Source organism: Collinsella sp. i06-0019-1H4 (assembly GCF_042849575.1).
In the GTDB taxonomy this organism is placed as follows: domain Bacteria; phylum Actinomycetota; class Coriobacteriia; order Coriobacteriales; family Coriobacteriaceae; genus Collinsella.
Window position 1 is genome coordinate 1152230 of record NZ_BAABYB010000001.1, and the last position, 230686, is coordinate 1382915.

Below are 230686 nucleotides of genomic sequence, written 5' to 3' on the forward strand. Positions count from 1 at the left end.
CTCGGCGCGCCTCGACGATGCGGTGAACTGGATTCCCTCGCGCTTATCGGCCCTGTTCATGATCGCCGTGTGCCCGATCGTCGGGCTCGATGCTCGCGGGGCGGCGCGCATCTGGCGCCGCGACAGGCGTCGCCATGCGAGCCCCAACTCGGCGCAGACCGAGTCAGCGTGTGCGGGCGCGCTCGGGCTGCGCCTGGCAGGACCCGCGGTGTATTTCGGCAAGCTCGTTGAGAAACCGACGATAGGCGACGCGTCCCGTGAAATTGAGTGGAGCGACATCGCCCGGGCGACTAGGCTCATGCTCGCCGCGTCCGTATGCGCGCTCGTCGTCTTCGGTGCCGCACGCGCGGCGGTCGTGCTCGCCGTGGGGGCGATGGTATGAGGGAAGACCACGCCGCGTCCCGGGCTGCCGGGGGAATCCTGCGCGCCCGTGCGCATGGGGGTAGCACGCAATCGCTCGGCATCGCTTGCGAAGGGGGCGCCTCCGACCTCATTGACTTCTCGGTGAACGTGAATCCGGCAGGCCCCTCGCCGCGCGCCGTTGCCGCAGCTTGCAAGGCGCTTTCTCGAATCGACGCCTACCCCGATAGGGAAAGCCTCGCCCTCGTTCGCGCCCTAGCGCGTGCCCAGGGCATTCCCGAAGATACTATCGTCTGCGGCGCGGGCGCGTCCGACATCATTTGGCGGCTCGCCGCGGCGGTGCGCCCGAAACGCATCGTCGTGTGCGCGCCGACGTTCTCTGAATATGCGGAGGCGGCATCGTACTACGGCGCATGCGTGCAGGAGTTCCCGCTCTCCGAAGCGGACGACTTCGACGTGCCCGCCTCCTTCGCCCGCGCGATCGAGGGGCCGGGAGACGTGGCGTATATCTGCAATCCGAACAACCCGACGGGGCGCCTCGTCGACCCCCGCGTGATCGATGCCGCGGCTTGCCGCTGCGAGCAGGTGGGCGCGCTGCTCGTCGTGGACGAGTGCTTCCTCGGATTTGCGCCCGACGCCCGCGAAAGGAGCGTGGCCGCACGCGCCGCGTGTTCGCGCCATGTGGCCGTGCTCTCCGCATTCACCAAGCTCTACGGAATGGCGGGGTTGCGGTTAGGATATCTGATCAGCGGAAACGCCCAACTCCTCGAGGGGATTCGCCGGGCGGGGCAGGCGTGGCCCGTCTCCTCGGTCGCCGAGGCCGCGGGTATCGCCGCCCTGGAAGACGTCGAATACGTCTCGCGCACGCGCGATGTATTGGCGGGCGAGCGAGCGTGGCTTTCCCACGAGCTCTCCTCGCTCGGGCTTTCCGTCGTGCCGTCGGATGCGAACTTCCTTTTAGTCCGGACACCGGCGAAAGACATCCCCGAGCGCCTGTATAAACAGGGGGTTTTGGTCCGCACGTGCGACTCGTTTTCGGTACTGTCCCGTTTCTGGTGCCGCGTCGCGGTGCGCACGCGCAAGGAGAACGCCCGGCTTGCGATGGCGTTCAGCCGCGCGCTTCGGGCGGAAGGCGCATCGGGCGAAGGCGAACCCGACGAACGGGGCGGCGCTTCTTGCAGCGACGCTATGGCGGGCGCGGATGGCCGAGGCTCGGCGAAGGAGGTCGATACCCGTGGGTAGGGCGAAGCCCATCATGATCCAGGGCACCATGTCGAACGCGGGGAAGAGCCTGCTTGCGGCGGGGCTGTGCCGTGTGCTTTCGCAGGACGGCCTGCGCGTGGCTCCCTTCAAGAGCCAGAACATGGCGCTCAACAGCGGTGTCACGGCCGATGGGCTCGAGATGGGGCGCGCCCAGATCATGCAGGCCGAGGCGTGCGGCATCGCGCCCGACGTGCGCATGAACCCCATCCTGCTCAAGCCCGAAAGCGACCACCGAAGCCAGCTCATCGTGGCCGGCAAGGCGCAGGGAGCCTTCGCTGCGAGGGACTACTTCGCGCGAAAGAAGGCGCTCATGCCGCAGATTTTGGAGTCGTTCGATTCGCTCGCGGAGGAAATCGACGTCATCGTCATCGAGGGCGCCGGCAGCCCCGCCGAAATCAACCTTGCCGAAAACGACATCGTCAACATGGGGCTCGCGCGCGCCGTGTCCTCCCCCGTGCTGCTCGCGGGCGACATCGACCCAGGCGGGGTGTTTGCCCAGCTCTACGGCACGGTCGCGCTCTTTGCGCCCGAGGATCGCGCTCTTTTGCGGGGGCTTGTGGTGAACAAGTTCCGCGGCGATGTGGAAATCCTGCGCCCGGGTTTGGCCCCGCTCGAGAAAATGTGCGGGGTTCCCGTCGTGGGGGTCGTGCCGTATCTTACGCTCGACCTGGACGACGAGGACTCGCTCGCGCCGCGCCTATCTGCCCGCGAGGCGCGCGGCGTCATCGACGTCGCCGTCGTGCGCCTTCCACATCTGTCGAACTTCACCGACTTCGACCCGCTTTCGCGCGTGCCCGGCGTGGGCGTGCGCTACGTTTCCTCGACGACCGATCTGGGCCGACCCGACCTGGTGGTGCTCCCCGGCTCGAAGACCACGCTCGACGACGCGCGCTGGCTTGCGGCTAGCGGCATCGGAGCCTGTGTACGCGCGCTTTCGGGTGCGGGCACGCCGGTGCTCGGCATATGCGGAGGCTACCAGCTTTTGGGTGACGAGCTTTCCGACCCGCACGGCAGGGAAGGCGCTGGCACCGCGCGCGGGCTCGGGCTCATCCCTGCAAGTACGGTGTTCAGGGAGGAAAAGCGCCTCGCCCAGTCGGAGCTGCGCATCACAGACGCCCAAGGTGCGTTCTCGGTGTGGAACGGCATGACGGCTCGCGGGTACGAGATCCACGACGGCGAAACGATCGTCTCCTGCGCCCCTGCGGGCACGATTGGCGGCAAACCAGAAGGCGCGGCCTGCGGAAACGTGTTCGGAACCTATCTCCACGGCCTGTTCGACGAACCGGGGGTGGCGCTCGCCCTCGCGCGCTCGCTCGCGCGCATGCGTGGCCTGCCCGAGAGCGTCGTGGGTGCTGCGGGCGCGGCGTCCGCGGCCGATCACCGTGCGCGCGAGTTCGACCGCCTGGCCGACTCCGTGCGCGTGGCGCTCGACATGGAGTATGTCTACCGCATTATCGAGGAGGGCGTATGATCCACGTGTATCATGGCGACGGCAAAGGCAAGACCACGGCGGCGATGGGCCTCGCCCTTCGCATGCTCGCCGCAGGCCGCCGCGTCGTCGTCGTGCAGTTCCTGAAAGACGGCGAAAGCGGGGAGGTGCGCCTGCTCGCCGAGCATTTCGGCGTGCCCGTGTTCGCGGGGAAGGCGTCGGACAAGTTTACCTGGTCCATGACGTCGGAAGAACTTGCCGCGACGCGCGAGCTGCACGATGGGAACCTCGCTTCCGCGCTCGCCGAGCTCGAGGGCGCGCAGGAGGGGCTGCTCGTGCTCGACGAGGCGCTCGACGCGCTTTCGAAGGGGCTTGTCGACGAGGCGCTCGTGGACCGCGCGCTCGATATGTCCGCGCGCGGCGTCGAAGTAGCGTTCACCGGGCGCGCGCCTTCCCGCAAGATCGTGGAGAAGGCCGACTACATAACCGAGATGCGGTGCGAGAAACACCCCTACGCTCAGGGGATAGGTGCAAGGGAAGGAGTGGAGTACTAGATGGATTCCAAGGAGATGGCGCCCGGCGACATCGAGCGGCGCAGCTTCGAGATCATCACCGAAGAGCTCGGCGGCCGCACGTTCCCGCCGCTTGAAGAGCCCGTCGTGAAGCGCGTCATCCACACCACTGCCGACTTCTCGTACGCCGATTCCCTCGTATTCACCCATGACGCCGCGCACTGTGCTCTCGACGCACTGCGCGCAGGGGCCACGGTGCTCACCGACACGAACATGGCGCTCGCAGGCATAAGCAAGCCCGCGCTCGCAAAGCTCGGCTGCAAGGCCGTTTGCTACATGGCCGACCCTAATGTCGCCGCGGCTGCGCGCGCCGCGGGCACGACTCGCGCCGTTGCGAGCATGGACAAAGCTTGCGGCATCGAGGGTCCGCTCATCGTGGCCGTCGGCAACGCTCCCACAGCACTTCTGCGCCTCGCCGAGCTTATGGACGCGGGGAAGATCGCGCCCGCGCTCGTCGTTGGGGTGCCGGTCGGGTTTGTGAACGTGGTCGAGGCGAAAGAGGAGCTACTCGCGCGACGCGTGCCGGCCATCGTCGCGAGGGGTCGCAAGGGCGGCTCGACCGTGGCGGCTGCCATTATGAACGCGCTGCTCTACCAGATCACGCGCCCAGGGGGCCCGAAGTGACGGCGCCCGCATCCGCGCCGGCGCTGCGCATCTTCGCCGGCACCACCGAGGGCCGCCTTCTGTGCGAATGGGCGAGCGGGGCGGGCATCCCCGCCCGTGCCTACGCGGCAACCGATTACGGAGGCGAGCTTTTGGGCGAGCTTCCGGGTATCGAGGTGCATGCGGGCAGGCTCGACGAGGCCGACATGGAGCGCGAGCTTTCCGGCGCGCACATCGTCGTCGACGCCACGCACCCCTACGCTACGCTCGCAAGCGGCAACATCCGGGCCGCTTCGCTCGCCGTGGGTGCACGATGCCTGCGCCTTGCGCGCCCGGCCGAGGCGCTGCCCAAAGGCGTCGTGTCGGTCGCGTCGATCGCCTGCGCGGCGCGCTTTCTCTCCGAGAACCCGGGTCGCGCGCTTCTCGCGACGGGGAGCAAGGAGCTTGCTCCCTACACGCGCGTCGCCGATTTCGCGGAGCGCTTCTTCGTGCGTGTGCTCCCGCTGCCCGGCGCTATAACGAAGTGCATCGACGCGGGGTTTTCGCCGTCGCACGTCATCGGCATGCAGGGGCCCTTCACCCGCGAGCTCAACGAGGCGATGCTTCGGCAGGTGGGCGCCCAGTGGCTTGTGACCAAGGACTCGGGAACCGTAGGCGGCACGGCCGAGAAGCTCGCCGCCGCGCGCGACGTGGGAGCGCGCTGCATCGTGGTCGCCCGTCCCGCCGAGGGAGGCGGCGCCCTTTCGCTTCGGGAAGTGGAAGACGCGCTCTTACGGGAGCTCGCGCGCTAGGCGCTCGCCGCGCCTGCGCGCCCTCCCGCCCGCGAAGAGGAGCGCCCCGAGCAAGCTCGACTCGTACAAGCCCGTCATCCGCCAATAGCTCGAGGACGACGCCCGGAACTGGCGCAAGCAGCCCTTCAATAAGTTGCGGTGAAATAGTGTCTGTTTTTGAAGCTAGATAGCATATTTAGTCCCTAATTCACCGCAACTTGTTGGTGGTGGCTTACTGGTAGCGTAGGCACTCCACCGGGTCGAGCTTCGCCGCGCGGCGAGCGGGGTAGAAGCCAAATATCACGCCGATGCCGACGGAGACGGCGAAGGCCAGCATCACCGTGGCGATTGAAAAACTCGGTGTGATTTGCCCGCTGGCACCGAGCTCGCCAAGAATCCCGGATCCGGAGGCAAACATCGCGAGGCCCCATGCCAGCAGATAGCCAATCAGGACACCTAGCAGTCCGCCGGTGACGCACAGCGCCGAGGATTCGGCCAAAAACTGCGCGGTGATATCGCGACGACTTGCGCCCAGAGCGCGGCGGATGCCGATCTCGCGGATGCGCTCCGTTACGTTGGTAAGCATCATATTCATAATGCCGATACCGCCGACAAGCAGCGAGATGCTGGCGACAGCACCCATGATGAGCGAGAACGCGCCCATAAAGGAGTTGAGCGCATCGATGGCGCTTTTCATGGATGTCGCCGATACACTGTCGTACCCATCCTCCTCCTCGATGCCCTTCATCGCGCGCACCTTTGACTCGATGGTCTTACAAAGCTCATCCATGTCCGTGCCCTCGGCGGCAAGTGCCGTCACGCTGGGGAATGAAGGATTCTCGTCACCAAACAGGCCGGAGATGGTTTCGCGTGGCATATACAGCGTGAGCGAGCCCATGGAGTCGCTGCCACCATCTATCACGCCTACAATCTGCACCTCGCCGTTGGACACCTTGATGGTTTTCCCCAGCGCATCCTGTTCGTTGCCGTAAAGCTGATCGGCGCCGTTGCGGCTGATGAGCGCCACGCGCGAGCCTGACTGGGACTCGGCCTGGGAATAGGTGCGCCCCGCAACGAGCTTGCTGGCCCCCACCGCGTCGAGCATGTCGCTATCGACACCTTGTGCCATGACGGTATAGTTTTTATCGCCGGTCTTATACTCGGTATACGCGCTGTCGACAATGCCGATCTGCTCTATCTGCGGCACCAGTTTTTGAAGCTTCTCGATGTCCGACTCGGTGAGTTCTTGCGACGAATAGATTTGCACCATGCGTGCCGCATTGAGGCCCAGGCTGTTGACCAAGCTGTTTTGGATACCGCCGATGAGCGAAGTCATGGCGATAACCGAGGCGATGCCGATGACAATGCCCAGGATGGTGAGCAGGCTGCGCCCCTTGTTGGCTTCGAGCGAGTGAAGGGCTTCCTGGATGAGATCGCGGGCGCTCATGCCACCACTCCTTTCGGCGGGTTGGCGGAGGCGGAAATCATGGGCAGGCTATCTACAGCGCTGCGTAGGGTCCGCGGTGCATGTGGAATATACGCGCCGTCGTGAATGCGACCGTCGCGGATGGTCACGGCACGGTCGGCCTCGGCGGCGATGCCGGGGTCATGTGTGATAAGCACGATGGTTTTGCCGCGCTCCTGAAGTCTATGGAAGGTCTCCATCACAAGCGCTCCGGTGGCGGAGTCAAGGTTTCCCGTCGGCTCGTCGGCCAGAATGATGGGCGGGTCATTGACGAGGGCGCGTGCGATGGCGACACGCTGCATCTGGCCGCCCGAGAGCTCGGATATGCGGTGGTCCCAGTGGTCGACGGGCAGCGTGACGGCCTGCAGCGCGTGCACGGCGCGCATTTCGCGCTGGCTACGGGGCACATTGGTGTAGGCCAGCGGCAGCATGACGTTTTCGATAACCGACAGGCGCGGCAGCAGGTTGAAGCTCTGAAAGACAAAGCCAATGCTCAGGGCGCGAACTTCGGTGAGCTCGTCATCATCGAGCTCGGCCACGTTGACCCCTTGCAGGTAGTAGTCGCCTGCCGTTGGCTTATCCAGGCAGCCTAGGATGTTCATGAGCGTTGATTTGCCCGAACCCGAGGGGCCAGTGATAGCGACGAATTCGCCGGGATTTACCGCTAGGCTCACGTTGTGCAGGATGTGGGCGCAACCTGCCTCGCTCTCAAAGATGCGGTGCACGTTGCGGATGTCGATAACGGGACGCATTACATGTCCTCATCGGCAGACATACTGCCCGAATCCGCGCTGTAGCCGCCGTCAGCCGTTGCGTCCGCTCCGGTGTCCATGACGAGGGTGTCACCATCGCTCAGCTTGGTAACCGGCACGTTGGGGTTGATCTCGTTGCCCTGGTCGTCGCGCTTGACCTGTGTCTTGCCGACTACGGTTTCGTTGTCGTTTTGCGTCACGACGGTCACCTTGACGCGGCGGGTTTGCTTGCCCTCGTCATCGGTTGCCACGTTGACGTAATAGTGTTCGCCGTCTTCGGTCATGAGCGCCATCGTCGGCACCATCACCACGTCGTCGAGCTGCTCGGTCACCACCGAGACCTCGGCCGTCATGCCCGGCTTCAGGCGCGCGTCGGGCGCCTCGATGAGGATGTCGACGTTAAAGGTCACGCTGCCGCCGCCGTTGGCGGCGTCGGAGTTTGCCACCGACGCGATAGCCGTGACGGTTCCCTGGCTCACGATATCGGGAAACGCGGGATACGTGACGTTGGCGCTCTGCCCAACGGCGATCTTGGCGATGTCCTTTTCGCCCACCTGCACGGTCACCTTCATCTTGGATAGGTCGGCGATCTGCATGCACTGCTTGCCGCCGCTCGTATCGCTTTCGCCCATGATCATGCCGCCTGTTACCGTTGCGCCCACCTTGGCGTTAAGCTCCACGATGCTACCCGAGCTCGGGGCCGTGACCGTGCGACTGGCGGCCTTGGCGTTCGCCTGGTCTAGGTTTGCCTGGGCCGAAGCGAGGCTGCGCTGCGCGGCCGATACGGCGTTCGTGTCCGCTGATGCGTCAGAGACGCCAGCCGCTGCGGAAGCTCCCTCGACGTCCGTCGTTGGGGTGGCCTGCGCGGCAGCTGCGGCTTTCTGCGCGTTGGCGAGGTCTTCCTGAGCGGCTGCAACTGCACGCTGCGCCTCGGCAACGTTGCGATCGAGCTCGTCGTTTTTAATGGTCATAAGCATGTCGCCCTCGTTGACGGATTGGCCTGCCTGCACGTTGATCGAATCGACTGTGCCGTCGACAGAAGGGGAGACCACTGAGGACGAAATGGGTTTGAGCTGGCCTTTCGCCTCGACCGTTGTGGTAAACGGACCCTCGGTCACCATGTCGGTCACAGGCCCACTAGCGCCCTGTGGCTGAGCATTGATAACCAGGGTTGCGACAATGGCAATGAGTGCGATGGTACCCACGACGCCGGCGGCAATACCGCGTCGGATGAGCTTTTTGCGTCGACGTTCGGCACGTTTTGCCTTGAGCTTGGCATATGCCTCTTCATCGGAAATCTCGGTCGCATCGTTCGCGCGTCCGCTCTGCTTATCGGCATGTACGTTTGTAATCAGAGGAATCGTTTCGGTGACATCTTCGGGCGTGTGCTCGGTATCATCCGGGCCCGGGGTGGTCGTGGGGACATTCGGCATAGCGTCTCCTTTATAGAAAGTACCTCGATAAGTATATGCGCCCACCGGTTGGGGCGGGCGCATGGGACGGTTTCTTTCGGAACTGTTAGATTGGTCGCAGCAGCTCCATGTTGTAGGAATGTGCGCGTTGCACTACGAGTGGACAACCACGCACAGGCCGACTTTGATGCAGTCGTGAAGTGCCTTGGCGTCTGCCAGGCGCAGGTTGATGCAACCGTGGCTGCCGCACCACTTGTACGACTCGGCATTATCGAAGCTCTTGTCGTTTTGCCAGGTGGCATCGTGGAAGCCGATCATGTTGCCCTCAAAAGGCATCCAGTAGCTCACCGGGCTCTCGTATTTGGGCTTACCGGTCTTGGGGTCCTTGGCTCCGATCAGGGTGCTGCCGCCGTCGTTGCTGTTGATCTGCCAGACGCCCTCGGGCGTGGCGTCCTCGCCCGGCTTGCCCGAGATAAAGTTGGCCTCCCAAACGATATTTCCGCTCTCGTCATAGTAGCGCGCGTGCTGTTCGGACAAGTCGACGTCGATATACGCCTTCCAGTCGGGCTCTCCCTTTGCGGTAAAGGTGTCGGCCTTCTGGGAGTACTTGATCTCGATTTCGCCGGTCTGCTTGTTGTTAATGGCGTCCTCGACCTGCTTGGCGAGCGAGCTGCTGTCGATGGACCAACCAAAGTCGCCGCCTTCGACGGCGCACTGCTTGCCATCGGCGCGCGTCCACCAGCGAGTGGAGCCCACGGTATTAAAGCCGTTGGCGAGTTCGGCTGCCCAGTTGCTGATCTGCGACGTATCGAGCGTTGGGTTGGCGGGATCGGCAAAGCTGATCCACTGCAATACGGAGCTGCCATCAACCTTGCCGGCATCCTCGCCGTTGAGCTTGAGGGTCACGTTGACGCCCAGGAAGTTGTTGGCGGCATCGCATGCGGCCTGAATCTGATCATCGGTCAGCGTTCCATTGAGCGGCTCATAGGCATCGTTGCCGAGCTTGGAAAGATCTACGGACTCGGCCAGCGAGGCAAGCTCGAGCTCGGCATACTTAATGACATGCTCGCGGTTGATTTTCTCGTTGGAGCGCGCCTTCTCGACGGTAAACTTGCCGGCCTGCTCGTCATAGGAGCTATTGGCCTCGAACGTGCCCGAACGGCCCTCGTTAAACTCGTCGATAGCGGCGCCCAGGTCCTCCTCAAACTTCTTTTGGTCAAAGGCGTCGGAGAGCATGGACAGGTCGACGTCTTGATCAAGATCGACTTCGTTGGAGGTAGCGGTTGTTTTGGTCTTGCCGCTTAAGGATTCCACAAGGCGGACCGGCCAAATAAAGGCTTCGTTGTGGCTGATGATTTCTTTTGCGGCAGCTTCGCCGTCGACGATGGGCTCATCGGACTCGGGCTGATAGGTCCAGCTAAAGTCATCGCCTGTCACGGTGAGCTTATAGTGCTTCCATGCCGAGTTGACCTTGGTGGCGGCAGACGAAGCGTTGGAGAAGGAGACGTCGACGCCGGCAATGGTGGTGTTGGGGTAGGCTACCTGCGAAAACGCTACGACGCCTACGATATAGACAATGACGATTAGACCCAGGATGACAAAGAGCGTCGTCTTTTTGCCCGACTTATTGTTCTCGGCGGGTTTGCGCGCGGGGCCGCGATCGCCTCGAGCGTGCGTGGGGGGCTGCTTGGGCGCATTGCCGTTTGCCTGGCGCTGCTGACGTTGTTGACGCTGCTGTCGCTGTTGGTTCGGGCGTTGGGAAGCGTTTGCCGCACCACGCTGCTGACCGTGGCTCGGCGCGATAGGACGCGGCGACTGAACGCCGCCGGTGTGCCTGCTCGGCTGCTGCGGATCGGGAATCAGTTGAGTTCGATCGTTTTGCGACATCGTATGCATATCCTTCGATTTTCGCCTTGCGGTTCATCGTGTTTTTACTGGGCTTGCATTATAGCGATTGCCCTGCTGTTTGTGGTACGGAAACGGTGGCATTCAAAAGAGGTGGGACATTTGTCCCACCTTTGAGTCGTTCTTTGCCGCTATCCGCACACACCGCATTTTGCACAGGCCGAAAGTGCGGCCGGAGCCTGCGCGATGCCGCCCTTTGCCGTCTCGCGCAGCGTGGCCGGCAACGCGTGGCCCACTGAGAGCATGACATGTGCCATCTGGTCAAACGGCACCAGGCTCTTAATGCCTGCGAGGGCGAGTTGTGCCGAGCTAAAGGCCGCTGCTACGCCGATGGCGTTGCGGTTTTGGCAGGGCACCTCCACGAGGCCACCGACGGGGTCACAAACGAGGCCCAGCAGGTTACTCAGCGCGATGGAACTGGCGTCAAGCGCCTGCTCGGGCGTGCCGCCGAGCATCTGCACCAGCGCGGCGGCTGCCATGGCGGCGGCGCTTCCGACCTCGGCTTGGCAGCCGCCCTCGGCGCCGGCAACGCAGGCGCTCGTGGTGAGGTTGAGGCCGATGGCGGCTGCGCAGTAGAGCGCGTCCATGACTTGCTCGTCGTCGAGCTGAAGGTGATCGGCGAGCGCCAGCACGCAGCCGGGCACAACACCCGCGGATCCTGCCGTCGGAGCTGCGACGATTACGCCCATGGTGGCGGAGCGTTCGAGCACGGCCATCGCGCGGGCCACAGCTTCGGTCTGAACGGGGCCCATCAGGCTTGCACTCAAATCGTTGCGGCCGGTGGCTTCGACGAGCTTGGCCTCGCCGCCGATAAGCCCGCCGAGCGAACGCTGCGGATTGGCGATGGGGGCCGTGGTCTCCTCGCGCATGACGTCGAGCACGCGGCGCATGGCGGCGACGGCGTGCGCCTCGCCGGTCAGGCGCGCCTCGCGCACGGCCATAACGGCGCCGATGCTGAGCCCCAGTTCCTCGCACGCATCGAGCAGCTGCTCACCGTCGTCGAAGATCTCCTTGGCCGAGACGCCGGGAGAGAGCGACGAGGCAGAACCGGGGAGCTCGATAAACGTTGCGTAATCGACATTGTCGAGCTTGCGTAGCATGGGGACGACGGTGTCGTCGGGCGCGCCGTCGGTCTCAAAGACGGAGTAGGCCTGGCCGCCCACCTCGGTGCGGTAGGTACGGCAAAACGCGATGTTTACATGGGCGTAGGCGAGCAGGTTCGTGAGCGCGGCGAGCACGCCGGGGACGTCCTTGTGCGCCACGAAGAGCGTGGAATACATGCCCGAGATGTCGACGCCGACGCCGTTAATGCGGCTGATGCGCATCTTGCCGCCGCCCAGGCTCTCGCCGCGGACCTGTGCCGTGGCGCCCGTGTCGTCTACCATGTCAATGTCGACGGTATTGGGGTGGATGGAGGCGTCGTCGCCCTTGATGTCAAAGTGATATTCGAGGCCCTGCTCGCGAGCGAGGTCGAAGGCCTGCTTGATATTCTCGTCATCGGTGTCGAGGCCTAGGATGCCCGCGACGAGCGCACGATCGGTGCCGTGGCCGCGGTAGGTGTGGGCGAAGGAGTTCCACAGGCCAAAGGTGGCTTTGGTGATGCGGCCTTCCAGCAGGCTGGCGGCAACTTGGGCGCACCGCAGGGCGCCGGCGGTGTGCGATGAGCTGGGGCCGACCATGACGGGGCCCAAGATCTCGAATGCCGAGGTCGTAGCTAGTGTTTGCGGCTTGCCTGCCATGGGTGCTCCTTTTCTATCCCGTCGTTCCGAGGGCTTTGGTATTTGGTCGCCTGCTCTACAGTCCTGGCTCGCACGGAGGCCACATTAAGTGGCCTCCGGCTCGTGCGGAACTCGCGACCGACCAAATACCAAAGCCCTCGGAACTAAGGATACATGGTAGAGGCGCGTGTGCTTCAAAATTCATTAGCTGGTGACGCAGCGTAGGATCATATCGAAGCATCTTCACCACTGGATTAATAAAATAGAGGTACCGGTTGGAGCCGGTACCTCTATTTGGTGCGTTTCTATTTGGCTGCAGCTTTTGCCGCTGGCTTACAGGCCGCAGGCTGCTTTGAGTTCTTTGACTCGATCGGTCTTTTCCCAGGTGAAGTCGGGGTCTTCTCGGCCAAAGTGACCGTAGGCTGCCGTCTTCTCGTAGATCGGTCGACGCAGGTCCAGGTCGCGGATGATGGCGCCCGGGCGCAGGTCGAAGGTCTTCTCCACGGCCTCGACGATCTTGTCCTCGGCAACATGTGCGGTGCCAAAGGTGTCGACCATGATCGACAGCGGCTTGGACACGCCGATGGCGTAGGCCAGCTCGACCTCGCAGCGGTCGGCCAGGCCGGCAGCCACCACGTTCTTGGCGACCCAGCGCGCGGCGTATGCGGCGGAACGGTCGACCTTGGTGCAGTCCTTGCCGCTAAAGGCGCCGCCGCCGTGACGGCCGTAACCGCCGTAGGTGTCGACGATGATCTTGCGGCCGGTGAGGCCCGTGTCGCCCATGGGGCCGCCCACGACAAAGCGACCGGTGGGGTTCACGTAGATGTCGGCGTTGTTCCACGGCATGTTCTCGGCAGCCATGACGGGGGTGATGACGTGCTCGATGAGGTCGTCCTTGATCTTGCCCATGTCCTCAATTTCGGCAGCGTGCTGCGTGGAGATGACGATGGTCGTGACCTCGACTGGCTTGCCGTCCTCGTAGCGCACCGTGACCTGAGTCTTGCCGTCGGGGCGCAGATAGGGCAGGGTACCGTCGTGGCGCACGGCGGACAGGCGCTCGGCCAGGCGGCTTGCCAGGTAGTGCGGCATGGGCATGAGGGTCTTGGTCTCGTTGGAGGCGTAGCCGAACATCATGCCCTGGTCGCCAGCGCCGATCAGGTCGATCGGGTCGGTGGTAGCGCCGGTCTGGGTCTCGAAGGACTCGTCGACACCCTGGGCGATATCGGGCGACTGCTCGTGGATGAGGCTCATAACGCCGCAGGTATCGCAGTCAAAACCGAACTTTGCACGGTTGTAACCAATGCGGCGGATAACGCCACGGGCAATTTCCTGCACGTCGACGTAGGCCTGGGTGCGGATCTCGCCGGCAACGATGACGGTGCCGGTGGTCACGAGGGTCTCGCAGGCGCAGCGGACGTTTTCCACGTTGGCGGGCACGCCGTTGGGCGCAATATAGCCCTGCTCCTGCAGCTCTATTTCTTTGGCAAGGATTGCGTCGAGGACGGCATCGCTGATCTGGTCGGCGATCTTATCGGGATGACCTTCGGTCACCGACTCCGACGTAAACACAAAGGATCCGTGTTGGGGTGGGATGGAACGAAGCTCTTCTGACATGATTGTCCTTTCAAAAACGCGTCCCGGCGACCGTTACCATTCCGCCGGGCTCTGTATGCAAGGGGACATCATAGCGCGTAAATCCAACATTCACACCCTTTCCGCACCTACTCATTGGGGACAGACTTAAATGAGTAGGTCGGTGCTCATTGGGCGGTCATTTAAGTCTGTCCCCAATGACTGGGTCGGTGCCCTTTGTGCGGAGGTTGCTTTGTTGCTTTATACTGGTGCGGTTAGACATCCATCCTGCAATCGAGGAGATTTCCATGGCATCAGACGTTCGCGTCCGCTTTGCACCCTCACCGACGGGCAAGCTGCACATCGGCGGCGCCCGCACCGCTATCTATAACTGGGCTTTTGCCCGCGCAAACGGCGGCACGTTCATCCTGCGCATCGACGACACCGACCCCACCCGTTCCACCGACGAGAACACGCAGATCATTCTGCGTGCCATGTGTTGGCTGGGTCTTGACTGGGACGAGGGTCCCGAGGTGGGCGGCGACTTTGGTCCCTATGCCCAGACCGAGCGCCTGGACCTGTACAAGCAGGCCGCCCAGCAGCTCTGGGACGAGGGCAAGGCCTATCCCTGCTTCTGCACCAAGGAGCAGCTCGAGGCCGATCGCAAGGCCGCTCAGGAGCGCAAGGACCCCTTCCAGGGCTATCAGCGCCGCTGCCGCGATCTTGATCCCGAGGAGGCCCGCCGCCGCATCGAGGCCGGCGAGTCCTACGTCCTGCGCATCAAGGTGCCCGAGGACCGCGGCGACGTCGTCATCCACGACGCCGTCCACGGCGAGGTGACCTTCGACGCCAAGGAGCTCGACGACTTTGTCATCTTCCGCTCCGATGGCACGCCCACGTATAACTTCGCGACCGTCGTCGACGACGCCATGATGAAGATCACCCATGTCATCCGCGGCGACGACCACCTGTCCAACACCCCGCGTCAGGTCATGGTCTATGAGGCCCTCGGCGCGCCCGTGCCTACGTTCGCCCACATCTCCATGATCTTGGGTGCCGACGGCAAAAAGCTCTCCAAGCGCCACGGCGCCACCTCGGTGGAGGAGTACCGCGACGCCGGTTACCTGTCCGATGCCTTCGTCAACTATCTGGCTCTGCTGGGCTGGTCGCTCGACGGCGAGACCACGATCATCCCGCGTGATGTCCTGGCCAGCAAGTTCTCGCTCGACCGCATCTCCAAGAACCCGGCGACCTTCGATCCCAAGAAGCTCGACTGGGTCAATGCTGAGTACATCAACGGCATGACCGATGCCCAGTTTGCCAACGAGATCATGGTCCCCGAGCTGCACGAGGCAGGCCTCATCGAGGGCAACGTCGAGTACGGCGAGGACTGGATCGACGCGCTCGCTGCCATCGTCAAGCCGCGCACCAAGATGCCGGCCGACGCCGTGACCGTCGCCGCTCCCATCTTCGCTACGGCCGATACGCTCGAGTATGATGAGAAGTCCGTCAACAAGGGGCTGGCCAAGGAAGGCATGAGTGCCATCCTGGATGCCGCCAAGGTCGCGCTCGAGGGTGTTACCGAGTGGACGGCCGAGGCCATCGATGCCGCGCTTGAGCCGCTGCCCGAGCAGATGGACCTCAAGAAGCGCGTGGTGTTCCAGGCCGTGCGCGTCGCCGTCTGCGGCAACATGGTGAGCCCTCCGCTGGGCGAGACCATGGCGCTCGTCGGCCGCGACGACTGCCTGGCGCGCATCGACCGCGCCCGCACGATGGCGCTGTAATCGCTGCGCAAACGTATGTATCCGAGCCCCGCTCACCGCGAGTGGGGCTCTTGTTTCTGTAGACGTATGGGATAGGAGGTGCTGGCGCCATGGCCGAGCAACTGTCGCTGTTTGGTTCGCCCGAACCGGAGCAAGCTCCCATGAAGCATGCCCGCACGGCCGAGCAGGCCAAACCTGAGCCTGCGCCAGAGCCCATTGCCGCCTACGCGAGCGTGGTCCTGGACATTCCCACCCGTGCGCTGTCCGAGCCTTTTGCCTACGGCATTCCGCAGTCCCTTGCCAATGAGGCCCAGATCGGCTCCACCGTCCTAGTTCATTTTGGAAACCGTGCGGCCGCTGGCTATATCGTCGACATTGCGTCTGGGCTGGGCGAGCTGCAAGGAAACACCGTCCTTGATCCAGTGCGCATCAAGCCCGTCGAGGCCATCCTCAGCAAACCGCTCTTTGGCGCCGAGGCCGCCCGCATTGCGCGTTGGATGAGCCGCGAGTATGTCGCGACGCTTTCCGAATGCCTGCGTCTGTTTTTGCCTCCGGGCGGCAGCCCGCGTGTCGTGAAGGGCGATGACGGGGCGTGGACGGTTGAGCGCCCAGCCGTCAAGCCTATTCAAAACCGCTGGGTCATGCTCACGCCTGAGGGTTTCGACTATACGCCGCCCAAGACCGCCGTTCGTCAGCGTCAGCTCATCGAGGCGCTCCAGTGCGGCCCGGTCACGACGCGCGATCTCAACCTGCTCTACAACAGTATGTCGGCGACCATCAAGGCGCTCGAAAAACGCGGCGTCGTGGTGGTGGAGGAGCGCCGCGCCTGGCGTGGCTGCAGCGAGCAGACCACGTTGTCCTCGGCAAGCGGCAAGGCGCCGGTCGCGCTCACGGACGGCCAGCAGCAGGCGCTCGCGCAGATTGAACGCGCGCGCCTTGACGCCCACGGCGACGTGGTCCTTGTCGATGGCGTCACCGGATCCGGTAAAACCGAGGTCTACCTCTCCGCTATCGAGCGTGTGCTCGCGGCCGGTCGCTCGGCCTGCGTGCTCGTGCCCGAGATCTCGCTGACGGCCCAGACCGTCGGCCGCTTCCGCTCGCGCTTCGGTGAGACGGTCGCGGTCTTCCATTCGCGTCTTTCTGCTGGCGAGCGTCTCGACCAGTGGGATATGGTCGCCAGCGGTGCGGCCCGCGTGGTGGTCGGCGCCCGCTCGGCGCTCTTTTGCCCGCTCAGCGACTTGGGCCTCATCATCATCGACGAGGAGCACGAGACTAGTTACAAGCAGGGCTCCAGTCCGCGCTACCACGCTCGCGAGGTGGCGGCCGAGATGGCGCGCCGCTACCGCTGCCCACTCGTGCTGGGCTCGGCCACGCCTTCTGCCGAAGCGCTCGACCGCTGCCGTCGCGGAACGTACGGCGGTGCCACGTGGACGCGCGTCGAGATGCCCGAACGCCCGGGGCACGCGGTCCTGCCCACGGTTCGCATTGCCGACCTGCGCCGCGAGTTTTCGCACGGCAGCCGCTCAATGTTCTCTAAACCGCTGATGGAAGGCCTGGAGCGCGTTGTAGAGCGGCGCGAGAAGGCCGTGCTGCTGCATAACCGCCGCGGCTTTGCGCCGTTCCTGATGTGCCGCGAGTGCGGCTGCGTCCCCACCTGCAACCACTGCTCCACCGCCCTTACGTATCACGAGCGCACGCACACGCTGCAATGTCACACATGCGGATCCTCCTGGCGCGTGCAGCCGTATCCCGCGCCCACGAGTCGTTGCCCCAAATGTGGTAGTCGCTACCTTGCAAAAATGGGTCTGGGCACGCAGCAGATCGAGGACGCACTGCACCAGATGCTGCCCGAGGACGTCGCCATCATCCGCATGGATGCCGATTCCACGCGCGGCAAGGATGCGCACAAAAAGCTGCTCGAGCAGTTCGATGCCGCCGATTGCGCGGTGCTGCTGGGCACCCAGATGATTGCCAAGGGCCTCGACTTTCCCGAGGTCACGCTTGTGGGCGTGGTCAATGCAGACTTTGCGTTAAAGCTGCCCGATTTTAGAGCAGGGGAGCGCGCCTACGATTTACTGGAGCAGGTCGCCGGCCGTGCCGGTCGCGGCGATCGTCCCGGTGAGGTGATCATCCAGACCTACCTGCCCGAGGATCCGGTCATTCGCGCCGTCGCCGAGCACGACCGTTCTATCTTTACCGACTACGATCTGGACCAGCGGCGCGACGCGCTGTATCCGCCCTTTGTGCGCCTGGTCAACATTTTGGTGTGGTCGGCGAACGCGGATGACGCGCAGGACTACATTGGGCGCATTGCAAAGCTTCTTAAGCGTCGCTGGCATGCCGCCGCGCCCGATTTTTTGCGGGCAGGGAGTGCCGTGCCGCAGGTGCTGGGCCCGGCTTCGTGTGTAATCGAGAGAGCCAAGGACCGTTACCGCTTCCATCTGCTTGTGAAGTCGCCCGTGGGGTACCATGTCTCTGATGATATCGACGCCTGCCTCAAAGAGGTGGGCTCTGTGCGCGGCGTGAGCGTGAGCGTTGACGTCGATGCCTATGATTTGATGTAACAACCCGAAAGGATGGCCATGGAAGCCAACGGAATCGTACTGTCGCCCGACCCTCGCCTGCGTCAGGAGTGCGCCGTGATCGAGGAGATCACCCCGGCGATCGAGGCGCTTGCCGAGAAGATGAAGAAGATGATGTTCGACAACGGCGGTTGCGGCCTGGCTGCTCCGCAGATCGGCGAGCTTATTCAACTCGTCACCATCGACTGCGACTACAGCGACAAGAACGACTACGACCCGTACGTGCTCATCAACCCTGTCATTGTTGAGCAGAGCGACCATCTGGTGCCGTTTAGCGAGGGCTGCCTGTCCATCCCTGGCATTAGCTGCGAAATCGAGCGTCCCGACCATGTCGTCGTCGAGGCGTACGACTTGGACGCAAACCTGATTCGCTATGAGGCTTCGGGCGACCTGTTCTGCGTGTGCCTGCAGCACGAGATCGATCACCTGCACGGCAACACCATGTTCGAGCGACTGAAGCCGATGCAGAGGATCAAGGCAGTCAAGGAGTACCAGGACGCCCTGGCCCGCGGCGCTCGACCGGGCGAGACTGAATAGGTTAATTGTCCGTCCCTGGGATGGGCCCACACATATCATCCCGTGCTCAAACATTCTCGCTTTGCTGCGAAACTGCGCGCGGGACGATATGTGTGGGCCCATCCCAGGGACTACGTTGACGCTGCTTGTCTCGCCCGGGTGCCGTCGGGCCAGGGAGGGGCGTCTTCGCTGATAGGTGCTTTATTGGGAGGGCTGCTTTTATGCGGCTCTTTCTTTGTTTTTGGGTATATTTGTTCTTGTTGAATTGTTATTGCGGATGGGCTTGGTAATTGGCTTTCCGCTGTTATTTGTAGCCGTCTCGGCTTTGGTTGAGGGGAGACGTCCTTTATGCGTATTGTGTTTATGGGTACGCCTGATTTTGCTGTGCCTTCGCTGACTTCGCTTGTTGAGGCTGGGAATGAGATTGCGCTTGCCATTACTCGTCCTGATGCTGTTCGTGGGCGTGGTAAGAAGCTTGAGCCGTCTCCTGTTAAGGCCAAGGCGCTCGAGCTTGGCCTGCCGGTTGTTGAGGCTAATCGTATGACGCCTGAGGTAGTTGATACTCTCCAGGCTGCGCGGGCTGATATTTTCTGTGTGGCCGCGTACGGTTGCATTTTGCCTGATGAAGTGCTGCATATGGCGCCGCTTGGTATTGTGAATGTTCATGCGTCCTTGTTGCCTCGTTGGCGTGGGGCTGCTCCCATTCAGCGTGCCATTCTTGCTGGTGATGAGGTTGCTGGCGTTTCCATTATGCGCATTGGGCATGGCGTGGATACTGGTGCTTATTGTGCTCAGGCTTCCACGTCGGTTGCCGGCAAGCATGCCGAGGCACTGACGATGGAGCTTGGCGAGCTGGGCGGTAAGCTGCTGGCCGATACGCTGCCCTCGCTTGCCGATGATACAGCGGTGTGGACCGAGCAGGATGAGTCGCTCGTCACGCATGCTGCCAAGATTTCCAAGCAGGAGATGCGTCTGGATCCGCAGATAGCGGCGCTCGATTGCGTGCGTCACGTGTTGGCTTCGTCCGACACTGCACCCGCTCGCTGCGTGATTGCCGGTAAGTCGGTTCGCGTGCTCGATGCTGCGCTGGCGGATGTGTCGCTTGGCGAGGGCGCTGTTGCCGTTAAGAGCAAGCGTGTCTACCTGGGACTTTCCGATGGTGCGGTCGAGCTGCTTGAGGTTAAGCCCGATGGCAAGCGCGCTATGGCTGCTTCTGCCTGGGCTGCCGGCCTGCAGGGCGCCGATCTGACGTGGGGTGCTTTGTCATGAGCAAGCTTTCCCCCGCGCGTAAGCTCGCGCTCGATGTGCTGATGGAGGCCGACCGTCGCGGTATATACGCACGCGACGTGTTGTCTTCCCGTGCTTCCGCCAAGGCCATTGACCAGCGCGATTCCGCTTTTGCCGCGCGTTTGGCGCTCGGTGTTGCCGCCACGCAGGGAATTTTGGATGAGCTGCTCGATCAGTTTCTCGATAAGCCCAAAAAGGTCGCGCCGCGCGTTCGCATGGCGCTTCGAATCTCGGCCTTCGAGATGCTCTACCTGCATACCCCAGGTCGCGTTGCCGTGAGTCAGGGTGTTGAGCTGGTTCGTAGCGGCGCTAAGTCGGCCGCCGGTCTGGCGAACGCCGTGCTGCATAAGGTCGCGGACAACGTTGAGGACTTTGCCACTGCGGCGGATGCCGATGAGTCCGAGCGCCGATTGGTTCGTCTGTCGCGCCTGTTGGGTCTGCCGCGTTGGCTGTGCGCTCGTATTATGGCTTCGTTTGACACACCGGAGGGCGCGCTTAGCTTTGCCGGTAATCTGGCCCCCGCTCCGCTGGCCCTGCATGAGAACGCCTTTGCGACCAAGCCCGATCCGTATATCTCGCAGTTTGTTGCGCCTGTGTTCCCGGGTTGCCATGCGCCGGTCGATGCACAGGCCACAGTTGCGTCGGGTGTGTTTGAACGCGCGGCGGCCGTGGCCTCGGACCTCAACGCTCAGCTCATCGCTACTGCGGCTACTCGTCCCGGGCGCTGCCTAGAGATTGGCGCCGGTCGTGGTACCAAGACGTATGTGATGATGTGCCAGGCTAAGCGTGCCGGCTACGACCGTCAGCACACTGCACTCGATTTGCACGATCGCAAGTGTGATCAGAATCTTGCGCGCCTGCATAAGGCTGGTATCAAGGGCGTTCGTACCGTCTCGGGTGATGCGTGCGAGCTCGATACGGTCCTCATGTCGTTCGATGCGATGCTTGGTAAACCCGTTCTGTTCGATACGGTGTTTATCGATGCCCCGTGCTCGGGTACCGGCACCATGCGCCGTCATCCTGAGATTCCGTGGCGCTTGACCGAAAAGGACGTGACGGTTGAGCTTCCTAAACTGCAGCTGACGATGCTCAAGGAAGCCGCCGCGCGCGTTGCTGCCGGCGGTGAGCTTATCTATGCCACCTGCTCGGTTTTTGCTGAGGAGAACACTCAGGTCGTGGATGCCTTCCTGGCCTCTCCCGAGGGCGTAGGCTTTAGCGTGGCGCCGCTCTCCGAAGCCCAAATTCTGCAGCTACCCGATTTTGAACAAGCCAAGAAGCTCGTCTCCGTACGTCAAAACGACCGTGGACTTTTCCAAAGCGTCCCCGTAAACGCCGACTCCTACGACGGCCACTTCTGCGTCCGCCTAGTCCACAAGTAACTACTAAGTTGCGGTGAAATAGGGATTGAATAGCGGCTTCTACCCGCCAAACAGTCCTTATTTCACCGCAACTCAGGATTTTTCTGGAATTGGGATTAATAAATCGGGTATGAAAGTAAGCGGTTGGGTTTGGTAAGTTTCTGGATGCATGAACCGCTCGCAGATTTAATATTGAGGGGTTAAAATGAACGATCTTAATAGTGACAAGATTGACAATCCTGAAGATAATACTCAGGAAAATGAAGAGGTTGAGAATTCTTCGATTAAAAAGCGGGTAATTATTGGTGCCGGTATTGTTGCTTTGCTCATTGCTGGTTGTGTCGGTGGTTATGCTGGTTACAATTACAAACAAGCATGTAGTGAACATAATCAGCAGGTTGAAGTTTTGTATTCAAAGGCTAGCGATAGTGTTGCTGCCTTTAAGGTTGATCCTGGGCTACTAACTTTTGAGCAACGTCTTGATACCATTAAAAATGCTCAAAATAATAAAGAGATTTTGAATAAAGAAATCTCTAATGACAGTTTTAAGTATGCGGATGGCACTTCCCCTGATTGGACGAAGTTGCTCAATAAATACGATTCCATTATTAAAGGCTGCCGTAAGGCTCAAAATAATGAGTGGAATACTTCTGTAACTGACCATGTTAATTTTGATGTAAATTCTACTGAAGATACTGACTCTCTCCAACAGCATATTAATAGCCTCAATGGTCTTCTTAATGATATTTCTAATAAAGATAATCAGAAGCTTATTTTTGAAGATGCCAAAAAGGATTCTAATCTGTTCATTGATCAAATCAATGAACAGATTAGTCGTTATCAAACTCGTATTGATGATGTAAATAAGGCAAAAGCAGAGGCTGAGGCGAAGACTCAAGAGGAAGTGGCGCAGACTCAGCAGCAGGCTTCTCAGCAAAATAATTATTCCAACAATTCTTATAGCGGTAATAATTATTCTGGTGGAAGCGGCTATTCGGGAGGCTCCTCTAACGGCGGCGGTAAAGTAGTCATTAAAACTCTGGATGTTTATGACGAAAATGGCAATTATGTGGGGTCTACTCATTGGTATAGCGATGGTACCTGTGACGATCCCTATTCTGCTGGTATGGGCGGATTTTAAAATATACTAATTTTTAAAAATAATTATCGACCCATAGCGCAAAGAAGCGGCCCCGCGATCGGAGTTGATCGCGGGGCCGCTTGTCACTAGTGGTTATGCGGGCAGTTGGCGCAACAGCCACTAGTGGCGCTGGTGCTGGAGCCACCACTGCGCTGGTCGGTGTTGTAGAAACCGCTGCCGTCGAACTTAATGCCGCTGGCCGAGAACGTCTTGGATGCCGGGGCACCGCAGCTGGGGCATACGACCTCGGGCGTCTCGGTCATGGGATGCTCAACCTCAAACACGTTGCCGCAGCTCGTGCACTTGTAATCGTAGCGCGCCATAATACTTCCTTTTCAGCACAAAGCGGGCAGATCACTCTGCCCGCAAAAATTCAAACAGCTGTAACTGTACCCTATATCCGGGGTTTTATCACGCTTCGCCCCAGAATCTATGGGTGCTGCGCAGGAGCTCCGCAGTTTTCTCCTCAGCCGCAGCAATGTCGGCCTCCTGCGCCTGCCAGGTCCAGTTGCCCGTGGCCACGCCCGGCACGTTCATACGTGCATCGTCGCCCAGCCCCAGCACGTCCTGCAGCGGCATCATCACGAGCGGAGCATCGCTTGCCAGGGCATCGCCCATGAGCTCGCTTGCCAATGCAATGCCGCTCGGGTCGTCGCCGCCCGCAAAGGAATGCGTGCACCATCCGGCAAGCGTTGAGGTGTCGTGCGTCGAGGTGTACAGGATCTTGCCAGGCGTGGGATGAATTCCGCAGCGAACGTCGTAGTTGCTAAACTCCAGCACGTCCATGCCGGGGAAACCGCAGGTCGAAGCCATGGCGCGAACGCCAGGCGTCAGATAGCCTAGATCCTCGGCGATAAAGTTGAGCGGACCCAGCTCGTCGTAGGCGGTCTGGAACAGGTCTTTGCCTGGTCCCGCAAGCCAGCGGCCGTCGGCACAGGCCTCGCCGGCGGGGATGCTAAAGTAGCTGTGGAAACCCAGGAAGTGGTCCAGGCGCACACGGTCGTAGAGCGCGAACGCACGACGCAGGCGATCCATCCACCAGCGATAGCCGTTCTTCTTCATGTGATCCCAGCGGAAGGTGGGGTTTCCCCACACCTGGCCCTCGGGCGCAAAGTTGTCGGGCGGCGCGCCCGAAATTTCAATCGCCTTGCCGGTGTCGGATAGCCAGAAGTTTTCGGGCTCGCTCCACGCGTCGGCCGAATCGTCCGAGACATACATCGGGATATCGCCGATGACCTCGATGCCCTTCTTGTGTGCATAGTTCATAAGCTCGCACCAGGCAAGGTCAAAGCGATACTGCATGTACGCCTGCAGCTCGGCCTCGTCGTGGAATCGCTTGTCATCGATCAGGTACTCGTTGTAGCGCGCGACATCCGCCGGCCAATCGTGGCGCGACAGTCCCTCAAAGTGCTTCTTTACCGCCATGTAGACGCAGTACTTCTCGAGCCAGTCGGCGTTGCGATGTTTAAACGCCGTGTACAGCGGGTCGGCATCCTCGCCGCCGCGGGTCTTCCAGGTGACGAAGTCGGCGGCCAGCTCCTCGTGGCTCTCGGGCAGCAGGTCGATATTGCCTGCAAAGGCCGAAGGACCGGCGTAGGGGGAGCGGAAGAAGTCCGTCGGGTTGACGGGAAGGACCTGCCAGTAGCGCATGCCCATGGCGGCCAGGTGGTCGATAAAACGACGCGTGGGCGCACCGATTGTGCCGGGCTTGCCGTCATCGGTCGGCACCGAGGTGATGTGGCATACGACGCCCGCGCCGTGGTCGAGCGGCTCCTGCAGGCGCTTCTCGGCATGGTGATAGATGATCGAAGAGCCCAGCGGGTACAGGTCGAGCGTGACGGTACCGTTGTGGATTTCGCACTCGTGGCCGCTGATCACGTCGCTTGCGCATTCGCCGAGCGCCGGAATCGTCACGCAGTGCGAATTGCGCAGGCTGCGGTTGATGATAACCGTCGCGGCCTCGCCGTCTTTGCCCGTGCGGGTGTAGGCCAAGACGTCGTCGTTGAGCGCAAAGGCCTTGATCTCGCCATCGACCATAAACGGTAACGCGCGGCGAATGGCAGATGCGTTCTTAACGATGGCTAGCGTATCGAAGTCGTGGAGTTGGTCCTTGGTCGGCAGGGTGCGGCGGTTGCCCGGATCGGTGAGGCCCTCCAAGCCGTACTCGTCGCCATAATAGATCGAGGGCACTCCTGGGAAGGTCATCTGCATGAGCGTTGCCAACCAAAAACGGCTCTTGGCCAGGCCCATCGAGTTCTCGTCCAGGCGCCATTTGCTGCGCTCGCTCTCGGGCAGCTGCGACTCGTCGGGGCCACCACCGAGCACCGAGATAATGCGCGGGCGGTCGTGGCTCGAAAGCAGATTGAGCGCGCAGGCCAGTGCCTCGCGCGGGTAGTTCTCGCGCAGGGTCTCGATGTCCTCGGCTGCCTGGTAGGCGTTCTTGTAGCCCATCAAAAAACCGATGACCATGTCACGGAAGGGGTAGTCCATGGCGGAGTCGAGCTCAGAGCCTTGCAGATAGCGGCGCAGATGGCCATAGCTGATCTTGTTGGAGGCGTCTTCCCAGACCTCGCCGAGCAGCAGCGCGTCGGGCTTCTCGGCGAGCACGGCCTTTTTGATCTCGGCCAGGAAGTCATCGGAAAGTTCGTCGGCCACATCCAGGCGCCAGCCGTGAGCGCCGGCGCGCAGCCATTTGCGTATGATACCGTCCTTGCCCAGGAGCCGCTCGCGCACCAGCTCGGAGCTCTCATTGATGGCGGGCATATTGCCCACGCCCCACCAGCAATCGTACGAGCCGTCCTCGTGGAAATAAAACGCATCGCGCCACGGCGAATCCTCGCTCTGCCACGCGCCCACGCCGGGGTAGTTGCCGTAGCGGTTGAAGTAGATCGAATCGTCGCCCGTGTGGTTGAATACACCGTCCAGGATGATGGAAATGCCGAGCTTTTCGGCCGCCTGACACAGCTCGGTAAAGTCCTGCTCGGTGCCCAGAATCGGGTCGATCTTGGTATAGTCGGCCGTGTCGTAGCGGTGGTTGCTCGCGGCCTCAAAAATCGGGTTGAGGTAGATGGCCGTAAAGCCCAGCTCGGCAATGCGGGGCAGGTCATTCTGGATACCCTTGAGCGAGCCGCCGTAAAAATCCCAGGTCTTGATGGAGCCGTCTTCGGCACGCTCGTACTCGGGCGGTTCGTTCCAGTCCTCGACCATGCGGCGCTGGATTCCTTTGCGCGGTTTTTCAACTTCGGCAAGCGTGCGTTCGCGCCAGTTTTCGTCGCGTGCATAGCGGTCGGGGAAGATCTGGTAGACCATACCGCGCTCGTACCAAGTGGGACGGTTCTCTCGGTGCTTGTACACGGTAATCTGGAAGGACGGAACCTCGGCGTAGTTGTAGGTCACACCCTCGCCACCGGTGCGACCCTGCGGTGCACCCAGGCGTACCTCGGGCTGGCCCTCGATGTTGCAGATAAAGCTGTACCAGATAAGACAGGGCTCAGTGCACTCAAGCTCTACGGTAAATATGCCGTCGCCCTCGTGCGTCATGGGGTACAGAGACTCACCGATCTCATCGATCCAGGTGCGCAGCGTAAGCGTTGCCTGGTTGGGGTCGGCATCCTCCAAAATCACCGATAGCGAAACGGAAGTTCCAGTGGTCACAGCGCCAAACGGAGTGCGAAACTGCGGCAGGCGGCTGTTGTGAATCAATCTCATAGTACGGTCCAGTTCTATACAGTCATGGCCAACGGGCCATGGGCTTAACGCACAGTGCTTAAGTATATCGTTGCACTTTAGTTGTATAAACTACAGCCGCTCATTATCGGCGAACGGTTGTCCTAGAAAATCGTTTTACCATCCAAATTATCGCGGCATTCGAAAACGCACATACCGATACTATTTGTAGCCAACCAAAAGTACCCCGGTTTACTACGACAAATTGAATGATCTCAACCACAGTCAATTTGGTGATATTAAAACCGCAGGTAAAAGCATTGCCAATTTCGTAGATTGCTCGTTGTGGTCGGCCGGAGCCATTTTGTCGTAGTAAACCGGCCCTCTTTTTAATACGAAGTTCAACCAAGAAGAGGGCGCCTGGTTGGGGCGCCCTCTTTTGCGTTGAGGATTAAGTTTTAATCGTCCGGATTAGTGGCGCTTGCGGGCGGCCGTTGCCTTGCGGACGGAGGTCTTCTTGGTAGGAGCCTTTTCCTCGGCCGGAGCGGCGGGAGAGACCGGGGTCTCCTTGGCGGGCTCGGGCTTGGCCTCTGCCTTCGGGGCGGTCTTGACCTCAGCGGCCTTCGGTGCCGGCTCGGCCTTTACTGCGGGCTTAGCCTCTGCCTTGGGAGCAGCAGCCTTGGTCGTGGTCTTCTTAGCCGTTGTCGTGGCGCGCTTGCGCGTGGTGGTCTTGGCGGCCGGCTTTGCCTCGACAGTTACCTCGGCCTTGGGCTCGGCGGTCGTCTCCTCGACTTTGGCAGCCGGCTTTGCGGCAGCCTTCGTGGTCGTCGATTTCGTTGCCGTGGTCTTCTTGGCTGCCGTTGCCTTCTTGGTGGTTGCAGCCGTCTTCTTGGCAGCGGTCTTGGCCGGAGCCTTTGCCGCAGGCTTAGCCTCGGCGGCGGCCTTTACCTCGGGAGCAGCCTCGACCTCGTTGGCCTTCTTGGCAGCGGCGGTCGTGCGCTTGCGCGTGGTCGATGCCTTGGCAGTAGTTGCCTTGGCAGCGGTGGTCTTGCTCGCAGTGGCCTTCGTGGTCGTAGCCTTCTTAGCCGTTGCCTTGCGGGTCGTCGTCTTTTTGGTGGCAGGCTTCGCAGCGGGCTTCACCTCAGGCTCGGGCTCGGGAGTAGCCTCGACCTTCACCTCAGGATCGGCCTTAACGGGCTTAGCTTCAACCGGCTTCTCCTCGGCCTTGGGCTCCTCGGCGACAGCGGGCTCCTTAACGGTCGCCGCAGGCTCGGCCTCATCAGCAACCGGCTCCTCTACGGCCGTAGCAGCCTCCACAGCCGCTGGGCGCTCAATCTCCGGGTGCATAAAGAAGTACAGGTCCAGATACTTGTCGGCCGAGCGCGTCCAGCTAAAGTCCTGGCTCATGGCCTGCGTGACCAGCTGATTCCAGGCCTCGCGATTATCCCAGAACAGGCGTGCCGCACGGAACACCGCATCGCCCATCTCGTCGCCGTTAAAGTTGCTAAACGAGAAGCCCGTGCCCTCGCCGGTAAACTCGTTGTACGGGATCACGGTGTCCTTCAGGCCGCCGGTCTCGCGAACAATCGGCAGAGTACCGTAGCGCATGGCGATGATCTGCGACAGGCCGCAGGGCTCAAACTTCGAAGGCATCAGGAACATATCGGCGGCGGCGTACATGCGCTGCGACAGCGCAGGATCGAACTCGATGCGCGCGGCCATGGTGCCGGGGTACTTGTCCTGGAAGTAGCGCAGGCCGTCCTCGTAGTCGCGGTCGCCGGTACCCAGCACGGCCACCTGAACGCCGCCGGACAGGATTCGGTCGAGCGCGTACATGACCAGGTCCATGCCCTTCTGGCGCGTCAGGCGCGTGACCATCACCATGAGCGGGCGGTCGTCGCGAACCTCGAGGCCCAGCTCTTCCTGTAGCTTGGCCTTGCACACGGCCTTGCCGGAACGGTCCTCCACGGTGTAGTTGGCGGCAATGCGCTTGTCGGTTGCCGGGTCAAAGGCCGCCACGTCAATGCCGTTGAGGATGCCCTGCAGCGCGTAGGAGCGCTCGCGCAGTACGCCGTCCAGGCCCTCGCCAAACTCGGGCGTCTGGATCTCGCCCGCATAGGTGGGGCTCACCGTGGTAATGGCATCGGCATAGTGCAGCGCGCCCAGCATGTAGTTGATGCTGCAGGCGTCGCAACGCAGCTGCGTAGCAGCCGCCGGAATATGCGCCACACCCAGGATGTCCTCCATCACGGTGTCGCTAAACTGGCCCTGGAACGCCACGTTGTGGATCGAGAACACAGTCTTGACGCGGTCGTACAGCGGCAGGCCCTGGTAGAACTCGCGCAAGAACACGGGCGCCAGTGCCGTCTGCCAGTCGTTGCAGTGCAGGATGTCGCACTCAAAGCCCTCGGGCAGGTGCTGCAGGCTCTCGGTGATGGCCTTGGAGAAGAACGCGAAGCGCTCGCCGTCGTCGAAGAAGCCGTACGGATAATCGCGCGCAAAGTAGCGCTCGTTGTCCACGAACATATAGGTGACGCCGTCGTGCTCGAGCTTCTCCAGCCCACAGTACTCGTTGCGCCAGCCCAGGCTCACGTAAAAGTCGGCAAAGTGCTCCATCTGCGCCTTGTACTCGTCCTTGATGGTGGCGTATTTGGGCACCATCACGATGACCTCGGCGCCGGCGCGCACGAGTGCTGCAGGCAGCGAGCCCGCCACGTCACCCAGGCCACCGGTCTTAACAAACGGTGCGCACTCGGCCGAGGCAAACACGATCTGCATCTTTTTGCTGGAATCTGCCATATTGTCTCCCATGTTGCAATTCGAGAATAGCCGCCTGGCGCTAACCGGGCGGCTATTCTACCTGTTACGAGCGATGTTGCGGTGCCAACGTTAACGTACGATGGTTGTGTCGGAAGTTAACGGAGCCTTGCCCAGCACCAGGATGTTCTCGGGCGTGCCTCGAAGCTCGGTGTTGATGGGAACCACGTTGTTCTTGTCCAGAATGGCGTTCTCAACTCGTGCACCGCTCTTGATGACACAGCTCTGGTTGATGATCGAATTGGTCACCGAAGCGCCCTCTTCGACCACAACGCCGCGCGACAGGATCGAGTTACGCACGGTGCCCTTGATGATGCAGCCGGCCGAGATGATCGAGTTGCACGCGTGGCTGCCGGTCGCATAGCGCGAAGGCGGCACGTCGTGAGCCTTGGTCAGGATTGGGCGCTCGGGGTCAAAGAGCTGGTCGGCCACGGTCTGGTCGAGCAGGTCCATGCTGCGGCGATACAGCGACTTCTCGCTAAACACGCCCACGACCTCGCCCTTGTACTCGTAGCTGCACACGTCGATGTTGCCAAAGTCGCCTTGGAGTGCCTCGAGCAGGTCCAGATAGTCGGCTGCCTGGTAGTGATCGATGATCTCGAGCAGCGTCTCGCGGTTGACGATGCAGCAGTCCATAGAGGCGTTGTCGCCGTACACGACGCCGGCGCTCACGCCCGTCAGGCGACCGTTCTCGTTAATTTCGAGTTTGGTCTCGTCATCGACGTTGCGCGTGGCCTTGCAGTACACCACGGTCAACTGGGCACCGGAGTTCTCGTGCGCGTCGATGATGGTGTTGAGGTCCATGTTAAAGATGATGTTGGTGCCCATCATCACAACATAGGGCTTGTCCGAGCGCTGGAACAGCGTCTTGTTGGAGATGATGTCGCGCAGCAGGAAGCGCATGCCGCCCTTGGTGGTGCCATACGCGTTGCCGGGCACCATGAACAGGCCGCCCTTCTTGCGGTCCAGACCCCAGTCCTTGCCCGAACCAACGTGGTCGATCAGCGAGCGGTAGTTGCCCGGCATGACGACGCCGACGGTCTTAATGCCGGCATTCATCATGTTGGACAGCGGAAAGTCGATCAGGCGGTAGCGGCCCAAAAAGGGAACGGACGCGATGGGGCGGTCCTTGAGCAGGACGCTGCCGTAGCTCGAAGAGTAGTTAGCGGTGATATAACCGATGGCCTTGCGATTGATCATCGGATCATTCCCCCTTCCCGATAACGACGTCATTTCCAACGACGGCCGTATCCTTGGTGGTATCGACAGAGCCGAGCTTCACGCCCTCTTCGACCGTGGAGTTCTCGCCCAAAATAGCGCGGCAGATGTGCGCGCCGCTCTTAACGTGCGCACCCGGCAGCAGCACGGAGTCCTCGACCACGGCGCGCTCCTCGATGATGACATCGGTCGAAAGGATTGAGTGGCGAGCGGTGCCGTAGATCTTGCAGCCGTTGGAGACCAGGCAGTCGTCCAGGCGGCCGTCCGGGCCAATGTAGTGCGGCGGACGCGTGGTGATGTTGGACATGATGGGGAAGTGCTTGTCGAACAAATCGAACTCGGGGTTGTTGCCCAGCAGGTCCATCGAGGTCTCGTGGAAGCTGGCGATGGTGCCGACGTCCTTCCAAAAGCCGTGGAACTCGTAGCTGTACAGGCGCTTGCCCTCGCCGAGCAGCTTGGGGATGATGTCCTTGCCAAAGTCGTGGCTCGAGCGCTGGTCCAGAGCGTCCTCTTCGAGTGCCTCGATCAGCACGTCGGCCGAGAAGATGTAGATGCCCATGGACGCGAGGTTCGAATCGGGCTTATCGGGCTTCTCGGTGAACTTGGTGATGCGCCCGTCCTCGGGGTCGGTGGTCAGGATGCCAAAGCGGCTGGCCTCTTCCCACGGCACGGGCATAACGCTCACCGTGAGGTCGGCGTTGTTCTCAATGTGCGTCTTGAGCATCTTGCGGTAGTCCATGCGATACAGGTGATCGCCCGAAAGAATCAGGACGTACTTGGGGTCGTTGGCCTTGATGTAGTCGAGGTTCTGCGTAATGGCGTCGGCCGTGCCCGCATACCAGGCGCCGCCGGTCTGCGTCTCGTACGGCGGCAGGATCGATACGCCGCCGTCACGGCTGTCCAGATCCCAGGCCTCGCCGGAGCCCACGTAGGCATGCAGCAGGTAGGGACGATACTGCGTCAGAACGCCCACCGTGTCGATGCCCGAGTTGGAGCAGTTGGACAGCGAAAAGTCGATAATGCGGAACTTGCCACCAAAGCTAACCGCCGGCTTAGCGATCTTTTGGGTGAGTGCCCCCAATCGGCTGCCCTGTCCTCCTGCGAGGAGCATCGCGATGCATTCTTTCTTACTCATCGATTTCTCCTTCTGTCATCGATGTTCCTAAACCCATTAGCGACGGGCGCGGCGCAACGTCACGCCCGTAGAGTAATGCCGTGCTGGCATAGGGGAGCTCGCGCGCCTTTACGCGTGCCAGATCTCGTCGCGGTACTCGCGAATGGTGCGGTCGCTCGAGAACCAGCCGCTCGAGGCGGTGTTGAGCAGGGCCTTGCGGTTCCAGGTCTCCTGGTCGCCGTAGCTGCCCGTGAGCTTCTCCCACGCATCCACGTAGCTGCGGAAATCGGCCATGACCAGGTCGGGGTCGTTGTTGTTCATGAGCTCGTTGTAGATGCTCTCAAAGTTGCCCGAAAGACCCGCAAAGGTGTTGTCCTTGAGCTCGTCCATCACGCGGCCCAGACGCTCACGGTCGCCGTTGAGGGTATCCCACGCAAAGTAGCTGTTCGATGCCCAGAGCTGCTCGACCTCGGGGGCGGTCAGACCAAAGATGGCCTCGTTCTCGCGGCCGGCCAGGTCGGCGATCTCGATGTTGGCGCCGTCGAGGGTACCCAGCGTAATGGCGCCGTTCATCATGAGCTTCATGTTGGACGTGCCCGAGGCCTCCTTGCCGGCCGTGGAGATCTGCTCCGAGATCTCGGCAGCGGGGTAGATGAGCTGGGCGTTGCTCACGCGGAAGTTGGGGATAAAGCAGACCTTCATGACCTCGTTGACGCGCGGATCGTTGTTGATGACGTCGGCCACGGAGTTAATGAGGCGGATGGTCTCCTTGGCAAAGGTGTAGCTGGAGGCAGCCTTGCCGCTAAAGATGAAGGTCGTCGGCGTCACGCGGAAGTTGGGATCGGCGATGCGACGGTTGTAGATGTCCATCACCTTCATGATGTTCATGAGCTGGCGCTTGTAGGCGTGGAAGCGCTTCACCTGGACATCGAAGACGGTGTTGGGGTCAATGACCAGACCGGTCTCGGCCTTAACGTAGGCGGCCAGGCGCTCCTTGTTGGCGCGCTTGGAGGCACCCACGGCCTTCAGGAACTCGGTGTCGTTCTGGAACTCCTTGAGTTTCTCCAGCTCAAAGGCGTCCTTGAGCCAACCGTCGCCAATGGCCTCGGTCACGAGCTTGGCGTAGGTGGGGTTGGCCTCGGCAAAGAAGCGACGGTGCGAGATGCCGTTGGTCTTGTTGTTGAACTTTTCGGGCGTCAGGGCATAGAAGTCCTTGAGCACGATGTTCTTGATGATGTCGGAGTGGATCTTGGCCACGCCGTTGACGCTATGGCTGCAGATCACGGACAGGTTGGCCATGCGAATCTCGCCGTCCCACAGGATGGCGGTCTGACGCAGACGCTCCTGCCAGCCCTCCTGCGTGGTGTCGAACGACTCGTGCCAACGACGGCTGATCTCGTCGATGATCTGGTACACGCGGGGGAGGAGCTTGGAGAACATGCCGATGGGCCACTTCTCCAGGGCCTCGGGCAGGATGGTGTGGTTGGTGTAGCTCACGACCTGCGTCACGATGTTCCAGGCGTCATCCCACTCGAGCTTCTTCTCGTCGATGAGGATGCGCATGAGCTCGGGGCCGCACATGGCCGGGTGCGTGTCGTTGGTGTGGATGGCAACAAACTGCGGCAGCAGATCCCAGTTCTCGCCGTGCTCCTTCTCAAAGGTGTCGAGTAGGCTGTAGATGCCGGCCGAGACAAACAGGTACTCCTGCTTCAGGCGCAGCAGACGGCCGTGCTCGCCGGCGTCGTTGGGGTAGAGGATGGCGCTGATGGCTTCGGCCTCGGCGCGCTCGGCGTCGGCCAGGGCATAGTCACCGCGGTTGAAGGCCTCAAGGTCAAAGTGCTCCTCGACCGGCTCGGCAGCCCAGACGCGCAGCTTGTTGACAGTCTCGCCGGCATAGCCCACGACGGGGATGTCATAAGGGACGGCCAGGATGTCCTGCGTGTCCACCGTGCGGTAGAACGTGCGGCCGTTCTCCTCAAAGCCCTCAACATGGCCACCAAACTTAATAGTCACGGCCTTGTCCTGACGGCGGACCTCCCAGGGATACCCGTGGGTGAGCCACTCGTCGGTGGCCTCGACCTGGCTGCCGTTGACGATCTCCTGCTTAAACAGGCCGTAGCGGTAGCGCATGCCGTTGCCGTAGCCGGCGATGCCCTCGGCTGCCATGGAATCCAGGAAGCATGCGGCCAGACGGCCCAGGCCACCGTTGCCCAGCGCCGGATCGGGTTCCTGGTTCTCGATGACGGAAAGGTCGAAGCCCATGTCGTCGAGCGCCTCGGCGACCATGTCGCGCACGCCAAAGTTGAGCAGGTAGTTGTCGAGCAGGCGGCCGATCAAAAACTCGATCGAGAAGTAGTACACGCGCTTCTTGCCCTCGGCGGTGACGCGGGCGTCGCTCTTGGTGGCAACGGTGCGTGCCTTCTCGGCCACGAGCTTGGCCAGGGCGTTAAAGCGGTCCAGGTCGCTGGCAGCCTCGACACTCTTGCCGCTGATGCTCATGACGGCATCGCGATAGAGCTCGGTAAACTCCTGCTTGTTGTCGAAGATCTTATTCATACGTTCCTTTCCCCCGGGGATGTTTCTCCCGGAACGGTTATGTCTTGTATCCTACGCCCTCGTGAGGCGGGTGATTACAGCTGTAACGGCTTTGTTACGCTTTCTTGGCAGGAGCCTTAGCAGCGGCTGCCTTGGCCTTGGGAGCAGCCTTTTTAGTGGCTGCCTTTTTGGCCGTGGTGGACTTGGCCGAAGCCTTGGCAGCGGGCTTGGCAGCCTTCGCCTTGGCCGGAACCTTCTTGGCAGCCGCGGCCTTGGGCTTCACCGAAGACGCACGCTTGCGCGTCGCCTTCTTGGGCTCCTCGACCACGGGCGGCTTATAGCTGCTGGGGCCGCGGCGCTTAAGCACCACGCCTGCTAGGCCGGGCACCTTAATCTCGATAGAGTCCATCTGCCCGTTCCAGGGATAGGGCTCGCTCGAGCAGGTGTAGGGTTCCTCGCCGGCATAGCCGCTGCCGCCAAACTCGGGACGGTCGGAATCGAAGATGACCTCCCAGTCACCCTCGCGCGGCACGCCCACGCGGAAGCTCTCGTAGCTCGCCGGGTCAAAGTTGATCAGGATCACCAGGTCGTCATCAATGTCCTCGCCCTGACGCACAAAGCTCACGATGGACTGCTTGGAGTTGTCCGCGTCGATCCAGGTAAAGCCGTCGTCGGTGTAGCCGCGCTCGTACAGAGCGGGCTCGGCGGTGTACAGGTGGTTGAGCGCCTTGATGAACGCCTGATGATGACGGTGGGTCTCGTACTCCTCGGTCAAGAACCACTGAATGGACTCGTAGTAGCGCCATTCAATAAACTGGCCGATCTCGTTGCCCATAAAGTTGAGCTTGGCACCGGGGTGCGTCATCTGGTAGAAGGCCAGCGTGCGTAGACCGGCAAATTGGCGCCACCAGTCGCCCGGCATGCGGCCGATGAGCGAGCACTTGCCGTGCACGACCTCGTCGTGGCTCAGCGGGCAAATGAAGTTCTCGGTAAAGGCGTACATGATGGAGAACGTGAGCAGCCCGTGGTTGCCGGGGCGCCACGGAAAATCGGTCTGCATGTAGTGCAGGGTGTCGTTCATCCAACCCATGTCCCACTTGTAGTGGAAGCCCAGGCCGCCGTCCTGCGGCGGATAGGTCACGAGCGGCCACGCGGTGGACTCCTCGGCCATCATCATCACGTCGGGGTAGTGCGCCTCCACGGCGCAGTTGACCTGGCGGATAAACGCGCTGGCGTCCAGGTCCTCCTCGGTACCGTACTTGTTGAACTTCTTTTGGCCCGGATCGTCGATGCCAAAGTTGAGGTACAGCATGCTGGACACGCCGTCCATGCGAATGCCGTCCACGTGGAAGTTCTCGAGCCAGTACAGCACGTTGGAGACCAGGAAGGAGCGGACCTCGCCGCGGGCGAAGTCGAACTTGTGCGTGCCCCAGTTGGGGTGAATCTCGTGCTCAAACAGCATGTGGCCGTTAAAGGTGGCAAGGCCGTGGGAGTCGGCGCAAAAACCGCCGGGTACCCAGTCCATGATCACGCCGATGCCCGCCTCGTGGCACGCGTCGATAAAGTGCATGAGCTGCTGCGGGTTGCCGTAACGCGACGTGGCGGCATAGTAGCCGGTCGTCTGGTAGCCCCAGGAGCCATCGAAGGGATGCTCCATGAGCGGCATGACCTCGATATGCGTATAGCCCATGTCGCGCACGTAGTCCACGAGTTCCACCGACAGGTCGTCGTAGGTGTAGAACTCGCCGCGCTGCGCGGGGAAGGGGTCCATGGGGCCGGGGTAGTTGCCATACTCGTCCGGCTCGCCCTGCGGCGCGTCGCCGTGGCGCTTCCACGAGCCAACATGCACCTCGTAGATGTTGAGCGGCTGAGACATGTGGTTGTGGCCGGCACGGCGCTTGAGCCATGCGGCGTCGTTCCACTGGTAGCCATCGAGGGTCCACAGCACGCTGGCGGTACCCGGAGGGCACTCGGCCTTAAAGGCGTACGGATCGGCCTTGTAGAGCTTTTCGCCCTCGTTGGTCTCGATAAGGTACTTATACAGCTGGCCCTGCTCGGCGCCAGGAATAAAGCCTTCCCAAATAGCGCTCGTATGCACGGGCACCAGCGGGTTGGCTTCCTCATCCCAGTCGTTAAATTCGCCAATGACATGGACGCTCTTTACGTCGGGCGCCCAAACGCAAAAGCGCCAGCCGCGCGTACGGTTCTGCGTGTCGGGGTGAGCGCCCATCTTTTCCCAGCTGCGCTCCCACATGCCAATGCCAAACAGATAGACATCGTCCTTAGAGAGCTCCGGTGCGTGTGGGGCGGCTTTGCGGGTAGCAGGCTTTTTGGTTGCTGGCTTTAGCTTTGTATCGCTCACGTTTGATCCCATCATGACGCGGCAGCGTATTGCCTTGGTGACTAGATGCGAAAGGTCCAAGGCTGCACGAATCGAAGGGACGGCGATAGTTCTATGATTCGTTCCACCTCGCGTGCTCGGTGGAACTTTCGGCAGAAACTACGATAACACCTGTACGTTAGTTTTATGGACGAAAGCGGATTTGCGGGGGCGTTTAATCGGTAAGCGACATGTTTATACCACTGGCAGAATTGCTGTGGTAAAACTCTTGACAGTTTTACCAATTAGGGTTTCAAAACTGTTAGGCTGACGTTTGGTAAAACGTTTTTAGCAGGTTGTTTACCATTTGACATTGAAAGGCTCGTTTATGAACCATATCGCTGCCCCAAGTGTTGCTTTTATTTTCGATTGCGACGGAACACTGGTTAATAGCTCCCCCGTCTGGGGCCATGCGCAGACCGAGTTATTGCGCCGTCATGGCATTTATGTAACGGTCGATGATTTTGCCCAGTTTGAGCATTTGTCGCTCGAGGACGAGTGCAAGGCCTACCACGACACGTGGGGCATTGGCGCGAATGGCGAGGAGCTGTATTGCGAGCTGGGCGAGATCCTCATTGATGGCTACTCCAAGGTGCCGCCGCGCGAGGGACTCCTCGCGTTTCTGGAGCAGGCTAAGGCGACGGGCATTGCCATGTGCGTGGCCACGTCCACGCCGGCCGAACTGGTGCAGTCCGCGCTCGCTAGTGCCGGGCTCGATGCTTACATGGAGTTTGTTACCACGACGGGCGAGGCGGGACGCTCCAAGCAGTTCCCCGATGTATACGAGCTGGCGCTGCGTCGCCTGGAAGAGCTCCATGGGCACAAGTTTGAGCGCGCGTGGGTGTTTGAGGACGCCGTCTTTGGACTTAGGAGCTCTGGCACTGCGGGCTTTAAGCGCGTTGGTATCTATGACCAGCACGGCCGTATGGAGCGCGATGAGGTGCGTGCCAACTGCGACATCTTTATCGACAGCTATGAGGGCTTGGACCTGGCCCGCGTGCTTTCGTTTGAGGGCTAGGCGAGGGCCGTGGCTTGCAAAGTATTAGTGGTTTGCGGCTCGCCGGTGGTGGCGAGCGCGGATCTGCTTCGCCAGCTGGCAGGGGAGTGCGACCACATCGTAGCCGTAGACCGCGGCCTGGACGCCCTGTTGGGCGCTGGCCTGAGCTGCGACGTCTACGTGGGCGACGCCGACACCGTTAGCGATGAGGGACATGTTCTGGTCGATGCCGCTGCCGATTTTGAAGTAGAACGCCACAACCCCTACAAGGACTACACTGATCTAGCGCTAGCCCTAGACACCATCTGCCGCCGCTGGCCGGGTGCCGAAGTGGTGGCAACCTGCGCCACCGGCGGCCGCCCGGACATGGCCCTGTCTGTGTTAGGGCTACTGGCAGGCTATGCGGACGCCCCCGTCTGGATCGAAGAAGACGAAGTGACGGGCAGAATCCTGCACCAAGACGAGACCTGGACCATCGGGGGCGCCGAGGGCAAAACCTTCTCCATCATCGCCATCGCTCCCAACACCGAGGTAAGCGAGTGCGGCCTAGAATGGGAACTAGACCACAGCCCCCTGGGCCTGTTAGCCGACACAGGCATCTCTAACGTCGTCCGGAAAACGGCCAAGATCCAAGTTCACCAAGGCGTTGCGATCGGTTATTTGCTGCATCAGGGTTTTACCCCGTCCCAGGAAAACCCGTAAGGCGGAAATCAATCTAAAATTCCCTCTTGCATCCCCGAAGATCTTCCCCTATAGTATCTCCTCGTCACGGGGGCGTAGCTCAGCTGGGAGAGCGCTTGACTGGCAGTCAAGAGGTCAGGGGTTCGATCCCCCTCGTCTCCACCATCGTGAATGTAAGGCCACTCAATCGAGTGGCCTTTTTTATTTGCATACGATATTAAGTGGTCTGAACTGCATTTTTGCAAAATATGCAAATTGCTTTCCTGTTCAAGTTCGCCGTCAGCAGTAGTTGTCGCAAAATTTGCGACAACTACACCCCAAAAAGTTGCGCAATTACCTTCCCGGTTTTGTACAAAGTTTGTTAGCCAAACATAATAGTTTGAGCAATTCACGCCGCCAGCTATACAACTCAGGCAGTATTCACCAACCCGCACACCCCCATAAACCTGCGGCAATGCGTGCAAGACGGCACAATATCCCCCTTAACCACGGCAAATAAACAATATGTTGCTCAACACACCCCAAAACGTATGGGTCACCTGCTGTGCTAGGATACTTAACGTTACATGGGTTCAACTGTGCTCATGGCTCCAACAAGCCGCAAAGCACAGGGTCGATCAGCATCCGGCCGTAACGGCGGTGCCAGAAAAACCACGAGCTCCAATAGCGTTGTCATGCGTATCGCATCGAATGAATTTGTTCTTGTCTATGTGCAAGTTATTCATTCGGTTCGAGATTTCATGACTAATCGCAGCAGTCCTGCAGCTGTTTGCGTGCGGTCCAGTTTTGTTCCCGCTTGACTGGATCGCACGCAGCCAGCTGGAGACGCGCTCATTTTGCGATACACGTCCGCGTCTCTAGCCACTGTGCTTATACATACCGTTCACGGTGGGGCAGAGCCACGCGCTTGTCTAACTGGGCTCAGGGTTTGAATATGGAGCGCCTTCGCGCACGCGCGCCCTGGCGAAGCCATACCCAAACCCCGTGAGCCACACGTAAGACAGCAAGGGGGTGGTGCTCGTGTGGTATGTGATCCAGGTCATTAACGGTCGCGAAGATGTAGTGTGCGAGCGCATTGAGCACGTGGTGCCGGCTGGCGCCATTCAGGAGCTCTTTTATCCCCAATTTCAAACCGAGATTAAGGTACACGGCGAATGGGTCAATACGACCAAGCCGCTCTTTCCCGGTTATCTTATCTGCGATACGGCAGATCCCCGCACAGTGCAACAGTTCCTGCTGCGCATGGACGACTTTGCTCGGGTGTTATCCCAGGACGGTCAGTTTGTGCCGCTGGCAAAAGAAGAGGTCCAGCTTATTGGCAGCTTTACGCATGTGGGAGACCGCGTAGTGCCCATGAGCGAGGCCCTAAAAGACGGCGACCAGGTCGTAGTGACGGCAGGTCCGCTGCTGGGCCACGAGGGCCTTATCAAAACCATTAACAGACGCAAGAGCACTGCTTATTTGGAGCTCGACTTGTGCGGCCGACGCGTAACAACGCGCGTTGGCCTTGCCGTGCTTTCGGCCGAGCAGCGCGTAATGCGAAACCTTAAAAAGGCGATCGCCTAGCTGCAGGCGACTGTTTAACGGGACAGGGAGGATCCCCGGGGGCGGGGACGTTGACTTGAAGGAAATAGTGTCAGACAAAACTGAAAATTCAGTAGAAGCGCCGGTAGGGGCCTCGCTGGTTGCCCAAGCCATGAGCGGCGGCGACTCGAGCATGCGCTACAAGGCCATGCAGGCCGTGAAGGACTGGGACAACTCGCGCCTTGCCTACCGCACAGCCAAGCGCGCCTTCGACATCGTGTTTAGCGGCTGCGTGCTGGCCGTCATCGCCATACCCAGCCTTGTGCTCGCCGCTGCCATCCGCCTGGAGAGCGAGGGCAACCCGTTCTACAGCCAGATCCGCGTGGGCCAGACCCACCGCGACGGCAGCCTTTCCACCTTCCGCATGTGGAAGTTCCGCAGCATGTTCAAAGACGCCGACAAGCGCCTCGTCGAGCTCAAGGGGCAGAACGAGATCGCCGGCGCCATGTTCAAGATGAGGGACGACCCGCGCGTCACCAAGATCGGCAGGTTCATCCGCAAGCACTCCATTGATGAGTTCCCGCAGTTCCTGAACGTGTTCCTGGGCCAGATGTCCGTCGTCGGCCCGCGCCCGCCTCTGCCGAACGAGGTGGCGGAGTACACCGAGTACGACCTGCAGCGCCTGGCCGTGAAGCCCGGGATCACCGGCTGGTGGCAGGTGACGGAGCGCAATTCGACCGGGTTCGACGGCATGGTCCGCCGAGACCTGGAGTACATCGCCAACCGGGGCATTTTTACCGACCTCAAGATCGTTGTCCTTACGGTGATCGAGGTCATCACCGGTAAGGGTGCGTGCTAATGCTTCAGGACTATTCTAAATTCGTTGAGCTCAAGCGCGTTCCCGTAATCGATGTTCCGATCACGGGAACCAATATGTCTGAGTGTGTCGAGTTTCTCACTCGCCATATAGATGAGCTACATGGCGAATATATTTGCGTTTCCAATGCTCATACCTCGGTTATGGCCCATGACGACCCTTCCTATTGGGCCTGCCAAGCTGACTCCCTCATGTCCGTTCCCGACGGCAAGCCTTTATCTGTCGTCGGACGTAAAACAATAGAGTCTATGGGGCGTGTAACTGGACCCGATCTGATGCGAGAGATATTCAATATTTCCTTGCAGCAAGGATGGAGCCATTACTTCTACGGTAACGAGCAGAAGAATCTCGACGCTCTCAAAAATTCACTTCAAGAGGAATATCCAGGCCTGGAAATCGCTGGCATGGAGCCTTCGGTTTTCCGACCGCTCTCCGACAGCGAGAAGCGAGACCTTTCGCGACGTATCGCTGATTCGGATGCAGACTTCGCATGGATTGCTCTTGGCGCGCCCCGTCAAGAAGTTCTTATGCACGAGCTCAAGGGAGGGCCACAACCGTTGATGATCGGTGTTGGCGGAGCGTTCAACGTTCTCGCCGGCGTGGTGCCAGAGGCGCCGATGTGGATGCAAAACCTGAGTCTCGAGTGGCTATACAGACTTATTCAAGAGCCGAAGCGGCTTTTCAAACGATACCTCGTAACTAATACGAAATTTCTCTTTTACCAGTTTACAAAAGCCAAACGTAAGGAAGGCAAATAGATGAACGATTCGACCACCTTTAAAGACAAGACCCTGATGATCACGGGCGGCACCGGCTCGTTCGGCAACACCGTGCTCAAGCACTTCATGAACACCGACCTGGCCGAGATCCGCATCTTCTCGCGCGACGAGAAGAAGCAGGACGACATGCGCCACCGCCTGCAGGAGAAGTCCCCGGAGCTCGCCTCCAAGGTCCGCTTCTTCATCGGCGACGTCCGCAACGCCCAGAGCGTGCGCGACGCCATGCACGGCGTGGACTACATCTTCCACGCCGCCGCCCTCAAGCAGGTGCCCTCCTGCGAGTTCTTCCCCATGGAGGCCGTCCGCACCAACGTCATCGGCACGGACAACGTCCTGCACGCCGCCATCGAGGAGGGCGTCGACCGCGTCGTGTGCCTGTCCACCGACAAGGCGGCCTACCCCATCAACGCCATGGGCAAGTCCAAGGCCATGATGGAGTCCATCATCTACGCCAACGCCCGCAACGGCGCCGGCCGCACCACCATCTGCTGCACCCGCTACGGCAACGTCATGTGCTCGCGCGGCAGCGTCATCCCGCTGTTCATCGACCGCATCCGAAAAGGGGAGCCGCTCACGGTCACCGACCCCAACATGACCCGCTTCCTCATGAACCTGGACGAGGCGGTCGACCTGGTGCAGTTCGCCTTCGAGCACGCCAACCCCGGCGACCTGTTCATCCAGAAGGCGCCGGCGTCGACCATCGGCGACCTCGCCGAGGCCGTCCAGGAGGTCTTCGGCCGCGTGGGCACGCAGGTCATCGGCACCCGCCACGGCGAGAAGCTCTTCGAGACCCTCATGACCCGCGAGGAGCGCCTGCGCGCCGAGGACATGGGCGGCTACTACCGCGTCGCCTGCGACTCGCGCGACCTGAACTACGACAAGTTCGTCGTCGACGGCGAGGTGGAGACCCAGGCCGACGAGTCCTACACCTCCCACAACACCGAGAGGCTCGACGTGGCTGGCACCATCGCCAAGATCAAGACCGCCGAGTACGTGCAGCTGGCCCTCGAGGCCCGCGAGCACGAGGCGGTGCAGTAGGGTGCGCGTACTCGTCACCGGCGCGAAGGGGTTCGTGGGCAGGAACCTCTGCTGCGCCCTCAAGAACATAAGGGACGGCAAGGACCGCCGCGCCAAATACCAGCAACTCCTTCCCCTCGAGGTCATGGAGTACGACCTCGACTCGGCGGGCGCCGAGCTGGAGGACTACTGCTCCCGCGCGGACTTCGTCTTCAACATGGCCGGCGTCAACCGCCCCAAGGACCAGTCCGAGTTCATGGAGGGCAACTTCGGGTTCGCCTCCACGCTGCTGGACACCTTGGAGCGCCACGGCAACAGATGCCCCGTCATGCTCTCCAGCTCCGCGCAGGCGAGCCTCTCGGGCCGCTTCGAGGGTTCTGTCTACGGCGAGTCCAAGCTGGCGGGGGAGGGCCTGTTCCGGGAGTACTCCGGACGCACGGGCGCCCCGGTGCTCATCTACCGCTTCCCCAACCTCTACGGCAAGTGGTGCCGCCCGCGCTACAATTCCGCCGTGGCGACCTTCTGCGACGCCATCGCCAACGGCCGCCCCTACGCTGTGAACGACCCCTCCGTGGAGCTGGAGCTCCTCTACATCGACGACCTGGTCGGCGAGATGCTGGGCGCCCTGCTGGGGCGTGAGCACCGCTGCGGATACGACGGGCTGGAGCGCGTCGACGGCGACGGGTTCTGCTACGTCCCCGACACCGATGTTAAGACCCTGGGCGAGATCGTCCACCTGCTCGACTGCTTCCGTGACAGCCGCGAGACGCTGTCGGTGCCCGACCTTTCCGAGGGCTCCTTCTCCAAAAAGCTGTGGAGCACGTTCCTGTCCTACTACGAGCCGGGCAACTTCGCCTACGGCCTGAAGCCCAACACGGACGCGCGCGGCTCGTTCACGGAGTTCCTGCGCACGCCCGAGCGCGGCCAGGTCTCGATCAACGTCTCGAGGCCCGGCATCACCAAGGGCAACCACTGGCACATGAGCAAGTGGGAGAGGTTCCTGGTGGTCTCCGGCACCGCGAGCATCAAGCTCAGGAAGGTGGGGGAGGACGCCGATGGCAACCCGTTCCCCGTCGACGAGTACACCGTCTCCGGTTCCGACATGCGAGCCGTGGAGATGATCCCCGGATACACGCACTCCATCACCAACTTGTCCGACACCGAGGACCTCGTGACGGTCATGTGGGCCAACGAGCCCTTCGACCCCGAGAACCCCGACACCTACTACGAGGAGGTCTAGCCGCATGGGCAAGGACTATTCCGATATCGCATTCAGGGACGACGGCCGCCTGAAGCTCCTGATCATCGTGGGCACCCGCCCCGAGGTCATCCGCCTGTCCGAGGTCATCAAGAAGTGCCGACGTCACTTCGACTGCCTGCTGGCGCACACCGGCCAGAACTACGACTACACGCTCAACGGCATCTTCTTCCGCGACCTGGAGCTTGCCGACCCGGACGTCTACCTGGACGCCGTGGGCGCCGACCTGGGCGAGACCGTGGGCAACATCATCGCCGCGAGCTACAAGCTGATGGTCCAGGTCAAGCCCGACGCCCTTCTGATCCTGGGCGACACCAACAGCTGCCTGTCCGCCATCGCGGCAAAGCGCCTGCACATCCCCATCTTCCACATGGAGGCGGGCAACCGCTGCAAGGACGAGTGCCTGCCCGAGGAGACCAACCGCCGTATCGTCGACGTGATCTCCGACGTCAACCTGGCATACTCCGAGCACGCCCGCCGCTACCTGAAGGACACCGGCTGCGCCCCGGAGCGCACCTACGTCACGGGATCTCCCATGGCAGAGGTCCTGCGCGCCAACCTGGGCAAGATCGAGGCCTCCGACGTCCTGACCGAGCTCGGCCTGGAGCCGAAGAAGTACATGCTGCTTTCCGCCCACCGCGAGGAGAACATCGACACCGAGGCGAACTTCACGAGCCTGTTCACCGCCATCAACGCGCTGGCCGAGAAATACGACATGCCGATCCTGTACTCCTGCCACCCGCGCTCCCGCAAGCGCCTGGAGGCCACCGGCTTCGAGCTCGACCCGCGCGTGCGCATGCACGAGCCCATGGGCTTCCACGACTACAACTGCCTGCAGATGAACGCCTTCGCGGTGGTCTCCGACTCCGGCACCCTGCCCGAGGAGTCCAGCTTCTTCGCGAGCGTCGGCCGCCCGTTCCCGGCAGTGTGCATCCGCACCTCCACCGAGCGCCCCGAGGCGCTGGACAAGGCCTGCTTCACCCTCGCCGGCATCTCCGAGAGGGGCCTGCTGCAGGCCGTCCACACGGCCGTCGAGCTCGACGCGGAGGGGTCGCTGCCCGAGGCACCCGTTCCCGACTACGCCGACGAGACCGTGTCCACCAAGGTGGTCAAGATCATCCAGAGCTACACCGGCGTCGTGGACAAGATGGTGTGGAGGAAATCTTAGCCATGGGCGCTGGGTACAGATTGCTTGATGGTATCTCGCGAGCTTATAACAAATTGCTCTTGCTTCCTGCCCTACGACGCTCCTTTGCATCATGCGGTAAAAACGTAACCATCGGTCGTCGTAGCGAAATTCAGGGGATTGAAAATATTTACATGGGACATGATGTATATATTGGCCCAGGAGCAACTTTTCTGACGACCCGTGCGAAGATTCATATCGGCAATTACGTCATGAGCGGCCCTCATCTCACAATTATTACTGGAGACCATCGTACAGATGTTCTTGACCGACCCATGATGACGCTTGATGAGTCGGACAAGCTTCCAGAGAATGACCAAGATGTCGTGATCGGCAATGATGTATGGATTGGCAGCGGCGTAACGATTCTTAAGGGCGTTAGAATTGCCGACCATTGTGTGATTGCTGCCGGTGCGGTAGTGACAAAAGACGTTGGCCCGGAGTTTTCAATCTGGGGGGGGGCTTCCAGCTCGCCGTCTAAGCTTTCGGTAAGAGGAAATCAATGACTAAAGGTTATCCGCACGTCCATGCAAAGGTGTTGATGGTCGGACCCGATCTCTCTCTTCACGGCGGAATTGTCTCAGTCGTGAAAGGTTATCTAGACGCAGGTCTCCCTGAGGCATGCGATGCCTTTGAGTACCTGGGGACGGGCATCGGTTCCTCAAAGCTCGGTAAATCCGTCGCATTTTCCCGAGCGTTGATTCGCTATGCGATGATCATGCCATCCTATGACATCATTCATTTACACATTAGCGCCCGTGGCTCCTACAAACGTAAGTCAATTATGGCTCGTATGGCCCATAAAGCAGGCAAGTACGTAATACTCCACGATCACGATGGCGAGTTTAAGAAGGCTTTCGAAGAGGGCGGAGATCCCTACCGTCGTGATGTAAGAAAGACCTTTAGTATCGCCGACCGAGTTGTGGTTCTGTCGGAAGAGTGGCGCGACTACTTTTCAAAAAACGTTTGCGACCTGGAGAAGATTGACGTTGTTCATAACGGTGTCAAAGTTCCAGACCAGCCGTGCTCACCTTGTTCGCGTCAAGACGTCCTTTTTTTAGGACGTCTTGACGCGCGCAAGAGCCCTGACGTGCTCTTGCGCGCGTCAAGAGAAATCCTGTCGCGTTTTCCCGGCACCAAGGTCGTATTCGGCGGAGACGGAGAGGTCGAAAAGAATAAATCTCTTGCGGCAGAGCTCGGTATTGCCGACCGCTGCGAGTTCCACGGCTGGGTCGCGGGCACAGAACGCGAAGAGCTCTTTGAGCGTGCCGCGGTGTACTGCCTCCCCTCCAAAAACGAGGGGCTCCCCATGAGCGTTCTTGAAGCCATGGCTAGAGGAATTCCAACTGTCGCCACTCCCGTTGGCGGAATTCCTCAAGTAATTAATGATGGTGTTGATGGGGTTCTGATTCCGGTTGATAACCATCAAGCTCTGGCCGTTGCATTGAGTCATCTTCTCGAATCAAGCGAGCTTAGAAAAGAAATGGGAACTTTGGCCCGAAAAAAGATACTCAGCTCATTCGATATCAATCTACTCTTGAGCGAAATACTCGACATCTACTGCAATGCTACCAGCGGTAATTAGAGGATTAAATTGAATTCAAATAAGTTAACACATGAAGCTGGGCATATTGTTTTTGTTCACCCTTCCCTGATGGGTGGCGGGGCCGAGCGCGTCTCGCTTGCGCTCGCGTCGTACTTCGCTGCTCATGGTATTAGGTTTACCTATCTCCTGACTAAAAGTAACGTTGTTGAATACGATGTTCCCGAAGGAGTCGAGGTGCGTTCTGAGTTTGCAAGCGCTACGCTCAAGCCATTCGACCAAATTAAGCTTATACGACGTTTTATTTCCGAGCGGCCCAACGCTACGGTAATTTCCTTTTTACCTCATCAAAACATGTATACGCTTATCGCGACTATTGGACTTCCAAATAGGGTTATTGTTTCGGTGCGAAACGATCCGAGATATGATTTTCCTGGCAATAAGATCCTCCCATTCATTAGAAACATGTTGTATCGAAGGTCCGATGCAATTGTGTTTCAGACAAAAAGCCAGGCAAGTTTAATGCCGAGATACCTTCAGACGAATTCAAAAATCATCTTAAATCCAATATCTAGTGAACTGCCTGAACCGTATTCTGGGCTTAGAAGAAAAGCAATCGTCACAGCGGGACGGCTTGAACTTCAAAAAAATCACTCGATGACAATCAGGTCATTTGAGCTGTTTCATAAAAAACACCCTGAATATATTCTTGAAATCTTTGGCAAGGGAAGCCTTCAATCAGAACTAGAAAACCTTGTTCATAGCCTTGACATGGATGATTCAATCAAATTTATGGGCTTTTCTTCTGACGCTCTTTTGCACATTAGAACTGCATCGGCTTTTGTAATGTCATCAAAGTTCGAGGGTCTATCTAATTCGATGCTTGAGTCCTTGTGCATGGGGGTTCCAACAATTTGCACCAAATGTGGCGGTGGTGGAGCAGAAGCAGTTATTCGGAATGGCGTGAACGGCATTTTGGTCGATATTGATGACGATATAGCTGAGAGCGAAGCGTTAAACAAGATCGTCGAAGATAAGTCCTATTCGAATCATTTGTCTAATAATGCCCTGATGCTAAGGCAGTCCCTTTCTTTATAAACTATTGGCAATGAATGGGCAAATCTTCTCTTTAAATAGATTCGCCCAAACGTCTCCAATAAGGAAAACAGAATTGCAATATCAGTTAAACCAATACAATCAAAATAGAAGAATCACTGACCTGTTGTTAGCAATAGCAGTGATTTCCGGCCTCATGGTTCCCTTTCTTCGAGATTTGGGGTCATCATACTCGCTTGCTACTGACTGGGAAGTTAACCGCTTTGCATTCAGTACTTCAAACGGACGCTTTGCTTCTTTATTTGATTTGATTCAACAGATCAGCTTTTCGATTCTCTTGTTGCGTGCAATTAGTAAATCACGAAAAGCTAATTGGCTCGTTATATCTTGTTCAGTTTTTGGACTAATAATTTATAGCTTAATGGCCGTAGCCAATAATGCGGGCGACTTAACCAACGTGCTCTTTGGAAATGTTCCAACCACTGTATTTATCATTCCTCTATTCTACCTATTATCAGAGGATCCAAGAATCGAGCAGTTGATTAAAGAATGGGTCCCGCTGCTATCATTGATTTGTTTTATCGCCTCACTAGCATCAATTATTAAATTTAAATCTATTTGTGGTTTTGGATCTTATATTGGATGGTGTCCTGCGAGGGACTATTTTGCATTTGGCATCAGTTTGTATTGGTCAACCGTGGTGCTCACATCAAATGATGAACACGGCTATTTCATAACGATGGGTATAGGCATTCTTGCCTGCATCGCCGCATTTATGCTGGCAACCAGAAGTTGGTTAATTCAACCAATGCTGGTCATGCTTGCTGCAACTTTTATGGCTAAAGGAATTGACAAAGTTTTTAAACGAACTGTAATTGTTATTTTTGCAGCTGGAACGGCACTTTTGGCATTGTCATTTATCTATCCTGAAGTTCTTGATTCGTTTTTAAACAGAATCGGTGAAGATACACGGTCTAGCCAATATGAAATTTTCTATAGCCAGGTTGAACCGGCATCGCTTATATTCGGTAACGGAATTAGCGCTGGATATAGATACGGCACGAATTCAAATTATCTTTTTTTCGATAATCAAATAATTTATTTGATGTTTCATTTTGGTGTTTTAGCCGTTGTTCCGCTTTTGTACGTCCTGTTGCGATGCCTATTTGGTTCTTCCAAAAATAGCCAGTGCAAATTTGTTGCCCTCTTTTATCTCATGGCGATTCTGGGATTATCAACTTACTACTCTTACACAATTAATGTCGGGGTCGTTCTTCTATTTTCATCCTTTGGTTTTGCCCTAAACAACATAGAACCAGAAAGATCTAATCGTATGCGCAATGCGGATGGTGAAAAATAATGGCTTCGAACAAGGCTGCAACCAGTATGTTTTGGGCAATAGGTGAGAGATTTGCCACGCAAGGTACCCTATTTGTTATTTCCCTAATTTTGGCGCGTTTGCTGTCCCCGAGTGATTACGGTACTCTTTCGCTGCTGCTTGTATTTACAAATTTGGCAGACGTGCTCGTCACAAATGGACTTGGCGAAGCGTTGATACAAAAGTCTGATATCAATCAAATTGACTACTCGACAATGTTGTCATGTTCAATTGCATTGTCGAGCATCTTATATGTATTGATATTTTTTGCGGCTCCAAGCATTGCAGACTTCTATGGAAATGCAAATATGTGTCTTTACCTAAGAGTTCTGGCATTACGTCTTCCTCTTTCGGCACTGAATGCAATTCAAAAGGCCTATATCGCAAAGAACTTTTTATTTAGATTGCAATTTTCTGCATCGTTCCTCAGCTCCTTGATCTCAGGATTAGCAGCTATCGTAGCTGCAATGTTGGGTTTTGGTATTTATGCGCTAATCATTCAGCAGATACTTACAGTTCTGATGACAACGGTACTAATGGCTTGGTTAACAAAATGGACGCCTAGACTAAAATTCGTGGTTGGTTCAGCAAGAGAGCTGTTGCCCCTTGGAATACAATTTACAAGTGCCAATCTTATTAATTCTATTTATACAGAAGGTCGTTCTTTAGTCATCGGCAAATTCTATTCCTCCGCAGACTTGGCTTTCTTTAATCGCGGCAACCAATTCCCGGCTTTAATTGTAGGCAACTTAAACACTCCAATTAGTAATGTAATGTTGCCTCTAATGGCTGAAAAGAAAGACAGCCAATACGCGCTCAAATCAGTTCTTAGAAAAGCGATGCAGCTTTCTGCCTATCTCGTTTTCCCCATGATGGGAATTTTGGCTGCGTGTGCGCATCCTCTAGTTCTTGTTCTTTTGGGTCAAAAATGGGCGGAATGCGTCCCGTATCTTCAAGTTGCGTGCTTGTTCTATCTATTTCAGCCCCTCCAATCTATGAATTGGCAGGCACTTAAAGCAGCAGGTCAAGGCGCCCTTTGTTTTAAGCTTGAGGTCATTAAGAAAGCTATTTCGTTCATCGTTTTAATTATGTCGATTCCTTTTGGTGTATTTGCGATCTCCCTTTCAAGTGCCTTTTGCGGATTTGTCTCAATGTTAATTAACATGACCCCGAATAAAAAAGTGCTCGGCTATGGCATATTTGAGCAGCTTATTGACGTTCTTAAGCCGTCAATTGCCACATTGTTTTCCGTGGTGATCGCATTATTATTAATCCACATTTCAAACGGGAATCTAATTTCGTTAATCGTTGCCCCTCTCGGATCCTTAGGGTGTTACATCGTGCTATCTAAGTTGATGAATATCGAAGGATTTAATTTGCTTATGGACAAATTGTCCCTTCGTCGGAATTAACCGTTATTTGTTAACGGCATTAATGAATCGATCAGGAATGAACTACAGAATGAATAAACAGGTTTTATATTTAGTTCAATCAATTCCGGGGGATAATGCTCCTACAAAACATGCTTTCGCAATTTCCGATTTGCTGGTTAAATGTGGCTTCAACGTCCATTTTGTTCTTGCTGGAATAATTGAGCCGTCATCCAACGCCATAAGCAGTAATTACGACTATCCCTTTGATTTTCCGTATGAGGTGAAATTCGGGCACCATCAAATAGCCAAAAAGTATTACGAGCGGATCTCTTCTTCCTTCAGCTTTAAAGCCTTCACTCGATGTTTCGATCAAATACAGCCCGACTTGGTTATTTATTACGGGATACAACATAAGCTTGCAAAACGGGTTTTAGATCATTGCCATGATTTTAACGTTCCCGTAATCGTTGATGAGACCGATTGGTTTACTCCGAAATTTACAGGAGATTTAGCTGCTTGGCTTGTGGAGAAATCTCGTTCTAAACGGGTGGCTGAAGTGGACAGATTGCTAGATGGAGTTATCGCAATCTCGCCCTTTTTTAAAAAACATTTCGATTCACTTTACTCCTCCCAAGGATATCCAAAGGTTTTTTATTTACCACCCTTAAATAGGGCTGGAGACTCACTTAGTGACCCTTGCTCTCTAGAAGGATTGAAGCGGAGAACTATAACCAAGTTTGTCTATGCAGGTTCTCCCGCTGGGGGAAAAGACTCACTTACAGAGTTTATTTCGTTTATAAGTAATGACGCTATTCCTGCAATCACTCAACCAGTACTCGATGTAATTGGAATTGATTTAAACCAGGCAGTCAGTTTAATGGGAAACATTGCCAGATCTAATAAGGTTCATTTTCACGGTCGTGTTTCCCATGACGGCGTAATCAAAATGCTGCAAGAATCTGACTTTGGAATTCTATTTAGAACTCCTGATTTATATTCTCGCGCCGGATTTTCAACAAAATTCGCTGAGTGCATGTCGAACGGTGTTCCGATGTTATGCAACGCGGTCGGAGGAGCCGATCTTATTCTCGAGAATATGATTGATGGAATTGTTATCCCAGATTTAAGCAATCAAGCTCTTCTTGACGGAATTACAAGCGCATGCAATTTAACTGACCATGAGTTGACCAGCATGAAACGAGCTGCGCTAGAAAAGGCCTTAAAACTCTTTGAATCTGACAATTATATAGATTCATTTTCATCATTTCTCAATTCAGTACTTTCAATTCGCGACTAGTTATTTCGACCTTGATTCTCATTTTCATTGCAACAGCCTCAGGACTCAGCGCAACGCGTTGCGCTGAGTCCTGAGGCGCGAATCCGGGTAGGCAACCCCAGAGGGGCCGGAATCCCCCGGCCCGCGATGGAGGGAGGCCGGCATGTCCAGACCCAAGCCGTCCGGAAGGTCGTACGGGAGGCTCACGAGGCACGAGAGGAACACGGTCGAGAGGATGCTCGACCGCAACCGCAGCGCCCGCGAGATCGCCGCGGAGCTCGGCAGGTCGCCATCGACCGTGACCAGGGAGGTGGCGGCGCACCGCTACGTCACCGCGCCGCGCTCGCGCTACGGCGAGCCCGCGCCCGCGGACCTGTCGGGGGCCTGCCCCAGGCTCTCCGCGTGGCCGAGGTGCTGCAACGGCTGCTCGCACAGGAGGGGCTACGGCTGCTCGAGGAGGCCCAGGGTGTTCTACAGCGCAAGGAGGGCGCAGGAGGCGGCCGACGCCGAGCTCTCGGCGAGCAGGTCCGGGATCGACGAGACCGAGGAGGGCGCCGCCGCCAAGCTCGCGGCCATCAGGGACGGGCTCGCGCGCGGGCTCTCCCCGCAGCAGATAGCGGCGACGACCCCCGGGCTCAGCGCCTCCACCGTCTACAGGTGGGTGGACGCCGGCTACGACGGCATGACGAACATGGAGCTCAGGCGCAAGGTCGGCTACAGGCCGAGGTCGCGCCGGGCCCCGGGGAGGGCGACGTCCCACTCGCCGCGCAGGTCGCACGCGTCGTTCCTCGCGCTCGGCGAGGACGCCTGCGCCGCGGCCTGGGAGATGGACACCGTCGAGGGCCCCAGGGGCGACTCCGCCAGGCTCCTCACGCTCCTGCACCGCCCGAGCCGCTTCCAGCTGGCCCTGCCGCTGCCGGACGGCACGTGCGCCTCGGTCCTGGCGGCGCTCTCCTCCCTGCGCGGGGTCCTCGGCGAGGACGGCGCGAGGCGCGCCTTCGGCGCCGTGCTCACCGACAACGGGAGCGAGTTCGCCGACGAGGGCGCCATCGCGGCGCTGTTCGGCGAGCGGGACGGCGAGACCAGGCTCTTCTACTGCGACCCCCGGCAGAGCCAGCAGAAGGGCGCGTGCGAGAAGAACCACGTGGAGATCAGGAAGCTGCTGCCCAAGGGCGCAGGGGCCAGGTTCGACCGGCTGACGGCGGCGGACTGCGCGCTGCTCATGTCGCAGGTGAACTCCGAGCCGAGGGGGGCGCTCGGGTTCCTGACGCCGGCGCGCGTGCTGCGGATGGCCCTCGGGGAGGACGCCTCCGCCCTCATGGACGCGTTCGGGATAGAGGAGCTGGCGCCCGGCGAGCTCGACCTCACGCCCGGCTGCATCGACAGGGCCAGGGCCGCGAGGGGCGAGGGGCCGCTGGCGGGATAGGCGGCGGGCCGGGACATGGGCCGGAGGGCCCGTTGCGCTGAGTCCGGAACGGCTGCGCGGCGGGCTGGCGGAGCATGCGGCGGCGGCACGGGGACGCCGGCCTCCACAGCCTCTCCACCTGCGGAAACGAGGCGACGACCAGGTGCCGGGGGCTATTCCCGCGTTGCGCTAGCTGCGGAAACGCGGAGCCCGTTCAGGCTGTTGCGTTGAGATTGAAAATCAACCCTAGTTATTTCGATCATCCAAAGGAGAGATATGTCAAATAAAATACTCGTCACTGGAGCGGCCGGCTTCATCGGCGCGTTCCTCGTCAAGAAGCTGCTCGAGGAGACCGACGATGTGATCGTCGGTCTCGACAACCTCAACAGCTACTACGACCCCGGCATCAAGGACGCGCGCCTGCGCATGCTTGCCGAGGCCGACGCAGACGGCCGCTTTACCTTCATGCGCGGCGACCTGTGCGACGCCGCTCTCATCGAGCGCCTGTTCGCCCAGAACGGCTTCGATGTCGTGGTGAACCTCGCCGCCCAGGCGGGCGTCCGCTACTCCATCGAGAACCCGCGCGCCTACCTCGAGAGCAACCTCGTCGGATTCTTCAATGTGCTCGAGGCCTGCCGCCATCACCCGGTCAAGCACCTCGTCTACGCCAGCTCCAGCTCGGTCTACGGCGGCAACAAGAAGGTTCCGTTCTCCGAGGAGGACCGCGTCGACTCGCCGGTATCGCTCTACGCCGCCACCAAGAAGTCCAACGAGCTCATGGCGGCCGCCTACTCAAAGCTCTACTCCATCCCGGCCACCGGTCTGCGCTTCTTCACCGTGTACGGTCCCATGGGCAGGCCCGACATGGCCTACTTCGGCTTCACCGAGAAACTGCGCCGCGGCGACATCATCAAGATCTTCAACATGGGCGACTGCCGCCGCGACTTCACCTACGTCGACGACATCGTCGAGGGCGTGAGGCGAGTTATGGACGCCTCCCCCGAGGTGAAGATGGGCGAGGACGGGCTGCCGCTCGCCGCGCACCGCGTCTACAACATCGGCAACTCGCACCCCGAGAACCTGCTCGACTTCGTCGACACGCTGCAGCGCGTGCTGGTGGAGGAGGGCGTGCTGCCGGCCGACTACGACTTCGAGGCCCACAAGCAACTCGTGCCCATGCAGCCAGGCGACGTGCCCGTCACCTACGCCGACACCACGGCGCTCCAGCGCGACCTGGGCTACAAGCCCGCGACGCCGCTCGAGGACGGCCTGAGGGCCTTCGCTAAGTGGTATAAGCGCTACTACAACATTTAGGAAATCATGGCCCTGTAACAGGGGCCTTTTTAAATATGAATTATTGTTCTTTGACAATTGGAGAATGACATGAAGATCGCTGTCGCCGGTACCGGCTACGTCGGCCTGTCCCTCGCCGTCCTGCTCTCGCAGCACAACGAGGTCCACGCTCTGGACATCGTGCCCGAGAAGGTCGAGAAGATCAACAGTTACGAGTCGCCTATCCAGGACGACGAGATCGAGCGCTTCCTGGCGGAGGCCAAGGCGGGGGAGCGCGAGCTCGACCTGCACGCCACGGTCGACGTGGCCGAGGCCTACACGGGTGCCGACTACGCCGTCATCGCAACGCCCACCAACTACGACTCGGACAGGAACTTCTTCGACACGAGCTCCGTCGAGGCCGCCATCGCCGCCGTGCGCTCGGTGAACCCGGACGCCTGGATCGTCATCAAGTCGACCATCCCCGTGGGCTACACCGCGGGCCTGCGCGAGAGGTTGGGCGACAGCAAGATTTTCTTCAGCCCCGAGTTCCTGCGCGAGAGCAAGGCGCTCTACGACAACCTGCACCCCAGCCGCATCGTGGTGGGCGCGCCGAAGGAGGACGCCGATGCCGTCGCGGCCGCAGAGCGCTTCGCGCGTCTGCTCGCCCAGGGCGCCGACCCCGCCGAGCTGGAACGCGTGAACGCCGACGGCACCATTGGCATCCCGGAGCTCGTGCTGGGCACCACCGAGGCCGAGGCCGTCAAGCTCTTCGCCAACACCTACCTGGCGCTGCGCGTCGCCTACTTCAACGAGCTCGACACCTACTGCGAGGTCCGCGGCCTCAACACCCGCGACGTCATCGACGGCGTGTGCCTGGAGCCGCGCATCGGCAGCCACTACAACAACCCCAGCTTCGGCTACGGCGGCTACTGCCTGCCCAAGGACACCAAGCAGCTGCTGGCGAACTACAGGGACGTGCCCCAGAACCTGATCGAGGCCATCGTGGACGCCAACCGCACCCGCAAGGACTTCGTCGCCGACGAGGTGCTGCAGATGGTGTGGGACCGCGTGTACGCCGGCAAGGAGAAGCCGGTCGTGGGCGTCTACCGCCTGACGATGAAGTCCAACTCCGACAACTTCCGCGCGAGCTCCATCCAGGGCGTCATGAAGCGCGTGAAGGCGAAGGGCGTGCCCGTGGTGGTCTACGAGCCCACGCTGGACGCGCCGGAGTTCTTCGGCTCCGAGGTGACCCACGACCTGGAGGCCTTCAAGGCCGGCTGCGACGTTATCGTCGCCAACCGCTGGAGCGACGAGCTCGCGGACGTGGCGGACAAGGTGTACACGAGGGATTTGTTTAAGAGAGACTAGGGGAGAGGATTCCCAGGCCCGACTCTGGACTTGCCTACAAGTCGTATTGATAAGAAAGAGGTCATATCGGCTATCGCCGATATGACCTCTTTTGGTATAAGTCTGGTTCCTTTTCCAGCTGGTGTGCGACGCGTTATATATAGCACTTTAAGCGACGAACACCATTTTCCCTGCTTTTAGCCTTGGGCACCAAGAACGGGACGTCGCCCGTGCTGCAATCGTCTGCGTCGGACCTCTTAATCCAGCCCGACAGGCTTCCGAAGTCGCGGCTCAGCCTGTGTGTCAACTCAGCGTGGGTCGTCTCAGACATTTTGCAAAGCTTCGCGCTCGCATTGGTGACGACGAGGTTGATGTACATGGCGGAGCACGAGTGTGAAAGGAGGGGTATCCTGATATGTCGGAGCTGGAAGAGACGGATGAGCTGAACAAGAATACGGAGCTTCAGAGTTGTCCGCACGGGTTGTTAGGCTAAGCGTGGATGTTGACTTTGCCCGTATTCGACGTCTTAACCTTCGATGTGAAAGAAGAAGTCTATGCACCGTATATCCAGCCGGTCTGTTCTCCCTATGATTCGTCTTTTCCGTGGTTTTAAAGAACAAAAGTGGGCTGAGCAGTTTGTGCGTGGCGATATATACATGAATACACTAGGGTATTTTTGGAATGAGGGAAACGTGGAGCAGCAGGACTTTCTTGAAGGGGCCTGCGCGTCTTTTGACCCCCATATCATGCGGGGCTTTCCTAAAGATTTACTCGATGTCCTTGCAAAAGAATCGTATGCAATACCGAGCGGCGCAGGCTACTGCAGTGTATGCTGCTTTTCGTGCGTCCTCATTAAGCAAGTAGATACGAGAGTCGACTTAATTGAATTACCCGATCCAGGCCTTGACCTTGGTTCATGGATTGTGGTTATTGACAATCCATGTGAACTTATATCTAGGCTTAGGGCAGCCGTTTTGAAATTGGGTTACGACTTTGTAGCTGCTCCGGTTGAATATAAGGATAGCGTTCAGTTGAATCCTTCTGAAGTTGTTAAATCATCAATGGATTTAAAATCTCATGATTCATTACCCGCTTATTTGGTTTTTCCAAATGGGATTCCACATTTTAATGCAGGAGTGTTTGTAAAGAATGTTCGTTATGCAAACCAAGTTGAATGGCGTATCGCCGTTAATAGGAATGAACAGTCATATGAGCCCCTAATTCTTAAGCTTGGCGATCTGACTGATATCGCTCATTTGACTAGGAGATCGGCGCTTGCTGAAGATCTGCAACGGGTGCGTGGTTGTTCGGTTCCCTATTTGACTCGGGGGTGCTTTGGAACGAAGACTTCTCAAGAACTATCTCAGGATCTCTTTGAGTTGGGAAATGAGGAGGTCTTTATTACCCTGACGATTGGATAGCTTTCAATTGACCAGGACAAAAGGAGATACTACTGCTGGCTGATCTTGGTGCTTACATTCCATGCAATAGATTTTGCGATTCCATCAGAATTGCTCTTAGTGTTGTTACTCGAGAGAAGTCCGGGCAGATGGCTCTTAATCAACCCGAATCGGATCTGTCGTAATTGGAACTATTCAGACTCAGGATCATAGCCTGTTTCACGCCTCTTCTCGATCAGCTTTTTAGCGAGTCCGAGGACACTTTCATCGTAATATGGCCAATCTACGAAGTTTTCGAGGTACCCGCGGCCCGTTGCGGCCGACAGCTCATCGTTTATCTTGAGTGTAATCGCGACGAGCAAGGTCAGCATGCGATAGTAATCGGATCGAATGTTCGCCGCATCAGGGTCGGCGATCGGTGAATGCGCATGGTCGTATCTGTTCCTGAGACCCTGTGAGTTAGGGAAAGAGGCGTCGTTGAACATGTAATCGAGATATGCAGCCTCGTCGGGTGTGAACAGCTTGCCGCAGTACGACAGCATTTCGTCTGAGACAAGGCCATCGATGAGCGCTAAATCACCGTCTCCGCATCCCCCAAGCGCAATTGCGCCATTATCCCAAACGGCCTTCAGGCAAATTGATCGAGGGGTTGGGGAGAGGGCACCTGTTTCTTCGCACGCACTTACCAGCTGTCGGTCGACTAATTGCTGGAGCATCTCGGCTTTTACAGCATCATAATCGTCGAAGGTGACCATAGCATTCGAAATTAAATCGAAGAAGCAGCGAGCATGGTCGTTATGGCCTCTTCTGTATGTCAGCATGCACTGGTCGGAGAACAGATAGAATCCCCACCTGTTAAAGTTAGCTCCGTCGATTGCGTACTTTTTCTCAGAGAGCGCATTGAGGGTGCCAAAAGTTTTAAAGCTTTCATAGGGGAAATAGTCGCCGTCGATTTTTCCAATCCTCGAATATATTGAATAGGACTTAACGGCGCGCTCGATCTCTGGCCCTATCGACTTGCATTTGTCGAGCCACGAAGCTCCGCTTGACGGCGGCGCCAAGCTGAATCCACTGATTGAGTATTCCTCTGCAAAATAAACGTTGTACGTCCATTCGAGTGCATCTTCGAGCCTTTTACCTCGGCTTTCGAGGAAATTCGCGTATGCGACAACTTCGACATTGGCGAGAGATTCCCGCATGTTGGAGATCGTATTCATTCGGTATTCCCCCAGCACGTGGGAACCCAGCATCGCAAGCAGGCCGCTCTCCTCGTGGGAGTGAGCAGGCGAGGCCATGAGACCGCTTCGATCTACTACGTCCAGTAGGTATCTGCAATTGTTCATGATGCTTGCATTATCGGTGTATTTGGCGAGCCACGTTTCGCTAAAGCTGTAGGTCAAGGTTAGGCCTTCGACCTTTACGCCCTTGCAAGCAATCTGTTCAGGGTCGATCTGTACCCCGGCTCCGTACTCAAGTCCAGCGTCTTGTCGGAATAGTTCATCCATGGCCTCATCGTAGGCCTGCTTTGCGCGCACTTTAACGTCCGGGGACGGTGAGAATCTGCATTTTGTTGCGCCGGAAGGCCAATTGAAAAGGGCCTCCATATAATTCGGGTTGGCGCGCTGGTCGTCGAGGTAGCCGGTCATTATCGAATCGAAGTCGCCTTGGGAAAGGCATTTAGGGAGGTAGATTATGTTCTGGCTCCTTGATTCCGTCGCATGCTCGCGGATGATCAGCTCGGCGGAATAATACGGATTGTCGATCAGTGATTTTCCTAGCTCTGTATCGAATAATTTGACGAGTTTGTCGTTCTCCAAGATAGAAGCTAAGCATTCGACGTGCCGCGAGAGAAGTTCCTCAATTTCCTCGCCGGAGATCAGCCTCTCTGCGCCGCAGGCGTGCACCAAGCCCCAAAACTGAGCGGCGTATTGCATCTCGACTTCTTCGTAAATATCGAGGATCCCCGAAGACTTGAGCTTCTCCCTCGTATACTTACATGCGTTCGCGAAGTGCGAAGAGACGGCACTTGCGATATCGATATCTTCAGCTTCCTTAAAAAATTCGGGAACCGTTTCGAATGTGAGCTTGAGCTGATGAGCCTCTATCGCGTCGTTAATCGTCGCGATTTGAATGTGAGAACCCTGCTTCAGGATATGAAGACAGCGGTCTATGTATGCTCCTACAGCCAAGTCATTGCGGTCATAGGAAATAATCCTAGTGCGGTTGAAGTCTCGCAACGCTAACCTTTCTCGCGTAATGTCGACTGCACAAGAATAACGCGCGTTCGACCTCGTCGGTGGTCAACGAAGGCACCTAGCGGGGTTCCGATGTAAAGCGGATGGACCTTGAGGCCTATGCGGCACCCTTTTACTCCCCTTTTGATGTCAGACTCGGTGAGTACGCGTTGTTGGCCAAAGCGAGCCCTACTGATAAGGTTGCTACAATCAAAGGCCCTGAGGTGCACGCCAGCGTATACCACTAGAAGTCCAACTCCGACAACTTCCGCGCGAGCTCCATCCAGGGCGTCATGAAGCGCGTGAAGGCCAAGGGCGTGCCCGTGGTGGTCTACGAGCCCACGCTGGACGCGCCGGAGTTCTTCGGCTCCGAGGTCACCCACGACCTTGAGGCCTTCAAGGCCGGCTGCGACGTGATCGTGGCCAACCGCTGGAGCGACGAGTTTGCGGATGTGGCAGACAAGGTGTACACGAGGGATCTGTTTAAGCGGAACTAGGGGGAGCGGCCCGCGCTGGGCTAAGTTGACCTTAGGCACAAACAACTGTTTAAGAGCGAGGGTATTGGCTGACGCCAATACCCTCGCTCTCTTTGTATAAGAGTTGCGTCCATAAGATATGAATTGGATTGTATTTATATAGTCTATATTCGTATGTGCGATATACTATTATTGTACTAACGTAACTGGAAGGGGCTAATTATGGCTAGCTCAACTTTAACCATCAGGGTCGATGACGACCTCAAGCGCGAAGCGGCAGAGGTGGCTGATTACTATGGGCTCGATCTGTCATCCGTGACACGTGCTTTCTTCAAACAAATGGTCAACACTCACCGCATTCCGTTGACTTTTGCCCCTGAGGAGCCGAATGCCGAAAGCCTTGAGGCCATTCGTGAAGGGGACGCATTCTTGAAATCTGGCAAAAAAGGGCGTTTTGACAATGGTGCCGCTCTTATCGCTGCGGCGATGGCGCAATGACCACGCTGACCGCAGAGTTCTCTGCTGCCTTTTCACGCGATTTAAAGAAAAAAGCAAAACGCCGGAATTGGAATCTAACAGAACTTCAAAAGCTCATTGACTTGGTGTTGCAGAATACACCCGAGTCAATAGACATATTGAAACGACGTCATAATATGCATCGGCTAAGCGGCAACTGGGCCGGACGAAACGAATGCAACGTAGCAAACTCAGGCAACTGGCTTGTCATATGGTCATCAAACGATGAGGTGGCATTCTTTGAGCGCACGGGCAGCCATGATGAATTGTTTTGATGGGCATCTTAGCCCCAAAGCGCCATCTTCAAGAATGACGCAAGATCCGCTCTCATACCCAGACATTGTGGCTACCCGAATGCAGTCGGCAGATTTTTGAGGAAGAAGGTTGGCAAGGCCAAAATGAACGACTACCAATTTGAAATTAATGCCATTTCGTTTAAAAATGGCGAAAAATACTCGCCTCGTAAAATTAAAATTGTTATAGGAGCAAATAATTCTGGAAAGAGCCAATTTCTAAAAGAAATACGCTCGGCAATTCTCGGGAATACCGATGGACCTAACGGGCCGTATGCACACGACACCAACAATGTAATGACAGATTCAATAGATCTAACGTTGCCAAAGAATGTAGAGGATCTTAATGACTCTTATGGGCTTTCCGATCATGTTGTACGCGGAATGAACGGATGGCGCGTTAGGGATTTTTGTAATATCGGTACTCAATTAACACCTAACGGAGGATATGCGTATCAATCGCTTCCTTGTTCTTTTTCTTTGCAAGATGACTGGCATACTTGCTTGAACCATTTGCTTCAACCCAGTGAAACTGATTATCCACTGGAAGAGAAAGAGCGGCAAAGGCAGATACTACAATTCCTAGGTCCCATGTTTGTTGATTATACGGGGACCGAAGACCGCCTACTTCTCTCGATTGGTGAACCGGCGCGTGGAGTTAGGGACGATTCCTACAACACGTTATCGGCCGCACTTGACGTTGACGAAACGTGCAGCAGCATTTCTGAAACTGTCAAACGATTATTCCATAAGGATATTGCCCTAGACAATACGACAAGCCGTCAAGTCGTTATACCGGTCGTGTCTGAAGACTTTTCAAGCTATCGGAATAGTCATGATTCGCCGGAAAAGCTGGCCTATATGGAGAATGCAACTCAGCTACGAAACGAAGGTGACGGTTTTCGGAGCTATGTAACCATTCTGTTGACTGTTATGGGCGCCTCTAAGCCAATACTGCTTGTGGACGAGCCTGAGGCTTTTCTGCACCCAACCTATGCCATGGAGCTCGGCAAACAATTGGGAACTATGCTTGCCAAATCTAACACACTGCACAACGCTTTTATATCAACTCATAGTTCATATTTTTTGCAGGGAATTCTTGACTCTGCTGCTTCTGAGCTTTCGCTAATTAGACTAAAACGCAATGGAAACAAGAGCACATTTAACATTGTCGATAAAGACGAGATCGAAAAACTAAAAAATAGAAGCGACTATTCACCGCAATATATAGATGCGCTATTCTCAAAGAAAGCAATTCTCGTTGAAGCGCCTCGGGATGCGATCATCTATTCTGCAATCTGTGACAAAATCTCCGAAATCGACAATCCGATTTTCGTTTCTACAAATGGGAAAGACGCATTCAAAGGCGTTAAAGAGTTTTATGCAGCATCAGGGCTTCCCTGTAGGTGCATCTGTGACTTTGACATCATCAATGATCGTAATAAATTTAAGAACTTAATGAAAGCTTTTTCTGTCGATCAAGAGGTTCGCGAAAGTGCTCTTTGCGCTGCTGACGATTTAAAGAATATCTATCAAGAATTTGCGATTCAAAAGACATCCGATAAAAAAGAAATCGCCAATATTATCAAAGAGCGTTACAAAAAAGACGTATTTTTCGACATCCCTGATAGCGTTCGCCAAAACTGCTGCTTGTCACTTCGTGATCTGGATCGATTTGGCATTTTCGTTCTAACAACCGGGGAACTCGAGTCATTATTCGAAGACAGCGGGATTGAGCACTCCCATGATTCGGATGATTGGCTCAAACAATCCCTGTCGTTTATTAGAGAAAACGATATTTATAAGCTGAAGAGCAATACGCATATTAGCGAATTGATTTCATTTTTGGGTAATTTCGCAGGCAATTTAACGACGTAGCCTATATCCGACTCGACGTGTCCGACTCCCTCCGTTCACCGATTGACAAAACGATTTACACCTAATTTTGGGAGTCGATCACAGGCTTTCTTCCTTGCTCGTAGCTTGATCTCGCTACACTAATAGCTGCTGCTACCAGGTCATTTCCTGTCGGAGTTTCCATTGGCTCTTGCGAAGATCGGAGCGGTTATGTTTGCTGCCGCGTTCCACACTAGCCGACACTACATCCTGTTTACTGCCATGGCCTGCTTATGCGTTTTGCTGGGCGGGCCTTCTTATGCCGCGGGCGCGGACAGCCTGTTCATTGCGGGTTCCACGTTCTACGAGTCAGGTGTATCGGGTCCCGGATGGACTTGGACAGATAAAGATCATCTTGAGCTTAACGGCTACACGGGCGAGGCCATCGGCGCCGTCGGCGACCTGGTGGTGACGCTTGTGGGGCAAAATTCCGTGGTCGAGACGCATGCGCCCGATGCGGACATTTCCATGAGCGGCATGGAGGTGTGGGGAAACCTTACGCTTCGCGGTTCCGGCTCGCTTACGGCGACGGGCTCGCAATGCGGGATCCATGTGTCCCAGGCGCTGGTGGTGGACGGCTGCACGGTCGATGCCAGGGCCGACGGGGCAGGTGTTCTTGAGCAGACTGTTGCCGGCATTGCCGCAGGTAGCTTGACCGTACGCGGCGGTGGGCGCGTCGTTGCCGCGAGCGCGGGGTCCAATACTGGCCTGCGCTTTTATGGCGTGCGAATGCTCGACGAGGGATTTGGAGCTGACGCTGCGAGCGAGACGCTTGCTGTGGATGCGTCCTGGCTGGATGCGACCGGTACGGATGCCGGCGTTGTCTGCGATCGCGGATCGCTCGTGGCCGCGCACTTTGTGACGCCTGTGGGCGGGGCTTTTGGTGCTGCCGGCGTGGTAGATGCTGGCGGGGCAGTGGCACCGCACGTGGTGATTGAGCCCGATGGCGCCACCTCGCCGTCGGGGGAGACCGTTACACCCGGCGGCGATGTGCCGGGTGACGGCACGGGCGAGCCTACTGGTGGCGCCGACCCGGCTACGGGTCAACCCGGTGCGGAGCCGGCAACGGATCCTGCGGTGAAACCCGCAGCTACGTCGCCCAAGAAAACGGTCACCAAGACCACAGTCAGCAAGACGACCAAGCCCAAATCCACTATGGCAACAACACCGGCGCTTCCCAAGACCGGCGACGGCTACTGGATAGTTGCCTCCATAACGCTATTCCTGCTGGGGACAGTGCTTCTAAGCGCCGCATATCGCTGCTGATGCGGTACGAGGCACTTGGCTGCGATACAAGAGTACTGTAGGAGCTTTTAGGGCAACGCTTTCTTATTACTTCTCTGTACCCCCTTTGGGGGTAACCACCGTGCCATACCTTGGTGCTATACTCGGAGCCCTAAGGAAGTGGTTCATATGTACTTGAGCGATACTAAGATTCAGGAGCTAATCGACAGCGAGGTTCTGCTCCATGCCGATGCTTCGAACATCGGACAGGTTACGTATGACTTGCGCACCGACGGCTTCTACATTAACGAGAACAAGCAGTCCGAGGTCGAACTCGGGCCTGGTGATTCGACATTCGTCTCTTGCGTTGAATGTGTTGCGTTGCCAAACGATTTGACCGCTAGCGTACTTCTGCGTAATTCGCGCATTCGCCAGGGGCTTTCTTTGGATGCGCCGCTATATTTCCCCGGACATGGAACACGGCTGTTTTACCGTGTTACAAACGTAAGCGGCAACACTATTACGCTCGATAAGTCAAAGGGTATAGCACAGGTTGCATTCCAGCGCGTTGATGGCATGGTGGCCCATCCTTACCACGGCGCTTTCTCTGATGAGCTCAACTTTAAAGGACTTGCAGATTATTCCGACGTCTATGCCGGGGAACTTAAAAAGGTCGAGAACAAGAAGGAAGAAATCGTCAATATCGAGTCCCGTATCTATGGCAACGTCCTGGCCCTCTTCGCCATTTTCGCTGCGATCTTTACGCTCGTAAACGTCAACGCCGGAGGTCTGTCCTCCAATATAACAACCGTCAACTTTGTTGCACTCGACCTGCTGATTATTGGCGGTTTTCTGGTCCTAGCTTCCGCAATCGAAGCCTTCCTTGTTAAAAACAGGGAAAAGAAGGCATCGCTGCCTCTCGTATTGGGCATTGCCTGCATTGTCGTGGCAGTGGTTCTTGCATTTCAGTAAGTAGGGTGGCTCAAGTCTTGCGAGACTTGACCTAAGGTACGATCACTTTCTTTGAATAGGGCAACAGACAGGGCTTGCTGTCAGAGTTCGTGTCTTATAGGAATAATCCAATTCACGCCGCGTTACATCTAGTCTGCTCTTTATACTCGGATATAAACACTAAGGAGGCAGTCATGTTTTGGTGCTATGTCCAGCTTGATGATGGCACCGAGTTTGCCTACTCAGAGACAAGAGAAGACGGAACGGTTCGCGTAGCCGTCGAGCGCCCGATTGAGACATGATTTCGACTACCGACATATCCACTGCCGCCACCCGCGTGCTAGCTCAATACGACGTCAGCGAAGCATATTTATTTGGCTCGTTTGCCCGAGGCGAGCAAACGCCCGATAGCGATATTGACTTGCGCCTAGTCTGCGGCAACACCATGACGTTCGGCATGCTTTACGAACTCTCCTATGAGCTCGAGATAGAACTTGGGCGAAAGGTCGATGTCGTCACCAAGCCACTAGAGTACATGCGCCCGCCCTTCCGCAAAAGCATCGAGCAGGATGAGGTGCGTGTCTATGAAGCACTGTAAGCAGGATGAGGGGCTTGCGAATACCAGCCCGCAGCATTTCCCTTCCAAAGAACCCAACCCGGAGACCCTCCAGGCCATTCGCGAAGGTGATGCGTTCTTAGTGACGGGGGAGTCCGGTCGCTTCGACAACGGCGCCAATCTAATCGATGCAGCTCTAAAAGCTCCTGAAGCGTGAGAGAATTTAACCACCGAAGAGACTGTCGTCTTGGAGGTGCCAGATCGGCGAGGTACGTACCTCGCCATTTTTGTACGATTTGATCAAATGTCTAAGCATTTGAACCTGCATATCGACGAGGCCGGCAATGCGGATAAGCCTTTTCTGCCTAGCGGCAGGCTTAATTCGCGATATCCTTCATGTGTTATACTTGAGCCATAAATTCTGTTTCAAGTATTCGAAAGGCTTGAGATGAAGTTGTTAAAGGTTTGCTTCGACCATCTCTCGATGTTCGAAGACGGGTTATTCGAAATCGACCTGTTCGCCTCCGACCGCGTGACGGCCTCCGATGAGTCGGCTTTCGAACTGGCGGACCATCTCTACGTGAATAGCGTCGTTGCGCTGGCGGGCATTAACGCTACGGGCAAGACAACAGCACTGAACCTGCTGGAGCTCGCCTGCCGCATTGTTGACGGCTCTCCGGCGCGCGGCGGCGGGCTCCCATCAACGTTCCCCGCCGCGTTCGACGGCCCGTCCAAGCTCAAGTGCGTCATATGGCACGCAGATCGTCTTTACTTGCTCGAGTCGGTGCTGCAGACTGTCGAAGGAGGCGACGACGGTCCCGAGCTGACGTTCTCCGATGAGGTGATTTCTTCGCTGCCAGCCAAGGCCCTCAAGCGCTCGACCCTGGCATCCTGGGCCGAAATCGAGAAACTCGCGTCCCCGCTGTGCGACCGTGCTCAGATGCCGGACTCTTGGGCGGCGCTTACGCCGCCTGACGTTTCCGTCGCAGCCGCTGTGCTCGCCAAGGACTTCGGCCATCGCATCCGAGCGATAGCATTGCGCGACGGTGGCTTCCGCCTCACTGAGCAATTCAACGGTCTCGACGACGTGCTTCGTGTTTTCGACTCTGGCATCGAGCACCTCGAGGTCCGGGACTCCGGTCGCGCCTTCGTACTGACGTTTACAGGTCGCGAGCCCATCACGATCTCCGAGCGGGGGCTCACCGAGGTGCTCTCCTCCGGCACTGTACGTGGCCTAGGGCTGGTGCAGCGCGCAATGAGGGTCCTGCGCTCCGGCGGCTACCTTTTAGTCGACGAGGTGGAGAACCACCTTAACCGCCAACTGGTTAACGTCGTGCTTGATCTGTTTGCCGCCCGCGGGACCAACCCCAACGGCGCGACGCTGGTTTTCACGACTCACTACCCGCAGCTCCTCGATCACGTGCACCGCAAGGACAACGTGTTCTTTCTCGCCCGACGCAACAGCGGTGCGCGCGTGGTGAAGTACGCCGACCGCGTGAAACGCATCGAGAACAAGAAATCGGAGGTATTCGCCTCGAACTTTGTGAAGGGGACCGCTCCGCGCTACGCCGACGTGCGCGCGCTTAAAGAGCTCGTCGCAGAGGAGGTGTCCGATGAGCGGTGATAACGGTTTTCGCTTTGCGGGATATCATCCGATCATCTCCTGCGAGGGAACAGCGGAACAGGTGGCCGTGGACATTCTCCTCGAGGCGGACGCGCTCGTCTTTTCAGAGGCCGACGTCGTGGACGTCACCCGCCTGCGCAAAGCCTCCGATATCCAAGATAACTACCTCAACTTAGACTATGACTGGCCAGTCTGCATCGTCAGGGTGCTGGACTCGAGGAAAGAACGCTTCAAACTCGGCAACCTGTACGCCGGCCGCTTCCCGGTGGTTAGCTACGTGACCCATCCCGAGATAGAGGTGCTGGCCATTATTCGAGAGGGCTCGTGGAGACGCTGGCACGGCGGACGCATGAAACCGAGCGACTTCTGCAAACAGGAGCTCGGCATGCACGAGGTAAAGAGGGAAGGCTTCCTCAAAAGTTATTGGGATGCCGATTCGCTTACGGCAGCCGCCAGGGAATACAAGCGACTTTCGAAGATCCCCAAGGGCGAGTTGTGCCTGGCAGACCTCATCCGGTAAAGGTTTGCAGCCACCGCAATACCCATAACGCTTCCCAAGACTACCGGCTGCCGCTTGATTGCCCTTTTCTCGGCGCTTTTCTTGCCGTGCACAACACAGCCATAACGCCCATTTCCGGAAGTGCGGGGAAAAATCGCAACCAGCCGAGCACAAACCAAATTTTGGCGTCAAAACCGCAGGTCACGAAAGGGTATAACCGGGGTCTGGTTGGCGGAACTCGGTCTTTCCACGCACTTCCGAATTCTCAAAACGGAAGTATGCGGCAAATTCCGGAAACCCCGACCACACCGGCCTTTTCGCGCAAAGAAACCGCAGGCAGAGGCGTTGGTGTGCTCCAGCGTGGTCAATAAGTCTGGATTTTGCCGCATACTTCCGAACTCGGAGAGTCTTAGAAGCCAGTATTGAATATCGGGAGCTCCTTGCCGAAAATCCATTTGAGGGAATCCGTATCGTCGATATCATTCGAGAGGGGATGACGGGCGATGACCAGCGCCTACAGTGAGATGTATCTCGAGGATGCAATGAGAACGCTGGGCGAGGCGGTCGATTTTGCTCTCTGTGACCAAGGGCTGACTCCAGCCGAGTTGACGGCGATCCTGTCGAACGCTCTTGAGATGAAACAGTTTGAGCGCGGTATGCCTCGCGTCGTCTGCGGCATGGCGGGCGACGAGCTCGCGCGCGATATTATCGCCCATGCGGGACTGACCCCCGTCAAATGCAGGGAGACCTATCCGTTCGACCGTTCGCCTCAGTATTGGGCGGGCTGGGTTTTGGCCTATGCGCAATGGATGAGCAGCTTGGGCTTTAATGAGCTACTCGAAGTCGCCCCGCTCGATTGGATCATCGGCTCGTACCATCCGCTTCACGAGGCCTCCGAAGACAAATTCGCCCAGATTGTCATTGATAAATGGAACGATGCCCAGGCAGACAAAAAGGGCCTCAAAGCGGCACGAAAGGCGGCCGGCCTAACGCAAAAACAGCTCGCCGCCCAATCGGGGGTTAAACTTCGCGCTATACAACTCTACGAGCAAAACCAGCTCGACCTACGCCGCGCCTCGGTCTCCTCGGCATTGGCGCTTGCAAATGCCCTAAACTGCGCCATCGAAGACCTCGTCTGGAAACCGGTTGCCCTGGAGTACGACTCGCGGGCTATTCCATCCATAGAGCTATAAAGGAGGCAGACATGCTTTGGAGCAATGTTCAACAAGATGACGGCGCTGATTGCGTTGCTCAAGAAGATCATTCAACTGCGCACGTGGCAAATTCAGCATCACTGATTTTGCGCGACGGGGCCACGTTAATCGACGAAGCTGTTCGGCTGACCATTGAGGGCGTGCCAACGCGCTCACGCTCTTGGAGAACTCATGATGGCGGCTATGCAGCGGAGCGCTCATCCGTTCGCGCCGCGCGTGCTCATGATACCGGTTCGCTTGAAGCTATGGCCGAGGCCGTGATGCGTCTGCACAGCACGCTGATGACGGTCGGGCGCTGCTATAAGACCGACGCCACAGGCGACCGAGCCGCGCTTGAGCTTGGACGCGTCGAATCCGTGCTTGCGGGTACATTCTGTACGATATTCGGCCAATCGCCGGCCGATCGCTTCGCAGACATCTTTGACCAGGTCACTTACGTGGCCGAGCACATGGTCAAGGACCACATCTTTGAGGACGGCAACAAACGCACCAGCCTTGTCTTTGCGTTGTCCGTCTTAAGGTTCGCCGGCACTCCGGTCGTGCTGTCCGACAGCCCCGAGCCCAAAGACAACCAGTACTACGCCTGGATCCAGGACCTCGTTTCCAGTCGCCGCACGACCAGCGAGCTAGCCGAAGAGCTACGCCGCGGTTGCGTTGCGGGCACGGACGACCCGTCACACGTATAGAATCTAAGTATCCGCACGCCGGTTATTGAATGGATTGGACACCACATGGAAATCCCCAGCACCCTGTGCAGCATTGTCTACGACTTTGCGTTTTGCCCCGAGCCCTGTTACGACCGCCTGGCCGACCTCGCCGATCCCGAGGACTGGGGTCCTAGCAACCGCATCCTCAAAAACTACCTGTCGTTTTCGTTTAGCCGCGCGGTGTTTTTGACCGAGCGCGACGTGGACCAGACCGCACCGTCCAACCTGCCGCTGGTGTTCGACGACGACCGCTGCCTGTTTAACACCGGCCTGTACACGCGCCGCTACGAGACCATCTACGGTCTGTTTGAGCCCAACACCAAGCCCGACGCACGCCAGCGCTGGTTTTTAAAGGGTTTCTTTAAGGAAAGCGACCCCATGCTCGTCTCGTTTGAGTACCTGCCGTGCCGTGTGCGCTTTGCCGAGGACCCCTCCGAGCTGGTCTTTGACTACCGCCTGCCCATCCGCTCCAACATCGACCACATTTTGGGCGACGAGGAGAACCTCACGCGCATTCCCGCCAGCCTGATGGGGGAGGGCAACTCGCTGCTGCTGCGCCGCGCCTTTGAGTGCGCCGTCGTCGAGGCCGCCCGCCGCGCCGCCGCCAACTACACGCTCGCCGTGCCGCAGTTTTATGGCGGCCGGATCCAGCTGCTGCTGCCGCTGTGCCTGACCGGCGACAAGCCCGAGCTGGCGCTGACTATCCAGCGCGAGGACGGCTTCTACGCCGCGCGTACCTGTCTCACGCTCGACATGGCCTACAACAACGCGCGACTTATCTGCCGCCCCGAGACTTCGTGGATCAAGCGATAGAGACCGGTTTAGCTGGAGGTTTGTCGGCTGCCCTGATTGCGGTGGCGCGGTCTGCGCCCACGAATTTAAAATCGGGGGCAAAAAGTTCTTGGTAAACCACGCGCGGCTATGATAGTATCTCTTTTGCCGAAAGGCGACGGGCGATTGGCTCAGGGGTAGAGCATATCCTTCACACGGATGGGGTCACAAGTTCGAATCTTGTATCGCCCACCATCTAAAGTACAGGTCAGAGGTATTAAGCCTCTGACCTTTTTCATTTTGACATCAAGGGTAACACCAATTGTGACACCAAAAATAAATCGCAGTCGTCTAAGGCGTCATTTTTTATCGCACCCTTTTTGCTGACGCCATTGCCCGTTATGTATAAAACGCATGCGTATTTTCATTGAATTCCCCATGTGAACCGAGCGCAAATGTGAAGACAGGGACCACATGCCCAGAGCGCCTTCCAGCGGATATCTATCTCACGAGGGTTTTTCGGCGGAACTCGTCAAGCTTTTGGTTTGCTTCCGGTACTTACCCGCATGATGCCCCGGTAGATAATCGGCCATGCCCGCAATCCGCATGGCCTACGGTCGATACCAGGGGAGGCGCAAATGGACGAAATCGTCTGCGCAAACACCGCATTCCGCTACTGGCGCTGCCCACCGCAGGTGCGCGAACTCTACCCGCGCCTGCCCAACTCCGAAGACGGCTGGCGAGCTCTATCCCAATCGCCCTTTGTAGTCGACGTCCTCAAGACGCCAATCATCACAGCAGCATCAACACGAAGCAACCTGCATTCTGAGACAAGACGGACCATCCGATGGAACAGCGCCTATACAGAGAAGGTTTCCATCGACACGGGTATGGGCTTTAGCGTCACTGACCCTCTTAATACGCTATTCACCATGACTCGAAGCGTGTCTTCATGCGACCTGGTTCTGGCTATGTACGAGTTCTGCGGATGGTTCTCGGTTTTTAAACCATCGCCCGCGGTCGACATAGCACTTGAGCAGACAAAATCAGAAGAAGAGCAGTACACCACAGAAAGTTTGTTTGAACTAGACGAAACTCAAGATGAGATCCCATGGAAGCGAGTCCATGCTCGGGCGCACCAGAAGGACAGCAAGAATGATCAAAGTGAGCAGCAGGATAACGGATCCGGAAATACAGCTAGCGGAAAGGGCACATCGCTCTGGATGAGAAAGCCTCTTATTGAAATAGAAGAACTGCATAGATTTGCAGCGAAGGTTAAAGGCGAGATGTGGGGAAAGAAATTCTACGAAGCCGCACGGCAGGTAATGGGTATCGCTGCATCCCCGCTAGAAGTTGCTGGAATCATGTTACTGAGTCATCCGAGGCGTGCCGGCGGAGCGGAGTTTAAAAACATATTCGTCAACGACTTAACACCGCTGTCGAATTCAGCTCGGAAAATCGCAGGTCAGAAAATCTGTTACGGCGATATCGTCATCGTAAATCCAATAACAATGAAGGCTGTGATTATCGAACTTCAAGGAGAGGTTATCCATGGATCGGGCGCCGTGCTTGACCACGATGCCACCCGAATGACAGCATTGCAAAGCATGGGATACGACGTATTTCTTGTAACCCATGACATGCTCAATGATCACGATCAGCTTGATGCCATCATTCACAGTGTGTGTGAGCGATTAGAGTTGCGCTACAAGCCAAAAACCGAGGCGATGAGATGCGCTGAGACCAGATTGCGGGCCAACGTTCTGTGCAATTGGCTCGGTATTGGTAAGTAATAATGGCCAAGTGGGCATTTTTAATACTTTATATGCTGTCAGTAATTAAGTGCCATTTTAAAACCATGCCGGTTTACTACGTTGGATTGAGGGTGACTGAACACACTGATTTCGCCGCTCGTAAAACCGCAGGTAGATTGCCTGCCCGTTTTGCGAAAGTAGGCGTGAGGTCGGAAATCCGGGAATCGGCGTAGTAAACCGGTCTGTTTATGAAGCGACCAGCTGGGGCGAGCTACGCACGGTTCCGTAAATTGGCCCGAAGGCGTGCGGAAGGGCTCATGCCCACGGATGCACCGCGGATCGCTTTGGTCTGGCCGGCGGCGTCTGGGGCGACATGCCGAGCCCTGCAAAGGAAGGCGGCGGGCTTGCCGCCGCCCACGGGGCTCGCCCCGCGGGCTATGTCGGGCATCGTGTGTCTCTTTGGCCCCGCTCCCGTTCAACGCGCCGCAAAATATTTGGCTCTGTTAGACCAAGGTTGACATAAAAACGATGTCACCGCGAGGCGGTACCCTTCAATTAACGTCGAAGGAGCGCCCATGGATGCAGACGACCTGGTCATCACCCTCAAGAAGAGCCTGGCGAAGCTCAGCAGGACCGAGCGCCGTAAAGCCGTCGAGTTGGTCGGGGACGTCGTCCGCGCCGCCATGTTCGACGATGCGGCGGGAGATGGCCATGAGGTAGAGCGCTGCCCCCGTTGCGGCTCGGTCGCTATCGTCAAGAAGGGCAAGTCCAGGAACGGCGAGCAGCGCTACCTCTGCCGCGACTGCGGCAGGACGTTCTCCGGCTCCACCGACCGGATCCTCGGCGCGAGCAAGTTGCCCCGCGAGACCTGGATGGCCTACGCCGAGTGCTTCGCCCTCATGCTCCCTCTCCGCGAGTGCGCCGGCCGCTGCGGTGTCTGCCTCAAGACCGCCTGGACCATGCGCCACAGGCTCATCGAGTGCCTGAGGGAATACTCGCCCACGTTCCATGTGGGGCAGGGGCAGGCTTGCGAGCTCGACGAGACGTACTTCCCCGAGTCCTTCAAGGGCAACCATTCAAAGGGCTCCTTCACCCTGCCGAGGAAGGCTCGCCACCGCGGCAAGCAGGTCCATAGGCGCGGCCTCTCCCGCGAGCAGATCTGCGTCATGACGGGCGTCAGCGACACGGACGCCACCTTCTTCGAGGTCTCGGGCCGCGGCGTTGTCTCGCGCAGGCGTGCGGCGGAGGCCCTTCGCGACCGCATCGGCGCGGGCGCGGTCGTCGCCACGGACAAGGCGGCCGCATACATCGACGTGCTGCGCGACCTGAAGGTCGCCTCGCATGAATCCTATGATTCCAAGGACCGTTCGGAGGGCACCATCAACCGCATCAACGCCGTCCATTCGCTCCTCGGCTCGTTCATGGCCCGCTTCAGGGGAGTGTCCACCAAGCACCTGGGGGCCTACCTCGACTGGTTCCGCTGGTGCCGCACCTTCATGGCGGCGGGCTCGCGCGCGGCGGAGTCCACGGTCGCCCGCCAGCTCGCCAACGGCTCCTGCTCGACCCGCGTCCGCGGCATGTTCGGCCTCGAGCCTCCCCTCATGGACTACTGGGACGGGCGGGCGGCCTAGCGAATTAAAATGGTGGCCACGGAGCAGCGACCGCGGAAGGAGCGGCAATGACATCGAACGTCCCGGCCACCACGATAAGAATCGATCCCGAGGTCAAAAGGGAGGCCGTGGCCGTGCTCGACGAGCTCGGGCTCTCCATGTCGGGCGCCATGAACATATTCCTCAGGGCGGTGGTCCGCGAGGGCGGCCTGCCCTTCGACGTCAGGCTGGGATCTTCGGGGAAGGCTGACGGGGAGGGCGCGGACCGCGATGGGCGGGGATAGCCCGATTATTTTCCGGTTCGGCGAACAGCCGATCGTGTCAAATTTGGTCTAACAGAGCGGTTGATTTTCAATCTCAACGCAACAGCCTGAACGGGCTCCGCGTTTCCGCAGCTAGCGCAACGCGGGAATAGCCCCCGGCACCTGGTCGTCGCCTCGTTTCCGCAGGTGGAGAGGCTGTGGAGGCCGGCGTCCCCGTGCCGCCGCCGCATGCTCCGCCAGCCCGCCGCGCAGCCGTTCCGGACTCAGCGCAACGGGCCCTCCGGCCCATGTCCCGGCCCGCCGCCTATCCCGCCAGCGGCCCCTCGCCCCTCGCGGCCCTGGCCCTGTCGATGCAGCCGGGCGTGAGGTCGAGCTCGCCGGGCGCCAGCTCCTCTATCCCGAACGCGTCCATGAGGGCGGAGGCGTCCTCCCCGAGGGCCATCCGCAGCACGCGCGCCGGCGTCAGGAACCCGAGCGCCCCCCTCGGCTCGGAGTTCACCTGCGACATGAGCAGCGCGCAGTCCGCCGCCGTCAGCCGGTCGAACCTGGCCCCTGCGCCCTTGGGCAGCAGCTTCCTGATCTCCACGTGGTTCTTCTCGCACGCGCCCTTCTGCTGGCTCTGCCGGGGGTCGCAGTAGAAGAGCCTGGTCTCGCCGTCCCGCTCGCCGAACAGCGCCGCGATGGCGCCCTCGTCGGCGAACTCGCTCCCGTTGTCGGTGAGCACGGCGCCGAAGGCGCGCCTCGCGCCGTCCTCGCCGAGGACCCCGCGCAGGGAGGAGAGCGCCGCCAGGACCGAGGCGCACGTGCCGTCCGGCAGCGGCAGGGCCAGCTGGAAGCGGCTCGGGCGGTGCAGGAGCGTGAGGAGCCTGGCGGAGTCGCCCCTGGGGCCCTCGACGGTGTCCATCTCCCAGGCCGCGGCGCAGGCGTCCTCGCCGAGCGCGAGGAACGACGCGTGCGACCTGCGCGGCGAGTGGGACGTCGCCCTCCCCGGGGCCCGGCGCGACCTCGGCCTGTAGCCGACCTTGCGCCTGAGCTCCATGTTCGTCATGCCGTCGTAGCCGGCGTCCACCCACCTGTAGACGGTGGAGGCGCTGAGCCCGGGGGTCGTCGCCGCTATCTGCTGCGGGGAGAGCCCGCGCGCGAGCCCGTCCCTGATGGCCGCGAGCTTGGCGGCGGCGCCCTCCTCGGTCTCGTCGATCCCGGACCTGCTCGCCGAGAGCTCGGCGTCGGCCGCCTCCTGCGCCCTCCTTGCGCTGTAGAACACCCTGGGCCTCCTCGAGCAGCCGTAGCCCCTCCTGTGCGAGCAGCCGTTGCAGCACCTCGGCCACGCGGAGAGCCTGGGGCAGGCCCCCGACAGGTCCGCGGGCGCGGGCTCGCCGTAGCGCGAGCGCGGCGCGGTGACGTAGCGGTGCGCCGCCACCTCCCTGGTCACGGTCGATGGCGACCTGCCGAGCTCCGCGGCGATCTCGCGGGCGCTGCGGTTGCGGTCGAGCATCCTCTCGACCGTGTTCCTCTCGTGCCTCGTGAGCCTCCCGTACGACCTTCCGGACGGCTTGGGTCTGGACATGCCGGCCTCCCTCCATCGCGGGCCGGGGGATTCCGGCCCCTCTGGGGTTGCCTACCCGGATTCGCGCCTCAGGACTCAGCGCAACGCGTTGCGCTGAGTCCTGAGGCTGTTGCAATGAAAATGAGAATCAAGGGGTCTAACAGAGCCAAATATTTTCCAAAATTGTCCTTGCATCGCCGTCCGAGTTCCCGTATAGTACTTCTTCGCACGGGGGCGTAGCTCAGCTGGGAGAGCGCTTGACTGGCAGTCAAGAGGTCAGGGGTTCGATCCCCCTCGTCTCCACCCGATCATTGAATGAGGCTCCAACGCAAGTTGGGGCCTTTTTTCATATCTATAGATTTAGGTCATGTGTTGACTGGGTAGCATCTTGGCGACATGCCCATTGTTAATTACGAATATGAATGTTGATGACTTTGCGTCTCTAGATGGCAAAGCTAGTCAGCAGTGCCATTAGCAAAGAGGCCGGGCGTAATGCCCGGCCTCGAAATACTCTGGTGGGCCCTCCGGGATTCGAACCCAGAACCCAGGGATTATGAGTCCATAATTAAAACCGAGATTAAGTGCAGAAATAATACTAATAGTGTGGATAGAAGCGGATAGCGGTTTTGACGATCGTTAGTTTTATCCTGTGTAGTCAATTTATGCGCTATTGCGACCTGCTTTGTCTGCAGTGATGAGTTATGCCCGGCCTGCGCTGTCGTAGCCAAACAGGTTGAGTCTCTTGGCGTTGAGCCAGTTACGGTGCCGATTACGTACTATCGCGACCAGGTGATGTATGACGAGTTCGGTCGTGGTCCGGGTCCCTATGGCCAGGCCAACGCCAACGCCCGCGCGATGGCCTATGAGCTGGAGCGTCGCGGCATCAAGGTAGAGTTCCGCTATCCGTCCGATGGCGCGGTCAGTACGCCGGGCAGCAGGTACTAATTGGCCCGTGGTCTGACTTTGGTGTCCAATGTTCCTCGATAAGCCTCGGCCCACACTCATAATCCCTGGGTTCTGGGTTCGAATCCCGGAGGGCCCACCACTATCTACCAGCGGTTTCTCTGATATTCAGTCAATCAGGGGAACCGCTTTACTATTGGCTATTCCTTCTAGAATCCACTGGTTTCTTCTGGCTATCCACCACTATCCACCACTGATTAGTGCATAGATATGTGTCCTGTCTGTATCAGTAGATTTAAAATGAGCTTTATGATCTACCGATCGATGCGTTTGCTTTCGCCAAAAAAGATGGAAGCGTGATGAATCGATGGTCGCAGTTTTTCGGCAGATCTGGATGGGCTAAGCGTTCAGACGCGATTTAAGACCATCTGAAAGTCTGGCACTCATCTGTGTTACTAAGATATCGATTCGGCGCTCTATATCGCCTCTCATTGCCTCAGGCGTAGTTTGTATTGACTTGTAGAGAAACTACACGCGTTTGGCTTTTGAACATCTTCTAGAAGTCCTTTTTCTCAATAAGCGATTCGAGAGTGAAGCCGCCACTTGCCATGTCTGAAGCCATGAATGTGTCGACCTTATCGGCGGCATCAAGGATCGCCTCGACATTTAGGTCGATATAGTGCTGGAAATCCGTCTTAAACTGCGTATGTCCGTGCATGCTTGAAATTGTCGGAGTCGAAACTCCGCTGGCGGCCATGAGCGTCTCTGAGGTATGTCTCAGGTTATTCACGGGAATAAACCTCAGGCCATGCTTCCTCAGCGCGGTTTCCCAATGGCCTCGCAGTGTTTCGCCGGCACATGGAAGAATTCGCCGGTTGCTCCACTGCTCCAGGGCGTGTCGCGTTGCATCTTGTTCGGTTCCAATAAACGCCTCTGGCGCGATGGTCCTCTCCATGGTGTCGACATATCCGTTAAAAACGGTGACAGTCCAAATTCCATCGGCAACTTCTTTCAGTTTTGGGTTTGACCCCAACTTATACTTTGCTGCCGTTTCTGCGGCCAACCGACTTGCAACTGCCTGGGCATCTTTTCGATTTCCCATGACGGTTTCGATCCTATATTTGGCTTTTCTGGACTTGTGCCAGCTTGTTTTGTGCCTGATGAGCCAGCATCCCTCAACTTGCTCGATTGAGGGCTTCGTGTCCTCGAGAGCTGAGAGAAACCTTTCCGTAAACTCTGGAAGAACCAGAGCGTGTCTATTAGACTCTTCTGTTTTGGTGACCTTAAGTCCGTCCTCGTCGGTATTGGCCGCATGGACGTTCAGGAGCACATACTTTTTTACGCCCTGGGAAGTCGGCATTTTCAATATCTGTACGTCGGCTGGCGTGATTGCAAGGTTCTCTTCTTTGCGAAGGCCCGCACTGCCGACCAGCAGGGTTAGGTATGCCATCTCATCGTCAACTAGTGCGTCGGCAGCGTGCTTTAATTCCAGGGGTGACCATGGTGCGGGGCGTTTCTGTTTCTTTGCCCTGGCATCGAGTCCCGTTAGATCCATTTTATGGCGTATGAAACCATCCGATTTGGCCCTGTTCAAGATCGCCCTGTACGTCCGCAGCGTGTTTCTCGGGGTCCCAGATTGCTCGATGAGATTTCGGACATTGTTCTCATCTAGATTCAAGAGGACTCGTTCGCCATGATTCGGGGAGATCCATTTTCGATAGTTTTTGACATATCCGTCGATTGTGCTGTTGGTCTTACCTTCTTTTTCCAGGGCTGGAATAAACCTGCCATAAAAGTATTGATTCAGCGTAATCTCAGGAATGTCGCGTTCAGAAAGGCTGGAATTCAACTCGACATAGAGCATGGAAGCGGCTGCTTGGGCATCTCTCATGGTTCCATGAATCGTTACCCTTTTTGTGGCACGCTTTTTACGAGTGCCGGCCTCGACCCTAACCCTGAATATCTCTAAGCCATCGGCGTCGACGCCTATTTTCTCAATTTGTCCGATTTTGTTTTTAGGCATTGTGGCTACCTCGTATTGTATTCCAATCAGGACAAAGATCCCTGGTGGTAAAGGTTTCGTTCGATCGTTTAGGCGGTCTTGGCTCTACCGCGAGAACTAGTTGAGGCGTTGCTTTTAGCAATATTGCCAAACCTCTTGTATTTTCCGGAACGGTTCATTGTGTCAGCGCTATCCATAAGTTGCTCTCTGCCGGCACAACTTAGGGCCATATAGCTTTCTAGCAACTTCCTAAATTGCAGTCTCTCCTCCTTATTCATTTCTGAAATTGCAGCATTGACTATTGATTGCATTGCAGAGTCTTCAAGAAATGAAGGCGTTGGAATTGAAACTGAGTATTTTGAACCGAGAATTGAATCCACTGAAACAGAAAAATATGTGGACAACTGGAGCAGAAACTCATCCGTAAGCCGTCTTGTTCCTTGTTCATACTTTCTGTATGCAGAAAGCGAAATGCCGAGCTCTACCGCAATCTGTTTTTGGGTTTTCCCGCTATTGGAGCGAATGGTTTTCAGATTGTTGCCCATGGGTGCTCCTTTCTCTGAGCACCTTGTTTCTCAATTTGGCCAATTTTGAATTTAGGCATGGGTGATTTTGCCTCCAGCTGATCTTTAATCGTTATGCTGTTTGGGCCACGGAGGAGTGAGAATCGCCGTTTGAAAAGGCCGGCTCAGAATCATTCAACAACAGGTCGTTTTCTAGCAGGCTTTCAATTAGCGAAAGCGCAATGCCTTTCCCGTTGTCATTTAAACGAACCCAAGCAGACCGAAGCCTTTCAAAGGAGTCATCGTTTACTTCTGCTGGTTTTGTCGCGGCTTTTTCCAATTCCGTAAGCGCAATTAAAGATTTTGCAGGGGAAATAGCGTGAAGATCGCGCCAAGATGGGTCGACAAGGTCAGATAACCGCACGTTTAGCACCTTGCAGATGGCCTCTAAGGTCTCGTTTGACGGAAACCTTCGACCTTGCTCGTATGACTGGTAGGTGACAAGCTCAACGCCAATTCTGCGGGCTGCAACAGTCTGATTGATTTTTAGCTGGTTTCTGGTCTGCTTGAGATTTTGACCAAATAGGCGATTGATCTCGATCTCCTGCGGGCTCTTTTTTCTAGTCATCCTACCTCCCTTTTAGCAAATGAGATTTCGGACGATACTGTCGTTTTGGTTCGTGAATCGTGACCCTTTTCGCGGAGCGCTTTTCGCGAGTGCCGACCTCGACTCTGACCCTGAAGATCTCTAACTCTTCGGCGTCGACTCCTATTTTCTGAATTTCGCCGATTTTGTTTTTAGGCATTATTGGCTACCCCAAATTGCTTCCCAGTTCGGATAAATAACTCTAGTCATAAATGGTTTATTCGATTGCTTAGGCTGTCTTGGCTCTACTGTGAGAACTAGCTGGGGCGGTGCTTTTGGCAATATTGCCAAACCTCTTGTATTTTCCGGAACGGTTCATCGTATCCGCGTTATCTACCAGTTGGCTTCTTCCAGCAAAACTAAGGGCCATGTAACTTTCCAACAACTTCCTAAACTGCAATCTTTCCTCTTTATTCATTTCTGAAATTGCGGCATTGACCACTGAGCGCATTGCAGAGTCTTCAAGGAATGATGGAGAGGAGATCGGAACTGAGTATTTGGAACCGAGAATCGAGTCCACTGAAACCGAGTAATAAGTAGATAGCTGAATTAGAAGCTCGTCTGTAAGTCGTCTCGTTCCTTGTTCATATGTTCTATAAGCAGAGAGCGAAATGCCGAGTTCATTCGCCACTTGTTTTTGAGTTTTGCCGCTATTGGCGCGAATAGTCTTCAGATTGTTGCCCACGGGTGCCCCTTTCTCTGAGCACCTTGACTTTATGTATGACAATTTGTTGCACAGTACTTCAAAATGTTTTAGTATTTATTCAAGTACAACAATCCGTTTTACTTTAGGAGGGATATATGCCGAATTGTATCGGAGCGGAACGAGTGAGGCTTCGCCTTTCGCAAACCGATCTTGGCGACAAGATTGGTGTCAGCAGAAGCATCATCGTGCGAATTGAGCGCGATCCGAAGTCGGCAACTTACGATCAGCTCGAACAGATGTCTCAAATCTTCGGATGCTCCATTGAGTACCTGCTCGGTGAGACCGATGATCGTCTTCCCAAGAAAGACGAGGTCGCGTAATGAGCGGTAAAGAGAGAATGGAGCCCTGGGCAAGCAGTAAGTGGCTCTCTAAGTCCGCGGCAGCCAAATACATTCATCGCCATGTTGATGCAGTCCAGGAACTCATCGAGTCGGGTGAGATCCCCGCCGTCTACGGCGCGTTCTCCCGTGGCGGATCGCGGACCATCTACATCAACATTGATGACCTCGACGCCTATATGCGCAGGACGCCTTTCATTAAGGAGTCGAGCCATGAGATGCCGTACGAAGAATACGCCTCTCTGCAGTCCCTGCAAGAGAGCATGTCAAAGAGCATGGCCCTTGACGGCCGTAAGGGGGCCGCATGATGGTTCCCGCATCGTTCTCGAAGACTGTTCAATTTAGGGTGTCAGAAAAAAAGTGCGACTGGGAAATTAAGGAAGAGCCCCAGCCGCACCCGAAACGTGAGACCGTAGAAGAAGGGAGTTCACGGATGTGGAAAGGTGAACAGCGTCAACACGATCTCGACGACATAGGACGGTATCGCGCCCTCGTCGGTCAAATTGATTCTACCATCGCAGTAGAGGGTCTAAACAATCAAGATCTAGCCGAATACGCGAATTCATGCCGAATGTGGACTGGATTCGCCGAAATTGCCAAGGCGAGGGGTCGGGGCTATAACCGACAGGCGCCTGTGCCCGTTCTCCCCGAAACTCCGAGGGCCCTTTTGGCGGCGGGGATTCCCAACCTGCCTATCTGCCATACCGTGCGGCATATCGTTCGGGAGACAACGATCTCCAATCGCTCACACAGGCACGGCATCGAGCCTTCGCTGCTTGCATCGGTTCCCGAACTCCTTCAGTCTCCTGTTGCTATCTTTAAAGCGGGCGCAGGCAGGGTGGCGGTTGCGCTGGATGCGGTCGATACCATCGGACAGCCGCTTGTCGCCTATTTCGACCTAGCGGTTCCCCTGTCTGTCGGCGGTGGTCAGTTCCGCTCCGGTGATCTCGTCAACTTCATGCTGTCCGTTTACGGACGCGAGTCCCTGATAAGTGAAATCGAATCCGCGCGGGCGGCAGGGGAGTGCAATGTCTTCAACGAAGAGGCGTTGTTCTCCCTGGCGGTCCAGGCGCTGCAAAGGAGAAAGGCCGCATAGTGTCGAAGATTCTCGAGACAGAGACCGAAGGCTACGGTCCTTCGTTCGCTATACACGGCTTCATGCGCTATTTGGGCCTTAGGCCCGCGCAGCTCGTGGCCTATGCCCTGATCTACTCCTGCACGGTAGATAAGGGTTGCTACGATTTTGGAGCCGCCGTTCTCGCGGACTGGTCCGGCACGAGCGAGCGCACTGCCCGCACGACCATCGCCTCCCTTCTCGAGATGGGCCTTGTCGTTGAGCGCGGATCCCATGTCCACGGCATGAACACCGTCGGTAGATCTCTTGTTGCAGCCACAGAGCCAATTGTCCGCGCTAGGGAGGCTTGGCAGGCGGACCATCCGGACGCCGGAAGGTCTTCTTTCCGAATCTCACCTGTAATTTTTTCAGGTGAAGATTCTTCCTCACTTGCAAAAACTTCACGTGATGTTTCTTCACGTGAAGTTTCTTCACCTGAAAATACTTCCTCACCGGAAAATATTTCACGTGAAAATACTTCCTCACCTGAAATTTCTTCAGGTGAAGATTCTTCCTCACCTGTAATTTTTTCAGGTGAAGATTCTTCCTCACTTGCAAAAACTTCACGTGATGTTTCTTCACGTGAAGTTTCTTCACCTGAAAATACTTCCTCACCGGAAAATATTTCACGTGAAAATACTTCCTCACCTGAAATTTCTTCAGGTGAAGATTCTTCCTCACCTGTAATTTTTTCAGGTGAATCCCCCTATATACCTATAAGTAATGACTATCCAGAAGATTGGACGGATGGATGGATGGATTTTCAAACCAACCAACCGGACGTCTATCCCGGAATGGACTCTCAGGTCGATACCGCAAGTGATTTCAGGAAAATCGCCGACGAAACGATCAACCGCAACAAGCTCGACGCCGCACGCCAGCCCTACGATGAGCTGCGCCGTCTCGGCTTCGGGGCCGACGAGATCGGCACTGCGTGGGCTCGCCGACAGGCCGATGCCAAAGATGCCGGCTGCGAGGATAAATTCATGCCTCAGCTGCGGAAATGGCTTCTCGACACGAGCGTCAAGGGCTGCCGAAAGATGGTCGAGGCCGCACGCCAGCGAACAGGCCGCGGCGAAAAGCACCTGCGAAGGGCTCCCGACGGCGCCTGGCTCATCATCGGAGACGGGCCGGTTCATCCGGTTGTGGATGCGAACGGAATCGTCTATCGCGGCGATAACAAGGAGGCCGCGATAGACCTTGCCCGCAAGCAGGCTACATCTTTGCTGTGAGCTGCTGAACGAACGATTGAATAAATGTCGAAAGGGGAAGTGACATGGAAGGGAACTCGTGGGAAAGGCTGATTAGAACCGAGCGTAATGGACAATCTGCAATCGTCGGGATCGAGGAAGAGAACCATGGCTCGTCTCTTTCCTCAGTCGATGGCGGCATCGGCGCTCGAGAGGAGCGCGTCAGATGCGTTCTGTCCGAGCTGAGACATCTGGCCTCGATCAGAAGCCAGTGCGAGACAGCGCTCAGGCAGCTGCCGTCCCGATCGAATGAGAGGGAGCGAATGAGGAACCGCGTCCTGCATATCGATTCGACATTGAATCTCGTAATGGTCGTCGTCGAGGCGCTGGACGATTGCGAGCCGGGACTCGGATCTATCTTCCAGCTGTCCTATATCGACAACCTGACATGCGAGAGGATCGGCGCGCTCTTGGGCGTCTCCAAGAGGACTGTCATCAGGAGGAGAAACCATATCGTCGCGTTGATAGCGTCAGATGACGATCTCTACAGCATCATCGTTGGTGATGCCGCGTGAGCGCCGTAATCCTTTGGCGGGTACGCATATGACCCGGATTATTATCCTACTTGCATCTGGACTACTTCTTGCACTCGCCGGCTTGAGCTACCTTCTCCGGCTAGATGGGTTGGCTTTACTGCTTCTTATTACTTCCGTTGCGATCGTGCTCCGGCTATTCGACAATGGTGATGAGGACGATTCCGGGTGGAGGCCTTTATCGGAAAGCCCCCAAGGAAAAGTTGCAAGTCGCGACTGCAATGAAGTGATATTACGCAATGACACAGTTACGCAATGACACAGTTACGCAATGACACAGTTACGCAATGACACAGTTACGCAATGACACAGTTACGTACTTCTTTAGTTCATTGATTACGCTTTCCTCTTCGCCATGTTTTCTTAAAATCGCTTATTCCGTCGTTGCACTTTTATTTTCTTCTTTAATTCTTTTATTCATCTATTCCGCAGTTCATTAATGACATAATTCTGTTATTATTAAATAACAACCTTCAATGCGGAGTTTCCGCCATCGGTCCAATTAGGGCATTGGAGGGTCCATGTCTTCTTATCCTGATTACATTCCAATCATCAAATTTATCTTGGGGATTGTCGCGCTCGTAGCCTTTTTTGTAAGCGGGCTCGCCTACGCCGTCCTTCAGTTTATTGTCGGCGCGGCAGCGTGCCTCATCGCCATCCCGATCGCTCTTGTGGTCATGAGCATCGCCAGTCGCTCCTAGGCATTTTCTGGCTCTAATTGTTTTCAATTTCAATTTGAAAGGAATCACTATGCCGAATTTCACCCCTGTGATCGTGTTCACCAACCAGAAGGGAGGCGTCGGCAAGACGACTTCCGCAGACGCAATCGCCGACGGACTTCGCCGCCGCGGCCTCAAGGTCCTAGCCGTGGATATGGATCCCCAGGGCTCGCTTGGGCGAATCGAGTCGGACTGCGTCGCGAAAGGCACCTGCTGCAGTTCTAGCTTCCTCAAGGGCGTCCAAGTGGTTTGCACCGAGGACGGGCAGGCGACCGTGCCCGGCGATCTCGATTTGGCCAACGTCTCTGACGAGAGGGACCTCGAGGGTAACGAGATCAATGAGTACTCTCTGACGCGCGCAATAGAGTCGGCTGTCTCCCAGCACGGCTTCGATGCCGTCGTTGTCGACACCCAGCCCGGCATGACTTTCTCGACGATTTCCTCCACCATTGCCGCCACCCATCTCGTCATCCCGACTACCGCCGACAGGCTCGGCACCGAGGCCGTCGAGCAGACCCTCGAGCTCCTCAGCGCGGTATCCGATTCCTATGATGTTGCATGGATTAGTGCCCCCGCCGTCCTCATTACGCTCTATCGCGGTATCGCCAAGCTCGCGAGGGCCTTTGCCTCCCAGATGGTCGAAGAGTTCCCCAAAATGGGCCTCAAGGTCTTCCAGCGCCGAATCGGTATAACGGTCGCCATTCAGGACGCGCAGGCGAACGGTCGCAGCATCTACGAGATGAACGTCCTCAAGGGCGCAGCTTTCGAGTATGACGTCCTTGTAGGCAACATCATGAACTGGTGCGAGCTCAAGCCCGCAGCCGGTGAAACCGAAGGAGTTGAGTAACTGTGGCCTCTAACCTACCCGATAACCTCGTTGGCGACATGATGAGCAATGCGCCACGCTTCACTTTGCCAAATTTTGGGGCACAGAATCGTTCCGGGTCCCGCCCCGCGGGACCCGCCCCGCAAGATCCTGTTCAGGACAACGCACCCGCGTCGCCCATTTCCCATGCGAGCGTTCGCAAATCCAAACCCGCGGCGTCCCCCACACCCAATAAGGTTTCTTCCGGATCCAAAAAAGAGAGGGTCACCTTCTCGACTTCGCCGCTCGAGGCTGAAATCCTCGAGCGTCGCGTTCTCGAGCTCAAACTGAAAGGCGGCCCCAGGAGAGACGCCAATGTCAGCCGTGTCATCGAGGATGCACTTCGCGACCGTATCAACGGTGGGGAGCTCGATCTTTCCGTTTTGGACAACCCCAAGCGATCGATGAGTGCCACGCGCTATAGCCGGACGGCCCTCGTCCCCTATGAGGTGTACAAGGACCTCATGACCGGACTCGTGAGCGCTCGCGCGGCACATCCGGAGATTCTGCCCTCAAACCTCACTACCAGCGCGTATATCAGGGCGTGCATCCTGGCCTTGGAAAACTAGCCCAAGCATACTCTGCGTGCATTTTAATCGGATACATTCCCCGGGGCGCCGCCGCTCTGAGAAACACCTCTTCTCACGGGCGAAGGTCGGGCGGCGTCGAGGAATTGTTTGCTCTGGGAAGAATGGAGAATGGAAATGAAATTACCCGCCGCAGCGGTGAGGCCGCTCGTCGCCCTGGCCATTGTCGCTGCATCAATTGGCTGCATCGCGCCCCTCCCGGCATACGCCGAGAACGCGACGGCCGCCATTGTCTCCGCTGACGGCAACCACGTCGTCGTCGATGTCGACCTAAACGGAGACGCGTCTGGTGTCGGTTCCGCCGAGAACCTGGCAGACTGATGGTAGTCCTGCTGATCGCCTCGGCCTTGCTGCTCGATTTCTTCGGCTGCATGATGCCCCTGGCATTGGTCGAGGACACCAAGGCATTTAAGGTCGGCGTGTTCCTGATTTGGGCGGCGCTGGTGGCGGATTCCGTCCTGATGGGCTTGTTCTATCCGAGGGAGCTGGCGGGGGTGAATCCCCTGTTGGCGGTAGGTCTCGAATCGATATGCCTCATCTGTGCCATGTATCCCCTGCATGGGTTCGCATTGAACTTGGCTCCCTGTGGCATCCGGGTCGATACTGCCGCGGCCCTCGCCTTCATAGACTTCCTTGTGACCGCTGTGGGATATGTCTCCCTGCTCTTGGGTATCATCTGGCTTATATTCTTCTAGGCTTGCAGGCATATGGACCTGTCGACCATCAAGCCGGAGGGTTCCGAGGAGTAGCGCCGACGCAGGCCGCCTACACGTCACGCCCGCCGTGGACCTGTATGACGAAGATATCCCGTTCTAGCGAGGGGATCCCGATGAAGCCCGCCCCAGCCCGGCGGGCTTTTCCATCCCCCGGCTCCCGCCCAGGGGGAGCGCTCCGGCGCCGCCTCCCCCTGGGCCCCCGCAGGCCCTCACCGGTCGCTCGCGTTGCACTCCCTTCCGACAGCCTGGGGCTATACAAGGAGCCCCTACGGCCGTCGAAAGCGCGCACAACGCTCGCTCGTCCGCAGGGGGACGGATGCGGCCCGTCCCCCTGCGACCCCCTCGGCCGCCGGCTGCGCCGGTGCGGCCACTGCCGTGGCGGCCGCGTCCACCGCCGACGGCCCGCGCGGGGCGCGGCCGCGCGCCAGGGCGGCAACCCGATCGCGCACGCTCCGTCGCCACGGGGGCCGCACCCCGTCAAGGGCCCGCACGGAACCCCGCACAAGCCCCCGCGCGGGGCGCGGGGCCTGGTGGAGGTTGCCGTGCAGACCCCTGACGGGCCGCGCCCTCCCGCGGCGGCTTTCGCCGGAGCTAAAGCGACGCGCGGCGGGGTCGCGAGGGGCACACGCGAGGGGCGGTGCCGACGCCGTGCGGTTAGGAGGTCCGATCATGGACGCAATGGTTATCAACACCCCGGTGGCGCAGGCTGATCCCTACGCCTATCCCTACGAGGACGGCTTCAGCACCACCTTCTGGAGCGACTTCTCCATCGCCGATGCCTTCGGCAAGGACGCTGTCCGAGACACGTTCAATCGCGCCTTTGCAGATTGGAAGTCGGACTTCCGTTACCTCACCGACCTCGTCATCGTTTTGAACCACAAGATCTTCCAGCACTATAACGGCGACCGCGAACTGTCGAAGCTCTACGACTCGTTGTGGAGGATCGCGGACGGTTACGCCATGGAGAACCTCAGCGACAAGGAGCTGGAGTATTTCTTCCGCGTCACTGACTAATTCCACCAATGGTCGGGGCGGCGACTCGCCCCGACCCACCAAATTCACCAGCATGTAGCGAAAGGCATATAGACATGAGCATCAACCGAGTCAACATCACCGGCAACCTCACCCGCGACCCCGAGCTGCGCGTCACCGCAGGAGGCACCCAGGTTCTCTCCTTTGGCGTCGCCGTGAACGACCGCCGCCGCAACCCGCAGACCGGCGAGTGGGAGGACTACCCGAACTTCGTGGACTGCACCATGTTCGGCACCCGCGCCGAGGCCGTGAGCCGCTTCCTCGCCAAGGGCAACAAGGTCGCGATCGAGGGCAAGCTGCGCTACAGCTCGTGGGAGAAGGACGGGCAGCGCCGATCCAAGCTGGAGGTCATCGTGGACGAGATCGAGTTCATGAGCCAGCGTCAGGGCACCGCAGCCCCCGCTGCAGCCCCCGTTTCCACTCCCGCGCCCGCACCGGCATCAGCCGCCGTCCCGCCCGCCGTGGACCTGTACGACGAAGATATCCCGTTCTAGCGAGGGGATCCCGATGAAGCCCGCCCCGGCGGGCTTTTCCATCCCCCGGCTCCCGCCCAGGGGGAGCGCTCCGGCGCCGCCTCCCCCTGGACCCCCGCAGGCCCTCACCGGTCGCTCGCGTTGCACTCCCTTCCGACAGCCTGGGGCTATACAAGGAGCCCCTACGGCCGTCGAAAGCGCGCACAACGCTCGCTCGTCCGCAGGGGGACGGATGCGGCCCGTCCCCCTGCGACCCCCTCGGCCGCCGGCTGCGCCGGTGCGGCCACTGCCGTGGCGGCCGCGTCCACCGCCGACGGCCCGCGCGGGGCGCGGCCGCGCGCCAGGGCGGCAACCCGATCGCGCACGCTCCGTCGCCACGGGGGCCGCACCCCGTCAAGGGCCCGCACGGAACCCCGCACAAGCCCCCGCGCGGGGCGCGGGGCCTGGTGGAGGTTGCCGTGCAGACCCCTGACGGGCCGCGCCCTCCCGCGGCGGCTTTCGCCGGAGCTAAAGCGACGCGCGGCGGGGTCGCGAGGGGCACACGCGAGGGGCGGTGCCGACGCCGTGCGGTTAGGAGGTCCGATCATGGACAAAAAGGAGACTGCCAACACCTACGGTGAGGAAGCCGTCGACAGGGCGATCGAGGGCATGGGCATGTGGTGCGCGCTGCACAAGGGCGAGTTCCTCGATAAGGCATGGGCTTCTTTTAGGGCACTCTGCGGCGACGAGGTCGACCTTGACGGTTGCGAGAGGATTGCTCAGGCAGTGCTCAACTATGCCTTCACCGAGTGGATCATGTTCGACAGCATGGTGTTCGGCCGTGGGTGCATCGATGAGTACCTCGACCGTGTCGAGGGCGTATCTAATAAGAACAGGCGATTCTCAGTGAGATTAAGGGGACTGCGAAGTACGGGTTTTTCCGCTACGACGGTCTTTTCGATGACGGTTCCGACGACAAGGGGATTGTCGTCTCCGATGTCCTCGAAGGGGGCAGCTTCAAGGTCTACAGCGCCTATATGCACGGTTTGGCTATCGAGCGCTCCTTTGAACCCGGAACCGGACTGTCGGCGAGGTTTGCGATTCTGGACGGGCGCGCATATTTTGTCGGTCAGTTCCCGGCGCACGACAAGGCACCGATCGATGAGAGTGAGACCCTGAACCTGTACCGCAAGTGTTTGGAGATCGGCTATCCGTTCATCGTCGCGATGGCAGCGAGCACACTTGCCCCTAACGGCATGTTCAACGGCAGCATGGTTGCTCGAGTATCGGAGTCCGCCGCATAGGAGCCAAACAATGGCAGGGCTGTTCGCAGCCCTGCCCCAAGTCGCTTTCAGTCCAGTGGAAAGCGAGGTGAGATCGAAAAGAAAAGCGAGCCGCATTTTGGGGAGGCGGCTCGCAGTCAAGCCCACGAATACCATAGCGTAGAAAGGAATATCATGGGGTTTATCGACTATATGATTTTAAGTGAGCGATTTCAAGGTATTCGGCTCGATTGCGTAAGGCCGACACTGGTGGATGCCGCGATCTTGATTAAAAGCATTGTACCCATCGCGTTGGCCTACCTCTTTGAAATCAAGCTGCTGGTCGCCTTCGCCTACCCGATCTGTTGCGCCCTCTTTCTCTATTTCTATCTCAAGCGGGAGGAAGAAGTCCTGTCGGTGGTATTTGGCGAATCGGAAGATAGATACCCCGCACACCGAATGGGGCGATAGGGTCGGATTTACATCAGGGAGCGGCTCCCTGCTCGGAGCCGCTCCCTCTTCGTCCGCGCCGCCCAGGGGGAGCGCTCCGGCGCCGCCTCCCCCTGGACCCCCGCAGGCCCTTTGGCATCGCTCGCGTTGCACTCCCTTCCGACAGCCTGGGGCTACACAAGGAGCCCCTACGGCCGTCGAAAGCGCGCACAACGCTCGCTCGTCCGCAGGGGGACGGATGCGGCCCGTCCCCCTGCGACCCCCTCGGCCGCCGGCTGCGCCGGTGCGGCCACTGCCTTGGCGGCCGCGCCCTCCCGCGGCGGCTTTCGCCGGAGCTAAAGCGACGCGCGGCGGGGTCGCGAGGGGCACACGCGAGGGGCGGTGCCGACGCCGTGCGGTTAGGAGGAGCCAGATGGGCTACCACGTTCAGATCGTCTACTCAGATTTCACCATCAAGAAGGAGGACTTCGATCGAGGTTACAAAATCGTCTGCGATCTCAACAGCCGCGACGACTTGAAGGGTGGAGGGAAGTCCGGCGGCACTCCGACACCTAAGCCCGCTGTTTCCAAGTCGTGCGCGAGCAGTCCAGACAAATGGTTCTCGTGGATGCTCTGGAACTACGACGAGGTTTGCGACAGCCTCCCTAAGGTTCTGGAGGAGCTTGGTTTCGGGATCGACTATAACGATGAGGGGGATATTATCGGCCTTTCCTATGACTCCAAGACCGGCGACGAGGACGTTTTCCTCGATGCACTCCGCCCGGTCGTGAAGGAGGGATCTTACATCGTCTGGGAGGGGGAGGACTATGACCGATGGTTCACTAGGTTCTAGATAATATTTCCAATGGTCGGGGCGGCGACTCGCCCCGACCCACCAACTTCACCAACATGCGACGAAAGGCATATCATCATGAGCATCAACCGAGTCAACATCACCGGCAACCTCACCCGCGACCCCGAGCTGCGCGTCACCGCCAGCGGCACCCAGGTTCTCTCCTTTGGCGTCGCCGTGAACGACCGCCGCCGCAGCGCGCAGACCGGCGAGTGGGAGGACTACCCCAACTTCGTGGACTGCACGATGTTCGGCACCCGCGCCGAGGCCGTGAGCCGCTTCCTCGCCAAGGGCAACAAGGTCGCGATCGAGGGCAAGCTGCGCTACAGCTCGTGGGAGAAGGACGGGCAGCGCCGATCCAAGTTAGAGGTCATCGTGGACGAGATCGAGTTCATAAGCCAGCGTCAGGGCGGCAGCGCCCCCGCTGCTGCCCCGGCCTCCGCGCCCTTGCCGGCGCCTGCCGCCGTCCCGCCGGCGGTTGATCTGTACGACGAGGATATCCCGTTCTAGCAAGTGATACACTGTATATACAATGCAAAGCAGGGTATATACAGTGTATTAGCATGAAGGAGATATGGCATATGTCGAACACAAACATCAACATACGAATCGAAGAATCTACCAAACGTGACTTCGAGTCAGTTTGCAAGGAGCTTGGAATGTCAGTCACCACAGCTTTTACCATTTTCGCCAAGAAGGTGTGCAGGGAGGGGAGGATTCCTTTTGACGTCTCGATCGACCCCTTCTATTCCAGCGAGAACATGGATCATCTGCGTCGCTCAGTTTCAGCGCTCGACTCAGGCAACGGCTTGGACAGGGGATTGCTCGATGACGATGAATAAGGTCTGGTCACCGGAGGCATGGACTGATTATCTCTGGTGGCAGGCGCAAGGCAGAAAGACCCTCAAGCGCATCAATGCCCTGATTTTAGACATTGATCGAAATGGGCTTTCCGACGGGATCGGAAAGCCCGAGCCCCTAAAGGGTGAGTTTTCGGGTCTCTGGTCGCGCCGCATAGATAAGGCGAATCGCTTGGTCTACAGAATCACCGACAGAGGCATAGAGATCGTCTCGTGTAAGACGCATTACGGAGACCACTGATAGTATCCGGCTCACTTGAAGCCCGCCCCAGCCCGGCGGGCTTTTCCATCCCCCGGCTCCCGCCCAGGGGGAGCGCTCCGGCGCCGCCTCCCCCTGGACCCCCGCAGGCCCTCACCGGTCGCTCGCGTTGCACTCCCTTCCGACAGCCTGGGGCTATACAAGGAGCCCCTACGGCCGTCGAAAGCGCGCACAACGCTCGCTCGTCCGCAGGGGGACGGATGCGGCCCGTCCCCCTGCGACCCCCTCGGCCGCCGGCTGCGCCGGTGCGGCCACTGCCGTGGCGGCCGCGTCCACCGCCGACGGCCCGCGCGGGGCGCGGCCGCGCGCCAGGGCGGCAACCCGATCGCGCACGCTCCGTCGCCACGGGGGCCGCACCCCGTCAAGGGCCCGCACGGAACCCCGCACAAGCCCCCGCGCGGGGCGCGGGGCCTGGTGGAGGTTGCCGTGCAGACCCCTGACGGGCCGCGCCCTCCCGCGGCGGCTTTCGCCGGAGCTAAAGCGACGCGCGGCGGGGTCGCGAGGGGCACACGCGAGGGGCGGTGCCGACGCCGTGCGGTTAGGAGGAGCCAGATGGGCTACCACGCATGGGGTACCGGCGAAATTAAGTTTGCGTCCAAGGAGGAGCTCGAAGCCGCCGTAAAGGCGTTGAAGAAGATCCCTGCTAGCGCGAATTTCAAGGGCATCGAGAAGGATTACCCCGACCATGAGTCGTTCGAGTTCTGCAAGGCGATGTCTGAACTCGGGTTTTCCGCTGTCCACTCCAAGGATGATTTCTACCCCTATTCCTTCGATATCGAGTACGAATGGGACAAAATCGGGTCTTGGACGGAAGAGCCGTTTGAGGCGATCGGCCCCCATTGCGTCAAAAGCTATTTCAAGTGGAGCGGAGAGGACGGCGAGAGGTGGCTTGAGTCCGGGCTGCACACCGAGAAGGACATGCTCGTCGCCAGTTTCCCGGACGGTGGCGTTGAGTGCTCGAACGGCAGCATGTTCATCGATCTGACCTATGCCGACCAGAGGTTCCAGCTGTTCATCAACGTCAACGACTGGGGTGTCCCCACGTTCCATATCAGCCAAATCAAATAGATCCAATGCCGGGACGGTTGCCGTCCCAGCCTTTATTCCCCCGGCCACCGCCCAGGGGGAGCGCTCCGGCGCCGCCTAATTTCAAGAACAGCCAATGGCGGGGGCCTGCGAGCCCTCGCCCCACTCCAAAGGAGAGAACCATGAAGAACATCGACGAGAAGATCAGGAAGATCGTCGCCCTCATCGACGGGGCCGCGACCGAAGGCGAAGCGCGTGCCGCCTCGTTGGCGCTCCAGAGGCTCCTCGTTGCGAACAACCTTAAGTTGGAGGACATCAATCTGGACGATTCACCGGCAGAAGTCGGCGAGGAGGTTTGCGATCTCGGCCGTCGAATTCCCGAGTGGAAGAAAACCCTTGCACTTGTTGTTGCAGCGAACTACAGGTGCAGGGCCTACACGTCATATAGCAACAATGGAAGGACTGTCGTGTTCGTCGGTGAGGGCGAGGATTCCGTTGTCGCCTCGTGCTGCTTTAGGGCGAGCGCCAATGCGGCCGAGAACTGCTTCAGGACCTATTCCGCGCGAATGAAGGCCATGGGATACGGGAATGTCTCACGTCAGAAGGGCGTAAAGGGAACGTGGATGCTTGGCTTCATCTCCGGTCTCAAGCGAGCCTATGCGGAGCAGGTTAGCAATGACGAGTCCATGGCGCTCGCGATCGTCGTCCCCGAATCCGTCAACCGTCACATGGATGGGATCGGCTTGAGGACGACCAAGATTAAAGTCAGGACTACTAGCGATCCTTATGTCAAAGCCGACGGCTATGAATCCGGTTATGGGTTCGGCAGAGGCGACAGAGTGACCGCCGCATCGGCATAAGACGAAATGCCGGGGCCGCCAAAAGACGGCCCCGGCATTTTTCTATTTAACTCGATCTAAAGGACAATGGGGCTCCGGTATCGAATGGGAAATCATTTATCGCCGGGCCCCATTGCCAGTTCGATCGTTAGACGAACTACTGAAATATGGAAAAGGTGAATACATGAACAATGGGAAAAGCGAACTACAGAATTACGTAATAACGACAAGTTGCAATAGCGTAAAGGCAGCAAACCGTAAAATGCGAACCACGAAACTACGGAATAGTAGAACTATTGAACATCGTACCGTTCGGTCCTGAATTTTGTCCGCAAGAGTCGTACGCTGCCGTACAAAACTGCGTTTTGCCCGGTAGCGTACCGCCGCGAAGGGCGGCGCTTGTTAGGGCTCTGCCCTAAAACCCGGCGCCTGCGGCGATAAATAGTTACGCAATAACGTTATTACGTTATTGCGTAAATACACAGTTCGTCAGTTCATCTCTTACGTAGTTCATCTCTTACGGAGTTACGTTTTACCTATATTGAGCGGTTAGATAGATCTTCATTTCGTAGCCTAAAAAGCATTGCCGGTCATCCTTTACAGGCGTGGCCCATTCGGTTTCATATTCGCAATGAGCCATAACGATACCTAGCGGATACGCCATGCTCCGATCTTGATGAATTTCACCTTGCGCGCTCTGTCAACCGAACTGCCGCCATTAGGCTGACGTGAGACGCACTAATAGAAATCGTAAGTTTGGTCAGCGGTCTTGGCGGCTTAAGCGTGAGCGCGGGATCAGGTGGTGGTATTTGATGAAGGGCATTGTCTGGAGTACCAAACGTCTGCTACCAGCATTCCCGTTCTTTAAGTGCCCAACAGTTCCTTGTGGCATGGTCGCGCAGTTATGTTATTCGGTTTTTCTTTTGTTACGGTATGACGTACTGTCGTTATCACGTAGTTCGGTTGTTCGCTTTTCGCATAGTCCGCTTATTTGCTTTGTCCGTTAATCAGTTATCCGGTGATAACGCAATATCACTGTGTTGCCATTGCGTTAGTGCGAACATCGCACCCTCGAAAACTGAAGCTCGTTCATAAAGTGGATTACAATGCTGCCTTGCGGATAGGTCAAACTCTGGTCTTGTCGGTTTTTACTTAGTATGCCCGCAACCAAACTCAAACCGAAAAACTGTCGAGAGGCTCTCTGCTTGATCTCGAAATTAAGGTCTGTTACCGAGAAAATTCAGACACGAATATAGGGTCGAGTCTTATGGTATTTCCTGCAGGGCATTTCCCAGAATATTGAGTGACCGCGACCATCTTCCCCATTCGCTGATTGTTGAGTAGGCACGCTATGTTGTAGTTTCGTATTTAGGCTATTCCGCTTTTACGTTGTTACGTCATTACGTCCTTTCGTTATTACATATTTATTTAGTTCACTTCTTGCATAGTTCACTTATCTAACAATTACGCTTTACGAGAATGAGTAGCTTGACTATCAAACTGGATCCAAAGAGTTGATGAGAGGCGTTCAGCCATTGCTTGGAATAAGGTCGGCTTTCGCTACAGCTCGCATGCGAAAGTGGGATTGCAGCTGTCTGTATTTTAAGAAAGAGGTTTGTCCAGAGTGCAAAGCGAGCGGGACCAGTGCCCCATTCCCTGAAATGTTAAGCAGTCCTGTTATGCCGCAGTCACGTGGTTCTGTTATTCCGCTTTGCCGTTATTACGCTATTACACAGTTACGCTACTTCATAGTCGCGCTATTGCACAGTTGCGTTATTACGTAGTTCAGTAGTTCTCTCTTATCACTATTCGCCTTTCCACTTCTACTGAAGTTACAAAATACCGTTAATCGGGTGATCTGGAGATGCCACTTTCCGTAGTTCGGGAATGACATAGACCCTTACTGATTTAACGGACCCTTTCTTCTGGCAGGTATTCCAGTAGATAGGACGTAAAACACATTGGCACCACCTGTCACCAAATTGTACGGCACGGTACGTATCACTGCCCTACGCTTGAAGAAGCATGAATTAGGAGACAGTGCATGAGCAAGAAGCCCCGTAAGAAACAGCTAAAAGAGGCGCGCATAGAGGCCAGAAGCACTATCGAGGAGGCAGACGCCATTCGTGCATTGGCAAAGGGCCTCAACATGTCCATCACTGAGTACATCTTGTATAAGACGCTCTACGAGACCCATGCTTCATCGGGGTCCACCCTAAGAAGCATCTGGGATGAGCTCATTGCAATTTCAGTGCAGCTATCTGAGCTCAACTCGAACGCCAAGGCGATAGCGGGGCAGTCCCGGGCCGCCGAAGCCCGAAGGCTGTCTATGGCCATTTTCGCGGCGATTGATACCGTTGAGCCCAATTTAGTTGACGCATGCGAGCGGCTATCTCGTGCAATCGAGGCCGAATATCCCGCCGAAAGGAGGCGCGATGCCCTTTCTTAAGACAATTTCGGGCGGCAGCGGCAGCTGTAGGCAGGTCGATGACTATCTGTCGTTTGGCCATAGGGGTGCGGAGGATCACGAGGAGAGGATGGAGAAATACCTTACCGGTGACAAATCCGCCTCGCGATCCATGGCGTTCGGCCATTCCCCAGGTCTGCCCGATACCCCGTTCGGATGGCATAAGGTCATGGATGCAACGCGGAAAAGATTTGGCAAGGATAAACCCCCGGAGTGGTTTGAGCGGAAAAGAAAATCAAACCCCGACCTAGTCTGGAGGAACTACTACCAATGGGTCCTGTCGCCCGACCCTAGGGACCGTGCATCTGCAGAGGAGGTTGGCCAGCTCGCCCAGGAATGGTGTGAGAGGGTTTGGCCAGCAGAGCAGGGCTGGCAGTGGATCTGGTCGGTTCACGACGACAACGCACATGGGGTCATGCACGCGCATGTTATCCTCAATGCGGTAAATTCTTCCAATGGACTTAAAGCTCAAATAACGCCCGAGGACAGTGACACCATGGCGCGTGTTGCACAAGAGATAGCGCGCGAGCATGGCATGGGAACGCTGCCGGATCTCTCTGAGCGCAGGAAGGCAATGCGAGAGGGGCGGCAGGCCCCCACAATCCAGTCAGTTCGTATGAGTGCTGCCGAACGCTCGCTTAGGCGTCGTGGGCGCCGAAGTTGGGTGGCGGAGATTAGGGATGCTATTGATAAGTCAATCGCAAATAGCTCCGACTGGGATGAGTTCGTAGAGAGATTCGAGGCTGAAGGCTTTACAGTGGAATGGAGTCGTCGGGGTATTGGCTATAGGCATCCTGACAGCGGAGGTCACGACAAGAAGGTCCTTGCGTCTTCACTCGGGTCGAATTATGACGAGTTCGGAATTCGCGCCCGGTTGGGGATACCCGTCGATGTCGTGAATGGGGAGACGAGCTCTAGAATCACAAGGCGACAAGAGCATAAATCTCAGGTTCTAAACGCGGGCTATTCGCCGCATAACAGGGGGCTCGAGGATGCCCTCAGGTCAAGAATTGCAGCAAAATCAAGCCGTCGTGGTATAGGTGCAATTGGCGCCGGCATTAAAGCCCTTTCCGCAATTTCTGCTGACGGGTATAGCTCCGTCTCAGAAGTTGAGGAGGCTTTCAGGTCTCAGATGCTCAAGGTTGAGGCCATGGAGCAAGAGGTCCATGAAATAGAGTCATCGATATCTATTGCAGAAGATGTATTGGAGCGCTCGGAGAGGATTGCATCTGCCAGGGCGAGGATCGACGAGTTGGAGTCGCTACCGTCGATAACGCAAGCAGAAAGAAAAGAGCGTAACGCCCTATTGGATCAGATTGACGACGATACCGCCTTTTGCAAAATGGCGTTTTCAAAAGTCGCTCCCGAGGTATCGGGGGCCGATAGCTACGAAAGCGAAGCGGGAGCAATTCTCAACAGGCTAAGAGATGAGCTAGGTGGCCTCTCCGTGTCGCTTGATGGCGCGCGAGCTGACGCCAAGTCGTTAAGCGAGTCCCTTGGGGCAATTGAGGGCTTTGTCGGCGCAAGGGCCGTAAGGGATTTGCGAGGCGTCCCCTCGGTTGGCGAGTTCCTGCGAAGGTCCAAAGGACGGCAACTCAGCGTTCCGACTTCAATCCAAACCAGAGATTCGATGGCTATTGCGGCCGCGTTGGAGTCGGCCGCTTCAAGGCGAATCCTTCATGAGAACAGAGGTCGTTTCGAGAGCATCGAGAAAGCGACAAAAACCCAAGCACCTTCGGTTTACATCCGTCCTGAGGTCGCGGCGGTTTCCGAGAGAAAGAACACGGTTTAAAGATGAACACTTCATCCTTGAGGATCTACTACGAGACCGGTTGCATCGATGAGGTGCATATGCCGGATCCGTCGTATGAGTCGGGTGTCGCGCTGCAACGTGAATACCTCGATATCTCCAACCCAGACAACGGCATATTCCTCGATCGAAGCTACAAGATGCCCGGAGGCGACAACGACGAGTATCGCGAACTGTGCGACAGGATGCTAGTCGTGAGCCCAGACGACTTGGCGCGGGCACTCCTTGTGGAGTCTCATGGGCTTGCGCTCCTCACTCGCGATCCCCTGTCCGATTTCGAGTGCGGGCTATCTATCACGTTGCCAGACCGCCTTGGCTTTAGTGATGATGCGTGCCTGATGAATGAGGACTGGTATTTCGGCAACATTCAAAAGCTCATCGAAAAGGTAATTGCCATGGGGCCCGCCGCGCATGCCGCGCTCGTCAACGGACTAGCAGCAGGCGTGGAGGGGCTTACCGTTGAGGAGGGCTGGGGCAATGTCACCCGATGAGATTGTTCTCAGGGACTATCAGCAGGAGTGCGTGGATATCTGCAATTCCCTAGAGAGTGGATCCCATCTCGTGCAGATGGCCACGGGGCTCGGTAAAACCGTGACTTTCAGCAAAATAGGCAGGAAGGGGAGGGTACTACTTCTATCCCATCGTGAGGAGCTTGTGACCCAGCCAGTTAAGTACTACAGCTGCCCGGTCGGCATAGAAAAGGCCGAGCGGCACTCGCATGGTGAGGAGGTAGTCTCGGCTTCGGTGCAGACGCTTGCGAATCGCCTTCAAAGGGAATTTAAACCCGGCGACTTCGACATGGTTATCACCGATGAGGCGCACCACGCCCTGGCACCATCCTATCGGAAAATCTACGACTACTTGAGGCCTCGCCTCCACATCGGTTTCACGGCGACGCCGAGAAGGGGAGACGACCGAGGGCTCGGAGCGGTATTTGACGATATCGTTTTCCAGAAAGACCTGCGTTGGGGAATCGCCAACGGTTATCTCTGCGATATTGACTGCCGCAGGACCATCGTGGACTGGTCGACGAAGGGCGTTCGCACCGGTATGGGCGATTTCCGGGTGAGTGAACTCGCGAAACGGGTTGACCGCCCAGAGACGAATCGACAGGTCGCGGCTGCATACGATGAGCTTCATGTAGGCCAGACGCTTATATTTGCGTCGAGCGTTCACCACGCCTATTCATTGGCCGAAATCATTCCTGGATCCGTGGTGGTCGATGGAAATACGCCGGCAGACGAGCGACGACAGATCATCGACGCGTTCACTACGCGCGAGATTCCATGTCTTATCAACTATGGGGTATTTACCGAGGGCACGGATATGCCGTTAATTGAAACCGTATTGCTGGCACGCCCGACGAAGAATCCATCCCTTTATACGCAAATGGTCGGGCGAGGGCTGAGGCTCTACACCGACCCTGTAACCGGCTATAAAAAGAAATCACTTAGGCTTATCGACTGTTTGGGCGTGTCGGACGACAAGAGTATCTGCACTCCGCCAACGTTGTTCGGACTCAATGAAAAGGATTTCCCCGAGAGGGTCGGTAAGAAGCAACTCGATGGCTCGCTCCTCGATTTGGGAAGAAGGGTCGAGGAGGTGGAGGATTGCCCCTCCGGCTGGGTTCTCACGTCGCGCAAGGTCAACGTGCTATCTTCCACGGGATCCATCGCATGGGTTATCCACTACAACGGCGATCGCAATATCGCCGGCCCCGGCGCATCAGACAGGGGATGGCAGGTCACGCTTTATAAACCGGATCTTCTCGATTGCTGTACTGCGGACCTTACGAGGTTGGGGGAGACGGAGCGCAGGTATTATAGGTCGCTTGAAGTTGCCGAGCAGGACATTCTCCTTTGGCTTGAATCAAACTACGAGACTTCGCACGATAGAGCGCTATGGGACCGCGAACGCGCGGCAAAATGGGCCGAGGATCCAGCCTCGGAGCCTCAGCTGACTTTTATAAAGAGGCTGCTGGGTGACTCCGCGGGCGACCTTGATTTCGACAACCTTACCAAAAGGGATGCAACGATTGTCATCGAGTGCGCCAAGAGGCGCGCCCATGAGAAGAATCTCAGGAAATACGGGGTCTGTCCGTTGTGTGGCAGCGCTTTGAAGGTGTCTAAGTCTGGGAAATCCATCGTTTGCGAATCTAACAGCTGGGCCTACAGAGGCGGGTCTTTCGTGCTTGCGTCCGGCTGCGGTTTTCAGGTCAAACGTTTCCACGATGATGAGGAATTTTCGCCTGAAAAGTCTATGGGTTGGCCGGGCGTCAAGGAGCAAATTAAGGAGAAGAAGGGATGAATCCCCTTATGGGTCCGGTCAGCGAGCTTACAAAAAGGCGCTTCGACCGGAAATGTAAACGCGCAGCATCGGGGTCTAAGCATTTTGCCACCGCAAGGATCGCCGTAGGTGTTCTCGTGACTTCGGTGCTCATCTTCATATGCCTCGGCGCAGAAGTTGTAAGAGAGACTGTCATTACAAATACAGCTGAGCAGAAGGCGCAGGCAGAAGACGGTGGACAGTCTCTTGCAGATGAGAACCCGGACTATGCCGGCTGGCTCACCGTTGAAGGGACCTCGATCTCGACCCCTGTTGTCTCATGCCGGCAAGGTGATTCGAAGGGCTTCTATCTCAATCACGGCTTCGATCGCACACCGTCTTTTTCCGGATGTCCGTACATTGCAGAGGGGTCGTCGCCAACAAGCTCGAACATGCTTATCTACGGTCACAACATGGGTATCGGGTCCTTGGCGTTTAGTGAACTCCAGAATTGCTATCGAAGGGACTGTTTTTCAAGTATCGGTACTGTGACCTTCAAGGACAAGGATGGCAGAACCTCTCGCTATACACCTTTGTACGGCTTAAAGGTGCCGATGGGCTATGACGTGCTGCTTAGGTTTGATTTTGCCGGGAAATCAGATTTCGATGCCTGGCTCAACACGCTGTCCGACTGCGCAAGTGAAAAATCGGATTTCGGCGGCACTGATTCCGTCATTACACTGGTTACTTGCGCCTCCGCGTTGGGTGGGGCGAAATATCGAAGCGTTCTGGTTTGCAAGAATATCGCGCATTAGTAATGGCTCTGTTAGACCAGAATTGACATAAAGGCTTTCATGCATAGATAAATTGACTGTACCCCCAGAATCTGATAATCGATTCAGGAGGCACAGTCAGAAAAACAGATTACTCGATTCAATCGACGCACTATTTTAGGAACTCATATTCGAAAAGCTTAGGGACAATCTCCTTAAGGTAGTACTCCTTGTTAAGCTCCTTGAGAGTACGAATCGACCCGTTTAGGGACGGGTAATCATATATTCGTCCCTTTTTTCCATTTGGCGACTCATGCCAAGTGTTGAGCTCTTCACCTATCTGATAGAAACCATACGTAAGCGAGCTGTCGTATAGAGTCGTTTCCTTTGCCTCCTCAAGGACCCTAGACCATGCGGCCAGAAGCTCGCTTTCGCGAACGCGGCGATCGAGCTTCTCGAGCGTCTCGGAAGCCACCGTGCTGCCATTCGTAGTGTCAAGGCACAGCTCGTTCCTGTATGTTCTACCGTCGCCACCCGTGAACGAGCGCATGTGATTCTGGTACTCCAAGCATGTGAACAGGAGCGTCCTCAACAGCCATTGATCCAACTTTCCGGAAGCAGCGTCCTTCAGGAATTTGTCCGCTCCGTCGGCAGACTTCATAACGCGCCCTCGCTCCGTCCAAGATCCGTTATAGGAGATGTAGCGGGAGGCAGCGAACATGGGCAGCTTCTGCAAAAAGTTGTCACGGCGGAGATAGAAGCCATTGCCGTTGAATATGCCGGCCGAGACAAGTATCGAATGGAGTTCGGGATTATCGAACCCGACCCCGTCCGCAACCATATAGCCGAGAATGTTCTTGTTCCAGCGAGGTTTGAGCCGCTTCTTCTGCGTCGTTGCCTCGTTCCCAGTTTTTTGCAGAAGGATTCCGCCATCGATGTCATCGTTCATTTTGCGCTTGTCGTAGTAACGGGAGCTGTAGAGCGAGTCGACTTTTCTGAAATCTAGAGAAACCGGCGCTCCGAGTTTCCCTTTGACGATATCGAAGCCGTCCACCGTGAACGAATTGCTCTCTGCGTCCTCATTCGACCATAGGGCGACAAGGACACATGAGTGCTTCCTTGCATGGAAATGGAATCTATCCCCGGCGAAGCCGTCAATGAAGCGCTTCTTCACGAGACCCTGGGCCTTCCAGTACTTAACCGGTGAAAAAACGACATAACTGTCGGTTGGTTGTCGGAGATAGTACTCGAACGCGGACCAGATGAAGGCGTTTCCCATATCGTTGGTCGACGTTCCAGAAATCGATGGATTCTCCTTTACGGCCTTTCTCATCTGTTCCAGAACCCAACTTGCCTTCCAGCCAGAAGACGACCGCTTTCCCTCGCCGCGCTTCTGATGTTCCATTGAAGTGGTCTCAGCGAACGGTGGGTTTTCGAAGAGAATAATCGTACATGACGGGTCATCGATATAACGCCTGATAAGTGGATTCTCGACATACTCTTGAGTTAAAGCGTCGGCGCCCCTTACGTTACCGGCATCGAAGGTGTCCTTGGCCTCGATGGGCGGGATGAAATCTTGGGCTGTCTAATCTCTCCAGTAACTTGATGTTTTCCTGTGCTGTCGCCGATGAAGTGCTCTTTGCGGGCGTCCGGTCTCAGCCGATAGTATTCCTCCGCCCATCCGACGATGCAATTTTCGTCTATGTGGGTCTTCGTGTAATTGTCGGTCTTCAGCGTCATTACGAGCCTTTCGGCAGAAAGCTGGTCTGAATAGTCCAGCTTGTCCGCATACTTGCCTGCCGTGAACCCGCTGTTGTTCTTGGACGAAGGGCCGTTGTACACCGTCTCAATCTGTCCAAGGTAGTCCTCGGAGCGATAGATGTAGGCAACGGAATCTTCAAGTGAGACGATCACCACGTTCGCAGGAACCGGCTTTCCCTTAAGTCGGCGGGCGGAGAGGTACTTGACGCATTGGAATAGAACGGCGTTAAGATCGATGACGCGAAGCTTAAATTCCAGGAGGTTCCCATTGATAACGCCGTCGTTGTCGTCAGCGAGAATCCCGTCCAAATCCAAATCTGGGTCTACCCTCGGGATGAACGTCTCGTAGAACTCGATCTGTCCCTCGCGCTCGGTAGTGTATGACGCCATTTAGAACCACCGCCCCGCGATGGCCTCCATGTACGCGAGGCCTCTATCTGTCTTCTCTTTCTCGATTTGCGGCATCCAGGCTACTCCTCGTTCTTCTTTGGCGCGACCTTCATCTCGAATGGCATCCCGCCTTCTCGGACGAGCGCCTTGAGGCATGCGTTGACGGCAGTTGACATGAAGAGGCCGAGTTCGTCGAGGATGGCGGATGCCTCTCTTCTTCTCCGGCTCGATCCTGATGGTGGTTGCTGGTATGTTCGACGGCATTGAGGCTCCTATCTATCGTGTATACCACGATGCCGCCATTTTAGCGGACTACGCCGCCGGTGTAACCAGTAGTCCATATAGGGCGGCAGGACGTTGAACATGTCACAGATGAGGGTAGCGCAGGTGCCGTTGGAGAGCTGACGTAAACAGGACAATGCCAGCAAGTCGATGACAGATGAGCTCTCTCTGCCGTTGATTAACTGCAAGTTCAACAATAACGGCATTATGTATTACTGACGCCCGGCTGATTTCGTTCACCATCGGAACGTGTTGTCCATCATTTACAATGGTCCGCCGACTGAAGGACAGACTTATTATCAGGATTCCATAGGAGTCTATACAGACGCCTATTTGATTGGCCTGAAGGATAGCGACATACCGAATCGTGAGGTTGGATTGTACTTGGCAGCGGTAATAAACGCATCAATTCTTAACGAAAAGAAGCGCAAGTATTCTCGCGGACATAAAGCCACAGCCGGAGGCAGGGTGGAGTACGACAAGATTATTGTTCCAGTTAATGCATAGGGAAAGGTGGATTTTGTCTATATGAAGCGATATATACGCGCGATCGAGAAGTTGTCAATTGCTGAGCTTGCCAAGTACAAGAACAGCGTTGTTGTCGCCACAAGACGGGTTGTGGGAGCTTAGGCGATTCAACGACCCGTCGTTACATGTGTCGTTACTTGTTGAACCACATGTCAAATCTTGACGCACTCAATTATGACTAGATTGGGGAGGGTCTGACCCCGGAACTTCTCCGGGGTCAGACCCTTCTTCTCGATCGTTATAGTGCTTAACAGAGATCCCTGTGGAGTCCCGAGTTCGCAGCAGAAGTCGCCCAAGGGGGCGTTTAGGTGCGCTTGGAGGAGCTTTCATTCACCCACTGCGCTATATTTCGGTCTAGATATGGCACTGCTAAATTGCAGATCAAACGCCGTGGGGATTATGTCCCTCACTCAAAGGTGCGTTAGCTGCTCGGCCCTTATTTTCGAGAGCCTTTAAGTCTGCCTGGATCTTGGCGGTCGACGGAAGGGAAGGGTCGATTGAACGCTTCCCCTCCTCAAGAGTCTCAGGGGTGTGCTGGATGAGGAAGTCTGCACCCATCTCGTGCATCCTGGCGTCAAAAGAAGATTGGCACTTCCGCAGTACCTCATCGAAGAAGCGGAAATTGCCCTGAGTCTGCGCGATCTCCATCCAGCTCTTGTACTCGTCCGCATGTTTTTCGTCAATGACGATTAGGTCGACACCGTTTTCGATGCACTGCTTCATCATAATGAGGCGGCCGATTCGCCCGTTGCCATCTTGGAACGGATGCAGATGTTCGAACCTTGCGTGGAAACGAGAAATCGACTCGAAGTCCTTCGGGCTGGCGTCCCATTCGGCGAGTAGCTGCGGTATGGCGGTCGGTATGTCACTCGGGAGGGCGACCTGTACCGAGCTGTTTCTGATGCGATTGGGAATGTATTTGAAATGCCCGCTTTCACCGTTGGCTGCCATGGTCGTTCCCTTGTGAAGGATCGTCTCGAATTCAATGAGGAGTTCCGGCGTCAACTCAACACCGAGCGTGTCGACCATTCGATCGAACATCTTGAAGGAATTCTTGGTCTCGATGATGTCATCAAAGTCATGGTCTCCGGTCACCTTATTCCGCACATAGAGCGTCTCGATCTGATCGAGCGTGAAGGTGGATCCCTCAATCTTGTTTGAGTGGTAGAGGAACTCCGGAAGGATGACCTCATAGGCTGAATTCGGCGCCGCCTTGAGCGTCTGCATCTTGTTTGCGGAGATAATCATCGTTCATCCTTCGTAATCGTTATGCCAAGCACTTGTCTTTTGCATATTCTATGATAAACGAGCGCTTGATAATAGCTTTGCAATTCCCCAGCAGGACATGCGTCTCCAAATGCCCTACAACGGCCGTATAAGAGGTACCCCTTACCGGAAGAAAGGTAAAGTTCCTTGTTTTTGCGCCAATCATGGGGTATAAGTGGTTTAAGGTGTTCGACACCGTCAATGCGCCGCTAACCAGGGCGCCCATCAGTCCGCAATAGGGATTTAAGGAGACGGTGCCATGCCGAATGACTCAATCCGCTACTCAAAGCAAATATCTGATCAGGGCCGTGAACGCTCTGTAGAGGTGCGCCGGGAGCGCGCCGCCCTCAAGGAGCGCCTCAAGGCAGGTGAGATAGCCCCTGTCGATGTGCTCAACGATGAGAGCCGCGTCGCAGCTAAAATCAGAATGTTTGCGTTCCTCAAGAATTGTCCCGGCGTGGGGGCGGTAGGTGCGAGAACACTACTCCGCGCGCTGGGCCTGTCCGAGACCAAGACGATCCGCTCCCTGGGACCCGTGCAGAAGGCTCGCATAGTCACGACATTGGACATGATCGCAAGCGGCGTCCGGGTCGACCGAGTCGCCGAGATCATCATGTCTGAACGATAGAATAGAATCCGATAGGGGATTAGAGAAAGGCAACATCATGGATGAGAACAACAGCAAACCCCAGGACGAGCTCGACCAGGAACTCGACCTCGTACCCGATGGAGACGGCGGCGGCACAATGCCTTTGAAGCGGAAGGTCGCCATCGGCGCCGCGGTCGCGCTCGTCGTCGCGGGGCTGGGGCTCGGCGGCGCATGGGCGACCGGCGCCTTCACACCCACACCCGAGTCCTCCAAGGTCGAGGCCGGCACTGGTGCCAACAAGAAGCAGGTCTCGGATAAGGCCGAGTCGACGGTTGATTGGACCGTCAAGATCGAGGCCGAGGGCGTGACGGCCGACTCCTCGCCCCTCATCACCTGCTACGTCTGCACCGACGGCGTCGATGAGGGTGTCGAGTTCTACCATGCCACATCCGCATCCGACGCCATCGAGGGTAAGGATAGTGTTCAGCTAACCGAGGGCACCTGGGAGATCACCGCGATCCCCATCATAAACCCGGACGGCTCCATCACCACTCCCTCCGGCGGCGGCGAGCAGGCCGTCCCAGGCGATCACAAGGGCTCCGGCTCCACCGAGTTCACCGGCGAGACCAAGCCCGCCGGGGACGTCACCCAGGACGATATCGATAAGGTCCTCGACAAGGTGAACGAGGCCGTCTCCAAGGGCGACGGCACGCTCACGGGGGATGCCGGCAAGGACGTGGTGAACAAGGTTACCGACAACGCCTCCAAGGCGCCCGGCGCCGACAAGGAGAAGGTCGAGGAGAAGAAGGACGCCGCGACCGATAGCGCCGTGAAGGCCGAAGACAAGAAGACCGATGCGGCAAAGCCATCCACGGGCTCCGGCTCCGCGCCGTCAAAATCCGACTCCAAGCCCTCTTCCGGCTCCTCCAACAAGCCGTCCCATGAGCATACGTGGCAGGCGCAGTACCGCAGCGAGCCGGTATACACCACTGAGACCTACACCATTGTTGACCAGAAGGCATGGGACGAGCAGGTTCGTAGCGGCAGCCACTATCTTTTCTCAGATGGTGCAGTCTTTTATGATGACTATCAAGCAGCCAACTATCAGGAATCAAAAGCTCTCTCAGGAACCCCAGTCTCTTACACGCTCGTAGATGACTACAAGACTATCCACCATGAAGCGGTAACGCATCAAGAAACACGCCAGGTGCAGACCGGGACAAAACAAGTCCTCACGGGCTACCGTTGCTCCGGTTGCGGCGCCACGAAATAGGCCCTAAGCGGAATAGATGGACCGGCTCTATGGAACCAGGTGTGAATTTGCTCCACGCCATCTCGCTCTTCGGTCGATTTTACTTCGCCCTGCTCCTGATAATACGACCGGATCACTTCGGGAAGAGGACATGTCTTTATAGGGGAGTCGGGCTGCTCGTTCTGCTTGGCGCGCTCCTGCGCCTGGCGCGCGGCATCTTGCGATATGTTGCCGGGCTGATGTGAGCTTTGCCGCCTATCCAAAGGGTGACCACATGGAAATGGGGATATCAAGGCGGCAACAGCGCATCTAAACGAAAGGCTTTTGGGTACTATGATTATGCGATAGTATGTCGTTATCATATTGAGAGGTGATATATATATGGCACTGATACAGCTGAACGTCCCCGATGAGGTGAAGGACCGCGCTGACAGGGCTTTCGCCAGGAGCGGTCTCACGACGCCGTATGCGATGCGCATTATGGTCAATCAGGTTGCCCAGACCGGCAGGACGCCTTTCGACGGCCTGTTCTCATCGCCATCCGGCCGCCTCTACTCGGAGGAAGTGCGCGTTGCGATGCTTCGTGCCGAGGCCCAGGAGTACGGTTTGATTGAGGACGATTCCGGGGAGGACCCGCTCGAGATACCGGCAGGCATACTTGCGGAGATGGGCATCGAGCCCGAGGAGGTCGGGCAGTGAACCGCTACGATGTCAAGGTTCCCGCCTCCTTTTGGAAAACGCTCGTCGTGCTGAAGCCGAAATACTCCCATGCCGAATACGTGGAAGTCGTCAACGCGGTCAAGGGATGTATTGACGAACTCGGCCGCACCGGAATGATAGAGGAAAGCGGATGGGACGACCACGTTCTCGTCCATCCGCCCTATTCTGACGGCAAGCACCGTGAGGCCCATACCTACGACGACGATGTCCTGGTCGTGTATTTTATCCGCGAGAGAAACCGCCGAATCCGCATGGTCGGCGTTTTCGACCACGAGAATATCCCGCATTCATAGTCGCATCCCGATGGGGGCGCATGGAAAACCCCTTACAAACCGACAGTTCCTTTAAAATAGAGAAGGGCCCCGCTCGTGCGAGCGGGGCCCTTCTGCTATATAGCGACTGAGCCTTAGATCTTGCGCTTGTGATGGATCAGGACGATACCGGCGATGCAGGCCGCGACTCCGGCAGCGATTGCCGCGTAGAGGATCCAGTTGCCGGTCTGGTCGAGGTTCTTGCCCTCGGGGGCTTTCTCGATATCGATAGTCTGGTCGGTATCCTCGAGGTCGGTCTCCTTGGAGATCTCCTTGCCATCGGTGTCGCGCTGCAGACTCTCGAACACGACCGCCTGCTGTCCTGCGACATCGGAGGCCTTGAACACCATGGGAACGTCCACATCGAGATCGGACACGGCGGGGGTGAAGCGCACCTGTCCGTTGGCGATGACCTCGTAGGTGCCCAGCGTCGAGTTCTCCACGTTCGATTCCGAACCCGCTGCCGTGCCGTCGCCGTCTGCCTTGTCACCCTTATCGGAAGGCTCGAGTTTCACCTGGCCGCCGCTCAATTTCGTCACGATGTCGGCAGCGTCCTTCGTCGCGCCAGGTACGGTGAGCGTGTAGGTCCCATCATCGTTCTTGGAGAGCTTGGCGCCCTCGGGAATACTGACAAACGAGCCCGTCCCGGTGACGTCGACGAGCGCCTTCGAGAGGTTGGTGCCGGATGCGGTGCCAGTGGAGCCCTTCTGGATTCCATTGCCGGCAAGGGCCGAAGCGTCCTTCACGTCCGTGAGCGTGAGCTGCGTACCATCGGCCTTTTTGTTGATCGATGCTGTGAGCGTGTAGCTCTGGCCGGGGCGCAGCCCCTTGAGGTGGACGGTGTCGACGATGGCGACCTCGTCCTCGGGCTTCACGACCTTGCTGCCCTGGATCGTGGCGGCAGTGGTCTTGAGGCTCGGGGAGATCTCGACCGTCTGCCCCTCATCGGTCGGGTCCTCGTGGGATCCGATGAGCTTGCCGTCGACGAACAGCTTCTCGAATACGACCGCCTTGGCGCCGCCCAGCTCGCTTGCATCGAACGTGAAGGTCACGTCCTGGGTGCCGTCCTGGGACTGCGGCGTGAACTTGGCCGTGGCGGTGATCTCCTTGCCATCGGCGCCCTTCAGTGCCTCGCCGGTCTCGGCATCCATGAGTGTGCCGATGAGTTCGTACTCGGTGCCGGGGACGAGGCCCGTGTACTTGACGGCGTCGATGATGGTGGCCTTGCCGTCGGCGGTGATCTCCTTGTCGCCGTCGGCGCCATCGACTGCAGACGTCCCGATCTCGGGAGGAACGACCTCGACGGTCTGTCCCTCGTCGGTCAGGTCCTCATGGCTGGCGATGACGTTGCCCTCTGCCGCTAGTTTCTCGAACACCACGAGTTTCTTGTTCGAAAGGGTAGAGGTGTCGACCGAGAACGTCACCTTCACCTTGCCCTCGGTGTCCTCGGGCTCGAAGGTCGTGGATGCGGTCACGGCATTTCCATCAGCGTCCTTCAAGGGTTCCCCGGTCTCGGAATCCATCAGCGTGCCGGTCACGGTGTACTCACGGCCAGTGGCGAGGTTCTTGTAAGAGACCTCGTCCTCGACGGTCACGGCCTTACCGACCCCGATGGCCTTGTCCCCGTCTGCCGCGTCGGTCGCAGTGGTGCCGATCTCGACGGGCAGAAACTCGACCGTCTGGTCCTCGTCCTCAGGGTCCTCGTGCGACGCCTGGATCTTGCCGTCAAGGTAGAGTCGCTCGAACACGACCGCCTTATGGCCACCGAGAAGCGTGGCGTCGAACTTGAACTTGACCTTCTGCTTGCCGCTGGATGCCTTGGGCGTGAACTTGGCCGTGGCGGTGATCTCCTTGCCGGCGACGTCCTTCAGCGCCTCTCCAGTCTCGGCGTCCATGAGGGTGCCGGAGAGCTCATACTCCAGACCCTTCTTGAGACCCTTGTAGGTAACCGTGTCGACGATCTCGGCCTGGTTCGATGCCAGGAGCTTATGGTCCCCGTCTGCGGCGTCGGTCGCGGTCGTGCCGATCTCGATGGGGTTGTCGTCCACGGTGCCGCGGTCGATGGTGTAGGCGTCGCGGCTCACGGTCACCTCGAACTTGACGAGGTTGAGGCTGTCGTTTGAGGCACAGCGTAGCTCCTCGAAGGTATAGGTGTCGTACGGCAGCGCGCCCTTGGAGTCATCAGCCGTCGTCTGGGCGCCCTTCGATCCGGAGAACCAAAGGCCGTTGTCGATTGAGAGCTTCGACTCGTCGAGGGTGCCGTCGGCGTTGAGTGCTGCGTCGTTTCTGTTGGTGTTTTGGGTATGCGGGCAGGCCGAGGACTCGGTCGTCAGGATGCCGTTCGCATCGGTGATGGCGATGTGGCTCTCGCCCGTGGTCTTGGAGGTGATCTTGAATGGGACGATCGCGAGGCCGGTCATATCCTCGCCGTGGACCTTGTTGAAGGCGATATCCCCGCGCCTCACCTGCTCGCGCACGGTGGGGGCGTCCTCGCTGGGCTCCACGAACGTCGAGACGAACTCGGACGTAGTGTTCGAGGTAATCTGCTGGATGTGGATGGAGCTGTCGGTCAGGAGGTAGCCCGCGGGGGCTTTTGTCTCCTGGACTGTCACAGTGCCAAGCGGTAGGGTATAGCGACCCTCGGTATTTTGATAAAACGTATCGCCTTTAACAAAGTACTTATCTGGTTCTGTTTTAGCCCTAATTAGAGACGTATAACCATTCTCATTTGTCTTTAGAATCCAGGTCCTCGTGGCCTTCTCGGGCAGGTTGTCCTGGGTGTAGAAGCCGTCGTAGTACTTGACGGTGAACTCCGCGCCCGCGAGCGTGCCGGCGCCAAGCGGGGAGGCCTTGCCCGTCTCGGAATCGACCTTGGCGACCAGCATGTCGGCAGGGTCGTTCTGGGGGGCGTCGGTGACGTTCACGGTCGCCCTCTGGCCACCCGACACATTCACCTTATGGATCCCCTCATCGAGCGCGTAGGACTTTCCCGCCTTGGTCTCCTTGGCATAGTAGTTGCCAGGTGCGATATCGATTTCGTTCGAGTCGCCGGAGGCGTTGCATGTGAGGGTGCCCACCTGCTGGGTGCAGCCCGAATCGGAGTAGACGCCGTAGGTCGCGCCCTCGAGCGAGTAGCAGGGGTTGTTGTCGGAGATGCCGGGGTTCGAGCTCCTCTTCTTGAGCTTCATCTTGCCCTTGTTGTGGAAGGTGATGAGGCACTGGGTGCCGGTGCCGTAGTTGACCAAGTAGATTGAGTTCTTGAAGGACTGGGGTGCGGGTCCCGGCAGATTCTTGTCCAGATTTGCAAGGAATGTGCCCGCGTTTATATTGCCGTTGTAGTAGAGGATGGTCTTATAGCACCAGTTGCGGAACGCGGCCGTCGTGCCCTGCATACCGTACTGGCTGGAGCTCTTCGAGAGGGCCGAGAGGGCGATGTGCTGGATAGCGAGCATCTTGCTGTAGTCCAGGGGTGTGCCGTCGTACCAGTTGAAGTTCCACAGGCCCTTTGCCTTCGCCTCCTCGAAACCAGGACCCGTGGGACCGTAGTAGAGGACCCTCGCCATCCCGTCGGTGCGGTCTATCCGGGTCTGATCACCGCCGCCTCCCGTGTAGCATTTGGTCCAGTCGGTTTCAATGGGCAGCTGTGCGGTGGCCGTCATGGCATCGAGCGGGTGGCGCTTCGCCGGGTCGAGGCAGATCGCCGGGGTACCCTCAGAGGTCGTCGAATTGTACATGTAGTAGCCGCCGTAGTTCACGCGCTCGCCGCGGGTGATCGTCTCGGACGATGCGGCATATGCCGCGGTCGGCGCCGGCACGACGGAGAGCACCTGGCTCGCGATGAGCACCGCGCCCGTACCGATGACCGCGCCTTTCTTGAGACGGGCGCCGATGCGGCCGAAGAGCTTGCCGGCGCACTCCTTCATCTTTCCTCCAGGTCGCATGACTGCTCCATTCTCTCGGTTACCGGAGAGGGGACGCGGATTTCTGGCTACATTTATTGGCATGCGCCCCCATGGTCTAACGTACCGCCGGCATCGGCGCCATGAGCGCCGATTTGGTGCCACAGGGTGACAGTTTGCGCGTGCGGTGCGGAACGGACCTATCGTTTCCACACTAACGGGAGCGCTCGATTGGATATGGACTCGGAACAAGTGTTCAGGCGTTTCCGAGCCCCAGCAAACCTGCCTGTAGTAAACTAATAGAGATAGCCATCCGGCCAGCCATCTGGCGACTACGGAACAATGGCGCGAACGCGCCCTCGTCAACGAGCTACCGGAGGCAAATAAATGAATGAATTCAATTTCGGCATGGGCGCTAACTCATCGGGCCGCAGCATGACGGTCCGTGAGTTTCTCGAGAGCGTTACCGAGGTGGGGGAGCTTGTTGTCGTCACATGCGGAGGGTGGCCCACCTGCACCGTACATATCGACAATGAGGACTATTTTCGCATGCCCGCCGATATCGCCCATCGAAAGGTTCTGAATTCGAGCTTCGGGACGATTAAGGTCAAGACCCGTGGGCCGTTGCCCATGGACGTCCCCGTTCGTTTCGTCGATTGTTAAAGCCGGTTGCAGGCCAAAAACCGTTTCTGAGAATCTGAGCATTGAGTAATAAAGGGCGCAGTGCTCTCATCGCTGAAATGCCACGACACCGTGCCCTGAAGCCGGGTTTGGGACCGTTCGGGAAGAACGGTCCTATCATTGTTTGGGGCTAAATCCGACGAGTGCGATGCGTCTTATGATCGGACTTGATCTCGGATCCAGAGTTTTCGACTGATTCGAGGCTGGATTTCAACGATTTTGTGGAAGGGCCGACAAAGCCGGCGTCATCCTTGAAGTTCGGCCTCTCTATGCCCAATTTCCCAAGTAGGCTGTCGGACAGAGAGCGGTCGGCGAGCATGGGCGCTATCGTGGAAACGAAATCGACCTGCATTGCCTCGGCATAGGAAATAAGTGGTGTTGTAGTCCCCGCCCTGAACTCATCTAGGGAGGCGTAATAGGTTTCCTTCGAGGCGTCCGTCACGATAAAGGGAATGAGTCCGGCTCGCAGGCATTCACGAAAGGCGATGGCCCTTCCGACTCTTCCATTACCGTCCGGGAAGGGGTGGATCGTCTCGAATCGAACGTGGAACCTGACGATGTTCTCCAGGGACGGCTCGTATTTGTTGTATTCCGTGACCAGGCGGTCGATTAGCGAGGGAACCTCCTCTGGGCGTGCCGTGATGACGCTTCCCACGCCGTTGCCCAGAATCTTCCACTGGCCGGGCACGTCCATTACCCCTGCCATGAGTTGCAGATGGATCTCCTTGATGAATTCGGGGGTCAGCTCCCTGTCCAGCGAATCGAAAAGGAAATCGAACATTTTCGTATGGTTTGCCGTCTCGCGGACGTTTCCGGGGGTAGTCGAGTCCGCGAGAACGGTATCCCTGGTTTCGAAAACCGTCCTTGTCTGCCATTCCGTGAGGGAGCTGCCCTCAATCCTTTCATGGTTGAACACGAAAGAGACGATAGAAGTCTCGTACACGCCATTCGGGATGCCGCCTTCGCGCTCGGAGGCGGTCTGTTCGATATAGCTGCGGACAAATTGCCGCTGTAATTCCCGGCTCAGGGGCATATCTGTACGCGAGCTATCGGCGGGGTTCTTTTCCCTTTTGGTCCCAGCAAGCAAATTGAATAATTTGTTAAACATATATCCGAATACTCCGATAGACGTGCCGATTTCTAGGGACATTCTACCCCAGGATAGCTTCCCTTCACGCTCGGCCTGTCACCCAATGGCACCAAACCGACCGGCACTGAGCGGATTGTCGTCTTACGCTTTTGATGGGGCCGAATGCCCATGGTCGCCCATGGGCTAGTGGCGGGCTGGTCGCCACAAGGCCCCGACCAACTGATGGCAACCGTAGTTCCTTGGAGGATATCGAGTGCTGGATAACCTTTCACTTATGGGGCCCGATGAGGATGAGCTCTCACTCTCGGCGGCAGTGTCTTCTGCGACCCTCCTGCCCGCCTGCGCATACTCGGCCTATTCCATCATTGTCAACATCATGCCCGTGATGGGCAAGCGGGCCGCCCTGTTCTACCTGACGCGAGGGTCTGTTGAGACCATCTGGATCCCCGTCGCCATATTCACCTTCGCCCTTATAGCGCGAAAGGTCGACGACTGGCGCTTTTACGCACTTACATCCATGTTCGGGCTCGCGGCATGCGTGCTTGCATCCATGAGGCTGGATTTGTACCAGGCTGCTGTCTATCTGGCGGTGGCCTTGTGCTGTGGCCTGTCTGCCATCAAGTCGAGGGGATACTGATATGGGCTCCCGAAACAAAAAGGGGATCGCCCGCTTTGAAGCGAACAAGGCGACAGGAAATGAAGCCCGACCCCATGGCGACGGATCCGGCACTGGCATCTCCGCGCCCATTTCGCGCCGCGGCCTCTTCGCGGCCCTCGCGGTTGCAGCCGGGCTTGGCATCCTATCGAGCACCCAGGCATATGCTCTTGCCGCGCAGAATTTCGGGCGCGGGCAGTGGATAGGCAACAAATGGGTGAACGGCTATATCTCTGGCGCGATCACGCATCCCCATCTCCAACGCGGGGTCAACGATTACTATTTCGGCAAGTCCACCAACAATGGCGCATGGAACGCCACCGCAAACGGCAGCCAGAAATTAATTGCAGAGTTCGCTTGCGTGGTGGAATGTGACTGGTCTGACGAGCTATATGACCATATCGTGTTTCGTCCGTTCTATTACTGCGCCTCGCTTAACCCGAATGGCCGTCCCCTCTGGTTTGGTTCCGAGGATGGCGATGACAACCGAAGCTACGTATTCCTCAACGACAATCCAGTCGGAACGTTTCAGGGAAACTTGATCAATAGCGGCTGGGGCACCGGCTGGCTCGCCAACGGGTTCTATGAGGGGCCCGGGTGCGATACCTTCGTTCGTCGCCAGGCGAAACCCCATGATGAGAGAGTCCGGGCTCGCATGGATATCTGGAATGTCTGGGTGAACGGAGTTCCGGCAAATAAAAACCCAGACGACATCAAGTTTCGCCGTTATGCCCCCGATAACGACATGGCCATCAACGTCGAAAGAATCTATATCGAAAATGACCTGACGCTTATGGGCGGCATTTTCAAGGTCATCCCAGTCACGGCACCAGATCTGAGGCTCGATCTCATACAGGGCGGCTATGAGAACGGTATTCCCGTGGCCCGATACGAAAACGGGCGCGGAACATGCCTTTGGAATGATTATGACGGCGTCAACCAGAATTGGATGTTCTGGCCAAATAAATCTGACGGCCTCGGATGCTTTACCTTCTGTATAGCGAACATGGTCGGACCGAATCTCGACCACGGCCTCGACAACAGGGGACATACGGCTCCGACCATGGATAGGGGACATGCGGAAATCTGGCGCAACTCCGAGTCAACCAACCTCACAAACTCGTGGTGGGTTCATCATGAGCCGACCGTTACGAACGAAACGGATCATAAATGCTGGTTTATCACCTCGGACGCGGACGGCCAACGACTCGACACATGGGGCGCGACAAAGGATAGTACCGATTGCGTGGCCGTTTCCAGTCCTGCCTGTCCCGGCGCCTGGGCAAAACAGGTAAATGCGCAATGGATGATTGAGGAGGTCGCCTGCCATGGTGAGGTCGGTTTGTCCTCAGATGAGGCAAAGCCTGGCGATTCTCTAAAGATCCTCGGCTGGCACAATAAATTCAAGGATGAGACGAGATACATTCGCCCTGCCAGCTGGGTGCTTGGCGCCAAGAATGAAAACGTTCTTCCTGTCTATCCAATCTTCCGCCTATACATTAGCGACAGGGCAGAAGAAATTGCCGAAGACAATGCGGTAATCATGGCATCATGCCGAGTCGGTTCATGGGCTAATGGTAACCAACAGACTGAGGCATACTCACATCGCCATATCGGATGGCCGCATGGCGGACAGCCTATTTTCAGCCTTGAAATGAGACTTCAGGATTCGAATTACAGCGGATCGATTCATTATGCCGCGCAGCGATGGTATGGCGATGCATGGGATGAGGGGGCAGACGGAAGTAAGGTCTGCGCAAATGGAGCCCATGACACCGAGGCTATGGGTCGAGTAAAGGTATGGCTTACCGGAGATATTGCCGATAGGTATGACCTCGTCGTAAGGACTAAGCTCCTCAACGGCTCGTGCACCTGGAGCGATCCTGTCTATGTCTACAACTCAAAAGACAAACCGCTGACGCTTGAGACGGCTCCAGCATGTGGGCTTGAACCCGATGGAAGCTCCAATACGAAGATTTCGGGTATGAACGTTCACCTTATTCGCAAGCCGACTGGCGCTCGTGTCGTCCGAGAATTCAGTACCGATGAAAGCCTTACGATCACCGACGATTTCGGATCTGGCTACCTATATGTCGCCGCCATGTTGGGACTGCGTTTGCCTTCAAAAAACACCGATCGCATTTGGACCGACCGGTACCGCGGTACAGTCGTCTCTAAACCCTGTCGCATCGAGTCTGCTTGCGTCGAGTACTATGCAGACGGCATCGATGAGGCTCACCTTGTATATCGTGATTCCAATGTCCATTCAGGTGACACCTACGCGCCTGTAGATGCGGCACTTGAGGCGGCTGGGAAGAAGCCATGCAATCTCGATGCCCATTTCGGGGAGGATGCCGCCTCAGGTTTCACTGGATGGTTCAAGGATGCCGCTTTAGTCAATCCAGCTGCCTCCCTTGAGATCCCCGAGAAGGGCGCATTGAAGCTGTATGGGCGCAACCGCTGCACTTTACGCATCGAATATGCTGAAGGATCGGTCGAGCCCGACGCAGGAACCGTCTTCAGGAAGAAGCCGAGCGATAGGGCCGAGGTCATTGACGGTGCGCTTGGCCTGGTCGACTTTACCGGACGTAATGAGAAACACCGGCTCGACAACATCGACCTGCCCGCCATCGGCGATGACGGAGTGGCGCACGCGGCCTTCTACCGCGGCGAGTCTGTAACGCTCGCCGGATCGGCTGACGTTTTCACCAAGCTGGAGGACGGAACGTGGCGACGTCTCGTCTTCAAGGGCTACATGTCCGATAAGGCGGGGGGGGGTCGCCTCTCACGACAATCAAGATGGAACGCGACACGACCGTATATGCCGTATGGGCGTTTGCGGAGTCGGACGGCGTCGCCACGGCAAAGAAGTAACTACGAATCGGGACGGAGGTGCGGCCTCCGTCCCGAGCCCGCGCATGTCCCTTGCGGGAGGTGCGCGTAGATGAAGGCTGACAAATACGAAAGCAAGACCGCTGCCGATAAGACCTTAAAGGAAACCCCGATTAGCAGACGAGGCCTGTTCGCTGCTTTAGCGGTCGCAGCTGGGTTGGGATTGCTTGGCGCCGACGATGCTTTTGGTTGGGACTACTGGGGCCAAAACGCCGGTATCGGTCAGGGATTTTGGGACGCATACGGCATGCTAAAAGGCCATGTTGGCCGGAGTAGGTCGTATACGAACCCCAGCGCCAAGTGCATGGGCTATGCAACAAGCTGGTGCGAATGGACATGTTGGCCGGGAACCCAGCAGCTCCGTTGCGCCCTCAACCTGCAAATCGAGTGCGACTATGAGAACACGCTGTGGTACCACCTCAGCTTCTATCCGCTCTCGGCCTGCGGCGACACAAACTACGGCACCTCTCACCGCCTCTGGTACGATAACGGCGAGGACGACAACCGCGGGCGCATTTATGAGGATGCCCCCGATGACTCCCATAAGATTCTTGACTTTAACTGCGACCTCAAGAATAACTATGCCGGTTGTCCGTCCCCGGGCCAGCAAGCGACATTCAACACCGGGTGGGAGCGCCGCTCCTACAAGGACACTTCCAAGTGGTATCGCCGAACGGGCAGCGGTTTTTCGCACAGTTTCGCAGCATGGTTCGAGCTCCGAGACATCAGAATCGATAAGGTCTGGCACAGCGAATGGGGCGCCAAGGCATTTGGAACGGGCTGGTGCGCGACCAGCTTCCCCGCAATTCCGCACGGGTCGCGTCAGGACTTCTTCGGAATGGTCTGCCGTGTTCACGCTGCCGGTGACGATTCACTCAACTGGGACGTATGCAACGCCAAGTCATCAAATCGCACGCCGATCTACCAGCAGGAGCTCTTTGCAGGAAATGACAAGACCAGGCCCGAGCCGAATTTGAACCAGCTGTTCCTGACTGAGTTCGCGAACTACCAGGAGATTGGCGGCAACTATGCGGATGCCGACCAAAGCTATCTCATCACTTTCCGTCCCGCCCATGTCGTGGATGGCTCTGCAGCCCTCAATGCGTGGGGCGGCGGCCCCTTCGACGGAACTGACGTCAGGACGAGCACCAAACGCGAATTCGCCATCTGCAAATATACTGTCGCTGACCGCACCTGCGGATGGTGGCTTGTCGATAAATGGAACTCCGACGGCACCAAAAATGCCGTACAGGTCATCAGCGATGCGTCGGGGCAGGCTGTAAACCGCTATGGCGGCACGACCGCCAAACCGACACAGCTATTCATGTGGCATGATGGCTATGATTCGGATACGCAAAAGAATAAGGCTTCCGAATGGGTCATCGAGGAGGTTCCCTTTACAGGCAAGCTGGAGCTAAATAGTAGCGCCGAAGAAATCACTTGGCCCCAGGCCCCGACCTGCGGCGACCCCTTCGCCACCTGCTATCCTGCCAAAAAGGAGCTGTGGGAAACGATGGGAAAGCCGACTGCGATGATCTATCGCTGGTACGCTGCGAAGACGCCAGATCCAGCACCCGATGAGGACGCCGCGGTCATGGGTCAGGCCCACATCTCCAAAACGGGCGACTTCATGGAGGTCCCCGCCTACCGCCACGTTGGCACGAACTTCAACCCGGACTACGTGCTCGAGGCGTTCCGACTCTACCTCAAGGGAACGGGTTATGAGGGATCTATCGGGTACATGGCGCTTTCCCGCGACAGCGGGACGTGGTCTGACGCCCGTACCGACGGCGAGTGGATCGGTCAAAGCGGCGCCAGCCTGCGCTGGAGCCAGATCAAGGTCTGGCTCCAGGGTGAGGTCGCACGTCACTACGACCTCGAGGTTCGCGCGTTCCAAAGCGATGTGTCGTGGTGTCGAACTTATGTGAGCGCCACGGATGCTGAAAGCGCCCCTGCAGTGGGCGTGGCGGGCAAGACCTTGCGCTGCATCCAGGTCGACCTTATACCGAAGCCGACAGATGCCGTGCTCGTCAAGGAGTTCTCGCGTGACGCGCAGATGCTCGAACTTACCGAGGACGAGGCCGGTGCTGTGGACGGAATGTACCTGAGCTGTGCCGTCCAGCAGGAATTCAAAACCGAGAAGCGCTCAGGCACAGCCGAGGTATGGCCACTCGTCCACCGTTTCCACGGCACCATCGTCACACCCAGCGTTAAGTATTGCGCAAAGAAATCGCTCATCACCTACTACGCTGACGGCGTCGACGATAAGCATATCGTCTATATCGATCACGCTGACCCGGGCATGTACACGGCATCCGATGCCGCCACTCAGGCGGCGGTAAAGGCCGTGTGCAACCTCAACGAGCATTTTGGCGACACCGCTTCTAGCGGCTTCACCGGTTGGTTCACGACCAGGGAGCTTATTGACTCCTTTGGAGGAATCGACCTCGACAGGGGGCAGAAACTCGACCTCTACGGCCGCAACCGCTGCACGCTGAGGATTGACTATGCAGACGGATCCCTGAGACCGGAGGATGGGGTCGATTACAAATCGCAGCCGAAGGACGGGGCGGCATCTATCTCGGGTGCCCTTGGACTCCCGGACTTTTCAGGCGATATCGAGTCACATGCCCTTGACGGTATCGACCTTCCCGCCATCGGCGACAACGGCGCCGGCCACATGGCCGTCTACTACGGCGAGCGCATCTCACTCGCTACGCCGACAGACGCCTACCGCAAGATGGGCGATGGCACCTGGAGACATATCGTGTGCGACGCATACCTGACAGATAGAGCGGGGGGGGGTCGTCCCTGCAGAACATCAAGATGGTCCGGGACACCACGCTCTACATCAGGTGGCGCTACGCCGATTCGGACGGCGTCGCCAGCGCAAAGAGGTAAATATCATCCGGGACGGAGGTGCGGCCTCCGTCCCGAGCCCGCGCGCGTCCCTTGTAGGAGGTGCGCGTAGATGAAGGCTGACAAAAGCAATTGTGAGAAACCGGCCGACAAGCCTTTAATGGAAACCCCGCTTAGCAGGCGAGGCCTGTTCGCCGCCCTGGCAGTTGCGGCCGGGCTGGGATTGTTGGGCGCCAATGACGCGCTCGGATGGGACTACTGGGGCCAGAATGCCCGTATCAACCAGGGAGCCTGGGACATGTACGGGATGATCAACGGCAAGATCAACTGCTGCAGAGGAAGGTCGAATCCAACAAATCAATGCATGGGCTGGGCGAATGACTGGACTGAATGGTATGCCTCCCGCTATGCCTACGTCCAGATCCTACGATACGCCCTGAATTTGCAGATCGAGTGCGACTATGAGAACGAGCTATGGTTCCACCTATCCTTCTATCCGCTGACTGCCTGCGGAGACACTAACTACAACCCCAATGGAAAGCGCATATGGTTTGCGGCGGACCATGATAACCTCGGGGCAATCAAGGAGGACGAGCAGGAAAATAATATCGTCACCTTCGACGGCAATTTAACAAACGAGGAACTCGGGGTCGGCACCGGTCGGCACGATACCGGCTGGAAGCACTATCAATACCATGACACGGGAAAATGGTACAGGCGTACCTCGAAGGACGTGTCCCATAGGTGGTGCGCGGACCTCAACATCTTCAATATCTACGTCGAGGGGGTTTCGCACAACGAGACGGTCGACGCCCTGCACTCTCAAACCGGCTGGCTGACCTCTACCGTCGAGCAAACGTACCTAACCAGCGAAGATATCCAGGGCATCGTCTGTCGCGTCCATGCGGCAGACGACGACTCCCTGAACTGGGATGTCGGAAATGCCTCGATTAAAGATTGCACGGACCTATACCAGCAGATATTCAAAGGCAATTACAATCAGCTCTTCTTGACCGAGTTCTCGAAAGTTCGCGACGATTCCTATTCCGATGACTGGGGACCCGTCCCCGGGTTTCTCACGACGTTCCGACCGGCCCATGTGGCCGACGCGTCCTGTGCCGTCAATGCCCTAGGGGGAGGCCCTTGGGACGGAAAGGAATTCAACCACGTCGCGAACAAACAGCCGTTCGAGATCAATAGGGCCGGAGTCGCTTCGAGGGCGAGCGCCTGGTGGGTTACAAAGGCGTTTTCCGAAGGAACGCCCCTATTCGAAGATGGCGCGGTCGCGATTATCAGCGACGCATCGGGGCTGTGCGTGAACAGGCCGAACGCAACACAAACAAGGCCATTTAAATTGAACCTCTTCCATAATGGCTACAAGGGAGGCGTGGCGGGAGACCGAGCCTCTGCCTGGGTCGTCGAAGAGGTCCCGTTCACGGGTTCGCTGAGCCTGAATGACGGGTCAAAGGAGATCGGGGCCGGCGAGACGGTGACGTGTTCGGATCCGCTCCTCTCATGTACGCCGTGCCATAACTGGTCGGACGTCAAGGGTAACAATGGCGGGACTGCCGTATCTGACTTTTTGTACCGCTGGTATTGTGCCGACACAGATGACGTTCCGCTTGACTGCTCCGGTGCGTCCATCATCGGATCTTGCCATCTTTCGAACTTCGGTGATATGCCCGACTGTCCCGCCTATCGGCATGTGGGCATGAATATGTCGGCCAAAATGTGCATAGAGGCGATATCGCTTCGTCTGGACGGCTCCCCCTGGCAAGGCTCAATCTGCTACAGCATGCTTGCAAAAGGCGGCGAATGGAGCGATGCCGCCGCAGATGGCGCCCGAATCGGCGAGGGCGGCAAGTCCTTGCGCTGGAGTGCCATCAAGGTATGGCTTACCGGCGAGGTATCCCAACATTTCGACCTTGAGGTCAGGGCGTTCAACTCAAATTTGTCATGGACCGGGGGATATGTCTCCGGGCACGATCTCGATTTCACGAGCGTTAACGGCTTTGGCGATCTGAAGGGTGTCAACGAGCTGCGCTGCGTTCAGGTCGACCTGATTCCGAAGCCGAAGGGCGCGACGGTACTGAGAGAATTCTCGAAAGGTTCGAGGGAGCTCAGCCTATCGGAGCAGGAGCTCGATTCGCTTTCGGGGCGCTATCTATCCTGTGTCGTACAGCAGGTGTTCCCCACGGAATTGCGGATCGGTATCAACTTCGATTCGCCACTCGTCCACCGTTTTCACGGCTCGGTATCCGCCGGACCCGTTCATGTCGGCGGCGTCAAGGTCGTCTACCATGCCGACGGCATCGACGACGGGTCCGTTGTGTTCACCGAGACGCTTCAGGCCGGACCCCATACGGCAAGCGTCGACGCCACGTCTGCAGCTATTAAAACCCATTGCAACCTCAACGACCATTTCGATGAGGACCAGAGCACAGGGTTCACGGGCTGGTTCACGGACAAAGGCCTGACCGCCCCCTATGGCGGCTCCGAGCTGTCGGCGGGCGACGAGCTTCATCTCTACTCCCGCAACCGCCTGACACTCAGGTGTGCCTTCACTGATGACTCCGTGGACACCACGGAGCTTGTGCTCAGGACTTCGCCCGAATCGACCGCCCCGCTTGCCGAATCATGGTCCCTGCCTGATTTCGGGCTGTCCGACGAAAGGCATGTTCTTGACGGCATCGGCCTTCCCGCTATCGGCGATGACGGGCCCGCCCACAAGGTGCTTTATCTCGGTGAGTCGGTCACGCTCGCAAGGCCCATGGACAGGGTGTACGCCCGCATGGAGGACGGAACCTGGGCGGGCTTTCGCGCCGTAGCATGGCTTGCCTCACAGGATTCCGATTCCCAGATGACGAAGGTCACGCCGACACGCGACACCTGCGTATGGATGAGGGTGGAGCGAGCCGACTACGACGGCGTCTCGTCGACTAAGAACTAGCAAGAGGGCCCTCATGGGGCCCTCTTCTTTAGTCTGATTTAATAAGTGAAATAGCCCGGTCGCTTGTTGTGGCTTGGTGTCTTTTTGGGTTCAGCCTTCTTCTCGAGCTTCGCAAGTCCGTCCTTCAACGCCACAGTGCCAGGCATTTTCTCCGGGGTCTTCTGCTTTAGGGGGTAGACTTCGCGCAAATGCTCGAGTTGGGCGGCGTAACGGGCGTTGATGAAGGGCGGCACGCCATCCGTCTCCCTGAACCCGTTATGGTCTGCCGCAATCTGGTCGATGAGATCGCTCGGGTAGGTTTTCGTTGCGCTCGATTCCGTGACCTCGAATTCGGGCCCTTCGTAGGAATCCCATGCGTCGATACGCTCGATATGGTAAAGACGATCTGATTTCGAGCGCGAAACGGCCATCCACTCCTGGGCGTCGTCCGAACGCCATTCACTCATGCCGCACGCCAGAAGGATGCGATTGGAGTTACCGTTCGCGTCGAGATCATAACCGAGAGATGGATATTCAATCCACTGGTTAAAGAAAAGGCTCCAGTCTGCACATGATTTGATGGCGGCGACCAGTTCGGTTAGTTCGAACATGCGGAGCGAATAATCCAGCTTGGAGGAGGCGCCTTTGCCCCTTATCGACCAGTAGTAACTATGCTTTTCGTGAGCCCTGTCAATGTTCAGCCTTATTCTCTCGGCATCCATCTCATTGAGAGTGATCGCCGTTTTGCCCAAATGAGCCATCGGTACTTTGTCGCCGTTGAAGTCGGCATACAGGTCGACGTGAATCCTGTCCGACTTGCGGATTTCGTCTATGAACTCACCCACCTTAACAAAGGGCAGGACGGTGAACGAATCGGCGTTACCCCCGTTTTCCAAGCGCGATTGCCTGCATAGGCTAACCACGGCATCTCGATATGAGGGTTGCTCCTGCCTTCCGTTCGCAGCCGTCATGCAAATCTGCTCGACGACCTGCCTGGGCATCTTGTGCGGGTCGGCGAGCAGATAGTGGTCGCTGAAGGCGAAACTCTTACCGAGTGTGAGCTCTTTGTACCCGGTCACAGTGAACAGGGACTCGAATGCACGATTCGGCCAGTTGTCGGGCCCTCCGTACAAGGCGTTCAGCCGCTTCGAGCAATCGATGAGGCCGAAGTTCATGTATGCCTCGTCCGGCGCTCGATCGCCCGCATAGCTCCTTGCGATCCGGGTCATGCGGCCCGCCAGCTCATCTACTGCCATCGCCTTTCGGTAACCCGGCCAGTCAGCGGGGGAGAGCCAGGTGCCGCTCACGATTTCCTCGAGGGTGTGGAAGGGTGCGAAACGACCTTCGAATTCGATCTCCGAGGCGCTGGGGATAAGGGGCGTCTCGCCATCCCATTCGACCCCGGGGCCGTCCATAAGGCCGGCATCCATCGGATCGGCACAGTGGCGGTCTCTCAACACTATGCCGTCCTTTTTCGCGGCATACCTGAACAGGCCGTCCTTCTCGTTGAAGCTGAGGGAGATCTCGCAGCCCTCGACCTTCCCGCTCCACACATTCTCATACATGTTGACCACGGCTCCCAGCGCCTTGCTTTCGATCTACAATTACCTTCGTATCGAGTTTCGCCAGGTTCTCCTTGAGCACCTTTGTGCCGGGCACGGTCTTGCCCTGGGCATCTTTGCGGGAGCGTTCCTTGAGCAGCCGGTCCGGGTCGCTCGCATAGCGGGCGTTGACGAATGTCGCCGGCTCACTACCGTCCATGGCCATCGACATGGTGCGCATGTCCGGCATGAATTGTGACGGGAACGAGTCGAAGGTGCTGTCCCGTTCTCTCCAGGCCTGTTTGCTGCTTTTGCGGTCGTTCGCGAGATACTTTGGCGCTTGCCACAACTCGGCATGATAGACGTCCTCCGATTTAGACCAGGAGACGACCACCCATGAGCAGCTCCTTTGAAGAAGTCCGCGCTCATCCATACAGTCGCCCTCATCAACCACCTTTGCTGAGATGAGAACCCGGTCCGACTCGCCCTCAGGGCCCACCTCGTACTCCCCATCGAGAAAGGCGCCGGTCCAGGCCGTGTGCAGGAGCCCTTTTGCGGATTGCACGAGGTATTCCTCCAGCTCCCCGATCTGGAGCTTTCCCAAGGCATGACCATCTAACGGTCCGTGCAGGAAATTTTCGCTTTGAAGCATATCTCTAAACCAGGCGGCAGATTTGAGGTCGACCCGGACATCTCCCAGCTCCACGGTGCTTCCACCGAATGAGCTGAAGCAGGCGGCAAGCGATAGGGTAACGATGTCGCCTTCGGATAGCTCCCTGATAAACTGAGCCGCGTCCACGCTGGGAATGACGCAAAAGCAGTTCTTCCAGTCCTGTTCAATAAACAGGCCATCGGACTTGGCTTTCTCGGAGAGGGCGTAGACCGCATCTCGATAGCCCAGGGCCCTGCCCGCCAACGCGCTTCCTGCGCGCACGACGGCGGCAGAGAACTCGGGTGGAAGCATGGCGCCACTGAGCCATGGGTCACGGTATCTGTTTCCTGGCATAGAGCCACGCGGATAGCGGAGCACGGCGTCAACAGCGCGCCGCGGCCAGCGGGACGGATCTCCGTACATGCCGTTCAGAATCCTCGAGCACTCCATGATGGCCAGTCGGTTGGGGTTTACGTCATCGGTCAATCTCACAATGTCGTTCCTTCTAAAAAGGAGCTCCCTGACCGTCGCGCCCTTTCGCGCATCCGGCCAATCCCGAGGGGTGCGCCATGTGCCCGAGACGATCTGGTCGGGGGAGGAGAAGGGGACGAACCTGCCCTGCATCTCCAGGGGAGCGGGAGGGATGAGCGCCATCATTTCGGGGCTGTCCGGCCGATCGAATTCAGACCTCGCCATGAGGCCGGATACCACCGGGTCGGCGCACTCGTGGATCTGGGGAGCCTCTCCGTCCAGCGCGCCGCAGACTCGGAACAGTCCTGTATCCTCGTTAAAGTCGAGTGTGAGGTCCCATTCGGTCCCGTCCGGGCCGGGCGCCGCACCTTCCCATACCCTCTCATACATGATGACCACGATTCCCGCTGCCCTGCGCGCGGTTTACATTTGCCTTCCGGTCGAGTTTCGACAGGTTCGCTTTGAGCGCCTTCGTGCCGGGTACGGTCTTGACTTGGGTGTCCTTGCGGGCACGCCCCTTGAGCAGTCTGTCGGGGTCGTACGCATAGCGGGCGTTGACGAACGCCTCCGGCTCGCCGCTCATCGTCATGGGCATGTTGCGCATGTCCGGCATTTTTTCCGACGGGAACGAATCGAAGGTTCTGTCATATTCCTTCCAGGATTGCTCGGAGCTCTTGTGACTTCCATCGAGGTACTTTGGAGCCTGCCACGTCTCAACGTGGTAGGCTCCTTCCGATTTGGACCAGGAGATGACCTCCCATGCAAGCGCCTTATGGCGAAGGCCGTAATCGTCATGACTGTCCCACTCATCGAATGCCATCGCCGAGATGAGAACACGGTCAGCCTTACCCTCGAGGTCCATTCCGTATTCGCCATCGAGGAAGGCGCCGGCCCAGCTCGTATATAGGCGACCATTATTGCAATTTCTGAGATAGTCACTGAATTCTTGGAGGGGAAGTTTTCCAAGATTCTGCACATTTAGGGGTCCGTAAGAGAATTCACAACCTTTAAACTTATCTCTATACCAGTTGGCGGATTTAAGATCGACCCGGACATCTCCCAGCTCAACGATACAATTACCGAATCGACTGAAGCTGGCGGCAAGCGATAGGGTAACGGTGTCGCCTTCGGATAGTTCCCTGACAAACCGATTCGCGTCCACACTGGGAATGAAGCCGAAGTTGTCCTCCCAGTCCTTCTCTATATACAGGCCGTTGGACTTAGCTTTCTCGTAGAGGGCGTATACCGCATCGCGATAGCCCAAGGCCTTGCCCTTCAACGCGCTTCCGAAGCCCACGACGGCAGCAGAGAACTCCGGTGGAAGCGTGATGCCCCAAAGGCCCGGGTCATTATATTTACTTCCGGGCCTGGGGCCGCGCGGATAGCCGAGCGCGACGTCGACAGCGCGTCGCGGCCAGCGGGTCGGATCTCCGTACATGCCGTTCAGGAGCCTCGAGCACTCCTTGATGACCAGTCGGTCGGGGTCTGGCTCATTGGGCAATCTCACAATGTCGAATCTTCTCGTTCTGAGTTCCTTGACCGCTTCATCCTTTCTCGCCTCCGGCCAATCCCGTGGGGTGCGCCATGTGCCCGCGACGATCTGGTCAGGGGAGGAGAAGGGGGCGAACCTGCCCTGCATCTTCAGGGGAGCGGGAGGGATGAGCGCCATGATATCGGGATCGCTGGGTCGGTCAGTTGCAGATCTTGCCATGAGTCTGGATACTACCGGGTCGGCGCATTCCCACATCTCGCTATGCTCTCCGTCCAACGAGCCGCCAACCCGGAACAGTCCCGTATCCTGGTTAAAGTCAAGGAAAAGGTCCCATTCGGCCCCGTCCAACCCGGGTGCCGAGCCTTCCCATACCCTCTCATACATTGCCATCAGTCCTTTCTGTCATCAATGGCCGAACTTGGGCCCGTGGCCCTTCGTTTCCGGGTCTTGCAGAGGTCTCATGCCGCCCACTGGCGCCATGCCTATCGCATGGCCAACCGAGTTCTTTGGAACCACGCCGCCCGAGCGGACCTGCGTGTCCTTAAGCTCGCGCGAGGTGCCGTAGGCGGCCATGTTGTAATCTTTCTCCTGGCAGGTCATCTCCCGCTCGATCGTTACGGCAAGCAGCGCCCTGTCCGCTTCCGGATAAAACGCTGCGGCACAGGAGACAAGGCGCGACAGCGCCGATTGCCCGTCGGCAAAGGTCAGGGGAACCGAATAGCGCTCCCTGCACCATCTGGCAGCGACGGCACACGTCAAGCCCTCGCGCCACCATTTGCCCTCTAACGCGACAAAGGAGCTGAGGGAGCTGTAGCCGTTCTCATTCAGGATGTCGATGAGGTCCTCGGGCTCGATATAGCCGTCCTGCCCGGCGATCGGGTCGTAGATGTCGTAGGCGTCTTGCAGGACCTGCCAGCCGCCGTTGCCGATAGGCCAGGCCATGGCGAAATCGGTCGTCGTCCCTCTCATCGCGTGGAATCCCAGACCGTGGACCGTGAAGCTGCCGCACCATGTGAGACAGGGATGGGCGCTCCCATCCGCACCGGGCCTCACCGACGCGCCGACATCCATATCCCTCAGCCAATCGGGAAGCATATCGAGATTAAGCACCTCGGCCATAATTCCTCCTCCGTCCAGTCTCTCGATACTCCAATCATCGTTTGGAGGGCAGGCGTGCGGGCGGCTATGAACAAGTGTTCAGGGCGGGTGTCACCCCTTGGCACCAAGTGGAGGGGCGGCGGCATCTGCAGGAGTTTAGACTTTTGGCGTATATCCCCCAATAAGGAGGCAGTTCATGGAAACGTCGGGTCCCGCTACCCAGGTAATGCAGTCTCTATTACCGCTCCTGCAGATCGTTGTCGCGCTGTGGGCCGCGGAGGCAATCCTGACGATGTTATTGAAGGAGCATCGCAAATCGAAAAAGAAGAAGGAGCGGGAGAAGCGCCGCCTGGAGTACCAGGATCGCCGCATGGCCAACGACGTGGAGCACGCAAAGGTGACGCGCGCGATGCGTTATGACGTGCTGCGCCGGGACGGTTTCAGGTGCGTCAAGTGCGGACGGGGCCGCGAAGACGGGGTGAAGCTCCATGTCGACCATATCAAGCCCGTCTCTCGCGGGGGAAAGTCTGCAATGAGCAACCTGCAGACTCTCTGCGAGGACTGCAACTGCGGGAAGGGAAACAAGTACGAGGAGTAGCGTATCTGATAACAAAAATAGAGGACGGGGCACATTACTGTATCCGCCCTCTATTTTTTATCAGTTCAGCCCTCTAAGTATCCTTCTCATCGTGAATCACCGTAACGCGGCGAGTGCAGACTGCTTCGAGATGCGAGCCGCTGAATACCTTTCGGTCGGGCTCTAGCTCGAAATAGCCATTCTCAAAGGGGTTGGCCATGCGCTCGAGGTCGGCATCAGTGATATCGTGCTTCGCCATAAAATCGTTAACGTTCATGCTAATCACCTATCCAAACCGGGTTTCCTAAGTGTCTTGCCGCCCGGTGAAATCATCCCGTGGAATTGATAGAAGCAATCATCCACTGAATCTAAGAAGCAACGAACTAGATGAGCCTGCTGTTCAAGCCATGTATTCAGAAATCATAGTGTTCTTCATTTTGCTGCCCCTCAATCCATATTTGGACAGCGAGGCAGGCGAGGGCATTTGGCACAGGTCCATGCGGGTTGTTCCCCCAAGCGTAGCCCATTTTTTCGGCAGCATCGGTTAGCTCGATGTTCGCAAGACAGTTTCGGTCGTGGTTCTTTTCACTGAGCCATCGGCAATATTCGTACATCGTATCCGTGACCCTGGTTCGAGATCCGGGAGCCATGTCGCTGTGCTCCAAGAATTTCATAACGCGCGGGGCATTGTAGACGATAACTTCGTCGGCGCCCCAGATGATCTCCCTGATCTTTTCCTGGTCGTCGAAAACAGAGTGGAGGTCTATCTGGTTGTCGGGTGCGACCTCATTGACCTCAGATGCCGCCTGCCACAGCTCCTTGCGACTTGGCCCGTATTCCCCCTCATGGACCACATTTCCCGCCCAGTCCACGATAGCGATGGCCACGATTTCATCTTCAACGGGGTTGGGCCCCGTCGTCCCGAGGTCTAGACAGATAATCTTTGGGGCCTGTTTCTCGAAATAGCCAGCCATCATGCCGTCACGCCGCCGCTGGATCCTGGGGGCAGCTCCGAGGGAGCGAGCGATGAGCTCGATTTCATCTGCCGTTCCGATTACGCGAACCTCTGCCATACACCGCTCTTTTCGCACGCAGACGGACCTTTCAATTGCTTCTCGACTCTAGCACAACCCCGCTTAGGATAATTCGGCACGGTCGGTGCCACGGCTGCCATTTAATCTGGGCGAACATACGTTATACGGCTACGTACATGTCGCCTGCCCGCGCTTTTCCGTGTCACCATTTGTCACCCCTTGGCACCAAATGGCCCCTCACGGACGCATTTACGGGAGCAGAATGTATCTCGGGGGCGGGAAGCAAGCCCCTATCTTGTCGACGGGGGCCAAAGACTCGAACCCCCTAATCGAAAGGAGCGCATCGTGGATTCTACAACCATGAACGCCATGGCCACGTATATCGAGGCCAAGACCTACAATGTCCGCCGTGCGGCTGACGAGAAGTTTGGTGCCGTCATCTCCACCGAGATGATCATCCTCATCGGCCTGCTCGCCCTCGCCCTCGTGAGCGTCCTCGCCATTTACTCCGGCAAGCTCCGAAACGTCATTACTATGGCTACCGAAGTTGTAAACAAGATCGGCACTAGCGGTTATCCCACGGCCTAAATGCGAATACGCCTTCCCCTTTGGCCCCGCCCCGGCTTAATTGCCGGGGCGGGGTTTTGCTTTCGAAAGGAAGGTTGTTTGCCCCAGAATATCCTCTGGCTCAATGAATCTATTTATCAATATCGAATCGTTAAATCTGACCTTATGGCGATACCCTGAATCACCGATGGAATAGTCCCCGCGCCAGTCTATAATTTAATAAAACCCTCCAATGCCGGGAAAGGCCCGGCCTCATGCCTTCTTGCAGAGGGGGAGGGTAACTGTGAACAGTTTCCAAATAAATAGCCTGAACCTGACCGAGGCCGGCAGCGGCACGGTCGAGCGCTGCCTGGACTCCAGGGGACAGATGCACGTGCGCAACCAAGTGGGAAAGCTCCGTATCGACTCCGAGACCGGCGCCACCGAGATGGAAGTATCCCGCGGGCTCAGCGATGCCGTCTACGTCGATGTGGCGACCGGCAATATGATCCACGAGAACACGGTGGGCAGCATCCGCTTCCGCACCGATTCGACCGGTACCGTCATGGAACACCTGCTCTAGATGCCTATGGAATGTCGGGATAAAGAAAAAGCCCCATACGGGGCGGCCTGAAAAGGCAGTTTGTGGCTTTTAAGCCGTATTTCGACTTAGGTACTGCGTTTCGAGCAGCAACTCACAATCCCTTTATAACACACAGGAGAACTCATGGCTAGGAAACTTAAAAATATCAACGGTCCCTGGTTTGCCGGAATCAACCTCGACGGCACGAGCGTCGGGTTCGTGGCCACCGACGAGTGCGGTGAGGTCCTCTACCACAAGGGCCAGCCCGTGATGGGCGCACGCTGCTTCAAGGAGGCGCTCCACGCCTCGGAGGCCCGCATGCCGCGCGCGGCGAGGCGCAGGCTCCAGCGCGCCCGCGGCAGGGAGCGCGAGATGGAGCGCGTGTTCGCGCCGGCGATCGCGCCCACAGACCCGGATTTCTTCGTCAGGCGCAGGATGTCCTACAAACTCATGCGCGACGATATCGCGGCGGATCCCGCAGCTGCCGCCTGGCAGGGGCTTCTCGACGGCTATCCCACGCTCGCGCACCTCGACGTCGACCTCATGGAATCAGACGGCCCCCACGACCCCAGGCTCATCTTCTGGGCCATCGCCAACCACGTCGTGCGCCGCGGGCATTTCCTCATGGAGGGCAACGACGTGACGTCCGCCAACTCAGACCCCTCCGCTCAGGTCGAGGCCCTCGTGCGCGAGCTCGATGCCCTGGGGGAGACCTGTGGCGAGGCTATCGAGCTCGACGGCGGCGCGCTTGCCTGTATGGACGGCTCCTGGACTGCCCGAGAGCTCCAAAAGGCCGTGTCCGGCGCCGTATCGGTGACAGGCGACGATATCGACGCCAAGATCGCCCGCGCACAGGCAAAGGCTCTGGGCGACCTCGTCGCCGGCTACAAGGCGAATATGGACGCCTTCGCTCTCGAGGGCGAGCAGATCGGCAAGATATCCGTATCCGACGCCGATGCGCTCGATGAGTTCCTCGCCAACTGTCCCGACCGACTCGCCCCGACCATCGATGCCGCAAGGGGCCTCTACTCCGCGTGGCGCCTACAGGGCCTCCTCTCGTTTGCGCCCGGAAAGACCCTCTCTCACAACCAGGTGGCCCAGTACGAGGTGTACGGGCGCCAGCTGCGCACCCTGAAGGACCTCGCACTGAAATACATCGTCCATGCTGATTCCGAAGACGGTGCCGACGAGGACGGGCTTGCCATCTACAGGGACTTCTTCGGCGGCCCGAAAAGGTCCGGCCGCAGGGGGTATGACAAGGTGCTCGTGAAGAAGCTCGACGGCGCCAAGAGGAATATGGGCTATACGGCATATGACCTCAACGTGATTCCCTACGAGGAGTTCAAGAAGAGGGTCGAGAGGCTCTTTAAGGGAACGGATGCCGTAAAGGACCCGGCCTACATCGATATGGTCGCCGCTCTCGGAGAGCACAGGTTCCTTCGCCGCATCCACACCACTGATAACAGCGCCATTCCCTACCAGCTCCATGCGGAGGTCGTGAGCCGGATCATCGACGCCCAGGGCAACTTCTATCCCTGGCTAAAGGACGCAGGCACCCATATCCTGAAGGTGCTGACCTCGAGGATCCCCTACTACGTAGGTCCATTGGATTCCTCGGCCGCGCCCTTGGACGCCAACGGCAGGGCGAGGTTCGCGTGGTCGCGCCGTCTTCCCGGCCATGAGCGCGCGTTCGTCGCACCCTGGAACTACGAGGAGCATATCGATACCGATGCGGCCGCTGAGGCCTTCATCCGGCGCATGACGGGCAAGTGCACCTATCTGGTCGATGAGGACGTGCTTCCGGCGAACTCCCTCATCTACGAGCGATTCCGGTTCCTGAACGAGCTGGCGGGCATCCGCTACACCGAGGACGGCCAGGACTGGCTGCCGCTCGATGCAGCGATGAGGGCGGCCGTTGTCGAGGCCGCATCGGACGGCTCGGTCATGACCCTCGGCCGAATCACAAACATCCTCTCGCGCGACTTCACGATGGCACACCCCCACGTCAAGGGCGTATCCGATGCCAAAAGGATGACGTCGCGCCTGTCCGTCTCGGCCTGGATCGCAGGCCTTCTCGGCGTGAGGTCCTTGACGGCCGCCCAGAAGTCCATGGCAGAGGACATCATCCTGTGGAACACCGTGTTCGAGGAACGCTCCATCCTGAAGCGCAAGGTCGCCAAGGAATACGGGGATATCCTTGACGAGGGCGCTATTGAGGCCTTTTGCGCGAAGCGCCTCAAGGGCTGGGGCCAGCTCTCCGAGCGCCTGCTCACCGGTGTGTGGGTAGATACCGCACGCGGCGACATGTGCATCATGGACGTTCTCGAGCAGGGCGCGCCCTACGGCAGGTTCCGCGGCACGTCCATGAACCTGATGCAGGTCCTGAGCGACACCGACCTCGGCTTCCGCGCGAGGATTGACGAGGTCAACGCCACCGCGCTGGAGAAGGCCGGTGAGCTCGGCATCGACGCCCTGCCCGGGTCCCCCGCGCTTCGTCGCGGCGTCTCGCAGGCCATGAAGGTTATCGAGGATATGGCTTCGGTGGCCGGATGCGCCCCGGCAAAGGTCTACGTCGAGGTCACGAGGACCGCCTCGAACAAGCTGAAGGGCAAGCGGTCGCGGAGCCGCGCCCAGGAGATCGAGGCCGCGCTGAAGGCGCTCGACGAGGACGCGCGCCGCGACCTGGATGCCGCCAGGCTCCTGCGCGAGCTGGGGATGTTTGACGAGAAGGAGATCAACGAGCGCCTGTACCTCTATTTCCGACAGGCGGGAAAGAGCCTCTACTCCGGCAAGCCCATCGATATCGCGCGCATCGCGTCGGTCGACTACTGCGTCGACCGTATCCTGCCCAGGTCGGTGCGCAGGGACGAATCGCTCGACAACAAGGTTTTGGTCCTGTACGCCGAGAGCCTTGATAAGAAGGACTCGATCCTCGTGCCCCAACACGTGCAGAGGAAGATGGCGCCTTTCTGGATGCACCTGCGCCGCGCGGGCCTCATGACCGAGCGCAAGCTCAACGCGCTCATGAGGGCGCAGATCTCCGAGAGAATGCTGAAGTCAATCGTCGGGCGCCAGCTGACCGAGACGAGCCAGGAGTGCAAGCTCATCGCCGCGGTCCTCGAGGCCACCTACACGGGCGTCAAGGTCGTGCCGGTGAAGGCCGGGGTCGCCAGCTCGGTCAGGAGGCGCGCGGAAATCCCGAGAAGCCGAAAAGCAAATCGCTACTACCACGCCCACGATGCCCTCATCGCTCTCACGACCGGCAGGTTCATCGAGACGAGGGCCCCCATGTGGTCGAACAACAGGGCCTTCTACGAGCGCATTATGCGCGATATCGAGGCGCAGGAGCGCCGGGGCGGGGCGGACTCAGAGCTCGATTTCTTCTCCGGCGGGTTCTTCCGCGACCTCGTCGACTACGACACGGCAGAGGTGCTGTGGGATTCCGATTTCGAGCGAGAGAGGCTCGTCCGCGCCTGCTCCTGGAAGAACCTTCGCGTGACGTTTGCCCCCTACGAGGAGGGCGGGGCCTTCTGGAAGCAGACCGTCTACTCCCCACGCGACTCTAAGACGAAGCTCATCCCCGTGAAGGGCGACCGTGATGCAGCCCTGTTCGGCGGCTACTCAGCCCAGACGTTCGCCTATTTCATGATCTACGAGAGCGAGGGCAAGAAGGGAAACCTGTTCAGGTTCGCCCCCGTGCCCACGTCCATCGCATCCAAGGCGACCGTTTCGCTCACCGAGCTCTATGCGCGCTCGCTGTGCCGTGAATCCGGTGAGAGATTCGTCCGCGTCGTACGCGAAAGGATCCTCAAGGAGACCGTGTTCGAGGCATACGGGGAGCGCTTCAGGGTCAAGGGGCTGAAGACCGCCGGCCCCGTGCGCCAGCTCGCCCTCGACGCAGCCGACACCCGACTGCTCAAGATCGTCGAGCGCATGGTCGACGGCGAGCAGCCGAGCCCCAGGCGCGATCTTGAATCCGATGCCAAGGTTCTCTGCCGGCTGTGGGCACGCCTTCTCGCGCTCGCCCCGGCAAACTTCCCCCGCGTCTCAAAGGTGCTCAAGCTGGGTGCCCTGAAGACGCCGGAGGAGGTGTTCGCCGATACGGAAGCGGACGATCTCGCTAAGACCGTCCGCGCGGTAGCGGAGTCCGAGGTCCAGGTCGTGGAGCTCCTATCCGGCATCAGGGGCACCGCCGACGTGAGGCCCCTCGGCGGCAGCGCGTTCGCGGGTACGCTCTCGATGACCTTCGATAAGATCGTCAACGACCCCAAGGCCGGTTTCGCTATCGTTGACATTTCGGCGGCGGGCCTTCACGAGAGGGTATCCACCCTTGGGTAAGACACTCTTTTTGGAGAACGCCCGGAAACTGCGCTATGAGGCGGGATGGGTCGCCGTTCACCGTGACGGCGACCCCCGACCCGTCCTGTTGCGTGCCGACGAGCTCGACTGCATCGTTGTCGACGGAAAGGCCGCGTTCATATCGACCTACCTGCTCGATGAGCTCGCGGCAAGGGGCTGCAGCGTCATTTTCACCGATAGCCGGCATATGCCGGCATCAATCCTGATGCCGCTAACGGCAGCAACGATCGATACGAACGGCAGGGTCCTTACGCAGATGTCCTGGGGCGCCTGGCCGCGAAAGATGCTATGGAAGAGGATCATCGAGTGCAAGCTGGACAATCAGGCCAACGTCCTTGCCGGTTCAGGCCATGACCTGGAGGCAGAGCTGCTTGCATCCTATGCGGGAGAGGTCCGCGCGGGCGACTCGACAGGGCGCGAGGCGGCAGGTGCCCGCCGCTATTTCCAAGCGCTGTTCGGCGACGGTTTCGTGCGGGTACCGCACGCGGATGCAACCAATATCGCCCTCGATTATGGTTATTCCATCCTGCTCTCGCATACAGCGTGCAGGATCGCGGCGAAGGGCTACCTCAACCAGGTGGGAATCCACCACCACTCCAAGACGAACCCCTACAACCTCGCCTGCGACCTCGTGGAGCCGTTCAGGCCCCTGGTCGATCGGAAAGTCGAGCTGGAGCGCCCCCGCGATCTCTCGCCGTCTGTGAAAAGGCTCCTTGCGTCCACACTCGCGGACAGGATTCCCTATGGCCATGGGAGCTACCGGGTGTCGGACGCCATCGACCTATGGGTCGACGGATGCCTTCGTGTGATAGAGGGGGCTGGCGATGCAGATGGGATCTCGGCGCCAGGAACGCCTTGATGGGGAACGGGGGAGGATAAGGTTCATGAGGATAATCGTAATGTATGATCTACCCGTGGCCGATGCCCAGGACCGTCATGAGTACTCGAGGTTCAGGCAGTTTCTTGTCAGGGATGGTTATACGAGGCTGCAGAATTCCGTCTACACCCGCCTGGCGGTCGATACCAAGAATGCTGAGGCTGCAATCTCTAGGCTCAAGGCCAGCCTTCCAGAAGCGGGGCTAGTACAGGTGCTCAGGGTAACCGAGGCCTCATTTTGCTCAATGCTCACGCTATGCGGAAGCCCGTCTGACGAGGGACATTTTGTTACCGGAGAGGACTTTATCGTCTTATGATCGTCAAGCTCGAAACGATAGGGGAGACAATCGATTTTCCGGACGGACTTGGAATCATATCCTTCGATGATTTCAACGAGCTGTCGCGATGTGCCAAGTCGCTTTTGAGGGAAGGGGAGCCGGGCATCGCGCTATACCGAGGGGAGCGAAGGCTCAAGCCGAGAGATATCGTCCTTATCGACAGCTTGATCGAGCTCCCATTCGATGACCGGAGGTTGACCGGCGCCTATACGTCAAGGATGGTGTCTGAGATCGAGGCCTGTGAGCCTTTGGCAACCAAAGCGCATGAGATCAGGGCATGCATCGAGATGTTGATCGCAGAATTGGGGTATTCCCTTCGAACGGAATTGATTGGGAACACGGAACGAGATATCAAATCGTTCGCCAAATGGCTTTCGCTGTCACCCCGCCGCGAGCCGGCCACTACCCTGCTAAGGAAATTCTTCTCCTTCATGGATTACGTTTGCGATACGAGACTGAATCCGTCAATTGCTGTAATCGCCCTAATCGACAAGCTAAACCCGGCCGAGGTCTTGGAATTAACTCGGAAGGCGCGCCATGAGGGTCTGGAAATGCTGTTTCTCGAATACCGGGAGGTAGACACTACCAATCTCGAAATCCCAGTGTGGCATATAGATAGAGATCGGGTCCTCTTCTCCCGTAACGTCTAAACCGTTAAACTGGTGCGTGCACCTTGAAATTTCAAATAAGGCTTATTGCTTGATAGCACGGTTTTCCGATGATCCGTCAGCTGTCAGGTTTTTACAGAACTCACGCTATCATCCCTTTTCCGGGCGGAAACTGGATGGTTTCCAAAAATTGTCGGAACCCTTTCTAATCTATTAATTAACTATTCAGCTTCAGTAGCTGCTCTTTTGCGTCGCTTGCCAGCCGATCTCAATTCTCCGGCTTCGTAGGTACTGCGCTTCGAGCAGCTACTAACCCATGGAGTTGCGGTACCACGCTTCGACTGTGCTTCGTAGGTACTGCGCTTCGAGCAGCTACTAACCAACTGCGCATTGCCGACGAGCGTATCGGTCGCTTCGTAGGTACTGCGCTTCGAGCAGCTACTAACCGCCGAGCCACCAGTCGTACAGGTCGCGCTTGCTTCGTAGGTACTGCGCTTCGAGCAGCTACTAACCTGTACTTGCGGTACACGATTGGCTTCCACTGCTTCGTAGGTACTGCGCTTCGAGCAGCTACTAACCAGGTGAAGCCGCCAAGAACGGACCAGTTGCGCTTCGTAGGTACTGCGCTTCGAGCAGCTACTAACCGACAACTCGATGGATCATCTGGAGCAATGCGCTTCGTAGGTACTGCGCTTCGAGCAGCTACTAACCTAGTTCAAAAGAAAAGCGAAGAAAGATTGAGCTTCGTAGGTACTGCGCTTCGAGCAGCTACTAACCTGCATGAAATCGCTGATTACTGGGCACTCAGCTTCGTAGGTACTGCGCTTCGAGCAGCTACTAACCGGTACAGCCAGCGATTGCTTTTGTCTTTCTGCTTCGTAGGTACTGCGCTTCGAGCAGCTACTAACCGTAAACCGTCCTATCTATGGTCCTGGACCAGCTTCGTAGGTACTGCGCTTCGAGCAGCTACTAACCTTTCGATTCCCCCAACGGCTTGATTTACGCGCTTCGTAGGTACTGCGCTTCGAGTAGTTACTTACCGCAGGGGCCCAGTCTTGAAGAGCTCGTTCGGCTTCGCAGGTACCGCGCTTCGAGTAGTTACTTACCTAAAAATGCGGGAATGCGGAAGGCGATTGAGCTTCGCAGGTACCGCGCTTCGAGCAGCTACATACCTATATTCGCCGTTATGGAAGAAGACAAAAGCTTCGTAGGTACCGCGCCTCGAGCAGCTACTTCCCCACCAAGCCAAGTGTCCCAACTCGTCTCAGCTTCGTAGGTACCGCGTTTTGAGCTGCTACTTACCTTGTAATGTGTGCACAATAGAAATTGCTTTGCTTTGTAGGTATCGTGCTTCGAGCAGCTACTTACTCTACTTTGCATCATTCTCAGGATGGATATTGTTTCGTAGGTACCGCGCCTCGAGCAGCAACTTACCTCATATATTCTCCGGCCAAGGTCAAATAGTGCTTCGTAGGTACTGCGCTTCGAGCAGCTACTTACCGCGCGACTTTGTTCGCATCCACGCACACGGGCTTCGCAAGTATGGCGTTTCGCGCAGAGACTTACCGCCATTTTTATGATGGGGTCAATCGGCACGGCTTCGTGGGCATGGCGTTTCGAGCGACTGCTCACTAGGCATAAATATGGACTTTCCCACTCTTATGCTTCGCAGACACCGCACTTCGAGCAGACACTTACACCACAAGGCAGCAAAGCCAAGCGCGTGCATGTTTCGAAGGAATCGCATTACGAGCAACTGCCTACCCCTACCAGTGCTTAAGCATTTGTATTTTTACACGTTTGCCATTTAGTGCCACGTCATGAATGGCCGCCTAACTCATACGTTCTCAGAACGGAGGCTCCGCAGTTTTGCAGGTATCGTTTTTCGGGCAATTGCTTTATAGGCGCGGGAATTAGCCGATACGCCTAATGGCTTCGCAGGCACCTCTTTCGCAGCGATACGCGATTCCGCTTCATACGTTTTTCGCTCGATGCCGTACTCTCGGCAGCCTCTTCGCGGCCACTTCGGTTTCGCAGGTCATCCATTGCCACGGCCTTGGGTCGAATGGATGGGCGTTTCAATCGAAATGGTGTCACCGCTTGGCACCAAATTAGCCTTAATTTAAGCAAACGCAACCACAAAATTAAATATGAGTATCTATGCCTATATCGAGGAGGCTCCCGTGTCTTTTGGCGTCAGATTGGCGACCACATTAGCCGTCGGCTGCGGCTTTTGGTGCGCCTCCCATCTTTACCAGCGCTGGCGCTATGCCGCATTGGAGCATGAGGACAAGTCCATGCTCCAGGCGCAACCCTCAGATGCCGAAAGGGATAAATGGATCGGCGCCGTGAAGAGGGAAGCCCTCAACTACGGCGTCAACCCCTCAACGCTCATCTCCTTAGGCGACGCGGGGGATGTCGACGCGGAACTCTCCCGACACGGGGACACCGGGGCGTACGCCCGCCGCTACAACCCTCCGCTGCCCTCGGAAATTCTCCTCGTCTACCCCTATCTGCTTGCATCGTGGACGGGGTCGCTCATCTCGATTCCCTACGCCGTCTTCCTGGCAGCCTCCGTGGCACTTGGCCAGGAGGATATGAGATTCAGGGTCGCGCCAGTGCCCATGCTGCTCCTGTTTGCGGTCGCGGGCGCCCTGTCATCCCCCTGGGGGCCCTATGCGTGGGCGGTTATCGCAATCCCCCTTGCCGCCGCGTTTGCCCTGACCTCCTTTGTCATGAAAAAGGTCGGTGGGGTCATCTGGCACGCCGGCGACTACCTCACGTTGGCCATAGCGCTCACGGCGGTACTTTCTGCCGGAACCGTATTTGAGTTTCTCGCCACCCATCTTCTATGTGCTTGCATCCTGGAGCTAGCCATCAGGCATATCCCCGCCTGCGCTCGCCTCAAGGACAACGTCCCCTACAACGCCGTGCTGTCGGTGAGCCTGGTCGGGGCGACGCTAATCGCAATCTTGAAAGGTTATCTGCTATGAGGTCTAAACGTACGGGGCTCAGGGCCGTCATGGTGACCCAGCTCGTCCTCCTCCTTCCCATCATGATCGCCATGCTAGCGCTCGTCGTGGATTGCGCGAACATGAGCAGGTGCAAGGCCCTCGCGTCCTCTGCGGCGTCCGAGGGAGCACGCTACGCCGCGGCAAACCCCGATCTGACCGATTCAGAGGTCGAGACCTACGTCAGGGGGGCAATCGGCCTCGACGACAGCTGTACGGTCGCGATCGTGCACAATTCACTCGCGGCAAAGGACGTGACACTCAGGGTGGGAGACAAGTCCAGGGATTCCTCCATCGAGCGCAAATCTGTGACGGTCAACGTCCAGATTCCGTGCCGTCGCGTCTTCACCTTGGCCGTCTTCGACGGCCTTGCCGAAAGCGAGCCTGAATCCTCTTCTGCCACCGCGATCTCATCGGAGGTGAAGTGATGGTGCGCTGCAACCGTGTGCCCAAGGCACTCATCTCGACCGAGTTCATCTTCGTGTTCCCGATCGCCCTTACCGTCGTACTCGCCATCATGGGCTTCGGCTTTACGGGCTACCAGCGGGCGAGAATCGACTATTCGCTGGCGCACCTCGCAGACCAGCTACCCGCGGGATGGGATTCCATGGACGCGAACGCTCTCGTGACCGAGCTCGTGAGCGCGTCTGCCGATGTGGACCCCGACTGCCTTACGGTGAAGAACGCCTCCGTCACCCTCGACTCCGACGAGGACCTCGGGCAGGGAAGCGCCGTGGCAGGCGACCTGGGCACCGAGAACCTCAGGACCGAGAGCAGGACCGTTACGGTATCGGCAGAGATCGTCTACGACTATCCGGCGCCCTACAACGTGTTCGGGAAGAGGTCCGTACGCAATATCACGCGCTCCTACATCAGCTATTCGGACTGGGAGGTCATCTAGATGAAGTGCCGTGTGTGCAGGGGGAGTGGGGCACATGCCCAGCTCACGACCTTCTTCGTCGTGATGCTCATTCCCCTGTCCCTCCTTATTGCCCTTGCCGTCGATCTGGGCGGCGCGCTCGCCTACAGGACATGGCAGGGCTCGCTTCTCGAGAGCACGCGACAGTCCTGCTTCGGCGAGGCCAATGCCGTCAAATACGCCGACAATCCGGGCGAGGAGGCCCGCTCCGAGGTGCTCGAGATGCTGAAGGCCAACGGCTATACCGGAAAGGCCACGGTCTACTACGTCGAAGCCCCCGAGAGCTTGTGTGGGGCTGCAGACCGCTACGCAGGCGTCTATGTCGTCCTCGAGGGAACGTGGCCGTCGACCTTCGCGAGGTTCGCCGGCATCGATGAGCTAAAGGTCCGCTCCGATGCCGTCTGGACGCTCCATCCCTATTCGTCCACGACGGTGTGGCGCCCGGCCGATACCGGAAACGGCTGGTGCGAGTACACGATCGACAAGGACGGCAACGTTTCGGCAAATACCGGCGTCTGCTCGCTCGACGATGCGCCCGAAAGCCTCTCCAAGGCCGTGAGGGATATGCTGCCGGCCTCTACGGGAGGCGCCGGCAAGTCCGGTGAAACGACACCCGACGGCACCGAATAGAGCCAGTCGCGAGCCTCGCCCAGATTGTCACCCGATGGCACCAAATCGCCCCGCACGATAGCCCGTGCGGGGCGATTCTTTATGTGTCGGAATAGCACGACAGATCGGAGGACCCTTGGGTCTGATGTACGACCTGATGCGCCAGGGGAGATATGACCTCATGCCGGCGCTTTTGTCGTCGCGTGAGGCGGCGGACGCGGTCGGCGTCACCCCCAGGACCATCGAGAGGATGTGCGCGGCGGGAAAGCTCGAGGGCGCCCGTTTCGGTAACCGCTGGCGCGTCAACCGTGACTCGCTGCTCAGGTATTCGGGACTCATCGGTCCCGGGAAGGAAGCTAGACGATGAAGAAAAGGTCCCAGGAGGAGATCAAGGCCGAGATCGCCCAGGTCGAGGCAGAGGAGCGCGCGGCCGTGGAGGCTGGGCGCATGCGTAGCGTCGACAGGCTCCGCGGGCGCAAGCAAGCGCTCGGCCACGAGCTGGAGCGCGCCATGGCGCAAGAGGCCGCCATGGGTGCGACCAAGTCGAGCCCCATGCCAAACACGGCCCCCAAGAACGCAAAGAGCGGCCAGAGGACGACAGCCACGGCAGGGGCCGCGACAGCACGCCGACAGCGCGGGCCGCAGCCCGGAGGTACCCGCAAGGACCGCAGGCTCGCCGCAGTGGCCGGCGTGGCCATCGCCGTCTCCGTCGCGACGGTCGGCTTCTCCGGTTGGCGCTGGACCCAGGCACAGGGTGAACTGACGCGCCTCGAGCAGTCGACCGTCAAGGTCGTCACCGTCACGCGCGACATCGCCCCCGGAGAGGTGATCTCCTCGTCAGACCTCACGGTCGCGAGCGTTCCCAAGGCGTTTGCGCCCAAGGACGCAGCAAAGAAGGTCTCAGATGTGGCAGGTCGCCAGACCGTGACCCAGCAGACCTCCGGTACCGCGGTCTCGCTCTCGTCCGTCTCCGGCTCCAAGAAGCCGGCCTCGATTACCACAGCCGTGACCGAGGGGCACGTCGCCTACACCGTCGCACTCGACAGCTCGACCGGTCTCTCCCCGTTGCTCTCCGTCGGCGATAAGGTGGATGTCCTCGCGAGCGTGAGCGACGGCCAGGTCGTGACGACCGAACGCGTGGCCGACTCCATCCGCGTCATCGCGCTCGACGGAAACCTGTCGGGCTCCAAGTCTGACGGCTACTCGAATGTCACCATCGAGGTGACCGAGGACCAGGCCCTCGCACTCTCCAGCGCGAGCGGCATCAGGCTCGTCGCCCTTCCCGAGACGGGGGAGACGAACAATGCTGAATAGGGACCTGCTCCGAATCGAGCGCGACGCCGTGCGCCAGGCGACCGGCGTGCTGACGGCAGCCAACGACGCATCCGAAAGCAATGAGCAGAGAGACGCGCGCGCACGCGACCTCCTTGCCGAGATCGTAGATTCCAGCCCCGAGGGCTCACGCCTGGACGACGACTCCTTCGATGCGGTTATCCAGGCAGGAATCAACGACCTGTACTATCTCGGACCCATCGAGGAGCTGCTTCCCGATACCACGATCTCAGAGATTATGGTCAACGCCCCGGATGACGTCTGGGTCGAGCGCGCGGGCCTGCTGCAGAAGACCCCGGTGACCTTCGAAGACGACGAGCATGTCAAGTTCGTCATCAACCGCATCGCGTCCGCCGACGGTCGTCGCTGCGACGAGGCGCAACCGCTGTGCGACTGCATCCTCAACCGACCCGGCGCCATCTTCAACGGCTCGCGCGTCGCTGCGACGGCCAAGGGCATCGCCGTCGACCACAACATCCTCAACATCCGAAAGTTCCGACCGGACGCGGTGGAGCCCGAGGACCTCATGGCGCTGGGCACCTTCGACCAGCGCATGCTCGAGTTCATGGAGGCCATCGTCCTGGGCCGCATGAACGTCGTCATCGCCGGCGGCACGGGCTCGGGCAAGACGACCTTGCTCAACGCCTGCTCCTCCTTCATCCCGGACAACCAGCGCATCGTCACGATCGAGGATGCGCCGGAGCTGCGTCTCCAAAAGCCCCATGTCGTGCGCAAGACCGCACGCCGCCCCAATATCGAGGGCGAGGGCGAGATCACCATCCGACAGCTCGTCATCCATGCGCTGCGCGAGCGCCCCGACCGCATCGTCGTCGGCGAGTGCCGCGGCGGCGAGGCTTTCGACATGATCCAGGCCATGATGACGGGCCACGAGGGCTCGCTCACGACCGTGCACTCCTCCAACGCGCGCGAGGCCACGACGCGTCTGCGCTCGATGATCCAGCAGACCGGAACCGAGATGCGAAGCGAGCAGATCATGGAGCTCATCGCCTCGGCCATCGACTTCATCGTCTTCGTGAACCGCTTCGACATCGACGGCTCGCGCAAGATCACCGAGATCGCCGAGATACAGGGGATGCAGGGCGACGTCATCACGATCGGCACCATCATGCGCTTCGAGCAGACGGGCTTCTCCGAGGACGGCAAGGTGCTCGGTGAGTTCATGCCCACGGGAGAGCGCATCACCCCGGCGCACCGCGAGAAGCTCTTCGCGCGCGGCGTATACGTCGACGACGACTTCTGGTTCCGTCGATGAGCGGGCAGATAACCCCGGCGGCCCTCATTCCCGCGCTGCCGGCGCTCCTTATGGGAATAGTCCTGTTCCTGACGGCCAGAAAGCTGCGCGTCGAGCGCGAGCGCGCGGAAACCGGCCCCATCCCGGAGAACCCAACCGAAGATGCCGGCGGGAACCGACTCGTCGGCACACTCCGTCGCGTGTGCCAGGGAGCTGCTCCCCAGCTATCGGTCTCCGAGGCCGCGCAGCTTTGGGCCGTTATCGCCTTCGCCCCTTCCGTGCTTATCCTCGCCACCGGCTCGGCGGTGGGTGCGCTTGCCGCACTCCCGCTCGGCATCGCGGCATTTCCGATCTGGGTTAGGCTGAAGCGCGGAGCAGAGCAGGGCCTTTTCGAGGAGCAACTCGGTGAGGCCATGCCGCTCATCGCGTCGAACCTGCGCACGGGCGCCTCAGTCGCGCAGTCGGTCGCACCTGTCGCCGAACACATGGCAGAGCCCCTGAAATCGGAGTTCGCCATCCTCGAACGCGACCTGCGCAACGGCCGCCCCATCGAGCAGGCCCTCGACGACATGGCCAAGAGAACTGAAAGCTCGAACTTAAGACTCTACTCCACGGCCGTCTCCGTATCCCAGCAGACCGGCGGCTCGCTCTCCGAGATCACTGAGCGAGTGGGCGAGGCCATCCGCGCAAAGGTAAAGGCCAAGCGTTCGGCAGAGGCCAAGACGTCCTCGGCACGATTCGAGGCGAAACTCGTCGGCTTCGCGCCGGTCGTCATGCTGCTGCTCATGTCCATCAGCTCGGAGATCCACCGTGAGTTCTTCATGACGCCCGCCGGATGGGCGTGCCTGGCCGTCGGAGCGGTTCTCGATATCGTGGGCTTCTTGGTCCTCAAGCAAATCAGCAACATAAGGTACGACTAGGGGAGCTCAGATGTTCGAAACGATAACGACCGGCTTTATATTCCTTCTCTTCGGAGTCGTCGCGGGCCTCGGCGTGGATATCGCCCTCAAGCGGATCTTCGAACTCGAGTCAGCTGTTGACGAGGGATCGTCCTCGTCTCTTCCCGGCATCGCCGAAAAGGTGTCCGACGTCGTATCGCAGCTCGCGCCGATCTCACGCTCGGTCATGGACTCCACGCGGGACTCCCTCGACCGCGCGGGGCTCACCATGCAGCCGGCGACCTTCTGGGCCTTTCGCGTCGCGAGCGCCGCGGGGTTCACCGCGGCCGGCCTCATCGCCTCGGTCTTCATCGGCGGCCCAAAGGGCCTCGGCGTCTTCGCCGCGATGGTCCTCATGGGGCTCGCGGTGCCGCAGCTGTGGCTCTTCAACGAGCGCTCGAAATGGCGCGATGAGCTCGACAGGCAGCTCCCCGACGCCCTCGACCTTCTCGCGATCTGCATGTCGGCGGGCTCGTCCATCGACTTTGCCCTCCATACGGTGGGTAGCAGGATGGACGGCGCCATTGCGCGCGGCTTCGAGCGCGTGGCCAACGAGGCCAGCTTCTCGTCTCGCACCGAGGCGCTCCTGCGCTTCGCGGAACGCGCGCGGGTGCCATCCCTCACCATCTTCGCGGCATCGTTCGCTCAATCAGAGCGTGCGGGCGGCTCGCTGGTCGACATCATCCGGGACCAGGCCGAGACCGTCCGCGAGCATCGGCGCCTCAAGGTGGAGTCCGAGATCGAGAAACTGAGCTCCAAGATGCTCTTCCCGATCATCCTATTCATCCTGCCCGTGTTTCTGATTGTCGTCCTGGCGCCCGTAGTGGCGCAGATCGCCCAAACGTTCACCTCCCTCATGTAGGAGACGGCCCATGAGCTTCAAATACGATATCCCCTGCGTGGCCACGACCAGGTCCGGTGCCGAAGTCCCGCTGTCCCTGAGGGCCGGCAAGACGTTCAGGGACAAAGCCATCGGGTATATGGGCGCAAGGTCGATAGCGAAGTCCTGCGGGACGGTCTACGCTAGGGGCAGGTCCCTTCACACCCTGTTCATGCGCATCCCGGTCGATGTGTGCTGGATAGGCCGTTTCGACCCCTCGAATCAATCCTGGCCCGTCGTCTCGCTCGATGCCTCGGTTGCCCCCTGGCGCATCCTGTTCGCACCGCGAGGAGCAGTCGGGGGCATCGAGGTCGCTCCCGGTACGTTCACCGAGCCAGACCGACCGCTCTTAATCAGGAGACTCGATTGATGCGAATTGATGCAGAAAGGCTCGTTCACGGGGCCTGCACGGCGCTCGCCCTTCTCTTATCCATGGCAATCATTGCTATAGTCCCTGCTATCAGATCAGCGGGGACGCTGGATACCGACGGCTGGTTTCTTCTCGCCTCGGGGCGCGAGGTCGTCGAATCCGGCATCCCGAGAGTAAACCCGTTCACCGCAGTCGAGGGCCAAGGCATCGTGCTCCAACAGTGGCTCCACGACGCGTGGCTCTATCTGTGCTGGAAGGCCGCCGGCTACACCGGTGTCGCCGTCTCCGCGGCGATTCCCGCCGCCCTGGCACTGTGTGCCTATACCGGCGCCGTCTGCCGGCTGGCGCGAGTCCCGCGCTATCCATGGGTGCCGCTGCTGATCGGCGCGGTAGGGTTTTCCCTCATGACCTCATATCTATCCATCCGTCCGTCAATCTGGACGGCGGCGCTGCTGTTCGTCGCCATATCCATCTGCCTGGAGTGGCGACAAAGCGCTAACCTGCGGTGCCTTCTGGCGCTTCCGATCGTGTCGCTGCTCTCCGTGAACCTGCAGGCTGCGCTCTGGCCCCTGCCGGCGGCCGTCGCCGCATGCTTCCTGCTCCCCGAAAAGGGCGAGATCTCGACACAGGCGACCGCCGAGACGCTTCGCGCATGGTGGCGCTCCAGGCTGCCCCTGATCGCGGCGGTTGCCGGCATGGCCGCGGAATCGCTTGTAAACCCATATTGTATCGACGGCTCGCTCTATGTGCTCCGCTCGCTAGGAGCCGCATCCTACGGCGGGGTCATCCTCGAGCTGAATCCGGTTTGGGTAATGCCTGCCGCGGCCCTGTTCTGGGGCGCCTCAATCCTTGTGGCCTTCGTATCGTGCTGCCTTGCCCGGCGGTTCCCGCCCAGGTGGCTTCTGGCCTTTTGGGCGGCGTCTGCAATCGCCGGTGCACTTGTCGTCAGGTGCCTTTGGATAACGTGGACGGTTTCGTTTCTCGTTGTCGCCGTATCAGTCGACCAGGGCGACGCAATCGGCCCCCGAGTGCATCGCCTGCTGATTGCCGGGAGAGCCGTTATGGTCCTCGTTCTAGCGTTCTCCATCGTCAACAGCGGCCTTAACTCGCTTGATTCGGATACTCGCGGGGTCGAGACCGGATGGAGGGGCATCGACTCGGATATGGCGCAGATCGTCGAGGCCCTGGGTGACAACCCGGGTCGTATATGGTCCGAGGACGCCACGGTGATGAACTACCTCGAGTGGGCGAGGGTGCCCGTGACCTACGACATGCGTCCCGAGATCTGGTCTGAGGCGATCTCCGGCAACGGCAAGGCAAACGACTACCGTGCCTACGTTGACAGTCTGGAAGGGGACTACGGGGTCCTTAAGGAGGATGGCTGGACGTGGGCTATCGTGCGGGATTCCAACGTAAAACGCTTTGGAAAAGCCTGCCCCGGCGCTGAAAAGGCGGCAAGCGGCAGGGGATACGTGCTCTATCGGTTGTGACATTTAATTTAATTGATGGGTGGTAACTCATGGGTATCGTCAACGTCAGCAGGAGGGCCGTCCTGGCCGCCATGGCCTCGCTGGCCCTTACAGGATGCGGCGGCTCAAAGAAGGCAAATGGATCGGACGATTCGAAGAAGAATAAGGATTCCGAGAAGAGCGAGGACGAGGCGTTTTCCTTTGGAGGGATAGGCGATACGAGCTCCTCCGACGCCTCCAGGGGGCTGTCAGTCGATGGCGTCTACAAAAAGGTCGCCACGGACTCGAGTGGCAAGGAATACCGGTTCCTCCTTGTCGGCATGACATTCGAGAACAGCCTCGACCATGACAGCCGGGCGCCGGTGTCATACGTCTCGTGCTACCAAAACGGTGTGAAGCTCTCCCAGTGCACGAAATACAGCGATTCCAACACGATGAAGACACTCGAGCCCGGCTATTCGATTTCGGTCTGCAAGGCGTTTCTCCTTGAGGATGAGGGCCAGCCCGTGAAGGTGAAGATAAAGTCATCGAACTCATCCGAATACGTCTACGAGGACACCTACCCGATCTCGCACTTGGACTATACGACCCTCTAGGAGTCCTCTCCCGAACGCACGATAAAGTACCCATCGTCGTCTCTGACGATGAAGCGGTGGACGGGCCTGCCCTTCCACTCGATCTCAACGCTCCAGATACGGGCGAGGTGGCCCGTCTTTCGCCCGGGGCAGGGGACAGATGCGCCCGTGGAGCGGACCTGGAATCTACGACCGTCGGAAAGCTCGATCCACCTGAACTTCGGCTCCCGGCCGGGTCTCTCCACGAGACTGACCGTAACGGGAGTCATTTTCGCTCCAAAAGATTCTCATGGCCATAGGGGACCGTGGAGCTGCCCGACGGGCGCACCTGCGTACTCATGTCTATTCCGGCCTAAATACGGGCAGAGCGCGGGCGGGTGCCGGGACAACCCTTTCCGCTGGCTCCTGTTCGCTCTTAAGCTCAGCCTTCCTCGGATTGCCATAGAAATCCCCGGCGACCCAAGGCATATTCAGGTCCAGATGCTCCTTGAACATCGGCGCGACATGCTGATCCCATATCTCGAGATCGGTATCGAAAAGCTCACGCGCTTTCCTGAGAATCGAATCACGGTACTGAGCAGGAACCCCCTCCGAGATGAAGCCGGCCTCATTCATTTTGCGTATGAAATCGGGTGAGGAGCCGGCGCCCAGGACAAGCTCGACTCTCTCCTGGACGGTAACCACATTCCCGTCGGCGGGGCCGAGCAGCTCCTCTGCGTAAACGGGGTTAAATACGGCAAGCCTTTGCAGCCCTGCCAGGTGGTTGACTATTTCACGTTCCTCACAGCAGACTTTCGTGATCTTGCAATCCGGCATGAGCTTTAAGTTTAGGCCGTCCGCTATTAGGTAACATTCACCCCCATGACCGGAAGCAGGATCACGATAGCGTATTCTATGCTTTCGGTCTAACTTGCCATAGCAAAGGGCTTCAGCTGGCATATCTACCGCGATGTCGTAAGTTTTAAGAGCGCAGGCGAGGATGGGGAGTTCCAACTGCTCCGCTTCAAACCCTCGGGGCAGGCCCTTGTCGTCCTTGGCGCGAGTCTCACCTTTGCGAAGAGGAGTCGGATGATCTCGGTCATAATCCACGCTGATGACATATCCGGCCGATGTGGAGCTTCCCAGGAACGGCAAAAGAGTTTCGAATACCTTTGACTCGACCAGTGCTTCGTCCTTGAAGGAAACGCAATTCTCAAATCGAATTGTCCCCGGGAACGCATCGTCTCTCGTAACGGTCATCTTGCCAACCGAAGTCCTCAAGGGATACGGATCATATATGCCCGCGGCATCGAATCGTGGCAGCAGCGGAACCAGTATGCTCTCAGTTTTTTTCTTTGCCATAATCGTCTAGCCCTTTCTCCCAAGGGTTTCCATGAGATAAGAATCTCACCGTTGGAGCTCTTGCGCGGGGTCGTTTGGTGCCATCTGGTGACACCTCGGCCCGCAATGCCAAGTCTTGCAGATGTCCAGCATCCACTCTATTGGATGTGTGATAATAGAACACGCGTTCGTTCATAAATAGGAATGGGGAGGCGGCGTGGGGGAGAAGTCAATCAGGCTCGTGACGGCCCTGGTCGAGTGTCGGCCAGATGGGGAGTACGTACCTTGGGGTATCAAATGGTACGACGGCAGAATCTTCCCCTTCGCGGAGGTCGGCTGGCACGAGACGCGATCGTGGGTGTTGGGGGAGGGGCGCGTGTGCGAGAGCTGGCGCGTGAAGATGGGGGATGGAACCCTGCGCGACATCTGCCACCACGGCAACAGCTGGTATGTAGTCCATGACATGGATGACGACAGGCCGGATGACGGATGGTCTCCATAGCCGAGCCATCGTATCGGCAATAGTAGAATTACGACATAACGTAACTACGCAACAACGTATGAACGCTGCTTCATAACTGTGCAATAACATAATTACGCATCAACGCAACTTTTCAATATTGAAGGGGGAGGCATCACAGCTCCCCAATTTTCTTTTCAATGCAAGTGAAAACGCATTGATTAAACGTGCAGGCAGCTGTTATGCCTCGCATTTTATGACTGTCCCCGAAACGAACGGGTATAATCATCGTACTACATCGTTTTACGTTGATTGGAGCAACCATGGCCATGAGCGCGACCGCCATCAGGTTCGACGAGGGAGAGAAGGACTGGATTCAGTCCTATGCGAGCGTCCTCGGCATGTCCTTTTCTGAATTCGTGAGGAGTGCCGCCCTAGAGAAGGTCGAGGAGGCAGCCGATATCAAGGCATACAACGAGGCGTTGGTGGAAGATGACGGCACCCGTTACTCGATGGACGACGTCATGCGCATGGCCATGGAGGCCGAATGAGCTTCAGTGTCGAGTGGTCCAAGGCCGCGGCCAAGCAACTTCTCAAGATTCCGAAAAAGCAGCGGCTCATCATCCTGTCCTGGGTCCAAGAACATCTTGATGGATGCGAAGACCCACGTCTCGCACCGAACGGAAAACAGCTTCAGTGTACCGACTCTGGTTGGCGCTGGCGAGTCGGAGTCTACCGTATCCTGGGGAGGATCGAGGATGGGAAGGCCGTCATCGAGGTCGTGAGAGTCGGCCACCGCCAGGGCGTCTACAAAAACATGCCGCGGATATAACCTTCGCAGAGTCAACCCGACCGTTCGCAACGGCACCATCACCGGTTACCACAGGCGGCGCTTTTGTCGAACCCCGCTGAATACTGGCAACACCCGAACTGCGTAATAGCGTAACTACGGCATAGTGCAATTACGTAATAGCACGGTTGCGTAATACCGTAACTTCTCAAAAGTATAAGTATGCATAACGTAATTGTGCAGTTGTCGATTACATGCCCTGAGTGGCCCCGTCGTTACAGTCCGCATTGTATGAACGATGGATGATCTCACATGAGAACCCGAACACACGGTGGTTTTATCTGCCTAAAGAGGGTAAGATGACTGTTGAAGACGACGCATCCCGTGTAAGCAACATGGAGCGCGGGCGGCCTAGTTTTCAGTTTTGGTTAAATGCCCGGGCTCCACCCCGGGCATTCTTATTTGCGCTTGCTGCGCAAATGCCGTCCACCGTCCGCACCGCACGTACGCCTACGGACCTTAACTCGAACATCATACGAATCGAAAAACGCAATGACGAACGTGCCGACCGTCGCAAGGGCGGCCAGCGCATCAAGGATCTTTAGCATAGGGAAGCCTCCAATCGAATTGTCGGCCGCCCGCGCACGGAATGCGCCATCCCATCAATTCTAGACGAGTCATCGACTGTAGAACTCAATCGTCAGACAACCACAGTCCCAAGACGTATGGACGATGAATGAACTTCGATAGCAAACGGTTGATTTTCAATCTCAACGCAACAGCCTGAACGGGCTCCGCGTTTCCGCAGCTAGCGCAACGCGGGAATAGCCCCCGGCACCTGGTCGTCGCCTCGTTTCCGCAGGTGGAGAGGCTGTGGAGGCCGGCGTCCCCGTGCCGCCGCCGCATGCTCCGCCAGCCCGCCGCGCAGCCGTTCCGGACTCAGCGCAACGGGCCCTCCGGCCCATGTCCCGGCCCGCCGCCTATCCCGCCAGCGGCCCCTCGCCCCTCGCGGCCCTGGCCCTGTCGATGCAGCCGGGCGTGAGGTCGAGCTCGCCGGGCGCCAGCTCCTCTATCCCGAACGCGTCCATGAGGGCGGAGGCGTCCTCCCCGAGGGCCATCCGCAGCACGCGCGCCGGCGTCAGGAACCCGAGCGCCCCCCTCGGCTCGGAGTTCACCTGCGACATGAGCAGCGCGCAGTCCGCCGCCGTCAGCCGGTCGAACCTGGCCCCTGCGCCCTTGGGCAGCAGCTTCCTGATCTCCACGTGGTTCTTCTCGCACGCGCCCTTCTGCTGGCTCTGCCGGGGGTCGCAGTAGAAGAGCCTGGTCTCGCCGTCCCGCTCGCCGAACAGCGCCGCGATGGCGCCCTCGTCGGCGAACTCGCTCCCGTTGTCGGTGAGCACGGCGCCGAAGGCGCGCCTCGCGCCGTCCTCGCCGAGGACCCCGCGCAGGGAGGAGAGCGCCGCCAGGACCGAGGCGCACGTGCCGTCCGGCAGCGGCAGGGCCAGCTGGAAGCGGCTCGGGCGGTGCAGGAGCGTGAGGAGCCTGGCGGAGTCGCCCCTGGGGCCCTCGACGGTGTCCATCTCCCAGGCCGCGGCGCAGGCGTCCTCGCCGAGCGCGAGGAACGACGCGTGCGACCTGCGCGGCGAGTGGGACGTCGCCCTCCCCGGGGCCCGGCGCGACCTCGGCCTGTAGCCGACCTTGCGCCTGAGCTCCATGTTCGTCATGCCGTCGTAGCCGGCGTCCACCCACCTGTAGACGGTGGAGGCGCTGAGCCCGGGGGTCGTCGCCGCTATCTGCTGCGGGGAGAGCCCGCGCGCGAGCCCGTCCCTGATGGCCGCGAGCTTGGCGGCGGCGCCCTCCTCGGTCTCGTCGATCCCGGACCTGCTCGCCGAGAGCTCGGCGTCGGCCGCCTCCTGCGCCCTCCTTGCGCTGTAGAACACCCTGGGCCTCCTCGAGCAGCCGTAGCCCCTCCTGTGCGAGCAGCCGTTGCAGCACCTCGGCCACGCGGAGAGCCTGGGGCAGGCCCCCGACAGGTCCGCGGGCGCGGGCTCGCCGTAGCGCGAGCGCGGCGCGGTGACGTAGCGGTGCGCCGCCACCTCCCTGGTCACGGTCGATGGCGACCTGCCGAGCTCCGCGGCGATCTCGCGGGCGCTGCGGTTGCGGTCGAGCATCCTCTCGACCGTGTTCCTCTCGTGCCTCGTGAGCCTCCCGTACGACCTTCCGGACGGCTTGGGTCTGGACATGCCGGCCTCCCTCCATCGCGGGCCGGGGGATTCCGGCCCCTCTGGGGTTGCCTACCCGGATTCGCGCCTCAGGACTCAGCGCAACGCGTTGCGCTGAGTCCTGAGGCTGTTGCAATGAAAATGAGAATCAAGGTTCGATAGCAAACGGTTGATTTTCAATCTCAACGCAACAGCCTGAACGGGCTCCGCGTTTCCGCAGCTAGCGCAACGCGGGAATAGCCCCCGGCACCTGGTCGTCGCCTCGTTTCCGCAGGTGGAGAGGCTGTGGAGGCCGGCGTCCCCGTGCCGCCGCCGCATGCTCCGCCAGCCCGCCGCGCAGCCGTTCCGGACTCAGCGCAACGGGCCCTCCGGCCCATGTCCCGGCCCGCCGCCTATCCCGCCAGCGGCCCCTCGCCCCTCGCGGCCCTGGCCCTGTCGATGCAGCCGGGCGTGAGGTCGAGCTCGCCGGGCGCCAGCTCCTCTATCCCGAACGCGTCCATGAGGGCGGAGGCGTCCTCCCCGAGGGCCATCCGCAGCACGCGCGCCGGCGTCAGGAACCCGAGCGCCCCCCTCGGCTCGGAGTTCACCTGCGACATGAGCAGCGCGCAGTCCGCCGCCGTCAGCCGGTCGAACCTGGCCCCTGCGCCCTTGGGCAGCAGCTTCCTGATCTCCACGTGGTTCTTCTCGCACGCGCCCTTCTGCTGGCTCTGCCGGGGGTCGCAGTAGAAGAGCCTGGTCTCGCCGTCCCGCTCGCCGAACAGCGCCGCGATGGCGCCCTCGTCGGCGAACTCGCTCCCGTTGTCGGTGAGCACGGCGCCGAAGGCGCGCCTCGCGCCGTCCTCGCCGAGGACCCCGCGCAGGGAGGAGAGCGCCGCCAGGACCGAGGCGCACGTGCCGTCCGGCAGCGGCAGGGCCAGCTGGAAGCGGCTCGGGCGGTGCAGGAGCGTGAGGAGCCTGGCGGAGTCGCCCCTGGGGCCCTCGACGGTGTCCATCTCCCAGGCCGCGGCGCAGGCGTCCTCGCCGAGCGCGAGGAACGACGCGTGCGACCTGCGCGGCGAGTGGGACGTCGCCCTCCCCGGGGCCCGGCGCGACCTCGGCCTGTAGCCGACCTTGCGCCTGAGCTCCATGTTCGTCATGCCGTCGTAGCCGGCGTCCACCCACCTGTAGACGGTGGAGGCGCTGAGCCCGGGGGTCGTCGCCGCTATCTGCTGCGGGGAGAGCCCGCGCGCGAGCCCGTCCCTGATGGCCGCGAGCTTGGCGGCGGCGCCCTCCTCGGTCTCGTCGATCCCGGACCTGCTCGCCGAGAGCTCGGCGTCGGCCGCCTCCTGCGCCCTCCTTGCGCTGTAGAACACCCTGGGCCTCCTCGAGCAGCCGTAGCCCCTCCTGTGCGAGCAGCCGTTGCAGCACCTCGGCCACGCGGAGAGCCTGGGGCAGGCCCCCGACAGGTCCGCGGGCGCGGGCTCGCCGTAGCGCGAGCGCGGCGCGGTGACGTAGCGGTGCGCCGCCACCTCCCTGGTCACGGTCGATGGCGACCTGCCGAGCTCCGCGGCGATCTCGCGGGCGCTGCGGTTGCGGTCGAGCATCCTCTCGACCGTGTTCCTCTCGTGCCTCGTGAGCCTCCCGTACGACCTTCCGGACGGCTTGGGTCTGGACATGCCGGCCTCCCTCCATCGCGGGCCGGGGGATTCCGGCCCCTCTGGGGTTGCCTACCCGGATTCGCGCCTCAGGACTCAGCGCAACGCGTTGCGCTGAGTCCTGAGGCTGTTGCAATGAAAATGAGAATCAAGGTTCGATAGCAAACGCGATTTGATCTTTTGAAATATGGACGAATTCCTCGCCAGGAGGGTAAAATGGTGCCGACGGCAGCCCAAGTTGTAGAGAGCTGGGCAGAGCCGTTGCTTAATGAAGTTGGGTCATCGTCTTAGCGACGGTGGCCTTTCTTTTTGGGCTTCGAGCCCTGCTTGAGTGCCTTGGAAAGGCCGACAATGGCCGTGAGGAGCGAGACCATAGCGGTCAGGAGCTTCACGAGCTCGGTTAAATCGGTCATGGGCATCACCTCCCATCGAATGGAGGGCTCTGCCCGGCACGAGGGCTGCCGACAGCGAGGACGATTCTAGCAGAGCGACTGACCCTCCCCGGTTCTCTATGTTTCTTACAAGATTGGCGATTCAAGATGGGCGACATCAACCGAGTGCCGTCTTCTATTGTTCATTTTCATCCAGACGCCCCCGAGGGCTAAGGCCCTTCCTTCACACGACGCATATTGTCAATATAGTTATTGTTGTACACCCCTGCGGCTAGCGATGTGCTAGAAAGTAAAGCACGTTATACGAGTGATTGGGAGGTGCGTCATGGCAACTGCTACCGCGACTTTGAGCCTGCCCGAGGACTTACTAATCAGGTACGACCGTTTGGCGAAATCAACGGGACGCGCGAAGACTTTCTACATGACAGAAGCACTCGCTGCCGAGATTGACAGGCTTGAGTACGAGTACGGACTATTGAAGAAGGTCGAGGATTACCGGGCTGGTAGGCTTGAGACAGTGACGCTCGACGAGCTGGAGGAAAGCCTTGGACTGGCGAATTGAGGTCGACAAGGTCGGCAATCGTTCGATGAAGAAACTGGACAAGCAGATCGCCGAGAAAACCTTAGCTGGCCGTGGGGACATCCACCGCAACGGCACCCGCCTTGGACTGGCTGCCTTTTTCGAAGCCAATGGGGCAGGCAAGCACGATGGACTTGCGAACAAAACTCGAAATCCCCTTGCAGGAACCGTTCAAGTTCGCTCCGTTCAATCTGGTATTCCAACTTCCACTTACACCAATATGCTAATCCTGTCCTAGCAGAGCCAATCGATTTGACCTTTTCTTCCAGGGGCTGGCATGAGATAAGAATCCCACTGCCGAAACTCTCGCACGAGACCGTTTGGTGCCAGCGGGTGACATGCCAGTCCTTAGCAACAGCCGAACCGCCTGATAACGGAACTTTCGAATAACGTAACTACGCGACTGCACAACAACGGAACTACCCGATAACGTAACTGCGACATAAAGTAACTGCGTAATAACGTGACAGCGTAATTGTCGATTACATGATTTACCATGCTCATGAATAATGGAAAGCCCCTGCTCTAGACAGGGGCTTTCAGTCTGGCGAAACGTTTAATGGTGTGTTGAACGTTCTCTCATTTCGAGCGATTTTGTAAGGCTTTTCGTACCGGCGACGCCACGGCCCAAAAGGCCATCGAGGCCCGACCTCAGCGCCGCGACATCTGACGGCGAGGCCCCGTCACGCAAGATCTTCGAGTCGAGTAGCGACCTCATAAAGCGCTCTGGCGTCTTTTCCGAAAGAATTGCAGCGGCCTCGTTGGAAATCTGGTTCGGGTCGCGGGTAACGGGAATCGTCGGCATTTCCTCGGATGAGACAGGGTGCGACCCGTTATTCCTGAGCCAATATCTGAACTCGATATCGATATCTTCAGGAACCTCGACCCTAATCTCCCTGGCCTCCTCGTCGACCACGAGCGCGCCGTAAAGCGAGTCACGCTCGGCGTTCTCCACGACCCCCTCGAGCTCTAGGATGCCCATGAGGATCGGGAGTTCCATCAGGCTTTCATGTCCGGCACTGAAGCTCCCGATTTCCTTGGCACCATCATAATGGCCGGGAAATTTGACTACATAACCGTTGGGCGAAAGCTCCGGCCATCCGAGTGCAAGGGCAGCCTCCACCTCATGCGAGACGTGGGCCACAGGAGAGATGCCGTCACGCGAGAAGGGCTGGATGAAAACGCCCTCGCGGCCTTTCGGATCCCTCTTGAGTTTGAAACAGGCGTCATGGGGCCGACAAGGATAGTCACTGTACTTAGGCGTGTACTGCACACTGAATAAGGCGACGTAAGGCTCTCCGTAGTCATCCACAAGGTACATATCAGCTCCTCCTAATATTCGTTCGCTTGACCGTATTTTTTTCGTTTACCGCGATGCCGCGATCAGCCTTCTGCGCGCGCTCCGCATCGAAGGTCCTGACGAGCGCGGGCGCGTACTCCTCAGCAAGTGATGCGGCCTGCAGCTTGAACATGCGGGAGATGACACCCGCATCCTGCTTTGCCTGCTTGCCTGCGAGCGCGATGGCGGCCTCGCAGATCTCGTTGGTCGTCGGCTCCCTTCCGCCGAACTCCGCGAGCTCATTTCTCACGGTATCCAGCGAGCCGCCGTCATTTCGGGCATAGGCGGCGATATAGGCCTGCTTGAGCGCTTCGACCAGTCTCTCATCAGCCGCAATCCCAGTCTCGGTGGCACCGCCATCCCGATAGTAGGCCGTCGTGGCCCCCTCAATCGATTCGGCGAGACTTTTCCCTACATCCATCCCGTCTCCAATCTCATTCAACCTCAATAGGTCCTATAGCATCCAAACGATCGAAGTCTTTGGAAGCCGATTTTGCCTGTCGTTTAAAATCCATGACTGTTCGTGTGGGGATGCTCGTCTCCATCCCGCCCCTCAACACTGACGGGAGATTCCGTGATGGCATGGCCGTCTTCGTCCTGGCAATCATCTCCGCTTGACTCTTCCTGACCCTTTTGCAACTCCTTCTGCTCCAGCTCCGCAAGCTCGTCCTGCAGCTTCTTGAGGTTCTCCTCGCCGTCCCAGGGCTCGGCAACGATCTTGGTGGCATCCTCGAGCTGCTTGTCGGCACGCTCCATAAGGGCCCTTGCCTGGTCCAGACCGCCCGCCTCCTTATCGATAATGCCGTCCATCTGCTGCAGCACGGTGTGTGAACCGGAAGTGGCCGATGGCAGCATATGATTCGACCAGTGCGCGTCGGCTGTACCCTTGACCCTTAGGCCGATGAAAGGGTCGTAACGGAAGGTGCCGCCTCGCTCGAGCAGCGTCTGCTCCTTCTTCACGACAATCTCAAGACCGCGAAACTCTCCAATTGCCCTGATGGGGCCGATGGGGCAATCTCCGGCAGCCTGCCGGATCATTCCGATCGCGCTAGCTCGATCTAGCGCCGACAGGCCTCCGACCGAGACCCTTACGATATCTGTGCCCTTGTCGAGCTCCCTTTGCCTGTTCGCGCGCTCGAGGACATCGTGGTCGCGTTCGAGCAAATCGAATCGTCGGCGGTTGCATGCAGCTGAAGGCTCATAACGAGATTCGATCTGGTGGCGCATGTTTGCCACCATCTCGGCATGAGACTGCTTGAGCATGGACTGCGCCATAATCTCGCTTCTCAGCTCCTGGATCCTCTTGATATCGGGATTGCCGGACGCCACGGCGGCAAGGTCGGAGTAGGAGATCCTCGTCTCATCGATGTCATCCATGCTGCGTACGGACGGCTTATTCGAGAAGACCTGCCCGATGAAGCGCTGCTTGTGCTCGACGGTGGAGTAGAGGAAGGAGTCGAACGTTCCCTGGGCGACGTACTTGAAGTCCCTCACGCTCTCGAAAAGGTTTCCCTGACGCCTGATTCGACCAAGGCGTTGCTCGAAATCGGAAGGCCTCCATGGGCAATCAAGGTTGTGGATGGCCGCGAGTCTCGTCTGAACGTTTGTGCCCGTGCCCAGCTTCTCAGTCGAACCCATGAGAACGCGAACCTCACCCGTACGCACCTTCTCGAAGAGCGTTTCCTTCTTCTCCGGGTCGTTGCCGACGTCGCTGACGCAAGCAACCTGCTCTGAGGGGATTCCCGCCTCGATGAGGCGTCTCCTCATATCGTCTTGGATATTCCATTTTCCCGAGGCTGGGGTCGAACGGTCGCAGAAGACGAGCTGAGCGCCGCGAATGTCGGCCGTCTCCTCCCAGATTCTAAATACCTCACGTGCGCACGCCTCGCATTTGCCGCCCTCCATCGGCTCAAGCTCTGGGTGCATCAGCTTCGGGTCGAGGGCGACCTTCATGCCGTCGCCGGTGATCGCAAGCAGGTTATCGTTGTCATCGGCAGTTCCGGCGCGGACGCGCTCGCCGCGGATGCCGAGCTTTTTGACCTCCTCGACCTGCTCGGGCGTGGCTGGCACTGTGATATGGATCTCCTCGCAATCGGGGACCTTGAGGTTCACGGTCTCCTGCGTGACGATGTCCGCAAAAGTTCGATAGGCACCCATGAGCTCGGGGAGGTTATGGAACTTCGTGAAGCGCTGCTTCAGCTGGAAGCCGTTGCCCTCGGGCTTAATCTCCATCGAGTCCTCAATCGTTCCGAATGTGAACGCCCAGGCCGGGAACGATGACAGGCCCTGCCTCTCGAGGAGCTTAGGCGCGAGATAGCGCTGCATGTTGTACAGCTCGCCCATCGTATTGGTGACAGGCGTGCCCGTGGCGAACACGATGTTGCGTCCATGGCCAATCTCACGAAGGTAGGTGCACTTTTCAAGCAGGCTCTCACTACGGTTGGACTTCGAGGAAGTCATTCCCGCAATAGCGAGGCCATACGTAGGGAGATTCTTATAGTTGTGCGCCTCGTCCACAAACAGATAGTCGAAGCCGATCTCCTCGAACGAAAGCCCATCGGTCTTCGGAGAAGAATGGAGCTTCGAGAGCTTCTCATTGATTTTTTTAACTTCTTCCTCGAGCTTTTTTACCGAGAAGGTTCCACCGTTTTCTTGCGCATCTTCTTTGGCCCGCAGGAATTCCATCCTTCGGCGTTTGAGATAGACCTCCTTTCGCTCCTGCGAAAGGTCGAGCATATCAAAGCGCGAACTCGATACGATCACGGCGTCCCAGTCACCGTTTGCCGCGCGGCCGAAGAACTCCCTTGCCGCATCCGCAGAATCCGACTCAGATTTACCCATATAGAGCACCCTCGACCTGGATAGAGGTAGGCAAATTCCGATGCCCACTGTTCGGTTAGGTGCTTCGGCACGACGACAAGCGGCTTGTTGGCCCGACCGAGACGCCTGGCCTCCATGCACATGGCGATACCCGTATAGGTTTTTCCGGCGCCGACAACATGGGCCACAAGCGTGCCCTCATCTGCCTGCCCGGCTCGCGCGACGGCTGCACGCTGATGCGGCCTCATCTCCACGTCGGGATTCATACCGGGAAACGTGAGGTAAGAGCCGTCATACGTCCTGGGGGCAAGACGGTTGTACCTATCGTTGTAGATTCTGCATAGGACATTCGCCCGGTCCGGGTCTGCCCACACCCATTTCTCGAAAGCTGACGAAATCAAGCGTCTCCTGTCCCATGCGGCCTTAGTCCCCTGGGGGTCGGGAATCTTCTTGCCCGTTGACAGGTCGGTCTTGTTCAGCTTCGTCTCGCTGCCGTTGAGGACGGCCGAAATGACCTTGAGCGGCGAATAGCTGTTGCACCCGTATCTGGCCAGCACCTCGAGCGAAAGCTCGGTCGCGTTTCCCGTCAGACGCCATTTTCCGGTACGAGGCTCATGGGCAACCTCGAATTTCCTCTGCTTTGCCGCAGTCATCTCACCATCAGTTAACTCGAGTTCCTCCTCGATGAAGCTCATAACGAAGGAGGGGGGAATCCAGGGAGAACCCAGGGTCGCCGCGATCTCTCCGGGACCCAGCTCACGTGGAAGCACGGCTTTCAGTTTCTCTTCGCAGGTGCGCAGCGCGGCGAGCCTCTCGACATCAGACTCGGTTAGGCCGAAGGCTGCCATATGTCGCTCGCGTCTAGCCCTGTACTCGGCAAGGTCATCTGAGTTGACGAGCTCCTCGTGGGGAATAGGCTGATCGACGTCGCCTACCCAGTCGACATGGGTAGTCCTCATCACGGCCTCGTCACCAGCCTGGCGGTAGCCGAGCGAGATAAGGAATTCGGCCGGCACGGGGTCCGCCTTCATCGCAGCCGCCAAAACACTCGAAAGGGGCTCCTGCTCCGACTTCCGGGCAACAGAGATCCCATACGCGCGCGCCAGGTTTTTGATCGGATCGGGAGTCTGATATGTGTTGTCAGCATCGGCACGCCCAAGTGCGACGGCAAGGACATCAGGCCCCACGCGGGGATTGGTGGACAATCGCCAGAGAACCTCCTCCGTGTTCATCCCATCGGTCGCGAAATCCCGTTTACTTGCCAGATATCCGAGCGATCTCTCGACAAGCGCCGCGATGAGCGGGTTCGATATGGCCGCGTAGCCGTTCCTGCGCTCGATGGAGATGTGAACCCCCTCATCGAGCTCTCCCAAGGCTGCAATTAACGCCTCTCCGGTCCACGTGCTGAATGACCTGTCGCGCCAGCTGTCGGGGAGGCTGCCGACATGCGCCGAGGCGATAACGGCACGGTCGGCCGTCAAGGGATGGACGCAGGTATCCCACAGGCCACTTTTCGTGAGAACGGTAACGGCTCTCGCCACCTCCGCACTCGTCTCGGGAGTGCGGGCAGGGGGAATCGATACAGACTCGAGCCAGGAGCTTTCCCCGGCGTCAACCCGATAGCTCTCTATCTTCTTTTGCATCGAATGGATCGCATCGAGCTTCTCGCCGATATCGCCGGAAAGATATGCCTCGGCGCTCTCGATTATCGACGTGATCGGATCGCGGACGATGAGGTCGCCGAGCCTTTGCTCGGCCTCGGCGACACTGCAGCCGAGTAGTCGCCCGATGAGTGCCAGATCGACGCCGCCCGTACGGTCATATGAGACGGCCAGGGCATCAGCCGGGGTCTCCAAACGGTCGGGGAGGGGTGCCTGGGGGCGCACAGTGCGCTTCGAGAGGATATCGGCCTTGCGGACGAAGTTCTTCTTGGTGTCCAGCACCTCGAGACTGAAGAGGTTGATGCCGAGCGAGCAGTCGTGATAGCCCTTCATGGTAAGGACCCTGCGGTTCTTCTGATCATTCAGGCGACCGTATCGCTCAGCGAAGCGGTCATAGCGGTCGTTGAGCGCCTTTATTCCAGATTCGATTGCGGCATCAGTCGATTTGGGGTCACGCTCGAGCGAGATTAGTGCTCGCACGGCATCCCTGATCTCGAGCATTGCGCGGGCACGATCCTCTGCCCCCCGGCCTGTGGGCCGGAAAAGCTCGACCGTGTCGCCGTTGCCGTACCAGATAGATCCGCCGTCGCCCAGTGTGAACTCATAGAGCGCAGGGTCGGCGGGAACCGGCGCGACCTCGGGTACGGCAGACCTATCGGGCATCCCCTCGAAAGTATGGTAGATTGCAGCGATGGCCTGATCTGCCAGGGCCTTCCTGGCACCATCGGCGATACCCTTGACGTCAAGACCGCTGGTCAGCGCATATCCGGGGCCGTACGCGGTCATTTCTGAACCCTGCTCGCCGACGGCCATGGACGGATTGGAGGCAAGCAGTGCGTTCACGCGGAAGCCGTCCGCGTTGGTCGCCGTGTGGACCCAGGCCGGCGCACTTTCGCGCTCGACCTCACGCGGCTTCTCAAGTTTTCTCAGGATGACGAGGTCGCACAGCGCGCTCGTTCCAGCCTGGCTCTCGAATGTCTCCTTGGGGAGTCGTGCCATACCGACAAGGTCGCACTCTCGCGCAAGGTACTCACGCGTGGCCTCGCGTGCCTTATCCATTGTGTAGCGGCTCGTCAGCACGGCGACGATACCGCCGGGGCGCACGGCGGCCATGGCCCTCTTGATCATATAGTCGTGAAGCGGTACCCCATCAATTTTAATAGCGTCGGAGTAGGGGACGTTGCCTATGGCGGCGTCAAATGACCCATCGGGGATCTCGCATTTTTCGATATCTGCGGCGACGATCGTATGGTCCGGGCAAAGCACACGAGCAAGTCCCGCGCTCACGGGGTCGATCTCCACGCCGGTCACATGGACGTCCATGCCCTCGGGCACGCAGCGCATGAAGTTGCCCGTGCCGCAGCCCGGCTCCAGAATCTCGGCTCTGCCCCCATCGCAGATACCGGCATCCCTCAGCGTCTCCCAGATAAGCTCTACGACGGGACGGGGGGTATAGAAGGCAGTGAGGACCGTCGCGCGCTGCTCGGCGAACTCATCTTCGCTCAGCAGCTCTTTCAGCTCCCGTGATACCTCGGCCCAGCCGCCGGTCTGGTTTTCGGCAAAGGCGTTCGCGGCACCGCCCCAACCGGAGTAGGCTGAAATGGCGCGTGCCTCCTCTGGGGTGGCGTCTCGCCCCTCATCCATGGTCGCCTTGAGGGCGCGCAGGGCGGCCACGTTCAGCCTCGCGCGCTCCAGCGGCGAATGGCCGGCCTGGGCATCGGGGTTAAGGTACTCGGTGTTGCGGCGGGTGGCTAGAGTGTGAGCACCGTCTCGTTGAGGGCGATCTCTTCGGCCATCTTCCGGGCGCTGTTGGCCCTGCGAATGTAGTCGTCGTACCGGCACTCGGCCATCGTGAGCTGTGCGAACTCCGTCGTCGCCCCGCAGCTCTCCATGCAGCTGTCCTGAAGCTCCGCGAGCCTCGTCAGATAGTTGCGCTCCACTGCCTTGAGATACTCCTCCGTCTCGCCGGCCGCATCTATCCTGGCCAGTTCCTCCGGAGCGTTCTGCTCCATGAAGGAATACCGGAGTCCCCTCACGCCCCTGTACGGGTTCTTCAGCACCGACATGCGCTTCCTCCTCGGAATCATCGTTGCGGGCGGCCTTATCGCCTCCCGTTTGGCTTACATAAGATTCCTGTTGCGCACCAAAGTCAAGTGCCAACCTTTGCTGTGCATCCACGTCATCTATTTGTTTTTCGGCTGGCGCCTCGTAAATTGAGGGGTCGTCCATCGCGAAGAGGGAGATTTGCCCCTCAACCGCGACAAAGCGCCTCGACGTTCTCCTGGCCATGGAACTACGCCCCCTTTCGGGCGTTGTTGGAGGCTCCGCGCGCGCCGGCATCGAAGGATGCGAGCATACTCTTCAGGCGCTTTGTCGTCATGGTTGCCGATTGGCCGCGCTCGACCGGGCTGCTCTGCGAAGCCCGCGTTCTCGGCTTGCGCTCGTAACCCGCCCTCTTGAGGGCGCGGTCGATTCTGTCCGTGGCGCCCCTCACTTGGGCGCAGACGCGCTCGATGCGGGCGAGAAGCAGCTCGGTGTCCTCCATCGGCACTGGAATCTCCAAGCCGTCATCGATCCCGTAGCGGCGAAGCGTCACATGGGAGGCCATCGGGTCCATGCCCTCAAGGTCGATGTCTTCGACGGCCTTCGTTACCGCGTCGAGCGCGACCGTATCCCCCTCGACCACCCTGATCGGAGCGGCACCGGGACACGAGGTGAGGCCTGTGTAGGCTGAGGCGGGGTAGACGGTCTCCGGCACGAGCTCGCAATCGAGAGTCAGCTCTTCACCGACCCGTTTTGCAAAGGGAACGAGGATTTCAAACCCTACCGGATGCTCTTTGATTTTGCCGCCCAACCTATCAGCGAGCGATCTGCTGAGGACAGCGGAGGTATCGGCCTCGGGATGGTCGAGTTTGAATGCCGCGAGGGCGAGAATACTCCTCGGGCCCAATTCGGAATGCTCGGCCATGGAGTCAAGAATCGTCTCCCAGCCTCGCGGGTGACCCATTACCGCCGCGAGTATCTCGACAGGCGCTTCGATTAACCTCTGCTGCATTATTTCCTCCCCGTCTCAGTCAACTCCCATCGATGATGGGGGAGTGCACCCATGCCATCCGGTGCGGGAACAAGTGTTCATCATGGCAAGGATGCTGAGGTACAGCCAGATCACTGCTGGCAACGGTGCACCGCTGCACCGCAAGGGGCATCTAGTCCCTGTCCCTCATAGAAGGACGCATCTTGAAGCTCGTAGAAGCATATGACAGGTACGCCGTTATAGACACATGATTTGGTCGATTTGCTATTCCACCTTCCGACGCATGGGTCATGGGTGAGGTCAAATAGGGGTGGCCATTTCTGAATCGCAAGGTCGAGGACATCCTCCTCGTTATACTCGCCGTTATGGAGGAAGGCGAAGTGAGGCGCGCCGTGTTTTGCGCCTCCGCAGATTTCGACAACTGAAACCTGGCTGAAAGATTCTGAGCTTTCGCCGTCACCAAGCAATATCCAAGACGATGGGACGACAGCGAAATCATTGTCGGCAAGATCAATCCGCCGCATGTCGCGGGGCTTGATCTCTGCCATGTAGTAAAGTGAAAAGTGCTCGTGAAGGCGCTGGAACTGATCCTGGCTACGCTTAAGTTCCGCTACGCACAATTCCTCTGAACCATCAAATGAGAGGTGTCTCATTTCCTGCGCAGTAAGTTGAAGCTCTATTTTGCAGGCTTTATCCATGGCCTCAGCAACTCGAGGCGTAAGACAGGTGAGCATAACACTCAGATAGTCAATCGCCTCACCGGTACTCCGGATTGATTCGGGTTTCTTGCTGCGCAGCTCCTCGATTCTATCCGGCGTAGCCACCTCAACGGTCGTACCGAATTTTATCTTATTCATCTCTGAGCCCTGTAACGGTAGTCTTGCCATGTCCTGTCCATTCTCTATCAGTATTTGCTTTGACTTCGCGCCCAACGATAGAAAGACCGCCCGAGCCTTTAGTCCGATGCCTTATCTGCGTCCGCGCCCGCGGTCTTCGGCGCCGAGGCGATCTTCGCGAGCCTCGTGAGCCCCGAGGCTATCTCAACCGCGTCCGCGCCCAACAGCCAGTCTGCAGGCACGCCAAACGTCCTCGAGAGGGCCTTGAGCGAGACCGCCGAAGGCAGCCTGACGCCCGTCAACCAAAGGGCGATCGAGCGCGGCGATTGGCCGATCGTTGCCGCAAGCTCATCCTGGCCGACACCCGTCACTCTCATGAGGGCGGCCAGGCGCCGGCGAAAGAGCAGCAGGGACGGTTCTGTTGTGTAGGGTCCGGGCGCATTCTTCATCTAAATCAGTACGTCCCGACGTTGAAGCCCTCGCCCTTGGTGAAATCGACGGTCACGGGAATCTCCGTCTCGTTGGGGAAGTAGGCGCGGATGACCCAGTAGGGGATATCGGAGCCATCGGGTCCCATTCCCGCATTCACGTCGCTCGACTCGATAAGCGTCTTCTCGGGAACGCCGTATTCTGAGGTCAGGGATGTGAGGTATGCGGCGACAGCGTCCTGGAAACCTGCCTGGGTCGCTTCCTCCGGCAGGTTGTCGGGCACGGCCACGATCGAGGGGTCAACCTGGGCCGTCTCACCCTGGCCATCTATAGTACCGGTCTCCGATCCATCGCCCAGCTCGTCACCTGCGACATCGGCATCACTATCGGTTGCCGTAGAGGATTCTACGGCCGAATCGCCATCCGACCTGCCCATGGGCGGGAATACCGCAAATGCGATATTGATTGCGATGCAAACCGCGATGATGCCGACGCAGGCGAGAATAATCCCCTTTGAGTCGAGCTTCTTTCCCTTATCGTACATGGAACAAATTCCTTTCCTCTTAGAGCTATTTGAGCTCCACTCCGCCCATCCAGCCCCAGAAGACGCCGGAGCCCTTTCCGTAGAAGGCCATGAATTCGTCGAGCGTTTTGGTCGTAATAGCGCCCTCGTTGCTCATGACCTTGCCGTCACCGACGTAGATGCCGACATGGCCATAGAGAAGGCCGGGCGTTCCGGTGCCGGGGTGGCTCGTGTCGCCCACGATCATGCCGACCTTGAGGTCTGCTGGGTTGTTGCTATGGCACCAGGCCTTGACCATGTCGCAGGCGTTGCCGCCGTAGTAGCCGACGCCGGCGGCCTTGAACACATTAGTCACCCAGGCGGCGCACCAGTTCTTGCCTGGCGAGGGTGTCGATTTGCATGCGCTCACGACGGCCAGCTGGGTGCCCGTGGCGCCCGACAGTTCCTGGCCGGAGCCGCCGAGGGAGCCCGAAGTGATGGCGTTATAGAAATACTCCGCGTTTGGGTACCTTGAGTCCCAGCCGTGCGGCTTGCCTCCCACCATCGCGCACCGCTCCCATCCCATCGCATAGTGCATCGTCGCCGACTCGAGATCGTCGGTCTCCATGAATGTCTGGTAGGTGTACTTGCCGTTCGCACTGGTGAACGAGCCCCACTCATCGTGGTCCGACCAGAACTCGAGCTGAACGTCGAGTTCGTACCAGTTCCTTCCCGTCTCCTTGGCGAACTGGGCAAGGCGAAGGCGACGCCCCCCGTCCCATTGGCCGATGCCAACCGCCTTGTTGTAGACGGGACCCCTCGCGATGATCTCGTCATTGGTGCAAGGACTGATACCCTCTTCCCAATAGGCACGACCGCCCTTCGCCTGGTCGGCCATCGGGTATATCTTCTTGGCTGCGGTGCCCGCGGACTCATGGCAATAGTTTCCCATGATGGCCGCGGCATGGATGTCGTCACACCCGTGGTCCTTGAGGTACAGATATATCTTGAGCTCATCGCCGCCCAGGCTCGCCGTACTGCTAGCGCCGGCGGCCTGGTTGCCGAACAGAACGATGCCAAGCGACGAGGCTAGGACCACGCCCATGAACAGCAGGCAGCCGAGCGAAAGCAGGGAGGTGAACAGGGCGACCCTGTTCCTCCATGCCCTCATGGAGAGGAACTTCTGCCTTCCCTTGCGCCCCTTGAATATTTTTCGCGAGATGCTGCCGCCGACGGCGCGGCTCGCCTTCTTCCCGAGCGAGGCCTGTTTGAGTGCCGCCTTGCGTTTCCTGCGCAGAGAGCGCTTGCGGTAGTCCTTGAGCTTTTTGACGGCGGCCGGGTCCTTCTTGAAGGAACCGGGACGGCGCTTCATGAGGATATCGAGCTCGACCGCGTTGGCGCGATCAAGCGCCTTTGAGGCGCTGCCGGCAAACGGGGCGACAGGGACCGTCGCCACCTTTTTCGCGAGTTCCGAAGACGCCACGAGCTGTGCCGAGGGCGTTGCGCCCGACACAGTGGCCCCGCGTCGGGAAGACGAGGCCATAGCGGAGGGGGAGAAACCCGATCCCTCCGCCATATCTGTGTCGGGCGCATCGGCTTCGGATGCACCTGCCATCGTGGATCGCGCGGCGGCTGCAAAGGCGCCGCCGTAGGAGGCTGCGCCCGCGGCGGCAGATGCCGCACGCGAGCGCGTCGTTTTCTGTGCGCCGAGACGAGAAAGGTCGGATGAGTTCGCGCGCGAGCCATTCTTGCGCGAAGAGGATCCTGCCGATGCCGTGGCATACCGCGAATCCGATTCGAGCATGGCGGCGACGGTGCCCGCACGCCTGCTAACGGCAGCACGGGCATCCGCATGGGCAAGGTTGGAGCTGTATCTCGTCGAGCGCATTATCTAGCCTACGAAACCGGAGCCGTTTGCGTATTCGCTAAGGCCCTCGGGGCTGATTTCATCGGGGTTTGCGAACACGCCGCCGACATCCTCGCCGCTGTCGTTTTGATAGTTCAGCAGGGTGTCCATGGCGCCTTTGACCGATGCGCTGTTGAAGTGCTGTTCAGCGGGCTGTTGGGGAGCAGCCGTCGCCTGCAGCGCGGCCTGATGGCGGCGCTGAGCCGCGCGCTGGTTTGGATACATGCCGCCGGTCTGCATGAAGTCTGCAGCGGAAGTCTGCTGGGGTGTTGCGGAGTGCACCGGCTGTTGAGGGACTTGCGCCTGAGTGCGCGGACGGGCCGGCGATTCCACCGGCTGCTGACGGGCACCATCGAGACGAGAGGCAGCCTGCTCGGTATCCTCCTCGATGGACTGAGTCTGCTCGGGGAAAGCGGCACGCTGGGGCTCCGCTACGGCATCAAGGCCGTTGGCGCGCTCCGACATGGCAACGAGCGCCTGCAGCGTGTATCCGACTTCGGAACCAGAAAGGGCGACCGTGCCGTTCGAGAAGGCGATGTCGCCGGAGGGGTCGGCGCCGAGCGTGATGCCGGCAGCGGAAAGCGCCAGCGCGAAATCGTCGAAGTGGGTGTCGCTCTCACGGGTGAAGACCTGATCGATCGCGTTCAGGACAAGTTTCTTGAGCTCGGCTTCAGCCTGTGCGCGCAGCTCCTCCTCGGTCGGGAGTCGACGGGTGTTGAAGCGCGAGAAGCTCACGCCCTCCTGGAAGTCACGAATATCCATATCTTCCATCCTTTCATTTTTGGCGGCAACCGCGTCTCGGTTGTCGCCGCCGTTGAAACCAAATTGCTCGTTCGCAGGTCGATCGGAGGATCGGACTTGCGGCGGGGGAGCCATGTGCGCCGGCGAGGGCACACTGCGACCGATCTCCTCACGTCTCGAACGCGAGGACGATGACGGGGCGTCCTCCGGCTCGTCGAGCGTATCGACGTCGGGCCTCACCGGCACCGGCCTCGCCACCCGGCGCTTGATATCGGCGGGACGGGTCGTGCAGATGTCGTAGAGCGTCGGGCAGATCTTCTGGTCGATCGGGAAGTCGAAATGGACCACGCGGTTCTTGAACACGTAGAGGCCCTCGCCGGGATGAGCGGTTGCCAAAACCTTCGTCTGGCTCTCGGAGAGGTTGAATAGCTCCTGGAAGTCGGGCAGAAGGTCGCTCGTCTGCTGCAGGACCGTCACAAAGGGCGAGTTCTGGAACATGTAGCGCGTCTCCTCGCTGTTGAGGACGCGCGAGAGGTTCTGGGTGATGGCGTTGATGTAGAAGTCCCATTTGCCGCCACGGGTGAAGAAGCGGTCGATCTGGCTGCGCGCGTAGGGACTGTCGAGCAGGAGCTGGAACTCGTCGATAACGAGCCAGGTTCGCCTTCCGGCGCGGCGGTTCGCCGAGACGCGGACCCAGATATGGTCGAGGATGATGAGCAGCGCCAGGGGCTTGAGCTCACTGGACAGCTCATGCAGGTCGAAGCACACGAGGTTCGACTGGAGGTCAACGTTCGTCGGATGGTTAAACAGCGACAGCGTGCCCGTGACATAGCGGCGAATGAGCTTCGCGAGGTCGCGGGCGTCGCGCATATCGGAGCCCTGCTCGGACATCAGGAAGTCATAGATATCCTGAAGTGTCGGCAAGTTCTCGGGACGCGGGTCATCTAGGTATCGGTTATACGCGTAGGCAGCGGCGGCATCGAGGACGTTTGCCTGGGCGTCGTTGACGCTGCTCGCCATCATGCGAACGAGCGACTGGATGAAGGACACCTTCGCCGGCACAGGGGAAGACTTTGTCTCCGGGTCGTCCGAGCCGTAGGCAAGGGAGATGTCGAGGGGGTTGATGTAGTCGCCGGAGTTTTCCGCGATACGGATCACTTGGCCGCCGAGATACTCGGTGGGGGTGACGTACTCGCCCTCGGGGTCGATAGTGATCACGTCGTCGTCCGGATGCTTCAGGTGCACGGGGATGATGCGGGTGATCTTCGAATTGAACGACTTGCCGGAACGGGGTTGTGCCAGCGTGAAGCTGTTCGTGTGCTCATGGGAGACCGGATCGTAGACGATGAACGAGCGGGTCTCGGCATTGAGGCCCATGATGTTGCCGCCCGGGTCATTCATCTCCGCCGCAACGAACATCATCATGTGCGCCAGGGGATCTGTCGTGAGGGTGCGCTCGTACGGGATATAGGGGGTACCGATAGGCAGGGCGGTCGAGAACGATTCCTCGCGAAGCGCGCGCCAGGAATCGGGATAGGGCTTCCTGTGCGTGGAAAACACCTTCTCGACCTCGCGGCATGCCTCCTCGAGCTCCGTCTCCGTGCGACCCTGGACGGCAACGACCGTAGTGACGCCGAACGCATGCATCTCCGCGCTTTCGAGGTCGTCTCGGAAGGCCTCGGCGTCCTCCTGGGCCTCACGCATGGCAGGCGGCATGTTACTCTGGTCGACGAAGTAGCCGACCTCGGGACGGCTCGTGTTGAACTGATAGGTGTTATTTTCCTCGGTGATCTCATGCAGGTGGTTCTCTGCAGCGGAGATCGCGGCAGAGAATTCCCAGGGCCGGATGTGCCAGGCGACGGTGAGGTCGTAGGGCAGGCCCGTCAAATCTGAGATAAAGGAGTCTTTCATTGTCTTACCGTACCCGTCGAGGGTGACGTCATAGGTCTTCACCCAACGGCGCCCGACGATCATCCTCGGATCGCCGCGATAGCCGTCTGCCGTGAGGACGGAAGAGGGGGCCACGAGCTCGCGGGTCGTGAGGCCGACGGTTCCGGAAAGACGCTCGAAGTTCGCCGTGCCCGGGTTATCGTCCTGACGCGTCATGGCTTGGATGATATCGAGACGCTGCTGGCCGTCGAGGATATGCGCATCGGATCCGAGGTCGCGCATGAAGCGCAGGAAGGAATCGGCCTCCTGGGAAAGGCGCGGGACGGCGCGCTCCATCGTGTCGGCAGACACCGCGATCGTCACGATGCGGTCACGGCGAACGGATCTGGAGGATTTCGCCAGCATGGAGCGAGTCCAAGCGTTGTACTCGCGACGCAAGACGTTGCCGCGATCGTCACCGGGCACCTCTCGGAATAGCAGGTCGGAGGCGAACTCCTCCGGGCTTACACGCTTGTTCATGATGAAGATGCCGAGGCGCACCGTATGGTCGAGGGAGTCGAGATACGCCGCCCATGCCTCGCGAACGCGATATTGGTCCTCGGGTCGTGCGCCTTGATAGTTGACGTCGTCGACCCGCAGGGCGATGGAGTAGGTCGCCGAATCGATACGCATGACGCCGTCGACCGTTAGCAGCTCGTAGGGCACGAGTTTCGTGGTCGTCCACTTGGGTTGGACGAGCTTTACGTCGGTCGACAGGGCGGTGTTGACGCCGAGATCGGCCTGGTCCTCATCCGTCTCCCAGGAAGAGCCAAGGGGGATGGATGGCACGTCGGGACCATATTTCGCAAGATGTTTGTCGCGTTTCTTATTCAGCTTTTTCAGGCGCTTGTCCATTTGGCGCACGCCCTTCGGCCAACCAGCCTCGACGGCGTTCGCGCGGCGCTGTTCCGCCTCCGCGATCTCACGGTCGAGATCCTCAATCGTCATCCTGCTCATCTCGGGTTTCTCCTATCGTTATCAATAGAGACCTCTGCCATCGCCTGGGCGATTCCCGCCGGCACGGTCTCCTGTTCTATCTTTCTTGCTTTCTTCGCAGCCTTTTCACGGCGCTTCTCCTTACGCAATTCGGCCCGAGTCTTCTTTGGCGTCGCGACCTCAAAAGTCGGCACCGCGAGCATGAGTTGATCCGGCTCGGCCCGGTCCTTCAGCATGAGGGGCAGCCATTTTTCCGATTTGAGGCCATGGTGCGAATGGAGGCCGATTACGCCGATCGCGACGCAAACCGGTATCGCCAGATAAGTGACGGCTTCGAGATTCCAGCCCCATGCGTAAACGCCGTAAATGCCGACAGATACGACCGAAGCGGCAGCCAACGCCGCCACAGCGGAGCGCTTGGAAAAATGACCGAAAATATTTCTCGCGACATAGTTGTTGATATCGTCGCGCACGAATGTCTCTGCCATTTCATCACCTTCCCTAGGCAAGGCCAAACAGGCTGTTGGCGACCAACTTGGACTTGTTGACGATTTCCGTGATGCACAGGACAGCGCACATCGACGGGATCAGGGCGGCGACGGCATCCCCAAACCCGCTCAGGCTGCTCGTGTCAGACGTGATCGGCGCTATGAGCTCGGAGGCCACTGTCATGATCAAGGGGATCATGCCGATGGCGATGACAATCATGACCGCCTGGAAGCACACCGCGGCGAAGCGCTTGAGGTACCCGACCCCCATTGCCCTGGACCTGTCGTCTGCGAAAAATGCAAGGCAGAGTGGGCTCGCCGCCGCCCTGAGATATATCTCGCCGACGCGTACAAAGATGGTAGTGAGTACGCAAAATAGGCAGGCAACGCAGGCGACAAGGGCCACGATCGCAAGGAGCAGCAGGATAAAGGACGTGCTCGCCTGGGCATACGTCAGAGAGTCGAACGAGGCGATCACTTGCTCTTTTATGCCGAGGGACTTTGACGCCTCTATGCCGACAGACGCGAGCGCGATGTTCACGACCCTTACCAGATTCTGGGCGAGGATATATATGCAGGCGCAGATATCCATCGCGTGCACAATGAGGGTGTAGCTCACCGCGAACATCATCACGACGAAGGCGAGGCTTGCCATGATGTCGATACCGGCCATCTTGCGGCGGACATCGAGCTGGTGCATAAGGGCGACGCCGAAAGTCAGGCCAAGAAACGCAAAGGCGTAAGGCTGGAAGGCGTTTTTGGACAACGTCGATGCCATGGTGTAGAACTGGGCAAAAGGCCCATTGGTGAAATCGGAAGTGAAAGCCGTATCCGCCGTGGAGGACACCAACGAAATACACCATTCGGCGAGACTGGTAGCATTCTCGGCAAGTCCGCGGCAGAAGGACCATGCCAAATTTTCGGCAGAATACTTAAAGAATTCAAAATTTAGAGCGAATTTGGGCGGATGATCCTTGATTAACTGGTTTTCCAAGTCCTCCGGGTCCTTTGCTGCCGAGTCTTTGTCGGTATGAGGTCCGCCACCGGTTCCAGTGGATTCCTGTCCAGTTGCCGCGGCTTTTGCTATCTCCCAGCCATCAGGGGCCCAACTTGGCGCCAAGCTCTTCAGAAACTCACTATCGCTCAAACTTCCGCTCAGCTTTTTTGTTTTGGCGGTTTTTGAACTTACAGTTTTACCGTTCTTATCGACATAGATCGGGCCATAAAGATTTGCGCTTCCGTTTCCGATTTTCACCTCATATCTGATTTCATGAGCGGTGATGTTGCCATGTTTAAAGTCTATAAACTTGTCTTTTTCAATATCTGACCAACGGATGACGACATAGCGCTTAGAGTCTGTTGCCTGGGAACCTGAAACATCAAGCGAGTCTCTTACAGACCACTGACCCTTTTGCGCAGCATATGCGATGCCAGACAGCGCGCAGCCCAGCACCAGCAGGGCAACGCTGACAACCGCGAAGCGAAAAATGCACTCCGACCACTTTATGCATCGCCTGTCGAGCTCGTATTCCCCGTATGGTTCCGTCGGCCTTGGCGACCGGTCATCCCCGATGGGGGAGCCGGCGGCGAAGGCGAGCAACCTCTCCCGAATACTCATTATTGAATGATGCCGTTAAAAAGCTGGGAGATGATGTGGGACACGCCGCATCCGGCAATGAATACGCCGGCGAGCACCTGCCACCATTCGGTACCGTGGCCGGGACGTCCCTTGGTCTTTTCCTCAAGCAGGTTGTATACACCCCACAGGGCAAACAGAGAACCACCGGCAATCATGAGATTCTCGAAGGATGTGACGATTGTTGAAAGCTGTTCCATTGAAATGTCCTTCCCTAGGATTTGCGATATCTATTCATGCGCCCTAATAGGCGTCAATGACGATGGTCTTGGGGTTTGCTCGGTTGATGAGTACGACGTCCTCGGGTGTCGACACATCGGGGCCCTGCGCGTGCTTCCTTGAGCGCGCCCACTCAAGCATGTCGGTCTTGCCGGCGGCGAGATACTCCTTGCGCCGGGGGTGGATCTCCGGGTCGGCCTTGAGGTCGCGGAACCACATTCCCTGCTTGTAGTGGGTCACGCACTCGTCAGGGGACAGGCCGTCTTCCTCGTTGAAGCTGTAAAGCTCCTCGGGGCTCATGAGCGGGACCTTGACGTATCTCGTACTCTCATTGATGGATTTTCCGCTTGCGGAATTCGAGACGGAGTAATCGGTGAACTTCTTCGTGGTGTTGCCCATCTCGCGAGATATCTGCTCGCAATCGGAAAAGAGGGAGGAACCCATGTACATAAAAATGGCCGAGTTTGCACGGATGGATTCCGACTGCTTGCCGTACCGGGCCTCGAGCTGCTTGCCGTCCTGCACGATGGCGCAGAGGTTGATCCAAAACTTACGGCTCTCGGCGAACAGCTTCTCGAGGTCAGGGATCTTGCCTATCTGGGCGAGCTCGTCTAGATAGCAATATAGGGGGATCTCAAGATGGCCGATGCCGTTCGTGGATCCGATATCCTTCGAGATATCGAACAGCTGGTTCAGGGCCATCGCGGCGACAAAGTCATAGGGGCCGCCGCCGGACTTGATGCAGAAGAATATGGCGCGCTTGCGCTTGTCGATAGACTGCAGGTCGAGCTCGTCGCGACCCAGCATCTTCCTGATCGCGGGGTTGTTGAGTCTCTGCAGGCGGGCCGCGCACGAGGACACGACTGCCGCCATCTGCTCGGGGGCGCCGGCGTTGGCCTTGAAGGTGCGGTAGTTGGTGAGGACGGAGTTCTCGGGGAGGGACTCGTCGTCGAGCGCGTCCTCGCCGTAAGTATCGATGATGTACTGCGCGAACCCATCGAAGCCGTCGCGCTCGCGGGTACCCTCGAAGACGAGGTCGAGCTTGTTGATGCCCTCGGCGCCGTCGGCCTTGGCCATCGCCAGGTAGTCGATGATACCCGGGAGAGTGCAGTCCGCGGTATTGCCGTTGGCCTTGAACCAGAAGACGAACATGCCGCAGACGCAGGTGTAGAAATTCTTCTCCATGTCGATGAAGAACTGCTGGTCGCCGCGCGTGTCCTCACCTTTGGTGTTCGCAATGAACATGTTGACCAGCGAGTTGATGGACGTGACGTCACGGCAGTTGATGAGCGGGTTGTAGGGGGTCGAGGCCAGGATGTGCTCCTCGTCGCGCAGGTCGATGACCTGCACCTCATAGCCGTTTTTCTCCAAGAAGGCGGCAGATGCGCGGAAAAGCTCGCCAGAAGGATCGGTGAAGACCATGTTGCCGTTCATCTGCATGATCTGGTTGGTCACGAATCGGTATGACTTGCCAGCACCCGATCCGGCCATGATGAACATGTTGCGGTTCGGCACCTGGCTCTCACGCCTGATCGGGTCCTTCTTATCATTGACGATTGAGGTACCGGCAACCTTGCTGTTGAGCGACAGGATGATATTGTCGTCCTCGACCGTCTCGCACCAGTCGGGGACGGGCCACTCGTCTGTCGCCTTGTTATGCGAGTACAGCAAGCGCTCCTGGGCGGTGGAGAATCGCTGGGAGCCATATTGCTTGGCGGGAGAGATGTCCTCGCCAGGTGCCTCCTTCTTGAGGAAAGTGGCCAGCGCGAACGCGAGGGACGTTGCGGCAGAAATCAGCAAAGGGAGCCCACCGAAGTAGATGCCTAAGGGTCGCCGGGATGCCGACCATGCGATGAAGGCCACGACGTCATCGGGTGTCTCCATGCCGTTGATTCCGAGCATGACCTTCTGGACCGTAAGGTTTACGATCCAGAAGGCGGCCGCCCCCAGCACGACGGCTCCGATTGCCCTCGTTATGTCCAGCTTGGGCAACTTCATGAATTACCTCTTGACCCGCTTGTTGAGTGTTCGGGAGTGCGTGGCCGGACGGTTCTGATTTCCGATCTGGTGACGGTTCGCCTTGCGGTCGGCGGCGTCGCGCATATTGGCGGCGCGAATGACCTCGTGCGAGCCCATCTGCTTGGTGCGTCCTGGGCGCTGCTGCAGCTTAACCGATCCCTCGAAGGCCTCACGGTCCTTCAGGGTCTCGATCTGGGAATGGCATCGAACGAGCGCGTCGGAGCGTCCCTCGATAAACGCCCCCTTGACGTCTCCCTCGCAGACCTGGTTTCCGATTTTCGCCAGACGGCCGTCGGAATCGGTGATCCTGAAGGCACCGGCCGTTGTCATGGCGGCGGTGTAGGCAGTGCCGTCCCAACCGGTGAATTTACGCTTGTACATGCCATCGGACTGGTCGAGTTTCCAAGACTCCCCGAGGTATTCGATGCTTTCCGGCGCGGGCGGCAGGCCAACCGGAGGGAGGCCAACGGCGGGAAGCCCGATTGCGGGAAGCGCTGGATACTCTTTTAATTGCTCAGACGAGCGCTCATTACGCGGATTGGCCGACTGGGGGCCGTTGCCCTTCTCGACCGGTCCCCTCATGGCGCTATCCACGTCGGCATTCGAGATTAGCTTTCTCTGGATAGCCGTCTCGATGCAGGCGGCAAGGGCCTCCTGGTCCTTCATCTTGTATTCGATTGCGAAATAGCCGGTCGCCGGGTCTTCGAAAACCGCGAACCCGATGCGGTGCCTGCGGCAGATGTCGGAAAGGAGCGACAGGTCGCTGCGGTCGAGCGCGCCCTCCTTGCCGAGGTTGACGAGCTTGATGACGTCGTTGCGGTCGCGCCTCAAGGTATGCTCGGTCACAAGGCCGTAGCGCCCGAGTCCGTTTACATGGCTGAACGCATGGTTCGCGCCGCGCTGGGCCGTCCTGCCGGCAGTGCCGGCAACCTTGCCGGTGCCGCGCGCCAGCGCCCTCATCGTAAGAATGAGAACCTCACGCGCCGGCGGCATAACAGCCTGCCCGAGCATGAGCAAGACGCGCATGGCTTCTTCGTTCTCTCCGGGCATTGCTGGTACCTCCTTCCGGCGATGTGCATTGGGGCCGCACGCTCGGGCGGCCCCAAATACAGTTTTCGCCATATAGGCCACCCGTGCAGACCGGTTTGGTGCCACAGGGTGACAATTTCCTAGATATGCCTGTAAGCTCCGGGGCGTTTGACATTTGCCCCCGGATGTCTATGGCCTTCGATGATCGATTCGGCGTGTCGATATAAATACCTGGTAGCCAAGGCATCGGCGAGAGCGGTATGGGGCGTCCCCTCGAAGCTATAGCCCACGGCATCTGCCGCAGAGGTCAGCCTCCATCGGGTATGAGTCTCCGAAAACGGGCCGTATGCGCGCCCGAAGGCCTCCATCGCATCGACTACCTTCGTCGTCTGCGGTATGACGCCGCCCTCGTTCTCGAGAAAACCAAGGTCAAATTTGACATTCCATCCGACAATCTTCTCCGTACGGTCGAATAGGAACTGAACGGCCTCGAGATATCTTTCAAAGGGCTTATAGCCCGCCACGGAGGCAGGGGAGATATGGTTCACGCGCTCGGCGTCGGGCCATTCCGTCTTATGCTGCGGCATGACACGTAGATGAACCGTCGAGGGTGAGTCTTGGCCTTCGATATCGAGAACCATGGCGAGCGTCAGGATCTCATCGCCGCCGGCTGGATCGAGCCCAGTGGTCTCCGTGTCGATTGTCATGCACTCGATATGGGAGTCGAACGGGATAAGGCTAATGTTCATCGTAGTGCGCCCCCCCTTATGACTGCCCATAGTGAAAGTAGGCGGTGCGGTCGGGGGCCGTGGTGTGAAGCGCCCCCTCGGTGCCGCCGCCTAGCTTCTTGCTGATCTGCGCGATGAGGTTTTTCGTTCCCGGCATCACGTGGGCACGTTCGGTCTTGAGTTCGCTCTCTTCGACAAATCCGTCATTGAGAGAGTCCTCCCACTCATCCTGCTCTCCCTCGGTGTAGTAGACAGGGGCATCGGGATCGTTATCGATAGCCTGAGAAGCAAGTGTATCGATGTATCCCGCTTCACCCCTCACGGCAGCGCTGATAACCTCGTCGGTAAGCGGGCCGCCGTTCGCGATGTATTCGTAGAGGCTCTGGTCGAGGGGGTCGGGTATCACGCGCACGAACTGCTCGTCTGTGACATAGCCATCGTCGCCGATCCTGTACTGGCCGTAGGGGCCAGCCGGCCAGTTCATGGCGATGTGTGTGAGCTCAGTGTCTGCCATGACATAGAATTTCATGACGGCGAGCTTTTGGTCATGCGAGATGTAGTCCTGGACGGCAATGGCAGCCTTAGGATTAATATGGGCACGATCGGACGGCGAGAGCTCAAGCCCGTGCTCGACCTCATATGCGGCCTGGGCGGTTGAAGACGTGAATAGGGCCTGCGCAAGCAGCCAGGACTTCTGGTCGGCATTCGTATTGGGAGCAATGCCGTCAAATGCAACCTCGGCCACGGCCGCAAGAAGACTCGGCTCGGCCATAATCGCGCCAAGTGTGGCGACGGCCGGCCATTTAAGGTGGCTCTCGCATTGTTGCGGGTCCATGATCAATTCGCACACGTTATTGTAAATGCGGTCGAGATTGAGCAGGCCTAGCCCTGCCGCCGCTCCCGACCTGTCCAGCTTATCCATACGGCTCTCCCTTCGGTCATAGTTCCGTTGGTTTTATCGTCAGCCATGGAGCATGGCGATGAGAGCCGTTGAACAAGTGTTCCTAGATTTTGGTTAATGCTTCAGCGATTGAACGTGGGGGAGGGCCACATCGCGCTCCATCGTTACGACGCCACCGGGCGATGCTGTGCTTTTAGTCGTAAGCCGGAGCGAGTCAATGATCTTCTTGGTGCTGGGGCTGCAGTCTAGCCTGTGGGGCGCCACGCTGAGCTCATCGTACTGATCGAGGATCGCGTCCACCTTCTGAGACTCTTCGAAGGTCTGCCCGCGATAGAGCGTATAGTCGTGCCCGCCTACGCTGACGAGGCCATCAGACATGAGCGCGATGTCTTTGGCTTCAATCGCCGGCACCACGGCGAACTTAACGCCCGCGGCAACAGCGATATCCTTGTATTCGGCGGGAATGACCATCTCTCGGAATTCCGGCAGGTCCCTCATCGAGAGGAAGGCGTTCGGGCTGATCTCGACGGCCTCGTATCCACCCCTTCCGGCGCCGTCGAGAACGGAGCCGAATATCTCCGAGTCCATCAGGATCCCGGGCAAGGGGTCAATTTCAGATCGTTTCATGTAGACCGTGCGGTCGCCCTGCGCCGAGCCGTCAAGGTTAACGGTGACGTCCGACCAAAGAGCCCCGAACGAGTCGGAGCCCTCGGTCACATCAAAGGCCTGGATGCAGAGTGTGTCGTTCTCTTCGTAGATCTGCTTCACGAGCTCCACGGTCTTCGGCTCCCCGTCGACCGAATAGTTGACCTTGATGCCGCCTTTGGAGGTTGCATCCACATAGAGGCTGCTGTCCTCGATGCGCTTTTCGACGCTCTCCCTATAGGCGACCAACGAACCGGGGTGCGCCAGAATCTGGGACAGGCCTTCTTCCAGCTGGTCGATATCGACAACGACGGGCTGTTCAATCTTAGGGAACAGGCCCTTCTCAAAAGCCTTTAGTGCATAGTTGCTGCGGTCCTCCCTCACCGTCATGACGAGCGCGGCATCGCAGGGAAATCGAACAGTGCCGTCAACTCTGACAATTCTTACGGTATCTTGCCTGATAGCCGCAGCAACGGACTGAAGGACATGGGACGAGGCCTGATCGATATTTCCCAAAACGATAGCGCCGCCGCTTACAGTCGAAATGATACCGGGCAGGATCGGGCGCCCCCCGCCGACAATGCCCGCAATACTCGCCGTCCCGACATCGGGCACGACGGCAACGTTCCCCTTAGCGCCGGCGCGGGCGAGGTCTCTCATGAGTGTCGCCTCGTCACTCTCGCCGACGCGGAAGAACGCCCGGAGCGCCTCGCCCGCGCGTTCCGGGCTATCTGTCTCGATGAGGATGGGTGTATGCGTCGCAAGCGCCTCAGCCACAGCGGAGACGGCAGCGGGCGGATAGACTGGGCTCAATTGCCCGGGTTCGGCCGGCATGGTTCTTCCGATGAGCTTCTCGGGATTGCTTAGGGCGTCAGTTGAAATCGAGTCCAGAGATTGAAGACTCGAATGATAAGGCCTGATTCCGCGTGGAGTCGCAGCTGAGACGATGCCTTGGAGACTCAGTTCCCGGCAAAGGTTCTCGACGGCGATAGTGCCCCGGCATGAGGTTACGTTGCCACCGAAGTCGAGCGAGCCGAAAAACAGCTTGTCCTCGATATACGCAGGCTCAAGTTGCCCCGAGGCGCTTAGGATTCCGAGTGCGATGGGTAGCGCGAGGGAGCCTGCATCTCGGATTCGACCAGAGAAGGCCCTGTTATAGCCGGGCGAGGGCATGACATCGATAGAGCCACTGTTTCGAGGCAAGGTGTATCCCTGCGCCCTGAGGGCGCACCTGACGATACCTCGCAGCTCTACGGCGGCATTATCCTGAATGCCCAGAATGGTCATGCCGGGAATTCCCGGCTTGAATTCAATCGCGATGTCGATGGGCACCGCCGAGGCGGCTTCCACAATAGCGCCATGGACAACTGTACGATTGGTCATAACTTGCTCCAATCCTCAAAGGTATTGAGACAAGTCTGATAGTGAGAAGCGCGCATATGGCCTTGCTGAACAACTGTTCCAGGCTTTCATTAGCTTGGCGGCCGACAATCGTATCGAAATGGATCGTCTCCGCAATCTATACTGAGGCAATCTCGACATAATGCGGCAAATATCGCCCATGGATCGCCGGGAACGTTTTAGGGCCGACTATTTAGATTTTTATTACACCGGAAAGTGAAAGCTCCGATACGGTCTTGGGGCACAGAGAAGGCGCCCGCGGCCCCCGGCATGCCGCCGACTCAGAACGGCGCTCCTTAGGGCCTCCACAATGTATATACAGGCGAAACGCCTCCTTATACATTGGGTTGTGGTGGATAGTGGTGGATAGCCAGAAGAAACCAGTGGATTCTAGAAGGAAAAACCAAAACGAAAGCGGTTTCCCTGATTGACTGAATATCAGGGAAACCGCTGGTAGATAGTGGTGGGCCCTCCGGGATTCGAACCCAGAACCCAGGGATTATGAGTCCCCTGCGCTAACCGTTGCGCCAAGAGCCCTTATGAACGGTGAATGCAATTCTAACAAAGCCAACTCAGGCCCAATTTCTTCGCTTCACGTCGTGAAATACTACCATGCACGAGGAAGTCGCACAACGCAAGATCAAATCCGATGTTAAACAACAGCTAATCTAGGCGCGTCGCGGAAAAGACGTGTTTTAGAATAAGTTAAAGCCTATATTTCAGGGCTCCAACATATTTATGTGTGAAATCAACCTGATGCCATTTCAAAACCATGCCGGTTTACTACGACGGATCGGCGATGCCCGAGCACCGCGTGTTCTCCATTTGCAAAACCGCAGGTAGGAAGCCCGCCGCTTACGCCAAAAGGCGAGTGTGGTCGGACATTCCTGATTCATCGTAGTAAACGGGCATGGTTCTGAAGCGCAGGGGAGGGGCGCTTCGCAATCAGGCCCGATAATGGGACTGGCGGTGCACGGAAAACCCTGTTGCACGGGGAGAGTCGTGTTCCGCTCGCCAAGTCGGCCGGCGCACGGTCCGTGCGTGGACCGCTGCCCCCGCGGGCATCGCGGGCTCCTCGGACCTGGGCGGGCCCGCGCACCCGCACGTGCGCGCCGGGGCCCGCGAAAGTTTTTCCAAAATTGTCCTTGCATCGCCGTCCGAGTTCCCGTATAGTACTTTTTCGCACGGGGGCGTAGCTCAGCTGGGAGAGCGCTTGACTGGCAGTCAAGAGGTCAGGGGTTCGATCCCCCTCGTCTCCACCCGAGAATTGAATGAGGCTCCAACGCAAGTTGGGGCCTTTTTTCATATAGGCACACAAGGTCAAAGGCGGCACCATGATCCTCCTGGTCGACAAGATCGAAAAAAGCTTCGGCGCGCGCGTTCTCTTTAGCGGCGCGTCTTTCCAGATCAACCCCGGCGAACGCTTTGCGCTCGTGGGACCCAACGGCGCCGGCAAAACCACCATGCTCAAGATCATCATGGGCATCGACAGCCCAGACGCCGGCCAGGTCCAGTACGCCAAGGACTGCCAGGTGGGCTACCTAGAGCAGGAAACCAACCTGGAGCAAAAGGACACCACTGTCCTTGCCGAGGTCATGGCGGCCGCCAAGGAAATCCGCCGCATGGGCGAGCGCGCCAACGAGCTGCAAGCCCAGATCACCGAGCTCTCCGAGCAGGGCAAGGACGTCGACACGCTCCTTAACGAGTACGGCCAGGTCCAGGACCGCTTTGAACATCTGGGCGGCTACGAGCTCGAGAGCAACGCCCGCAAGATCCTGTCCGGCCTCGGCTTTAAGGTCACCGACTTTGAACGCCCGTGCTCCGAGTTCTCGGGCGGCTGGCAGATGCGCATCGCATTGGCCAAGCTCTTCCTGCGCCATCCCGACCTGCTGCTTCTGGACGAGCCCACCAACCACCTGGACCTCGAAAGTGTCCAATGGCTGCGCGGTTTTATCGCCAACTACGACGGCGCCGTGCTCATCGTCAGCCACGACCGCGCCTTCATGGACGCCTGCGTCGACCACGTCGCCGCGCTCGAAAACCGCCGCGTGACCACCTACACCGGCAACTACAGCAGCTACCTCAAGCAGCGCGAGGACAACCTGGAGCAGATGCGCGCCAAGCGTGCCGCGCAGGAGCGCGACATCGCCCACATGCAGGTCTTCGTCGACAAGTTCCGTTACAAGCCCACCAAGGCCGCCCAAGCGCAGGAGCGCATCCGCAAGATCGAGCAAATCAAAAAGGAGCTCGTCATCCTGCCCGAGGGCCACAAGCACATCGACTTTAAGTTCCCCGACCCGCCGCGCTCCGGCGATATGGTCGTGAGCCTGGAGGGCGTCTCCAAGTCCTACGGCGACAAGCACATCTACAGCGACATCGACCTCAAACTCTACCGCGGCGAGCACGTGGCGCTCGTCGGTCCCAACGGCGCCGGCAAGTCCACCCTCATGAAGATCCTCGCCGGCCTGGAGCCGCCCACTACCGGCACGCGCGACCTGGGTACCAACGTGGGCATCGCCTACTATGCCCAGCATGCGCTCGAGGGCATGACCGAGTCCAACACCGTCTTGCAAGAGATCGACACTGTCACGCCCAAGTGGACCGTACCGCAGCAGCGCAGCCTGCTGGGCGCCTTCCTGTTTAGCGACAACGATTCCATCGAGAAGCAGGTTCGAGTCCTCTCCGGCGGCGAAAAGGCGCGTCTGGCTCTGGCCAAGATGCTCGTGGCGCCCGAGGCGCTCCTGTGCCTAGACGAGCCCACCAACCACTTGGACATCGACTCGGTGGACATGCTCGAGAACGCTCTGCAAAACTTCCCCGGTACCATTGTGCTGATCAGCCACGACGAGCACTTGGTGCGCGCTGTGGCCAACCGCATCATCGACATCCGCGACGGCAAGGTCACGGTCTACGATGGCGACTACGACTACTACCTCTTCAAACGCGAGGACCTCGCTGCCCGCGCCGCCGCCGAGGCAGCAGGGGAGAGCGCACCTGCCGCGGCCAAGTCCACCAAAGCCAACGCCGCCCAGGCCAGCAGCCCAGCCGCGGCTCCCAAGCCTGCCGAGGGCAAAAAGACCAAGGAGCAAAAGCGCGCCGAGGCCCAGGCCCGTGCCGCGCTCAACAAAAAGCTCAAGGGCGTGCGCAACCAGCTCAAGAAGATCGAGACAGAGCTGGACAAAAAGCGTGCCCGCTATGACGAGCTTATGGAATTGATGGCAAGCGAAGAGCTTTATGCCGATCAGGACAAGTTCAACGCCGCGCTGGGGGAATATAACGGCCTTAAGCAAGAGCTGCCCAAGCTCGAGGACGAATGGCTGGAGCTTTCCACCCAGATCGAAGAGGAGACCGCGCGTGAACTCTCGTAAAGCCACCGCCGTGGCGATGAGCATCATAGCCATCGCTTGTCGCATCTGCGGCATATTTATGAGCGCGATGACCGTGCTGCTGTGCTTCAGCGGCCTCACCGCCAAGCTGCAGATCGTGGGCTTTGTCGTTGAGCTTTCGCGCGCCCTGCCGAGCGCCATCGCCGGCTACGGCGTTATCACCTCGCCCTTTGGCGGTGTCTTCCGCTTGGATTACGCCATCGTGGCCGTCATCCTGTTTGTGGCCGACTACCTGCTTACGCGCGCCTCGCGCCGCGTCCGCTAGGGGAGTGACATGTCCAGCAGCTACCTCATGAACCTGCTCGCCAGCGCCGCCGCCGTCATCGTGGGCATCGTGATCCACGAGAGCGCGCACGCCGCCGCGGCCTGGGCACTCGGCGATAAGACGGCCCGTTCGCGCGGCCGCGTCTCGCTCAACCCGCTCAACCACATCGACCCGTTTGGCACCATTCTCTTGCCGCTGCTGATGCTCGCCGCCGGCGGCCCGGTGTTCGCCTTCGCCAAGCCCGTGCCCGTCTATCTCAACAACCTCAAGCACCCCAAGCGCGACGAGGTCCTGGTGAGCGTGGCCGGCCCCGCATCGAACATTGCGCTGGCATGCCTTGCGGCCGCTATCATGCACGCGACATACGGCAACCTCTACACCAGCATGTCCTTTGCTGTGGCTTCCCAAATCATGAACTTCGGTGCCACCTTTATTGTGGTCAACCTGTCGCTCGCGTTCTTTAACCTCATTCCGATTCCGCCACTCGACGGCTCGTCGATCATCGTGCCGTTCCTCAAAGGCAAAGCGCTCTCTAACTACTACCGCCTGCAGCAATACGCCATGCCCATCCTCATCCTGGTGCTGTACCTGTTGCCTATGTGGACCGGCATCGACGTGATTGGACGGTATTTCGACGTTACCGTGTATCCGCTGGCCGAGTGGCTGCTCAACTTCGCAATCGCCGGCATCTAAGGTAAACTTACAGGTCGACCGTGCAAAACGGTCGCAACATGCACCCAAACCGCGCCGCGAAGGCGCCGTCAAAGGAGGTCGAAGATGTCGTATCGCGTGTCGACGCAGGTCTACAGCGGACCGTTCGACCTGCTGCTGCAGCTGGTAACCCGCCAAAAAGTTGATATCGGAGCCATCTCGATCAGCGAGGTGGCCGAGCAATACCTGGCCGAGGCCGAGCGCATCGAGGCGCTGGACCTGGACGTGGCGAGCGACTTTTTGCTGGTCGCGGCAACCCTTTTGGACATCAAGGCCGCCTCGCTGGTGCCCCAGGAGGCCCCGCGCAAGACAGACGACGATGACGAGGATGACGATGAGCTCGAGGAGCTCAGTGCGCTCGACGGCGACGCCCTGCGCGAGGTCCTGATCCAGCGTCTGATCGCCTACAAGCAGTTTAAGGGCGCGGCGGCAGCCCTTGGCGCGCGTATGCAGGCCGAGAGCCGCATGCATCCGCGCGTGGCCGGCCCCGACCCCGAGTTCCTAGGCCTTATGCCCGACTATCTGGCCGGCATTACCCTGCGCGGCCTCGCCGTCATCTGCGCCGACCTGGATGGCAAACGCCAGACCTTCCTGCTGGAGGCCGAGCACGTGGCACCGCATCGCGTGCCGCTCGACCTGACGGTGGCCTCGGTCGACCGCTTTACCATGGCACACCAAGCCTGCACCTTCCGCGAGCTGCTGGACGGCGACGCCACCACCGAGCAGCTCGTTGTCACCTTCCTGGCCATGCTAGAGCTTGCCAAGCGCGGCTCGCTTACGCTAAGCCAGGACGAGATCTTTGGAACCATTCAAATCAACCGCGTCGAGGGCGCCGAGGCATACGTGCCTGGCGAGGGCCCCGAGCTCACCGAATAGGAGCGGCAACCATGTCAACCCTTTCCACGCTGGAGGCAAACAGCCTCAAAGGCGCCCTCGAGGCGCTGCTGCTGGTGTCGAGCGACCCCGTCAGCGCACCCGCGCTGGCAGCTGCGCTGGATATCGCCCCGGGCGAGTGCGCGTCGCTTTTGGCCGAGCTCAAGGTTGAGTACGAAGAGGCCAACCGCGGCTTTCAGCTGCGCGAGGTCGCCGGTGGCTGGCGCCTGTTTACACACCCCGCCTACCATGATGTGGTCGAGGCCTACGTGCTGAGCTGGGACACGCAAAAGCTGTCTCAGGCGGCGCTTGAGACCCTGGCCGTCATCGCCTACCACCAGCCCGTCACGCGCGAGGTGGTCAAGGGCATCCGCGGCGTCAACTCCGACGGCGTCATCGCGTCGCTCGTGGATAAGGGCCTGGTGCGCGAACTCGGCCGCGACCCCGAGCGCGGTCAGGCCATCATCTACGGCACGACCAACGCCTTCTTGGAAAAGTTCGGCCTGCGCTCCACCCGGGACCTGCCCGATCTGGAGCAGTTTGCCCCCGACGAGCAGTCGCGCCAGTTTATCCGCGAGCGCCTGAGCGGCCGCAGCATTCAGTCCACGCTCGAGGAGCAGGCCGAGGACCTGGACGAAGAACGCGAACTGATCGATACCGATGTTGAGGACACCGATGGCGAGGAGCTTCTGCCCACCGTCGATACCTCGGAGGATATACATGACGAGGACTAACGAAGCAGGGGAAACGCACTTCGCAAGCGCCATGGACAACGCAGCGCCCACGGGCGACGCCCAGCCCGTCTACCCGCACACTATGCGCCTGCAGCGCTTTTTGGCGCGCGCGGGCGTAGCGAGCCGCCGCGGCTCGGAGGACCTGATGACTGCCGGCCGCGTAACCGTCAACGGCCAGGTCGCAACCGAACTAGGCACCAAGGTCGATGTCGACCGCGACCACATCGAGGTCGACGGTATGCCCGTCAAGCTCAACCAGGGTGCCGTGTACCTGATGCTCTACAAGCCGACCGGCTACCTCACCACCATGAGCGATCCACAGGAACGCCCTTGCGTGGCCGACCTGGTCCCGCGCGACCGCTTTCCGGGGCTCTTTCCGGTGGGTCGTTTGGACCGCGACACCACGGGCCTTCTGCTCTTTACCACCGACGGTGACCTGTCGCAGGACCTGCTGCATCCCAGCAAGCACGTCTACAAGACCTACCAGGCGCTGGTGGACGGCAACCTGACCGATCGCGACCTCACGCCGCTGCGCCGCGGCATCGAGCTCGACGATGGCCTATGCCAACCGGCGATCTGCCGCGTCATTAACGCGCGCGAGGCCGAGGCCGTAGCCCCGCAAGGCATCAAGCCCGGCACCACCGCCGTGGAGGTCATCATCCGCGAGGGCCGCAAGAACCAGGTCAAGCGCATGCTGAGCAAGATTCACCATCCGGTGATCCGCCTGCATCGCTGCAACTTTGCCGGCCTGGAGCTCAAAGACGTGGCTAAGGGCTCGTGGCGCGAGCTCACCGACCGCGAGGTGCAGATTCTCAAGGCCGGCGGCATCCCGCCCAAGCAGGCCAGCTCCAAGCAGGGCGACCCCAACGCGACAGCGGTCAACCCCGCGACCCGCACGCGCCACCACGGCAGCCACGGTTCCGCGCCCAAGCGCAACACCTACCGCGAGCGCTACACGGGCTAACCAGTCCGTCAAGCCCCAGCGCCCGCGTCCCATACCAGCACGTCAACCACCGAAAGGAAGCATTGCATGATCGTCGCCATCGACGGCCCCGCCGGTTCCGGCAAGTCCACTATCGCCAAGGAGATCGCCCGCCAGCTGGGCTTTAACAAGCTCGACACGGGCGCCATGTATCGCGCTGTCACCTTCGCCGCGCTCGACCGCGGCATTGACCTGGACGACGAGGCGGCCATTGACGCCCTCGCCGAGCAGATCGAGATTCGCTTTACCAACGGCACCGGCGAGGACACGCGCCTGACCATCGACGGTAAGGATGCCTCGGCTGCCATTCGCACCCCGCAGGTCGACGCCAACGTGTCCAAGGTCTCGGCCTACCCGGGCGTGCGCGCCGCCATGCTCATCCACCAGCGCCGCGCCGCCGAGGACCGCGACATTGTCGCCGAGGGTCGCGACATCGGCACCGTCGTGTTCCCCAACGCGCAGGTCAAGGTCTTCCTGACTGCCGACCCGCGCGAGCGTGCCCGTCGCCGTGTGCTGCAGCGCCACCAAAACGACGCCCAGCCGCTCACCGAAGAGCAGCTTGAGGCCGAGGTCGACGAGACCCTCGACGCCCTCAAGCAGCGCGATAAGCTCGACAGCAGCCGCGAGGTCGCGCCGCTCGTGCCCGCCGAGGACGCGGTACATGTCGACTCCACCGCTCACACCATCGAAGAGGTTGTTCGCATCATCGAGGACCTCATCAACCAAAGGAGGTAGCCCATGCGCCTGTTTAAGCAGACGCCCGAGGATTACTACAACGCCCCCTACGCCGAGTTTCCGGCGCTCATCCGCGGCGCCGTCGCCGTGGTCATGGGCATCCTGTGGGTCTTCTCCAAGCTCATGTGGCGCTGGAAGGTCGAGGACAGCGACCTGCTGTTTGAGCGCCAGGAAGGCCGCGGCAGTGTGGTCATCTGCAACCACACCTCAATGGCCGAGTTGCTGGCCGTGGAGACGGCGTTGTTCTTTGGCGGCCGCCGCATCCGCCCGATCTTTAAATCCGAGTTTGCCAAGACCAAGATTGTGCGCTGGGCCTTTAGCCGCGTGGGCGGCATTCCCGTCGAGCGTGGCACTGCAGACATGAAGTGCCTGCGTGCCGCCCAGCATGCGCTGCAGCGCGGCGAGGACGTCTTGATCTTCCCCGAGGGCACGCGCATCCGCTCGCGCGAGATCAAACCCGAAGTCCACGGCGGCTTTGCGCTCATCGCTCAGATGGGCAAGGCGCCCGTCAACCCACTCGCCATTTGTGGTTGGTCCGATATTACGCCTAAGGGCAAAAAGCTCATGCGCCCCAAAAAATGCTGGATCCGTGCCGGCAAGGCCATCTCGCTTTCCGATGCTCCGGCCGAGCTCAAGCGCAAGGAACGCCTGGCATGGTTTGAGTCCGAAGCCATGAGTCGCGTCTACGCCATGCGCGATGACCTGTGCGCCGAGCACCCGGGCAGGTTCTAGCCATGGGCGAGTATGTCATGAACACTGCCGAGGCTGTGACCGGCAAGGCAGACGCCCCCACCATCGAAATCGCCGCCCACGCTGGCACCTGCTACGGCGTGCAGCGTGCGCTCGATATGGCCCTGGCGGCCGCCCCGCAGGCGGGGGAGAACGCTCAGGTCCACACCCTGGGCCCGCTCATCCATAATCCCATCGTGGTGCGCGAGCTTTCCGAGGCAGGCGTCGGTCTGGCCGAGACCCTAGACGACGCCGCATCGGGCACCGTGATCATCCGCGCGCACGGCGTGGTGCCGCAGGTGATCGAGGCCGCTCGCGAGCGCGGTCTCGACGTGGTCGATGCCACCTGCCCCTACGTGAAAAAAGTCCACGTGGCGGCGGAGCGCCTGGTACGCGAGGGCTACCGCGTGATCGTCGTGGGCGAGCCGGGCCACCCCGAGGTTGAGGGCATCCTGGGCCATGCCGGCGATGACGCTCAAGTCGTGAGCTGCGCCGCCGATGCGGACGCGCTGCCGCTCAAGGGCAAGGTTGGGCTCGTCGTGCAGACCACCCAGACCGCGCAGAACCTGGCCGAGGTCGTGGCTGCCATCACGCCGCGCGTGCAGGAACTGCGCGTGATCAACACCATCTGCGCCGCCACGAGTGAGCGTCAACAGGCAGCAGCCGCACTTGCCAACCGCTGCGACTGCATGGTCGTGGTGGGCGGCAAGAACTCGGGCAACACCCGCCGCCTGGCGCAGATTTGCGCAAACGCCTGCGAGCGTACGTATCACATCGAGGAAGCTTCCGAGCTTCAGGCCGCGTGGTTTACCGACGCTCACCACATCGGCATCACCGCCGGAGCCTCCACCCCGCAAGAACACATCGAACGCGCCGTCGAGCGCATCAAGGAGCTTTGCCGCTAATCATGGACCAGACCGTACCCGCATACGCCGCTGAGGTGGCCGATTACGGGCGCAGCCGCGACCCCGAGCCGGGTGAGGGCGCGCTCGTTAAAAACGTGCGCCCCGAATCGCCCGCATGGGATGTGGGTATCGAGCCGGGCATGCGCGTGCTCACGGTCAACGGCGAGCAACTGACCGATATGATCGTGTGGCTCTGGGAGGCAGATGACGACACTGTCGAGCTGGAGGTATTCGACCCGCGCGACGACACCGTCACCCCCGTCGAGCTTGACCGCTTTCCCGGCGAGGACTGGGGTCTGGAGTTCGATGGCCCTATCTTCGATGGCATGCGTACCTGCGTAAATGCCTGCGTGTTCTGCTTTATGACCATGCTGCCCAAGGGCGGTCGCTCCACGCTCTACATTCGCGATGATGACTACCGCTTGAGCTTTTTGCAGGGCAACTTTGTCACGCTCACGAACCTCACCGACGAAGATGTTCAAAACGTCATCCAACGCAACATGAGCCCCATGAACGTGTCGGTCCACGCCGTGAGCCCCGACATCCGTCGCCGCATGATGGGCCGCAACGCCCAGCGCGGCATGGACGTGCTCGAGGCCATCATGGCCGCCGGCATCGAGATTCACGCGCAGATCGTGCTGTGCCCCGGCATGAACGACGGCGAGGAGCTGGAAAGGACTCTGCGCTTTTGCGAGGAGCACGAGCAAATCACGAGCCTGGGCATTGTGCCGCTTGGATTTACCAAGCATCAGAACCGTTTTAGCTGGTCCTACAGTGACAAGCCCGAGCTGGCGCGCGAGACTATCGCCATGATCCGGCCCTTCCAGGACCGTGCCTTCGAGCGCTTTGGCCGCCATACCTTCCAGATGAGCGACGAGTTCTACCTGGATGCCGGCATCGAGCCGCCTGAGGCGGACTTTTACGACGGCTACCCGCAGTACTACGACGGCATCGGTATGATTCGCTCCTATCTGGACGAGACCGACAACGTGCTCGCCGCCGATGCCGAGCGCCTGCGCCGCGTTCGCGAGGCAATCGCCGCCCGTGACCAGCGCCTGCTGTGCCTTTCGGGCGCCAGCGCGCGCGATACGGTAGCGCGTTTTGTGGAATCGCCGCAGGGCCTTGCCGGTACCGTCACGGCCATCAAAAACCGCTACTTTGGCGGCAACGTGGACGTGACCGGCCTCATCGTCGCCTGCGACATCTTGGAGCAACTGCCACAGGACCTATCGGGGGTTATGCTCTTTGTGCCTAAGCTCATGTTCAACGCCGATGGTATGACCCTTGACGAGTATCATCGTGACGAATTACTCGCAAGCCTTACCGGTCGCGGCGCCGAGGTTCATGTGGTGTCGACCATGCCGCATGAGCTGCTCGATACCCTGGAGCACATCCTTGGCATAACGCCCGCCAATTCAACTATTCCCGCTGAACCTACCCATTAAAGGAGAGCAGATGAAACCTATCGTCGCCGTCGTCGGACGCCCCAACGTGGGCAAGTCCACGCTCGTCAACCGCCTGGCCCAGACCTCGGACGCCATCGTCCATGAGTCCCGCGGCGTCACGCGCGACCGCTCGTATCACACGGCCGACTGGAACGGCCGCGAGTTCACCATCGTCGACACGGGCGGTATCGAGCCGCTCAAGAGCGATGACGTCTTTGCCACGTCCATCCGCGACCAGGCCCTTGCCGCCGCCGAGGAAGCCGCCGTCATCCTGTTTGTGGTCGACGGCCGCACCGGCGTCACCGAGGAGGACGAATCGGTCGCCCGCATGCTCAAGCGCTGCGACAAGCCGGTCTTTCTGCTGGTGAACAAGCTCGACAACCCCGATCGCGAGAATGACAACATCTGGGAGTTCTATTCGCTCGGCATCGGTGAGCCCACGCCGCTCTCGGCCCTGCACGGCCATGGCACGGGCGACCTGCTCGACGACATCGTGGCCCTGTTGCCCGAGGAGGAGGACGAGGTCGCCGACGAGTTTCCCGATGCGCTGAACGTGGCCATCATCGGCCGCCCCAACGCCGGTAAGTCCTCGCTGTTCAACCGCATCCTGGGCGCCGACCGCTCCATCGTGTCCAACATCGCCGGCACCACGCGCGATGCCATCGACACCGTCGTCGAGCGCGACGGCAAGCACTACCGCATGGTCGACACCGCGGGCATTCGCAAGAAGAGCACCGTGTACGAAAACATCGAGTACTACTCCATGGTCCGCGGCCTGCGCGCCATCGACCGCGCCGACGTGGCGCTGCTCGTCGTCGACGCCTCCGTGGGCGTCACCGAGCAGGACCAGAAGGTCATGGGCCTTGCCATCGAGCGCGGCTGCGCCATCGTGGTGCTGCTCAACAAGTGGGATCTGCTCGACGACGACCGCAAGCGCGAGGCCTGCATGGAGACCGTTGACCGCCGTCTGGGCGTCATGGCTCCTTGGGCCCAGTACCTGCGCATTTCGGCCCTGACCGGCCGCAGCGTCGAGAAGATCTGGGCGATGGTCGACGCGGCCGAAAAGACGCGTTCGCAAAAGATCACCACCTCGCGCCTCAACACGTTCCTCACTGACCTGCGCGAGTTTGGCCACACCGTGGTGGACGGCAAGCGCCGCCTGCGCATGCACTACGTGACCCAGACGGGCGTCAACCCGCCGACGTTTACGTTCTTCGTCAACCACAGCGACCTGGTCAACGACACCTACCAGCGCTACGTGGAGAACCGCATGCGCTCGACCTTCGATTTTTCCGGCACGCCCATTCGACTCTTCTTTAGGAAGAAGGAGCAAAAGGATGCATAATCCGATTCTGCTGACCGCCATCTGCGCCGTGGTCTCGTTCTTTATCGGAGCGATTCCGTTTGGCCTGATCCTGGGCCGTGTGTTCAACCACACGGACATTCGCAAAGCGGGCTCCGGCAACATCGGCACCACCAACGCCTTGCGCGTAGCCGGCCCCAAGGTGGCCGCGCTCACGCTGCTGCTCGACTGCCTTAAGGGCGCCATCTGCGTTCTTATCGCCCGTCCGCTCATCGCGAACGTGGGCTATGGCTTTCCGCCGAGCATCATGGCGCCCGGAGCCCCCGGCGACTGGATGCTCGGCGTCATTTGCCTGGCAGCGGTGTGGGGCCACATCTTCTCGCCCTACCTCAACTTCCACGGCGGCAAGGGTATCGCGGTCGGTCTGGGCGTCATCCTCGCCTGGTACTGGCCCATCGGACTTTCGCTGCTGGGCATGTTTATCGTGGCCGTCGCCATCACCAAGTTTGTGTCCGTGGGCTCGCTTGCCGCGGCCATCGGTCTTCCCATCGCCGCTTGTGCGGTCTTTCCGTACGGCAGCCTGGGTCTCAAGTTTTGCATGGCGATGATCGGCATCACCGTGGTGTGGGCGCATCGCGCGAACATCAAAAAGCTCATGACGGGTAAGGAGTCCAAGCTCTCGTTTACCAAGCGCGTCACCGAGCCCGACGATAAGTAGGAGAGAGTCATGAATGTTGCGCTGATTGGCTCAGGCTCCTGGGGAACCGCCATCGCCGGCCTTGCCGCCGCGCGAGCCAAGCGCGTGGCCATGTGGGCCCATAGCGAGCAGACGGCCGCCGGCATCAACGGCGAGCACCGCAACCCGCGCTATCTGGTGGACTATGAGCTGCCCGGCAACGTCGTCGCCACCACGGACCTGTCGCAGGCGCTCGACGGCGCCGAGGCCGTCATCTTTGCCGTGCCCTCCACGCACCTGCGCAGCGTATGCCATCAGGCGGCACCCTGTATCGCCACCGACACCCCGGTACTCTGCCTCACCAAGGGCATTGAGCCCGAATCTGGACTGCTCATGAGCGAGGTCATTTCAAGCGAGATCGGCAACGAGGCGCGCGTGGCGGCGCTCTCCGGCCCCAACCATGCCGAGGAGATCTGCCGCGGCGGACTTTCTGCCGCCGTCATCGCCAGCGAAGACCCTCAGATAGGGGAGACCTTTAAGGACCTACTCCTATCCACGGCCTTCCGCATTTACCTGTCGCAGGACATGACCGGCGTCGAGGTTTGCGGCGCAATGAAGAATGTCATCGCCATCGTGTGCGGCATTTCCGCCGGCTCCGGCGCGGGCGACAACACGCTCGCTCTCATCATGACGCGCGGTCTGGCCGAGATCAGCCGACTGGTGCATGCCCGCGGCGGGCAGGCCATGACTTGCATGGGCCTTGCCGGCATGGGCGACCTCATCGCCACCTGTACCTCGGAGCATTCGCGTAACCGCACCTTTGGCTACGAATTTGCCCACGGCGTGTCGCTCGACGAGTACCAGGCACGCACGCACATGGTGGTCGAGGGCGCCGTCGCGGCCCGCAGCGTCAGCGAGCTCGCCCGTTCACTGGGCGTAGACATTCCGCTCACCTTTGCCGTGGAGCAAACGCTCTACAACGGTGTTACTTTGGATAGGGCGCTCGAGATTCTCACCGACCGCGTACCCTCCCAAGAGTTCTACGGACTTACCGACTAGCACAGAAAGGCTGCAACCATGGGTTCCATTAAAATCGCTCCGTCCGTCCTTTCGGCCGACATGGCCAACCTCAAGGGCGAGCTCGACAAGATCGCCGGCGCCGACTTTGTGCACTTCGACGTGATGGACGGTCACTTTACCGGCAACCTCACCTTTGGCGTCGACATCCTCAAGGCCGTCAAGCGCTCCACCGACGTGCCGGTCGACGCGCACCTCATGGTGTCGAACCCCGACGAGACGGTCGATTGGTATGCCGATGCCGGTGCCGATATGATCACCGTGCACTACGAGGCCTCCACGCACCTGCACCGCACGCTCACGCATCTGCAGCAGCGCGGTGTCAAGGCCGGTGTGGTGCTCAACCCCGCCACGCCCGTCTGCGTGCTCGAAAGCATCATCGACGTTGTCGACATGGTGCTGCTCATGAGCGTGAACCCTGGCTTTGGCGGCCAGAGCTTTATCCCTGGCACTCTGCATAAGCTCCACGAGCTTAAAGCCATGTGCGAGCGTCACGGCGTGTCGCCCATGATCGAGGTCGACGGCGGAATATCTTCCAAGAACATTGCCGAGGTCGTCAAGGCCGGTGCCAACGTGCTCGTGGCCGGCTCCGCCGTATTTAAGTCCGAAGATCCCGCTGCCGAGGTTGCGCTGCTGCAGAAGCTGGGCAACGAGGCTGCACAGGAGGCATAAACCCTTATGACCGCAGGTCAAAACCGCATACCCGTGAATCTTGACTACGCCGCCTCGACGCCCATGCGCGCTGAGGCGCGCCTTGCGCAGCGTGAGTACGATGATAGCGAGCTTGCGGGCGTCAACCCCAACTCGCTGCACTCGCTCGGCCGCAAGGCTGCCGCACGTCTGGAGGCCGCACGTCGCGAGATCGCCCGCAGCTTTGGCGCGCGCGTCCGCCCGTCCGAGATCATCCTTACCAACGGCGGCACCGAGGCAAACCAGCTGGCGCTCCTCGGACTTGCCGAGGGCGCCCGTCAGCGCGATCGCAAGCGCGATCGTGTAATCGTTTCGGCGATCGAGCACGATTCGATTCTGGATAACCTGCCGCTGCTGCGTGCCGCCGGCTTTACCGTCGACCTGGTGCAGCCCTGCCGCGCGGGCTACATTGAGCCCGCCACGCTTGTCGAGCTGCTCGGCGATGATGTGGCGCTCGTGAGCATTATGGTCGCCAACAACGAGACCGGCGTGGTGCAGCCTATCCGCGAGCTGGCCGCCGCCGCGCATGCTGCCGGCGCCTTGTTTCATACCGATGCCATCCAGGGCTACCTGCATATTCCGCTCGATGTCACCGAGCTGGGCGTCGATGCCATGACCGTTGCCGCGCACAAGATCGGCGGCCCTGTGGCATCCGGCGCGCTCTACCTTAAGAGTCGCACGCCGCTGCGTCCGCGCATCTTTGGCGGTGGGCAGGAAGCCGGCCGTCGCGCCGGTACGCAGGATCTGCGCACGCAGCTGGCTTTTGCCGCTGCCGCCCGCACGCTGGCGCCCCACGTGGCCCAGGAGCGAGCGACACTGCAGGCCCTGTCCGATAAGCTCTACGCCACGCTTACGGCCCATCCTCGCATTCACGCCACGATGGGCGACTACGCGCAGGCAGATCGTCTGCCGGGTATGGTTTCGATCTACATTGACGGCATGGACTCCGAGGAGCTCATCATCAAGCTCGATGCCGCCGGCTTTGAAGTTTCGGCCGGATCGGCTTGCTCGAGCGGCAGCATGGACCCGAGCCACGTGCTCAGCGCCATGGGCATTGGCCGCGAGCAGGCTCTGGGCGCGCTGCGCATCTCCTTCGATGACCGCGTGAATCCGAGCGATCTGGACGACTTTGCCCAGACGTTGCTCTCGATCGTAGGTGGCGCATGATCGTCGCCCAACTCGAGCGCGCGCTGCTTGCACGCTATCCTAAGACGGACGCCGAACCCTGGGACCACGTAGGCTTATCCGTTGGCGACCCCGACGACGAGATCCGTGGCGTGGCCTGCGCGCTCGACGCTACCAGGGACAACGTGCAGCGCGCCTTGGAAGCCGGAGCCAACGTGTTGCTCACGCATCATCCCGTCTACATCAAGGCGCCCGAGGCATTTTGCCCGCCCAGCGCGACGCGTCCCCAGTGCAGTGCGGCGCTCTACGAGGCGGCCCGCTGCGGCGTGAGCATCATCTCGCTCCACACCAATCTGGACCGCTCGCATGAGGCTCGCGTTTGCCTAAGTACGCTGTTGGACGCCGCGCCCGCAAGCTCGCTGGAGCACGTGAACGACCCCGAAGCGACCGGCCTGGGCGCGCTTGCAACGCTCAACGACCCCTGCAGCCTGCGCGACCTTGCCACTCGCGCCGCCACGGCGTTTGGCAGCGACCCACGTGTGTGGGGCGAGGCCGATCACCCGTGCCGCACCGTCGCCATTCTGGGCGGTTCCCTCGGCGACTTTGGCGAGCTTGCCATCGCCGCCGGTGCGGATGCCATCGTGACGGGCGAGGCGGGCTACCACGTGGCGCAGGACCTAGACTTGCGCGGACTGCCGGTGATCCTGCTCGGCCATGACCGCTCCGAGGAGCCGTTCGTTGATATCTTGATGAACTCTGCGGTTGACGCCGGGGTTGACCCCCGTCATGCGATTAAAATACTGAACCCTTGCCAATGGTGGACTGTGACAAAAGGAGAGAACTTATGAGCGCCGGCGCTACGCTACTCAAGCTGCAACAGATCGATTTGGAGCTCGCCCGCAACAAGAGCGAACTTGCCAATATGCCGGAGCTCAAGGAACTCGCTTCCAAGCGCAAGACCTACGTTAAGCTCAAGGCCGAGATGACCAAGCTCTACGCCCAGCGCAAGGACCTGGATATTGAGCTCGACGACCTCAACACCACCGAGATCCAGACCAACAACGCTATCGAGGCCGCCAAGAAGCGCCACGTTGACGGCTCTGACTACCGCGAGGTACAGGACCTGGAGAACGAGCTCGCCACCCTGGCCAAGCGCCTGGACAAGATCGAGCACACCCGCAAGGATGTCGTCGTCGCCCACAAGGAGGCACTCGACCGCGAGGCTCGCGCGCAGGCCATCATCGCCAAGTTCGAGGAAGGCGTGAAGGCCGACACCAAGGCCGCCCGCGCCAAGGCCGCCGACCTCCAGGCACAGATTGACGCCGCCACCAAGGAGCGCACCGCGCTTGCCGCCACGCTGCCGACCGACGTGCTCACCGACTACGAGCGCCTGCTCAAGCAGTTCCGCGGCCTGGCCGTCGAGACCATCAAGGGCAACATCCCCACGGTCTGCCACACCGCGCTGCAGGCGTCGTCCATGAGCGACCTCAACCACGACGGTAGCGAGATTACGCACTGCCCGTACTGCCACCGCCTGCTCGTGCTCCCCAGCAAGGAAGCCTAACGATGACGGCGGCACCCAACAATTCAATGCAACTTGAGGGAAAAACGATCCTGCTGGGCATTACCGGCGGGATCGCCGCCTATAAGTCGTGCAATATCGCGCGCCTGTTGCAAAAGCGCGGCGCGCGCGTCAAGGTCGTTATGAGCGAGCATGCCACCGAGTTTGTGGGCCCGCTCACCTTCCGTGCACTCACCAACGAGCCGGTCGCTGTAGGTCTGTTCGACGACCCCTCCGACCCCATCCACCACATTTCGCTGGCGCAGGAGCCCGATCTGGTGGTCGTGGCTCCCGCGACGGCCAATATCATCGCCAAGATGGTCAACGGCATCGCCGATGACCTCATCTCCACGACGCTGCTTGCCACGCCGCGACCCATCGTGATCGCACCCGCTATGAACAACGGCATGTGGAAGGCGCCGGCGACGCAGGCCAATATAGCCTCGCTGCGCGACCGTGGCGTCCATGTGGTGGGGCCCGGCAGCGGCTACCTTGCCTGCGGTGACGTGGACACGGGACGCATGAGCGAGCCCGAGGACATCGTCGAGGTCGTCTGCGAGGTGCTCAACCCCGCGCCTCAGGACCTGGCAGGCAAGCGCATCGTGATCACCGCCGGTCCTACGCACGAACCGATCGACCCCGTGCGCTTTATTGGCAACCGGTCGTCGGGCAAGATGGGCATCGCCCTGGCGAGGGAGGCTGCTCGCCGCGGCGCTGCGGTCACGCTCGTGTTAGGACCGACGTCGCTCGATGTCCCCCGCGGCGTGGAGTGCGTGCGCGTACAGACCGCCGCAGAAATGCTGCAGACAGCGCTGAGCGCCTTTCAGACGGCCGATGCGGCCATTTGTGCGGCCGCCGTCGCCGACTACACGCCCGCGGCCCCTGCCGACCATAAGCTCAAAAAGACCAACGAGCGCCTGGATCGCATCGAACTAGTCGAGACGGTCGATATCTTGGCCGAGCTCTCGCGCCAAAAGGAAGAGCGGTGTGTGATCGGCTTTGCGGCCGAGACCGATAACGTCGTGGAGTACGCGCAGCGCAAGCTCGCCCGCAAGGGTTGCGATGCCATTATCGCCAACGATGTCTCGCGTGCCGATTCGGGTTTTGGAACCGATACCAACAAGGCCTGGATCGTGAGCACAGCGGGTACGCAAGAACTTCCCGTACTAACAAAACCCCAGCTCGCAGATACAATTTTGGACTTGCTTCAAAATTTGTAAAAAAGTTCTTGCGCAAGGGCAAAGTTTCGGGTTAATATACTCCCTGTTGCGAGCGAGAGCAGAGCAACAAACAAAAGCTTCGGGACGTGGCGCAGCTTGGTAGCGCACTTGACTGGGGGTCAAGGGGTCGCTGGTTCGAATCCAGTCGTCCCGACCAGAAGTTTGTAGGTCAGGCACCTAGTGCCTGACCTTTTTTGTTTTAAGCAATTGCTTAATTTTGATTAAGCAACAGGGTGCCAAAAATCTACCTGCGCGATAATCACCTTTTGCGGCTACTTGCGCGTTTTACACGCGCTTGAGTCGATTTATTTACGCGCTATAAATCTACATACGCGTAGCTGGTATACAGCCGAGTATAGGCTGTATTTATCGCGGCGATTTACACAGAAATAGCGACTGTAACGAACAAGCGTGTCGCAGTATATATTCCAGCAGTTCATTTGATCGGTGGACAAGTGGGCTGTTGCAACGAAATGCCAAGCAGGATGGGCTCTATACGAGGATGCCGCAGGAGTAATGGCGGGGGAGTGCGGCAGGCGCTCTGAGAGCCGCTGTGTGACCTCATTTCTCCTCAAACCGATAACCTATGCCACAAACATCAAACCGTTCGAGTAACCGCCAAAAGAAAAGCCCGCACAGGCCGTGCGGGCTTAACAGATGAATCTAGAAGCACCAAGCTGGGCAGACGCGATTCGAGTTCGTCGCGCCGTAGTTGTACGACGGATCGCCGTTGCTGTTGACATAGAGGAAGAGCGCAGAGGCGCTCGGATTCAAGGAACGCTCCCACCAAGCGACGCCAACACTCAGGCAATCGTTACCCGAATAATTGTTCGTCACCTTACCCTTGAAGGCCTCGTACTGGGTTCCTTCGTTTCCGATCCAAGAATAACCAGACCAGCCGTTATAAGGGGTCTCGACGATTTCGGAATAACTGAGCATGAACAGCTTGTCCGAGGTCGCCGTCACGGCGGCATTCTTGTCGGTTCCATCAACGTTGTTCGTCAGCTTCCTGACCGGCTTCACCTTGGATTGGAAATCGGAGGGCATCAGGTTCCAGATCTCGCCGGAGTTCATCTTCGCGCGGAGTTCCGACTTCTCCCAGCCACCGGCATTGGTGTTGGTGGCGTTCACGCGAGATTTAATACCCGTCGAGGTGGCGAGGAACGTCAGGCCCGCCTTGCCGCTACCATCGGCCAAGTCATCGTGGTTGATGCCGATAATCTTGTACTCGAGCGTCTGACCATCGGTGAGCTTCATCGAGAACTTCGTCCCTGCATTCATCGCGGCCTCCGCCTTGGCGAAGGCGGACGATGTCTCGCCCTTCGCGGCGATGTCCTCGGCCACGGCCTTCTGCTCTTCGAGGGTCCAGTCCTTCGCGTCCTTGGCGATAGCCGCCTGGACGGTCGCGGAATCGGTACCTGCAGACCCTCCGCCGGATGCGCCTCCCTCGACGCCGCCAACCGTCCCATTGTTCACCGTGTTGCCGACCAGGTTGAACTGGTTGCGGATGGCTCCGGCCACGCCGGGTCCCGCGAACACGATCACCAGGCCGATGACCACGATGATCAGGACGTACTCGATGATTCCTTGGCCTCCGGAGGCGGATACCTCTAGGAGATACCCCCCCCCCGGAGGTTCTGCGCCGCTGCATGCATATGCGACACTCCCTTCGCTCAGGGTGAATAGAAACGAGCTGAGCGTAGGGTTATCGCGGGAATCTGTCTTTGTCTTGCCGCTGCGGCATCTTGACTATTGCCATGCCTTGGGAAGGATTACGCCGGGTACGTTCTTGTTGGAGTCGCTATGCAGTGTATTCGGGCTGATGTTCCAGTCGGAACAATCCAGATGGAGACTCCGGCACTGCTCGGACATTCCCGTTAAGTCATATACAGCACTGAAATCGCACTTGGCACCGAGACCAGTTACGTCCACATCCGCGTCCGGAACGAATCGAAGCGGCATCCCGTTTCAAAACGTATGCGTTTCACCATGAGAGAGGGATCTGTCATGAGCTGGAAACCGAGAAAATGCATTATCGCCTTACTGACTTTGGCGACTCTGACGTGTTTCGCCGCCTTAATCGCCGTCAATATCAAACCGCAACACAATGCTTATCCCTCATCTTTGTCCATTAAAATGGGACAGGATTTCAGCCTCGGTCCATGAAGGAGACTTTCCCTTATACATAGATTAAGATAATACCGTGTATGACGAATACGAACTTGAGCATATTCCGTCCGTATTCATACTGGATGATCAAGGAAACATCATCGGCTTATCCGAAGGAGAGGAAGAACCTCTTGCCTTATTAAAGAAATACGCCAAATACAACGGATATAAAGCGGAAGGAGGCGACATCGAGTAACTATCAAAGGCCAGATTAAGGAGCCGGCCATGAAGAAATGCCTACCCTCCATCGTCTCAGCAACTCTTTGCCCCTCCCTTGTCATGACACCATTTGTACCCGTTGCGGCAGCCTATGCCGACGAGGGATCTCCCGCCGAGAGCAGCGATATCTACGTCGGAGTCAATTACGACGAAAATTACGATATATCCCTTTTTTGAGCGCGGGCGCTGCGCGGATTCATATTCCAAGGCGTGGTGCGATTCTCACGGATCTGCAAATAACCGCCCCGCCCCTCACAAGGTCAAGCTGAACGCGAAGGAGGAGGCTTGCCTGCGCGATCTCTAGCTTGTTGGCACCGCTGAAGTTATCGCCGGTCTCGTGACAACCGGTCCTAGCGGCGGCTTTTTTGCAACCGCAATGACATCGTACCGACTTTTCATTTGCATGTTCTGAAAGGAAGTTGCCATGTTGTCGCAAAATCAATCGAGATACTTGAACACAATCGGCTTTGCCCTGCTTGCATTACTCTTTGCTAGCGACCTTTTGCTGAAACCGCCCAAGGAACTCGTTTTGCTTGCCATAGACTGCATTTCCGCCCTTTACTTTACGGCAACCCTAATCGTCGGACTAAAGGAGAGGAAAAAAGGCGCAGTCGTTGCGTCCGCCGTAGGCGTGATCACAGCCATTGCATCATTCTTTATCTGACACATTGGTGATTTAGGGGCGATATCGTAGGAATACGACCGGGAGAGTCGGGACCAGATTGCCCGGGTTGCCCGGTCGGCTCGCGCGACGGCGCGGCGGTTCCACAGAAAGGTCTCCCGACTTCACGCCGTTTCTGATCGCATTGTAGACAGCCATCTCGTCTTCGCAGTCGGCGAGCACGCGGTGTGCGTCGTCGATTTGGATGTCCAGTAAATCTCGAAGGTCCTCCATGCACCAGCGTCCGAGATTTGGCCATGCGCGTTGCGCGAGCTGATAAGTGTCGATTGCGATGTTGTGGTTAAAGTCCAGGCCAAAGCCGTCCCAGGCAGAACAGCTTTGTTTCCTTGATTATCACCTTCATCCGGACACTTCCCGCATTCATCCGTGTGTGTACGGATGAATGCGGGGTTCAATACCCCGGCGGCCTAATCGGCAGACCGCCGGGAACTCTCACTCCTCGATAAAAGCCGGCACTCGGTTAGTCCTGCGCATCTTGAAATCGCCGGTCTCGTGGGAGACGTAGAGAATGCCGTCCATCCCATCTCGCGATGCATATGAAAGGTGAACAGAACCGCAATCCGCTCCATCATTGTCGAGAAGATCGAACGAATTCGGGTCGCTCGTTGCGGCCAAACGACCACTCAGACAAGAGCCATCGTCATTACAGATTTGCCATTCCATGTCTTCGCCTGCAAGAATCGCCATAGACGGCCTGGTCGCGCCATCGTTGACATACATCCCGTCTATGCCAAACCCATTTTCAGCGCCATCGATGAACGACTGCTCGGACCTATACCTCGCAAATGATGCACATAGCACCATTGCAAGACAAAGTACAAAGCCAACAATCGCTATCTTTGCATAGCTCTTGCCTATCATGTCATTCACCTCCCTCGTATGTATCGAGGTATTCCTGCTTGAGCGTCTGCGAGGACGACTCGATCTTTTCCACGAGCGTGCCGGCTTCGATGAAGTAGAACGAGTTGGTAAGGTCTGCCAGGTCGTCGAGTAGATGGCTTGAAATGAGCACGCTGCGTCCCCGCGCCACTTCGCTGCGCATCGCGTCGCAGGAGGTTTTCCGCTTTCCCGGATCGAGGCCGTTCAGCGGTTCATCGAGGATAAGGTACGGGCAACCGGTCGATATCGCCATGGCAAGCTTTACCTGCTGCTTCATTCCTGTCGAGAGTTTACGGGTCGACTTGTCGAGATATGAGGAGATTCCGAGGGAGCTGCAGAGCGAGTCGATGTCGGTGGCCGATTTCCACGCCTCCCTAACGAAAGCAAGGTGCTCGAGGGCTGATAGCGTGGGGTAAAGATCCGTGTCGCCTGAAGAGCTCAGGTAGACGAGTTCTGCAAATTCGGCTGATTGACGTTGGCTGATTCCGTCTGCCGCCAGGCTTCCCGAGCGGATGCGGGTGGGAAATTGGCCCGACAGCGCTTCAAGAAGGGTGGTTTTCCCCGAGCCGTTGGGAGCAACGAGGCCCGCCGCCGTTCCCGGGCTCAGGAAAAGCGACCCGATTGAAAGTATCGTCGTGCTTCCGTATCCCACGCTCGCGTCCAGAAGCTCGAGCCCATGGTGCTTTTTCGCGGGTCCAGGCTGTTTGGGGGAACGTGTCGCAACGGCGCCGACCGCAAAAAAGACCGCGACGTATGCCAGGGCCACGGCAAGCATCGATGCGCTGCCTGAACCGGAGCCAATGAATTCCGTCGGGAAACATCCTACGTAACCCGTTGCCTCGATAGGCGAGAATACGGGCAGTGGCAGGAGCCCGAGCACGGCATTATGCCCTAGTGCCGAATCGGACAATAACGGGAATGCCGGGGCCGCGACAAGCAGCGCGGAGGTAAGGGGGCCCGCGAGGACGCGCCTCGTTGCGGTCGATAGGACGGCGGAGCAAACGGATATCAAGGTTCCGCCCGCAAGCAGCGCGAGAAGCAGGGCTGTGAAGACGTTTCCCGCGGTCGTGGTGGTAAGCGCGCCGTCATGGAAGAAGGCGATCGGGTACCCAATTTGCCCGAAGCCGTTTAGAACCAAGGCGTAAATGCCCCCGGGTGCGAGGCCGGCGAGGAGCATCGCGGTCCCCGCGACGATTATCGAAAACACGATCTGGATAAGGCGCCGGAATTTGGGCACGGGCGCCTTTGCCGCCAGGGTCCCGGGCCTTGTGGCGCCGAGCACGAGTATCGACGAGAGAAGGAAGGGGATGAAGGGAAGGAAAGACGGCGCCGTGGCAATGGCGTAAGGCAGGAAGGAAAGGAATGGCAGGTCGTTTGCGGAGGCCGGGATATCCGTGATGCCGGAGCTGCTCAGGGCACGGCAATATGCGAGCGCCGCGTCATTGGTCTCTCGGTCTCCCACGATGGACCCGGATTGGAAGCCTTCGCCCATGAGCGCGTAGTAGCTCTCGGCAGAATCGAGAAAGGCGGCGTCGGTTTGAGCGGCGAGGGCGGCGTTCGCGTATCTTGCAAGCTCCGCGTCATTTTGCTGCTCTGGAGATAGGTCTGTGCCGCTGGCCTGGGGCGCGCGCGTATTGAATGCGTCGACAAAGCCCTGCATGCCCTGCTTCATAAAGAAGGGCCCGTAGATGGGTGAATTGAACGCAATGGGGACGGAGAAGGCTGCAGCGAGAACGAGCGTACAAATCCATACGGCCCTGTCTCTTAGGATTAGTTTGAGAAGAAGTCGACAGTACATTTGGAAGCACCTACATTCCTCAAAGCATCGTTAGATTAATAATGACAGACCGGATGAAGATACGTGCGACGGGGGCGAGGCGAATGACTGAGCGGTATCTATACGCGGGTTCAACGGTATTATATTGACCACATAGATTATTAACTTGCATTTCTAACAGTTAAGGAGACGGGTGCTTTCCAGCACACTCCTTCGATGATGCCTTCCGCTAGTTGCTATGCTGGTTTCAGCCAACAAAGAATGTGTCCGGGCGCTCAGGTTAACCGTTAGCGTTGGCAACATCACCGTTAGCGTTGGCAACATATGAGATGGGCCAGACCCTTGCCGCGCGCCGATTGCGCGAGAGATGTCGGGCTCCATGTTTATTCCACCTGCTTGTTATCAACCAGCTTCGTTCAACGTCAGACATTCAAGATGTCAGACGTTGAACCTGCGCCAAAGACGCAGCTGGGGCTACTAGATGCCTACAATCGCTCGCGAAGCTCGCCTGTTCGTGCGTGAATGTCTGATAGCTCCGTCAGACATTGTCGGACATTTGATTGTTCGACAAATGCGCACGTGGTCGCGTTCGCAAAGATTACTGAACGGTCGATGGGTGCGTTGAGACCGGAGCAAACGGCGGATGCCAGAAAAATGGCCTCACAGAATCGCACCCATGGTTGATAAAATTGACCGCCCGGGCGCAAATACCCGGGCGGTCAATTCATCCCCTCGTTCGCGATCCTGTGGGGTTTGGGGCTTTGACATGTTGTTGACGGATGGATCAGCCGTACAGCTTGATCTCCCGGGGTTCCATGCGGTCGTCCCCCAATAAGACGTCCCTGATGTAGCTCTGCGGCAGGAACTCGACGGGCAGCACTGGGTCGTCGACGTAGCCGGGCACGGGGAGTAGGCGTGGCCTTTGGACATAGCGTGGCCGCCTGCCGGCGGTCGGACTGCCACTTCAGCCAAAAGCTCAGGCGCGCGCATTAAAATAATGGATATATCGCTTGATGGGCTTTTGACCAAGCATGAACATCGCAGGTAAATCCGTGTACCAATTTTGGTACACGGATTTACCTGCGGTTTGTTGAAAGCTCTGACATGCGCTGTAGACTTCATTAAAATCGATTGCCGATCAAGTCTTCCTATATATGCGAGCCCCAAGAAACTGCGCTGTGAACCTGAGTCCTCTATCGATCGGCCCGGTGCACCGGGCCGCTGTCCTCGAGCCGGCAACAGCTTGCCGGTCTCAAAACGTATACTTGATTTAAGGCGGAGTGGAATGTGGGCGCGCAAGGAGATGCGGAATCGATGAGAGCCTCAAAAAAAATTACTGCAGTGTTATCATCTTTCATCCTCTCTATTCTTCCATTTCTGATTCTATGGGCGGCTTGGTCAGTCCTCCCTGATACAATTCCCGCTCATTGGAGTGGGGGTGTGGTTGATCGATGGGGTAATAAGCTTGAATTGCTGGTTGTTCCGCTGTTTTCTCTGATTGGCTCTATTGCAATTTCTGTGTACCTTATTGTTTCCACGCGGCGAAGAGAGTTCGCGGATTTCTCTGTTCGAATGCGACGGGACTTTGTTGCGTGCTATATTTCTAGTCTTCTTTTATCGACAACCTGCTCAGTGATAATTGCCGTTTGGGTTCAGTTGATTCTTACGCAAAACACTGCGGTTGATGGGGGGCTTGGACTATCGATCCTGTATTCCCTTCCCGGGCTATATGTGATCTTGTGCGCTTTGCCGCCTTTTTATGCGAGCGGCGGGAGCAAAAAGGCAGAGCGCCTGATAACAGTTCTTATTGGCGGCGCGGAGATTGTTCTTTGTGGAATAGTGCTTGAAGGTTCGGCTGCCTCTTATGCGATGATTGGACTGATGATTCTGTTTTGTGTGTTTGAGATTGTGTCACAGGTAAGGGATAGCCGGTCCTTATGAGTTGAATTACGCGCGTGCGGATATAAAGGGTGGCATGTTAAATTTGTTGAAAACTCTGACATGCGCTGCCGACTTCATTAAAATCGATTGCCAATCAAGTCTTCCTATATATGCGAGCCCTGAGAAGCTGCGCTGTGAACCTGAGACCGCTATCGATCGGCCCGGTGCACCGGGCCGCTGTCCTCGAGCCGGCATCAGCTTGCCGGTCTCAAAACGTATGCCGTCCGGTACGACCAACAGCCGAGTCTTGCGCCCAGTTCGAGCAGCGCCAGAACCCCGTGCCGGAACCCACGCAGCCGATGGCAGGGGAATTCAGCCGCGGCCATCGAGGAGCCGACCCAGGGACGGCGCCCCCAGTCCTCGAAAGATTTCCACCGCCCCCTACAGGCCTGGATTGATTTAACAGTTGATTTAATCCGGCTGAACAAGCCGAGCATGGGCCGGTTGACAAAATGTAAGGTAAAAAAGCAGATACGACCGAACGCCGGTGCGGGGTTCGGGTGATGTGATAGAAAGTAATACACGTATTACATCTAACCGGGAGGTGCATCATGGCAACCGCCACCGCAGCCCTGAGAACCCCCGAGGACCTCGCGAACAGGTACGACCGCCTGACGAAGTCGACGGGCCGCACGAAAACCTTCTACATGACGGAGGCGCTTGCCGCAGAGATAGGCAGGCTCGAATACGAGTACGGCCTCATGAATTATCCGGGAAGCGTTTGGTTGCGAGGTATGCCAGTGTGAGGGCCTGATTCGTCAGATCCCTCACAGGGGGACCGCGATGGTGGCCACCGCGCCGCCCGAGGGGCTGTTGGCGAGCGAGACGGAGCCCCCGTGGGCGCTCGCGGCCTCGGAGGCGACGTGGAGGCCGAGCCCGTAGTGGCGGCCTCCGTCGCGCGAGGAGCGGGAGGAGTCGTCTGTGAAGAGGCGCTCGCAGCCGCGTTCGAGGGCGGCGGGAGAGAAGCCCGGTCCGTCGTCGGCCACCTCGATGACGAGGTGGCCGCCCTCGACGTCGCAGGAGACCGCCACGCGCGAGCGCGCGTGCTCGGCGGCGTTGGCCACGAGGTTCGCGGCGGCTCGCGCCAGGGCGGTTCGGTCGAGCGGGGCCTCGGGCGCGCCCGCGACAGCGGGGCCCGTGGCCGCGTCGAGCGTCACGCCTCGCGCCCGGGCGATCTGGGCGGCCTCGGCGAGGACCTGCTCGCAGAGCTCGGCCGGCCGCATGGGGGCCCTCTCCGCCCCGCCGGACCCGCGTGAGGCCTCGATGAGCAGGTGCACGTAGCCGTCGAGCCTTTCGACACCGCCGGCTATGTCGCGCGCGGCGGCCGCGATTTCGGCGTCTTTCTCGTCTTCCAGCTCCTCCGCCACGAAGTCGGCGTTGGCGCGCAGCACGGTGAGCGGCGTCTTGAGGTCGTGGGCGAGCGACGCCACCTGCTCGCGCTGCCCCCGCTCCGCGGCCCAGCGGGCCTCGAGCGACTCGGCGAGGGAGGCCCGCATGGCGTCCATCGCGGCGAGGACGTCGTTCACCTCGCGCACGTTGGTGCTGCCGACCGCGAAGTCGAGATCCCCCGCGCCCACGCGCCCCGCCGCCTCCGCGAGCGGCGCCATCTTGCGCGAGATCACGCGGCTCGCGCGGCGCGCCACGAGCGCGAGCGCGAGCGCGCTTCCCGCAGCGGCGCCGACGAGCATGAGGCTCTGCGGGTCGGGAAGCAGGCCGGCGAGGTCGCGCGAGACCCACTGCGGCAGGTACTCGCTGGCGAGTGCGCAGGCCCCGCCGCCCTTGAGCGGGAACGCGGCGTAGGTGAGGCCCGAGCCCCCGCCCTCGATCTCCACTGTGCCCGGATCCGCGGCGAGTGCCGCACGGGCCATTTCCGTCGCGTCCTCGAGCCGCGTGCCCTCGAGGTCTGTCATCAGCACGTATCCGTCCTTGTTCAGGATGAGGTAGCGGTACGCCGTCGGCACGTCCTGCTGCCCGCAGACGCCGTCGCGTGCCAGGCCCTCCGCGACCTCGCGCACATTGGCCGGCCCCCAGCTTGCCTCGTAGACGAGGCCCGCGTCGATCGCAGCGGAGAGCGCCATGAACGAGGCGAGCCACGCCGTGGCGACCGCCGCGAACGCGTAGGCGAAGTAGCGCGCGATGACGAAGGAGAGCGGCATGCCCCCGCGACCTCGCGCCCCGGTCCTCAGAGCTGCCACTTGTACCCCATCCCCCAGACGGTCGCGATCGGATCGGCGCCGGCCTCGGAGAGTTTCCTCCGGGCGCGGCTGACCTGCATGGATATGGCCGCGTCGTCGGCGTCGCTCTCCCAGCCGAGCACCGCCTCGCGGATCTGCGCGCGGCTCATGACCTGCCCGGGGTGGCGGGCGAGGTACTCGCAGATGGCGTACTCGGTGGGCGTGAGCGGCGCTCACGGCGTAGATGGGCCGCGACCTTGGCGCGCAGCTCCGCGGCCCCGAAGGGCTTGCGGACGTAGTCGTCGGCGCCCAGGCCGTAGCCGGCCACGGCGTCCTCCTCGGCCACGCGCGCGGTCAGGAAGACGATGGGCCCGTCGAAGTCCGGGCGGATCTGCCGCACGAGCTCGAAGCCGTCGAGCCCCGGCATCATGACGTCGCAGAGCACGAGGTCGAAGCGCGAGAGGTCCATCCCCGGGACCGCCGTCGGGTCCGCCTCCCTGACGACCTCATGGCCGTCGCGGCCGAGGACGCGAGCGAGCGCGTCGAGGATCGCCCGTTCATCATCCACTGCCAGTATCTTCGACATGTTAGACCTCCTGAAACTCTCGTCGGAATTGTACTAGCGCCGCGCTCAGCGATCCAGAGCCCTGTGCACAGCCGCGGGCGCGGGCGCCCACATGGCGATCTCAGGGTTGGGCAGCACGCGGTCGGCGATCGAGCGCGGCGCCGACCCCCAGCCGGCGTCGAGCAGGGCATTCCCGCCCAGGACGAGCGCTGCGGAGAGGAGGGCGAGCACGGCGGCGAGCGGCTTCCTACTCATCTGCCCTCCCGTCCTCGAAGCGGCAGAACCAGGCCAGAAGGACGGCGGCGGCTGCCAGGGTGAGCACGAGGCCAGCGAGCGCAGTCGTGAGGAGAGGGCCCGCCGCGCGTGCGGCGTCGATGAAGGCCTCCACCCCGAGCGACCCCAGGCGCGCGGGCCAGGCGAGCGGCACCCAGCTCAGGGGCGTCGCCAGGGCACCGGTGAGCTCGCCGGTCATGAGGCCGTGCGCAAGTCCGCCCACCGAGAAGAACGCGAGGAGCACCCCCGCCGCGCCGGCGCCGATGGCGGCGTTGCGGCCGAGGCGCAGGGCCACGCCGAGCCCCAGCGCGTAGAGGGGCAGGCTGCCCAGCACGATGCCCGCCCAGGCGGCCGCAAGCGGAGCGGGCCCGAGCGGCAGGCGCCCGGCGACGGCGAGCACGGCCCCGAACACGCCGAGCGCCACGGCCAGCGCGCCCGCGCCGAGCGCCGCAAGGGCGAGCAGCTTCGCCGCGACGGCGCGCCCGCGCGAGGGGACCGCCGTGAGGTTGGCGAGGCGCCCGGCAGCGCGCTCCTCGTCCACGGCGAGCCCGCAGACGATGGCGGACATGAGCGGCATGAGGGCGCCGAGGAACTGGGCGTAGGCGTCCGCGCCCAGCGCCGGGTCCCATCGGGCTACGGAGAAGTACTCGCCGCAGGCAAGACCGGCTGCCAGGCCGCAGACGAGGTGCACCGCCGCGAGCGGGGAGCGCGCCAGGCGCAGGGCCTCGGAGAGCAGGGCCCGCGGGAGAGTCATGCGCGGCGTCGGGTCGGAGAGTCGTGTCACGGCCATCACCTCTCCTCGGAGCGCGCGAACCAGGCCGCGCCCGCCGCCGTGAGCGCGGCGAACGCGAGCGCGCAGACCGCAAGGCCCGCCAGCGTGAGCATGCCGTCCGCCGCGAGCGCCCCGCCGAGCGCCATGTCCGCCGCGAGCGGCTCGCCGCTCGGCAGCACGGGGATGAAGCTCGTGGGGATGACCATGCTCGCCGACGGCGGAAAGAGCTGCGGCAGCGGCACCAGCGACCAGGCGAACCCACCCACGAGCTGCGCGGCGAGCGGGCAGAAGATGCCCGCGAGCATTCCGAGCCGCGCCGTGAGGAAGAGCCCTGCGGGGATCATCCACGCCGCGGTCACCGTGTTGGCGAGCGCGCAGAGGAGCATCGTGAGCGTGCCCGCGGCCGTGAGGCCCTGCGAGGAGAACGCCGATCCCGCGAGGTAGATGCCGAAGACCACGAGGTTCGAGAGCGCGCAGAGCGCGAGGCACCAGAGCGCCTTGGCCCACCAGGCGCGCCCGAGCGGGAAGCCCAGGCCCAGAAGCCCCCGCATCCGCGTGCGCGCGTCCGCCCGCGCGACGCACGCCACCACGAGCGAGAGAGCCACGGGCAGGAAGAGCGCGTACCAGTAGTTCCACGCGCTGAAGATCTGCACGCCCCGGTAGGGCATCGCGCCGAGCAGCGGCATCGGCAGCGCCATGAGCACGGCCAGGCGAACCGGTGCCGCGTGGCGCGACTTCAGGGCCTCGGCGCGCAGGCCCGCGAGCAGGCCGCCTTTCTCGCCCGTCATGCCGCCACCTCCCCGCGCGCTCATCGCCCCTCCCGGCAGACGCTCATGAAGAGTTCCTCGAGGTCCTGCCCGGGTCGAAGCGCATCCTCGTAGGCGAGGCGCCCCCCGCAGATGATGCCGATGGTGTCCGCCATCTGCTGCACCTCGGAGAGGATGTGGCTCGAGACGATCACCGTCGTACCCGCCGCCGCGAAGCCGCGGATCTGGTCGCGCAGCTCCTCGATGCCGATGGGGTCGAGGCCGTTGGTGGGCTCGTCGAGCACGAGCAGGCGTGGCCGGGCGATCAGCGCCAGCGCGAGCCCCAGGCGCTGCCGCATGCCCATCGAGAAGCGCCCGGCGCGCTTCTTCCCGGTGTCCGCGAGGTCCACGGCGGCGAGCACCTCATCTACGCGGCTCTCGGGAAGGCCCAGCAGCGTGGTGCGCACGCGCAGGTTCTCGCGCGCGGTGAGGTTGGGGTAGAGCGGCGCCTCCTCGATGAGGCTGCCGATTGCGTAGAGGTCCTCGCGGCGCCAGGCGTGCCCGGCAAAGAGGATCTCCCCGGCCGTCGGCCGCAGCATCCCGCAGATCATCTTGAGCGTTGTCGACTTGCCGGCTCCGTTGGGACCGAGCAGCCCGTACACCTCGCCCTCGCGGATATGAAGGCTCACGTCGGCCACGGCATCCTGCGCCTGGTCGCCGCGGCCGAAGCGCTTGGTGAGCCCGCGCGTCTCGAGCATGTAGCCCATGGGTTCGTCCTTTCTCTTCCGGGCGCGCGGGCCGAGCCACCGTGCCCGCGCGCCTTGCCTTTCGGGTTCACCATCCATGGTGGGGCGCGTTTCTAACGAAGCCGTAACGGCCGTTGGAGTCTTATATATGTCTGGACTCTCTATGCTCGCGCTGGATAGACATCGCCAGAACGGGTATAGTATCGAAAGTTTTGTCGTTTACCAGCGGGGGAGTCCTGTGGGCATCAAAAAGAAGATCAAAAAGGAGCTTATCGGCACTTCCGATTACCCGTCGAATAAGATCTTTACGATCTCCAATTTCATCACCTTTACGCGCCTGATCCTCACGCTCGTCTTTCTGTACCTGTTTGTGACGGACAACAACCGTGTCGTCGCCATTGTCATCTATGCTATTGCGGCCTCCACCGACTGGATGGACGGTCAGATTGCCCGCATGACCAAAACGGTCTCGTGGCTCGGCAAGGTTATGGACCCCATCTGCGACCGTGCACTGCTGTTTACCGGCGTGTTGGGCCTGGTAGTCCGCGGCGAGCTTCCCATCTGGGTCTGCGTGCTCATTATCGGCCGCGATATCTACCTGGGTATCGGCACGCTCATCGTGCGCCATTATCACCGTCGTCCCATCGATGTCGTCTTTCCCGGCAAGATTGCCACGGCGCTGCTCATGACCGGCTTCTCACTCATGCTGCTTGGGTTCCCCATCATAGACGGCTGGCATCTGCTGCCCGCCACGTTCACGGCATTCCCAGGCCTCAATGGCAGCTCGGTGCCCCTCGGCATCTTCTTTGTGTACGGCGGCGTGATCTTCTCCATGCTCACCGCTGTCATCTATTCCATTAAGGGAGGGGCGGCCATTAAACAGGCCATCGCGCATCCCGAGGACGAGGACACCGACTTTCTCAACCCCGAAATCGAAGACTGATTCATTGGGGTATGATTACGTACGGTTCATTCTTTGCGGCGTGGCCGCGTTAGATAGGGGTTGTCATGGACAACAAGGTTAACAATATGCCTCAGAACGATAAGACTGCGGACGCTACCTGCGTTTTCCGCGTTCCTTCGAGCGATGTCACTGTTCCCGACCTTATGGCCAACGTGCACATCACCGCTCCGGTTCTGTCCATCGTCAAGGGCCCGCAGACCGGAGCTGCCTTTGAGCTCGAAGACGACGTGACCACCATCGGCCGCGATCCCGCGAACGGCATCTTCCTCAACGACATGACCGTCTCGCGCAGTCACGCACGCATTATTCGTGAGGGCCTGGGCGCCCGTATTGAGGATCTGGGCTCGCTCAACGGCACCTGGGTCGACGGCGCCATCGTCAACGGTGCTCCGCTGCACGACGGCTCTTCCGTTCAGATCGGTACGTTCACGCTCATCTACCACGAGAGCACGCCGGAGCGCATCGAAACCGGTGAGTAGGTAATGGCCGAACGCAACTATCTGAGTATCGGCCAGGTCGTCAATCTACTTCGAGGCGCATACCCCGATCTATCGAACTCAAAAATTAGATTTCTAGAAGATGAGGGGCTCATCACCCCTCATCGCACGCCTAAGGGCTATCGTCAGTACTCCAAGGAGGACGTTGACCGCCTGGAGGTCATTCTGCACCTGCAGAAGACTCGCTACATGCCGCTCAACGTGATCAAGCAGCGCCTGGAAAACGCCACGGACCTGTCTACGCTCGCCTACGAGGTGGGCCTGTTGTCCGATGTTCCGCTCAAGACGGAACCCAAGGAGACTAAGCAAAAACTGCATCCCATCGAGACCATCCCCGATATGCTCGGCGTCGAGATCTCGTTTATCCGCTCCCTGGCCGAAAACGACCTCATTCGCATCATCAAGAGCCCGCAGAATCGCGAGCTTGTCGATGGCCGCGATTTCCCGATCATCCGCTATTGCTCCGAGCTTTCGCGCTTCCATATCGAGCCGCGCAACCTGCGCCAGTACGTATCGTCCGCAAACCGCGAGTCCTCGATGTTTGAGCAGGTGCTCGTGAGCATGCTCGGTATGGATACTTCCGACGACGAGCGCGATGCCAAGCTCGAGCGTGCATTTAAGAAGCTGCATGACCTCACCGAGGGCGTCCATACCGCTCTGCTCAAGAACCGTGTATTCGAGTCACTCAACGCCGTGGTGGAGGATGCCGATATCGATGCCCTCGACGAGGAGATCGCACGCTCAGAGTCAACCAAGGCCAAAAGCGAAGAGACATCTACCTCCGCGGTCCCCGTGCGTGAGGAATCCCTCGTGCAGCCGCTCAAAGTTGTCGCCCCCTCACGCGCCGGCACCGCCAGCGCGGCCAAATAGACGCTGCTACAAACCAGCCTCCCCTGAAAGGTCATGCCATGTACGACTTCGAATCTCACATCGTCGACATCCCCGACTATCCCGAGCCCGGAGTCGTCTTTAAGGACATCACGCCGCTCTTTGGTAATCCCGAAGCGCTAAAGGCCATGGTAGATGCCCTGGCCGAGCATTTTGCCGGCATGGGCATCACCAAGGTCGTGGGTCCCGAGGCTCGCGGCTTTATGGTCGGCGTGCCCGTGGCCGTCGCCCTGGGCGCTGGCTTTGTGCCCGCACGCAAGCCGGGCAAGCTGCCTCGCAAGACGGTGAGCGAGAGCTACGAGCTCGAATATGGCACCGACTCTATCGAGATCCACGCCGATGCCATTACCTCTAAAGATACCGTGTTGATTCTGGACGACTTGGTCGCGACGGGCGGAACCGTTGAGGCAACAGGTAAACTGGTGCGAGATATGGGCGCAAAGCTTGTGGGTTACGGTTGTATCCTCGAGCTTGCGTTTCTCAACCCGCGCAAGAAGCTCACGCCTTCCAACGAGGACGTCGAGCTCTTTAGCCTGGTAACGGTGGACTAGCCGCTACCCTTAGATACCGGAAAGGAAGCTCCATGCGCACAGCAAATACGCACAAAAACATGGCACGCTGCGCTGCTACGGCAACCCTCGCTTGTGTTTTGGGCCTGGGCCTCGCGGCTCCGGCCTATGCCGATACCGCATCCGATCTTGCCGCTGCTCGTACCAAACTCGAGCAGATCGGCACGCAGACCCAGCAAATTCATGAAGAACTCTCCGCACAGACGCAAGAGCTTGATCAGACTGCAGGCGAGATCACGCAAAAGCAGCAAGAGATTGCCGAGGGCCAGGCAAAGCTTTCGAGCTACGTTGCCGGTGAGTACAAGACCGGCGGTCTGAGTCTCCTTCAGGTTCTGACGGGCGTCGACGATCTGGGCGACATGCTCAACCGTCTGTTCTATTACGGCAAGGTTTCCGACAAGCAGGCCCAGACCATTCAGGATGTCAAGGACCTTAAGCAGCAGCTCACCGATAAGCAGGCCGAGCAGGAGAAGAACGTCGCCGCCACGCAAAAGAAAGTCGACGAGCTCAATGCCCAGCAGGCTGAGGCCCAGAGTGTCGTGAACTCCCTGGATTCACAGCTGCAGGCCGAGCTTGCTGCCGAGGCCGAGGCCAACGCCGCGCTGCAGGCCGGTATCAACGCCAGCACCGCCGAAAAGGCCACGGTGCGCAACGACACCGCCGGTACGACCGAGAACACCCCCGCGCCCGCTCCAGCTCCCACGCCGCAGCCTTCGACGCCTGCTCCTGCTCCTACGCCGCAGCCCTCGACGCCCGCTCCGGCTCCGACGCCTTCCGCACCGAGCCAGTCTGTTGACGGCGGCTCCGTTGTTTCGCGCGCCTACAGCAAGCTTGGTTGCGCTTATTCCTGGGGCGGCATTGGACCGGACAGCTTTGACTGCTCCGGTTTTGTAAGCTACTGTCTCACGGGCCGTTATTGCCGTCTTGGTACCACTGGCACCTTCATGGGCTGGACCCGCGTGTCCGACCCGCAACCCGGCGATGTCGTGGTTAACTCCTACCATACTGGCATCTATATCGGTAATGGTCAGATGATCCATGCTTCCGACTACAAGACGGGCGTCATCATCAGCTCCGTCGCAGCCGGCATGAACAACAACTACATTTTCGTGCGCTACTAAGTCACTCTGTATAGCATACGAATGTGAACCTCGTGGCCTTTGGGCTGCGGGGTTCATTTATTTGTGACCGTGCTCCATACATGATCCCAATGAGCTAGTTTTCAATACTAGATGCACGTTTCAAAGGTAAGCAAGATGGCTATAATAAATGAGAAACATCTAGAAAGGACCCTCTATGAGCTGGGCACTTATCTCCGATTCGAGCTGCAACCTCCGCGATTGGCAACCGACCGCGCCCCATACCACCTTTGCATTTGCACCCCTCAAAATTCGAGTGGGGGAGCGCGAGTTCGTCGATGACCTCACGCTCGATGTTCACGAACTCAATTGCGCCGTGCAGGCGGAGTCGAGCGCTTCTTCGAGCGCCTGTCCGAGCGTAGGCGAGTGGACCGAACTCTTTAGGCTTGCCGACAAGACAATTTGCATGCCTATCTCCGAGGGCGTCTCGGGAAGCTACAATGCCGCCGCCACGGCACGCGATTTGGTTCTTGCCGAGGATCCGAACCGTCAGATTCATCTGGTCAATTCACGCGGAGCCGGCGGCAAAATGGACCTGATCTTCCTGCTGTTCGACCGCTATCTCGCAAGCAATCCAGACGTCTCTTTTGAGGAAGCCTGCAGCTATTTTGATGAGCTGGAACTGAACAGCAAGATCCTCTTTAGCCTGTGCAATTACGAAAATCTCGCCAAGGCCGGACGTATTCCCAAGGCAGCTGGGGTTATCGCCAATAAACTCAACATTCGAGTTTTAGGCACAGCAAGCGAGGAGGGGGAGATCAAGCTCGTCGGTCACACCCGTGGCGAAAAGAAGATGCTTGGAAAGATTGTCGACACCATGGAGGCCGAAGGCTTTACTGGCGGCGAGGTCGTTATCGACCACGTCGAGAATGAGGTAGGCGCCCAGGCACTTGCCAGCCGAATTGCGGAGCGCTGGCCAGGCTCCAAGACTATCATCATGCCGTGTAACGGGCTAGATTCATACTATGCCGAGATGCACGGCCTCATCATCGGCTACGGCATGGGCGTGGCTTCGGGCCGATAATTTCCAACTAAACAAAAACACGGGCGGGACAAATTGCCTAATGGCTCTTTGTCCCGCCCGTCTTGTACGTCGGCTAGCTATTAAACCCATTGAACTTTAGGTAGCTCATTAGATACGCCTTCGATACAAAAGACGATACCGCGCTGCGTACGAGCAGCGACTCGCGTGTGACCTGATGAGCCGTATCGGGTACAGGAACCTGCTCAATGGAAAAAGCCGCGCGAATCGATGCCTCGAGCTGATCAATCACATAATCAAAGGCGGTCGTTGCATCATAGCTCAGGCGCTGAATGTTAAAGAGTGCCTGAACCGCAGCGATGGGCAGCACCTGCTTAAAGATACAAATGGTGATGAGACGCGCAATCTGCTCGCGACCATATTGCTTTTTAACCGGAGCGGGAACGAGGCCGACCTTTACGTAGTTATTGATCATCGATGGCGTAATGACGGGCTGCTCAACACAAATCGAAAGCGGCTCCATCCACAGCTCGATGTACTCAATGACCTGGTCACGGTAGAGCGTTACATTCGGCAACTGGTTATAGCGCGGCAAGCTGAGCGTATTGAGTTTGCGGACTATATCAGACTGGATAAATGCATCAGGTAGCACCGTTGGCTGAATATCCTCTGGGCTAATGCTAACCGACGTATCGGACATAGGAATGACATGTTTAACGTGATTCATATGGTGCCTCCGTTCGTTTTCAATATTGTATTCTAGATTATCTAGTTTTGCATACCACAATGAACGGTATGATCGTCGGCTTTGGCTCGAGTCCGGCCGCAGGATAACTGGCTTGTTTTTGCACAACAAAACGTCCAGCAGCAACGTTGCCTCAAGCTCGTTACTGCTGGACGTTTAAGTAAAATAACAACCTTACATAAGATATATTATCGTACTTATCCGCGTAGAAAAGCGTATGCGCTGGTAGCCGCTATGGCTCCGTCCGAAACGGCGGTCACAACTTGACGTAAACGCTTGGAGCGGATATCGCCGGCGGCAAATAAGCCAGGTGTGCGGGTGGCCATCGATTCGTCGGTCACAATACCGCCGTCGGGCGCGAGATCTACCAGATGCTCTACAAGCTCAGTATGGGGCTGCGTGCCAGCAAAGACAAAAATGCCAAACGAACCAGGATCAAAGGACTCAGCGTGCATTTCACTAGTCGCATTGTCCTTAAACGTGATTGTCGTGGGCATCGCCTCACCAGAAAGCTCAACAATACTAGTTTGGTACCTAACTGAAATATTATCTTTTGCGAGTACCTTTTGAACCACGCCATCGGGGGCACGGAACTGATCGCGGCGCAAGACAATGGTCACGCTGCTGGCGATTTCTGACAAGAACAGGGCTTCCTCGCAGGCAGCATTACCGCCACCGATGACAAAGACCTGTTTACCGCGAAAGAACATGCCATCGCACGTCGCGCAATAAGAAACGCCACGACCGCGATACGTATCCTCGCCAACAAAACCAGCAGATCGCGGCGTGGCACCCATGCAAGCGATAACGCTCGAGGCCAGCGTATCGCCCATATCGTGATGCACCGTAAACAGCGCCGCATCCGCATCGTAATCGATACCCGTAACCATGCTCCATGCAACCAGTGCCCCCAGGCCCTCTGCATGTTGCTGAAACCGCTCGCCGAGTTCGGCGCCACTCAAGAGCGGAATGCCCGGATAGTTCTCGACCTCATTGGTTGTGGCGATCTGTCCTCCCGACATACCTTGCTCAATCACGGTCGTCGTTAGGTTGGCGCGCACCGCGTAAATGGCTGCAGCATAGCCCGCAGGCCCGCCGCCGATAATCGCAACATCGATCGGCTGATGAGTAGTCATGAAGAGACCTCCTGTCGAAAGATTGGCGTTCTTTGCGCTCATACCCAAATTTATGCGAACGTGACACTCATGCACTACAATGATTCTCTGTGAAACAAAGATGAAGGGGAGATATCGATGGATCAGACGCAGACGAGCGATGACGCTCCCCTGCTCACGCACAGCACTCCCCAATCGGGTCAAACCACGCTCTTGGCTCAGCAAAAACCTCTCGTGACTATCGTGCACGCCTCGGTCGGCTCGGGCCACAAGGCCGCCGCAAATGCGATTGCGCAGGCATTCGACCACATCCGCGGCACCAATGGCATCCCCGAGGATGTTGAGATTGAAGTGCTCGATATCCTTGATTTTGGACGCATAAAATTCGACGGCAACAAAACGGCCGCCTCGTTTACCGGCGCCACGCGCCCAATTTATGACTTGACCTGGCGTTATACCCTTACCGGACACCTGCTTTGGGGCGGTGGCACGGCATGGTCGCGCATCATGTTCCCCGCATTTAACGAATACGTTCGAACTCGCAGGCCCATTGCCGTGGTAGCCACACATATCACGGCAGCCAACGTCGCCGTCGGCGCGCGCGTCATTACGGGCATCGACTATCCCGTCATTTGCGTACCGACCGATTACGAGGTCGAGGGTTGGTGGCCCCATAAGGACACCGACCTATTCTGCGTAGCAAACGAGTTTATGGCCGAAACACTCCGACCCCGTAAGGTTCCCGAGGCAAAGATCCGCATTACGGGCATCCCCATTCGCGCCGGGTTTGATACGGACTACAACCGCGAGGAAGAACTCGAGAAGTTCAATCTCCCCACAGACAAGCTCGTTGTGCTGGTGATGGCCGGCGCCAGTTTGCCTCAACCGTACGTTCGCTTTCGCGCGGAGATGGACCGCACCCTCCCCTTCCTGCGCAGCTTCGAGGACATGCACTTTGTCTTTTTGCCGGGCAAGGATGCCGAATATGCCACCCGTCTCAAAACGCTTTTCGATGCCATGAAACTCGAGAACGTCACTGTTCTTGACTACGTCGATGACATGGCAGCGCTTATGCACGGCTGTGACCTAGCAATTCTCAAATCGGGCGGACTCACTGTTACCGAATGCCTGTGCGCACACCTACCAATGATTCTGCTGGGCAAGTCATATGGCCAGGAAAAGGCCAACACCACCATGCTCACCGGCATGGGCGCCAGCATGCATGTCACGACCGCACGCGAGCTCATCGTGACACTGCGTCATCTCCACGATCATCCCGAATCGCTCAAGGCACTACTCATTAACGGCGAAGTGCTGCGCCGTCCACGCGCAGCCGAGGATATCGCCATCGCAACCATGGAACTTGCAGGCAAGCCCCAAAAGCGCAAACGAGCCTTCTGCCGCTTCTACTGGGGCGGAAAACCTGCGCATATCCGCTAGCCGAAAGTTCGCTGCTCGGCGGGAGCCGCCCATATATCATTCCATGCTCAAACATTCTCGCGGGGCGCTCGCATCCCTCCCGCCCACCTCTCACACATATCATTCCATGCTCAAACATTCTCGCTTCGCTTCGCTCGCTGCGAAACTGCGCGTGGAACGATATGTGTGAGAGGTGGGCGGGCGTCTACTCGCTTGAAAACAATAATCAATCTTTCTGATATGCAGATGCGACAAAGGATCAATCCCCTTGCCGCATCTGCTAACTGCAATTAATTACTTTGGTTCACCTTTGCAGCTTCTAATATGAGGATCCGGCGCAGCTTGTAGTGCGTAAACGCAGCTGACCGGCCCGACCCGCCTATATATCGTCCCACGCGCAGTTTCGCAGCGAAGCGAGAATGTTTGAGCATGGGATGATATATAGGCGGGTCGGGCCGGTCAGCGGACAGTACGTAAACGACTAGGATACGCCACTGGAGCCGAAGCCTCCGTTGCCTCGATCAGTTTCGTCTAGTTCTTCTACTTCTACGAGATTGACCGTGGGGACTTCTTGGATGACGAGTTGGGCGATGCGGTCGCCTTTGTTGATCTGGATATTGTTGGTGGGATCTAGGTTGATGAGGATGACCTTAAGCTCACCTCGATAGTGGGCGTCGATGAGACCGGGCGTGTTGACTATAGACAGGCCTTGCTTAATGGCTAGGCCGCTGCGGGGTTGGACAAAGCCGGCGTAGCCATCGGGCAGCGCAATGGCCAAGCCAGTGGAGACCAAACGACGCTCAAAGGGCTTGAGGGTGCAGTCTTCGTTGGCGCGGAGGTCAAGACCGGCATCTGTGGGGTGAGCGTATTTGGGAAGCTCGACCGTGGGATCGAGTCGCTTAATGTTAACGGTAATGTTGGACATGAAATCACCTTAGCTTGTCGAGCTCTTGCAAAAACTCGTCGACGTCTTTGAAATCGCGATAGACCGAGGCAAAGCGAATGTAGGCCACCTTGTCGATCTTGGCCAGGCGCTTGAGCACCATATCGCCCAGTTCGTGGGACGTTACAGCCGTCAGCGTACGCGAACGCAGCTCCACCTCGATATCATCGATGATCTCGTTGAGCTTTTTCGTATCGATATCGCGCTTAATCGTGGCGCGCATCAGGCCGACCAGCAGCTTGTTGCGATCGAACCGCTGCTTAGACCCGTCGGATTTGATAACCTCGATGGGATCTTCGCAGCGCTCGAACGTCGTAAAACGATAATTGCACGAACAGCATTCGCGACGACGCTTGATAGTGTTGTTCGACTCCTGCATACGGGAATCGACAACGCGGGTATGTGCCTTGCCGCATTTGGGACAGCGCATGGTACCTCCTCTTAAACGATAACAAGGGTACCATGCGACCGAGCGGAAATCTTACGAACGAGCCGGAACTTTCAGAACTGCACCAGCATCAAGAGAGCCACGATCGAGGTGATTGACGCTACGAATCATGTCGGAAGTCTCCTGCGTGGAAAGGCCATCGATGGGATGCTCCTGGGCAAGCGACCACAGAGAATCGCCGGACTGCACACGAACCGTCTCGTAGGTAACGTTGGCTACGGAATCGGCATATGCTGCGTGACGAGCAGAAAAGACTGACGTGGCGAGCACAAAGAACAAGGTGAATGCTACAGCAACAGCAACAATCGTCGAGGCCTTCAGGGCAACAGGAGCCGAAGCAGCGGCCGCACGCTGGGTGCGAACGGGTTTAGTGGCCACGGCCTGAAAATGGGAGCGTCCACCCTTCACGACCGTGAAGGCAGGCGAGGCAGGCGCCTCGAGCTTAAGAGCAAGGTTTCCCTGGACCATATCCGCTGCGTTCATTCTGTTCTCCTCTCGTTTGTTTTGACGAGAACTGTTTTATCAAGCCGCGGGGACAAAAAAGTCTAGCGCGGGAACGAGTGTTCGGTTATTATTATCTTCGAACAGTTGTTCCTGTCAAGCAAAAATAGAACATTTGTTTGGTATGGGTAGAGAGGAACCCCTGATGGCTCGCAAAATTACCAAGCGTCAGCAGCAAATTTACGACTTCATCAAGGAATATCAGCAGGAGAAGGGCTATCCGCCCAGTGTACGCGAGATGGCTTCGGCTGTGGGCCTTTCCTCCCCTAGCACCGTACATGCGCACCTCTCCGCGCTGGAAGCACGCGGCCTGCTCAAGCGTGACGCCACCAAACCTCGCGCTCTCGAGCTCTTTGACGAGGACGGATCTTCCGTCTCCATCTCGAAGTCCGATGAGCCCACGGTGCCCCGCGGCACCGTATCGCTGCCTCTCGTAGGCCGTGTCGCCGCAGGGATTCCCATCCTTGCCGAGCAGAATATCGAGGACACCTTTACCATCCCAACCGAGATCGCAACAGAACAGGGGTCCTTTATCCTCGAGGTCCACGGCAATTCGATGATTAACGTCGGCATCTATAACGGCGACTACATCATCGTTCGCGAGCAGAAGAGCGCCATGAATGGCGAGATTGTCGTGGCCATGATCGATGGCTCCGCAACAGTCAAAACATTCTATAAGGAACAGGGACGCGTTCGCCTGCAGCCCGAAAACGACACTATGGAGCCTATCTACGCGACAAATCCCACGATTCTAGGCAAGGTCGTCGGTTTGATGCGCCGGTTTTCGTAATGCAAAAACGCATCACGGTCTTTGATACCATTCGCGGGTTTACCATGCTGTCGATGGCGGGATTTCATGCCTGCTACGACCTTGCCTACCTATATGGTTGGAAGATGCCCTGGTTTACCCAGACCATCTTCCAAGACATCTGGCGAGCCAGCATCAGTTGGGTATTTTTGTTTATTGCCGGCTGGATGTGCACCCTCTCGCGCAACAACATCAAGCGTGCCGCCAAATATGCCGTAGCCGCTTTGGTCGTATGGGTCGCAACGACGCTCGTCTCAGTCGATGACTCGGTGAACTTCGGCATCATTTTCTGCATGGCGGCGTGCACCGCCATTGTTGCACTCGCGCGCCCGGTTCTCGATAGAATGCCGGCAGTTTAGGGTATAACGATTTGCCTCATACTCTTTGCCTGTACCTGGAGCATTCCTAAAGCGGTCTACCCTATCCCCTATCTAGCTTGGCTGGGGTTCCCAAGTCCAGACTTTGTCTCCGGTGATTACTATCCGCTCATACCCTTCTTATTTATGTACCTCACAGGCTTCTTTGCCGCGCGCACGGCTCAGAAAGCAAACTGCGAGGCACCAGCATGGGCCTATGAAAATCCCATCCCGGCGCTCGCAAGCCTCGGACGCCATGCACTGCCGTTCTACCTGCTTCATCAACCGGTTATCTTGGGTGTACTGGAGCTGATTTATTCCGTTCGGTAACGCTCAAGACGTGGTGCGATACGGTCCGGAAGCTTTGCCACAATACGAACGCCGTCCTCGAGGTATTCCTCGTGCAGAAGGGTTCCCTGTTCGTGCACGAGCGTGATTAACGCGCCCTCTCGATACGGGATATCGGCCGAGAGCAACACGTCCGTGGCGGCCGCTTCACGAGCGATGCGGTCGACTAAGTCATCAAGACCCTCACCCGTCTGAGCCGAGAACAGCACCGCCTCGGGATAGCGCCGGCGAAAGCTCAAGCGATCGACGCTATCGAGCAGATCAATTTTATTGAACACGGTAAGCGTCAAGCGCTCACCGGCACCGATCTCGTCAAGGACACGATCAACCGCCTCAAGCTGACGCTCGTAATCCTCATCGGAAGCATCCACAACTTTAAGAATCAAATCGGCGCCGAGCACCTCAGAAAGCGTAGATTTAAACGCGTCGACCAGGCCATGGGGCAGCTTTTGAATAAAGCCGACGGTATCGGTGATCGTCATGCCACGGCCACCGGGCAAACGGTACGAGCGCGTTGTAGGATCGAGCGTGGCAAACAGCTTATCCTGCGAAAGTACCGTGGATCCCGTCAAACGATTAAGCAACGTCGACTTGCCGGCATTGGTGTAACCAGCCAGCGCCACGCGAAACGCCGACGATTCAATACGGCTTTTCGATTGCACATCGCGACGTTGCTCAACCTGTTTCAGTTCGCGTCGAAGCGCCGCGATCTTATTGCGAATCAGGCGACGGTCGACCTCGAGCTGGCTTTCGCCCTGGCCAAAACGCGATCCAATGCCGCCACGCGTCTGTTCCTTTGCAAGATGGCTCCACATACCTCGCAGACGAGGCAGCAGATACTGCAACTGTGCCAGCTGAACCTGTAAGCGGCCCTCACGCGTCTGGGCATGCAGGCCAAAGATATCCAAAATCAACGCCGTACGGTCAATAATCTTGACCGGTTCGCCCACGGCTTTCTCAAGATAGGACTGCTGTGAGGGCGTCAGGTCGTCGTCGAAGATAACAACATCCGCATCCATGCGATGCACCAAACCGCACAGCTCCTCGACCTTGCCGGAGCCGATAAACGATTTGGGATAGGGCTTGACTAGGCGCTGCGACAAGCGCGCCACGCATTGAGCACCAGCAGTGTGGGCCAGACGCTCAAGCTCATCGAGCGAACGGTCAAGCGGCCAGGCATTATCGCGCCACTCAACACCAACCAAGATGGCGCGCTCGGGTTCAGGAGCCGTGGGGACCAAAGGGAAACGAGCCATTAGACAGCCTCGATGCGACGATAAATATCTTCGACGACCTCATCGATCGTGAAGTCATCCATATCGAACCACACAATACGATCGTCACGCTTAAACCAGGAAAGCTGGCGCTTGGCATAGCGACGGGAGCGAATCTTGATAAGCTCACGGGCCTCATCCATGGTAATAGCGCCACGCAAGGCATCAATAATCTCTTTGTAACCGATTGCCTGCATCGATGTGAGTGCATCACCCAAGCCCTGGTCCAAAAGGCCACGGACCTCATCAACCAGTCCCTGCTCAAACATAAGGTCGACTCGCAGGTTAATGCGCTCATAGAGCACTTCACGGCTACGCGTCAGACCAAACCACAAGGCATGATAACGCTCGCGCGGGACGCTGAATTTCGACTTCTGCTCGGCATACGACACACCGTCATCATGCATCTCGAGCGCACGAATCACACGACGCACGTTATGGGGATGAATCACGGCAGCAGATTCCGGATCGCGCTCGGCAAGCAGGGCATGCAGCGCCTCCTCGCCAATACGCTCGGCAAGTTCCTGATAGCCCGTGCGGCGTTCGTCCTCGAGTTCTCCCGAAGGAAAATCCATTTCATCGAGTGCAGCCTTGAGATACAGGCCCGTACCGCCGCAAAAGACCGGAAGACGTTGCTCGCCAAGCAAACGCTCGATATGCGCCCGGGCATCCGTCTGATAGAGCGCAGCTGAATACGCGACGCCCGGATCCACGATATCGACAAGGCGCAGGGGCACCGAGCACTCCTCGGGCATCATCTTGGCCGTACCGATGTCCATGCCACGATAGATTTGCATCGCGTCACAAGACAACACTTCGGACGAAAGACGAGCGGCCAGGCGGTCGGCAACATCGCTTTTGCCGACCGCCGTCGGACCGACAATCGCTACGGCAGAAAGGCTTGCACCGGTGGAAATCATTAGCGAGGCTCGCCCACGACGGAGCCAGACAGATACCACGTTTTGGCGACATCAATATCAACGTCGACGATTTTGCCGACGAGCTGATCGATGCTATAGCCAGCGGGAATCGGCGCATGCACCGTCTGGTTCTTGGGGCTTTTCCCCAGAAGAACAGCGTCGTTCTTCTTGCTCGTACCCTCAATAAGCGCAGGCACCACGGTGTGAAGCTCGCCCTGGTTATACTCATGAGCCGTCGTCTCGATAACCTTGACCAGACGGTTAAAGCGCTCAAGGATAACCTCATGCGGGGTGGGATCATAAATCTCAGCTGCCGGGGTACCGGCGCGCTTGGAGTAAATAAACGTGTAGGCCTGGGCATAACGAACCGTCTCGGCAAGCGAGAGCGTCTGCTCAAAGTCTTCCTCGGTCTCGCCCGGGAAGCCCACGATGATGTCGGTCGAAAGCGCAATATCGGGCATACGGTTACGAATACGATCGACCAGACCCAGATAATCCTCGCGCGTATAACGACGATTCATCTCTTTAAGGATGCGCGTGGAACCCGACTGAACGGCCAGGTGGAGCTGCGGCATGACGGCAGGTGTCTCGGCCATGGCGTCAATGGTCTCAGGCAGCAGATCCTTAGGATGCGAAGAGGTAAAGAAAATACGCTCGACGCCCGTATCGCCCACAGCGCGCAGCAAGTCGGCAAAGCGCGGCTTGCCAAAGAGATCGCGACCGTAGGAGTTCACGTTTTGGCCCAGAAGCGTAATCTCGCGCACGCCCTGACGCACGAGCCCGGTCACCTCGTCGACAATCTCTTCGAAGGGACGGCTCTTCTCGCGACCACGGACGTATGGCACGATGCAGTACGTACAAAAGTTGTTGCAGCCCGTCATGATGGGCACCCATGCGTGATACTGCGTCTCGCGATGCCACGGCATACTCATGGCGTCGGTATCCTCATGCTCATTCGTACGGATATGGCGCTTGCCATCCAAAAACGCCTCGGCAATGAGCTCGGCCACGTGCGCAATAGAATGGGTGCCAAAAATGACGTTGACGTTATCGACGTTGGTGAGCAAGCCCTCGCCATCTCGTTGGGCGATGCAGCCGCCCACGGCGACCACGCGCTTACCCGAAGGCGAAGTAGGAAGGCTCTTGCAGGAATTGCACTGACCATACAGGCGCGTATCGGCAGCCTCGCGTACACAGCACGTCATGAACACGACAATATCGGCATGCTCGGGATCGAGCGCCATAAGACAGCCAAACGAATCGAGCAGGCCACTCACGCGCTCGGAGTCGTGCTGGTTCATCTGGCAGCCGAATGTGCGGATAAAGTAGGTTTTACCGGCAAGAATATCGCGTACGGAACGCTGGTCCATGAGCTTACATCCTAACGATGGTATCGACGGGCGCATAGGTGCTACGAGCGTGCAGATGGCTCGCTTACGCAACAGGCTTGACGTCGTCCATGACGACATTATCCATAGCAGCCCGATTAATCTGGTGAACGTAGATAGAGAGACGAATTGCCGTGCGCGACTCTCCGTTAATGAGAATGTCGGAGAACACCGGCGCGCAGGAGACATCGAAGCCGGTCGGAATCAGAAAGCCGCGCGCAATGGCGACGGCCTTGATGGCCTGGTTGACGGCGCCAGCGCCGACGCATTGAATGTTGACGGGGACGCCATCTTTGACCATGCCGGCAATGGCGCCGGCAACGGACGCGGGCGATGATTTGCTTGATACCTTCAGGCAATCCATGAAGAAACTCCTGCGTTTAAAAGTACGTTTTAACTGCAATAACTGTATCGTACCGAGCGGACTCGGTAAAGATTTTATTCCTCTTTGGCAAGATCGAACGTCACCGTGATGCGATCACGCGAAACGCGAATCTTAGGGTCGCCGCACAGATTGAGGTAATACCGGGCGGCAAGGTCGTTAAAGTCACGCTCGACAGCACGCGAAAACTGCGCCATGTCATCCTTGGCGATGCGAAGGCCTCGACGGTCCTTGGCAAGATCGACGGGAGCCGGCGCATGCGAGGTGGAATCGCGCTCGCGCAGCAGACGCGCGGTCACGCCGCGGACGGGCTTAATCTGTCCCGACAGAATACGGTGGGCAGTGCGCTCGGACATCTCGAGACCCAGCCCGGAGCAGATCCGGATAAAGTCCTCGGCATCAGAGGCAAGGCCCAAACGATCGATAACCGGAAGCTCGCACTCGTCATCGATAAAGAGCAAGCGCGACGTATCGAGACGGCTCGAAGCCTGAGCGTACAGGGTCGCAGCAATCTCGGACGGAGAGCCCAGATACACATCGCAGCCACGCAGCTCCTCAAGGGCAAACTCGCACGCTGCGCGAATGATGTTATGGGGTCCACGAGCGCATACATAGCGACCGTCTTCGTCTTTAACCGCCTGAGGCCAGCTCGACTGGTCGGCGCGCTCGCTCAAGCGATCGGTGGCAACGCACACCTTAAACGCAGAACCCAAATCGACGCCCGATGTAACAACGCGTGCCTCATCCGTGTTCTGCTTGATAGAGAACAGCGCCATACCACGACCGTGAACACCCCAACGGTCCATTTTCATGCTCTCAAGCTTGGAGGTGACACGGGCATCGAAGATACGCTCCTGCATGTCCTGCGGCACACCCGAACCGTTATCCAGGAAGAGGAGGGTGCGAACACCCTCCTCCTTGGTCGTGGCGAGATAGACCTTATCGGCTCCGGCATCGCGAGCATTACGCAGCATCTCGATGACAATGTCCTCTACATGCTGAATGTCATGCTTGGCCTGACGGCGCTCGGCCTCCGAAACGCGGAGGCGGACATACCCCTCGCCAAGGTTTTCCTCGACGCGAAGGTTGCCCTCTCCCGACATCGACGCGATAAATGAGATGAGCTCGTTCGCGTCGTTCATGTTATTTAGCGATATCGACGGCACGGCTCTCGCGAATCACGACGACGCGCACCTGACCGGGATACTCCATCTCTTCCTCGATCTGATGGGCGATATCGTGCGCAAGCACCGTGGACTGGGCATCGGAGATCTTGTCCGGCTGAACCATGACATGAACCTCGCGACCGGCCTGCATGGCATAGGTACGCTCGACGCCGTCGTGAGAGTTGGCAATCTCCTCGAGCTTCTCAAGGCGCTTGATGTAGTTCTCGGCCGACTCGCGACGGGCGCCGGGACGAGAAGCGGAAACGGCATCGGCAGCCTGGACCAGAACGTCGAGCACCGTGTTGGGGTCGACATCGGCATGATGGGCCTCGATCGCGTGGACGATAACGGGCTTCTCGCCATAACGGCGGGCAAGCTCGGCGCCAATGACAGCATGCGGGCCCTCAACATCGTGGTCGATGGCCTTGCCCAGGTCGTGCAGAAGGCCGGCGCGCTTGGCGGTCACAACATCCAGACCAAGCTCGGAGGCCATAACGCCGCACAGGTCGGAGACCTCAAGCGAGTGTTGCAGCACGTTCTGACCAAACGAGGTGCGGTAGCGCAGAGCGCCCAGGGTCTTGACGATCTCGGGATGCAGGTCGTGGATACCGGTATCGAAGGCGGCCTGCTCGCCGGCCTCGCGCACACGCTGCTGAACCAAGTCGGCGGCCTTGTGGTACATCTCCTCGATGCGAGCGGGGTGAATACGACCGTCGGCAATGAGATTCTCGAGCGCCACACGAGCAGTCTCACGACGGACCGGATCGAAGCTCGAAAGCACAACGGTCTCGGGGGTGTCATCAATCACGAGGTTGACACCGGACACCTGCTCAAAGGTGCGGATGTTGCGACCCTCGCGACCGATGATACGACCCTTGAGGTCATCGGAGGGAATATGCACGGAAGTGACGGTGACCTCGGCGGTATGGTCGGCGGCGCAACGCTGAATCGCCAGGGAGAGAATCTCCTGAGCGGTCTTGTGGCACTCGGCGCGGACCTGCTGCTCGGACTCACGGATGATGGTGGCCGCCTCGTGGGTAACCTCGCCGCGGACCTTGTCGAGCAGCTCCTTGTGAGCGTCCTCGCGCGTAAGGTCGGCAATACGCTCAAGCTCGGAAGTCTGCTTGGCGCAGAGCTCCTCAAGCTCGCGAGAGCGCTTCTCGACCTGACCGGCCTGGCTGGACAATTGATGCTCGCGTTTATCGAGCGCATCGTTGCGGCGATCGAGCGATTCCTCGCGCTGCATCACACGATTTTCGAGCATGCGAATCTCGCTCTTACGCTGCTTGTCCTCGGCCTCAGCGGCCTGCTTGTTCTTGATGATCTCTTCCTTGGCCTCGAGCAGAGCCTCTTTTTTGAGGGTCTCGGCCTGACGCTTTGCATCACCGATCAGGGACTCTGCCTGCGCGTGTGCCGACTGGATCTTTTCGTCGGCCTCGTGAAGACTACCCTGCTTGGCGGTGCGCATGTAGGCAATGGCGGCGATGGCACCCAAAACGAGGCCAACGAGCGCTGCAATGATAGGCATGCTCACTCCTTTTTATGGATTCGTTACACAACAAAGCGAACCGTCCTTACGAACGGCTCGCGACATTTGAGTAATATGGGCGCAGCTTATGCGGGTCGGATACAGATAAACATATAAACAAACTCATCACAGATGAGCACATATCACAAAGCAAATGACGGTATTTATCCTACGTTGAACCGCAACAACTGTCAAATAAACGCACCCGGCACGGCGCCAATCGAGCGGAGAACGGCAGGGGCGTAACGGGTGCTATGCTTACACGGCGCACTCCTCGCTTAAGGCATCGAGACGTGCCTTAACGGCATCGGCGGCGATGTGATACGAAAAACCCTTACCCATCAAAAACCTGACGAGCTTTTCGAATGCACGGACCTCGGGGGCGCGACGTTTAGCGAGCAAGGCCGAAGCGCGGGCCAAGTCGTCATCCACGGCAAAATATGCCTCGGGATACCCGGGGATATCGTCAAGCACGACATGACGACGCTTGAGCTCAACCTCGATCTTGCGCTGTCCCCAGCCGCGACGTTTGCGCTCTTCGATAAAGTACGAGCAAAAACGGTTCTCATCCAAAAAACGATACTCGGTCGCACGAGCAACGGCAAAATCGATCGCGGGCTGTCGAAAGCCATAGCGCGCCAACTTATCGCGCACCTCGCCCGTGGCATGATCACGGCGCGAAAGCATCTCGGTCACCATGGTGAGTGCACATTTACGTTCGATAAGCTGCACCGCCTCGCGAAAGTCATCCCAATCACAGGGAAGATCGGGGCGGTTTTTAACGTACAGGCGCGCCACGCGC

General features: G+C 58.7%; 211 protein-coding genes, 6 tRNA genes, 2 pseudogenes and 1 CRISPR repeat array (2 of these 220 cut by a window edge). Of the genes and pseudogenes, 141 read left to right on the forward strand and 78 right to left on the reverse strand.

The genetic code is table 11. The annotated features are described in order from the left end of the window. The 6 genes in view from cbiB to cobK are tightly spaced (each overlapping or abutting the next) and all read left to right on the forward strand, a layout consistent with a single transcriptional unit that may run on beyond the window. Window positions 1-382 carry the end of an adenosylcobinamide-phosphate synthase CbiB gene (gene cbiB, locus ACGHEN_RS04960; RefSeq protein ID WP_195625071.1) on the forward strand. It extends 593 nt beyond the left edge of the window, so the window shows 382 of its 975 coding nt (coding positions 594-975); its start codon lies off the left edge, out of view; its stop codon occupies window positions 380-382. After that, the gene (locus tag ACGHEN_RS04965) at window positions 379-1602 is read left to right on the forward strand and encodes a pyridoxal phosphate-dependent aminotransferase (RefSeq protein ID WP_390397694.1); all 1224 of its coding nucleotides are present in this window, start codon (window positions 379-381) and stop codon (window positions 1600-1602) included. The genes cbiB and ACGHEN_RS04965 overlap by 4 nt, the downstream gene beginning before the upstream one ends. Further along, window positions 1595-3094, forward strand: coding sequence for a cobyric acid synthase (locus ACGHEN_RS04970; RefSeq protein ID WP_390397697.1), 1500 nt, complete (start codon window positions 1595-1597; stop codon window positions 3092-3094). Before ACGHEN_RS04965 ends, ACGHEN_RS04970 begins: the two co-directional genes overlap by 8 nt. After that, a complete protein-coding gene (locus tag ACGHEN_RS04975; protein ID WP_195625055.1) occupies window positions 3091-3606 on the forward strand; it encodes a cob(I)yrinic acid a,c-diamide adenosyltransferase in 516 nt (171 codons plus the stop codon). The genes ACGHEN_RS04970 and ACGHEN_RS04975 overlap by 4 nt, the downstream gene beginning before the upstream one ends. Beyond that, window positions 3607-4248 carry a precorrin-8X methylmutase gene (locus tag ACGHEN_RS04980; protein WP_161115670.1) on the forward strand — a complete coding sequence of 214 codons (642 nt, stop codon included), beginning with the start codon at window positions 3607-3609 and terminating at the stop codon, window positions 4246-4248. Beyond that, window positions 4245-5018, forward strand: coding sequence for a precorrin-6A reductase (gene cobK, locus ACGHEN_RS04985; RefSeq protein WP_195444301.1), 774 nt, complete (start codon window positions 4245-4247; stop codon window positions 5016-5018). The genes ACGHEN_RS04980 and cobK overlap by 4 nt, the downstream gene beginning before the upstream one ends. Window positions 5019-5229: 211 nt before the next feature. Here the strand turns inward: cobK and ACGHEN_RS04990 are convergent, their stop codons facing one another. The 6 genes from ACGHEN_RS04990 to metK form a co-directional block, all read right to left on the reverse strand. Next, complete coding sequence (locus tag ACGHEN_RS04990) at window positions 5230-6444, reverse strand: ABC transporter permease (protein ID WP_390397701.1); 1215 nt, start codon at window positions 6442-6444, stop codon at window positions 5230-5232. Further along, window positions 6441-7214: an ABC transporter ATP-binding protein gene (locus ACGHEN_RS04995; RefSeq protein ID WP_271747118.1), complete on the reverse strand. Its 774-nt coding sequence runs from the start codon at window positions 7212-7214 to the stop codon at window positions 6441-6443. The genes ACGHEN_RS04990 and ACGHEN_RS04995 overlap by 4 nt, the downstream gene beginning before the upstream one ends. Continuing rightward, entirely contained in the window at window positions 7214-8647 is a 1434-nt protein-coding gene (locus tag ACGHEN_RS05000) for an efflux RND transporter periplasmic adaptor subunit (protein WP_390397703.1), read from the reverse strand. Before ACGHEN_RS05000 ends, ACGHEN_RS04995 begins: the two co-directional genes overlap by 1 nt. Window positions 8648-8779: 132 nt before the next feature. After that, window positions 8780-10513 (reverse strand): L,D-transpeptidase, encoded by a 1734-nt coding sequence (locus ACGHEN_RS05005; RefSeq protein ID WP_055310669.1) that lies wholly within the window; start codon window positions 10511-10513, stop codon window positions 8780-8782. A gap of 149 nt (window positions 10514-10662) precedes the next feature. Continuing rightward, window positions 10663-12270 (reverse strand): L-serine ammonia-lyase, iron-sulfur-dependent, subunit alpha, encoded by a 1608-nt coding sequence (sdaAA, locus tag ACGHEN_RS05010; protein WP_271807313.1) that lies wholly within the window; start codon window positions 12268-12270, stop codon window positions 10663-10665. A gap of 312 nt (window positions 12271-12582) precedes the next feature. Beyond that, on the reverse strand, window positions 12583-13863 hold the full coding sequence (gene metK, locus ACGHEN_RS05015) for a methionine adenosyltransferase (protein ID WP_390397706.1): 1281 nt from the start codon (window positions 13861-13863) through the stop codon (window positions 12583-12585). Between the two features lie 266 nt (window positions 13864-14129). Here metK and gltX point away from each other — a divergent pair, with 266 nt between their 5' ends. The 6 genes from gltX (at window position 14130) to ACGHEN_RS05045 (ending at window position 22468) form a co-directional block, all read left to right on the forward strand. Next, window positions 14130-15605 carry a glutamate--tRNA ligase gene (gene gltX / locus ACGHEN_RS05020; protein WP_390397708.1) on the forward strand — a complete coding sequence of 492 codons (1476 nt, stop codon included), beginning with the start codon at window positions 14130-14132 and terminating at the stop codon, window positions 15603-15605. Between the two features lie 89 nt (window positions 15606-15694). Next, window positions 15695-18148 (forward strand): primosomal protein N', encoded by a 2454-nt coding sequence (gene priA / locus ACGHEN_RS05025; protein WP_390397710.1) that lies wholly within the window; start codon window positions 15695-15697, stop codon window positions 18146-18148. Window positions 18149-18166: 18 nt separating this feature from the next. Continuing rightward, the gene (def, locus tag ACGHEN_RS05030) at window positions 18167-18703 is read left to right on the forward strand and encodes a peptide deformylase (protein WP_117635192.1); all 537 of its coding nucleotides are present in this window, start codon (window positions 18167-18169) and stop codon (window positions 18701-18703) included. 327 nt (window positions 18704-19030) lie between these two features. Beyond that, window positions 19031-19951, forward strand: coding sequence for a methionyl-tRNA formyltransferase (fmt, locus tag ACGHEN_RS05035; RefSeq protein WP_390397711.1), 921 nt, complete (start codon window positions 19031-19033; stop codon window positions 19949-19951). Beyond that, the gene (locus ACGHEN_RS05040; protein WP_390397713.1) at window positions 19948-21348 is read left to right on the forward strand and encodes an RsmB/NOP family class I SAM-dependent RNA methyltransferase; all 1401 of its coding nucleotides are present in this window, start codon (window positions 19948-19950) and stop codon (window positions 21346-21348) included. Before fmt ends, ACGHEN_RS05040 begins: the two co-directional genes overlap by 4 nt. A 184-nt stretch (window positions 21349-21532) precedes the next feature. Continuing rightward, window positions 21533-22468: a hypothetical protein gene (locus ACGHEN_RS05045; protein WP_390397715.1), complete on the forward strand. Its 936-nt coding sequence runs from the start codon at window positions 21533-21535 to the stop codon at window positions 22466-22468. Between the two features lie 86 nt (window positions 22469-22554). On the opposite strand, the gene ACGHEN_RS05050 is transcribed toward ACGHEN_RS05045, so the two are convergent. The 7 genes from ACGHEN_RS05050 to glgB form a co-directional block, all read right to left on the reverse strand. After that, window positions 22555-22791 (reverse strand): FmdB family zinc ribbon protein, encoded by a 237-nt coding sequence (locus ACGHEN_RS05050; RefSeq protein WP_138374693.1) that lies wholly within the window; start codon window positions 22789-22791, stop codon window positions 22555-22557. Window positions 22792-22879: 88 nt separating this feature from the next. Beyond that, entirely contained in the window at window positions 22880-26176 is a 3297-nt protein-coding gene (locus tag ACGHEN_RS05055; protein ID WP_390397717.1) for a 4-alpha-glucanotransferase, read from the reverse strand. A 429-nt stretch (window positions 26177-26605) separates the two neighbouring features. After that, window positions 26606-28933: a glycogen synthase GlgA gene (gene glgA, locus ACGHEN_RS05060; protein ID WP_390397719.1), complete on the reverse strand. Its 2328-nt coding sequence runs from the start codon at window positions 28931-28933 to the stop codon at window positions 26606-26608. A gap of 90 nt (window positions 28934-29023) precedes the next feature. Then, window positions 29024-30151, reverse strand: a complete 1128-nt coding sequence (gene glgD, locus ACGHEN_RS05065) for a glucose-1-phosphate adenylyltransferase subunit GlgD (RefSeq protein ID WP_390397721.1) — start codon at window positions 30149-30151, stop codon at window positions 29024-29026. 4 nt (window positions 30152-30155) lie between these two features. After that, complete coding sequence (locus tag ACGHEN_RS05070; RefSeq protein ID WP_006233920.1) at window positions 30156-31304, reverse strand: glucose-1-phosphate adenylyltransferase; 1149 nt, start codon at window positions 31302-31304, stop codon at window positions 30156-30158. 108 nt (window positions 31305-31412) lie between these two features. After that, window positions 31413-33839, reverse strand: a complete 2427-nt coding sequence (locus tag ACGHEN_RS05075; protein WP_390397724.1) for a glycogen/starch/alpha-glucan phosphorylase — start codon at window positions 33837-33839, stop codon at window positions 31413-31415. 94 nt (window positions 33840-33933) lie between these two features. After that, window positions 33934-36195, reverse strand: a complete 2262-nt coding sequence (glgB, locus tag ACGHEN_RS05080) for a 1,4-alpha-glucan branching protein GlgB (protein WP_390399374.1) — start codon at window positions 36193-36195, stop codon at window positions 33934-33936. Between the two features lie 331 nt (window positions 36196-36526). Here glgB and ACGHEN_RS05085 point away from each other — a divergent pair, with 331 nt between their 5' ends. From ACGHEN_RS05085 to ACGHEN_RS05175, 19 genes are all read left to right on the forward strand, one after another. After that, window positions 36527-37216 (forward strand): HAD family hydrolase, encoded by a 690-nt coding sequence (locus tag ACGHEN_RS05085; protein WP_390397726.1) that lies wholly within the window; start codon window positions 36527-36529, stop codon window positions 37214-37216. A gap of 9 nt (window positions 37217-37225) precedes the next feature. Then, window positions 37226-37897 carry a thiamine diphosphokinase gene (locus ACGHEN_RS05090; RefSeq protein ID WP_390397729.1) on the forward strand — a complete coding sequence of 224 codons (672 nt, stop codon included), beginning with the start codon at window positions 37226-37228 and terminating at the stop codon, window positions 37895-37897. A 68-nt stretch (window positions 37898-37965) separates the two neighbouring features. Next, window positions 37966-38041, forward strand: a tRNA-Ala gene (locus tag ACGHEN_RS05095). Window positions 38042-38896: 855 nt separating this feature from the next. Beyond that, on the forward strand, window positions 38897-39442 hold the full coding sequence (gene loaP, locus ACGHEN_RS05100) for an antiterminator LoaP (protein ID WP_390397732.1): 546 nt from the start codon (window positions 38897-38899) through the stop codon (window positions 39440-39442). A gap of 67 nt (window positions 39443-39509) precedes the next feature. Then, window positions 39510-40259, forward strand: coding sequence for a sugar transferase (locus ACGHEN_RS05105; RefSeq protein ID WP_368156737.1), 750 nt, complete (start codon window positions 39510-39512; stop codon window positions 40257-40259). After that, on the forward strand, window positions 40259-41035 hold the full coding sequence (locus ACGHEN_RS05110) for a WecB/TagA/CpsF family glycosyltransferase (protein WP_368156738.1): 777 nt from the start codon (window positions 40259-40261) through the stop codon (window positions 41033-41035). The genes ACGHEN_RS05105 and ACGHEN_RS05110 overlap by 1 nt, the downstream gene beginning before the upstream one ends. Next, window positions 41036-42094 (forward strand): polysaccharide biosynthesis protein, encoded by a 1059-nt coding sequence (locus ACGHEN_RS05115; protein WP_390397735.1) that lies wholly within the window; start codon window positions 41036-41038, stop codon window positions 42092-42094. A 1-nt stretch (window position 42095) separates the two neighbouring features. Continuing rightward, window positions 42096-43313: an NAD-dependent epimerase/dehydratase family protein gene (locus ACGHEN_RS05120; RefSeq protein ID WP_390397738.1), complete on the forward strand. Its 1218-nt coding sequence runs from the start codon at window positions 42096-42098 to the stop codon at window positions 43311-43313. A 4-nt stretch (window positions 43314-43317) separates the two neighbouring features. After that, a complete protein-coding gene (wecB, locus tag ACGHEN_RS05125) occupies window positions 43318-44499 on the forward strand; it encodes a non-hydrolyzing UDP-N-acetylglucosamine 2-epimerase (RefSeq protein WP_390397740.1) in 1182 nt (393 codons plus the stop codon). 2 nt (window positions 44500-44501) lie between these two features. Beyond that, a complete protein-coding gene (locus ACGHEN_RS05130) occupies window positions 44502-45023 on the forward strand; it encodes an acyltransferase (protein ID WP_390397742.1) in 522 nt (173 codons plus the stop codon). Next, a complete protein-coding gene (locus ACGHEN_RS05135) occupies window positions 45020-46102 on the forward strand; it encodes a glycosyltransferase family 4 protein (protein ID WP_390397743.1) in 1083 nt (360 codons plus the stop codon). Before ACGHEN_RS05130 ends, ACGHEN_RS05135 begins: the two co-directional genes overlap by 4 nt. 9 nt (window positions 46103-46111) lie before the next feature. Further along, a complete protein-coding gene (locus ACGHEN_RS05140; RefSeq protein ID WP_390397745.1) occupies window positions 46112-47158 on the forward strand; it encodes a glycosyltransferase in 1047 nt (348 codons plus the stop codon). A 73-nt stretch (window positions 47159-47231) separates the two neighbouring features. After that, a complete protein-coding gene (locus tag ACGHEN_RS05145; protein WP_390397747.1) occupies window positions 47232-48476 on the forward strand; it encodes a hypothetical protein in 1245 nt (414 codons plus the stop codon). Next, a complete protein-coding gene (locus tag ACGHEN_RS05150) occupies window positions 48476-49906 on the forward strand; it encodes a lipopolysaccharide biosynthesis protein (protein ID WP_368135219.1) in 1431 nt (476 codons plus the stop codon). The genes ACGHEN_RS05145 and ACGHEN_RS05150 overlap by 1 nt, the downstream gene beginning before the upstream one ends. A gap of 49 nt (window positions 49907-49955) precedes the next feature. Next, on the forward strand, window positions 49956-51164 hold the full coding sequence (locus ACGHEN_RS05155) for a glycosyltransferase (RefSeq protein WP_390397750.1): 1209 nt from the start codon (window positions 49956-49958) through the stop codon (window positions 51162-51164). 142 nt (window positions 51165-51306) lie between these two features. Then, window positions 51307-52569 (forward strand): IS30 family transposase, encoded by a 1263-nt coding sequence (locus ACGHEN_RS05160; RefSeq protein ID WP_390397345.1) that lies wholly within the window; start codon window positions 51307-51309, stop codon window positions 52567-52569. Between the two features lie 255 nt (window positions 52570-52824). Beyond that, window positions 52825-53862, forward strand: coding sequence for an NAD-dependent epimerase/dehydratase family protein (locus ACGHEN_RS05165; protein ID WP_390397753.1), 1038 nt, complete (start codon window positions 52825-52827; stop codon window positions 53860-53862). A 69-nt stretch (window positions 53863-53931) separates the two neighbouring features. Continuing rightward, the gene (locus tag ACGHEN_RS05170; RefSeq protein WP_390397755.1) at window positions 53932-55191 is read left to right on the forward strand and encodes a nucleotide sugar dehydrogenase; all 1260 of its coding nucleotides are present in this window, start codon (window positions 53932-53934) and stop codon (window positions 55189-55191) included. A gap of 533 nt (window positions 55192-55724) precedes the next feature. Then, window positions 55725-56591 (forward strand): hypothetical protein, encoded by an 867-nt coding sequence (locus ACGHEN_RS05175; protein WP_390397758.1) that lies wholly within the window; start codon window positions 55725-55727, stop codon window positions 56589-56591. 170 nt (window positions 56592-56761) lie between these two features. On the opposite strand, the gene ACGHEN_RS05180 is transcribed toward ACGHEN_RS05175, so the two are convergent. Next, on the reverse strand, window positions 56762-58807 hold the full coding sequence (locus ACGHEN_RS05180; protein WP_390397761.1) for a hypothetical protein: 2046 nt from the start codon (window positions 58805-58807) through the stop codon (window positions 56762-56764). A 257-nt stretch (window positions 58808-59064) separates the two neighbouring features. On the opposite strand from ACGHEN_RS05180, the pseudogene ACGHEN_RS05185 reads away from it, so the two are divergent. The 17 genes and pseudogenes from ACGHEN_RS05185 to ACGHEN_RS05265 form a co-directional block, all read left to right on the forward strand. Continuing rightward, window positions 59065-59301 (forward strand): annotated as a pseudogene (locus ACGHEN_RS05185) (UDP binding domain-containing protein); the annotation flags it as partial. Window positions 59302-59502: 201 nt separating this feature from the next. Next, window positions 59503-59778 carry a type II toxin-antitoxin system RelB/DinJ family antitoxin gene (locus ACGHEN_RS05190; protein WP_390397764.1) on the forward strand — a complete coding sequence of 92 codons (276 nt, stop codon included), beginning with the start codon at window positions 59503-59505 and terminating at the stop codon, window positions 59776-59778. Next, complete coding sequence (locus tag ACGHEN_RS05195; RefSeq protein ID WP_390397767.1) at window positions 59775-60071, forward strand: type II toxin-antitoxin system YafQ family toxin; 297 nt, start codon at window positions 59775-59777, stop codon at window positions 60069-60071. Before ACGHEN_RS05190 ends, ACGHEN_RS05195 begins: the two co-directional genes overlap by 4 nt. A gap of 123 nt (window positions 60072-60194) precedes the next feature. Further along, window positions 60195-61967, forward strand: a complete 1773-nt coding sequence (locus ACGHEN_RS05200) for an AAA family ATPase (RefSeq protein ID WP_390397769.1) — start codon at window positions 60195-60197, stop codon at window positions 61965-61967. A 162-nt stretch (window positions 61968-62129) separates the two neighbouring features. Next, complete coding sequence (locus ACGHEN_RS05205; protein WP_390397772.1) at window positions 62130-63251, forward strand: hypothetical protein; 1122 nt, start codon at window positions 62130-62132, stop codon at window positions 63249-63251. Window positions 63252-63398: 147 nt separating this feature from the next. Beyond that, window positions 63399-64181, forward strand: coding sequence for a hypothetical protein (locus ACGHEN_RS05210; RefSeq protein WP_390397775.1), 783 nt, complete (start codon window positions 63399-63401; stop codon window positions 64179-64181). Between the two features lie 277 nt (window positions 64182-64458). Beyond that, on the forward strand, window positions 64459-64758 hold the full coding sequence (locus ACGHEN_RS05215; RefSeq protein ID WP_390397778.1) for a nucleotidyltransferase family protein: 300 nt from the start codon (window positions 64459-64461) through the stop codon (window positions 64756-64758). Beyond that, on the forward strand, window positions 64745-64933 hold the full coding sequence (locus tag ACGHEN_RS05220; protein WP_390397780.1) for a hypothetical protein: 189 nt from the start codon (window positions 64745-64747) through the stop codon (window positions 64931-64933). The genes ACGHEN_RS05215 and ACGHEN_RS05220 overlap by 14 nt, the downstream gene beginning before the upstream one ends. A gap of 231 nt (window positions 64934-65164) precedes the next feature. Further along, window positions 65165-66340 carry an ATP/GTP-binding protein gene (locus tag ACGHEN_RS05225; protein WP_390397783.1) on the forward strand — a complete coding sequence of 392 codons (1176 nt, stop codon included), beginning with the start codon at window positions 65165-65167 and terminating at the stop codon, window positions 66338-66340. Beyond that, entirely contained in the window at window positions 66330-66860 is a 531-nt protein-coding gene (locus ACGHEN_RS05230; protein WP_373204447.1) for a hypothetical protein, read from the forward strand. Before ACGHEN_RS05225 ends, ACGHEN_RS05230 begins: the two co-directional genes overlap by 11 nt. Before the next feature lie 482 nt (window positions 66861-67342). Beyond that, window positions 67343-68032: a helix-turn-helix domain-containing protein gene (locus tag ACGHEN_RS05235; RefSeq protein ID WP_390397786.1), complete on the forward strand. Its 690-nt coding sequence runs from the start codon at window positions 67343-67345 to the stop codon at window positions 68030-68032. Window positions 68033-68043: 11 nt separating this feature from the next. After that, entirely contained in the window at window positions 68044-68739 is a 696-nt protein-coding gene (locus tag ACGHEN_RS05240) for a Fic family protein (RefSeq protein ID WP_390397788.1), read from the forward strand. A 45-nt stretch (window positions 68740-68784) separates the two neighbouring features. Continuing rightward, window positions 68785-69573, forward strand: a complete 789-nt coding sequence (locus tag ACGHEN_RS05245) for a DUF3825 domain-containing protein (protein ID WP_390397790.1) — start codon at window positions 68785-68787, stop codon at window positions 69571-69573. A 138-nt stretch (window positions 69574-69711) separates the two neighbouring features. After that, window positions 69712-69786: transfer RNA gene (locus ACGHEN_RS05250), tRNA-Val, on the forward strand. Between the two features lie 383 nt (window positions 69787-70169). Next, window positions 70170-71324, forward strand: coding sequence for a hypothetical protein (locus ACGHEN_RS05255; RefSeq protein WP_390397792.1), 1155 nt, complete (start codon window positions 70170-70172; stop codon window positions 71322-71324). A 536-nt stretch (window positions 71325-71860) separates the two neighbouring features. Then, window positions 71861-72916, forward strand: a complete 1056-nt coding sequence (locus ACGHEN_RS05260; protein ID WP_390397795.1) for an IS1595 family transposase — start codon at window positions 71861-71863, stop codon at window positions 72914-72916. A 47-nt stretch (window positions 72917-72963) separates the two neighbouring features. Then, a complete protein-coding gene (locus ACGHEN_RS05265) occupies window positions 72964-73179 on the forward strand; it encodes a type II toxin-antitoxin system RelB/DinJ family antitoxin (RefSeq protein WP_390397797.1) in 216 nt (71 codons plus the stop codon). Window positions 73180-73462: 283 nt separating this feature from the next. Here ACGHEN_RS05265 and ACGHEN_RS05270 read toward each other — a convergent pair whose 3' ends face one another. Further along, the gene (locus tag ACGHEN_RS05270; RefSeq protein WP_390397345.1) at window positions 73463-74725 is read right to left on the reverse strand and encodes an IS30 family transposase; all 1263 of its coding nucleotides are present in this window, start codon (window positions 74723-74725) and stop codon (window positions 73463-73465) included. 209 nt (window positions 74726-74934) lie between these two features. Between ACGHEN_RS05270 and ACGHEN_RS05275 the strand changes: the two genes are divergently transcribed. Beyond that, a tRNA-Ala gene (locus tag ACGHEN_RS05275) sits at window positions 74935-75007 on the forward strand. A 459-nt stretch (window positions 75008-75466) separates the two neighbouring features. After that, window positions 75467-75649 carry a hypothetical protein gene (locus ACGHEN_RS05280; RefSeq protein WP_390397799.1) on the forward strand — a complete coding sequence of 61 codons (183 nt, stop codon included), beginning with the start codon at window positions 75467-75469 and terminating at the stop codon, window positions 75647-75649. A 514-nt stretch (window positions 75650-76163) separates the two neighbouring features. Here ACGHEN_RS05280 and ACGHEN_RS05285 read toward each other — a convergent pair. The 4 genes from ACGHEN_RS05285 to ACGHEN_RS05300 all read right to left on the reverse strand — a co-directional run bounded on the left by ACGHEN_RS05285 (window position 76164) and on the right by ACGHEN_RS05300 (window position 79443). Further along, window positions 76164-77630: a hypothetical protein gene (locus ACGHEN_RS05285; protein ID WP_390397801.1), complete on the reverse strand. Its 1467-nt coding sequence runs from the start codon at window positions 77628-77630 to the stop codon at window positions 76164-76166. A 68-nt stretch (window positions 77631-77698) separates the two neighbouring features. After that, entirely contained in the window at window positions 77699-78154 is a 456-nt protein-coding gene (locus tag ACGHEN_RS05290; RefSeq protein ID WP_390397803.1) for a helix-turn-helix domain-containing protein, read from the reverse strand. Window positions 78155-78245: 91 nt separating this feature from the next. Next, complete coding sequence (locus tag ACGHEN_RS05295; protein ID WP_390397805.1) at window positions 78246-78740, reverse strand: helix-turn-helix transcriptional regulator; 495 nt, start codon at window positions 78738-78740, stop codon at window positions 78246-78248. Window positions 78741-78987: 247 nt separating this feature from the next. Continuing rightward, a complete protein-coding gene (locus ACGHEN_RS05300; protein WP_390397807.1) occupies window positions 78988-79443 on the reverse strand; it encodes a helix-turn-helix domain-containing protein in 456 nt (151 codons plus the stop codon). 116 nt (window positions 79444-79559) lie between these two features. Between ACGHEN_RS05300 and ACGHEN_RS05305 the strand changes: the two genes are divergently transcribed. The 25 genes from ACGHEN_RS05305 (at window position 79560) to ACGHEN_RS05425 (ending at window position 99955) form a co-directional block, all read left to right on the forward strand. Further along, on the forward strand, window positions 79560-79784 hold the full coding sequence (locus ACGHEN_RS05305) for a helix-turn-helix domain-containing protein (protein WP_390397809.1): 225 nt from the start codon (window positions 79560-79562) through the stop codon (window positions 79782-79784). After that, on the forward strand, window positions 79784-80110 hold the full coding sequence (locus ACGHEN_RS05310) for a helix-turn-helix domain-containing protein (RefSeq protein ID WP_390397811.1): 327 nt from the start codon (window positions 79784-79786) through the stop codon (window positions 80108-80110). The genes ACGHEN_RS05305 and ACGHEN_RS05310 overlap by 1 nt, the downstream gene beginning before the upstream one ends. After that, entirely contained in the window at window positions 80107-80898 is a 792-nt protein-coding gene (locus tag ACGHEN_RS05315; RefSeq protein WP_390397814.1) for a hypothetical protein, read from the forward strand. The genes ACGHEN_RS05310 and ACGHEN_RS05315 overlap by 4 nt, the downstream gene beginning before the upstream one ends. After that, the gene (locus ACGHEN_RS05320; protein WP_390397816.1) at window positions 80898-82148 is read left to right on the forward strand and encodes a hypothetical protein; all 1251 of its coding nucleotides are present in this window, start codon (window positions 80898-80900) and stop codon (window positions 82146-82148) included. Before ACGHEN_RS05315 ends, ACGHEN_RS05320 begins: the two co-directional genes overlap by 1 nt. Window positions 82149-82429: 281 nt before the next feature. After that, window positions 82430-82681 carry a hypothetical protein gene (locus tag ACGHEN_RS05325; protein WP_147351783.1) on the forward strand — a complete coding sequence of 84 codons (252 nt, stop codon included), beginning with the start codon at window positions 82430-82432 and terminating at the stop codon, window positions 82679-82681. Between the two features lie 539 nt (window positions 82682-83220). After that, on the forward strand, window positions 83221-83400 hold the full coding sequence (locus ACGHEN_RS05330) for a hypothetical protein (RefSeq protein WP_390397819.1): 180 nt from the start codon (window positions 83221-83223) through the stop codon (window positions 83398-83400). A 49-nt stretch (window positions 83401-83449) separates the two neighbouring features. Continuing rightward, window positions 83450-84265, forward strand: a complete 816-nt coding sequence (locus ACGHEN_RS05335; protein WP_156597185.1) for a ParA family protein — start codon at window positions 83450-83452, stop codon at window positions 84263-84265. A gap of 2 nt (window positions 84266-84267) precedes the next feature. Next, on the forward strand, window positions 84268-84852 hold the full coding sequence (locus tag ACGHEN_RS05340; RefSeq protein WP_390397822.1) for a hypothetical protein: 585 nt from the start codon (window positions 84268-84270) through the stop codon (window positions 84850-84852). Between the two features lie 135 nt (window positions 84853-84987). Beyond that, window positions 84988-85191 (forward strand): hypothetical protein, encoded by a 204-nt coding sequence (locus tag ACGHEN_RS05345; RefSeq protein ID WP_390397824.1) that lies wholly within the window; start codon window positions 84988-84990, stop codon window positions 85189-85191. After that, on the forward strand, window positions 85191-85565 hold the full coding sequence (locus ACGHEN_RS05350; RefSeq protein ID WP_390397827.1) for a hypothetical protein: 375 nt from the start codon (window positions 85191-85193) through the stop codon (window positions 85563-85565). The genes ACGHEN_RS05345 and ACGHEN_RS05350 overlap by 1 nt, the downstream gene beginning before the upstream one ends. A 690-nt stretch (window positions 85566-86255) precedes the next feature. Continuing rightward, the gene (locus ACGHEN_RS05355; RefSeq protein WP_390397829.1) at window positions 86256-86600 is read left to right on the forward strand and encodes a hypothetical protein; all 345 of its coding nucleotides are present in this window, start codon (window positions 86256-86258) and stop codon (window positions 86598-86600) included. A gap of 74 nt (window positions 86601-86674) precedes the next feature. After that, window positions 86675-87112 carry a single-stranded DNA-binding protein gene (locus ACGHEN_RS05360; RefSeq protein WP_390397831.1) on the forward strand — a complete coding sequence of 146 codons (438 nt, stop codon included), beginning with the start codon at window positions 86675-86677 and terminating at the stop codon, window positions 87110-87112. Window positions 87113-88107: 995 nt separating this feature from the next. Further along, a complete protein-coding gene (locus ACGHEN_RS05365) occupies window positions 88108-88374 on the forward strand; it encodes a hypothetical protein (RefSeq protein ID WP_390397833.1) in 267 nt (88 codons plus the stop codon). Between the two features lie 153 nt (window positions 88375-88527). Then, a complete protein-coding gene (locus ACGHEN_RS05370) occupies window positions 88528-88803 on the forward strand; it encodes a hypothetical protein (protein WP_390397836.1) in 276 nt (91 codons plus the stop codon). 391 nt (window positions 88804-89194) lie between these two features. Continuing rightward, window positions 89195-89614 carry a hypothetical protein gene (locus tag ACGHEN_RS05375; protein ID WP_390397839.1) on the forward strand — a complete coding sequence of 140 codons (420 nt, stop codon included), beginning with the start codon at window positions 89195-89197 and terminating at the stop codon, window positions 89612-89614. 78 nt (window positions 89615-89692) lie between these two features. Continuing rightward, the gene (locus ACGHEN_RS05380; protein WP_390397841.1) at window positions 89693-90124 is read left to right on the forward strand and encodes a single-stranded DNA-binding protein; all 432 of its coding nucleotides are present in this window, start codon (window positions 89693-89695) and stop codon (window positions 90122-90124) included. Between the two features lie 71 nt (window positions 90125-90195). After that, on the forward strand, window positions 90196-90456 hold the full coding sequence (locus tag ACGHEN_RS05385; RefSeq protein ID WP_390397843.1) for a type II toxin-antitoxin system RelB/DinJ family antitoxin: 261 nt from the start codon (window positions 90196-90198) through the stop codon (window positions 90454-90456). Further along, window positions 90449-90715 carry a Txe/YoeB family addiction module toxin gene (locus ACGHEN_RS05390; protein ID WP_390399377.1) on the forward strand — a complete coding sequence of 89 codons (267 nt, stop codon included), beginning with the start codon at window positions 90449-90451 and terminating at the stop codon, window positions 90713-90715. Before ACGHEN_RS05385 ends, ACGHEN_RS05390 begins: the two co-directional genes overlap by 8 nt. Window positions 90716-91285: 570 nt before the next feature. After that, the gene (locus tag ACGHEN_RS05395) at window positions 91286-91801 is read left to right on the forward strand and encodes a hypothetical protein (protein WP_390397846.1); all 516 of its coding nucleotides are present in this window, start codon (window positions 91286-91288) and stop codon (window positions 91799-91801) included. A 140-nt stretch (window positions 91802-91941) separates the two neighbouring features. Beyond that, a complete protein-coding gene (locus ACGHEN_RS05400) occupies window positions 91942-92619 on the forward strand; it encodes a DUF2786 domain-containing protein (RefSeq protein WP_118334672.1) in 678 nt (225 codons plus the stop codon). 2023 nt (window positions 92620-94642) lie between these two features. Further along, complete coding sequence (locus ACGHEN_RS05405; protein ID WP_118334670.1) at window positions 94643-95047, forward strand: hypothetical protein; 405 nt, start codon at window positions 94643-94645, stop codon at window positions 95045-95047. Further along, window positions 95034-96857, forward strand: coding sequence for a relaxase/mobilization nuclease domain-containing protein (locus tag ACGHEN_RS05410; protein WP_390397850.1), 1824 nt, complete (start codon window positions 95034-95036; stop codon window positions 96855-96857). Before ACGHEN_RS05405 ends, ACGHEN_RS05410 begins: the two co-directional genes overlap by 14 nt. A 2-nt stretch (window positions 96858-96859) precedes the next feature. Continuing rightward, window positions 96860-97366 (forward strand): hypothetical protein, encoded by a 507-nt coding sequence (locus ACGHEN_RS05415; protein ID WP_118334667.1) that lies wholly within the window; start codon window positions 96860-96862, stop codon window positions 97364-97366. Then, on the forward strand, window positions 97353-99182 hold the full coding sequence (locus tag ACGHEN_RS05420; protein ID WP_390397853.1) for a DEAD/DEAH box helicase: 1830 nt from the start codon (window positions 97353-97355) through the stop codon (window positions 99180-99182). Before ACGHEN_RS05415 ends, ACGHEN_RS05420 begins: the two co-directional genes overlap by 14 nt. Then, complete coding sequence (locus tag ACGHEN_RS05425) at window positions 99179-99955, forward strand: hypothetical protein (protein ID WP_390397855.1); 777 nt, start codon at window positions 99179-99181, stop codon at window positions 99953-99955. Before ACGHEN_RS05420 ends, ACGHEN_RS05425 begins: the two co-directional genes overlap by 4 nt. Before the next feature lie 130 nt (window positions 99956-100085). Here ACGHEN_RS05425 and ACGHEN_RS05430 read toward each other — a convergent pair whose 3' ends face one another. The 4 genes from ACGHEN_RS05430 to ACGHEN_RS05445 all read right to left on the reverse strand — a co-directional run bounded on the left by ACGHEN_RS05430 (window position 100086) and on the right by ACGHEN_RS05445 (window position 104122). After that, window positions 100086-101318, reverse strand: coding sequence for a hypothetical protein (locus ACGHEN_RS05430; protein WP_390397858.1), 1233 nt, complete (start codon window positions 101316-101318; stop codon window positions 100086-100088). A 119-nt stretch (window positions 101319-101437) separates the two neighbouring features. Then, on the reverse strand, window positions 101438-102064 hold the full coding sequence (locus tag ACGHEN_RS05435) for a hypothetical protein (protein ID WP_390397859.1): 627 nt from the start codon (window positions 102062-102064) through the stop codon (window positions 101438-101440). 80 nt (window positions 102065-102144) lie between these two features. Beyond that, complete coding sequence (locus tag ACGHEN_RS05440; RefSeq protein WP_390397862.1) at window positions 102145-102240, reverse strand: hypothetical protein; 96 nt, start codon at window positions 102238-102240, stop codon at window positions 102145-102147. Window positions 102241-103255: 1015 nt separating this feature from the next. Further along, on the reverse strand, window positions 103256-104122 hold the full coding sequence (locus tag ACGHEN_RS05445; protein ID WP_390397864.1) for a Fic family protein: 867 nt from the start codon (window positions 104120-104122) through the stop codon (window positions 103256-103258). A gap of 277 nt (window positions 104123-104399) precedes the next feature. Here ACGHEN_RS05445 and ACGHEN_RS05450 point away from each other — a divergent pair, with 277 nt between their 5' ends. The 4 genes from ACGHEN_RS05450 (at window position 104400) to ACGHEN_RS05465 (ending at window position 106994) form a co-directional block, all read left to right on the forward strand. Beyond that, entirely contained in the window at window positions 104400-104768 is a 369-nt protein-coding gene (locus tag ACGHEN_RS05450) for a hypothetical protein (protein WP_156600713.1), read from the forward strand. Between the two features lie 37 nt (window positions 104769-104805). Then, window positions 104806-106002: a hypothetical protein gene (locus tag ACGHEN_RS05455; RefSeq protein ID WP_390397866.1), complete on the forward strand. Its 1197-nt coding sequence runs from the start codon at window positions 104806-104808 to the stop codon at window positions 106000-106002. A gap of 360 nt (window positions 106003-106362) precedes the next feature. Then, window positions 106363-106680 (forward strand): type II toxin-antitoxin system RelB/DinJ family antitoxin, encoded by a 318-nt coding sequence (locus ACGHEN_RS05460; protein WP_118334654.1) that lies wholly within the window; start codon window positions 106363-106365, stop codon window positions 106678-106680. Further along, window positions 106677-106994, forward strand: a complete 318-nt coding sequence (locus ACGHEN_RS05465) for a hypothetical protein (RefSeq protein WP_390397869.1) — start codon at window positions 106677-106679, stop codon at window positions 106992-106994. The genes ACGHEN_RS05460 and ACGHEN_RS05465 overlap by 4 nt, the downstream gene beginning before the upstream one ends. 113 nt (window positions 106995-107107) lie before the next feature. Here ACGHEN_RS05465 and ACGHEN_RS05470 read toward each other — a convergent pair whose 3' ends face one another. Further along, a complete protein-coding gene (locus ACGHEN_RS05470) occupies window positions 107108-110953 on the reverse strand; it encodes a VaFE repeat-containing surface-anchored protein (RefSeq protein ID WP_390397872.1) in 3846 nt (1281 codons plus the stop codon). A gap of 345 nt (window positions 110954-111298) precedes the next feature. On the opposite strand from ACGHEN_RS05470, the gene ACGHEN_RS05475 reads away from it, so the two are divergent. Next, complete coding sequence (locus tag ACGHEN_RS05475; protein ID WP_390397873.1) at window positions 111299-111574, forward strand: hypothetical protein; 276 nt, start codon at window positions 111299-111301, stop codon at window positions 111572-111574. 148 nt (window positions 111575-111722) lie between these two features. Here ACGHEN_RS05475 and ACGHEN_RS05480 read toward each other — a convergent pair whose 3' ends face one another. Continuing rightward, a complete protein-coding gene (locus ACGHEN_RS05480; RefSeq protein ID WP_390397874.1) occupies window positions 111723-112700 on the reverse strand; it encodes a Fic family protein in 978 nt (325 codons plus the stop codon). A 235-nt stretch (window positions 112701-112935) separates the two neighbouring features. Here ACGHEN_RS05480 and ACGHEN_RS05485 point away from each other — a divergent pair, with 235 nt between their 5' ends. The 4 genes from ACGHEN_RS05485 to ACGHEN_RS05500 are packed head-to-tail and all read left to right on the forward strand — an operon-like array spanning window position 112936 to window position 122038. After that, window positions 112936-113319 carry a hypothetical protein gene (locus tag ACGHEN_RS05485; RefSeq protein WP_390397876.1) on the forward strand — a complete coding sequence of 128 codons (384 nt, stop codon included), beginning with the start codon at window positions 112936-112938 and terminating at the stop codon, window positions 113317-113319. Between the two features lies 1 nt (window position 113320). Next, a complete protein-coding gene (locus ACGHEN_RS05490) occupies window positions 113321-116281 on the forward strand; it encodes a hypothetical protein (RefSeq protein ID WP_390397879.1) in 2961 nt (986 codons plus the stop codon). After that, window positions 116282-119200, forward strand: coding sequence for a hypothetical protein (locus ACGHEN_RS05495; RefSeq protein WP_390397881.1), 2919 nt, complete (start codon window positions 116282-116284; stop codon window positions 119198-119200). Window positions 119201-119248: 48 nt separating this feature from the next. Further along, a complete protein-coding gene (locus ACGHEN_RS05500; RefSeq protein ID WP_390397883.1) occupies window positions 119249-122038 on the forward strand; it encodes a hypothetical protein in 2790 nt (929 codons plus the stop codon). 38 nt (window positions 122039-122076) lie between these two features. Here the strand turns inward: ACGHEN_RS05500 and ACGHEN_RS05505 are convergent, their stop codons facing one another. From ACGHEN_RS05505 to ACGHEN_RS05520, 4 genes are read right to left on the reverse strand one after another with little or no spacing between them, the layout of a single operon-like run. Beyond that, the gene (locus ACGHEN_RS05505) at window positions 122077-123591 is read right to left on the reverse strand and encodes a hypothetical protein (RefSeq protein WP_390397885.1); all 1515 of its coding nucleotides are present in this window, start codon (window positions 123589-123591) and stop codon (window positions 122077-122079) included. After that, entirely contained in the window at window positions 123575-125080 is a 1506-nt protein-coding gene (locus ACGHEN_RS05510) for a hypothetical protein (protein ID WP_390397887.1), read from the reverse strand. The genes ACGHEN_RS05505 and ACGHEN_RS05510 overlap by 17 nt, the downstream gene beginning before the upstream one ends. Beyond that, window positions 125064-126557, reverse strand: coding sequence for a hypothetical protein (locus tag ACGHEN_RS05515; protein WP_390397889.1), 1494 nt, complete (start codon window positions 126555-126557; stop codon window positions 125064-125066). The genes ACGHEN_RS05510 and ACGHEN_RS05515 overlap by 17 nt, the downstream gene beginning before the upstream one ends. Before the next feature lie 21 nt (window positions 126558-126578). Continuing rightward, window positions 126579-127292 (reverse strand): hypothetical protein, encoded by a 714-nt coding sequence (locus tag ACGHEN_RS05520; protein WP_390397891.1) that lies wholly within the window; start codon window positions 127290-127292, stop codon window positions 126579-126581. Window positions 127293-127467: 175 nt separating this feature from the next. On the opposite strand from ACGHEN_RS05520, the gene ACGHEN_RS05525 reads away from it, so the two are divergent. Continuing rightward, the gene (locus ACGHEN_RS05525; protein ID WP_390397894.1) at window positions 127468-127869 is read left to right on the forward strand and encodes an HNH endonuclease; all 402 of its coding nucleotides are present in this window, start codon (window positions 127468-127470) and stop codon (window positions 127867-127869) included. Window positions 127870-127942: 73 nt separating this feature from the next. On the opposite strand, the gene ACGHEN_RS05530 is transcribed toward ACGHEN_RS05525, so the two are convergent. Together ACGHEN_RS05530 and ACGHEN_RS05535 are read right to left on the reverse strand one after the other, a co-directional pair. Continuing rightward, complete coding sequence (locus tag ACGHEN_RS05530; RefSeq protein ID WP_390397897.1) at window positions 127943-128125, reverse strand: hypothetical protein; 183 nt, start codon at window positions 128123-128125, stop codon at window positions 127943-127945. Between the two features lie 136 nt (window positions 128126-128261). Beyond that, the gene (locus ACGHEN_RS05535; RefSeq protein WP_390397900.1) at window positions 128262-128921 is read right to left on the reverse strand and encodes a hypothetical protein; all 660 of its coding nucleotides are present in this window, start codon (window positions 128919-128921) and stop codon (window positions 128262-128264) included. 306 nt (window positions 128922-129227) lie between these two features. Here ACGHEN_RS05535 and ACGHEN_RS05540 point away from each other — a divergent pair, with 306 nt between their 5' ends. From ACGHEN_RS05540 to ACGHEN_RS05625, 18 genes are all read left to right on the forward strand, one after another. After that, window positions 129228-129470 (forward strand): hypothetical protein, encoded by a 243-nt coding sequence (locus ACGHEN_RS05540; RefSeq protein ID WP_390397902.1) that lies wholly within the window; start codon window positions 129228-129230, stop codon window positions 129468-129470. Window positions 129471-129732: 262 nt separating this feature from the next. After that, window positions 129733-130011: a hypothetical protein gene (locus ACGHEN_RS05545; RefSeq protein ID WP_390397904.1), complete on the forward strand. Its 279-nt coding sequence runs from the start codon at window positions 129733-129735 to the stop codon at window positions 130009-130011. A 144-nt stretch (window positions 130012-130155) separates the two neighbouring features. Next, window positions 130156-134349 carry a type II CRISPR RNA-guided endonuclease Cas9 gene (cas9, locus tag ACGHEN_RS05550; RefSeq protein ID WP_390397907.1) on the forward strand — a complete coding sequence of 1398 codons (4194 nt, stop codon included), beginning with the start codon at window positions 130156-130158 and terminating at the stop codon, window positions 134347-134349. After that, window positions 134342-135229, forward strand: coding sequence for a type II CRISPR-associated endonuclease Cas1 (gene cas1, locus ACGHEN_RS05555; protein ID WP_390397908.1), 888 nt, complete (start codon window positions 134342-134344; stop codon window positions 135227-135229). Before cas9 ends, cas1 begins: the two co-directional genes overlap by 8 nt. Further along, window positions 135195-135563, forward strand: coding sequence for a CRISPR-associated endonuclease Cas2 (cas2, locus tag ACGHEN_RS05560; RefSeq protein WP_390397910.1), 369 nt, complete (start codon window positions 135195-135197; stop codon window positions 135561-135563). Before cas1 ends, cas2 begins: the two co-directional genes overlap by 35 nt. Further along, on the forward strand, window positions 135560-136234 hold the full coding sequence (gene csn2, locus ACGHEN_RS05565) for a type II-A CRISPR-associated protein Csn2 (protein WP_390397913.1): 675 nt from the start codon (window positions 135560-135562) through the stop codon (window positions 136232-136234). The genes cas2 and csn2 overlap by 4 nt, the downstream gene beginning before the upstream one ends. A gap of 237 nt (window positions 136235-136471) precedes the next feature. Beyond that, a CRISPR array of direct repeats spans window positions 136472-137759; the repeat unit is 36 nt; unit sequence GCTTCGTAGGTACTGCGCTTCGAGCAGCTACTAACC. A 730-nt stretch (window positions 137760-138489) separates the two neighbouring features. Next, window positions 138490-139185 carry a hypothetical protein gene (locus ACGHEN_RS05570; protein WP_390397914.1) on the forward strand — a complete coding sequence of 232 codons (696 nt, stop codon included), beginning with the start codon at window positions 138490-138492 and terminating at the stop codon, window positions 139183-139185. Next, the gene (locus ACGHEN_RS05575) at window positions 139182-139631 is read left to right on the forward strand and encodes a TadE/TadG family type IV pilus assembly protein (RefSeq protein WP_390397917.1); all 450 of its coding nucleotides are present in this window, start codon (window positions 139182-139184) and stop codon (window positions 139629-139631) included. The genes ACGHEN_RS05570 and ACGHEN_RS05575 overlap by 4 nt, the downstream gene beginning before the upstream one ends. Further along, a complete protein-coding gene (locus ACGHEN_RS05580; protein WP_118334620.1) occupies window positions 139631-140104 on the forward strand; it encodes a pilus assembly protein in 474 nt (157 codons plus the stop codon). Before ACGHEN_RS05575 ends, ACGHEN_RS05580 begins: the two co-directional genes overlap by 1 nt. After that, complete coding sequence (locus tag ACGHEN_RS05585; protein WP_390397920.1) at window positions 140105-140752, forward strand: hypothetical protein; 648 nt, start codon at window positions 140105-140107, stop codon at window positions 140750-140752. It begins immediately after the preceding gene. A gap of 124 nt (window positions 140753-140876) precedes the next feature. Continuing rightward, window positions 140877-141098, forward strand: coding sequence for a helix-turn-helix domain-containing protein (locus tag ACGHEN_RS05590; protein WP_233543348.1), 222 nt, complete (start codon window positions 140877-140879; stop codon window positions 141096-141098). Continuing rightward, window positions 141095-142045, forward strand: a complete 951-nt coding sequence (gene cpaB / locus ACGHEN_RS05595) for a Flp pilus assembly protein CpaB (RefSeq protein ID WP_390397923.1) — start codon at window positions 141095-141097, stop codon at window positions 142043-142045. Before ACGHEN_RS05590 ends, cpaB begins: the two co-directional genes overlap by 4 nt. After that, window positions 142035-143336: a CpaF family protein gene (locus ACGHEN_RS05600; protein ID WP_390397925.1), complete on the forward strand. Its 1302-nt coding sequence runs from the start codon at window positions 142035-142037 to the stop codon at window positions 143334-143336. The genes cpaB and ACGHEN_RS05600 overlap by 11 nt, the downstream gene beginning before the upstream one ends. After that, window positions 143333-144235, forward strand: coding sequence for a type II secretion system F family protein (locus tag ACGHEN_RS05605; protein WP_390397927.1), 903 nt, complete (start codon window positions 143333-143335; stop codon window positions 144233-144235). The genes ACGHEN_RS05600 and ACGHEN_RS05605 overlap by 4 nt, the downstream gene beginning before the upstream one ends. Before the next feature lie 10 nt (window positions 144236-144245). Continuing rightward, window positions 144246-145115 (forward strand): type II secretion system F family protein, encoded by an 870-nt coding sequence (locus ACGHEN_RS05610; RefSeq protein WP_390397930.1) that lies wholly within the window; start codon window positions 144246-144248, stop codon window positions 145113-145115. 10 nt (window positions 145116-145125) lie between these two features. After that, on the forward strand, window positions 145126-145503 hold the full coding sequence (locus tag ACGHEN_RS05615) for a hypothetical protein (protein ID WP_390397932.1): 378 nt from the start codon (window positions 145126-145128) through the stop codon (window positions 145501-145503). Between the two features lie 209 nt (window positions 145504-145712). Next, window positions 145713-146993 (forward strand): hypothetical protein, encoded by a 1281-nt coding sequence (locus ACGHEN_RS05620; RefSeq protein WP_390397935.1) that lies wholly within the window; start codon window positions 145713-145715, stop codon window positions 146991-146993. 29 nt (window positions 146994-147022) lie between these two features. Further along, on the forward strand, window positions 147023-147568 hold the full coding sequence (locus ACGHEN_RS05625) for a DUF5067 domain-containing protein (protein WP_390397938.1): 546 nt from the start codon (window positions 147023-147025) through the stop codon (window positions 147566-147568). A 321-nt stretch (window positions 147569-147889) separates the two neighbouring features. Here ACGHEN_RS05625 and ACGHEN_RS05630 read toward each other — a convergent pair whose 3' ends face one another. Then, a complete protein-coding gene (locus ACGHEN_RS05630; protein ID WP_390397940.1) occupies window positions 147890-148888 on the reverse strand; it encodes a hypothetical protein in 999 nt (332 codons plus the stop codon). A gap of 355 nt (window positions 148889-149243) precedes the next feature. Here ACGHEN_RS05630 and ACGHEN_RS05635 point away from each other — a divergent pair, with 355 nt between their 5' ends. The 3 genes from ACGHEN_RS05635 to ACGHEN_RS05645 all read left to right on the forward strand — a co-directional run bounded on the left by ACGHEN_RS05635 (window position 149244) and on the right by ACGHEN_RS05645 (window position 150159). Continuing rightward, window positions 149244-149369 carry a hypothetical protein gene (locus tag ACGHEN_RS05635; RefSeq protein WP_390397943.1) on the forward strand — a complete coding sequence of 42 codons (126 nt, stop codon included), beginning with the start codon at window positions 149244-149246 and terminating at the stop codon, window positions 149367-149369. Between the two features lie 281 nt (window positions 149370-149650). Continuing rightward, window positions 149651-149878, forward strand: coding sequence for a type II toxin-antitoxin system RelB family antitoxin (gene relB / locus ACGHEN_RS05640; RefSeq protein ID WP_117774181.1), 228 nt, complete (start codon window positions 149651-149653; stop codon window positions 149876-149878). Next, the gene (locus tag ACGHEN_RS05645) at window positions 149875-150159 is read left to right on the forward strand and encodes a type II toxin-antitoxin system RelE/ParE family toxin (protein ID WP_390397946.1); all 285 of its coding nucleotides are present in this window, start codon (window positions 149875-149877) and stop codon (window positions 150157-150159) included. The genes relB and ACGHEN_RS05645 overlap by 4 nt, the downstream gene beginning before the upstream one ends. A 416-nt stretch (window positions 150160-150575) precedes the next feature. Here ACGHEN_RS05645 and ACGHEN_RS05650 read toward each other — a convergent pair whose 3' ends face one another. The 4 genes from ACGHEN_RS05650 to ACGHEN_RS05665 all read right to left on the reverse strand — a co-directional run bounded on the left by ACGHEN_RS05650 (window position 150576) and on the right by ACGHEN_RS05665 (window position 154386). Beyond that, window positions 150576-150725, reverse strand: coding sequence for a hypothetical protein (locus ACGHEN_RS05650; protein WP_390397949.1), 150 nt, complete (start codon window positions 150723-150725; stop codon window positions 150576-150578). A 372-nt stretch (window positions 150726-151097) separates the two neighbouring features. After that, window positions 151098-152360 carry an IS30 family transposase gene (locus ACGHEN_RS05655; protein WP_390397345.1) on the reverse strand — a complete coding sequence of 421 codons (1263 nt, stop codon included), beginning with the start codon at window positions 152358-152360 and terminating at the stop codon, window positions 151098-151100. Between the two features lie 371 nt (window positions 152361-152731). Next, complete coding sequence (locus ACGHEN_RS05660) at window positions 152732-153994, reverse strand: IS30 family transposase (protein WP_390397345.1); 1263 nt, start codon at window positions 153992-153994, stop codon at window positions 152732-152734. A 266-nt stretch (window positions 153995-154260) separates the two neighbouring features. Further along, entirely contained in the window at window positions 154261-154386 is a 126-nt protein-coding gene (locus tag ACGHEN_RS05665) for a hypothetical protein (RefSeq protein WP_390397952.1), read from the reverse strand. A 304-nt stretch (window positions 154387-154690) separates the two neighbouring features. Here ACGHEN_RS05665 and ACGHEN_RS05670 point away from each other — a divergent pair, with 304 nt between their 5' ends. Continuing rightward, a complete protein-coding gene (locus ACGHEN_RS05670; RefSeq protein WP_390397955.1) occupies window positions 154691-154927 on the forward strand; it encodes an antitoxin in 237 nt (78 codons plus the stop codon). Beyond that, window positions 154911-155183, forward strand: coding sequence for a hypothetical protein (locus ACGHEN_RS05675; protein ID WP_390397958.1), 273 nt, complete (start codon window positions 154911-154913; stop codon window positions 155181-155183). The genes ACGHEN_RS05670 and ACGHEN_RS05675 overlap by 17 nt, the downstream gene beginning before the upstream one ends. A 318-nt stretch (window positions 155184-155501) precedes the next feature. Here ACGHEN_RS05675 and ACGHEN_RS05680 read toward each other — a convergent pair whose 3' ends face one another. From ACGHEN_RS05680 to ACGHEN_RS05775, 20 genes are all read right to left on the reverse strand, one after another. Then, window positions 155502-156266, reverse strand: coding sequence for a hypothetical protein (locus ACGHEN_RS05680; RefSeq protein ID WP_390397960.1), 765 nt, complete (start codon window positions 156264-156266; stop codon window positions 155502-155504). Between the two features lies 1 nt (window position 156267). After that, window positions 156268-156705 (reverse strand): hypothetical protein, encoded by a 438-nt coding sequence (locus tag ACGHEN_RS05685; RefSeq protein ID WP_390397963.1) that lies wholly within the window; start codon window positions 156703-156705, stop codon window positions 156268-156270. Between the two features lie 83 nt (window positions 156706-156788). Next, window positions 156789-159125: a helicase-related protein gene (locus ACGHEN_RS05690; protein WP_390397965.1), complete on the reverse strand. Its 2337-nt coding sequence runs from the start codon at window positions 159123-159125 to the stop codon at window positions 156789-156791. Further along, a complete protein-coding gene (locus ACGHEN_RS05695; protein WP_390397968.1) occupies window positions 159044-162439 on the reverse strand; it encodes a methyltransferase domain-containing protein in 3396 nt (1131 codons plus the stop codon). Before ACGHEN_RS05695 ends, ACGHEN_RS05690 begins: the two co-directional genes overlap by 82 nt. Before the next feature lie 77 nt (window positions 162440-162516). Continuing rightward, window positions 162517-162831: a hypothetical protein gene (locus tag ACGHEN_RS05700; RefSeq protein ID WP_390397971.1), complete on the reverse strand. Its 315-nt coding sequence runs from the start codon at window positions 162829-162831 to the stop codon at window positions 162517-162519. A 227-nt stretch (window positions 162832-163058) separates the two neighbouring features. Beyond that, window positions 163059-163820, reverse strand: a complete 762-nt coding sequence (locus ACGHEN_RS05705) for a hypothetical protein (RefSeq protein WP_390397974.1) — start codon at window positions 163818-163820, stop codon at window positions 163059-163061. Between the two features lie 110 nt (window positions 163821-163930). Then, window positions 163931-164656 carry a hypothetical protein gene (locus ACGHEN_RS05710; RefSeq protein WP_390397976.1) on the reverse strand — a complete coding sequence of 242 codons (726 nt, stop codon included), beginning with the start codon at window positions 164654-164656 and terminating at the stop codon, window positions 163931-163933. 98 nt (window positions 164657-164754) lie between these two features. Further along, window positions 164755-165012 (reverse strand): helix-turn-helix domain-containing protein, encoded by a 258-nt coding sequence (locus ACGHEN_RS05715; RefSeq protein WP_390397979.1) that lies wholly within the window; start codon window positions 165010-165012, stop codon window positions 164755-164757. Between the two features lie 77 nt (window positions 165013-165089). Next, window positions 165090-165608: a hypothetical protein gene (locus tag ACGHEN_RS05720; protein WP_390397981.1), complete on the reverse strand. Its 519-nt coding sequence runs from the start codon at window positions 165606-165608 to the stop codon at window positions 165090-165092. A gap of 25 nt (window positions 165609-165633) precedes the next feature. After that, window positions 165634-167454 carry a phage tail tip lysozyme gene (locus tag ACGHEN_RS05725; protein ID WP_390397983.1) on the reverse strand — a complete coding sequence of 607 codons (1821 nt, stop codon included), beginning with the start codon at window positions 167452-167454 and terminating at the stop codon, window positions 165634-165636. Between the two features lie 3 nt (window positions 167455-167457). Then, window positions 167458-171099: a VirB4-like conjugal transfer ATPase, CD1110 family gene (locus tag ACGHEN_RS05730; RefSeq protein ID WP_390397986.1), complete on the reverse strand. Its 3642-nt coding sequence runs from the start codon at window positions 171097-171099 to the stop codon at window positions 167458-167460. Continuing rightward, on the reverse strand, window positions 171096-171566 hold the full coding sequence (locus ACGHEN_RS05735; RefSeq protein WP_390397989.1) for a PrgI family mobile element protein: 471 nt from the start codon (window positions 171564-171566) through the stop codon (window positions 171096-171098). Before ACGHEN_RS05735 ends, ACGHEN_RS05730 begins: the two co-directional genes overlap by 4 nt. Before the next feature lie 13 nt (window positions 171567-171579). Further along, a complete protein-coding gene (locus ACGHEN_RS05740; RefSeq protein ID WP_390397991.1) occupies window positions 171580-173166 on the reverse strand; it encodes a hypothetical protein in 1587 nt (528 codons plus the stop codon). 17 nt (window positions 173167-173183) lie between these two features. Continuing rightward, complete coding sequence (locus ACGHEN_RS05745; protein WP_390397994.1) at window positions 173184-173402, reverse strand: hypothetical protein; 219 nt, start codon at window positions 173400-173402, stop codon at window positions 173184-173186. Window positions 173403-173445: 43 nt separating this feature from the next. Next, window positions 173446-175419: a VirD4-like conjugal transfer protein, CD1115 family gene (locus tag ACGHEN_RS05750; protein WP_390397997.1), complete on the reverse strand. Its 1974-nt coding sequence runs from the start codon at window positions 175417-175419 to the stop codon at window positions 173446-173448. A gap of 3 nt (window positions 175420-175422) precedes the next feature. After that, the gene (locus ACGHEN_RS05755; RefSeq protein WP_390398000.1) at window positions 175423-176490 is read right to left on the reverse strand and encodes a hypothetical protein; all 1068 of its coding nucleotides are present in this window, start codon (window positions 176488-176490) and stop codon (window positions 175423-175425) included. Window positions 176491-176609: 119 nt separating this feature from the next. Continuing rightward, entirely contained in the window at window positions 176610-177218 is a 609-nt protein-coding gene (locus tag ACGHEN_RS05760; RefSeq protein WP_390398003.1) for an exonuclease domain-containing protein, read from the reverse strand. Window positions 177219-177234: 16 nt separating this feature from the next. Next, complete coding sequence (locus ACGHEN_RS05765) at window positions 177235-178119, reverse strand: hypothetical protein (RefSeq protein WP_390398006.1); 885 nt, start codon at window positions 178117-178119, stop codon at window positions 177235-177237. Window positions 178120-178212: 93 nt separating this feature from the next. After that, window positions 178213-180126 carry a magnesium chelatase domain-containing protein gene (locus tag ACGHEN_RS05770; protein ID WP_390398008.1) on the reverse strand — a complete coding sequence of 638 codons (1914 nt, stop codon included), beginning with the start codon at window positions 180124-180126 and terminating at the stop codon, window positions 178213-178215. A 479-nt stretch (window positions 180127-180605) separates the two neighbouring features. Next, window positions 180606-180681 (reverse strand) — tRNA-Ile (locus ACGHEN_RS05775). A 649-nt stretch (window positions 180682-181330) separates the two neighbouring features. Here ACGHEN_RS05775 and ACGHEN_RS05780 point away from each other — a divergent pair. The 20 genes from ACGHEN_RS05780 to ACGHEN_RS05875 all read left to right on the forward strand — a co-directional run bounded on the left by ACGHEN_RS05780 (window position 181331) and on the right by ACGHEN_RS05875 (window position 198718). Beyond that, window positions 181331-181403 (forward strand) — tRNA-Ala (locus ACGHEN_RS05780). 75 nt (window positions 181404-181478) lie between these two features. Further along, entirely contained in the window at window positions 181479-183512 is a 2034-nt protein-coding gene (locus tag ACGHEN_RS05785) for an ABC-F family ATP-binding cassette domain-containing protein (protein WP_390398010.1), read from the forward strand. Beyond that, on the forward strand, window positions 183499-183795 hold the full coding sequence (locus ACGHEN_RS05790) for a hypothetical protein (protein ID WP_055250169.1): 297 nt from the start codon (window positions 183499-183501) through the stop codon (window positions 183793-183795). The genes ACGHEN_RS05785 and ACGHEN_RS05790 overlap by 14 nt, the downstream gene beginning before the upstream one ends. A gap of 9 nt (window positions 183796-183804) precedes the next feature. Then, window positions 183805-184488, forward strand: coding sequence for a site-2 protease family protein (locus ACGHEN_RS05795; RefSeq protein ID WP_390398013.1), 684 nt, complete (start codon window positions 183805-183807; stop codon window positions 184486-184488). An 84-nt stretch (window positions 184489-184572) separates the two neighbouring features. After that, a complete protein-coding gene (locus ACGHEN_RS05800; RefSeq protein WP_390398015.1) occupies window positions 184573-185382 on the forward strand; it encodes a segregation and condensation protein A in 810 nt (269 codons plus the stop codon). 11 nt (window positions 185383-185393) lie between these two features. Next, the gene (gene scpB / locus ACGHEN_RS05805; protein ID WP_349090384.1) at window positions 185394-186113 is read left to right on the forward strand and encodes an SMC-Scp complex subunit ScpB; all 720 of its coding nucleotides are present in this window, start codon (window positions 185394-185396) and stop codon (window positions 186111-186113) included. 31 nt (window positions 186114-186144) lie between these two features. Further along, the gene (locus ACGHEN_RS05810) at window positions 186145-187077 is read left to right on the forward strand and encodes a pseudouridine synthase (protein WP_390399380.1); all 933 of its coding nucleotides are present in this window, start codon (window positions 186145-186147) and stop codon (window positions 187075-187077) included. Window positions 187078-187143: 66 nt separating this feature from the next. After that, complete coding sequence (gene cmk / locus ACGHEN_RS05815; protein WP_390398019.1) at window positions 187144-187830, forward strand: (d)CMP kinase; 687 nt, start codon at window positions 187144-187146, stop codon at window positions 187828-187830. A 3-nt stretch (window positions 187831-187833) separates the two neighbouring features. Continuing rightward, window positions 187834-188562: a lysophospholipid acyltransferase family protein gene (locus tag ACGHEN_RS05820; protein ID WP_390398022.1), complete on the forward strand. Its 729-nt coding sequence runs from the start codon at window positions 187834-187836 to the stop codon at window positions 188560-188562. Between the two features lie 2 nt (window positions 188563-188564). Beyond that, window positions 188565-189464, forward strand: coding sequence for a 4-hydroxy-3-methylbut-2-enyl diphosphate reductase (locus ACGHEN_RS05825; RefSeq protein ID WP_233514980.1), 900 nt, complete (start codon window positions 188565-188567; stop codon window positions 189462-189464). A gap of 2 nt (window positions 189465-189466) precedes the next feature. After that, the gene (locus tag ACGHEN_RS05830) at window positions 189467-190909 is read left to right on the forward strand and encodes a DUF512 domain-containing protein (protein WP_390398025.1); all 1443 of its coding nucleotides are present in this window, start codon (window positions 189467-189469) and stop codon (window positions 190907-190909) included. 10 nt (window positions 190910-190919) lie between these two features. Continuing rightward, window positions 190920-192254 (forward strand): ribosome biogenesis GTPase Der, encoded by a 1335-nt coding sequence (gene der, locus ACGHEN_RS05835; protein WP_349125641.1) that lies wholly within the window; start codon window positions 190920-190922, stop codon window positions 192252-192254. Beyond that, complete coding sequence (gene plsY, locus ACGHEN_RS05840) at window positions 192247-192930, forward strand: glycerol-3-phosphate 1-O-acyltransferase PlsY (protein ID WP_390398029.1); 684 nt, start codon at window positions 192247-192249, stop codon at window positions 192928-192930. The genes der and plsY overlap by 8 nt, the downstream gene beginning before the upstream one ends. 9 nt (window positions 192931-192939) lie before the next feature. Then, window positions 192940-193947, forward strand: a complete 1008-nt coding sequence (locus ACGHEN_RS05845) for an NAD(P)H-dependent glycerol-3-phosphate dehydrogenase (protein ID WP_390398032.1) — start codon at window positions 192940-192942, stop codon at window positions 193945-193947. Window positions 193948-193965: 18 nt separating this feature from the next. Continuing rightward, window positions 193966-194637, forward strand: coding sequence for a ribulose-phosphate 3-epimerase (gene rpe / locus ACGHEN_RS05850; protein ID WP_390398035.1), 672 nt, complete (start codon window positions 193966-193968; stop codon window positions 194635-194637). Between the two features lie 6 nt (window positions 194638-194643). Next, window positions 194644-195822 carry a cysteine desulfurase family protein gene (locus ACGHEN_RS05855; RefSeq protein WP_390398038.1) on the forward strand — a complete coding sequence of 393 codons (1179 nt, stop codon included), beginning with the start codon at window positions 194644-194646 and terminating at the stop codon, window positions 195820-195822. Next, window positions 195819-196628, forward strand: coding sequence for a Nif3-like dinuclear metal center hexameric protein (locus ACGHEN_RS05860; protein WP_390398041.1), 810 nt, complete (start codon window positions 195819-195821; stop codon window positions 196626-196628). Before ACGHEN_RS05855 ends, ACGHEN_RS05860 begins: the two co-directional genes overlap by 4 nt. Continuing rightward, entirely contained in the window at window positions 196625-197344 is a 720-nt protein-coding gene (locus tag ACGHEN_RS05865; protein ID WP_271807537.1) for a zinc ribbon domain-containing protein, read from the forward strand. The genes ACGHEN_RS05860 and ACGHEN_RS05865 overlap by 4 nt, the downstream gene beginning before the upstream one ends. Before the next feature lie 2 nt (window positions 197345-197346). Then, a complete protein-coding gene (gene coaBC / locus ACGHEN_RS05870) occupies window positions 197347-198561 on the forward strand; it encodes a bifunctional phosphopantothenoylcysteine decarboxylase/phosphopantothenate--cysteine ligase CoaBC (protein WP_390398044.1) in 1215 nt (404 codons plus the stop codon). 80 nt (window positions 198562-198641) lie between these two features. Further along, a tRNA-Pro gene (locus ACGHEN_RS05875) sits at window positions 198642-198718 on the forward strand. A 506-nt stretch (window positions 198719-199224) separates the two neighbouring features. On the opposite strand, the gene ACGHEN_RS05880 is transcribed toward ACGHEN_RS05875, so the two are convergent. Next, window positions 199225-200082 (reverse strand): DUF6273 domain-containing protein, encoded by an 858-nt coding sequence (locus ACGHEN_RS05880; protein WP_390398047.1) that lies wholly within the window; start codon window positions 200080-200082, stop codon window positions 199225-199227. A 682-nt stretch (window positions 200083-200764) separates the two neighbouring features. On the opposite strand from ACGHEN_RS05880, the gene ACGHEN_RS05885 reads away from it, so the two are divergent. Together ACGHEN_RS05885 and ACGHEN_RS05890 are read left to right on the forward strand one after the other, a co-directional pair. Further along, window positions 200765-200926, forward strand: coding sequence for a hypothetical protein (locus ACGHEN_RS05885; RefSeq protein WP_390398050.1), 162 nt, complete (start codon window positions 200765-200767; stop codon window positions 200924-200926). A 447-nt stretch (window positions 200927-201373) separates the two neighbouring features. Beyond that, window positions 201374-201613: a hypothetical protein gene (locus ACGHEN_RS05890; protein ID WP_390398053.1), complete on the forward strand. Its 240-nt coding sequence runs from the start codon at window positions 201374-201376 to the stop codon at window positions 201611-201613. 450 nt (window positions 201614-202063) lie between these two features. Here ACGHEN_RS05890 and ACGHEN_RS05895 read toward each other — a convergent pair whose 3' ends face one another. Together ACGHEN_RS05895 and ACGHEN_RS05900 are read right to left on the reverse strand one after the other, a co-directional pair. Then, the gene (locus ACGHEN_RS05895; protein WP_390398056.1) at window positions 202064-202492 is read right to left on the reverse strand and encodes a hypothetical protein; all 429 of its coding nucleotides are present in this window, start codon (window positions 202490-202492) and stop codon (window positions 202064-202066) included. A 1-nt stretch (window position 202493) separates the two neighbouring features. After that, a complete protein-coding gene (locus tag ACGHEN_RS05900) occupies window positions 202494-204182 on the reverse strand; it encodes an ATP-binding cassette domain-containing protein (protein ID WP_390398059.1) in 1689 nt (562 codons plus the stop codon). Between the two features lie 1392 nt (window positions 204183-205574). Here ACGHEN_RS05900 and ACGHEN_RS05905 point away from each other — a divergent pair. Continuing rightward, on the forward strand, window positions 205575-206228 hold the full coding sequence (locus ACGHEN_RS05905) for a DUF1648 domain-containing protein (protein ID WP_390398062.1): 654 nt from the start codon (window positions 205575-205577) through the stop codon (window positions 206226-206228). A gap of 551 nt (window positions 206229-206779) precedes the next feature. Beyond that, entirely contained in the window at window positions 206780-206974 is a 195-nt protein-coding gene (locus ACGHEN_RS05910; RefSeq protein ID WP_390398065.1) for a hypothetical protein, read from the forward strand. A 21-nt stretch (window positions 206975-206995) separates the two neighbouring features. On the opposite strand, the gene ACGHEN_RS05915 is transcribed toward ACGHEN_RS05910, so the two are convergent. Genes ACGHEN_RS05915 through ACGHEN_RS05945 form a run of 7 tightly spaced genes read right to left on the reverse strand, consistent with a single transcriptional unit; the run spans window position 206996 to window position 211525 of the window. Further along, window positions 206996-208384: a sensor histidine kinase gene (locus tag ACGHEN_RS05915; protein ID WP_390398068.1), complete on the reverse strand. Its 1389-nt coding sequence runs from the start codon at window positions 208382-208384 to the stop codon at window positions 206996-206998. A 26-nt stretch (window positions 208385-208410) separates the two neighbouring features. Then, window positions 208411-208572: a helix-turn-helix domain-containing protein gene (locus tag ACGHEN_RS05920; RefSeq protein WP_390398069.1), complete on the reverse strand. Its 162-nt coding sequence runs from the start codon at window positions 208570-208572 to the stop codon at window positions 208411-208413. Further along, window positions 208569-208988, reverse strand: a complete 420-nt coding sequence (locus tag ACGHEN_RS05925) for a response regulator transcription factor (protein WP_390398071.1) — start codon at window positions 208986-208988, stop codon at window positions 208569-208571. Before ACGHEN_RS05925 ends, ACGHEN_RS05920 begins: the two co-directional genes overlap by 4 nt. Before the next feature lie 45 nt (window positions 208989-209033). Continuing rightward, entirely contained in the window at window positions 209034-209222 is a 189-nt protein-coding gene (locus tag ACGHEN_RS05930) for a hypothetical protein (RefSeq protein ID WP_390398074.1), read from the reverse strand. Continuing rightward, window positions 209215-210030 carry a lantibiotic ABC transporter permease gene (locus ACGHEN_RS05935; protein WP_390398077.1) on the reverse strand — a complete coding sequence of 272 codons (816 nt, stop codon included), beginning with the start codon at window positions 210028-210030 and terminating at the stop codon, window positions 209215-209217. The genes ACGHEN_RS05930 and ACGHEN_RS05935 overlap by 8 nt, the downstream gene beginning before the upstream one ends. Next, window positions 210030-210800, reverse strand: a complete 771-nt coding sequence (locus ACGHEN_RS05940) for a hypothetical protein (protein WP_390397099.1) — start codon at window positions 210798-210800, stop codon at window positions 210030-210032. Before ACGHEN_RS05940 ends, ACGHEN_RS05935 begins: the two co-directional genes overlap by 1 nt. Before the next feature lie 20 nt (window positions 210801-210820). Then, window positions 210821-211525: a lantibiotic protection ABC transporter ATP-binding protein gene (locus tag ACGHEN_RS05945; RefSeq protein ID WP_390397101.1), complete on the reverse strand. Its 705-nt coding sequence runs from the start codon at window positions 211523-211525 to the stop codon at window positions 210821-210823. A gap of 217 nt (window positions 211526-211742) precedes the next feature. Here ACGHEN_RS05945 and ACGHEN_RS05950 point away from each other — a divergent pair, with 217 nt between their 5' ends. From ACGHEN_RS05950 to ACGHEN_RS05975, 6 genes are all read left to right on the forward strand, one after another. Next, entirely contained in the window at window positions 211743-212447 is a 705-nt protein-coding gene (locus ACGHEN_RS05950) for a CDP-alcohol phosphatidyltransferase family protein (RefSeq protein WP_390398079.1), read from the forward strand. Window positions 212448-212512: 65 nt separating this feature from the next. Next, complete coding sequence (locus ACGHEN_RS05955; RefSeq protein WP_195239292.1) at window positions 212513-212947, forward strand: FHA domain-containing protein; 435 nt, start codon at window positions 212513-212515, stop codon at window positions 212945-212947. A gap of 3 nt (window positions 212948-212950) precedes the next feature. Next, window positions 212951-213835 carry a MerR family transcriptional regulator gene (locus ACGHEN_RS05960; RefSeq protein WP_390398081.1) on the forward strand — a complete coding sequence of 295 codons (885 nt, stop codon included), beginning with the start codon at window positions 212951-212953 and terminating at the stop codon, window positions 213833-213835. A 38-nt stretch (window positions 213836-213873) separates the two neighbouring features. Continuing rightward, the gene (locus ACGHEN_RS05965) at window positions 213874-214404 is read left to right on the forward strand and encodes an adenine phosphoribosyltransferase (RefSeq protein ID WP_022094518.1); all 531 of its coding nucleotides are present in this window, start codon (window positions 213874-213876) and stop codon (window positions 214402-214404) included. A 32-nt stretch (window positions 214405-214436) separates the two neighbouring features. Further along, window positions 214437-215543 (forward strand): NlpC/P60 family protein, encoded by a 1107-nt coding sequence (locus tag ACGHEN_RS05970; protein WP_390398084.1) that lies wholly within the window; start codon window positions 214437-214439, stop codon window positions 215541-215543. 175 nt (window positions 215544-215718) lie between these two features. Beyond that, a complete protein-coding gene (locus ACGHEN_RS05975; protein ID WP_390398087.1) occupies window positions 215719-216585 on the forward strand; it encodes a DegV family protein in 867 nt (288 codons plus the stop codon). Between the two features lie 73 nt (window positions 216586-216658). On the opposite strand, the gene ACGHEN_RS05980 is transcribed toward ACGHEN_RS05975, so the two are convergent. After that, on the reverse strand, window positions 216659-217270 hold the full coding sequence (locus tag ACGHEN_RS05980; protein WP_390398089.1) for a DUF1836 domain-containing protein: 612 nt from the start codon (window positions 217268-217270) through the stop codon (window positions 216659-216661). Between the two features lie 215 nt (window positions 217271-217485). Then, window positions 217486-218424, reverse strand: a complete 939-nt coding sequence (locus ACGHEN_RS05985) for an NAD(P)/FAD-dependent oxidoreductase (RefSeq protein WP_390398091.1) — start codon at window positions 218422-218424, stop codon at window positions 217486-217488. A 117-nt stretch (window positions 218425-218541) separates the two neighbouring features. On the opposite strand from ACGHEN_RS05985, the gene ACGHEN_RS05990 reads away from it, so the two are divergent. Further along, on the forward strand, window positions 218542-219843 hold the full coding sequence (locus ACGHEN_RS05990; RefSeq protein ID WP_390398093.1) for a glycosyltransferase: 1302 nt from the start codon (window positions 218542-218544) through the stop codon (window positions 219841-219843). A gap of 460 nt (window positions 219844-220303) precedes the next feature. On the opposite strand, the gene dut is transcribed toward ACGHEN_RS05990, so the two are convergent. From dut to ACGHEN_RS06005, 3 genes are read right to left on the reverse strand one after another with little or no spacing between them, the layout of a single operon-like run. After that, complete coding sequence (gene dut / locus ACGHEN_RS05995) at window positions 220304-220747, reverse strand: dUTP diphosphatase (RefSeq protein ID WP_390398096.1); 444 nt, start codon at window positions 220745-220747, stop codon at window positions 220304-220306. A gap of 4 nt (window positions 220748-220751) precedes the next feature. Further along, entirely contained in the window at window positions 220752-221195 is a 444-nt protein-coding gene (gene nrdR / locus ACGHEN_RS06000; RefSeq protein WP_055285168.1) for a transcriptional regulator NrdR, read from the reverse strand. Window positions 221196-221246: 51 nt separating this feature from the next. Next, window positions 221247-221696 carry a LysM peptidoglycan-binding domain-containing protein gene (locus ACGHEN_RS06005; RefSeq protein ID WP_117564803.1) on the reverse strand — a complete coding sequence of 150 codons (450 nt, stop codon included), beginning with the start codon at window positions 221694-221696 and terminating at the stop codon, window positions 221247-221249. A gap of 163 nt (window positions 221697-221859) precedes the next feature. On the opposite strand from ACGHEN_RS06005, the gene lexA reads away from it, so the two are divergent. Together lexA and ACGHEN_RS06015 are read left to right on the forward strand one after the other, a co-directional pair. Next, the gene (lexA, locus tag ACGHEN_RS06010) at window positions 221860-222504 is read left to right on the forward strand and encodes a transcriptional repressor LexA (protein ID WP_147324160.1); all 645 of its coding nucleotides are present in this window, start codon (window positions 221860-221862) and stop codon (window positions 222502-222504) included. Further along, window positions 222504-223208, forward strand: a pseudogene (locus tag ACGHEN_RS06015) (heparan-alpha-glucosaminide N-acetyltransferase). Before lexA ends, ACGHEN_RS06015 begins: the two are co-directional and overlap by 1 nt. Here ACGHEN_RS06015 and hflX read toward each other — a convergent pair. The 7 genes from hflX to ACGHEN_RS06050 form a co-directional block, all read right to left on the reverse strand. Next, a complete protein-coding gene (hflX, locus tag ACGHEN_RS06020; RefSeq protein WP_390398100.1) occupies window positions 223193-224482 on the reverse strand; it encodes a GTPase HflX in 1290 nt (429 codons plus the stop codon). The pseudogene ACGHEN_RS06015 and the gene hflX overlap by 16 nt on opposite strands. Further along, window positions 224482-225420 carry a tRNA (adenosine(37)-N6)-dimethylallyltransferase MiaA gene (gene miaA, locus ACGHEN_RS06025; protein WP_117564293.1) on the reverse strand — a complete coding sequence of 313 codons (939 nt, stop codon included), beginning with the start codon at window positions 225418-225420 and terminating at the stop codon, window positions 224482-224484. Before miaA ends, hflX begins: the two co-directional genes overlap by 1 nt. Next, window positions 225420-226790, reverse strand: coding sequence for a tRNA (N6-isopentenyl adenosine(37)-C2)-methylthiotransferase MiaB (gene miaB, locus ACGHEN_RS06030; protein ID WP_390398104.1), 1371 nt, complete (start codon window positions 226788-226790; stop codon window positions 225420-225422). Before miaB ends, miaA begins: the two co-directional genes overlap by 1 nt. A 64-nt stretch (window positions 226791-226854) precedes the next feature. Next, complete coding sequence (locus ACGHEN_RS06035; protein WP_118079896.1) at window positions 226855-227172, reverse strand: stage V sporulation protein S; 318 nt, start codon at window positions 227170-227172, stop codon at window positions 226855-226857. 74 nt (window positions 227173-227246) lie between these two features. Further along, window positions 227247-228332, reverse strand: a complete 1086-nt coding sequence (locus tag ACGHEN_RS06040) for an ATP-binding protein (RefSeq protein WP_390398107.1) — start codon at window positions 228330-228332, stop codon at window positions 227247-227249. Window position 228333: 1 nt separating this feature from the next. Beyond that, complete coding sequence (gene rny, locus ACGHEN_RS06045) at window positions 228334-229884, reverse strand: ribonuclease Y (protein ID WP_390398110.1); 1551 nt, start codon at window positions 229882-229884, stop codon at window positions 228334-228336. Between the two features lie 258 nt (window positions 229885-230142). After that, a protein-coding gene (locus tag ACGHEN_RS06050) for a regulatory protein RecX (RefSeq protein ID WP_390398113.1) crosses the window boundary here: on the reverse strand, window positions 230143-230686 show its 3' portion. 149 nt of this gene lie beyond the right edge of the window; the window shows 544 of its 693 coding nt (coding positions 150-693); the start codon falls outside the window, past its right edge — the gene reads right to left on this strand; it ends in the stop codon at window positions 230143-230145.

Excerpts from the sequence above, each read along its gene's own strand:
- ACGHEN_RS04965 (WP_390397694.1), top strand. The coding sequence starts at position 379 with ATGAGGGAAGACCACGCCGCGTCCCGGGCTGCCGGGGGAATCCTGCGC.
- ACGHEN_RS04975 (WP_195625055.1), top strand. The coding sequence starts at position 3,091 with ATGATCCACGTGTATCATGGCGACGGCAAAGGCAAGACCACGGCGGCG.
- ACGHEN_RS04980 (WP_161115670.1), top strand. The coding sequence starts at position 3,607 with ATGGATTCCAAGGAGATGGCGCCCGGCGACATCGAGCGGCGCAGCTTC.
- ACGHEN_RS04990 (WP_390397701.1), bottom strand. The coding sequence starts at position 6,444 with ATGAGCGCCCGCGATCTCATCCAGGAAGCCCTTCACTCGCTCGAAGCC.
- ACGHEN_RS04995 (WP_271747118.1), bottom strand. The coding sequence starts at position 7,214 with ATGCGTCCCGTTATCGACATCCGCAACGTGCACCGCATCTTTGAGAGC.
- ACGHEN_RS05000 (WP_390397703.1), bottom strand. The coding sequence starts at position 8,647 with ATGCCGAATGTCCCCACGACCACCCCGGGCCCGGATGATACCGAGCAC.
- ACGHEN_RS05005 (WP_055310669.1), bottom strand. The coding sequence starts at position 10,513 with ATGTCGCAAAACGATCGAACTCAACTGATTCCCGATCCGCAGCAGCCG.
- sdaAA (WP_271807313.1), bottom strand. The coding sequence starts at position 12,270 with ATGGCAGGCAAGCCGCAAACACTAGCTACGACCTCGGCATTCGAGATC.
- metK (WP_390397706.1), bottom strand. The coding sequence starts at position 13,863 with ATGTCAGAAGAGCTTCGTTCCATCCCACCCCAACACGGATCCTTTGTG.
- gltX (WP_390397708.1), top strand. The coding sequence starts at position 14,130 with ATGGCATCAGACGTTCGCGTCCGCTTTGCACCCTCACCGACGGGCAAG.
- priA (WP_390397710.1), top strand. The coding sequence starts at position 15,695 with ATGGCCGAGCAACTGTCGCTGTTTGGTTCGCCCGAACCGGAGCAAGCT.
- def (WP_117635192.1), top strand. The coding sequence starts at position 18,167 with ATGGAAGCCAACGGAATCGTACTGTCGCCCGACCCTCGCCTGCGTCAG.
- fmt (WP_390397711.1), top strand. The coding sequence starts at position 19,031 with ATGCGTATTGTGTTTATGGGTACGCCTGATTTTGCTGTGCCTTCGCTG.
- ACGHEN_RS05040 (WP_390397713.1), top strand. The coding sequence starts at position 19,948 with ATGAGCAAGCTTTCCCCCGCGCGTAAGCTCGCGCTCGATGTGCTGATG.
- ACGHEN_RS05045 (WP_390397715.1), top strand. The coding sequence starts at position 21,533 with ATGAACGATCTTAATAGTGACAAGATTGACAATCCTGAAGATAATACT.
- ACGHEN_RS05050 (WP_138374693.1), bottom strand. The coding sequence starts at position 22,791 with ATGGCGCGCTACGATTACAAGTGCACGAGCTGCGGCAACGTGTTTGAG.
- ACGHEN_RS05055 (WP_390397717.1), bottom strand. The coding sequence starts at position 26,176 with ATGAGATTGATTCACAACAGCCGCCTGCCGCAGTTTCGCACTCCGTTT.
- glgA (WP_390397719.1), bottom strand. The coding sequence starts at position 28,933 with ATGGCAGATTCCAGCAAAAAGATGCAGATCGTGTTTGCCTCGGCCGAG.
- glgD (WP_390397721.1), bottom strand. The coding sequence starts at position 30,151 with ATGATCAATCGCAAGGCCATCGGTTATATCACCGCTAACTACTCTTCG.
- ACGHEN_RS05070 (WP_006233920.1), bottom strand. The coding sequence starts at position 31,304 with ATGAGTAAGAAAGAATGCATCGCGATGCTCCTCGCAGGAGGACAGGGC.
- ACGHEN_RS05075 (WP_390397724.1), bottom strand. The coding sequence starts at position 33,839 with ATGAATAAGATCTTCGACAACAAGCAGGAGTTTACCGAGCTCTATCGC.
- glgB (WP_390399374.1), bottom strand. The coding sequence starts at position 36,195 with ATGATGGGATCAAACGTGAGCGATACAAAGCTAAAGCCAGCAACCAAA.
- ACGHEN_RS05085 (WP_390397726.1), top strand. The coding sequence starts at position 36,527 with ATGAACCATATCGCTGCCCCAAGTGTTGCTTTTATTTTCGATTGCGAC.
- ACGHEN_RS05110 (WP_368156738.1), top strand. The coding sequence starts at position 40,259 with ATGCTTCAGGACTATTCTAAATTCGTTGAGCTCAAGCGCGTTCCCGTA.
- ACGHEN_RS05115 (WP_390397735.1), top strand. The coding sequence starts at position 41,036 with ATGAACGATTCGACCACCTTTAAAGACAAGACCCTGATGATCACGGGC.
- wecB (WP_390397740.1), top strand. The coding sequence starts at position 43,318 with ATGGGCAAGGACTATTCCGATATCGCATTCAGGGACGACGGCCGCCTG.
- ACGHEN_RS05130 (WP_390397742.1), top strand. The coding sequence starts at position 44,502 with ATGGGCGCTGGGTACAGATTGCTTGATGGTATCTCGCGAGCTTATAAC.
- ACGHEN_RS05135 (WP_390397743.1), top strand. The coding sequence starts at position 45,020 with ATGACTAAAGGTTATCCGCACGTCCATGCAAAGGTGTTGATGGTCGGA.
- ACGHEN_RS05150 (WP_368135219.1), top strand. The coding sequence starts at position 48,476 with ATGGCTTCGAACAAGGCTGCAACCAGTATGTTTTGGGCAATAGGTGAG.
- ACGHEN_RS05155 (WP_390397750.1), top strand. The coding sequence starts at position 49,956 with ATGAATAAACAGGTTTTATATTTAGTTCAATCAATTCCGGGGGATAAT.
- ACGHEN_RS05160 (WP_390397345.1), top strand. The coding sequence starts at position 51,307 with ATGTCCAGACCCAAGCCGTCCGGAAGGTCGTACGGGAGGCTCACGAGG.
- ACGHEN_RS05165 (WP_390397753.1), top strand. The coding sequence starts at position 52,825 with ATGTCAAATAAAATACTCGTCACTGGAGCGGCCGGCTTCATCGGCGCG.
- ACGHEN_RS05170 (WP_390397755.1), top strand. The coding sequence starts at position 53,932 with ATGAAGATCGCTGTCGCCGGTACCGGCTACGTCGGCCTGTCCCTCGCC.
- ACGHEN_RS05175 (WP_390397758.1), top strand. The coding sequence starts at position 55,725 with ATGCACCGTATATCCAGCCGGTCTGTTCTCCCTATGATTCGTCTTTTC.
- ACGHEN_RS05190 (WP_390397764.1), top strand. The coding sequence starts at position 59,503 with ATGGCTAGCTCAACTTTAACCATCAGGGTCGATGACGACCTCAAGCGC.
- ACGHEN_RS05195 (WP_390397767.1), top strand. The coding sequence starts at position 59,775 with ATGACCACGCTGACCGCAGAGTTCTCTGCTGCCTTTTCACGCGATTTA.
- ACGHEN_RS05200 (WP_390397769.1), top strand. The coding sequence starts at position 60,195 with ATGAACGACTACCAATTTGAAATTAATGCCATTTCGTTTAAAAATGGC.
- ACGHEN_RS05210 (WP_390397775.1), top strand. The coding sequence starts at position 63,399 with ATGTACTTGAGCGATACTAAGATTCAGGAGCTAATCGACAGCGAGGTT.
- ACGHEN_RS05215 (WP_390397778.1), top strand. The coding sequence starts at position 64,459 with ATGATTTCGACTACCGACATATCCACTGCCGCCACCCGCGTGCTAGCT.
- ACGHEN_RS05220 (WP_390397780.1), top strand. The coding sequence starts at position 64,745 with ATGAAGCACTGTAAGCAGGATGAGGGGCTTGCGAATACCAGCCCGCAG.
- ACGHEN_RS05225 (WP_390397783.1), top strand. The coding sequence starts at position 65,165 with ATGAAGTTGTTAAAGGTTTGCTTCGACCATCTCTCGATGTTCGAAGAC.
- ACGHEN_RS05230 (WP_373204447.1), top strand. The coding sequence starts at position 66,330 with ATGAGCGGTGATAACGGTTTTCGCTTTGCGGGATATCATCCGATCATC.
- ACGHEN_RS05235 (WP_390397786.1), top strand. The coding sequence starts at position 67,343 with ATGACCAGCGCCTACAGTGAGATGTATCTCGAGGATGCAATGAGAACG.
- ACGHEN_RS05240 (WP_390397788.1), top strand. The coding sequence starts at position 68,044 with ATGCTTTGGAGCAATGTTCAACAAGATGACGGCGCTGATTGCGTTGCT.
- ACGHEN_RS05245 (WP_390397790.1), top strand. The coding sequence starts at position 68,785 with ATGGAAATCCCCAGCACCCTGTGCAGCATTGTCTACGACTTTGCGTTT.
- ACGHEN_RS05255 (WP_390397792.1), top strand. The coding sequence starts at position 70,170 with ATGGACGAAATCGTCTGCGCAAACACCGCATTCCGCTACTGGCGCTGC.
- ACGHEN_RS05260 (WP_390397795.1), top strand. The coding sequence starts at position 71,861 with ATGGATGCAGACGACCTGGTCATCACCCTCAAGAAGAGCCTGGCGAAG.
- ACGHEN_RS05265 (WP_390397797.1), top strand. The coding sequence starts at position 72,964 with ATGACATCGAACGTCCCGGCCACCACGATAAGAATCGATCCCGAGGTC.
- ACGHEN_RS05270 (WP_390397345.1), bottom strand. The coding sequence starts at position 74,725 with ATGTCCAGACCCAAGCCGTCCGGAAGGTCGTACGGGAGGCTCACGAGG.
- ACGHEN_RS05285 (WP_390397801.1), bottom strand. The coding sequence starts at position 77,630 with ATGCCTAAAAACAAAATCGGACAAATTGAGAAAATAGGCGTCGACGCC.
- ACGHEN_RS05290 (WP_390397803.1), bottom strand. The coding sequence starts at position 78,154 with ATGGGCAACAATCTGAAAACCATTCGCTCCAATAGCGGGAAAACCCAA.
- ACGHEN_RS05295 (WP_390397805.1), bottom strand. The coding sequence starts at position 78,740 with ATGACTAGAAAAAAGAGCCCGCAGGAGATCGAGATCAATCGCCTATTT.
- ACGHEN_RS05305 (WP_390397809.1), top strand. The coding sequence starts at position 79,560 with ATGCCGAATTGTATCGGAGCGGAACGAGTGAGGCTTCGCCTTTCGCAA.
- ACGHEN_RS05310 (WP_390397811.1), top strand. The coding sequence starts at position 79,784 with ATGAGCGGTAAAGAGAGAATGGAGCCCTGGGCAAGCAGTAAGTGGCTC.
- ACGHEN_RS05315 (WP_390397814.1), top strand. The coding sequence starts at position 80,107 with ATGATGGTTCCCGCATCGTTCTCGAAGACTGTTCAATTTAGGGTGTCA.
- ACGHEN_RS05325 (WP_147351783.1), top strand. The coding sequence starts at position 82,430 with ATGAGGAACCGCGTCCTGCATATCGATTCGACATTGAATCTCGTAATG.
- ACGHEN_RS05330 (WP_390397819.1), top strand. The coding sequence starts at position 83,221 with ATGTCTTCTTATCCTGATTACATTCCAATCATCAAATTTATCTTGGGG.
- ACGHEN_RS05335 (WP_156597185.1), top strand. The coding sequence starts at position 83,450 with ATGCCGAATTTCACCCCTGTGATCGTGTTCACCAACCAGAAGGGAGGC.
- ACGHEN_RS05345 (WP_390397824.1), top strand. The coding sequence starts at position 84,988 with ATGAAATTACCCGCCGCAGCGGTGAGGCCGCTCGTCGCCCTGGCCATT.
- ACGHEN_RS05350 (WP_390397827.1), top strand. The coding sequence starts at position 85,191 with ATGGTAGTCCTGCTGATCGCCTCGGCCTTGCTGCTCGATTTCTTCGGC.
- ACGHEN_RS05355 (WP_390397829.1), top strand. The coding sequence starts at position 86,256 with ATGGACGCAATGGTTATCAACACCCCGGTGGCGCAGGCTGATCCCTAC.
- ACGHEN_RS05360 (WP_390397831.1), top strand. The coding sequence starts at position 86,675 with ATGAGCATCAACCGAGTCAACATCACCGGCAACCTCACCCGCGACCCC.
- ACGHEN_RS05365 (WP_390397833.1), top strand. The coding sequence starts at position 88,108 with ATGCACGGTTTGGCTATCGAGCGCTCCTTTGAACCCGGAACCGGACTG.
- ACGHEN_RS05370 (WP_390397836.1), top strand. The coding sequence starts at position 88,528 with ATGGGGTTTATCGACTATATGATTTTAAGTGAGCGATTTCAAGGTATT.
- ACGHEN_RS05375 (WP_390397839.1), top strand. The coding sequence starts at position 89,195 with ATGGGCTACCACGTTCAGATCGTCTACTCAGATTTCACCATCAAGAAG.
- ACGHEN_RS05380 (WP_390397841.1), top strand. The coding sequence starts at position 89,693 with ATGAGCATCAACCGAGTCAACATCACCGGCAACCTCACCCGCGACCCC.
- ACGHEN_RS05385 (WP_390397843.1), top strand. The coding sequence starts at position 90,196 with ATGTCGAACACAAACATCAACATACGAATCGAAGAATCTACCAAACGT.
- ACGHEN_RS05390 (WP_390399377.1), top strand. The coding sequence starts at position 90,449 with ATGAATAAGGTCTGGTCACCGGAGGCATGGACTGATTATCTCTGGTGG.
- ACGHEN_RS05395 (WP_390397846.1), top strand. The coding sequence starts at position 91,286 with ATGGGCTACCACGCATGGGGTACCGGCGAAATTAAGTTTGCGTCCAAG.
- ACGHEN_RS05400 (WP_118334672.1), top strand. The coding sequence starts at position 91,942 with ATGAAGAACATCGACGAGAAGATCAGGAAGATCGTCGCCCTCATCGAC.
- ACGHEN_RS05405 (WP_118334670.1), top strand. The coding sequence starts at position 94,643 with ATGAGCAAGAAGCCCCGTAAGAAACAGCTAAAAGAGGCGCGCATAGAG.
- ACGHEN_RS05410 (WP_390397850.1), top strand. The coding sequence starts at position 95,034 with ATGCCCTTTCTTAAGACAATTTCGGGCGGCAGCGGCAGCTGTAGGCAG.
- ACGHEN_RS05415 (WP_118334667.1), top strand. The coding sequence starts at position 96,860 with ATGAACACTTCATCCTTGAGGATCTACTACGAGACCGGTTGCATCGAT.
- ACGHEN_RS05420 (WP_390397853.1), top strand. The coding sequence starts at position 97,353 with ATGTCACCCGATGAGATTGTTCTCAGGGACTATCAGCAGGAGTGCGTG.
- ACGHEN_RS05425 (WP_390397855.1), top strand. The coding sequence starts at position 99,179 with ATGAATCCCCTTATGGGTCCGGTCAGCGAGCTTACAAAAAGGCGCTTC.
- ACGHEN_RS05430 (WP_390397858.1), bottom strand. The coding sequence starts at position 101,318 with ATGGAACATCAGAAGCGCGGCGAGGGAAAGCGGTCGTCTTCTGGCTGG.
- ACGHEN_RS05435 (WP_390397859.1), bottom strand. The coding sequence starts at position 102,064 with ATGGCGTCATACACTACCGAGCGCGAGGGACAGATCGAGTTCTACGAG.
- ACGHEN_RS05440 (WP_390397862.1), bottom strand. The coding sequence starts at position 102,240 with ATGTCAACTGCCGTCAACGCATGCCTCAAGGCGCTCGTCCGAGAAGGC.
- ACGHEN_RS05445 (WP_390397864.1), bottom strand. The coding sequence starts at position 104,122 with ATGATTATCTCCGCAAACAAGATGCAGACGCTCAAGGCGGCGCCGAAT.
- ACGHEN_RS05450 (WP_156600713.1), top strand. The coding sequence starts at position 104,400 with ATGCCGAATGACTCAATCCGCTACTCAAAGCAAATATCTGATCAGGGC.
- ACGHEN_RS05455 (WP_390397866.1), top strand. The coding sequence starts at position 104,806 with ATGGATGAGAACAACAGCAAACCCCAGGACGAGCTCGACCAGGAACTC.
- ACGHEN_RS05460 (WP_118334654.1), top strand. The coding sequence starts at position 106,363 with ATGGCACTGATACAGCTGAACGTCCCCGATGAGGTGAAGGACCGCGCT.
- ACGHEN_RS05470 (WP_390397872.1), bottom strand. The coding sequence starts at position 110,953 with ATGCGACCTGGAGGAAAGATGAAGGAGTGCGCCGGCAAGCTCTTCGGC.
- ACGHEN_RS05475 (WP_390397873.1), top strand. The coding sequence starts at position 111,299 with ATGAATGAATTCAATTTCGGCATGGGCGCTAACTCATCGGGCCGCAGC.
- ACGHEN_RS05480 (WP_390397874.1), bottom strand. The coding sequence starts at position 112,700 with ATGTTTAACAAATTATTCAATTTGCTTGCTGGGACCAAAAGGGAAAAG.
- ACGHEN_RS05490 (WP_390397879.1), top strand. The coding sequence starts at position 113,321 with ATGGGCTCCCGAAACAAAAAGGGGATCGCCCGCTTTGAAGCGAACAAG.
- ACGHEN_RS05495 (WP_390397881.1), top strand. The coding sequence starts at position 116,282 with ATGAAGGCTGACAAATACGAAAGCAAGACCGCTGCCGATAAGACCTTA.
- ACGHEN_RS05500 (WP_390397883.1), top strand. The coding sequence starts at position 119,249 with ATGGAAACCCCGCTTAGCAGGCGAGGCCTGTTCGCCGCCCTGGCAGTT.
- ACGHEN_RS05515 (WP_390397889.1), bottom strand. The coding sequence starts at position 126,557 with ATGTATGAGAGGGTATGGGAAGGCTCGGCACCCGGGTTGGACGGGGCC.
- ACGHEN_RS05520 (WP_390397891.1), bottom strand. The coding sequence starts at position 127,292 with ATGGCCGAGGTGCTTAATCTCGATATGCTTCCCGATTGGCTGAGGGAT.
- ACGHEN_RS05525 (WP_390397894.1), top strand. The coding sequence starts at position 127,468 with ATGGAAACGTCGGGTCCCGCTACCCAGGTAATGCAGTCTCTATTACCG.
- ACGHEN_RS05530 (WP_390397897.1), bottom strand. The coding sequence starts at position 128,125 with ATGAACGTTAACGATTTTATGGCGAAGCACGATATCACTGATGCCGAC.
- ACGHEN_RS05535 (WP_390397900.1), bottom strand. The coding sequence starts at position 128,921 with ATGGCAGAGGTTCGCGTAATCGGAACGGCAGATGAAATCGAGCTCATC.
- cas9 (WP_390397907.1), top strand. The coding sequence starts at position 130,156 with ATGGCTAGGAAACTTAAAAATATCAACGGTCCCTGGTTTGCCGGAATC.
- cas2 (WP_390397910.1), top strand. The coding sequence starts at position 135,195 with ATGCAGATGGGATCTCGGCGCCAGGAACGCCTTGATGGGGAACGGGGG.
- csn2 (WP_390397913.1), top strand. The coding sequence starts at position 135,560 with ATGATCGTCAAGCTCGAAACGATAGGGGAGACAATCGATTTTCCGGAC.
- ACGHEN_RS05570 (WP_390397914.1), top strand. The coding sequence starts at position 138,490 with ATGCTCCAGGCGCAACCCTCAGATGCCGAAAGGGATAAATGGATCGGC.
- ACGHEN_RS05575 (WP_390397917.1), top strand. The coding sequence starts at position 139,182 with ATGAGGTCTAAACGTACGGGGCTCAGGGCCGTCATGGTGACCCAGCTC.
- ACGHEN_RS05580 (WP_118334620.1), top strand. The coding sequence starts at position 139,631 with ATGGTGCGCTGCAACCGTGTGCCCAAGGCACTCATCTCGACCGAGTTC.
- ACGHEN_RS05585 (WP_390397920.1), top strand. The coding sequence starts at position 140,105 with ATGAAGTGCCGTGTGTGCAGGGGGAGTGGGGCACATGCCCAGCTCACG.
- ACGHEN_RS05590 (WP_233543348.1), top strand. The coding sequence starts at position 140,877 with ATGTACGACCTGATGCGCCAGGGGAGATATGACCTCATGCCGGCGCTT.
- cpaB (WP_390397923.1), top strand. The coding sequence starts at position 141,095 with ATGAAGAAAAGGTCCCAGGAGGAGATCAAGGCCGAGATCGCCCAGGTC.
- ACGHEN_RS05600 (WP_390397925.1), top strand. The coding sequence starts at position 142,035 with ATGCTGAATAGGGACCTGCTCCGAATCGAGCGCGACGCCGTGCGCCAG.
- ACGHEN_RS05605 (WP_390397927.1), top strand. The coding sequence starts at position 143,333 with ATGAGCGGGCAGATAACCCCGGCGGCCCTCATTCCCGCGCTGCCGGCG.
- ACGHEN_RS05610 (WP_390397930.1), top strand. The coding sequence starts at position 144,246 with ATGTTCGAAACGATAACGACCGGCTTTATATTCCTTCTCTTCGGAGTC.
- ACGHEN_RS05615 (WP_390397932.1), top strand. The coding sequence starts at position 145,126 with ATGAGCTTCAAATACGATATCCCCTGCGTGGCCACGACCAGGTCCGGT.
- ACGHEN_RS05625 (WP_390397938.1), top strand. The coding sequence starts at position 147,023 with ATGGGTATCGTCAACGTCAGCAGGAGGGCCGTCCTGGCCGCCATGGCC.
- ACGHEN_RS05630 (WP_390397940.1), bottom strand. The coding sequence starts at position 148,888 with ATGGCAAAGAAAAAAACTGAGAGCATACTGGTTCCGCTGCTGCCACGA.
- relB (WP_117774181.1), top strand. The coding sequence starts at position 149,651 with ATGGCCATGAGCGCGACCGCCATCAGGTTCGACGAGGGAGAGAAGGAC.
- ACGHEN_RS05645 (WP_390397946.1), top strand. The coding sequence starts at position 149,875 with ATGAGCTTCAGTGTCGAGTGGTCCAAGGCCGCGGCCAAGCAACTTCTC.
- ACGHEN_RS05650 (WP_390397949.1), bottom strand. The coding sequence starts at position 150,725 with ATGCTAAAGATCCTTGATGCGCTGGCCGCCCTTGCGACGGTCGGCACG.
- ACGHEN_RS05655 (WP_390397345.1), bottom strand. The coding sequence starts at position 152,360 with ATGTCCAGACCCAAGCCGTCCGGAAGGTCGTACGGGAGGCTCACGAGG.
- ACGHEN_RS05660 (WP_390397345.1), bottom strand. The coding sequence starts at position 153,994 with ATGTCCAGACCCAAGCCGTCCGGAAGGTCGTACGGGAGGCTCACGAGG.
- ACGHEN_RS05665 (WP_390397952.1), bottom strand. The coding sequence starts at position 154,386 with ATGACCGATTTAACCGAGCTCGTGAAGCTCCTGACCGCTATGGTCTCG.
- ACGHEN_RS05670 (WP_390397955.1), top strand. The coding sequence starts at position 154,691 with ATGGCAACTGCTACCGCGACTTTGAGCCTGCCCGAGGACTTACTAATC.
- ACGHEN_RS05680 (WP_390397960.1), bottom strand. The coding sequence starts at position 156,266 with ATGTACCTTGTGGATGACTACGGAGAGCCTTACGTCGCCTTATTCAGT.
- ACGHEN_RS05685 (WP_390397963.1), bottom strand. The coding sequence starts at position 156,705 with ATGGATGTAGGGAAAAGTCTCGCCGAATCGATTGAGGGGGCCACGACG.
- ACGHEN_RS05690 (WP_390397965.1), bottom strand. The coding sequence starts at position 159,125 with ATGGGTAAATCTGAGTCGGATTCTGCGGATGCGGCAAGGGAGTTCTTC.
- ACGHEN_RS05700 (WP_390397971.1), bottom strand. The coding sequence starts at position 162,831 with ATGTCGGTGCTGAAGAACCCGTACAGGGGCGTGAGGGGACTCCGGTAT.
- ACGHEN_RS05705 (WP_390397974.1), bottom strand. The coding sequence starts at position 163,820 with ATGCAGCAGAGGTTAATCGAAGCGCCTGTCGAGATACTCGCGGCGGTA.
- ACGHEN_RS05710 (WP_390397976.1), bottom strand. The coding sequence starts at position 164,656 with ATGAATAAGATAAAATTCGGTACGACCGTTGAGGTGGCTACGCCGGAT.
- ACGHEN_RS05715 (WP_390397979.1), bottom strand. The coding sequence starts at position 165,012 with ATGAGAGTGACGGGTGTCGGCCAGGATGAGCTTGCGGCAACGATCGGC.
- ACGHEN_RS05720 (WP_390397981.1), bottom strand. The coding sequence starts at position 165,608 with ATGTACGATAAGGGAAAGAAGCTCGACTCAAAGGGGATTATTCTCGCC.
- ACGHEN_RS05725 (WP_390397983.1), bottom strand. The coding sequence starts at position 167,454 with ATGCGCTCGACGAGATACAGCTCCAACCTTGCCCATGCGGATGCCCGT.
- ACGHEN_RS05730 (WP_390397986.1), bottom strand. The coding sequence starts at position 171,099 with ATGAGCAGGATGACGATTGAGGATCTCGACCGTGAGATCGCGGAGGCG.
- ACGHEN_RS05735 (WP_390397989.1), bottom strand. The coding sequence starts at position 171,566 with ATGGCAGAGACATTCGTGCGCGACGATATCAACAACTATGTCGCGAGA.
- ACGHEN_RS05745 (WP_390397994.1), bottom strand. The coding sequence starts at position 173,402 with ATGGAACAGCTTTCAACAATCGTCACATCCTTCGAGAATCTCATGATT.
- ACGHEN_RS05750 (WP_390397997.1), bottom strand. The coding sequence starts at position 175,419 with ATGAAGTTGCCCAAGCTGGACATAACGAGGGCAATCGGAGCCGTCGTG.
- ACGHEN_RS05755 (WP_390398000.1), bottom strand. The coding sequence starts at position 176,490 with ATGCCCGGAGAGAACGAAGAAGCCATGCGCGTCTTGCTCATGCTCGGG.
- ACGHEN_RS05760 (WP_390398003.1), bottom strand. The coding sequence starts at position 177,218 with ATGAACATTAGCCTTATCCCGTTCGACTCCCATATCGAGTGCATGACA.
- ACGHEN_RS05765 (WP_390398006.1), bottom strand. The coding sequence starts at position 178,119 with ATGGATAAGCTGGACAGGTCGGGAGCGGCGGCAGGGCTAGGCCTGCTC.
- ACGHEN_RS05770 (WP_390398008.1), bottom strand. The coding sequence starts at position 180,126 with ATGACCAATCGTACAGTTGTCCATGGCGCTATTGTGGAAGCCGCCTCG.
- ACGHEN_RS05785 (WP_390398010.1), top strand. The coding sequence starts at position 181,479 with ATGATCCTCCTGGTCGACAAGATCGAAAAAAGCTTCGGCGCGCGCGTT.
- ACGHEN_RS05795 (WP_390398013.1), top strand. The coding sequence starts at position 183,805 with ATGTCCAGCAGCTACCTCATGAACCTGCTCGCCAGCGCCGCCGCCGTC.
- ACGHEN_RS05800 (WP_390398015.1), top strand. The coding sequence starts at position 184,573 with ATGTCGTATCGCGTGTCGACGCAGGTCTACAGCGGACCGTTCGACCTG.
- scpB (WP_349090384.1), top strand. The coding sequence starts at position 185,394 with ATGTCAACCCTTTCCACGCTGGAGGCAAACAGCCTCAAAGGCGCCCTC.
- ACGHEN_RS05810 (WP_390399380.1), top strand. The coding sequence starts at position 186,145 with ATGGACAACGCAGCGCCCACGGGCGACGCCCAGCCCGTCTACCCGCAC.
- cmk (WP_390398019.1), top strand. The coding sequence starts at position 187,144 with ATGATCGTCGCCATCGACGGCCCCGCCGGTTCCGGCAAGTCCACTATC.
- ACGHEN_RS05820 (WP_390398022.1), top strand. The coding sequence starts at position 187,834 with ATGCGCCTGTTTAAGCAGACGCCCGAGGATTACTACAACGCCCCCTAC.
- ACGHEN_RS05825 (WP_233514980.1), top strand. The coding sequence starts at position 188,565 with ATGGGCGAGTATGTCATGAACACTGCCGAGGCTGTGACCGGCAAGGCA.
- ACGHEN_RS05830 (WP_390398025.1), top strand. The coding sequence starts at position 189,467 with ATGGACCAGACCGTACCCGCATACGCCGCTGAGGTGGCCGATTACGGG.
- der (WP_349125641.1), top strand. The coding sequence starts at position 190,920 with ATGAAACCTATCGTCGCCGTCGTCGGACGCCCCAACGTGGGCAAGTCC.
- plsY (WP_390398029.1), top strand. The coding sequence starts at position 192,247 with ATGCATAATCCGATTCTGCTGACCGCCATCTGCGCCGTGGTCTCGTTC.
- ACGHEN_RS05845 (WP_390398032.1), top strand. The coding sequence starts at position 192,940 with ATGAATGTTGCGCTGATTGGCTCAGGCTCCTGGGGAACCGCCATCGCC.
- rpe (WP_390398035.1), top strand. The coding sequence starts at position 193,966 with ATGGGTTCCATTAAAATCGCTCCGTCCGTCCTTTCGGCCGACATGGCC.
- ACGHEN_RS05855 (WP_390398038.1), top strand. The coding sequence starts at position 194,644 with ATGACCGCAGGTCAAAACCGCATACCCGTGAATCTTGACTACGCCGCC.
- ACGHEN_RS05860 (WP_390398041.1), top strand. The coding sequence starts at position 195,819 with ATGATCGTCGCCCAACTCGAGCGCGCGCTGCTTGCACGCTATCCTAAG.
- ACGHEN_RS05865 (WP_271807537.1), top strand. The coding sequence starts at position 196,625 with ATGAGCGCCGGCGCTACGCTACTCAAGCTGCAACAGATCGATTTGGAG.
- coaBC (WP_390398044.1), top strand. The coding sequence starts at position 197,347 with ATGACGGCGGCACCCAACAATTCAATGCAACTTGAGGGAAAAACGATC.
- ACGHEN_RS05890 (WP_390398053.1), top strand. The coding sequence starts at position 201,374 with ATGTTGTCGCAAAATCAATCGAGATACTTGAACACAATCGGCTTTGCC.
- ACGHEN_RS05895 (WP_390398056.1), bottom strand. The coding sequence starts at position 202,492 with ATGATAGGCAAGAGCTATGCAAAGATAGCGATTGTTGGCTTTGTACTT.
- ACGHEN_RS05900 (WP_390398059.1), bottom strand. The coding sequence starts at position 204,182 with ATGAAGCAGGGCATGCAGGGCTTTGTCGACGCATTCAATACGCGCGCG.
- ACGHEN_RS05910 (WP_390398065.1), top strand. The coding sequence starts at position 206,780 with ATGGCAACCGCCACCGCAGCCCTGAGAACCCCCGAGGACCTCGCGAAC.
- ACGHEN_RS05915 (WP_390398068.1), bottom strand. The coding sequence starts at position 208,384 with ATGCCGCTCTCCTTCGTCATCGCGCGCTACTTCGCCTACGCGTTCGCG.
- ACGHEN_RS05920 (WP_390398069.1), bottom strand. The coding sequence starts at position 208,572 with ATGAGCCGCGCGCAGATCCGCGAGGCGGTGCTCGGCTGGGAGAGCGAC.
- ACGHEN_RS05925 (WP_390398071.1), bottom strand. The coding sequence starts at position 208,988 with ATGTCGAAGATACTGGCAGTGGATGATGAACGGGCGATCCTCGACGCG.
- ACGHEN_RS05930 (WP_390398074.1), bottom strand. The coding sequence starts at position 209,222 with ATGAGTAGGAAGCCGCTCGCCGCCGTGCTCGCCCTCCTCTCCGCAGCG.
- ACGHEN_RS05935 (WP_390398077.1), bottom strand. The coding sequence starts at position 210,030 with ATGGCCGTGACACGACTCTCCGACCCGACGCCGCGCATGACTCTCCCG.
- ACGHEN_RS05940 (WP_390397099.1), bottom strand. The coding sequence starts at position 210,800 with ATGACGGGCGAGAAAGGCGGCCTGCTCGCGGGCCTGCGCGCCGAGGCC.
- ACGHEN_RS05945 (WP_390397101.1), bottom strand. The coding sequence starts at position 211,525 with ATGGGCTACATGCTCGAGACGCGCGGGCTCACCAAGCGCTTCGGCCGC.
- ACGHEN_RS05955 (WP_195239292.1), top strand. The coding sequence starts at position 212,513 with ATGGACAACAAGGTTAACAATATGCCTCAGAACGATAAGACTGCGGAC.
- ACGHEN_RS05960 (WP_390398081.1), top strand. The coding sequence starts at position 212,951 with ATGGCCGAACGCAACTATCTGAGTATCGGCCAGGTCGTCAATCTACTT.
- ACGHEN_RS05965 (WP_022094518.1), top strand. The coding sequence starts at position 213,874 with ATGTACGACTTCGAATCTCACATCGTCGACATCCCCGACTATCCCGAG.
- ACGHEN_RS05970 (WP_390398084.1), top strand. The coding sequence starts at position 214,437 with ATGCGCACAGCAAATACGCACAAAAACATGGCACGCTGCGCTGCTACG.
- ACGHEN_RS05975 (WP_390398087.1), top strand. The coding sequence starts at position 215,719 with ATGAGCTGGGCACTTATCTCCGATTCGAGCTGCAACCTCCGCGATTGG.
- ACGHEN_RS05980 (WP_390398089.1), bottom strand. The coding sequence starts at position 217,270 with ATGAATCACGTTAAACATGTCATTCCTATGTCCGATACGTCGGTTAGC.
- ACGHEN_RS05985 (WP_390398091.1), bottom strand. The coding sequence starts at position 218,424 with ATGACTACTCATCAGCCGATCGATGTTGCGATTATCGGCGGCGGGCCT.
- ACGHEN_RS05990 (WP_390398093.1), top strand. The coding sequence starts at position 218,542 with ATGGATCAGACGCAGACGAGCGATGACGCTCCCCTGCTCACGCACAGC.
- dut (WP_390398096.1), bottom strand. The coding sequence starts at position 220,747 with ATGTCCAACATTACCGTTAACATTAAGCGACTCGATCCCACGGTCGAG.
- nrdR (WP_055285168.1), bottom strand. The coding sequence starts at position 221,195 with ATGCGCTGTCCCAAATGCGGCAAGGCACATACCCGCGTTGTCGATTCC.
- ACGHEN_RS06005 (WP_117564803.1), bottom strand. The coding sequence starts at position 221,696 with ATGAACGCAGCGGATATGGTCCAGGGAAACCTTGCTCTTAAGCTCGAG.
- lexA (WP_147324160.1), top strand. The coding sequence starts at position 221,860 with ATGGCTCGCAAAATTACCAAGCGTCAGCAGCAAATTTACGACTTCATC.
- hflX (WP_390398100.1), bottom strand. The coding sequence starts at position 224,482 with ATGGCTCGTTTCCCTTTGGTCCCCACGGCTCCTGAACCCGAGCGCGCC.
- miaA (WP_117564293.1), bottom strand. The coding sequence starts at position 225,420 with ATGATTTCCACCGGTGCAAGCCTTTCTGCCGTAGCGATTGTCGGTCCG.
- miaB (WP_390398104.1), bottom strand. The coding sequence starts at position 226,790 with ATGGACCAGCGTTCCGTACGCGATATTCTTGCCGGTAAAACCTACTTT.
- ACGHEN_RS06035 (WP_118079896.1), bottom strand. The coding sequence starts at position 227,172 with ATGGATTGCCTGAAGGTATCAAGCAAATCATCGCCCGCGTCCGTTGCC.
- ACGHEN_RS06040 (WP_390398107.1), bottom strand. The coding sequence starts at position 228,332 with ATGAACGACGCGAACGAGCTCATCTCATTTATCGCGTCGATGTCGGGA.
- rny (WP_390398110.1), bottom strand. The coding sequence starts at position 229,884 with ATGCCTATCATTGCAGCGCTCGTTGGCCTCGTTTTGGGTGCCATCGCC.